General features: G+C 62.5%; 232 protein-coding genes and 1 pseudogene (1 of these 233 only partly in view). 137 read left to right on the top strand and 96 right to left on the bottom strand.

All coding sequences use genetic code 11. The features are described from left to right. The coding region (locus FR699_RS00005; protein ID WP_158853201.1) for a surface glycoprotein at window positions 1-2,679 on the bottom strand (2,679 nt) is incomplete at its 3' end. A gap of 470 nt (window positions 2,680-3,149) precedes the next feature. After that, on the bottom strand, window positions 3,150-4,010 hold the full coding sequence (locus tag FR699_RS00010) for a CheF family chemotaxis protein (RefSeq protein ID WP_158853203.1): 861 nt from the start codon (window positions 4,008-4,010) through the stop codon (window positions 3,150-3,152). Window positions 4,011-4,440: 430 nt separating this feature from the next. Here FR699_RS00010 and FR699_RS00015 point away from each other — a divergent pair, with 430 nt between their 5' ends. Then, the gene (locus tag FR699_RS00015) at window positions 4,441-5,730 is read left to right on the top strand and encodes a tRNA pseudouridine(54/55) synthase Pus10 (protein WP_158853205.1); all 1,290 of its coding nucleotides are present in this window, start codon (window positions 4,441-4,443) and stop codon (window positions 5,728-5,730) included. Continuing rightward, a complete protein-coding gene (gene rnhB / locus FR699_RS00020; protein ID WP_154552390.1) occupies window positions 5,727-6,464 on the top strand; it encodes a ribonuclease HII in 738 nt (245 codons plus the stop codon). Before FR699_RS00015 ends, rnhB begins: the two co-directional genes overlap by 4 nt. Before the next feature lie 12 nt (window positions 6,465-6,476). On the opposite strand, the gene FR699_RS13040 is transcribed toward rnhB, so the two are convergent. The 3 genes from FR699_RS13040 to secF form a co-directional block, all read right to left on the bottom strand. Next, window positions 6,477-6,647 (bottom strand): hypothetical protein, encoded by a 171-nt coding sequence (locus tag FR699_RS13040; RefSeq protein WP_199268262.1) that lies wholly within the window; start codon window positions 6,645-6,647, stop codon window positions 6,477-6,479. A 64-nt stretch (window positions 6,648-6,711) separates the two neighbouring features. After that, complete coding sequence (locus FR699_RS00025) at window positions 6,712-8,235, bottom strand: preprotein translocase subunit SecD (RefSeq protein ID WP_158853207.1); 1,524 nt, start codon at window positions 8,233-8,235, stop codon at window positions 6,712-6,714. Continuing rightward, window positions 8,232-9,092: a protein translocase subunit SecF gene (gene secF / locus FR699_RS00030; RefSeq protein WP_154552388.1), complete on the bottom strand. Its 861-nt coding sequence runs from the start codon at window positions 9,090-9,092 to the stop codon at window positions 8,232-8,234. The genes FR699_RS00025 and secF overlap by 4 nt, the downstream gene beginning before the upstream one ends. A gap of 108 nt (window positions 9,093-9,200) precedes the next feature. On the opposite strand from secF, the gene FR699_RS00035 reads away from it, so the two are divergent. Next, on the top strand, window positions 9,201-10,265 hold the full coding sequence (locus tag FR699_RS00035; RefSeq protein ID WP_158853209.1) for a guanosine monophosphate reductase: 1,065 nt from the start codon (window positions 9,201-9,203) through the stop codon (window positions 10,263-10,265). A gap of 51 nt (window positions 10,266-10,316) precedes the next feature. Here the strand turns inward: FR699_RS00035 and FR699_RS00040 are convergent, their stop codons facing one another. Then, window positions 10,317-10,784 carry a DUF5812 family protein gene (locus tag FR699_RS00040; protein ID WP_154552386.1) on the bottom strand — a complete coding sequence of 156 codons (468 nt, stop codon included), beginning with the start codon at window positions 10,782-10,784 and terminating at the stop codon, window positions 10,317-10,319. 73 nt (window positions 10,785-10,857) lie between these two features. Then, window positions 10,858-11,394, bottom strand: a complete 537-nt coding sequence (locus FR699_RS00045; RefSeq protein ID WP_158853211.1) for a hypothetical protein — start codon at window positions 11,392-11,394, stop codon at window positions 10,858-10,860. 116 nt (window positions 11,395-11,510) lie between these two features. On the opposite strand from FR699_RS00045, the gene FR699_RS00050 reads away from it, so the two are divergent. Next, window positions 11,511-12,284, top strand: a complete 774-nt coding sequence (locus tag FR699_RS00050; RefSeq protein WP_154552384.1) for a CPBP family intramembrane glutamic endopeptidase — start codon at window positions 11,511-11,513, stop codon at window positions 12,282-12,284. A gap of 137 nt (window positions 12,285-12,421) precedes the next feature. Beyond that, a complete protein-coding gene (locus FR699_RS00055) occupies window positions 12,422-12,610 on the top strand; it encodes a hypothetical protein (RefSeq protein WP_154552383.1) in 189 nt (62 codons plus the stop codon). On the opposite strand, the gene FR699_RS00060 is transcribed toward FR699_RS00055, so the two are convergent. Continuing rightward, the gene (locus tag FR699_RS00060; RefSeq protein ID WP_154552382.1) at window positions 12,607-13,071 is read right to left on the bottom strand and encodes an NOB1 family endonuclease; all 465 of its coding nucleotides are present in this window, start codon (window positions 13,069-13,071) and stop codon (window positions 12,607-12,609) included. The two genes, FR699_RS00055 and FR699_RS00060, sit on opposite strands and share 4 nt — an antisense overlap. Next, entirely contained in the window at window positions 13,072-13,311 is a 240-nt protein-coding gene (locus tag FR699_RS00065; protein ID WP_154552381.1) for a PRC-barrel domain-containing protein, read from the bottom strand. It abuts the gene before it with no gap. A 123-nt stretch (window positions 13,312-13,434) separates the two neighbouring features. Between FR699_RS00065 and infB the strand changes: the two genes are divergently transcribed. After that, complete coding sequence (infB, locus tag FR699_RS00070) at window positions 13,435-15,255, top strand: translation initiation factor IF-2 (RefSeq protein WP_154552380.1); 1,821 nt, start codon at window positions 13,435-13,437, stop codon at window positions 15,253-15,255. 35 nt (window positions 15,256-15,290) lie between these two features. Here infB and FR699_RS00075 read toward each other — a convergent pair whose 3' ends face one another. Continuing rightward, a complete protein-coding gene (locus FR699_RS00075) occupies window positions 15,291-15,701 on the bottom strand; it encodes a winged helix-turn-helix domain-containing protein (protein WP_154552379.1) in 411 nt (136 codons plus the stop codon). A gap of 99 nt (window positions 15,702-15,800) precedes the next feature. On the opposite strand from FR699_RS00075, the gene FR699_RS00080 reads away from it, so the two are divergent. Further along, entirely contained in the window at window positions 15,801-16,421 is a 621-nt protein-coding gene (locus FR699_RS00080; RefSeq protein WP_158853213.1) for a hypothetical protein, read from the top strand. 98 nt (window positions 16,422-16,519) lie between these two features. Here the strand turns inward: FR699_RS00080 and FR699_RS00085 are convergent, their stop codons facing one another. Together FR699_RS00085 and FR699_RS00090 are read right to left on the bottom strand one after the other, a co-directional pair. Next, complete coding sequence (locus tag FR699_RS00085) at window positions 16,520-16,876, bottom strand: DUF5811 family protein (RefSeq protein WP_154553224.1); 357 nt, start codon at window positions 16,874-16,876, stop codon at window positions 16,520-16,522. Window positions 16,877-16,972: 96 nt separating this feature from the next. Further along, window positions 16,973-17,446 (bottom strand): pyruvoyl-dependent arginine decarboxylase, encoded by a 474-nt coding sequence (locus tag FR699_RS00090; RefSeq protein ID WP_158853215.1) that lies wholly within the window; start codon window positions 17,444-17,446, stop codon window positions 16,973-16,975. 556 nt (window positions 17,447-18,002) lie between these two features. Between FR699_RS00090 and FR699_RS00095 the strand changes: the two genes are divergently transcribed. Beyond that, the gene (locus tag FR699_RS00095; protein WP_154552373.1) at window positions 18,003-19,148 is read left to right on the top strand and encodes a CBS domain-containing protein; all 1,146 of its coding nucleotides are present in this window, start codon (window positions 18,003-18,005) and stop codon (window positions 19,146-19,148) included. Window positions 19,149-19,382: 234 nt separating this feature from the next. Here FR699_RS00095 and FR699_RS00100 read toward each other — a convergent pair whose 3' ends face one another. Beyond that, entirely contained in the window at window positions 19,383-21,611 is a 2,229-nt protein-coding gene (locus FR699_RS00100) for a CDC48 family AAA ATPase (protein ID WP_158853217.1), read from the bottom strand. A gap of 118 nt (window positions 21,612-21,729) precedes the next feature. Between FR699_RS00100 and larC the strand changes: the two genes are divergently transcribed. After that, on the top strand, window positions 21,730-23,025 hold the full coding sequence (larC, locus tag FR699_RS00105; protein WP_158853219.1) for a nickel pincer cofactor biosynthesis protein LarC: 1,296 nt from the start codon (window positions 21,730-21,732) through the stop codon (window positions 23,023-23,025). 5 nt (window positions 23,026-23,030) lie between these two features. Here larC and FR699_RS00110 read toward each other — a convergent pair whose 3' ends face one another. The 4 genes from FR699_RS00110 to FR699_RS00125 form a co-directional block, all read right to left on the bottom strand. After that, a complete protein-coding gene (locus FR699_RS00110; RefSeq protein WP_158853221.1) occupies window positions 23,031-24,641 on the bottom strand; it encodes a hypothetical protein in 1,611 nt (536 codons plus the stop codon). Beyond that, window positions 24,638-25,390, bottom strand: a complete 753-nt coding sequence (locus tag FR699_RS00115) for an ABC transporter ATP-binding protein (protein WP_158853223.1) — start codon at window positions 25,388-25,390, stop codon at window positions 24,638-24,640. Before FR699_RS00115 ends, FR699_RS00110 begins: the two co-directional genes overlap by 4 nt. Before the next feature lie 402 nt (window positions 25,391-25,792). After that, window positions 25,793-25,981: a hypothetical protein gene (locus FR699_RS00120; RefSeq protein ID WP_158853225.1), complete on the bottom strand. Its 189-nt coding sequence runs from the start codon at window positions 25,979-25,981 to the stop codon at window positions 25,793-25,795. Between the two features lie 336 nt (window positions 25,982-26,317). Then, window positions 26,318-27,055 (bottom strand): hypothetical protein, encoded by a 738-nt coding sequence (locus FR699_RS00125; RefSeq protein WP_158853227.1) that lies wholly within the window; start codon window positions 27,053-27,055, stop codon window positions 26,318-26,320. Window positions 27,056-27,157: 102 nt separating this feature from the next. Here FR699_RS00125 and radB point away from each other — a divergent pair, with 102 nt between their 5' ends. Both radB and FR699_RS00135 read left to right on the top strand, forming a co-directional pair. After that, a complete protein-coding gene (gene radB / locus FR699_RS00130; protein WP_154552364.1) occupies window positions 27,158-27,841 on the top strand; it encodes a DNA repair and recombination protein RadB in 684 nt (227 codons plus the stop codon). Window positions 27,842-27,891: 50 nt separating this feature from the next. After that, window positions 27,892-28,626 carry a class I SAM-dependent methyltransferase gene (locus FR699_RS00135; protein ID WP_158853229.1) on the top strand — a complete coding sequence of 245 codons (735 nt, stop codon included), beginning with the start codon at window positions 27,892-27,894 and terminating at the stop codon, window positions 28,624-28,626. A 148-nt stretch (window positions 28,627-28,774) separates the two neighbouring features. Here FR699_RS00135 and phoU read toward each other — a convergent pair whose 3' ends face one another. Genes phoU through FR699_RS00160 form a run of 5 tightly spaced genes read right to left on the bottom strand, consistent with a single transcriptional unit; the run spans window position 28,775 to window position 34,110 of the window. Further along, window positions 28,775-29,455: a phosphate signaling complex protein PhoU gene (phoU, locus tag FR699_RS00140; protein WP_154552362.1), complete on the bottom strand. Its 681-nt coding sequence runs from the start codon at window positions 29,453-29,455 to the stop codon at window positions 28,775-28,777. A 59-nt stretch (window positions 29,456-29,514) separates the two neighbouring features. Continuing rightward, window positions 29,515-30,378, bottom strand: coding sequence for a phosphate ABC transporter ATP-binding protein PstB (gene pstB, locus FR699_RS00145; protein WP_154552361.1), 864 nt, complete (start codon window positions 30,376-30,378; stop codon window positions 29,515-29,517). A 2-nt stretch (window positions 30,379-30,380) separates the two neighbouring features. Next, window positions 30,381-32,063 carry a phosphate ABC transporter permease PstA gene (pstA, locus tag FR699_RS13255; RefSeq protein ID WP_158853231.1) on the bottom strand — a complete coding sequence of 561 codons (1,683 nt, stop codon included), beginning with the start codon at window positions 32,061-32,063 and terminating at the stop codon, window positions 30,381-30,383. Further along, window positions 32,063-33,067: a phosphate ABC transporter permease subunit PstC gene (gene pstC / locus FR699_RS00155; RefSeq protein ID WP_154552359.1), complete on the bottom strand. Its 1,005-nt coding sequence runs from the start codon at window positions 33,065-33,067 to the stop codon at window positions 32,063-32,065. The genes pstA and pstC overlap by 1 nt, the downstream gene beginning before the upstream one ends. A gap of 50 nt (window positions 33,068-33,117) precedes the next feature. Further along, a complete protein-coding gene (locus FR699_RS00160) occupies window positions 33,118-34,110 on the bottom strand; it encodes a PstS family phosphate ABC transporter substrate-binding protein (RefSeq protein WP_158853233.1) in 993 nt (330 codons plus the stop codon). Between the two features lie 368 nt (window positions 34,111-34,478). Here FR699_RS00160 and FR699_RS00165 point away from each other — a divergent pair, with 368 nt between their 5' ends. The 3 genes from FR699_RS00165 (at window position 34,479) to FR699_RS00175 (ending at window position 37,078) form a co-directional block, all read left to right on the top strand. Further along, on the top strand, window positions 34,479-35,483 hold the full coding sequence (locus tag FR699_RS00165) for a phosphate uptake regulator PhoU (RefSeq protein WP_158853235.1): 1,005 nt from the start codon (window positions 34,479-34,481) through the stop codon (window positions 35,481-35,483). 78 nt (window positions 35,484-35,561) lie between these two features. Further along, window positions 35,562-36,233 carry a helix-turn-helix domain-containing protein gene (locus FR699_RS00170; protein ID WP_158853237.1) on the top strand — a complete coding sequence of 224 codons (672 nt, stop codon included), beginning with the start codon at window positions 35,562-35,564 and terminating at the stop codon, window positions 36,231-36,233. Window positions 36,234-36,319: 86 nt separating this feature from the next. After that, complete coding sequence (locus FR699_RS00175; RefSeq protein WP_158853239.1) at window positions 36,320-37,078, top strand: alpha/beta fold hydrolase; 759 nt, start codon at window positions 36,320-36,322, stop codon at window positions 37,076-37,078. 86 nt (window positions 37,079-37,164) lie between these two features. On the opposite strand, the gene FR699_RS00180 is transcribed toward FR699_RS00175, so the two are convergent. After that, a complete protein-coding gene (locus FR699_RS00180; RefSeq protein ID WP_154552354.1) occupies window positions 37,165-37,536 on the bottom strand; it encodes a 30S ribosomal protein S8e in 372 nt (123 codons plus the stop codon). A gap of 90 nt (window positions 37,537-37,626) precedes the next feature. Between FR699_RS00180 and FR699_RS00185 the strand changes: the two genes are divergently transcribed. Further along, window positions 37,627-38,067 carry a DUF2240 family protein gene (locus tag FR699_RS00185; RefSeq protein WP_158853241.1) on the top strand — a complete coding sequence of 147 codons (441 nt, stop codon included), beginning with the start codon at window positions 37,627-37,629 and terminating at the stop codon, window positions 38,065-38,067. A gap of 1 nt (window position 38,068) precedes the next feature. Next, entirely contained in the window at window positions 38,069-38,410 is a 342-nt protein-coding gene (locus FR699_RS00190; protein ID WP_158853243.1) for a hypothetical protein, read from the top strand. Between the two features lie 17 nt (window positions 38,411-38,427). Here the strand turns inward: FR699_RS00190 and FR699_RS00195 are convergent, their stop codons facing one another. Further along, window positions 38,428-39,087: an HAD family hydrolase gene (locus FR699_RS00195; protein WP_158853245.1), complete on the bottom strand. Its 660-nt coding sequence runs from the start codon at window positions 39,085-39,087 to the stop codon at window positions 38,428-38,430. Between the two features lie 99 nt (window positions 39,088-39,186). On the opposite strand from FR699_RS00195, the gene pyrF reads away from it, so the two are divergent. Beyond that, window positions 39,187-40,038 (top strand): orotidine-5'-phosphate decarboxylase, encoded by an 852-nt coding sequence (gene pyrF / locus FR699_RS00200; protein ID WP_158853247.1) that lies wholly within the window; start codon window positions 39,187-39,189, stop codon window positions 40,036-40,038. A gap of 74 nt (window positions 40,039-40,112) precedes the next feature. Next, window positions 40,113-40,823, top strand: a complete 711-nt coding sequence (locus FR699_RS00205; protein ID WP_158853249.1) for a sensor domain-containing protein — start codon at window positions 40,113-40,115, stop codon at window positions 40,821-40,823. Here FR699_RS00205 and FR699_RS00210 read toward each other — a convergent pair. The 3 genes from FR699_RS00210 to FR699_RS00220 are packed head-to-tail and all read right to left on the bottom strand — an operon-like array spanning window position 40,811 to window position 42,004. Continuing rightward, window positions 40,811-41,005 (bottom strand): hypothetical protein, encoded by a 195-nt coding sequence (locus FR699_RS00210; RefSeq protein WP_158853251.1) that lies wholly within the window; start codon window positions 41,003-41,005, stop codon window positions 40,811-40,813. The two genes, FR699_RS00205 and FR699_RS00210, sit on opposite strands and share 13 nt — an antisense overlap. A gap of 25 nt (window positions 41,006-41,030) precedes the next feature. Further along, window positions 41,031-41,522, bottom strand: a complete 492-nt coding sequence (locus FR699_RS00215) for a hypothetical protein (protein WP_158853253.1) — start codon at window positions 41,520-41,522, stop codon at window positions 41,031-41,033. 50 nt (window positions 41,523-41,572) lie between these two features. Beyond that, window positions 41,573-42,004, bottom strand: coding sequence for a hypothetical protein (locus tag FR699_RS00220; RefSeq protein WP_154552346.1), 432 nt, complete (start codon window positions 42,002-42,004; stop codon window positions 41,573-41,575). 98 nt (window positions 42,005-42,102) lie between these two features. Between FR699_RS00220 and FR699_RS00225 the strand changes: the two genes are divergently transcribed. From FR699_RS00225 to FR699_RS00260, 8 genes are all read left to right on the top strand, one after another. Next, window positions 42,103-42,648, top strand: coding sequence for a CDP-2,3-bis-(O-geranylgeranyl)-sn-glycerol synthase (locus FR699_RS00225; RefSeq protein WP_158853255.1), 546 nt, complete (start codon window positions 42,103-42,105; stop codon window positions 42,646-42,648). Between the two features lie 105 nt (window positions 42,649-42,753). Continuing rightward, window positions 42,754-43,878 carry a hydroxymethylbilane synthase gene (gene hemC / locus FR699_RS00230; RefSeq protein ID WP_158853257.1) on the top strand — a complete coding sequence of 375 codons (1,125 nt, stop codon included), beginning with the start codon at window positions 42,754-42,756 and terminating at the stop codon, window positions 43,876-43,878. Beyond that, window positions 43,875-44,639 carry a uroporphyrinogen-III C-methyltransferase gene (gene cobA / locus FR699_RS00235; protein ID WP_158853259.1) on the top strand — a complete coding sequence of 255 codons (765 nt, stop codon included), beginning with the start codon at window positions 43,875-43,877 and terminating at the stop codon, window positions 44,637-44,639. Before hemC ends, cobA begins: the two co-directional genes overlap by 4 nt. Beyond that, the gene (locus FR699_RS00240; protein WP_370515566.1) at window positions 44,630-45,385 is read left to right on the top strand and encodes a uroporphyrinogen-III synthase; all 756 of its coding nucleotides are present in this window, start codon (window positions 44,630-44,632) and stop codon (window positions 45,383-45,385) included. The genes cobA and FR699_RS00240 overlap by 10 nt, the downstream gene beginning before the upstream one ends. Before the next feature lie 301 nt (window positions 45,386-45,686). Then, on the top strand, window positions 45,687-47,093 hold the full coding sequence (locus FR699_RS00245; RefSeq protein WP_158853263.1) for a DHH family phosphoesterase: 1,407 nt from the start codon (window positions 45,687-45,689) through the stop codon (window positions 47,091-47,093). Window positions 47,094-47,221: 128 nt separating this feature from the next. Beyond that, window positions 47,222-47,491 carry a hypothetical protein gene (locus tag FR699_RS00250; RefSeq protein ID WP_154552336.1) on the top strand — a complete coding sequence of 90 codons (270 nt, stop codon included), beginning with the start codon at window positions 47,222-47,224 and terminating at the stop codon, window positions 47,489-47,491. Window positions 47,492-47,539: 48 nt separating this feature from the next. Beyond that, complete coding sequence (locus FR699_RS00255) at window positions 47,540-47,854, top strand: DUF5783 family protein (protein WP_154552335.1); 315 nt, start codon at window positions 47,540-47,542, stop codon at window positions 47,852-47,854. A 61-nt stretch (window positions 47,855-47,915) separates the two neighbouring features. Continuing rightward, window positions 47,916-48,281, top strand: a complete 366-nt coding sequence (locus FR699_RS00260) for a NifU family protein (protein WP_154552334.1) — start codon at window positions 47,916-47,918, stop codon at window positions 48,279-48,281. Here FR699_RS00260 and FR699_RS00265 read toward each other — a convergent pair. The 3 genes from FR699_RS00265 to FR699_RS00275 form a co-directional block, all read right to left on the bottom strand. Next, window positions 48,278-49,165: a ketopantoate reductase family protein gene (locus FR699_RS00265; protein ID WP_158853265.1), complete on the bottom strand. Its 888-nt coding sequence runs from the start codon at window positions 49,163-49,165 to the stop codon at window positions 48,278-48,280. The genes FR699_RS00260 and FR699_RS00265 overlap by 4 nt on opposite strands. A gap of 51 nt (window positions 49,166-49,216) precedes the next feature. Beyond that, window positions 49,217-49,411 (bottom strand): hypothetical protein, encoded by a 195-nt coding sequence (locus FR699_RS00270; protein WP_158853267.1) that lies wholly within the window; start codon window positions 49,409-49,411, stop codon window positions 49,217-49,219. 70 nt (window positions 49,412-49,481) lie between these two features. Further along, entirely contained in the window at window positions 49,482-49,775 is a 294-nt protein-coding gene (locus FR699_RS00275; protein WP_154552331.1) for a rubredoxin-like domain-containing protein, read from the bottom strand. A 170-nt stretch (window positions 49,776-49,945) separates the two neighbouring features. On the opposite strand from FR699_RS00275, the gene FR699_RS00280 reads away from it, so the two are divergent. Then, on the top strand, window positions 49,946-50,698 hold the full coding sequence (locus FR699_RS00280) for a DedA family protein (protein WP_154552330.1): 753 nt from the start codon (window positions 49,946-49,948) through the stop codon (window positions 50,696-50,698). Between the two features lie 7 nt (window positions 50,699-50,705). On the opposite strand, the gene FR699_RS00285 is transcribed toward FR699_RS00280, so the two are convergent. Both FR699_RS00285 and FR699_RS00290 read right to left on the bottom strand, forming a co-directional pair. Next, the gene (locus FR699_RS00285; protein WP_158853269.1) at window positions 50,706-51,932 is read right to left on the bottom strand and encodes a homoserine O-acetyltransferase; all 1,227 of its coding nucleotides are present in this window, start codon (window positions 51,930-51,932) and stop codon (window positions 50,706-50,708) included. Continuing rightward, the gene (locus FR699_RS00290; RefSeq protein ID WP_158853271.1) at window positions 51,929-53,272 is read right to left on the bottom strand and encodes an O-acetylhomoserine aminocarboxypropyltransferase/cysteine synthase family protein; all 1,344 of its coding nucleotides are present in this window, start codon (window positions 53,270-53,272) and stop codon (window positions 51,929-51,931) included. Before FR699_RS00290 ends, FR699_RS00285 begins: the two co-directional genes overlap by 4 nt. Before the next feature lie 283 nt (window positions 53,273-53,555). Between FR699_RS00290 and FR699_RS00295 the strand changes: the two genes are divergently transcribed. The 3 genes from FR699_RS00295 to ligA all read left to right on the top strand — a co-directional run bounded on the left by FR699_RS00295 (window position 53,556) and on the right by ligA (window position 58,160). After that, a complete protein-coding gene (locus tag FR699_RS00295) occupies window positions 53,556-54,668 on the top strand; it encodes an alanine--glyoxylate aminotransferase family protein (RefSeq protein WP_158853273.1) in 1,113 nt (370 codons plus the stop codon). A 257-nt stretch (window positions 54,669-54,925) separates the two neighbouring features. Continuing rightward, window positions 54,926-55,990: a 2,3-butanediol dehydrogenase gene (locus FR699_RS00300; RefSeq protein WP_158853275.1), complete on the top strand. Its 1,065-nt coding sequence runs from the start codon at window positions 54,926-54,928 to the stop codon at window positions 55,988-55,990. Between the two features lie 88 nt (window positions 55,991-56,078). After that, a complete protein-coding gene (gene ligA / locus FR699_RS00305) occupies window positions 56,079-58,160 on the top strand; it encodes an NAD-dependent DNA ligase LigA (protein ID WP_158853277.1) in 2,082 nt (693 codons plus the stop codon). Here the strand turns inward: ligA and FR699_RS00310 are convergent. From FR699_RS00310 to FR699_RS00340, 7 genes are all read right to left on the bottom strand, one after another. Next, on the bottom strand, window positions 58,157-59,248 hold the full coding sequence (locus FR699_RS00310) for an aminopeptidase (RefSeq protein WP_154552326.1): 1,092 nt from the start codon (window positions 59,246-59,248) through the stop codon (window positions 58,157-58,159). The genes ligA and FR699_RS00310 overlap by 4 nt on opposite strands. Before the next feature lie 48 nt (window positions 59,249-59,296). Then, window positions 59,297-60,133, bottom strand: coding sequence for an ABC transporter permease (locus tag FR699_RS00315; protein WP_158853279.1), 837 nt, complete (start codon window positions 60,131-60,133; stop codon window positions 59,297-59,299). Window position 60,134: 1 nt separating this feature from the next. Further along, window positions 60,135-61,040 carry an ABC transporter ATP-binding protein gene (locus FR699_RS00320; protein ID WP_158853281.1) on the bottom strand — a complete coding sequence of 302 codons (906 nt, stop codon included), beginning with the start codon at window positions 61,038-61,040 and terminating at the stop codon, window positions 60,135-60,137. Between the two features lie 61 nt (window positions 61,041-61,101). After that, entirely contained in the window at window positions 61,102-61,938 is an 837-nt protein-coding gene (locus tag FR699_RS00325) for an ABC transporter permease (RefSeq protein ID WP_158853283.1), read from the bottom strand. Beyond that, window positions 61,935-62,846, bottom strand: a complete 912-nt coding sequence (locus FR699_RS00330; protein ID WP_158853285.1) for an ABC transporter ATP-binding protein — start codon at window positions 62,844-62,846, stop codon at window positions 61,935-61,937. Before FR699_RS00330 ends, FR699_RS00325 begins: the two co-directional genes overlap by 4 nt. Window positions 62,847-62,977: 131 nt before the next feature. Next, window positions 62,978-63,217, bottom strand: a complete 240-nt coding sequence (locus tag FR699_RS00335; RefSeq protein WP_154552321.1) for a hypothetical protein — start codon at window positions 63,215-63,217, stop codon at window positions 62,978-62,980. Between the two features lie 356 nt (window positions 63,218-63,573). Further along, window positions 63,574-63,834 carry a hypothetical protein gene (locus FR699_RS00340; protein ID WP_154552320.1) on the bottom strand — a complete coding sequence of 87 codons (261 nt, stop codon included), beginning with the start codon at window positions 63,832-63,834 and terminating at the stop codon, window positions 63,574-63,576. 109 nt (window positions 63,835-63,943) lie between these two features. On the opposite strand from FR699_RS00340, the gene FR699_RS00345 reads away from it, so the two are divergent. The 4 genes from FR699_RS00345 (at window position 63,944) to FR699_RS00360 (ending at window position 67,714) form a co-directional block, all read left to right on the top strand. Then, window positions 63,944-64,573 (top strand): hypothetical protein, encoded by a 630-nt coding sequence (locus FR699_RS00345; RefSeq protein WP_158853288.1) that lies wholly within the window; start codon window positions 63,944-63,946, stop codon window positions 64,571-64,573. A gap of 99 nt (window positions 64,574-64,672) precedes the next feature. Then, a complete protein-coding gene (locus FR699_RS00350) occupies window positions 64,673-66,457 on the top strand; it encodes an excinuclease ABC subunit C (RefSeq protein WP_158853290.1) in 1,785 nt (594 codons plus the stop codon). A 172-nt stretch (window positions 66,458-66,629) separates the two neighbouring features. Continuing rightward, a complete protein-coding gene (msrB, locus tag FR699_RS00355) occupies window positions 66,630-67,049 on the top strand; it encodes a peptide-methionine (R)-S-oxide reductase MsrB (protein WP_158853292.1) in 420 nt (139 codons plus the stop codon). 44 nt (window positions 67,050-67,093) lie between these two features. Continuing rightward, window positions 67,094-67,714 (top strand): hypothetical protein, encoded by a 621-nt coding sequence (locus tag FR699_RS00360; protein ID WP_154552316.1) that lies wholly within the window; start codon window positions 67,094-67,096, stop codon window positions 67,712-67,714. 22 nt (window positions 67,715-67,736) lie between these two features. Here FR699_RS00360 and FR699_RS00365 read toward each other — a convergent pair whose 3' ends face one another. Together FR699_RS00365 and folP are read right to left on the bottom strand one after the other, a co-directional pair. Beyond that, window positions 67,737-68,438 (bottom strand): 6-hydroxymethylpterin diphosphokinase MptE-like protein, encoded by a 702-nt coding sequence (locus FR699_RS00365; RefSeq protein ID WP_158853294.1) that lies wholly within the window; start codon window positions 68,436-68,438, stop codon window positions 67,737-67,739. Between the two features lie 29 nt (window positions 68,439-68,467). Continuing rightward, window positions 68,468-69,310 (bottom strand): annotated as a pseudogene (folP, locus tag FR699_RS00370) (dihydropteroate synthase); the annotation flags it as partial. A gap of 175 nt (window positions 69,311-69,485) precedes the next feature. On the opposite strand from folP, the gene FR699_RS00375 reads away from it, so the two are divergent. From FR699_RS00375 to FR699_RS00430, 12 genes are all read left to right on the top strand, one after another. Next, window positions 69,486-74,048, top strand: coding sequence for a VWA domain-containing protein (locus tag FR699_RS00375; protein ID WP_158853296.1), 4,563 nt, complete (start codon window positions 69,486-69,488; stop codon window positions 74,046-74,048). Between the two features lie 2 nt (window positions 74,049-74,050). Then, on the top strand, window positions 74,051-74,491 hold the full coding sequence (locus FR699_RS00380; protein WP_158853299.1) for a hypothetical protein: 441 nt from the start codon (window positions 74,051-74,053) through the stop codon (window positions 74,489-74,491). Window position 74,492: 1 nt separating this feature from the next. Then, window positions 74,493-74,933, top strand: a complete 441-nt coding sequence (locus FR699_RS00385; protein ID WP_158853301.1) for a hypothetical protein — start codon at window positions 74,493-74,495, stop codon at window positions 74,931-74,933. Between the two features lie 2 nt (window positions 74,934-74,935). After that, window positions 74,936-75,364: a hypothetical protein gene (locus FR699_RS00390; protein WP_158853303.1), complete on the top strand. Its 429-nt coding sequence runs from the start codon at window positions 74,936-74,938 to the stop codon at window positions 75,362-75,364. Next, window positions 75,354-75,809, top strand: a complete 456-nt coding sequence (locus tag FR699_RS00395; RefSeq protein WP_158853305.1) for a hypothetical protein — start codon at window positions 75,354-75,356, stop codon at window positions 75,807-75,809. The genes FR699_RS00390 and FR699_RS00395 overlap by 11 nt, the downstream gene beginning before the upstream one ends. A gap of 3 nt (window positions 75,810-75,812) precedes the next feature. Then, window positions 75,813-76,280, top strand: coding sequence for a hypothetical protein (locus FR699_RS00400; RefSeq protein ID WP_158853307.1), 468 nt, complete (start codon window positions 75,813-75,815; stop codon window positions 76,278-76,280). A 240-nt stretch (window positions 76,281-76,520) separates the two neighbouring features. Further along, window positions 76,521-76,727 carry a hypothetical protein gene (locus FR699_RS00405; protein ID WP_158853309.1) on the top strand — a complete coding sequence of 69 codons (207 nt, stop codon included), beginning with the start codon at window positions 76,521-76,523 and terminating at the stop codon, window positions 76,725-76,727. Window positions 76,728-76,762: 35 nt separating this feature from the next. Then, window positions 76,763-77,167, top strand: coding sequence for a hypothetical protein (locus FR699_RS00410; protein WP_158853311.1), 405 nt, complete (start codon window positions 76,763-76,765; stop codon window positions 77,165-77,167). Further along, complete coding sequence (locus FR699_RS00415) at window positions 77,168-77,611, top strand: hypothetical protein (protein WP_158853313.1); 444 nt, start codon at window positions 77,168-77,170, stop codon at window positions 77,609-77,611. Window positions 77,612-77,813: 202 nt separating this feature from the next. Continuing rightward, entirely contained in the window at window positions 77,814-78,347 is a 534-nt protein-coding gene (locus FR699_RS00420) for a hypothetical protein (protein WP_158853315.1), read from the top strand. Further along, window positions 78,344-79,057, top strand: a complete 714-nt coding sequence (locus FR699_RS00425; protein WP_158853317.1) for an RNA methyltransferase — start codon at window positions 78,344-78,346, stop codon at window positions 79,055-79,057. Before FR699_RS00420 ends, FR699_RS00425 begins: the two co-directional genes overlap by 4 nt. A gap of 156 nt (window positions 79,058-79,213) precedes the next feature. Next, window positions 79,214-79,537 (top strand): hypothetical protein, encoded by a 324-nt coding sequence (locus FR699_RS00430; protein WP_158853319.1) that lies wholly within the window; start codon window positions 79,214-79,216, stop codon window positions 79,535-79,537. A gap of 36 nt (window positions 79,538-79,573) precedes the next feature. On the opposite strand, the gene FR699_RS00435 is transcribed toward FR699_RS00430, so the two are convergent. Together FR699_RS00435 and gatE are read right to left on the bottom strand one after the other, a co-directional pair. Then, the gene (locus FR699_RS00435; RefSeq protein WP_154552310.1) at window positions 79,574-79,990 is read right to left on the bottom strand and encodes a hypothetical protein; all 417 of its coding nucleotides are present in this window, start codon (window positions 79,988-79,990) and stop codon (window positions 79,574-79,576) included. A 1-nt stretch (window position 79,991) separates the two neighbouring features. Then, the gene (gene gatE / locus FR699_RS00440; protein ID WP_158853321.1) at window positions 79,992-81,890 is read right to left on the bottom strand and encodes a Glu-tRNA(Gln) amidotransferase subunit GatE; all 1,899 of its coding nucleotides are present in this window, start codon (window positions 81,888-81,890) and stop codon (window positions 79,992-79,994) included. A 122-nt stretch (window positions 81,891-82,012) separates the two neighbouring features. Here gatE and FR699_RS00445 point away from each other — a divergent pair, with 122 nt between their 5' ends. Continuing rightward, window positions 82,013-82,846, top strand: coding sequence for a hypothetical protein (locus tag FR699_RS00445; RefSeq protein ID WP_158853323.1), 834 nt, complete (start codon window positions 82,013-82,015; stop codon window positions 82,844-82,846). 29 nt (window positions 82,847-82,875) lie between these two features. Here the strand turns inward: FR699_RS00445 and FR699_RS00450 are convergent, their stop codons facing one another. Then, entirely contained in the window at window positions 82,876-84,288 is a 1,413-nt protein-coding gene (locus FR699_RS00450) for an aspartate ammonia-lyase (protein ID WP_158853325.1), read from the bottom strand. Window positions 84,289-84,432: 144 nt separating this feature from the next. On the opposite strand from FR699_RS00450, the gene FR699_RS00455 reads away from it, so the two are divergent. Both FR699_RS00455 and FR699_RS00460 read left to right on the top strand, forming a co-directional pair. Continuing rightward, window positions 84,433-84,702, top strand: coding sequence for a type II toxin-antitoxin system HicB family antitoxin (locus FR699_RS00455; RefSeq protein ID WP_154552307.1), 270 nt, complete (start codon window positions 84,433-84,435; stop codon window positions 84,700-84,702). Between the two features lie 2 nt (window positions 84,703-84,704). Next, window positions 84,705-84,956, top strand: coding sequence for a type II toxin-antitoxin system HicA family toxin (locus FR699_RS00460; protein ID WP_158853327.1), 252 nt, complete (start codon window positions 84,705-84,707; stop codon window positions 84,954-84,956). Here FR699_RS00460 and FR699_RS00465 read toward each other — a convergent pair whose 3' ends face one another. Genes FR699_RS00465 through cyoE form a run of 4 tightly spaced genes read right to left on the bottom strand, consistent with a single transcriptional unit; the run spans window position 84,957 to window position 88,840 of the window. Then, window positions 84,957-85,748 (bottom strand): ABC transporter permease, encoded by a 792-nt coding sequence (locus FR699_RS00465; protein ID WP_158853329.1) that lies wholly within the window; start codon window positions 85,746-85,748, stop codon window positions 84,957-84,959. It lies immediately after the preceding gene. Beyond that, window positions 85,745-86,710 carry an ABC transporter ATP-binding protein gene (locus FR699_RS00470; protein ID WP_158853331.1) on the bottom strand — a complete coding sequence of 322 codons (966 nt, stop codon included), beginning with the start codon at window positions 86,708-86,710 and terminating at the stop codon, window positions 85,745-85,747. Before FR699_RS00470 ends, FR699_RS00465 begins: the two co-directional genes overlap by 4 nt. Window positions 86,711-86,717: 7 nt before the next feature. Beyond that, window positions 86,718-87,425 carry a hypothetical protein gene (locus FR699_RS00475; protein WP_158853333.1) on the bottom strand — a complete coding sequence of 236 codons (708 nt, stop codon included), beginning with the start codon at window positions 87,423-87,425 and terminating at the stop codon, window positions 86,718-86,720. After that, a complete protein-coding gene (gene cyoE, locus FR699_RS00480; RefSeq protein ID WP_233263351.1) occupies window positions 87,422-88,840 on the bottom strand; it encodes a heme o synthase in 1,419 nt (472 codons plus the stop codon). The genes FR699_RS00475 and cyoE overlap by 4 nt, the downstream gene beginning before the upstream one ends. Before the next feature lie 211 nt (window positions 88,841-89,051). On the opposite strand from cyoE, the gene coxB reads away from it, so the two are divergent. Then, on the top strand, window positions 89,052-89,765 hold the full coding sequence (gene coxB, locus FR699_RS00485; protein ID WP_154552302.1) for a cytochrome c oxidase subunit II: 714 nt from the start codon (window positions 89,052-89,054) through the stop codon (window positions 89,763-89,765). Window positions 89,766-89,805: 40 nt separating this feature from the next. After that, on the top strand, window positions 89,806-90,249 hold the full coding sequence (locus tag FR699_RS00490) for a MaoC/PaaZ C-terminal domain-containing protein (RefSeq protein WP_154552301.1): 444 nt from the start codon (window positions 89,806-89,808) through the stop codon (window positions 90,247-90,249). On the opposite strand, the gene FR699_RS00495 is transcribed toward FR699_RS00490, so the two are convergent. Next, window positions 90,250-91,524 (bottom strand): ATP-binding cassette domain-containing protein, encoded by a 1,275-nt coding sequence (locus tag FR699_RS00495; protein WP_154552300.1) that lies wholly within the window; start codon window positions 91,522-91,524, stop codon window positions 90,250-90,252. After that, window positions 91,521-92,621: a vitamin B12 ABC transporter permease BtuC gene (btuC, locus tag FR699_RS00500; RefSeq protein ID WP_158853335.1), complete on the bottom strand. Its 1,101-nt coding sequence runs from the start codon at window positions 92,619-92,621 to the stop codon at window positions 91,521-91,523. Before btuC ends, FR699_RS00495 begins: the two co-directional genes overlap by 4 nt. 63 nt (window positions 92,622-92,684) lie before the next feature. On the opposite strand from btuC, the gene FR699_RS00505 reads away from it, so the two are divergent. From FR699_RS00505 to FR699_RS00565, 13 genes are all read left to right on the top strand, one after another. Beyond that, window positions 92,685-93,854: a PGF-CTERM-anchored ABC transporter substrate-binding protein gene (locus FR699_RS00505; protein ID WP_158853337.1), complete on the top strand. Its 1,170-nt coding sequence runs from the start codon at window positions 92,685-92,687 to the stop codon at window positions 93,852-93,854. Window positions 93,855-93,867: 13 nt separating this feature from the next. Further along, window positions 93,868-94,836 carry an adenosylcobinamide-phosphate synthase CbiB gene (cbiB, locus tag FR699_RS00510; RefSeq protein WP_158855688.1) on the top strand — a complete coding sequence of 323 codons (969 nt, stop codon included), beginning with the start codon at window positions 93,868-93,870 and terminating at the stop codon, window positions 94,834-94,836. Continuing rightward, window positions 94,830-95,570, top strand: a complete 741-nt coding sequence (cobS, locus tag FR699_RS00515) for an adenosylcobinamide-GDP ribazoletransferase (protein WP_154552297.1) — start codon at window positions 94,830-94,832, stop codon at window positions 95,568-95,570. Before cbiB ends, cobS begins: the two co-directional genes overlap by 7 nt. After that, window positions 95,570-96,124 carry an NTP transferase domain-containing protein gene (locus FR699_RS00520; RefSeq protein ID WP_158855689.1) on the top strand — a complete coding sequence of 185 codons (555 nt, stop codon included), beginning with the start codon at window positions 95,570-95,572 and terminating at the stop codon, window positions 96,122-96,124. Before cobS ends, FR699_RS00520 begins: the two co-directional genes overlap by 1 nt. Continuing rightward, a complete protein-coding gene (locus tag FR699_RS00525; protein WP_154552296.1) occupies window positions 96,121-97,122 on the top strand; it encodes a nicotinate-nucleotide--dimethylbenzimidazole phosphoribosyltransferase in 1,002 nt (333 codons plus the stop codon). The genes FR699_RS00520 and FR699_RS00525 overlap by 4 nt, the downstream gene beginning before the upstream one ends. Before the next feature lies 1 nt (window position 97,123). Continuing rightward, window positions 97,124-98,134 (top strand): aminotransferase class I/II-fold pyridoxal phosphate-dependent enzyme, encoded by a 1,011-nt coding sequence (locus FR699_RS00530; RefSeq protein ID WP_158853339.1) that lies wholly within the window; start codon window positions 97,124-97,126, stop codon window positions 98,132-98,134. Continuing rightward, on the top strand, window positions 98,127-98,852 hold the full coding sequence (locus FR699_RS00535; protein ID WP_158853341.1) for an adenosylcobinamide amidohydrolase: 726 nt from the start codon (window positions 98,127-98,129) through the stop codon (window positions 98,850-98,852). Before FR699_RS00530 ends, FR699_RS00535 begins: the two co-directional genes overlap by 8 nt. Then, window positions 98,849-100,153: a cobyrinic acid a,c-diamide synthase gene (locus FR699_RS00540; protein ID WP_158853343.1), complete on the top strand. Its 1,305-nt coding sequence runs from the start codon at window positions 98,849-98,851 to the stop codon at window positions 100,151-100,153. The genes FR699_RS00535 and FR699_RS00540 overlap by 4 nt, the downstream gene beginning before the upstream one ends. Further along, complete coding sequence (locus FR699_RS00545; RefSeq protein ID WP_154552292.1) at window positions 100,150-100,884, top strand: cob(I)yrinic acid a,c-diamide adenosyltransferase; 735 nt, start codon at window positions 100,150-100,152, stop codon at window positions 100,882-100,884. The genes FR699_RS00540 and FR699_RS00545 overlap by 4 nt, the downstream gene beginning before the upstream one ends. A gap of 19 nt (window positions 100,885-100,903) precedes the next feature. Then, window positions 100,904-102,457: a cobyric acid synthase gene (locus FR699_RS00550; RefSeq protein ID WP_158853345.1), complete on the top strand. Its 1,554-nt coding sequence runs from the start codon at window positions 100,904-100,906 to the stop codon at window positions 102,455-102,457. Between the two features lie 32 nt (window positions 102,458-102,489). Then, the gene (gene srp19, locus FR699_RS00555) at window positions 102,490-102,768 is read left to right on the top strand and encodes a signal recognition particle subunit SRP19 (protein WP_154552290.1); all 279 of its coding nucleotides are present in this window, start codon (window positions 102,490-102,492) and stop codon (window positions 102,766-102,768) included. Further along, the gene (locus FR699_RS00560; RefSeq protein ID WP_158853347.1) at window positions 102,768-102,995 is read left to right on the top strand and encodes an H/ACA ribonucleoprotein complex subunit GAR1; all 228 of its coding nucleotides are present in this window, start codon (window positions 102,768-102,770) and stop codon (window positions 102,993-102,995) included. The genes srp19 and FR699_RS00560 overlap by 1 nt, the downstream gene beginning before the upstream one ends. 66 nt (window positions 102,996-103,061) lie before the next feature. Continuing rightward, a complete protein-coding gene (locus tag FR699_RS00565) occupies window positions 103,062-104,084 on the top strand; it encodes a presenilin family intramembrane aspartyl protease PSH (protein WP_158853349.1) in 1,023 nt (340 codons plus the stop codon). Here the strand turns inward: FR699_RS00565 and FR699_RS00570 are convergent, their stop codons facing one another. Further along, complete coding sequence (locus tag FR699_RS00570) at window positions 104,085-105,080, bottom strand: ornithine cyclodeaminase family protein (protein WP_158853351.1); 996 nt, start codon at window positions 105,078-105,080, stop codon at window positions 104,085-104,087. It lies immediately after the preceding gene. 267 nt (window positions 105,081-105,347) lie between these two features. Between FR699_RS00570 and FR699_RS13050 the strand changes: the two genes are divergently transcribed. After that, the gene (locus FR699_RS13050) at window positions 105,348-105,515 is read left to right on the top strand and encodes a hypothetical protein (RefSeq protein WP_199268263.1); all 168 of its coding nucleotides are present in this window, start codon (window positions 105,348-105,350) and stop codon (window positions 105,513-105,515) included. A gap of 40 nt (window positions 105,516-105,555) precedes the next feature. Here the strand turns inward: FR699_RS13050 and FR699_RS00575 are convergent, their stop codons facing one another. Then, window positions 105,556-105,990 (bottom strand): DUF3054 domain-containing protein, encoded by a 435-nt coding sequence (locus FR699_RS00575; protein ID WP_154552286.1) that lies wholly within the window; start codon window positions 105,988-105,990, stop codon window positions 105,556-105,558. Window positions 105,991-106,075: 85 nt separating this feature from the next. On the opposite strand from FR699_RS00575, the gene FR699_RS00580 reads away from it, so the two are divergent. After that, the gene (locus FR699_RS00580) at window positions 106,076-106,651 is read left to right on the top strand and encodes a GNAT family N-acetyltransferase (RefSeq protein WP_154552285.1); all 576 of its coding nucleotides are present in this window, start codon (window positions 106,076-106,078) and stop codon (window positions 106,649-106,651) included. A gap of 9 nt (window positions 106,652-106,660) precedes the next feature. Further along, on the top strand, window positions 106,661-107,641 hold the full coding sequence (fen, locus tag FR699_RS00585; protein ID WP_158853353.1) for a flap endonuclease-1: 981 nt from the start codon (window positions 106,661-106,663) through the stop codon (window positions 107,639-107,641). A gap of 12 nt (window positions 107,642-107,653) precedes the next feature. On the opposite strand, the gene FR699_RS00590 is transcribed toward fen, so the two are convergent. Next, window positions 107,654-107,854 carry a hypothetical protein gene (locus FR699_RS00590; RefSeq protein ID WP_158853355.1) on the bottom strand — a complete coding sequence of 67 codons (201 nt, stop codon included), beginning with the start codon at window positions 107,852-107,854 and terminating at the stop codon, window positions 107,654-107,656. Between the two features lie 99 nt (window positions 107,855-107,953). On the opposite strand from FR699_RS00590, the gene FR699_RS00595 reads away from it, so the two are divergent. Further along, window positions 107,954-109,273 (top strand): hypothetical protein, encoded by a 1,320-nt coding sequence (locus tag FR699_RS00595; RefSeq protein ID WP_158853357.1) that lies wholly within the window; start codon window positions 107,954-107,956, stop codon window positions 109,271-109,273. Here the strand turns inward: FR699_RS00595 and FR699_RS00600 are convergent. The 5 genes from FR699_RS00600 to FR699_RS00620 all read right to left on the bottom strand — a co-directional run bounded on the left by FR699_RS00600 (window position 109,267) and on the right by FR699_RS00620 (window position 114,442). Further along, a complete protein-coding gene (locus tag FR699_RS00600) occupies window positions 109,267-109,416 on the bottom strand; it encodes a hypothetical protein (protein ID WP_233263352.1) in 150 nt (49 codons plus the stop codon). The genes FR699_RS00595 and FR699_RS00600 overlap by 7 nt on opposite strands. Before the next feature lie 55 nt (window positions 109,417-109,471). Beyond that, on the bottom strand, window positions 109,472-110,047 hold the full coding sequence (locus tag FR699_RS00605; protein ID WP_158853359.1) for a hypothetical protein: 576 nt from the start codon (window positions 110,045-110,047) through the stop codon (window positions 109,472-109,474). 372 nt (window positions 110,048-110,419) lie between these two features. Then, window positions 110,420-111,667, bottom strand: a complete 1,248-nt coding sequence (locus tag FR699_RS00610) for a trypsin-like serine protease (RefSeq protein WP_158853361.1) — start codon at window positions 111,665-111,667, stop codon at window positions 110,420-110,422. Window positions 111,668-111,809: 142 nt separating this feature from the next. After that, window positions 111,810-112,673 (bottom strand): 2-oxoacid:ferredoxin oxidoreductase subunit beta, encoded by an 864-nt coding sequence (locus tag FR699_RS00615; RefSeq protein WP_158853362.1) that lies wholly within the window; start codon window positions 112,671-112,673, stop codon window positions 111,810-111,812. Continuing rightward, window positions 112,670-114,442, bottom strand: coding sequence for a 2-oxoacid:acceptor oxidoreductase subunit alpha (locus FR699_RS00620; protein WP_158853364.1), 1,773 nt, complete (start codon window positions 114,440-114,442; stop codon window positions 112,670-112,672). The genes FR699_RS00615 and FR699_RS00620 overlap by 4 nt, the downstream gene beginning before the upstream one ends. A 124-nt stretch (window positions 114,443-114,566) precedes the next feature. Here FR699_RS00620 and FR699_RS00625 point away from each other — a divergent pair, with 124 nt between their 5' ends. The 6 genes from FR699_RS00625 to FR699_RS00650 all read left to right on the top strand — a co-directional run bounded on the left by FR699_RS00625 (window position 114,567) and on the right by FR699_RS00650 (window position 121,072). Further along, window positions 114,567-115,205: an FAD-dependent oxidoreductase gene (locus tag FR699_RS00625; protein ID WP_158853366.1), complete on the top strand. Its 639-nt coding sequence runs from the start codon at window positions 114,567-114,569 to the stop codon at window positions 115,203-115,205. Between the two features lie 134 nt (window positions 115,206-115,339). Next, window positions 115,340-116,500, top strand: coding sequence for a cell division protein FtsZ (gene ftsZ / locus FR699_RS00630; RefSeq protein WP_154552278.1), 1,161 nt, complete (start codon window positions 115,340-115,342; stop codon window positions 116,498-116,500). Window positions 116,501-116,658: 158 nt separating this feature from the next. After that, window positions 116,659-117,894, top strand: a complete 1,236-nt coding sequence (locus FR699_RS00635) for an ABC transporter substrate-binding protein (RefSeq protein WP_154552277.1) — start codon at window positions 116,659-116,661, stop codon at window positions 117,892-117,894. Next, the gene (locus tag FR699_RS00640; RefSeq protein WP_158853368.1) at window positions 117,891-120,278 is read left to right on the top strand and encodes a methyl-accepting chemotaxis protein; all 2,388 of its coding nucleotides are present in this window, start codon (window positions 117,891-117,893) and stop codon (window positions 120,276-120,278) included. The genes FR699_RS00635 and FR699_RS00640 overlap by 4 nt, the downstream gene beginning before the upstream one ends. A gap of 183 nt (window positions 120,279-120,461) precedes the next feature. After that, the gene (locus FR699_RS00645; protein WP_158853370.1) at window positions 120,462-120,635 is read left to right on the top strand and encodes a protein translocase SEC61 complex subunit gamma; all 174 of its coding nucleotides are present in this window, start codon (window positions 120,462-120,464) and stop codon (window positions 120,633-120,635) included. After that, a complete protein-coding gene (locus tag FR699_RS00650; RefSeq protein ID WP_154552274.1) occupies window positions 120,635-121,072 on the top strand; it encodes a transcription elongation factor Spt5 in 438 nt (145 codons plus the stop codon). The genes FR699_RS00645 and FR699_RS00650 overlap by 1 nt, the downstream gene beginning before the upstream one ends. A gap of 234 nt (window positions 121,073-121,306) precedes the next feature. Here FR699_RS00650 and FR699_RS00655 read toward each other — a convergent pair whose 3' ends face one another. After that, window positions 121,307-123,382, bottom strand: coding sequence for an alpha-amylase family glycosyl hydrolase (locus FR699_RS00655; protein WP_158853372.1), 2,076 nt, complete (start codon window positions 123,380-123,382; stop codon window positions 121,307-121,309). Between the two features lie 229 nt (window positions 123,383-123,611). Between FR699_RS00655 and FR699_RS13260 the strand changes: the two genes are divergently transcribed. After that, window positions 123,612-124,478, top strand: a complete 867-nt coding sequence (locus FR699_RS13260) for a transcriptional regulator (RefSeq protein ID WP_158853374.1) — start codon at window positions 123,612-123,614, stop codon at window positions 124,476-124,478. A gap of 233 nt (window positions 124,479-124,711) precedes the next feature. On the opposite strand, the gene FR699_RS13265 is transcribed toward FR699_RS13260, so the two are convergent. The 3 genes from FR699_RS13265 to FR699_RS00675 all read right to left on the bottom strand — a co-directional run bounded on the left by FR699_RS13265 (window position 124,712) and on the right by FR699_RS00675 (window position 126,840). Then, window positions 124,712-124,909 (bottom strand): cupin domain-containing protein, encoded by a 198-nt coding sequence (locus FR699_RS13265; protein WP_154552271.1) that lies wholly within the window; start codon window positions 124,907-124,909, stop codon window positions 124,712-124,714. 308 nt (window positions 124,910-125,217) lie between these two features. Next, on the bottom strand, window positions 125,218-126,195 hold the full coding sequence (locus FR699_RS00670) for a phosphoadenosine phosphosulfate reductase family protein (protein WP_158853376.1): 978 nt from the start codon (window positions 126,193-126,195) through the stop codon (window positions 125,218-125,220). 63 nt (window positions 126,196-126,258) lie between these two features. Continuing rightward, entirely contained in the window at window positions 126,259-126,840 is a 582-nt protein-coding gene (locus FR699_RS00675) for a hypothetical protein (RefSeq protein WP_158853378.1), read from the bottom strand. Between the two features lie 213 nt (window positions 126,841-127,053). Between FR699_RS00675 and FR699_RS00680 the strand changes: the two genes are divergently transcribed. Further along, window positions 127,054-128,451 carry an NAD(P)/FAD-dependent oxidoreductase gene (locus tag FR699_RS00680; RefSeq protein ID WP_158853380.1) on the top strand — a complete coding sequence of 466 codons (1,398 nt, stop codon included), beginning with the start codon at window positions 127,054-127,056 and terminating at the stop codon, window positions 128,449-128,451. 25 nt (window positions 128,452-128,476) lie between these two features. On the opposite strand, the gene FR699_RS00685 is transcribed toward FR699_RS00680, so the two are convergent. Continuing rightward, complete coding sequence (locus FR699_RS00685) at window positions 128,477-128,815, bottom strand: 2Fe-2S iron-sulfur cluster binding domain-containing protein (RefSeq protein ID WP_154552267.1); 339 nt, start codon at window positions 128,813-128,815, stop codon at window positions 128,477-128,479. Window positions 128,816-128,933: 118 nt separating this feature from the next. On the opposite strand from FR699_RS00685, the gene FR699_RS00690 reads away from it, so the two are divergent. After that, window positions 128,934-130,298, top strand: a complete 1,365-nt coding sequence (locus FR699_RS00690) for a geranylgeranyl reductase family protein (protein WP_154552266.1) — start codon at window positions 128,934-128,936, stop codon at window positions 130,296-130,298. A 144-nt stretch (window positions 130,299-130,442) separates the two neighbouring features. On the opposite strand, the gene FR699_RS00695 is transcribed toward FR699_RS00690, so the two are convergent. Beyond that, window positions 130,443-131,720 (bottom strand): amidohydrolase, encoded by a 1,278-nt coding sequence (locus FR699_RS00695; protein ID WP_158853382.1) that lies wholly within the window; start codon window positions 131,718-131,720, stop codon window positions 130,443-130,445. Window positions 131,721-131,778: 58 nt separating this feature from the next. After that, a complete protein-coding gene (locus FR699_RS00700) occupies window positions 131,779-132,105 on the bottom strand; it encodes an uS10/mL48 family ribosomal protein (RefSeq protein WP_154552264.1) in 327 nt (108 codons plus the stop codon). A gap of 164 nt (window positions 132,106-132,269) precedes the next feature. Here FR699_RS00700 and FR699_RS00705 point away from each other — a divergent pair, with 164 nt between their 5' ends. Together FR699_RS00705 and FR699_RS00710 are read left to right on the top strand one after the other, a co-directional pair. Next, the gene (locus FR699_RS00705) at window positions 132,270-132,692 is read left to right on the top strand and encodes a bis(5'-nucleosyl)-tetraphosphatase (RefSeq protein ID WP_154552263.1); all 423 of its coding nucleotides are present in this window, start codon (window positions 132,270-132,272) and stop codon (window positions 132,690-132,692) included. 65 nt (window positions 132,693-132,757) lie between these two features. After that, complete coding sequence (locus FR699_RS00710; protein ID WP_154552262.1) at window positions 132,758-133,804, top strand: DUF5787 family protein; 1,047 nt, start codon at window positions 132,758-132,760, stop codon at window positions 133,802-133,804. Window positions 133,805-133,806: 2 nt separating this feature from the next. Here FR699_RS00710 and FR699_RS00715 read toward each other — a convergent pair whose 3' ends face one another. Beyond that, window positions 133,807-134,298 (bottom strand): DUF5797 family protein, encoded by a 492-nt coding sequence (locus FR699_RS00715; RefSeq protein ID WP_154552261.1) that lies wholly within the window; start codon window positions 134,296-134,298, stop codon window positions 133,807-133,809. Between the two features lie 53 nt (window positions 134,299-134,351). Continuing rightward, window positions 134,352-134,804: a Mut7-C RNAse domain-containing protein gene (locus tag FR699_RS00720; RefSeq protein ID WP_154552260.1), complete on the bottom strand. Its 453-nt coding sequence runs from the start codon at window positions 134,802-134,804 to the stop codon at window positions 134,352-134,354. Between the two features lie 499 nt (window positions 134,805-135,303). Between FR699_RS00720 and FR699_RS00725 the strand changes: the two genes are divergently transcribed. Continuing rightward, window positions 135,304-136,386: a galactokinase gene (locus tag FR699_RS00725; protein WP_158853384.1), complete on the top strand. Its 1,083-nt coding sequence runs from the start codon at window positions 135,304-135,306 to the stop codon at window positions 136,384-136,386. 48 nt (window positions 136,387-136,434) lie between these two features. Here FR699_RS00725 and FR699_RS00730 read toward each other — a convergent pair whose 3' ends face one another. Then, window positions 136,435-137,382, bottom strand: a complete 948-nt coding sequence (locus FR699_RS00730) for an NAD-dependent epimerase/dehydratase family protein (RefSeq protein WP_158853386.1) — start codon at window positions 137,380-137,382, stop codon at window positions 136,435-136,437. 193 nt (window positions 137,383-137,575) lie between these two features. Here FR699_RS00730 and FR699_RS13385 point away from each other — a divergent pair, with 193 nt between their 5' ends. Both FR699_RS13385 and galT read left to right on the top strand, forming a co-directional pair. Next, window positions 137,576-137,698 (top strand): hypothetical protein, encoded by a 123-nt coding sequence (locus FR699_RS13385; RefSeq protein WP_255470246.1) that lies wholly within the window; start codon window positions 137,576-137,578, stop codon window positions 137,696-137,698. 1 nt (window position 137,699) lies between these two features. Then, on the top strand, window positions 137,700-138,671 hold the full coding sequence (galT, locus tag FR699_RS00735) for a galactose-1-phosphate uridylyltransferase (protein ID WP_158853388.1): 972 nt from the start codon (window positions 137,700-137,702) through the stop codon (window positions 138,669-138,671). Window positions 138,672-139,304: 633 nt separating this feature from the next. Here the strand turns inward: galT and FR699_RS00740 are convergent. Together FR699_RS00740 and rdfA are read right to left on the bottom strand one after the other, a co-directional pair. Next, window positions 139,305-140,057 carry an IclR family transcriptional regulator gene (locus FR699_RS00740; RefSeq protein WP_154552256.1) on the bottom strand — a complete coding sequence of 251 codons (753 nt, stop codon included), beginning with the start codon at window positions 140,055-140,057 and terminating at the stop codon, window positions 139,305-139,307. Between the two features lie 56 nt (window positions 140,058-140,113). Continuing rightward, on the bottom strand, window positions 140,114-140,743 hold the full coding sequence (gene rdfA / locus FR699_RS00745) for a rod-determining factor RdfA (RefSeq protein ID WP_158853390.1): 630 nt from the start codon (window positions 140,741-140,743) through the stop codon (window positions 140,114-140,116). 177 nt (window positions 140,744-140,920) lie between these two features. On the opposite strand from rdfA, the gene FR699_RS00750 reads away from it, so the two are divergent. From FR699_RS00750 to FR699_RS00780, 7 genes are all read left to right on the top strand, one after another. After that, window positions 140,921-142,852: an archaea-specific SMC-related protein gene (locus FR699_RS00750; RefSeq protein ID WP_158853392.1), complete on the top strand. Its 1,932-nt coding sequence runs from the start codon at window positions 140,921-140,923 to the stop codon at window positions 142,850-142,852. A 649-nt stretch (window positions 142,853-143,501) separates the two neighbouring features. Next, window positions 143,502-145,376 (top strand): methyl-accepting chemotaxis protein, encoded by a 1,875-nt coding sequence (locus FR699_RS00755; protein WP_158853394.1) that lies wholly within the window; start codon window positions 143,502-143,504, stop codon window positions 145,374-145,376. A 110-nt stretch (window positions 145,377-145,486) separates the two neighbouring features. Beyond that, the gene (locus FR699_RS00760) at window positions 145,487-146,647 is read left to right on the top strand and encodes an ABC transporter ATP-binding protein (RefSeq protein WP_154552252.1); all 1,161 of its coding nucleotides are present in this window, start codon (window positions 145,487-145,489) and stop codon (window positions 146,645-146,647) included. Window positions 146,648-146,765: 118 nt separating this feature from the next. Beyond that, on the top strand, window positions 146,766-148,115 hold the full coding sequence (locus FR699_RS00765; RefSeq protein ID WP_154552251.1) for an ABC transporter substrate-binding protein: 1,350 nt from the start codon (window positions 146,766-146,768) through the stop codon (window positions 148,113-148,115). A gap of 30 nt (window positions 148,116-148,145) precedes the next feature. Then, window positions 148,146-149,111, top strand: a complete 966-nt coding sequence (locus FR699_RS00770; RefSeq protein ID WP_158853396.1) for a carbohydrate ABC transporter permease — start codon at window positions 148,146-148,148, stop codon at window positions 149,109-149,111. Between the two features lie 2 nt (window positions 149,112-149,113). Further along, window positions 149,114-150,031 (top strand): carbohydrate ABC transporter permease, encoded by a 918-nt coding sequence (locus FR699_RS00775; RefSeq protein WP_158853398.1) that lies wholly within the window; start codon window positions 149,114-149,116, stop codon window positions 150,029-150,031. A 124-nt stretch (window positions 150,032-150,155) separates the two neighbouring features. Then, window positions 150,156-150,578 (top strand): hypothetical protein, encoded by a 423-nt coding sequence (locus tag FR699_RS00780; protein ID WP_158853400.1) that lies wholly within the window; start codon window positions 150,156-150,158, stop codon window positions 150,576-150,578. Window positions 150,579-150,993: 415 nt separating this feature from the next. Here FR699_RS00780 and polX read toward each other — a convergent pair whose 3' ends face one another. Together polX and FR699_RS00790 are read right to left on the bottom strand one after the other, a co-directional pair. Continuing rightward, entirely contained in the window at window positions 150,994-152,730 is a 1,737-nt protein-coding gene (gene polX, locus FR699_RS00785; protein WP_158853402.1) for a DNA polymerase/3'-5' exonuclease PolX, read from the bottom strand. Next, entirely contained in the window at window positions 152,727-153,179 is a 453-nt protein-coding gene (locus FR699_RS00790; RefSeq protein WP_158853404.1) for a DUF5788 family protein, read from the bottom strand. The genes polX and FR699_RS00790 overlap by 4 nt, the downstream gene beginning before the upstream one ends. A gap of 132 nt (window positions 153,180-153,311) precedes the next feature. Here FR699_RS00790 and FR699_RS00795 point away from each other — a divergent pair, with 132 nt between their 5' ends. The 4 genes from FR699_RS00795 to FR699_RS00810 are packed head-to-tail and all read left to right on the top strand — an operon-like array spanning window position 153,312 to window position 157,298. Then, window positions 153,312-154,283 carry a rhomboid family intramembrane serine protease gene (locus FR699_RS00795; RefSeq protein WP_154552245.1) on the top strand — a complete coding sequence of 324 codons (972 nt, stop codon included), beginning with the start codon at window positions 153,312-153,314 and terminating at the stop codon, window positions 154,281-154,283. Window positions 154,284-154,286: 3 nt separating this feature from the next. Next, the gene (locus FR699_RS00800; RefSeq protein ID WP_158853406.1) at window positions 154,287-155,093 is read left to right on the top strand and encodes an endonuclease V; all 807 of its coding nucleotides are present in this window, start codon (window positions 154,287-154,289) and stop codon (window positions 155,091-155,093) included. Window positions 155,094-155,145: 52 nt separating this feature from the next. Continuing rightward, a complete protein-coding gene (locus FR699_RS00805; RefSeq protein ID WP_158853408.1) occupies window positions 155,146-155,982 on the top strand; it encodes an SDR family NAD(P)-dependent oxidoreductase in 837 nt (278 codons plus the stop codon). Then, window positions 155,979-157,298, top strand: a complete 1,320-nt coding sequence (locus tag FR699_RS00810; RefSeq protein WP_158853410.1) for a glycerate kinase — start codon at window positions 155,979-155,981, stop codon at window positions 157,296-157,298. The genes FR699_RS00805 and FR699_RS00810 overlap by 4 nt, the downstream gene beginning before the upstream one ends. Before the next feature lie 22 nt (window positions 157,299-157,320). Here the strand turns inward: FR699_RS00810 and FR699_RS00815 are convergent, their stop codons facing one another. The 4 genes from FR699_RS00815 to FR699_RS00845 all read right to left on the bottom strand — a co-directional run bounded on the left by FR699_RS00815 (window position 157,321) and on the right by FR699_RS00845 (window position 163,070). Continuing rightward, the gene (locus FR699_RS00815) at window positions 157,321-158,355 is read right to left on the bottom strand and encodes a TRC40/GET3/ArsA family transport-energizing ATPase (protein ID WP_154552241.1); all 1,035 of its coding nucleotides are present in this window, start codon (window positions 158,353-158,355) and stop codon (window positions 157,321-157,323) included. 260 nt (window positions 158,356-158,615) lie between these two features. Further along, complete coding sequence (locus tag FR699_RS13060) at window positions 158,616-161,873, bottom strand: PAS domain S-box protein (protein ID WP_199268265.1); 3,258 nt, start codon at window positions 161,871-161,873, stop codon at window positions 158,616-158,618. A 136-nt stretch (window positions 161,874-162,009) separates the two neighbouring features. After that, a complete protein-coding gene (locus FR699_RS00840; RefSeq protein WP_154552240.1) occupies window positions 162,010-162,615 on the bottom strand; it encodes a TetR/AcrR family transcriptional regulator in 606 nt (201 codons plus the stop codon). Further along, window positions 162,615-163,070: a zinc ribbon domain-containing protein gene (locus FR699_RS00845; protein ID WP_158853412.1), complete on the bottom strand. Its 456-nt coding sequence runs from the start codon at window positions 163,068-163,070 to the stop codon at window positions 162,615-162,617. Before FR699_RS00845 ends, FR699_RS00840 begins: the two co-directional genes overlap by 1 nt. Window positions 163,071-163,309: 239 nt before the next feature. Between FR699_RS00845 and FR699_RS00850 the strand changes: the two genes are divergently transcribed. Beyond that, window positions 163,310-163,636 (top strand): HalOD1 output domain-containing protein, encoded by a 327-nt coding sequence (locus FR699_RS00850; protein WP_154552238.1) that lies wholly within the window; start codon window positions 163,310-163,312, stop codon window positions 163,634-163,636. A 156-nt stretch (window positions 163,637-163,792) separates the two neighbouring features. Here FR699_RS00850 and FR699_RS00855 read toward each other — a convergent pair whose 3' ends face one another. After that, complete coding sequence (locus FR699_RS00855) at window positions 163,793-166,219, bottom strand: ATP-dependent DNA helicase (protein ID WP_158853414.1); 2,427 nt, start codon at window positions 166,217-166,219, stop codon at window positions 163,793-163,795. Window positions 166,220-166,343: 124 nt separating this feature from the next. On the opposite strand from FR699_RS00855, the gene FR699_RS00860 reads away from it, so the two are divergent. Continuing rightward, window positions 166,344-167,360, top strand: a complete 1,017-nt coding sequence (locus FR699_RS00860; RefSeq protein WP_229770439.1) for a phosphotransferase family protein — start codon at window positions 166,344-166,346, stop codon at window positions 167,358-167,360. Window positions 167,361-167,378: 18 nt separating this feature from the next. Here the strand turns inward: FR699_RS00860 and FR699_RS00865 are convergent, their stop codons facing one another. Next, window positions 167,379-168,491: a pyridoxal phosphate-dependent aminotransferase gene (locus FR699_RS00865; protein ID WP_158853416.1), complete on the bottom strand. Its 1,113-nt coding sequence runs from the start codon at window positions 168,489-168,491 to the stop codon at window positions 167,379-167,381. Between the two features lie 117 nt (window positions 168,492-168,608). Further along, a complete protein-coding gene (locus tag FR699_RS00870) occupies window positions 168,609-169,013 on the bottom strand; it encodes a hypothetical protein (RefSeq protein WP_158853418.1) in 405 nt (134 codons plus the stop codon). Window positions 169,014-169,198: 185 nt separating this feature from the next. Between FR699_RS00870 and FR699_RS00875 the strand changes: the two genes are divergently transcribed. Both FR699_RS00875 and FR699_RS00880 read left to right on the top strand, forming a co-directional pair. After that, window positions 169,199-169,714 carry a CinA family protein gene (locus FR699_RS00875; RefSeq protein WP_158853420.1) on the top strand — a complete coding sequence of 172 codons (516 nt, stop codon included), beginning with the start codon at window positions 169,199-169,201 and terminating at the stop codon, window positions 169,712-169,714. A 77-nt stretch (window positions 169,715-169,791) separates the two neighbouring features. Next, window positions 169,792-170,280 carry a metal-dependent hydrolase gene (locus FR699_RS00880; RefSeq protein ID WP_154552233.1) on the top strand — a complete coding sequence of 163 codons (489 nt, stop codon included), beginning with the start codon at window positions 169,792-169,794 and terminating at the stop codon, window positions 170,278-170,280. Between the two features lie 24 nt (window positions 170,281-170,304). Here the strand turns inward: FR699_RS00880 and FR699_RS00885 are convergent, their stop codons facing one another. Next, window positions 170,305-171,060: a PHP-associated domain-containing protein gene (locus FR699_RS00885; protein ID WP_158853422.1), complete on the bottom strand. Its 756-nt coding sequence runs from the start codon at window positions 171,058-171,060 to the stop codon at window positions 170,305-170,307. A gap of 91 nt (window positions 171,061-171,151) precedes the next feature. Between FR699_RS00885 and FR699_RS00890 the strand changes: the two genes are divergently transcribed. The 4 genes from FR699_RS00890 to FR699_RS00905 all read left to right on the top strand — a co-directional run bounded on the left by FR699_RS00890 (window position 171,152) and on the right by FR699_RS00905 (window position 174,135). Further along, complete coding sequence (locus FR699_RS00890; RefSeq protein WP_154552231.1) at window positions 171,152-171,460, top strand: hypothetical protein; 309 nt, start codon at window positions 171,152-171,154, stop codon at window positions 171,458-171,460. A 113-nt stretch (window positions 171,461-171,573) separates the two neighbouring features. After that, a complete protein-coding gene (locus FR699_RS00895) occupies window positions 171,574-172,152 on the top strand; it encodes a GNAT family N-acetyltransferase (protein WP_158853424.1) in 579 nt (192 codons plus the stop codon). A 97-nt stretch (window positions 172,153-172,249) separates the two neighbouring features. Beyond that, entirely contained in the window at window positions 172,250-173,689 is a 1,440-nt protein-coding gene (gene thiC / locus FR699_RS00900; protein WP_158853426.1) for a phosphomethylpyrimidine synthase ThiC, read from the top strand. A 62-nt stretch (window positions 173,690-173,751) separates the two neighbouring features. Next, a complete protein-coding gene (locus FR699_RS00905) occupies window positions 173,752-174,135 on the top strand; it encodes a DUF2237 family protein (protein ID WP_154552228.1) in 384 nt (127 codons plus the stop codon). A 23-nt stretch (window positions 174,136-174,158) separates the two neighbouring features. On the opposite strand, the gene FR699_RS00910 is transcribed toward FR699_RS00905, so the two are convergent. Then, on the bottom strand, window positions 174,159-175,532 hold the full coding sequence (locus FR699_RS00910) for a D-aminoacyl-tRNA deacylase (RefSeq protein WP_158853428.1): 1,374 nt from the start codon (window positions 175,530-175,532) through the stop codon (window positions 174,159-174,161). Next, complete coding sequence (locus FR699_RS00915) at window positions 175,529-176,905, bottom strand: sodium:calcium antiporter (RefSeq protein WP_154552226.1); 1,377 nt, start codon at window positions 176,903-176,905, stop codon at window positions 175,529-175,531. Before FR699_RS00915 ends, FR699_RS00910 begins: the two co-directional genes overlap by 4 nt. 146 nt (window positions 176,906-177,051) lie before the next feature. Between FR699_RS00915 and FR699_RS00920 the strand changes: the two genes are divergently transcribed. From FR699_RS00920 to FR699_RS00945, 6 genes are all read left to right on the top strand, one after another. Then, complete coding sequence (locus FR699_RS00920) at window positions 177,052-177,849, top strand: shikimate dehydrogenase (RefSeq protein ID WP_158853430.1); 798 nt, start codon at window positions 177,052-177,054, stop codon at window positions 177,847-177,849. A gap of 51 nt (window positions 177,850-177,900) precedes the next feature. Further along, complete coding sequence (locus tag FR699_RS00925) at window positions 177,901-178,398, top strand: helix-hairpin-helix domain-containing protein (RefSeq protein ID WP_158853432.1); 498 nt, start codon at window positions 177,901-177,903, stop codon at window positions 178,396-178,398. A gap of 47 nt (window positions 178,399-178,445) precedes the next feature. Beyond that, window positions 178,446-179,933 carry an aminodeoxychorismate synthase, component I gene (gene pabB / locus FR699_RS00930; RefSeq protein WP_158853434.1) on the top strand — a complete coding sequence of 496 codons (1,488 nt, stop codon included), beginning with the start codon at window positions 178,446-178,448 and terminating at the stop codon, window positions 179,931-179,933. Continuing rightward, a complete protein-coding gene (locus FR699_RS00935; RefSeq protein ID WP_158853437.1) occupies window positions 179,930-180,535 on the top strand; it encodes an aminodeoxychorismate/anthranilate synthase component II in 606 nt (201 codons plus the stop codon). Before pabB ends, FR699_RS00935 begins: the two co-directional genes overlap by 4 nt. A gap of 171 nt (window positions 180,536-180,706) precedes the next feature. Beyond that, window positions 180,707-181,285, top strand: a complete 579-nt coding sequence (locus tag FR699_RS00940; protein WP_158853439.1) for a hypothetical protein — start codon at window positions 180,707-180,709, stop codon at window positions 181,283-181,285. Between the two features lie 58 nt (window positions 181,286-181,343). After that, complete coding sequence (locus tag FR699_RS00945) at window positions 181,344-182,204, top strand: aminotransferase class IV (RefSeq protein ID WP_158853441.1); 861 nt, start codon at window positions 181,344-181,346, stop codon at window positions 182,202-182,204. Here the strand turns inward: FR699_RS00945 and FR699_RS00950 are convergent. Continuing rightward, window positions 182,198-182,485, bottom strand: coding sequence for a transcriptional regulator (locus FR699_RS00950; protein WP_154552219.1), 288 nt, complete (start codon window positions 182,483-182,485; stop codon window positions 182,198-182,200). The two genes, FR699_RS00945 and FR699_RS00950, sit on opposite strands and share 7 nt — an antisense overlap. A 175-nt stretch (window positions 182,486-182,660) precedes the next feature. On the opposite strand from FR699_RS00950, the gene FR699_RS00955 reads away from it, so the two are divergent. Together FR699_RS00955 and FR699_RS00960 are read left to right on the top strand one after the other, a co-directional pair. After that, window positions 182,661-183,047, top strand: coding sequence for a 30S ribosomal protein S6e (locus FR699_RS00955; RefSeq protein WP_154552218.1), 387 nt, complete (start codon window positions 182,661-182,663; stop codon window positions 183,045-183,047). Window positions 183,048-183,153: 106 nt separating this feature from the next. Further along, complete coding sequence (locus FR699_RS00960; RefSeq protein ID WP_154552217.1) at window positions 183,154-184,029, top strand: CheF family chemotaxis protein; 876 nt, start codon at window positions 183,154-183,156, stop codon at window positions 184,027-184,029. Window positions 184,030-184,048: 19 nt separating this feature from the next. Here FR699_RS00960 and FR699_RS00965 read toward each other — a convergent pair whose 3' ends face one another. Both FR699_RS00965 and FR699_RS00970 read right to left on the bottom strand, forming a co-directional pair. Next, window positions 184,049-184,912 carry a CheF family chemotaxis protein gene (locus FR699_RS00965; RefSeq protein WP_158853443.1) on the bottom strand — a complete coding sequence of 288 codons (864 nt, stop codon included), beginning with the start codon at window positions 184,910-184,912 and terminating at the stop codon, window positions 184,049-184,051. Further along, complete coding sequence (locus tag FR699_RS00970) at window positions 184,909-185,184, bottom strand: hypothetical protein (RefSeq protein WP_158853445.1); 276 nt, start codon at window positions 185,182-185,184, stop codon at window positions 184,909-184,911. The genes FR699_RS00965 and FR699_RS00970 overlap by 4 nt, the downstream gene beginning before the upstream one ends. A 60-nt stretch (window positions 185,185-185,244) precedes the next feature. Here FR699_RS00970 and FR699_RS00975 point away from each other — a divergent pair, with 60 nt between their 5' ends. Continuing rightward, complete coding sequence (locus FR699_RS00975) at window positions 185,245-185,940, top strand: bifunctional UDP-sugar hydrolase/5'-nucleotidase (RefSeq protein WP_158853447.1); 696 nt, start codon at window positions 185,245-185,247, stop codon at window positions 185,938-185,940. Window positions 185,941-185,973: 33 nt separating this feature from the next. Here the strand turns inward: FR699_RS00975 and FR699_RS00980 are convergent, their stop codons facing one another. From FR699_RS00980 to FR699_RS00995, 4 genes are read right to left on the bottom strand one after another with little or no spacing between them, the layout of a single operon-like run. Continuing rightward, the gene (locus tag FR699_RS00980) at window positions 185,974-187,203 is read right to left on the bottom strand and encodes a HEAT repeat domain-containing protein (protein WP_158853450.1); all 1,230 of its coding nucleotides are present in this window, start codon (window positions 187,201-187,203) and stop codon (window positions 185,974-185,976) included. A gap of 1 nt (window position 187,204) precedes the next feature. Further along, complete coding sequence (locus FR699_RS00985) at window positions 187,205-188,020, bottom strand: protein-glutamate O-methyltransferase CheR (protein WP_158853452.1); 816 nt, start codon at window positions 188,018-188,020, stop codon at window positions 187,205-187,207. Between the two features lie 52 nt (window positions 188,021-188,072). Beyond that, window positions 188,073-190,058, bottom strand: coding sequence for a chemotaxis protein CheA (cheA, locus tag FR699_RS00990; RefSeq protein WP_158853454.1), 1,986 nt, complete (start codon window positions 190,056-190,058; stop codon window positions 188,073-188,075). A 5-nt stretch (window positions 190,059-190,063) separates the two neighbouring features. After that, the gene (locus tag FR699_RS00995; protein ID WP_158853456.1) at window positions 190,064-191,137 is read right to left on the bottom strand and encodes a chemotaxis response regulator protein-glutamate methylesterase; all 1,074 of its coding nucleotides are present in this window, start codon (window positions 191,135-191,137) and stop codon (window positions 190,064-190,066) included. A 245-nt stretch (window positions 191,138-191,382) separates the two neighbouring features. Between FR699_RS00995 and FR699_RS01000 the strand changes: the two genes are divergently transcribed. The 18 genes from FR699_RS01000 (at window position 191,383) to FR699_RS01085 (ending at window position 207,285) form a co-directional block, all read left to right on the top strand. Then, entirely contained in the window at window positions 191,383-191,808 is a 426-nt protein-coding gene (locus tag FR699_RS01000) for a chemotaxis protein CheW (RefSeq protein WP_158853458.1), read from the top strand. Window positions 191,809-191,903: 95 nt separating this feature from the next. After that, the gene (locus tag FR699_RS01005; protein ID WP_154552209.1) at window positions 191,904-192,629 is read left to right on the top strand and encodes an ATPase domain-containing protein; all 726 of its coding nucleotides are present in this window, start codon (window positions 191,904-191,906) and stop codon (window positions 192,627-192,629) included. Window positions 192,630-192,792: 163 nt separating this feature from the next. After that, on the top strand, window positions 192,793-193,128 hold the full coding sequence (locus FR699_RS01010) for a helix-turn-helix domain-containing protein (protein WP_154552208.1): 336 nt from the start codon (window positions 192,793-192,795) through the stop codon (window positions 193,126-193,128). A 171-nt stretch (window positions 193,129-193,299) separates the two neighbouring features. Then, complete coding sequence (locus tag FR699_RS01015; protein WP_154553218.1) at window positions 193,300-193,578, top strand: hypothetical protein; 279 nt, start codon at window positions 193,300-193,302, stop codon at window positions 193,576-193,578. Between the two features lie 190 nt (window positions 193,579-193,768). After that, window positions 193,769-194,374 (top strand): archaellin/type IV pilin N-terminal domain-containing protein, encoded by a 606-nt coding sequence (locus FR699_RS01020; protein WP_158853460.1) that lies wholly within the window; start codon window positions 193,769-193,771, stop codon window positions 194,372-194,374. 88 nt (window positions 194,375-194,462) lie between these two features. Then, window positions 194,463-195,116, top strand: coding sequence for a hypothetical protein (locus FR699_RS01025; RefSeq protein WP_158853462.1), 654 nt, complete (start codon window positions 194,463-194,465; stop codon window positions 195,114-195,116). Window positions 195,117-195,122: 6 nt separating this feature from the next. Further along, a complete protein-coding gene (locus FR699_RS01030) occupies window positions 195,123-195,614 on the top strand; it encodes a hypothetical protein (RefSeq protein WP_158853464.1) in 492 nt (163 codons plus the stop codon). Next, window positions 195,611-197,593 carry a hypothetical protein gene (locus FR699_RS01035; protein WP_158853466.1) on the top strand — a complete coding sequence of 661 codons (1,983 nt, stop codon included), beginning with the start codon at window positions 195,611-195,613 and terminating at the stop codon, window positions 197,591-197,593. The genes FR699_RS01030 and FR699_RS01035 overlap by 4 nt, the downstream gene beginning before the upstream one ends. 89 nt (window positions 197,594-197,682) lie before the next feature. After that, window positions 197,683-198,042, top strand: a complete 360-nt coding sequence (cheY, locus tag FR699_RS01040; RefSeq protein WP_154552203.1) for a chemotaxis protein CheY — start codon at window positions 197,683-197,685, stop codon at window positions 198,040-198,042. A 3-nt stretch (window positions 198,043-198,045) separates the two neighbouring features. After that, the gene (locus FR699_RS01045; protein WP_154552202.1) at window positions 198,046-199,272 is read left to right on the top strand and encodes a chemotaxis protein CheC; all 1,227 of its coding nucleotides are present in this window, start codon (window positions 198,046-198,048) and stop codon (window positions 199,270-199,272) included. Beyond that, window positions 199,269-199,784, top strand: a complete 516-nt coding sequence (locus tag FR699_RS01050) for a chemotaxis protein CheD (RefSeq protein ID WP_158853468.1) — start codon at window positions 199,269-199,271, stop codon at window positions 199,782-199,784. Before FR699_RS01045 ends, FR699_RS01050 begins: the two co-directional genes overlap by 4 nt. Window positions 199,785-200,018: 234 nt before the next feature. Further along, window positions 200,019-201,725, top strand: coding sequence for a FlaD/FlaE family flagellar protein (locus FR699_RS01055; protein WP_158853470.1), 1,707 nt, complete (start codon window positions 200,019-200,021; stop codon window positions 201,723-201,725). After that, entirely contained in the window at window positions 201,709-202,149 is a 441-nt protein-coding gene (locus FR699_RS01060) for a flagellin (RefSeq protein WP_154552199.1), read from the top strand. Before FR699_RS01055 ends, FR699_RS01060 begins: the two co-directional genes overlap by 17 nt. Then, a complete protein-coding gene (locus FR699_RS01065; RefSeq protein ID WP_154552198.1) occupies window positions 202,142-202,591 on the top strand; it encodes a flagellar protein G in 450 nt (149 codons plus the stop codon). Before FR699_RS01060 ends, FR699_RS01065 begins: the two co-directional genes overlap by 8 nt. Continuing rightward, the gene (locus FR699_RS01070; protein WP_154552197.1) at window positions 202,588-203,349 is read left to right on the top strand and encodes an ATPase domain-containing protein; all 762 of its coding nucleotides are present in this window, start codon (window positions 202,588-202,590) and stop codon (window positions 203,347-203,349) included. Before FR699_RS01065 ends, FR699_RS01070 begins: the two co-directional genes overlap by 4 nt. A gap of 12 nt (window positions 203,350-203,361) precedes the next feature. After that, window positions 203,362-205,035 (top strand): type II/IV secretion system ATPase subunit, encoded by a 1,674-nt coding sequence (locus FR699_RS01075; RefSeq protein ID WP_158853472.1) that lies wholly within the window; start codon window positions 203,362-203,364, stop codon window positions 205,033-205,035. Further along, window positions 205,035-206,777 carry an archaellar assembly protein FlaJ gene (flaJ, locus tag FR699_RS01080; protein WP_158853474.1) on the top strand — a complete coding sequence of 581 codons (1,743 nt, stop codon included), beginning with the start codon at window positions 205,035-205,037 and terminating at the stop codon, window positions 206,775-206,777. Before FR699_RS01075 ends, flaJ begins: the two co-directional genes overlap by 1 nt. 73 nt (window positions 206,778-206,850) lie before the next feature. Next, window positions 206,851-207,285, top strand: a complete 435-nt coding sequence (locus FR699_RS01085; protein ID WP_158853476.1) for a DUF5807 family protein — start codon at window positions 206,851-206,853, stop codon at window positions 207,283-207,285. A gap of 16 nt (window positions 207,286-207,301) precedes the next feature. On the opposite strand, the gene FR699_RS01090 is transcribed toward FR699_RS01085, so the two are convergent. Both FR699_RS01090 and FR699_RS01095 read right to left on the bottom strand, forming a co-directional pair. Next, on the bottom strand, window positions 207,302-208,369 hold the full coding sequence (locus FR699_RS01090; RefSeq protein WP_158853478.1) for a DHH family phosphoesterase: 1,068 nt from the start codon (window positions 208,367-208,369) through the stop codon (window positions 207,302-207,304). A 2-nt stretch (window positions 208,370-208,371) separates the two neighbouring features. After that, window positions 208,372-208,833, bottom strand: coding sequence for a universal stress protein (locus FR699_RS01095; RefSeq protein WP_158853480.1), 462 nt, complete (start codon window positions 208,831-208,833; stop codon window positions 208,372-208,374). Window positions 208,834-208,940: 107 nt separating this feature from the next. Between FR699_RS01095 and FR699_RS01100 the strand changes: the two genes are divergently transcribed. Next, window positions 208,941-209,393 carry a universal stress protein gene (locus FR699_RS01100; protein WP_154552191.1) on the top strand — a complete coding sequence of 151 codons (453 nt, stop codon included), beginning with the start codon at window positions 208,941-208,943 and terminating at the stop codon, window positions 209,391-209,393. A gap of 33 nt (window positions 209,394-209,426) precedes the next feature. Here the strand turns inward: FR699_RS01100 and FR699_RS01105 are convergent, their stop codons facing one another. Continuing rightward, entirely contained in the window at window positions 209,427-209,957 is a 531-nt protein-coding gene (locus FR699_RS01105; protein WP_154552190.1) for a GNAT family N-acetyltransferase, read from the bottom strand. Then, entirely contained in the window at window positions 209,954-210,322 is a 369-nt protein-coding gene (locus tag FR699_RS01110; RefSeq protein ID WP_154552189.1) for a universal stress protein, read from the bottom strand. Before FR699_RS01110 ends, FR699_RS01105 begins: the two co-directional genes overlap by 4 nt. Before the next feature lie 95 nt (window positions 210,323-210,417). Here FR699_RS01110 and FR699_RS01115 point away from each other — a divergent pair, with 95 nt between their 5' ends. Together FR699_RS01115 and FR699_RS01120 are read left to right on the top strand one after the other, a co-directional pair. Next, window positions 210,418-211,167, top strand: coding sequence for a DUF5806 family protein (locus tag FR699_RS01115; protein ID WP_154552188.1), 750 nt, complete (start codon window positions 210,418-210,420; stop codon window positions 211,165-211,167). 409 nt (window positions 211,168-211,576) lie between these two features. Continuing rightward, on the top strand, window positions 211,577-211,903 hold the full coding sequence (locus FR699_RS01120) for a hypothetical protein (RefSeq protein ID WP_154552187.1): 327 nt from the start codon (window positions 211,577-211,579) through the stop codon (window positions 211,901-211,903). Window positions 211,904-212,123: 220 nt separating this feature from the next. Here the strand turns inward: FR699_RS01120 and FR699_RS01125 are convergent, their stop codons facing one another. Next, window positions 212,124-213,629 (bottom strand): dihydroorotase, encoded by a 1,506-nt coding sequence (locus tag FR699_RS01125; protein ID WP_154552186.1) that lies wholly within the window; start codon window positions 213,627-213,629, stop codon window positions 212,124-212,126. Between the two features lie 163 nt (window positions 213,630-213,792). Here FR699_RS01125 and FR699_RS01130 point away from each other — a divergent pair, with 163 nt between their 5' ends. Further along, on the top strand, window positions 213,793-214,866 hold the full coding sequence (locus FR699_RS01130; protein WP_154552185.1) for an aldose 1-epimerase: 1,074 nt from the start codon (window positions 213,793-213,795) through the stop codon (window positions 214,864-214,866). Between the two features lie 4 nt (window positions 214,867-214,870). On the opposite strand, the gene FR699_RS01135 is transcribed toward FR699_RS01130, so the two are convergent. Next, window positions 214,871-215,320, bottom strand: a complete 450-nt coding sequence (locus FR699_RS01135) for a GNAT family N-acetyltransferase (RefSeq protein ID WP_158853482.1) — start codon at window positions 215,318-215,320, stop codon at window positions 214,871-214,873. Further along, complete coding sequence (locus tag FR699_RS01140; RefSeq protein ID WP_158853484.1) at window positions 215,320-215,892, bottom strand: cysteine hydrolase family protein; 573 nt, start codon at window positions 215,890-215,892, stop codon at window positions 215,320-215,322. The genes FR699_RS01135 and FR699_RS01140 overlap by 1 nt, the downstream gene beginning before the upstream one ends. 162 nt (window positions 215,893-216,054) lie before the next feature. On the opposite strand from FR699_RS01140, the gene FR699_RS01145 reads away from it, so the two are divergent. The 5 genes from FR699_RS01145 to dapA all read left to right on the top strand — a co-directional run. Beyond that, entirely contained in the window at window positions 216,055-217,764 is a 1,710-nt protein-coding gene (locus FR699_RS01145; protein ID WP_154552182.1) for an Hvo_1808 family surface protein, read from the top strand. A gap of 70 nt (window positions 217,765-217,834) precedes the next feature. After that, window positions 217,835-219,478, top strand: a complete 1,644-nt coding sequence (locus tag FR699_RS01150) for an Hvo_1808 family surface protein (RefSeq protein ID WP_158853486.1) — start codon at window positions 217,835-217,837, stop codon at window positions 219,476-219,478. An 81-nt stretch (window positions 219,479-219,559) separates the two neighbouring features. After that, window positions 219,560-221,242 carry an Hvo_1808 family surface protein gene (locus FR699_RS01155; RefSeq protein ID WP_158853488.1) on the top strand — a complete coding sequence of 561 codons (1,683 nt, stop codon included), beginning with the start codon at window positions 219,560-219,562 and terminating at the stop codon, window positions 221,240-221,242. Window positions 221,243-221,275: 33 nt separating this feature from the next. Next, window positions 221,276-222,436, top strand: coding sequence for a nicotinate phosphoribosyltransferase (locus FR699_RS01160; RefSeq protein ID WP_154552179.1), 1,161 nt, complete (start codon window positions 221,276-221,278; stop codon window positions 222,434-222,436). Window positions 222,437-222,649: 213 nt separating this feature from the next. Next, on the top strand, window positions 222,650-223,509 hold the 5' portion of the coding sequence (gene dapA / locus FR699_RS01165; RefSeq protein ID WP_158853490.1) for a 4-hydroxy-tetrahydrodipicolinate synthase. It continues 64 nt past the right edge of the window; the window shows 860 of its 924 coding nt (coding positions 1-860); it begins with the start codon at window positions 222,650-222,652; its stop codon lies off the right edge, out of view.

Consider the following 223,509-nt stretch of genomic DNA (forward strand, 5'->3'; position numbering starts at 1 on the left):
CTTGAGGAACGGATCGGTGTCAGACTGGCTGTTGACGCGGAGGCTGATCTCCGAGCCGACCGCAAGCGTGGTCGTGCCGGAGATGGTCTGGTTGACCTCGTTGCGGACGAGCCGTTCGTCCTGGCCCGTGTAGTCGACCGTCGCGCTAGCGCCGTCGACCGAGAACTCTCCGCTGAGGGTCTCGGTGCCGGCCATCGCGAGACCACCGGTGGTCTCGGGGACGGTGAACGTCGTGTTGAACTCGTCGTCCACGGCGGGGTCGGAGGTCGAGGTCGCGACGTCGTTACCGCCAACGTTCCAGCCGTTCCGGTCGTTGTCGCGGTAGGTGTCCAGGTTGGCCGTGTCGATGACGACGTAGTAGGTGTCGGTCTGGCCTTCCGTCTCGTCGGCCACAACCGAGATCTCGTCGTACGCGAGGCTGTTGAACATCGCGTCGAGGTTGGTCACCTTCGGCGCGGCGTTCTGGCCAGGGTTCGTCTGCGTGAGGTTCAGTTCGAACCAGCCCTGGTTGCCTGCTTTCAGGAACCGCTGGGTGGTGTTGTCGTCGTCTGCACCTGCCTGATCCATTGCGCCTTCGAGGCCGGTCGCCTCGATGGCGTAGATCAGCTGATCGCCCTGCGCGATCGTGCTATCCTGGGTGATGTTGACGCCGAGGCGCGCTTCGATCGCGTCGACGCTGCCAGCACTGACACCGCTCGGTGCGGTCCAGGTGCTGATAGCGGTGGTCTCATGACCGTCGAGCGAGATCGTCGCGACAGCCTGGGACTGGGCGTAGCCGTCCGTGCCCGACCGGACGTCGAGCTCGTAGTTACCCGTGTCGTAGACGTCAACGTCGTCGTCACCGTTAATCTCGTGGGTGGGGTTCCGAACGACGGTAACCGTGTCCGGATCCTCACCGTCGGGCGTACTGGCGGTCGACAGGCTCGTCTGTGCGGTTTCCTGGACCGTGTTCCACAGCAGCGTGACTTCGCCGTCGTTGTTGCCATCGGTGACCTGCACCGTGGCGTTGAACCCGGCGGAGTCGCTGCCGATGTTCACCGTTGCGGTGTCAGTCCCGCCTTCGATGTTGATCGGAATCTCGACGACGTCACCGCGGTCCTCTTCGAACACGGAGACGCCACCGAAGTCAGCCGATCCTTCCGGGACATCGGACACCGTCACGTCGTCCGTCGTGTCCGTGACGCCAGTGTTGACGTCGACGACTTCGACGGAGTACGTGTCGGCTTCGAGACCGTCGAAGCTGAACGTGGCTTCACCGCTGCCGTCCAGCGTGTAGGTTTTGGTCTGGGTGTTGTCGTCGCTGTCGGTGATCGTCACGTCGACGTCGCGGTTACCCACGCGGGACGTGATCTCACCGGACAGGGACTCGTCGGTCTGGATCTCCGTCGCGTCGACCGACGCGCTCAGCTGGAGGTTACGGAGTCCAAGGTCCTGAATGGCACCCGGACCGTCGAACTGGTAGGTTGCACTCAGGTTCCGATCTGCACTGTCCCAGAAGTAAACCTGGGAGTTCGTGCCGGTCGAACCTGAGAAGATGAACTTTCCAGCGGCGGTGTTGATCTCGAAGTCTGCGTCGTTCGAGTCAACGACATAGGCGATCGTTTCGCCGGAGTACGCAATCTTCGAGGTGCCACTGTAGTCTCCACCGTTGTCTGCAAGGGACGTACTCGCGGTGTTGCCAATTCCGACGCCCTGGTTGGCAGCACTCTGGACAACGTTACCGTCGTCGTCCGTGAAGTCTGCCGCACCGCCGTTGTCGGTTACGTTGACACCGGAAACGCTCTTGACGTCCGTACTATCGAGGACGAGGTAGAGCTGACCGTCCGCTCCACCCTTATCGAAGAGTGCGTCGGGCTGGACGGACGTTCCGTCAGTCAGGTTGACCCGGAAGTCACCCACATCTGGGCCAGTACCACCAGTGTCACCGACAGTGGCAATCGATTCGTTGAAGACGAGTTCGACAATCGTCTCGTCTTCGTCTACAGTCACGGTGCCAACATCCGCGCCTGCTTTCAGAACTGCGTCAGTCCCGGTGGTTGCGCCCGTGCTACCGATGATTGACTTGGTGTCAGTGTACTCGTTATCGAACGCGTTCGCGCTCTGAATGCCGGGTGCAGTGTTGTCAACGTGGACGGTCGTGGTGTCAGAAGCGGTAGTCCCGGACCGGTCGCTCTGGTCCAGCACGTTCACACTCATCGTAACGTCCGTATCCTGGACACCACTCGCGTCAAATCCGGAGATGCCGATAGTGAACGACTCGATGTCACTGTCGGCAGGATTACCGGATCCGTCACCTGCGTCGGTGACGTTTGCAGTAACTGTGTTGTTCCCCGGGTGGAACGTGAGCCCACTCACAGTGTCGTCCGCTGGTGCACTGGTCGTGGTAACAGTGAGGGAGTCCTCATCGACGTCACTCACACCAGCATCGATCAGCGGCTGGAGGCTAACCTCGAAGTTCGCTGTGTCTGTAGCATCGCTTAATGCACCTGACGATAGTGTCAGGCGAACCTCATCTGCATTGTTCGCTGAATCAGGTGTCACATCTTCGCCAGTGGTTATCGTTGCACTGGCAACACCCGCCGCAGCTGTACCACTCAACGCGACGGTCCCAGCGAAGACGCTGAAGACCATCAGCGCTGTGAGGAACAGCGCACGGACTTTTTCGTTATAGTCTGTCATGGTTTGTGTTGTGTCAGTCCCCGCCAGCCTCTCCCACCGCGATCCGCACGGCACCGCACGGTGGTATCCGAGACTGACGGTTCACGTTGGTATCCATCTACCAGATGTGGTAAATGCTTTCTGGTTCTGACCCCGTGTGCGAACCCCCGCCAAACCCCAACAGACGAACCCTACCCTCCTATTTCGGCCGTTTCGACCCGCCGAGAATCGGCCCGTGGCACAAAGCATTTAAGGGCATCTTCACTCCCGGGTTCGAATCACGTTGTGGCTCCAAAGAGTAGCTTGCAGTCTGGCCCTTTCGATCCCATTTTCGGCGGCGATGTGTCGTTGGCTTCGATCGACCTTAGTCTGCATGCCGACCCAGAAATTGCCATTGTTGCCTACAATACTACCGCTCGTTGGGAAACACACCTTCGCCCGCGACCGTCTCCGAGCTGGGTGACCAGACGGCTCGACCAGTTGTTTCGACGCTACTGCTCGTTCATGGCCTCGCTGGCCATATTCCGTCCCTGGGCGTTCAACGACACTTCCGTCCGCGTTCGAACCTCGTCGACAGCCCCAACGTCCAGTAGCTTCTGGTAGATCGCTTCGACTTCCTCGACACTGATGCCAACGAAGTCAGCCATCTCGAACGGTGAGACACCCGAGTACAGTGCCATCAGGACTTGACTCTCGGTGTCGGTGAGTTCGTACTCGCCGTCGCGATCTTCGACGAGGTGATCGAACAACGTCCGGAGGACGGAGGTGTGTCGAGCGGTCCCCGAGAGGTGAGTTTCGACGCTCCGGTCCTCGCTATCGGTGTGTTCGACTTCTACGACGTCGCGTTGTTCGCCCATGACCGTCCGGGATTCTGTCTCGACTGTCCCGATATCGTCGAGCCCACACGCGACCGTTTCGCCATCGGGAAACTGTAGGCTGAAGCGCTCGTCGTCGATCACGAATCGGGCTTTCGACCAGTCGCTCTCCTCCTGAACGACGCCACCCACGACTGCCGGGTGCCTGACGAGTACCACTTCGCCACCGACGTTCGCCCGACAGTACGTCTGGATGAACGCCGGATCGTCCGCCGCAGAAGCCACAATCACGTTCGACCCCATCCGCAGCGGGATGGTCTCGCCCACGTCGCTGACGAACTCCTCGGGGTCGTCGGGAATCGTCACGCGCCCGTGCGGGAGCGTCTGATTCGACCCATTGGCGGCCAGTACCAGTCGCTTGTTGGTCACCACTAACCGACAGGACTGCCAGTCGGACGCAGAGACTTCCGTTCCGTCTCGGACCGCGTACCGGTAGTCTCCGGCCGTATCCAGCAGCTTCCGTTCGTCGTCGCTCATGACCGCCTACGTGGCCGAACGTTGGCGGGTGACTGGCATATATGTTCTCACCGACAGCATCTTTCGTGGACGCGATCGTCACCATGCGCGACCGGACCCGCCAAACGCTTGTCCGTGGGTCCGCGTCTGACGGGGCCGCGCCACCTCAAGCGCGGTCGAACTCCGTCGCCGTTGCCAGAGCGCGCTGGACGGAGACACCGCTCGAGGTCACGACTGCGCCGTGGCCGATCTGAAAAAGGCTTGGCGTTCCCCTTCGGGGACGTCGTCGCTGTCACTCACGGATCTGTGTCTACGGTCGCCAGTCCGTTCCGGGTCAAAAGCGATTCGCTCCGTTGTGGAGTGACCGGCCGGTCGCTCTTCTCGACACAGGCGCCACGTTTGGCCACCGGACTCGAAAGGAAATTACGGCCCCCCTCGCTACAGGTGGCGTATGGACGTACTTTCCTACGCTCGCGACGCGCTGGCGACGGGGCCGCTGTGTGATGCCTGTCTGGGGCGGCCGGTCGCCGACCGGAGCTTCGGTCTCACCAACGCCGAGCGAGGCCGGGGCCTGCGGACGGCACTCGCCCTCGCCGCGGACGACCCCTTCGAGCCGCCCGAAGACTGCTGGGTCTGTGAGGGAGTCTGTGCGGGCTTCGACGAGTGGGCCGACCGAATCGTCGACGCCCTCGAACCGTACGAGTTCGACACCTACCAGGTCGGGACCCGCGTTCCGCCACTCCTCGAGGAGAACGCCTCGCTGCTTCGCGATGACGCCGGCCTCGAGGACGACGCTGGCGAACCGCTCAAGCGGGAAGTCAACCGCGAGGTCGGCAAGCGCGTCGGCGCTCGCGTCGACGCCGAGGTGGGCTTCGAGCGTCCCGACGTCCAACTGCTCGTCGATCTCGATGCCGACAGCGTCGATGTGCAAGTCAACTCCGCGTTCGTCTACGGTCGCTACCGAAAGCTCGAACGCGATATTCCCCAGACTGAGTGGCCCTGCAACGACTGCAACGCCACGGGCACAGTCGACGGTGAGCCCTGCGATGGCTGTGACGGAACGGGCTATCGCTACGACGAGAGCGTCGAGGAGCTGACCGCGCCGGTCGTTGCCGACGCGATGGACGGGCGTGAGGCGGTCTTCCACGGCGCCGGCCGCGAAGACGTCGACGCCCTCATGCTCGGGACGGGTCGCCCGTTCGTGATCGAAGTCAAAGAGCCACGAACCCGGGCGGTCGACGTCGAGTCACTCCAGACCGAGATCAACGACTTCGCCGACGGCAACGTCGAGGTTGAAGGTCTGAAAGCGGTCACCCACGAGATGGTCGAACGCGTCAAAGAACTGGACGCGAGCAAGACCTACCGGATGGACGTCGAGTTCGCCGCGTCGGTCGATCCGGTGGCCCTCCAGGATGCCCTCGCCGACCTCGACGGGGCGACGATCGAGCAACGCACGCCCAATCGCGTCGCGCACCGTCGGGGAGACATCGTGCGGACGCGTGACGTCTACGATATCGACGGGAAACTCGACGACGATACCCACGCCACGATCGAGATCCACGGCGAAGGCGGCCTCTACGTCAAGGAACTCGTCTCCGGTGACGAAGGGCGAACCGAGCCGAGTCTCACCGGTCTCCTTGGCGTCGACGCCGAAGTCACGGCGCTTGACGTCCTCACCGTCGAAGGCGAGGACGAACCGTTCATCGAAGACCGGTTCCTGCGAGACGCCGAAACGGAATGACCGGGACCGACACACCCGAAGACGCCGAGGCGGGTCTCCGGGCAGGTGTCGACGAAGCCGGGAAAGGCCCGGTCCTCGGGTCGATGTTCGCGGCCTGCGTCGTCGCCGATCCGGCCGCCCTTCCCGAGGACGTCGACGATTCGAAGGCACTCTCGGCGGAGCGACGCGAGACGCTCGCGGCGACGATCCGTGAGCGGGCCGAGGCGGTCGCCGTCAGCGAGATCACCGTCGAGCGGATCGACGACCCCGCAACGGATATGAACACACTCACCGTCGCTGCTCACGCCGAGGCACTCTCGCCAGTCGCCAGCGACGACCTCGAAACCCACCTCGACGCTGGTGACACGAACGCCGTCCGGTTCGAGCGCCGCGTGGCCGATCGGCTCGATACCGAACCCGATCTCCGGGCCGAACACGGGGCTGACGAGCGCTATCCGATCGTCGGCGCAGCTAGTATCGTCGCCAAAGTCGAACGCGACGCCCACGTCGCGGACCTGGCAGACGAATACGGCGCTGTCGGGAGTGGCTATCCGGGCGACGAAACGACACGGGCGTTTCTGGAATCGTACGTCGACACGAACGGCCACTTACCCGACTGTGCCCGCGAGTGCTGGCAGACCTGTCAGGATGTCCTGGTTCAGGCTGATCAGGCTGCTCTCGACGACTTCCAGCGTGGATCCGACCAGCCGGGTGACGCGGCGGGTGACGATCAGGCTGCCCTCGACGACTTTTGAGGGGGCGCTGACTCATTCGCCGCCGACAAACACCGTCTGTAAGCGGCTGCCACACTCGGGACAGCAAAACGTCTGCCAGTTGTCCGGGTCCAGGCCACCCATCGTCTTGGTTCGAATCACGTCGGACTGGGCGACCTCACGATCACAGGTCTCACAGTAGAAGTGGTCGCTGTCTTCGACCATTGGCCAGTCGTTCACAAGCCGCGGGGAAAAGCATACGGACGCGACTGCCCCCAAGCGTGGTGAGCTATTCGTCTAAGATGAGGCTCCGGAGGATGTCACCGTAAGCCGGCCGCGTGATGAACACACCGATCAGCACGCCGACGATCGTGATGATGGCGAACCCACTCAGATCACCGAGCGAGAGGACCGTCAGCGGACTCATGGCGATGATCGTCGTCGCTGCCGCGGCCCCGATCACCCAGAATGCCTTCCGGAATCTGTTCTGGAAGGCCCGATCGGTCGTGATCTCCTCTCGCTGGAGGATCTCGTCGGCGATGATGATCAGGTCGTCGGCCCCCGTCCCGACGACGGCGATGAAGCCGGCGATGTGTGAGAGGTTCAGCGGATACTGGACGAGCGCGACGAACCCGAGCAGGACGAACACCTCCGAGAGTGCCGTGACGATCATCGGCAAAGCGACCCGCAGGTCACGGTACCGGAAGTAGATCATGCCACTCACAGACAGCACAGCCATGATTCCGATAATCAGCGAGTCGGTACGGAACTCCTCGCCCATCGATGGTTCGAGGCTCTGACTCCTGGCGTTCTCGAAGTCGAGCGGTGCGGGTAGCCGCCCGGCCCGGAGGCTAATCTCGAGGTCCTCCGCCTGGGTCATATTTTGGCCGGTGGTCATCCGGAAGTTCGGATCGTTGGCGAACTCACCGTTGGCAAAGGAGGTGGCGAGATTTTGCTGGACGCCGCCAGAGAACACGACCTCATCGTTCAACGTCGTCACCAGACAGTAGTCGTCTACCTCCGAGATGTTCGACACTGTATCCCGATTGACGCCACACCGGCGGGCCTGTCCGAATCCGTGCTCGACCATCTCCTGTTGGAACCGCTCGGCGACCGAATTCCGGATCGTCACGGGCACGACTGCTTCGCTCTGGTCTTTCCGTGCAAATCCAATGCTCTTGAAGTCGTCTTGTTCGAGTACTTGATCCTGGACGAACGTTCCGTTACTGTCCGGATGCACAGCATAGATGCGCACGACACCACGTTCATCGAGGAGGCTTTCCAGTTCTTCTTGGTCTCGGTCCGGTGCCGTAATCGAGATGAACGTCCCCTCGATGCCGTTGATCGTCGAGACGCTCCCGCCACTGAGTGCGGACTCTCGCACCTTGTCCTGGATGACCCGCACCATATCTTTGCGGGTCTGCTCTGTGACGCCATCCCGGACGGTCTCGGGCTGATAGCCCTCGGCGAGGAGGGCGTCTCGAAGCTGATCCTGGGTGACGTTCCGCGTGAACACTTCGACCGTTTGTGACCTCGCTGAGACACGGACGTCGATCGCATCGGCCGACACCGCAGCCGAAACGTTCTGTGCAAGCGTGGTTTCGTCTTCCACACTCACGTTTACCCCTTCTGCTGTCGTTCCGACTGCTGGCGCCTGCAGGCTCGTCCCGCCGTCGAGTTGGATCCCGTACTGGAGGTTAGTCAGTCCCCCGCCGTCGCTCGCGCCACCGGCAACCGGCCCGAACAGGGCACCGCCACTTCCGATAACGAAGACGGCCAGGAGGACGATCCGCCAGTTGTCGCGGATATTCATTTGTTCACCCCGCGGAACTTGTACCAGCGAAGGAGACTCAGATTGAGCATGTACGTATTCATCAAGTCAGCGGCCAGACCGATGACGAGCACGAACCCGATCTGTGCCATGATCTGAATGTTGAAGTACGTCGCCATGATCGCCATGACGAGCATGGCCACCAGCGACGTCAACGTCATCGTCACACCCGTTTGCATCGCCTGGTAGGTGCTCTCGTAGAATTCACCCCGTCTCCTGAGGATGTGGTTGTTCAACAGGATATCCGAGTCGACGCTATACCCGATCAGCATGAGGAGCCCCGCGATCGTCCCGAGAGAGAGCTTCACGCCCAGGAGACTGAGCACAGCAAGCGGGATCATCAGGTCCGAGAACGCCGAAATGACGATCGCGATGCTCGGCACGAACGTTCGAAAGAGGGCGAACGCCAGGATGCTCATTCCCAAGAACGCAACTCCGATCCCTACCAGCCCGATACGCATGCTATCTGCGCCGAACGAGGCAGGTGTCGACCCGCTGCCTCGAACGGAGATGCCGGCTGTTTGAGCCTGCTCGCGCAGCTCATTGATATTCGATTGATCGAACGTCAGCACATATCTGTCGGCCTGCGATTGGACTGTCTGGACGGAGACCGGTTCGGGCGAAAACGTACTTTGCAGTTCCGCTGTCGACATCGTCGACTGTACTGTCATCTGGGATCCACCGGTAAAGTCGATACCGAGTGCGACCGGCGACCCCGTAAGTACCCACGCGCCGGCCAGCACGGCCAATGCGACGGCCAATACGGCCAGCGGCACGGCCATAAGCTGCCGGTTTGAGTACCGGGTGTAATCGATTTCCGGGACCTCGAACTCGACCATGGCCGTGGGTGTGGTACGGCCCTGAATAAGCCTTCCTAAAGCGTCCCGGCGACGCCACCACTCCCGTAACGACGACGTTATGTGGCATCGTCCCAACGATAGCTCGGAATGAACGATCTCACGACTGGACGTTCCTACGGGGACGTCTTGCTCGTTCCACAGCGTTCCCCTGTCGATAGCCGGGACGACGTGGACCTCTCGACGCCGTTGACTCCGCGTATCGAACTCGAGCGACCACTGCTTTCGGCACCGATGGACTCCGTCACCGAACGCGAGACGGCGATTGCGATCTCCCGAGCGGGCGGGTTCGGGACGATCCATCGCTTCCTGGCGATCGACGAACAGGCAGCCGAGATTCGCGCGGTCGTCGAGGCCGGTGAACGCGTCGGCGCGGCCGTCGGGATCGCCGAGGGGTATCTCGAACGCACCGAACGGGCACTCGAAGCCGGCGCTGATGCCATTGTCCTCGACGTGGCCCACGCCCACCTGGAACGGTGTCTCGACGCCGTCGAGACGCTCGTCGCCGAGTACGATCCCGACAATCTGATCGTCGGCAACGTGGCCACTCCCCAAGCAGTCGAGGACCTCCACGCCATCGGTGCCGACACCGTCAAAGTCGGCGTCGGGCCGGGTAGTCACTGTACGACCAGAAAAGTCGCCGGTGCCGGCGTCCCGCAACTCACGGCCGTCGACCGCTGTGCCGACGCCGCTGCCGCCCTCGATATGCCCGTCATCGCCGATGGTGGCATTCGATCTTCGGGTGACGCCGTCAAGGCACTGATGGCCGGTGCCGATACCGTGATGATGGGGAGTCTGTTCGCCGGGACCGACCAGTCGCCCGGCGAGGTAATCGACGTCGACGGCGAGCAGTACAAACGCTCACGCGGGATGGCGACGACCGCCGCCGCCGAGGACCGCACCGACAAGGAGACCGACGGCCCCGACGCCGACGAGGGTGTCGAAGGCCTGACGCCCTATAGCGGCCCTCTAGAGGACGTTGCCGACCGCTTTGCGGCCGGCATCCGGTCGGGACTCAGCTACTGTGGCGGCCACACGATCTCGCAAGCCCGTGAGAACGCCGAGTTCATCGCCGTCGAAGCCAGCGCCCGCGAGCGTGAAGGTGCCCACTTCGATCACGACTGGGAGAGCGTTGTCGGCACTGGCAGTGACTGAAAACGCCGGCAACACAATCTCACCGTGGGCGCGGCTGGCGCTTGTTGGGTGTTAGTCAGGAAGGTATCGTACGCTGAGGACACCGTCGTCGGCACGGATCTCGACGCGATCGACGCCCAGTCTGGCGGCTTGTCGGCGGGTCGCGTCGTCTTCGCGGACGTCGGTAACCGCTTGTGCCGTTTGCTCGGGCGGGACTGTCAACACGTGCAACTCTCCCGTGCCCGCCCGTTCGCGCCGCGTCACGTCACCGACGGACTGCTCTGTGGCGAGCTCCCGGGCCTGTTTGGTGGGCGTTTCTGGATTGTGTTCGACGGGAATGGTCCGGCGATCGTGAATCGCTACCAGCTCCCAGGTCACGTCCATCGGCGGTTCGGGACGAATCGTCGCCTCGAGAATCTCGTCTCGCTCCAAGTCCGGGTGCTCGGCGAGGGTGTGCACCTGGGCGTCTTCGACGTCGGTTACCACTGCCGAGGCCTCGTCGACGTTCGTGACTACGAATGTCCCCGTCTTCTCGCTCATATCTCCAACAAGGGGTCCAACGCCCTTTTCGTCGTCGGTTCTGGCGGCAGTCGCCGGTCTGGATCGTGGGCCTTCACCGATACAGCCGGTGGACGACAATCATGATCGCCGCCGCGGTGGCCGGAACGACCGGCCAGGCTGGCTCGGGAATGGCGTAGAAGAACTCGACGATCGGGCCGAGGAGCCCTTCGGCGGGCGGGCGCGAAACTGTCTCGCCGTTCAACTGGAACGTCGGCGGCATCGACGCGACCAACCCGAAATAAATCGAGCAGACGAACAGAAAGCCTGTCCCCGCCAGTGCGCGATCGTAGTGGGTGTCGTCGTTGCCGTGTCGATGGCTGCGGGCGACCAGGAGCATCGGGGCAAGCAAGGGACCGACGAGACACAGCCCGACGAGGACGTAGAAGGCACGCGAACTCGTGAGCATGCCCCCGGCTGTCCTGACGGTTCCGCCGACCAGCGAGAGGACGGCGAGGGTAAAGACGAGCGTAATGAGGCCCCCGACGAGACCGCCGACGACGATGTACCATCGACAGAGCCGTGAGTCAGTCGAGCGGAAGGCGTAGGGAATTGCTCCCACCACGCCACTGTAGGCATCGTCGTCCGTCACGAGTGTTCGTACCGAGCGTCATCGAATAAACGCCCCGATTCCGGACACCCGTTCGAGTCCCGGCCGCTACCGCAGGGAACGCAGCCCCTTTGACGCTGCCGGCCCTCAATGCGTTCATGGTCGCGATCGACGAGACCGATCGGCAGCGTCTGTCGCTTGTCCTTCGAGCCGGATTCTGGGCCCTGATCGGGCTGTTTGGCAGCCAGCTGCTGGCACTCCTGTTTGCCTCACCGCTGTTGCTCGTGATCGATCCAGTGACGCCTACACACGAGTACGCCGCGATAACGATCGGGAGTGGTATCGGATTTGTCGTGCTGGCCGGGATCTATCTGTGGCGTCACGACCTCGATCTGTCGTTCCTTGACGTTTCGCTCCCGAGCCCGCGCGATCTCGGGTACAGCCTGCTCGGATTCTTCGTTCTCCTGGGCGGGCTGATGGTCATTAATCTCGTCATTCAATCGCTCGATATCTCGACGGCCGACCACAGCGTCATCCAGACTGTCAGTGAGAACAACAGTCCCGAGATTTTCTTGATGCTCGTCCCACTTTCGTTTCTGGTGATCGCGCCAGCTGAAGAGATCTTTTACCGGAATATCGTCCAGAAGTCACTGTATCCCCGTTTTACCCGGCTGCACGCTGTGCTCATCGCCAGCGCCATTTTCGCGTTGGTCCACGTTCCGGCGTATCTCACCAGCGGGCTCGCGCCGCTGGTGACGACACTGCCGATTCTGTTCGTCTTAGCCCTCGTGTTGGGGGAAAGTTACCGGCGGACCCACAATCTCGTGGTCCCGATTCTCGTTCACGGGGCGTTCAACGCGTTCCAGTTTCTGGGCCAATACCTCGTCTACACGAGCGATATTTCGACGACTGGACTCGTCTCTCTCCCGTGATGCCGAGTGGTAGCTCTCGTCTGGACCGTGGTCGTCACCCAGCCTCTGTCACTGACTCGCCTGGTCGTGTGCCGACTCTCCGTCGTCCGACGGAAGTCTGACGAGGATTTATACTGTGCTAACGACTACCACGACGTATGCCGACTCGGTTCTCAGTTGTGTTGGACGACGCGCGGGCGCGTGAAGTCGAAGCGTTGGCCCGAGAAAACGAGTTGACTGAGGAGGCCGTCCTCCGGCAGTTACTCGGTCTCGGCCTCGAGGCGGTCGCGGTCGGAGAAGAGCCAGACGGCTCGCGACCGGCCGAGAGCGACGAGACGAGCGTCTAGGCGCTCGAGGGGTTCTTCCGTGAGAGGGGACTGCCACAGATCGGACAGCGCTCGTGTTGCTCGTCGAACTCCCGGCCACAGCCCTGACACTGGAAGTGCCACTCGCGTTGTTCCTCGATGCCGTCCCGGGCGATCACCTCGACACCGATCTCCAACTTCTCGGCGACGTTTTGCATCGCGTAGTCGTCGGTGACCAGTTGCCCGTCGAGCTCGAACGCAGCCGCGACGAGTCTGGTGTCCGTCCTGGATAGCTCTTCGAGGTCGCCGGTCTCGTCGGCAGCCCGTTGGATCTGCTCGACAGTCTCCTCGTCGGGGATGTGTAAGTGCATCCCTGATCCTTCGAGGGCGTCGAAGCGATAGGCGCTCTCGTCTTCGAGTTCCTCGCGGACGAGCGGGATCGTCGCGACTCGCTCGTCGGTGTGATACTCGTTGATAAAGGCAGACGCGTCGAGAACGTTCATTTAACGCTGGATAATCATACGGTCTTTGACGGCCTGTACGCGACCGACGGGGACGTGTAACCGGCCCGCGTCGTCCATATCGAAGCTCGTGTCGCCGAGACTCTCGTCGGGCTCGATGACGAGATCGACGAGCCGTCCCGACTCGATGTCCATCGTGATGTTGTACAGCATGCCAAGTTCCGCTCCGTCGGACCCCATGACGGCCTTCCCGGAGAGGTTCTCGGCGAGTATTTCTGCCATACCGCCGTGTACCCGGTCCTGTTACATAAACGCCACGGGGCCGTCTGACGCCCGCAACAGGACGATGCACTTAACTACCGCGCACGGCTCCCAGGTACTAACGATCCGTTTCTGGTGGTACTCATGTCCGACTCAGATCCCGACGCCGAGACGACCCCTGCTGAAGACGTCCAATCGCTTCGAACCCCCATCGTCGCCGTGTTGGGCCACGTCGATCACGGCAAGACGACGCTGCTGGACACGATTCGTGGCTCGGCCGTCACCGAAGGTGAAGCTGGCGCGATCACCCAGCACATCGGTTCGACCGCTGTCCCACTCGACGTAATCGGCAAGATGGCCGGTGATCTCGTCGATCCAGCCGATTTCGACCTCCCCGGCCTTCTTTTCATCGATACGCCGGGCCATCACTCCTTTTCGACGCTCCGGTCTCGTGGTGGCGCACTCGCCGATATCGCAATCGTCGTCGTCGACGTGACCGACGGCTTCCAGCCACAGACCGAAGAGGCCCTGGATATTCTCAAACGGACCCAGACGCCGTTCGTCGTCGCCGCCAACAAGGTCGACACGATCCCGGGCTGGAATCCCAACGACGAGCAGCCGATTCAAGTGACCAAAGAGCACCAGGCCGATCGCGTCCAGTCCGACCTAGACGAGCGCCTGTACGAACTTATCGGCCAGTTGAGCGACGAGGGCTTCTCTGCGGACTTCTACTGGCGGGTCCAGAACTTCCAGAACAACATCGGCGTCGTTCCGCTGTCGGCACTGACTGGCGAAGGCGTCCCGGACCTGCTGACCGTATTGATGGGCCTCTCCCAGCGCTATCTCAAAGAAGAGATGGCCATCGACGTCGCGGGGTCGGGTGCCGGCACCGTGCTCGAAGTGACCGACGAACGCGGGTTCGGGACGACTGTCGATGCCGTCATCTACGACGGCACCGTCAGCGCCGACGATCAGATCGTCGTCGGCGGGCTGGAGGAACCGATCGTTACCGACGTCCGGGCGCTCCTCCAGCCACGCCCACTGGCCGAAATTCGCACCGAAAAAGAGTTCGAGAAGGTCGATTCGGTCGCGGCAGCCGCCGGGGTGAAAATCGCCGCGCCCGATCTGGACGACGCGATGGCTGGCGCCCCGATCCGTGTCGTGCGTGATCGGCCCGTCGAGGAAGTTATCGCCGAGGTCGAGGCCGAACTCGCGGAGATCGAAGTGTCGACCGAGGAGGAAGGCGTCGTCGTCAAGGCCGATACGCTCGGCAGTCTAGAAGCCATCTCCGGGACGCTCGAAGAGGAGGAAATTCCGATCATGCGCGCGGACGTCGGCGATGTCGCGCCCCGTGACGTTCGCGTCGCCGAGACGGCCGGCGAGCCGATCAACCGGGCGATACTGGCCTTTGGGACCGACATCTTAGAGGACGCCCGGACGCTGGCCGAACAAGAGGATGTCCAGATTTTCCAGCACGACGTCATCTACCAGCTGGTAGAGGACTACCAGGATCACGTCGCAGCCATCGAGGAGTCCCAACAGGAGCAGATCTTGGACAATATCACCCGGCCGGCGCGGTTTCACATCCTCGATGACCATACGTTCCGCCAATCTGACCCCGCGGTCGTCGGCGTCGAAGTGCTTTCGGGGACCGTCGTCCGCAACAGCAACGTTGTTCGCTTCGACGGCGCTGAACCGGAGCGCGTCGGCCAGTTGAAGGGCATCCAGGACGAGGGCGAGGACGTCGATCAGTCCCGAGCGGGCGAGCGCGTCGCCGTCTCTATCGACGGCCCGACGGTCGGCCGGGACATCGAGGAGGGTGACGAACTCTGGATCGAACTGCCCGAAAAACACGCCAAGATCTTAGAACAGGAGCTGACCGAGGAGATCACCGCCGACGAGCGTGAAGCGCTGTCGATGTATCTGGACAAGCGACGGAACAAGGATCCGTTCTGGGGCAAGTAGGTGTTTCGACCGGCGTTTCCGGACGACCGGAACGATTAGCGGCTCGAACTGTCGTACATCGCGTCGAACTCCCCTTCGCCGCGGATTAACGACTCAACGCCGTCAGTGAGCGTTACCTCGCCGAAGACGGTCGCCCGGTAGTACGTGTACAGTCCGTCCTGGCCTCGTTCGGTACGCTGTCGTTTCTCGACGAGGCCGACGTCGAGGAGTTCGTTGAGGTGGTAATGGAGCGTACTGTCGTCGACATCGAGCGCCGATTCGAGTTCTTTTGGGCTCATCTCGCCGCCGTGAACGAGCCGATAGAGGATCTCGTAGCGCGTGCGGTGGCCGACGGTGGCGTGCATGTCGAGGTACTCCTCGAGCGTGAGGACGCTGTCCTCAGGCAGCAGGTCCCCCGGATCGTCCGGGACATCACTGCCGGCCGTCCGCGTCTGATCCGTTGCCATTGTAACTCGTACTACGACCGGGAGACGCTTAGTCGTTGTCGAGCCAGCATCTCTCAAAAATACTGTTCTTTAAATATTTGCCCGCGAACAAAGGCAGTCATGACTGCAAAGATCACGCGCGAACTGCTCACCGATCGACTCGGGGACGTAACGTACGATCGCTTTCTCTTCTACCTGATGGGGCCGTACAAGTCGTTCAACCTCAATTACGTCCTCAGCGAGGAAGAACGGCGGGACATTGACATCGACGACCTTCCTGGTCCTTTGCGCCGCCTCTTTCGTAACAAGGACGACATCGACGAAGCCCAGGCACTTCTCCGACGCGTGCAAGGGAAACTCCGGGCGGATCCGGGCGTGAATGCGTTTCTCGCCATCGACGCAGACATCGATACCGAGGACGTGGATGCGGTGACACAGAGTATCGAATATACCCGGCGTAGCAATGCGACGGTGTTCGTGGTTCCGTTCCTTGGCCACAATTTCGGTGTCGGCGAAGAAGCTGGGAGCGTCCTTGAGAACGTCGCCGAAACGCACGGCGAGCGAGTGATCTTCGTTCACGAGGACGACGTGACGAGTGCGATGATCCGGTCGGCGTCGGTCCGGTGGGATCTACGAGTTGCGACCTACGAGAGCGAGGACGAACTCGTGGCCATGCTTCGGCGATTCGTGGGGGAGATCATGCATCGTGAGCGGCGAGGAGATCTTCCTCGGCTGGATTAAGGGGCGGCAAGCGCGAGGCGCTGTCGATGTATCTGGACAAGCGGCGGAACAAGGTCCCCTTCTGGGGCAAGTAACGAAACCGTTGTTCGCAGAAGTTCTTATTGTGCGGGTGCTGCGCTCGCGTCGCCCATCGCCTGTTTGACCTGCAGGGCGGCACTGGCCGCGAGCCCGCGGGCGAGCTCCGAACACTCTTCGTCGTCGATCCGTAGATCCGTCTCGGATTCGGGCCGATAGCCCGCACTGACGGGCGAGCCGACCGGCGGCTGGACGGCGACCATCGCTTCTGGCCCCTCGGAACTGGTCGTCAGCTCTGCGCCGACGGCGTACTCGCCGGGCAAGAGGTCGCGGGTCTTGGCGGCGACGCGCGAGAGGTCACTCCGGATCGCGCGCCGGTCTTCCGGCGACAGCTCGACTACAGTCCCGGACGTGCCCGAGAACGACGTATTTCCATACATGAACTGTTGGTGACCGTAGGCCACTGGAACGTATAAACCCGCCGGCTGCGGCCAATCCTCTCTGTTGGCTGTCACGCACTGCCGGCAGTGAGTCGCTCAGACGAGCGCGTGGCTCTGCCCGTACACGGCGAGGACAATCGCAGTCGCGTATTCTTCCTCGGTCGCGTCTGTCGTTTCGATGACGAGATTCTCCTCGCCAAACGACCACTCTCGGAGGCCGCGACCGGCTTCGAGGCCCGCGCGGACGTCGTTTCGGACGGTCTCCTCGTCGGCCCCCGAGACTTCATAGAAGATGCCTGGGCCCTCGGGTTCACGCGTCCAGCCGATCGCCGCTGCGACCTCCTCGCCGCTGTCGGTCGTTGCCTCGGCCTCGACGACGGGCAGTCCTTGGCCGGGCGGGCCGAGATTCGGCACGTCGACTCCGACCTCGATGGTCGCGTTCGCCGGAATCACTGACGAGAGCGTAATCAGATTGTAATTGTGGACGCCGGCTTCGGCCAAGGCGGCGTCGTAGGCGGCCGTCGGCGTCGGGCCGGTGCCCGTGCCGCTGACGATCCGAATCGTTCCCATTACCCGAAAATCCGCCGAGGGAACGCTAAAGTCCTTCGTTCGGGCTCCAGGCCGTTGTCCCGAATGACTCCTATCGAAAATTATAATTAACGATTCTCATAAACTGGGAATACACTGGCATTCTTAGGCCCCCAGTCGGCCCCTGTTTGGCCCAGAGACTGGGCAACCGAGTCGAGCGGAGACGAGGCTACGAAAATCATCGACCGGTCGGACTTTGCGGTCGATCGCGTCGGATTCACGGGGGATCTGGTACAGACAGATCGGGAAAGGTGTGCCTTTGACCGCTTGGAGTGAATCTCGGATCTCGCTTTCGTATGCGTGACCGTCGTGATCGTCGATGCGGTTGCGTTTGGTGAGTGATACAGCCCCGTTGTCTCCGACGTCATTCCGGCGGCGACCGACGCTCTTCTACGAACAGTCCGTCGTCTGTGGCTCCGTTCCAGCGGTCCCGCTGTTTTCACCGGTCGCCGTCTCGAAGGCAGTTCGCTCGACTGGTGTGAGACTCCGCAGTCGAACCAAGTTTGATAATCCTTGCCATCCAAGTGCAAACGTGACGATGGATATTGCTGATATCGCTACCCGCGATTACATCGAGGTTGACGCGGACGAACGACTGGGTAAGATCCGATCGATCTTCGAACGCAAGAACCCCAAGGGGGTAATCGTTCTCGATGACGAGGGCTACGCCGGCGTCATCACGCAGAAGCAACTGGTCCAATCTCACGTCGAGGACCGTGCGAAGGCGACGGCGCTGATGCAACACGCACCGAAAGTCGAGCGAACGGCCGACGTCAGAGAGACGGCTCGTGTCCTCGTCGAGAGCGGGACCAAGATCGCGCCCGTTTTCGAGGCGAACAAGCTCTGGGGCGTCATCACTGATGACGATATCCTCCGGGCCGTCCTCGACAACCTCGACGCACTCACCGTCGAGGACATCTACACGACTGATGTGGTCACGGCCACCGAGGACACGCAGATCGGCCAGGCGATCAACCATCTGCGGGAACACGGTATCTCTAGGCTCCCGGTTCTTGACGACGATGACGGCAGCTTGACGGGCATGGTGACTCGCCACGACATCGTCGACGTGGTCGTCCGAGATATGGATAAGGCGACGACCGGCGAGCGTGCCGGCGACGTCGACCGCATTCTCGATCTCCCGATCTACGATGTCATGTCCAGTCCCGTCGCGACCACGACCGTCGATGAGAGCGTCGAATCGGCTGTTCGGCGCATGCTCGAAAACGACTACGCTGGCCTCGTGGTCACGCCCGAGCGCGACGACTCCCTGGTCGCCGGGATCGTCACCAAGACCGACGTCCTCCGCGCGCTGACCTTCACCGAGCAAGAGCACATGGACGTCCAGATCACGAACATCAAGCTGCTTGATACGATCTCCCGGCAGGACATCCGCGTCGGTATCGAAGAGGTCGCCGACAAATACCAGGCGATGCAGGTCCAGCACGCCCACGTTCGCTTCCAAGAGCACAAGGAGAAACTCCGGGGTACCCCGCTGATCAGCTGTCAGATTCGCCTCCGGACGAACAAAGGCCAGGTTGCCGGCACCGGCGAAGGCTACGGCGCCAAGACGGGCTTTAACGTCGCCCTCGATAAACTCCAGCGCAACGTCCTCGAACGCAAAGGCGTCGAGAGCGACGAAGAGTACCGCGGCCAGCTGCTCCGGAAGCTCGGCGAGCTGTAAGGCTCTCGCCTCGGACTCGACCGCACAGAGTGGGGTCGAGCCTTTTGATCACTGGGAGAGTGACCTCTCCCGAGCCCCCACTCGCTTTACCCGCGTGGGCCATGCTTTTGTGCACGTGGTGAGCGCCGCGTTTCCACTCGAGCGGAGTGTCACTCGACGAGGGCGGCCTTCGTCGCGCCTTCTGGGGTAGGAGACGAACGAAGCGATCCTATCTGCACTCGAAAACGGTCGGGTCTACTGGAAGCCGATCCGGTCGGTGCCACGGCGACGCTCGGGCTCGGGACCGCCGCCTTTGAACTCTTCTTCCATCTGCTGGAAGTACTCTCGAATGTCGTCGTCGACGGTCGGGCGGACGTCTTCGAGGGCAGCCCGGAAGTGACTCATGCCGATCTCCTCGGCGTCTTCGTTCTCTCGGAGGGCGTGGATCGCGGCCTCGCGGCCGATCGATTCGAGGTCGCTGCCGACGTATCCCTCGGTGATCTCGGCGAGTTCGCGCAGGGAGACGTCCGGTGAGAGCGGCGAGTCGTCAGTGTGGATCTTGAGGATTTCCTCGCGACCCTCGACGTCTGGCTCGCCGATGTACACTAGCCGATCGAACCGGCCCGAGCGAATGAGGGCGGGGTCGATCATGTCCGGACGGTTGGTCGCGCCAATGACCATGACTTCTTCCATGTCTTCGAGACCGTCCATCTCGGTCAGCAACTGGTTGACGACGCGTTCGGAGACGTTCGAACCCGAGCCCTGCCCGCCACGACCAGGGGCAAGAGAGTCGAGTTCGTCGAAGAACACGACCGTCGGGGCGACCTGCTTTGCCTTCCGGAACGTCTGGCGGATGGCTTTCTCGCTCTCGCCGACCCACTTGCTGAGCAGCTGGGGGCCGCGCACGGAGATGAAGTTGGCGTCAGTCTCGTTGGCGACGGCCTTGGCCATCAGGGTCTTGCCCGTCCCGGGTGGGCCGTACAGCAGGACGCCGCTGGGTGGGGAGACGCCCATGCGCGTGAACTTCTCCGGACTTGACATGGGCCACTCGACTGACTCTTGGACCTCGTTTTTGGCCGTCTCCAGGCCGCCAACGTGGTCCCAGGAGACCTTCGGCAACTCGACGAGGACTTCCCGCATCGCCGAGGGTGAGACCTCGTTGAGCGCACCTTTGAAGTCATCGCGCTTGATGATCATCCGGTCGATGAGACTCGGCGGGATGTCCTCCTCGTCTAAGTCGATCTCGGGGAGGTACCGCCGCAGGGCCTTCATCGCCGCTTCTTTCGTCAAGGACTCGATGTCCGCACCGACGAAGCCGTGGGTGTCCTCGGCCATCCGGCCCAGGTTCACGTCGTCGCTCAGGGGCATCCCGCGGGTGTGGATCTGAAGGATCTCCTCGCGGCCGGTCTCGTCGGGGACGCCGATCTCGATTTCGCGGTCGAACCGACCTGGCCGACGCAACGCGGGGTCGACCGAATCGACGCGGTTGGTCGCGGCGATGACGACGACCTGGCCCCGTGATTCCAGGCCGTCCATCATCGTCAGCAGTTGGGCGACGACCCGGCGCTCGACCTCGCCGGTGACGTCTTCGCGTTTGGGTGCGATCGAGTCGAGTTCGTCGATGAAGATGATCGAGGGGGCGTCCTCGGTGGCGTCCTCGAAGATCTCACGCAACTGCTGTTCGCTTTCCCCGTAGTACTTCGAGATGATCTCCGGGCCGGCAATAGAGAAGAAGTTCGCGGAGGTCTCGTTGGCGACGGCTTTCGCCAGCAGCGTCTTGCCCGTCCCGGGCGGGCCATGCAGGAGAACGCCCGAGGGCGGTTCGATCCCCAGTTTCTTGAAGATCTGGGGGTGTTTCATCGGCAACTCGACCATCTCGCGGACGCGCTGGATCTCGTTTTCCAGGCCGCCGATGTCCTCGTAGGTGATGCCCCCGCCGGTCTTCTCGTAGCCCGAGATGGGTTCCTCGCGCAACTCGACGTCGGTGTCCTCGGTGATGAGGACGACGCCCTCGGGTTCGGTCTCGACGGCGATCAGCGGGATCGCCTGCCCTGGCGAGCGCATGAAGGGGTGGTTCGTCGAGGACATCACGGGAACGATATCGCGCTCGACGACGGGCCGCTTCAGGATCTGGCGTTTGACCATGCCAGCTGCATCGGAGCCAAACTGGACGCTTGCCTCCTCGGGCGGGGCCAACACGAGCGAGTCGGCCTTCTCGGCTTCAGCTTTGCGGATCTCGACGCGCTCGCCGATCCCCACGTCGGCGTTTTGGCGCGTGAACCCGTCGATGCGGACGGTGTCGGTGTTCCAGTCCTGCCGGTCGGCCCGCCAGACCTTCGCGGCGGTCTGCTCTGCACCCTCGATCTCGATGATGTCGCCGGGGGAGAGCTTGAGGTGAAGCAGGGTATCGGGGTCGAGGCGCGCGATGCCCCGGCCCGAGTCGTTCGGGTAGGCCTTCGCGACCTCAAGTTGGACTTCGTTCATAGGCGTGGAGTGTGTCACACTCGGGCATCCCGGGAGATATGTTTTTTGCTACCGGGGGGTTGGGTTCGTGAGTCCCGACACCCGCGGACTTTTCTTCGCCGACGGCCGTCTTCGGGGTATGTACACACTCGCGTTCGACGGCTCGATGGGGGCAAGCGGCGACATGCTCCTGGCCGCGTTGCTCGATGCCGGGGCCGATCCCGCCGTCCTCACACCGGTCGAGGAAGCCCTGGATGTCGAATACACCATCGACCGGACGACGACCGGCGGGATCGACGCGACGACGGTCGATGTCCGGTACGTGGCCGACGCCGACAGCCACGCTTCCGGGTCTGGAGACGAGCACTCTCATAGCCAGGACGACCAGCCACACGAGTCCGACGATACCCACGCCCACGATCCCGCTGGCGACAGTGCGGAAGGGCACGGCCCGACGCGGACCTATCCGGAAGTCGTGGCGATCGTTGAGGCGATGGAGCTCCCCGATACTGTCCAGAACCGGGCGCTCGCTATCTTCGAGCGCCTGGGCGAGGCCGAGGCAGCCGTTCACGGGACCGATCTCGACGCGACCCACTTCCACGAAGTCGGGGCCGACGACGCCATCGCCGATGTGGTTGGGGCGGTGCTGTTGCTCGATGACCTCGCTCCCGATCGGACCGTCACCACGCCGCTCTCGACCGGTAGCGGCGAGGTCGAGATGGCCCACGGTACCGCGAGCGTTCCCGCGCCAGCCGTCGTCCAGATCGCCGCCGACGCCGACTATGCGATCCAGGGCGGGCCACTCGAGCGGGAACTCCTGACGCCGACCGGGGCGGCCATTCTCGCCGAGATCGCCGAGGGCGCCGAGTCGTTGCCCACGATGGACGTGACGACATCCGGATACGGCGCGGGCGATCACGATACCGGCGATCGGGCTAATGCACTCCGGGCTGTCGTTGGCGAGACGGCCGGGGACCTCCGTCGCGAGGCGATCACCGTCTTGGAGACGAACGTCGACGACGCGACGCCGGAAGTACTGGGCAGCCTCCAGGAGACGCTCACAGCGGTCGGTGCTCGGGATGTCTCGATCTTGCCGGCGACGATGAAGAAAGCCCGGCCGGGCCACCTCATCAAAGTGATCACAAAGCCCGCGGACGCCGACCGGGTGGCGCGAAAACTCGCCGAAGAGACCGGAACACTCGGCGTGCGCGAGCACGGTGCCGGCCACCGCTGGGTCGCCGATCGCGAGACACGCACGGTCGAAATCGAAATCGCTGGCGACACCTACGCCATCGACGTCAAAGTCGCCAGCGACCGCGAGGGAACGTGGCTCGACGCGAGTGCCGAATACGAGGATGCCTTGTCCGTCGCCCAGGAGACTGGCCGGCCGGTCAGGGAGATTATCGATCGAGCCGAGCGTTCCCTCCGGGAGTGACTGCCTCAGAGCAGTTCGGCCGCTGGGACGTATCCATCGAACTGCCTCCCCGCGTATCGAAATCCGAGCCACCCGAACAGCCAGGTCAAGACGACACTGAGGAGGGCGGCCCCGGAGAGCGCCATCGTCCCTGCGCCGCCTCCCACTCCGATCAGGGCTGGTAACGATGCCACGCCGAGCACGATCACGAACAGGACGACAGCGAACGTACTCGGCTCGACCGTCTCCGATGCGCCGGGGATCGACTGCGTTTCGACCGACGGGAAGACGATGCCGGCGGCCAGGGCGATTCCCGGCGCGCCCAGGGCCATCCCGCTACCGACGATCGCCAGGGCAAGGATCGTCAGCGGGGGCGTCCCCAGCAGTGCGCCGAGGACGACCGTCCCGCCGATGGTTGCCGGAAGCCCGACCAGCCAGCCGGCGACGACGAGCCCGGCGAGAAACGACCGCGCGTCGACGCCGGCCGTCAGCGTAATCGGGAGCAGTCCTTCTTCGCCGCCGATCGGATTCAGCGCGAAGGCCGTCCCCGTCGTGACGACACCGGCGGCCGCGGCCCCGTGGGGGAGCCACGGCGGGATCGTCCCGTCCTGAATGGCGAACTGCACGCCGAGCATCGCCAGCGCGAAGTACGGCAGCAGTCCGTACTGGACGATAAACGGCGACCGCCGGGCGCGCAGGACGGATTTTCGGGCGACGGCTCGCGTAGCCCTCGATAGGCGTGTCTCGGGAAGCCAGCCCAGGAGGTCCGTTCCCGCCACCGTCGTGTCCGCTCGCTCCGCGGGCCGGACACGCTCGCCGAACCAGACTCGCCGCGCCAGCCTCGCTCCCCCACCGGCGACGACCGGCACACCGAACCCGAGGACGCCGAGGGCACCCAGCAGGTGGATCGACTGCGGGGCGACGTTCGGCGTCCCGGCGAGGGCGAGATCGCCGAGCCAGGCGGGCGGCAGCGCGAGCAGTGGGTCGACGATCGCCCGAGAGAGGGCATGGCCCTCCAGGAAGAACATGTAGCCCCCGAACGCCAGGAACGTCCCGACGACGCCCAGCTTGCCGCGGTTGCGCGTGACGAACGTCGATCGCATCGAGACGTATCTGAACGCCATCCCGACGGCGAACCCGACGGCTACCACCAGCGCGAGGACACAGAATGCGACTGCGGCCAGGACCACCGCCGCTACTGGGGCGCCCGTGCCGAGACCGAACGCGAGGATGGTCACCGCGGCGGGCAGGCCGAGAAACAGGAGCCCGCGGACGGCTTCCGCGCCCATCACACCCACCGCGACCGCCGCCGGCGAGGTCGCGGTCAGCACTGCCCCTGGGGCGTCGAGCGAGCCGCTTCGCTTGACGGTTCGTTGGGCGGCGAGAAAGGTCCCGAACACCAGCACTGCCAGCGCGCCGAGACGCGGCTGGGTCATCGTCGCCAGCCCGTCCTCGGCCACGAGCGAACCCAGGAAGAACCCCATAACACCGCCGATGAGACTGTAGAACAGTCCCACGGCCACGCCGGCGACCAGCTTGTTGGACTCGCTGGTCCGCAGTCGCCGCCAGGTCCGTCTCACCTCCGTCCGGGCGACCAGTATCGCCGCGGCCGCCTGCTGTCTGGGCTCGCGGGTCATTGGTCGGCTGGCGCGGCAACGCTCGAGCGCGAGCGAGTCACGTTCAGGAATACGTCCTCCAGATCAGCGCCTTCGCCGGTCATCTCGCCCAACTCGTCCGGTGGGCCCTCGGCGACGAGACGGCCGTCCTGTAGCACGCCGACTTGATCGCCAAGTTCCTCGACGACGGGCAGGATGTGTGTCGAGAGAAACACTGTCACGCCGCGATCGGAGACGTCGGCGATCGTGTCTTTGACCGCCCGCGCTGCGCGTGGATCCAGTCCGGCGGTCGGTTCGTCCAGGAACAGGACATCTGGCTCGTGGAGCAGTGCGCCGATCAGCCCCAGCTTCTGTTTCATCCCTTTCGAGTAGCCCGAGACGGCACGGTCGGCCCCATCAGTGAGTCCAAATCGGTCGAGCAATGACTCGATACGCTCGTCGGCCTCGATGCCGCGCAATCCGGCGACGTACTCCAGGTTTTCGCGCCCGGTCAGTTCCGGGTAGACCGGCGGTTCCTCGGGCAGATACCCGATGTGTGGCGTGACGCGCTCACGGCGGCCGATCGACTCGCCCGCGACGGTCGCCGTGCCGGATGTCGGCTCCTGGAGCGTCGTCAGTATCTGGATCGTCGAGGTCTTGCCAGCCCCGTTGGGGCCCAGAAAGCCATAAACGGCACCCTGTGGGACGGTCAGATCCAGGTCCCGGACGGCGATTGCCTCGCCGTACTCTTTCCGGAGGGAGTCGGTTTCGATAGCGGGGGGCTCGCTCATGGACCGACGTTGTGTCGAGTGCAGTAAGCACATTTCGATCTGTCCATCAGCCGGATAGATCGTGGACAACGACGGCCGGCGTGACAGATATCGGTCGCACATCTTCCGGCCGTTCACAGCCGTCCATGCGATCATGGCGGACAAGACGGGTGGCGTGCCCTGGTGATTCTCTCCATCGACGAAGGGCACCCCCGGTGCGGGTGCGACTGGTGATCGCCTCCCGTTGTCCTCACGTCAGCCTGATCCGCTCTCGGTCGGGGCACGGTTCACTCGATCGGTGTCAAAGAAGACATTCGCCCCGCACGGCGTTGACCGCTCATTCGCGATCTCCTCAGAGACCATTCGCCTGCGTAGGCTACCGAGGCGTCTCGAGAGTTGCGTACACGATACAGGGCACGTCTTTCAAGATCGCTGTGTCATCCACAGCCCGTACAGCATCAGACCGATACCGACGGCGATAGAGACGACAGCAGGCGGTCTGTACGTAATTGTGTCTGTCAGGTGGGCAACGCTGTAGGCGATGAGACCGACTCCGATGCCGAATTGCAGGACAGTCAGGACCGTGCTGGTTGTCGTCGATTCGGCGTCCACGGGAAAAGTTACTGTTCGGACATGTATATATGAACCGGTAGAGTGCCTGTATCTCAGGGGGCCGTTCTGTCGTCGCCGGTTTGTGCACTGGTTGCACCGCAGGAGAGTAGCTGTGGCGGTTCACTGACACCGATGCCGTATCGACGACTCATACGGATTGCTCTAAGTCATTACCATATCAACCGCCCGCATTCGGGCGCTTGTCACGGTAAACAGTTAGAGAAATCCGTATCATAGTGATTACTACGAGTCTTCACCGCCGAGATAATTCGTTCCGATGATTAGATCTTCTGAACCGGCGTCTTTCGACACCGTCAATGAAATTATTTGCGGTAATCACTCTCGACGCTCGCGGTGTTCGGTCAGGGCCTCTTCGATAGTCAGCTTACCGGCCGCAACACGCCGAGCCAGTTGCTCGTCGATCGCTCGATTATCGTCACCGGCCTCCCGGGAGCGATCCGTGATCCGCTGGAGTTCCCCAGCGGTCGGTTCGATGTCGATCGAGTCGACGCGTTCGCCCTCGATGCGAGCGATGTTGACGGCTGCGAGTACGTCACCCATCCCTCGCGCTCCCGTCCCGAGATACGGCGTTGTCCCCGTTTCGTCGACTACTTCGACTGGGACGTCTTCGAGGTCGTCGACCACGCGGGAGCCGACCAGACGCGCGCCGTCGCCGATCCGAACCAGTGGGTCGGTCGCTCCCTCGATCTCCCGTCGAACTACTGCACCCACCTGATCGGCCGGGACCTGAAACGCGCCGATCACGACATCACCCGCGAGGACGGCAATCCCGGGCTTCTCGCCGGGATCGATCCCGACGATCACCCGGCCGGCGTCCCCGCGCATGATCGCAAGCAGGTCCTCGACGGCGCGCCTCGGCTCGGCGGGGGCGGCCTCGACTACCGCGATGTCGGCTGGCGGATCGACGGCCTCCTCGGGGCCGACGACGACTGCCTCCGTTCGGTCGGGCAGTGGCTCGTCGGGCTCGATCGTCGTGAACGTCACGCCGCGGTCGCGCAGCTCGGTGACCACGCCGTGGTACAGTTCGAAGTCTGCGGTGGCGAGGACGATCACTGGATTCGGGTTCGAGATCGGGGGTCATAAAATCGCCGCGGTGTCTATCGAGGGAGGGTCGATCCACGGGGTTTTTGCACGGACCGCCAGTAGATCCGGCCAGTGAGCGACCCGATCTCAACTGGCTGTAGGGCCGTCGACGACCTGCTTGGCGGCGGCCTCGAACGCGGTGCCGTCACCCAGATCTACGGCCCGCCTGCGGCGGGGAAGACGAACCTCGCACTCGGGGCGGCCGTCGAGACGGCCGTAGCCGGAGAGTCAGCACTCTATCTCGACACGGAGGGTGTCTCGATCGATCGCATGCAGCAACTGGCCGACGCCCGCGGCGACGTCGAGGAGCTTGCCTCCCGGATCATCCTCACCGACGCCCACACCTTCGAGGAACAGCAGGAGGCCGTCCGTGACGCCGAGGAGTTCGGCGAGCAAGTCGACCTGATCGTCCTCGATAGCGCGACGGGCTTTTATCGCCTGGAACGGACCGAACAGGAAGACGGCGAAGCGTTGCGGGCGGTTGCCCGCCAGATCACGCACTTGCTCAGCCTGGCCCGCAAACACGATCTCGCGGTCGCGTTTACCAATCAAGTGTTTTCCGACCCCGAGAGCGATCAAATTCGTGCCCTCGGTGGCCACACACTCAACCACTGGTCGTCGGTGGTCCTCCGACTCGATCGGTTTCGGGGCGGCAAGCGCCGGGCAACCCTGGAGAAACACCACGCCAAAGCGACGGGTGACACCGCACGCTTTCAGATTACGGACGCGGGCCTTTCCGGTATCGAGGACGCGTAGCGTCGCCCGGACCCGGCGGATTTTTGTCCAGGCCCGTTGTGGCCGGTACAATGGACGCTGCGGAAGACGCCTACGGACAGGCGATTCGTGACTACTACGAGGGGGGCGAGGAGCGTTTCGAGATCATCGAACGCGACGATGGATTCGTCGCGCCGTCGTCCGGCCCGGCCACCTACTTCTCGGAATACGACGAGTGGGGAGCAGACGAACAGACTGCACTCGGTCATCTCCAGGGGTCGGTCCTGGACGTCGGTTGCGGTGCGGGGCGACACGCCCTGTACGCACAGCGGCAGGGCCACGACGTGACAGGTATCGACATCTCGCCGGGTGCAGTCACGGTGAGTCGGGACCGCGGTGTCGAACGTGTCGAACAGTGTGACGTGGCTGCCGTCGACGAAGCCTTCGATTCCGGCACGTTCGAGACGGTGCTCATGCTCGGCGTCAACTTCGGACTGGTCGGCACTGCCAAGACTGCACCGGACGTGCTCGGGGCCCTGGCGACGGTCACGACCGACGATGGTCGTATCATGGCCCAGAGTCGCGATCCACACGACACCAACGATCCATACCATCGCGAGTATCACGCCTTCAACCGGGAACGCGGTCGGCTGCCCGGTGCGCTCCGGATGCGAACGCGCTACAAGACTTACGCGACGCCGTGGTTCGACTACCTGCTTGTCTCGCCGTCGGAAATGGACGATGTTCTCGACACGACCGTCTGGACGCGAACGGAGACGTGGCAGGGCGAGGGCGGGCTGTACACCGCGATGCTGGAGAAGCATTAACAGAATTGCAAGCATACGGCGGCCTGCGGCCGCCGTTTTGCCGCGAGCGCGCTCGGAGAGCGCGACTCGCGGAACTTTTGGCTTCTAAAGTTTTCAAGGAGTGGTTCGAGCGCGCCGACGGCGCGACTCGAACCCGACGCAGAAAAGTTTAGTATATGAGCGCGTCGTCGTTGTCGACCATGTACAGCGTCCGGGCGGCGATGTTGACCGCGTGGTCGCCGACGCGTTCGAGGTCACGGATCGTCAACAGAAGGCGAGAGACGTCACGCATGAGGGATTCGACTTCCTGTTCTGCGGTTTCGGCGTCGATCTCCCGCTCGATGAGATTTCGCATGACGGTATCGGAGGCGTCTTGACACAGCATGTCGACGTCGTCGTCGCGGTCGCCGATCGCATAACAGAGATCCGTGTCCTCCTCGGCGTAGGCGTCCATCGCCTGCTCGTTCATCGTAACGACTTCCTCGCCGATCGCCTGGACGTCGACGTCGGGGTACATGTCTTGTTCGGCTTCGAGGGCGTACTCGCCGAGGTTGACCGCGAGATCGGCGACGCGCTCGAGATCGGTGATGATCTTGAAGGAGGCAGCGATAAAGCGCAGATCGCCGGCGACGGGTTGCTGGAGCGCGATCAGGTTGACACACTCCCGTTCGAGATCGAGATAGAGCTGGTTGATCTCCTCGTCGCCGTCGATGACTTCTCGAGCGAGCTCTTCGTCTTTCGTTTCGAGTGCATCCAACCCGAGTGTGAGCCGATCGTGGACGACCTCGCTCATGTAGAGGACGTCCTCGCGCAAATCCTCGAGTTGCTCTTGGTATTCTTCGCGTGGCATGGTTGGTGGTGGGTGGGTGTCCGGTAAGTGTGTTGTCCTTTGGCCAATGTCGGCGAACGTTACCCGAACTTGCCGGTGATGTAGTCCTCGACGCGCTGGTTTTCGGGGTTCTCGAAGATTTTGTCGGTGTCGTCGTACTCGACGAGTTCTCCACCGGTGAGGAACACGGCCGTCTGATCGGATATCCGGGCGGCCTGTTGCATGTTGTGGGTGACGATGACGACGGTGTAGGATTCGGCGAGTTCCTCGATGAGGTCCTCGATCTTCGAGGTCGCGATCGGGTCAAGCGCCGAGGCAGGTTCGTCCATCAGGATGACCTCGGGGTCGACGGCGATCGCCCGGGCGATGCAGAGGCGCTGCTGTTGGCCGCCCGAGAGGTCAAGTGCCGACTCGTCAAGTTGATCCTTTACTTCGTCCCAGAGTGCGGCGCGTTTCAGCGCCGTCTCGACCCGTTCATCGAGATTCTCAGTGTCGTCTTGAATCCGAAGCCCGTAGGCGACGTTATCGTAAATCGATTTGGGGAAGGGATTTGGATGCTGGAAGACCATTCCGATCTTCCGGCGCAGGGCGACGGGATCGACGTCGTCGTCGTAGACGTTCTTGCCCTCAAAGCGCAACTCGCCGTCGATCCGGGCGGCGTCGATGAGGTCGTTCATCCGATTGATACAGCGCAGGAATGTCGACTTCCCACAGCCCGAGGGACCGATCATCGCGGTCACTCGGTTCGACGGAATCTCCATCGAAACCTCCTGGATCGCCTGTGTTTCCCCGTAGTGGACGTCCAGGTTGCGGGTCTCGATGACGGTATGACTCTCTTCTGTCGTGGGGTCGTCCCCTTCACCGAGGCCGCCACGGCCGGGTGCTGTCGAGATGAGTTGCTCGTCGTTCGATGCTGGGTCGGGTGAAGTGTTCTCCTGTGACATCCTCAGGCCTCCGTTTCGTATTTGTTTCGTAGCAGAATCGCCACCGAGTTCATCGTCAGCAGCACGATCAACAACGTGACGACGCCCGCCGCGGTCACGCCATGTTGGAACGCATCGCCGGGAAGCGACGACCAGGTGTAGATCTGCATCGGCATCGCACTCACGCTCGAGAAGAAGCCGCTGGGTGGACTCGACGTACTCGTCGCGACGCCGACCATGATCAGTGGCGCAGTCTCCCCGATCGCACGCCCCAGTGCGAGGATCGTCCCCGTCAACATGCCGGGCAACGCCTCCGGAATCACCACGTTTCGGACCGTCTGCCATTTCGTGGCCCCCATCCCGTAGGACGCCTGTCGAAGCGATCCCGGGACTGCCCGAACGGCTTCCTGCGCGGAGATGATGACGATGGGGAGGATGAGCAACGAGAGGGTGAACGTGGCTGTGAGGACTGTCCCGACGCCGATCCCGGTGTAGATGAACGGAAGCGGGACTTCGACTCCCACAAAGGGGATCGTCAGCGACTCCAGGCGCATGTTGACGAAGATCCCCAGTCCCAGCAACCCGTAGACGACGGAGGGAACGCCCGCGAGGTTGGAGATGTTGATCTGGATGATTCGCGTGATTCCGGCCAGCGGTCCGCTGGAAGGGGCGTACTCCTCTAAGTAGATGGCCGCGCCGACCCCCAGCACGAAGGTGAGGATGGCGACTAAGACGATCATGAACACTGAGCCGACGATCGCTGGATAGAGCCCTGCGTTGGCGGCTGTGCCCGTCACTGGGTCACTGGTGAGAAACTGCCAGTCCAGCCACGGTTCCGGTCGGCGGAAGCCAAACGCGCCGACGATCGTCCGTCCGAGTACGAACCCGCCAAACAGGATCGCCGGAAGGGCAAAGGCAGGCCGGCGGGCCTGATCCCGGATCGTGTTGGTGACCGCGACGGCGACTGGGACGGCGAAGACGACCAGTAGTGTCAGCCAGACGGTCCGGGAGATGATGGCCACTCGATCGATCACCGGGATGCCGGCGATCGCGACGGCCGGCAGCGCCACAGCGGCCCCGAGTGTCATCCGCTTGCCGTACTCGAACAGCGACCGGAGGACGAACGCGAGGATCGCTGCCCCAGGGAGCACGACCGAGACGAACATGATCCCGGGCCCACCGAGCAGGCCGGCGATGTTCGTCAACACGGAGAGGGCGAGCGTCCCGACCACTGGGCCGCCCAGCAAGACGAGAAGAATACCGAGCCCGGTCCAGTTCGCTTCAGTATCGTATCGCCCGTAGGCGTACAGCGCCCCGGCGGGCGCAAAAACCGTCAGGAAGTACGCGAACCAGACGTTTGGCCCTGCGATGACGAGGAGGACGAGTACCGTTCCGATAGCCCCGAGCAGACCGCCGACCGTCCAGCTAACGAGTTCGAGCGCTGCCTCGGCGACGGCCGGACGTGTCCGCGCGTACCAGCCAAAGGCAGCCGTCGGGACGAGCACCGTCGCCCCGAAGGTGAGGTACCAGCCTGTGCCGGCACTCCAGAGGCCGAAGGCGTCCCAGAACACGAACGTCAGGAGCGACGCGAGTGCGATCAGCCCCAGTACTGATGCCCCGGCTGAGAGATACTGGAACGCGATCCCTCTCAGGCGGTTTACCTCGCCAAACGCCGACCCGCCGGACGCGTTCGATTCGGCCGCCATCACTCGTATTCCTCCCTGTACCGCGCCGCGATGCGATCACTCAACACGTTCATGGCCAAAGTGATAACGAACAGCGTCAGCCCGATCGCGTACATCGCGTCGTAACTGATCGACCCGCCTGCGAGGTCCCCACCGGCGATGTCGATCATCTTCGAGGTCATCGTTGCCATGCTGTCGGCATATAGACCGATGATGTCTGTCGGAGCGACGTACGGGATGCCGAACAGCGATTCCGTCGCAGGCAGTTTCAGCGGACTCGTCCCCGCTGCCAGGGTGACGGCCATCGTCTCACCGACAGCCCGGGAGATCGCCAGGATGAACGCCGACGCGATGCCCGAGATCGCCGCCGGAACGACGATCGTCGTCGAAACACTGAATTTCGTGGCCCCGAGCCCGTAGCCTGCCTGCCGGAGCGAGTCCGGCACGGATGACATCGCGTCCTCGCTGATCGACGAGACCATCGGAATGATGAGGATTCCCACGACGATCGACGCTGAGAGTCCGTTGAACAGTCCCAGCGTGGGAATCTCGACACCAAGTATCCCGCTAAGCCAGCCGATAACGACGTTGAGTGCTGGCGTGATATACACCAAAGCGAAGTACCCGTAGACGACCGTGGGGACCCCGGCCAACACTTCGAGCAGCGGCTTGAGGATCGCTCGGACGCGTGGACTGGCGTACTCGCTAAGGTAGATTGCCGTCAACACGCCCAGTGGAATCGCAATGACTGCTGCTCCGATCGTGATCAGGAGCGTGCCGACCACCAGCGGGAGGACGCCGAACACTTCGCGTTGGACGTTGAAGGTCGTCCCCGACAGGAATTCGACGGTAGAGTACTGGCCGAAAAAGCCGGCCGCGTCGATGGTCAATACGAGGATGATCCCGACCGTCGTCAGGATTGATATCACGGCCGAGGCGAAAAAAAGCGCGTGATAAATGGATTCACGGGTTGTCCGTGTTCCGTGACCGCCGGTCAGATCCGGGGATTCCCTTTCAGCACTCATCTATGGTCCGTGCGTTCTCATCTGTGGGTGAAAAGCGACTCGGAACGATCTTACTGGGCCGACTCGATCGCTGAGTCGAGTTCCTCGAGTTCCCGTTGCTTCTCTTCTTCAGTGTTCGGGACGTATCCGACCGTATCCGCGACCAGTTCTTGGTTCGTACTCTCCTCGGCGAAGAACCGGCAGAACTCCGCGACCTCGTCCCGTTCGAGGGCGCTCTCGGCGACGTAGGTGAACAGGGGTCGCGACAGTGGCTGGTACTCGCCGGTCCGGGCGTTCTCTAAGGACGGCTCGACGCACCCATCGCCGTTGTCGATCGAGACGGCGTTGACTGTGTCTTGGTTGTCGGCATAGTAGGCGAATCCGAAGTACCCGATAGCGTACTTGTCGCGCTGGACGCCGGCGAGGATTTCGTTGTCCCGCTCGGTCGCAGAGTAGTCCGAGGTGTGGTTTGTCTCCTCGCCGACGATCGTCTCCTTGAAGTAATCGAACGTGCCGGAGGTCCTGGCCGCGCCAAAGCGGTTGATCGGCTCGTCGGGCCAGGAGGAATCGACGTCGCTCCAGGTCTGGGCACCGTCTTCCCGCCAGATCTCGGCGAGCTGCTCGACCGTCATGCACTCGACCCAGTCGTTGTCGTTGTTGACGATGACCGTCACGGCGTCGCTCGCTACCTTGATTTCGTGAGGCGTGACGTCATTCTGAGAGCACTGATCCTGTTCGCTGTCGGTAATCGGTCGGGATGCGTTGTTGATGACCGAGTTTCCGAGACAGAAGTGGTTACTGAACCCACCACCGCTCCCGGTCCGGTTGATGGGGATGGTCACGTCCGGATTCTCTGCTTCGAACTGGTTGATGACCTCGACGGCCAGGGGATACACCGTACTCGAACCGGTCATCTTGAACTCGCCCGACAGCGAGCTCCCGCCCGTGGTCGTCGTTCCGCTTTGTTCGGTACAGCCAGCCAGCGCCAGTGAACTCACACTCGCGGTTCCGGCTCCGATCAGAAACTGTCGCCGCGACACGTCTCGACCTGGATCCCGTGTCATTACCTCCAATACCGTCCTCATTAGAGTAAATACCCTACTATTATTTCTCTTATCTCTATATAGACCTATATATTTATTCGGATCGCCGATCGTTGGACGTCCTCGACCGATCTTCGGCCACGCGGCGACGATCCGATAGGCGTGTCACTCTCGTGGGTACTCCGTTGGCTGAGGTCGCCTGCTACAGATCTCTCTACCCATGAATCGCCGTTATACGGTGTTTTGTGGGGGATAAGCGGACTCTCGCTGGAGGACTTTCCTGTAGTGCTCGTGGCTTCATACCAGCATATAGCAGTATATATCTATTTATAGGAGAAAATATATAGGTATGAAATGATTTATATTCCTCCTTCGGCTTACGTCGTGATATGGAGACCCGCAAGGTCCAGGTGACGGGCGGCTCGACGTATACCGTCTCGCTTCCCAAAGGATGGGCGACAGAGAACGAGGTCAGTGCGGGCAGCATCGTCGAATTCCACTCTGAGGAGGATTTCCTGTTGCTCTCGCCGAGGGACGAGGAAGAGCGAACCCGAGGGGTCCTCGACGTGAGCGGGCTGACGGCCGAGACCGAACTGACACGGGCGGTCATGACGATGTACGTCAGTGGGTTCGACATCATCGAACTGGAAGCGGCGCGGATCACTGCCGCCCAGCGCCGGATCGTCCGGGACGCGACCCAGGGCCTGGTCGGGCTGGAAGTCATCGAGGAGACCGGCGAGCGGGTCGTCTTGCAGGACTTGCTCGATTCGTCGGAGTTGTCGGTCCACAACGCGATTACGCGGATGCGGTTGGTCTCGCTGACGATGACCGAGGACGCTGTGACGGCCCTCGTCGAGAACGACGCCGATCTCGCCCAGGACGTCAGGGAGCGCGACGACGACGTCGACCGCTTGTGGTACATGGTCTCGCGGGTGTTTCGGACGGTGCTACGTGATCCGACCACCGCCACCGAGATTGGGTTCCCGCGGGAGACGGTTTTCGACTATCAGTCTGCTGCCAGGCAACTCGAACGGATCGCCGACCACGCCGACAAGATTGCCGGGATCGCCAGCGAGATCGGCGACGTTCCATCAGAGGAGGCACAAGCGCTCGACGAACTCCGTGAAATCGCCGTTTCCGTCCCCGAGACCGCGATGGACGCGCTGCTGGCCGATGACTCCGACGAGGCGGTCGAACTCGCGAACGAAGCCCGGAGCCGGATCCCAGAGGTCGATCGAGAGGCCCGTGACGTGGACAATCTCATCCGCGAGTTCGACGACCCACAGCGTGCCCATCGCCTCGGGCTCATCGTCGACTCGTTGTCCCGGACGGCCGACTACGGGAGCAACATCGCCGAGAGCGCACTGCAAAAGGCCGCACCGCGGCCGTCGTAGCAAGCGGACACCGCTGGTTTTTCGACAGCTATCGGTGTGTTTCAACAGCCATTTGGACGTCCCGGCCCTGACATGTCCATGGCCCTGCGTGCCACCTACGAGATTACCTGCGAGCACCTGCCGTTCGTCTCCATGGTGGCCTCGGTCCCGGACGCGACTCTCCTGGTCCGCTTGGTTCCCAGCCAGGACGAATACACACCGTTCATCGTTACTGTCCAAGAGGGGCCGGCTCCGGCTGTTGAGAAAGCCTTCGACGAGGCGATGTTCGTGGCCGGATACACACGTCTCGACGAGTCCGATGCGCCACCGCAGTACAAGGTGTTGCCAGCCCTGAGTATGAGTGATCACTTTCCCGAGGACTTCGACGTGGGTGGGCTGAAAGCCCTGGCCGATACTGACTCCCTCGTCGATGAGATCCGGGTGACACAGACCGGCTGGATCCAGTCCGGCTGCTTCGCAGATCGGGCGACTCTCGCGGAGTTTCAGTCGTTTTGGGAGCGCCACGGTAGCTTCCGCCTCCGTCGGATCAAGCCGGCCTCACGTCCACATGCGGAAGCTGACGGGCTGACCGAGCCCCAGCGCGAGGCACTTCTCGCGGCCGCGGAACAGGGCTACTTCGCCGTGCCCAGGGACGCATCGCTGGCCGACATCGCAGCCGGTCTCGATATCAGCGCGTCCTCGCTCTCCGAGCGACTCCGACGGGGCCAACTCGCACTGATCGAGACGTACTTCGATGGCCCGGATGCGTGATCTACGGCTCGGATTCTTGTTCCTACTTGAATGACCGCATGACTGAGAGTTAGTCTTAGTCTCGCCCGTCCCCGAGCGATCGATCCATGCAAACGGTGACGTCCGCAGACGGTACACGTATCGCCTACGAACGACGCGGTGAGGGAGCGCCGCTTATCCTCCTGCACGGTTCCAGCGCCGACCGCCACAGTTTCCGGCCGTTGATTCCCCATCTGGCCGACGAACAGACGCTCATCGTCCCAGATCGCCGTGGGCGGGGTGACAGCGAGGACGGGTCCCACTACAGTCTCGACCGCGAGATCGAGGATCTGCGCGCTCTCGCTGCCGCAGTCGACGGGACTCCCTCCGTATTTGGCCATTCTTTCGGGGGGCTCGTCGCGCTGGCGGCCGCGCCGGACCTCTCCATCGAGCGTCTCGTCCTCTATGAACCGGCCGTGCTGGTCGGCGAGCATCGGGATAGCGACCTTGCCAACCGCATGCAGGACCGTCTCGATGCGGGTGAACGCCGCGAGTCACTCCGGTTGTTCGTCGAAGAAGCCGGCGGGGTTCCTGACGTGACTGCACTTCCGTGGTGGCCCGATGAGGCACCGCTCGATCGCGTCGAAACCGTCGTTCGAGAGACTCGCGCCGTCGAGAACTACCGGATCTCGGAACTGCCCGTCGTCGATGCCCCAACACTACTCTTGACGGGTAAACGCGGGCCGGACCACCTTCGGGACGCCGTCGGAGCGCTTTCGGACCGACTCTCGGATGTCTGCGTTATCCCGTTCGACGACGTCGGACACATGGGGATCGAGGCGGCACCCGAACGGGTCGGCGACGCTCTCAACACTTTCCTCGGGTAAGTATCGCCATTACTGTCGAACCGTCGTCTTGTCCCTCGAAATCGCACACTGCTTGAGACAGTCTGCCTCGACAAAACGAGTCGCAGTTATTCGAGCAGTTCGGCGTTGACCTGGCCGTCCTGGCCGGGTCGGGAGGTTACGCGGGCCTCGCCCTCGCTGGTCTCGATGACTGCGCCTTTCGTGATGATGTTCCGCCGGACGTAGTTGGGGTTGGCGGGGTTCTCGACGACGTTCTCGATCTCGGCGCTGATGGTCCCGTCGTCGGTCGCCACGCTGGCGACGTCCGTCGCGATGGTCCGGACTTTCTCGGTGCCACCACGCGCGTCGACGAACTTGAGTTTCTGCTCGCCGACTTCCGTCTCGGTCGGCTCGTCACCGAGTTCGTGTTTGCGTTTGTTTCGGGCGTGTCGGCGTCGACCACCGGTGCGCTTGCGCGTCGAGCGTCCCTGGAATTTCATACCGAAAGCAAGTGCGAGGGCGTACTTCAACCCCTCGAATCTGGGCCGCGATCGTCAAGTTTAGAAGCGCGAGCGGCCCACCTCGGCGTAATGAGCCTCCGAACAGCCGTCGCTGCCCCGTTCGTCCAGGCCGGGACAGATCGTCTTCCCCGCAGCGATTTCGTCGTCGACCTCTCTTTAGACCGGGACTGGGTGTCGCCCGAGCAGGCAAAGCGACTCATCGATGTCGCCGCCAGCGAAGGGCTGCTCACGGTCGAAGAACAGACCCTCGAACTCACCTTCGATCACGCTTCGGTGACGGTCCCACCTGATTTCGTCCCCGACGAGTCCATCCTCCGGGAGCGTTCGACGTTCGAACGCGTTCTCGATGCACTCCTCGCCGAAGGCATCGACAAACAGGAAGCCGTCGCGGCCATCAACGGCCTCCAGTCAGACCTCGCGATCACGCTGGAAGCCGCGGCTGTCCTCTACGCTCGCCGCCAGGGTATCGACGTCAGTGAGGTCACAAACCAAGCGATCGAGGGGCGCTGAGATGGTTCGGGATCGGCTTCCCGACGGCGACCGCATTGCTGAGGTCCTCCGTGCGGAGATCGACGGCCGCGAGACGGCCGGCCTCGAACGCTTCTCGATCGAGACGACAGGGGACGATACGACGATCGTCTGCGATGAGAGCCCACTGGCCGAGATAGTTCCCCGCGAAACGGGCGTCGAGATGCGATTTCCCGAGGGCACAACAGCCGTTCGATCGGCTGCCGAACATACCAGTCTCGAAGTCGAGGAGACGGAAGGCCCAGTCGTGGTCGTCGTCGACTCGGCCGCGGAAACGAAGGCTGCCGTCGATCTGCTCGTCGCAGTCGTCGATCGCTTGCCGTGAGTACTGCTGCCCGTTCGTTACAGTGATTCGACGACCGCCGGCAATTCCGTGCCGAGATTCTCCCGTTCGATGTGAGCGTCGGCGCGCGGATGGGGGTCCGGGCCGCCCGGATAGAGGACCTGGATCGCCCGCATGCCGGCGTCGAGTGCCCCTTCGACGTCAGCTTCCGGCTTGTCGCCGACGTAGACTGCTTGCTCGGCGTCGACAGACAGGGCCCCAAGCACCGCTTCGAAGGCGACCGGATCGGGCTTGCGCGTCTCCATACGCCCGGTGACGACGGTCGCGTCAAGGAGGTCTCCCCAGCCTAGTTTCTCGATTTTCGAGCACTGGGCGCGCTCGGGACCGTCAGTCAGGACGCCGACGCGGTAGCCGGCTCCCGTGGTGAGTTGGGTGAGCAACGCTTCGGCCCCCTCGATCGGTTCTAAGTGCTCGTTGACCACGCCCCGGTAGGTCTCGGCGACGGCGTGGGGGTCGATCGATTCGTCGTCGATGAGCGTTTCGAAGATCCGCGCGCGAGTGTCGCCCGTCACGGATTCCCGGTGGGCGCGTTCGTACGTGCCGTACTCGATCGGTTCTAACCCGGCCGCAGTCGCCGTGTCCGCGAGCAATCGTTGGCGGTCGCGGGTCGTCACGGCGAGCGTCTCGTCTAAGTCGAACACCACCGCCGCGAGTGTCATCAGATAGGCCTAACCTGACGTGAGTAATTGAGTCTTCCCGTTCGATCCGCTCGCGTGGGCGATGGAAATACTTGAGTCGCCCCGGCCGGTTGCCCCCGCATGGACTTCTTCGAGCGACTGGCCGCCCGGATCGATGCGGTCGACAGCGTTCTTTCGGTTGGTCTCGATCCCGATCCAGACCGCCTGCCCGCCCATCTCGCCGATCGCGACCTTCCCCGTTGGGCGTTCAACCGCCGGATCATCGACGCGACCCACGAACACGCCGCGGCCTACAAGCCCAACGCCGCCTTCTACGAGGACCGTGACGGCTGGCGCGCCCTCGAAGAGACCATCGCCTACGCCCACGGCAAGGATGTACCCGTCCTCTTAGACGCAAAGCGGGCCGACATCGGGAATACGGCACGCAAGTACGCGAGCGCCCTCGACAGTGGGGGTCTCGACGCCGATGCAATCACTGTCAACCCCTATCTCGGCCGGGACTCTCTGGAGCCGTTTCTCTCCCGCCAGGAGGCAGGCGTGTTCGTCCTCTGTCGGACCTCGAATCAGGGTGGGGCGGACCTACAGGACCTGGAACTCGACGGCGGCGACACGCTTTATGAGCGCGTGGCCGCGTTGGCAGACCTGTGGAATCGGAACGGTAACGTCGGCCTCGTCGTCGGTGCGACCGCGCCGGAAGAGCTCGAAACGCTTCGCCAACAGGTGCCTGACCTCCCATTCCTCGTGCCCGGCGTCGGCGCCCAGGGTGGCGACGCTGAAGCGGCCGTCGAATACGGGCTCGCCGAGAGTGGGACCGACACACGCGTCGGGCTCGTGAACTCATCACGCGGGATCATCTTTGCGGGCGAGGAGGCCGGTGGACCGAGCAAGCCGGATCCCGACGCGTACTATCGGGCCGCGGGGGAGGCTGCAAAGCGACTCAAGCGCCGGCTGAACCGCCACCGCGATGCCTAAAAACGTTACGCAGACTTGAGCGGCGAACAACCCGGCACTCCTTTTGGTATGCCTGGCGATCGGTGATTCACTCGATGACAGCCAGTCAAAGTCCCTCATTGCTCGGCCGGATCGTCAGCATCGGCGCGGCCGAACAAACGTACCGTAATCTCGCGTATCTTTTCTTGCGGTTTCCGCTGGGGATCGCCTACTTCACGCTCTTTTTCACCGGCATCGTCCTGGGTATTGTCTTGCTCCCGTTGCTCGTTGGCGTCCCGATCTTGATCGGCGTCCTCGTCGCCGCCGATTACGCGGGCGTAATCGAGGCGCGTATCGCGGACGGCCTCCTCGGTGTCGATGTCGACTGGACGCCGACCGACCCGAGTGCGTTGTCGGTGACTGAGTACGCCAAAACGATCGTGGCAACTCCGCGGAACTACGGTCTGGTCGTATACTTTCTGGCGCAATTCGTCGTCGGCGTCATCCTGTTTATCGCGCTCACGACCGGGCTGATCATCCCCCTCGCGCTGCTGGTCGCGCCGCTGGTCTTCTGGATTCCGGGTGTCCGCTATCAGTTCCTGGGCGGCGACGGCTCGATGATCACCCTTGGACCGATGGAAGTCGAGAACTCTCTCAGCACTGGTGGGTTCGACATGGTTCTCATCGACACTGCACCCGAGGCACTGGTGGCGTCGGTCGTCGGCGCGGTCGTCTTGCTGGTCGCCCTGCACGTCTTCAACGGCGTCGCTTCCGTTCTGGGATGGCTGGCTGTCGGGCTCTTCGACGCAGGCGATCAGAACCGGTAGGTGTCACCATCGTCAGGCTGGTCGGTGTCGCCAGGTCGACCGCTACCGATCTCTCCGGCACACTCGACGCAGAAACCGACCGTCGGCTCGTAGTGGGCCTCACAGACGAGCGACCCACAGCGACCGCAAGTGTATTCGGCGCTCTCGCTTTCACAGACCGTACACAGCCCCGAAACGCTCATGTCCGCACCTACGGGCTGGAACAGTTCAAAGCTGGGGTGGCTGCTGGGACTGCTGTTCAGGGGCCGAGTCGCTCCCTCGCAGGCGATCGAGCACGCTGGCGACGATCAGACCGACCCCGCCAAGCAGCGTCACGTACAGGCCGATCCCCGGATTCAGCATCTCCTTTGCGGCTTCGGCCATCGCACCACTCTCTTCGATACCGAACGCGGGGTCGACAATATAGAGGATACTGAATGCGGTGATCAATATGCCTAACCCGCCGATAGCGAACGTATTGATCCGGTCCCAGTTTCGGGCAACGACGAGGACGGCAGCGACAATCGCCATGCCCAAGGTGAATACGCCGTCGCCGTCGATGCCGTTGACCGAGACGCTCGTGCCGAATGCCGACGCCGTGATCCAGGGAAGAAACGCCCCGATCGTTACGGCTGCCACGCTGCCGAGAGCGATCTGTTCACTCCGGCTGAATCGGCCTGTCTGTGACTGTCTCGATCGTTGTGGTTGCTGGCCTGCCATCAGCCCCACTTCCGCCCACCGGTCCTTATAGCTGCGGGGGCGGTCGACTGTCAGCCGTCTCCCACTGCCGCCCAGAGACTGCCTCCGACGATCGTGATACCACCGAATACGGTGAGATAGAGCCCGTAGACCGGTGACAGTGACTTCCCGGCTGCGTTGGGGTCGCCACTCGCCAGGATGGGTGTTGCCGGATCCGTCACGAACTTCCAGACGAGCGCGAGCACGAGCAGGCCGATCACGGCGACTGCAGCCTGTTCGATGCGGCCCCACTCGCGGGTTCCCAGCAGGCCGGCGATAGCAGTCGAAAGCATGAGTGTCAAAAAGCCGTCGCCGTCGATGCCGGTCACCGTCCCGATCGACTCGATGCGTGCCCAGGGGAGCCAGGCAGCGACGGCGACGACTGCTGCCCCCGCGAGGACGACTCGCAAACCCGACAGTCTCTCGCTGAGCGTGTCCAGACCGGCCCAATTCTGACTGCCCATGCAATTCCCGGCGGTGTCGTGAGCCTTAATCCATTCGGAGACACCCTCGCTACCGAACGATCAGCACTTAAGGGCCGGCGTTCGTATCTCGGGACAGTATGTCATGGCTGTCGGTCGTCGTTGTCGCTGTCTGGGCGATGTTGCCGGCGTACGTCCCGAACAATGCCGCGGTGCTTGCGGGTGGCGGCCGGCCGATCGACGGCGGCCGGACCCTTGGTGGGGCGCGCGCCCTCGGCGACGGCAAAACCTGGCGTGGGACGGCGGCGGGGACCGCCGCGGGTGTCGGCTTGGCGCTCATCCTCGACCGAATCGGACCGACAGTCGCCGCTGTGATCGGTGTCGACGTGCCGGGATTTCCGCTCCTCGCTGCACTCGCACTCGCGTTCGGAGCGATGGTGGGTGATATCGCGGCGTCGTTCATCAAGCGCCGTCTCGACCGGGAACGCGGCGCGCCAGTGCCTGGTCTCGACCAACTTGATTTCGTCGTCGGCGCGCTGGCGCTCGCTGCCCTCTTCGTTCCTACCTGGTTCGCCGACACCTTCACGCCCGGCGTTCTCCTGGTTGTCGTCTTGCTGACTCCGCTTTTGCATCTCTCGACGAACGCGATCGCGTACGGTCTCGGCCTAAAAGACGAACCGTATTGATCCGCCTGCGGAGTATCACTCTACGGTTTCGACGGGTCGCACTGTCCCGTTTCGGCGACAGTCGAGCGGTGGGGTTATCCCGCTTGGCCGAAGATGGTCTCGATAATGAGCGATCGTTCTACGACACTCCAGGTGGCGACACGTGGGTCGGATCTGGCGACTCGCCAGGCGAGTTCGGTCCGTGAGGCCCTGGCCAGTCGTCGACAAGATGTCGAACTGCTGGAAGTCGAGACGGCCGGCGACCGCATTCGCGACGAACTCATCCATCGGTTGGGGAAGACGGGCGCGTTCGTCCACAGCCTCGACGAGCGGGTGCTCGATGGCGAGGCCGATCTCGCCGTCCACTCCCTGAAGGATGTCCCGACCGAGGACCGCTCCGATCTCGTCGTCGCGGCGGTCCCCGAGCGCGCACCTGCCAACGACGTTCTGGTGAGTCCCGACGGAACAGCCCTCGAAGACCTCGACTCCGGCGCGACTGTCGGTACGTCGAGCTTGCGCCGCAAAGCCCAGTTGCTTGCGACTCGTCCCGACCTCGACGTCCAACCACTCCGAGGGAACGTCGACACGCGCGTCGAGAAGCTCCTAGCCCCGTCGCTGCAGGCCGAACACGCCGATCGACTGGCCGCCGAAGAAGAGACGGCTGAGTCAGCGGACGGCGACGCGACAACCGACGACGATGGAAGCGACGACCCAGACGATAGTTCTGCCGAGGCGTGGTTCAACGGCCTCGCCGAAATAGAGCGCCAGGCACTCGAACGCGACATCGAGACGACCTACGACGCGATCGTCCTCGCGGAGGCGGGGCTCGATCGCCTCGGGTTGACCCACCACCTCCAGTTCCAGCGATTGCCCCCCCGTGAGTTCGTGCCGGCGCCAGGTCAGGGGGCTCTCGCTGTCGTTGCAACCGACGAAGACGTCACCGAAGAGGTCCGTAGCTCGATCGACCACCCTCCTTCACGCGTCGAGGTAACCGTCGAGCGGACGATTCTGGAAACGCTTGGCGGGGGCTGTGTCGCGCCGATCGGCGTCTATGCGGTCTTGCAGGGCCGAGTCGTCTCGACGACCGTCCGCGTGCTCTCCGGGGACGGCACCGAGGAAGTGAGCGATCGCCGAGAACTGCCCGCTAGACGACACGCCGAGGCAGCCCGCGAGATGGCGTTGGATCTGGCCGATCGCGGTGCCGAGGAGTTGATCGATCGCGCACGGGAGGCGACACAGGAACAGACATGAGCGCGGCGACAACCGGAACGGTCTATCTTGTCGGGAGTGGCCCCGGTGATCCGGAACTATTGACGGTCAAGGCTCGCCGGTTGCTCGAGGACGCCGATCTCGTCATGCACGACAGACTGCCCGGCAAGGAGATCATCGAACTCGTCCCCGCCGACTCCCGAATCGATGTCGGGAAACGCGCCCACGGTGACCGGACGCCCCAGGCAGAGATCAATCGCCGGCTGGTCGAACACGCCCAGGACGGGAAGACGGTCGTCCGACTCAAGGGCGGCGATCCGACGGTCTTTGCCCGTGGCGGCGAGGAGATGACGTATCTCGCCGCTCACGACGTCCCCTTCGAGGTCGTCCCAGGCGTCACCTCGGCGACTGGCGGGCCTGCAGTCGCGGGTATTCCACTCACGCATCGCGAGTTCGCCTCGAGTGTCACGATCGTCACTGGCCACGAGGATCCCTCGAAATCGGAGTCGGCGGTCGACTGGGGGTGTCTGGCCGACACGAACGGAACGATCGTCGTCCTGATGGGCGTGACCAGACTCGAGGAGTACACGACCGCGTTGATCGAGGCGGGCATGGACCCGGAGACACCCGTTGCACTGGTCGAACGAGCCAGCTGGACCGACCAGCAGGTCGCGACCGGGACCCTGGAGACGATCGTCGAGGCCCGCGAGTCCGCCGGGATCGAGCCGCCAGCGGTGACGGTCATCGGCGAAGTGGCTGGCGTTCGCGACGACGTGCTCGCGTGGCTGGAGGGATACGAGTGACGCCCGATCACGGGACCACTCCTCCGCGAGTGGCCGTCTTCCGCCCCGACGATGAGCGTATGCGCGATGCGATCGAGTTCCTCGAATCCCTCGGCGTCGAACCGATCGCCGATTCCATGCTCGCTGTCGAGCCGACTGGGGCACTCCCTCGGGAGGACGCCGATGTCGTCATTTTCACGAGCAAGACCGGGGCCGAACTCGTCGCTGGCGCGTGGACGCCCGGGGACGCGACAGTGGCCGCGATCGGCGACCCGACGGCGACGGCCCTCGAAGCGGCTGGCATCGGTGTCGACGTCGTGCCCGAGGAGTTCTCCTCGGCCGGGCTCGTCGACGCACTGGCCGACCGTATCGACGGTCGTCGGGTCGAGGTTGCGCGGAGTGACCACGGCAGCGACGTCTTGCCGGACGGACTGTGGGAGTGTGGTGCGTTCGTCCACGAGACGGTCTTGTACCGACTCGTTCGTCCGCCAGACGCAGGCAACGCCGTCGAGATGGCAGCACGCGGTGAGCTGGCGGGCGCGCTGTTTACTTCCTCGCTGACTGTCGAACACTTCTTTGCGATCGCTGGGGAACGCGATCGCCACTCTGCCGTCCTCGAGGGGCTGTCTGGCGCGGTCGTCGGCGCGATCGGGCAACCGACTCGCGAGACGGCGGGCGATCACGGGCTCGATGACGTGGTTGTTCCCGACACCGCCGATTTCGAAGCCTTGGCCCGGACGGTCGCCGATCGTATCGATCGTCCCTGACGCCGACGGCGACCACTGTTCGTTTGCCGGTCCGATAGTGCTCGTCCATCAGCGCTGTCTCACTGACTTCTCGTGGCGAGTGGCTTCGCCGCCGTCTACACATTTTCAGCGTTCGCTCACTTGCCCCGGTATCGATCGCCCTGCTGAGCGCTCCTGGACCCGTCCTACTGCCTATCTTGGCACACTTGGACACTAGCTCGCCATCGTGAGATTCTTCGAGCGACGGCGATTTGATATAGTGGTATATAGTTTATCTGTTCGACCCTGGCGTTTTTATCGTGGCCCGAACCAAGTACTGCCGATGGGTCCTGTCCCCGAACTGGCCGATCGCGCTCGCTCGTGTGCCGACCGACTCCGCCAGGCGGAGTCTGTCCTGTTGGCATCTCATATCGACGCCGACGGGCTGACCAGTGCCGCGATCGCCGCCAGCGCCCTCGAACGGGCTGAGATTCCGACGGCCGTCGTCTTCAAGAACCAGCTGGACGACGAGGAGATCGCTTCGATCGCCGCCCGTGAAGCAGAGACAGTGCTGTTTACGGACTTCGGAAGCGGGCAGCTCGACGCGATCAGTGATCACGAGAGCCGTGGAGACTTCGAGCCGATCGTTGTCGATCACCACCAACCGGCCGATGCCGAGACGCGCTACCATCTCAACCCGCTTTTGGAAGGGATCGACGGCGCGTCCGAACTTTCCGGGGCTGGGGCGTGTTACCTGCTCGCGCGTGCGCTGGAAGACGACACGGACAACCGGGACCTCGCCGGGCTCGCGGTCGTGGGGGCAGTCGGTGACATGCAGGCCAGTGGTGGCGAACTGGTGGGCACAAACCGGGCGATCGTCGACGAAGGCATGGCCGCGGGCGTCCTCGAAGAGCGAACCGACCTAGCACTGTACGGGACACAAACCCGGCCACTCCCGAAACTGCTCGAATACGCAGATCGACCACGCATCCCTGGGGTGACAGGCGACCAGGCGGGTGCAATCGAGTTTTTAGAGTCGGTCGGGATCCAACTGAAGGCCGACGGTGAGTGGCGACGGTGGGTCGACCTCTCGATGGACGAACGCCAGTCGGTCGTTAGCGCCCTGCTAAAGCGTGGTGTCAACCGAGGTGTCTCGGCGGACTCGATTGATGGCCTCGTAGGGACGACATACACGCTTGCCGAGGAACAACCGGGTACGGAGCTTCGGGACGCAAGTGAATTCTCGACACTGCTGAACGCGACCGCACGCTACGAACGCGCCGACGTCGGACTCGCTGTCTGTCTTGGTGATCGTGGGGATGCTCTCGCCCGGGCCCGCCGTCTGCTCGCTAACCATCGTCGCAACCTCTCTGAAGGGCTCGAATGGGTTCGCCAACAGGGTGTGACTCTCGAATCCAACCTCCAGTGGTTCGACGCCGGTGACGCAATCCGGGAGACGATCGTGGGGATCGTCGCCGGAATGGCGTTTGGGACCCCCGGCGTCAAGCGCGATCGGCCCATTGTAGCTTTCGCCGAGAAATCCGATACCGAACGGAAGGTGTCCGCTCGGGGGACGCCTGCACTCGTTACTCAAGGATTGGATTTGTCCGACGCGATCGGGGCGGCGAGTCGAGCCGTCGGCGGTGACGGTGGCGGACACGACGTCGCTGCCGGGGCGACGATTCCAGCGGACGAACGCATGGCCTTTCTCGACCGGCTGGACGCAGCGATCGGCGAGCAGATTGCGTAATTGGCGGGACGTCTGCCCGTAGGGGGCGGTGTGTAGCCGCCGAGTAAACTATATACCGCTATACAAAAACGGGGCCGCGGTGCCTTCGACACGTGGTTATTTGAGTTGAGGCGCGTTACCAGGGTGATATGGCAGACACTACTGGTGCGGTGAGAGACAAAGAACGGCTGTTGCTAGCGGCGGGCTTTGCTTTCGGTGTCATGTTGACGTTGCTCGTCTTGGAGTTAGTCCTGGTAGCGAACGGTACCGTTGCGGTCGGGGACCTTCTGACGTCGGCGGACGCCCTGATCGTGATTGCTGGGATCGTCTTTACAGGTATCGTTGGGGTGGCCCTGTTCGTGCTCTCGTTTCCGGAAAACCGGTCTCGAATTCCGATCGCTGCCGACGATCAGGAGTAACCTGCCGACGACAGTGCCCTTTTAGACGCCCACCGGGAACTGCCCCCAATGACAGCGTTCGATCCCGACCGCTTCGAAGAGAAGTACGAACACTACTTCATGGAACTGCAACAGGCGTACCGGCAGGCTTTCGAAGCCATGAGTGAACGACACGATTCCGAGTTGATCCACGCGATCGATCAACAGATCCTCGCCGAGAGCGAGCCGTTTTATGTCGGCGACGGGGAGTTTCGCATCGAGCTCCCGGCAGATGCTGCCGATCGCCTCCCCGACCAGGATCGAGACCGAATCGAATCTGCCCTCGAGGAGTATACTTCGACACTGAACACCCAATTGCAGGCGGTGTTCGAATTCGACTCGTGACGCCCTCGTATTGTCGGATACCAAAGGCCTAAACCCGGCCGTCACCTACCTGTCTCTACCAATGAGTACAGATACCCAGGAAGGGGACTCCGACCTCGAACAGCGCGTCACCAACTTCCTGCGGCGCAACTTCCCGCAGATCCAGATGCACGGCGGCTCGGCGGCGATCCAGGAACTCGACAAGGAAGCGGGTGAAGTGACAATCGCTCTGGGCGGTGCCTGCAGCGGATGTGGCATCTCGCCGATGACTATCCAGGCGATCAAGTCCCGCATGACCAAGGAAATCCCGGAAATCGACACGGTGCACGCCGACGCCGGTATGGGCGGCGGTGGCATGGGCGGGATGGATGGGTCGACCAGTCCTGGTGATTCTCGCGGTGGCAGTATCGAGAGCGACGACGACGAAGGCCCCAGCGCCCCCTTCTAACGCCGACGTGTTCGCTCGCGTTCCCACGTTCGCACTAGCGCGGCCAGCGTCTCGTTGACCGGTGTCTCGAGGTCGCTGTCGGCCACGATACCGTTGATCGCGTCGACTTCCGTTCGGTGTTCGCTCTGTATATCGCGGTACATCGACGACTCGTTGTCCGCCGTGGCCTCGATGACTGCTTCCAGTGCGGTCACTGCGTCTTCTTCGGCCAGGGCGACACCGTTTCGATCTGCGACACGCGCAGTCTCACGAGCGGCCCGGTGGGCCACCATTCTGGCCGGCTCCTCGGCAAGTGCGCCGTTTTCCACCTGCGCCAGGGCAGTCGTCGCGTTGATGCCCGCGTTGACGGCGAGTTTCGTCCAGAGCCGGCGTGGCATATCCGTCGCGACGGTCGTTTCGATAGCCGCAGATCTGAACGCCGCACCGACCCTGTCGGCAACTGTGTTTGGTCTCCCGTCCGGATCGCCAAGCACGATCTCGCCGATGCCCGTACACGTGACGTGTCCGGGTTCGGCAGCGATTGCGCCGTAGGTTGCCGTGCCCGCAAGAATCTGGGCATCGAGTGCATCCGCGAGTGTCGCTTCGTTGTCGATCCCGTTCTGGACAGAGAGTACTACCTCACACTCACAGTCCCGGAGTGCGTCGGCGGCCGTCGCCGTGTCGTAGGCTTTGACAGTGACGATCACCAGTTCCGCTTCAGCCGGGGTCGTTGTCGTGGCCTGTGGCCGAGCGGTTCGCTCGATTTCGCCATCGATCGTCAGCCCAGATTGCTCGATCGCTTCGACGTGTGGCTCACGACCGACGAGTGTCACGTCGTGGTCGCGAGCCAGCAGCCCCCCGATCAGGCTGCCCAGGCTGCCGGCACCGAAGACGAGGATCTCCATTGGTCGACGTTCCGGCCCCCAAAAGCAAGACAGTACTGGATCTGTGCCGACTCACTTCCGGCGATGCTCTTCGAGCTCGTTGGCGTTCTCCTGGACCTCAGCCAGTTCCCGATCGACGTCGTTCCGGCCGCTTCCATGGGCGAACAGCACCGACCGGTCGAGGAGGGAAGGCCGAAACCGTCGTTCTTTGTCGGCATCGCTGGGGGCAAAACGCGACCGGACCCACTCGGTCAAACCCTCGAGCATACAATATCTTTGTCACCGAGATCACATAACATCTGGGCCGTCCCTGACGATGGCCCTGTCTGTCGGCTATTCAGTCCTCTTGCCAGTAGTAGATGTCCTCCTTCGGTGCGCCACAGGCCGGGCACTCGGTCGGGATCTCCTCGATGTCGCCCATCTCGCCACACGCCCAGCAGCGCCACATCAACTCGGCCTCGCCGGCGGGGCCACTTGCGAGGTGTTCACTCGAAAGCGCGGCGATTCCGTCCTCGGTGGAGACGTAGAAGCCGTGCTCGTCGACCCCCCTGATAGTGCCGAGTTCGTTGCCGTCGGCGTCGTAGATCGATTCCCCGAACCCCGCCTGTCGGTTCGTTGCTTCCCCTGACATGGCACTGTGTTACTAGGTACCAACAAACAAAAACCTGTGGTCGCCACCGCAGCCACGTATGGCCGAGCGCGTCGTCGACCGGAAAGGCATATTACGCCACGTTCGTATCTTGCTTCGAGACGACGGTTACGCATGAGACGAAACCGACGGCATTCCACGGAGGAGATGCGATGATCGGGGTAGCTGGACTCCCTGTCGTCCTGGCATCACTGTTGGGTGTGCCGGGCTCAGTTGTCCTCGCCAGTGGCTTGGTAGGATTGCTGGGCGTTGTCGCTGGCTTGCTCTATCGTCGAACCGGACGACCGACGCGGGCGTCGATTCGACAGTCCATCTCGACGAGAGTTGCGGCGGTGATCGTCCTCGCCACTGTCGGGGCCGCCCTCGTCGTGTTGTTCGTCCTCGAATTCGACTTCTTTGCGCTCCCGACCCAGACGACCGGGCTTGCCAGGGGTTTGCTCCGGGACTACGGGCTGATCGCGCTGTTCGTCCTGTTCGTCATCGAGGGTGGACAGGTCCTGTATTTCGCACCCAGCGAGAGTCTGGTTCCGGCGGCCGTCCTCTTGCTTGCCGACTCACCGCTCGGGTACCTGACGATCGTTCTGGTCTCGGTGGTCGGGGCGACGATCGGGCAGTGTCTGTTGTTCAGCCTCGCGAAGTACGGCGGCCGGGAGTACTTGTTGAACGCCCGCTGGTTCCACGTTGGTGAGGATCGCTTGGCCCGCTTCGAGGACTGGTTTGGCCGGTGGGGTCCTCTGGCAGTGCCGATTTCGAACACGCTTCTGTTTGTCCGCGGACTGGCAACGGTTCCGGCGGGCCTGGCCGGGATGGGACTCCGGCGGTTCGCGCTCCTCTCTGCGCTCGGGACGCTTACCTTCGAGGTGATTCTCGCCCTCGCGACTCTCGGTGTCGTCTCCGCTATTTAGCAGTGACTTACGGCGAAAAGAGGCTCGTATGGACCGGTGCAAAGTCGCTTTCGGGAACCGACTCGTCTGTCTCGGCCGTGTCAGTGACGGCCGACCCGTCGACCCCGTCGGTCAGGAAATCCCCGAGCGGCGGCCCGACGTTTTCGGGTTCGACGAGGAAGGCGTCGTGACCGTGATCCGAGTCGATCACGTGGTGGGCAACGGCAGTATCGGTCTCCCGAAGCGCGTCGGCCAGCGATTCCGATTGGGCGACCGTAAAGTGCCAGTCCGAGGTAAAAGACACGACCAGTGCCTGGCCGTCGAAGGCCGCCAGCGCGTCGGCATCGGATTCAAAGCCCGCGGCGAGGTCGAAATTTTCCGTGGCACGGGTCATCGCCAGGAACGCGTTCGGATCGAAGCGCCCGACGAACTTCTCGGCTTGGTAATCCAGGTACGACTCGACGTCCCGGTAGGGGAAAAACGAGGCGGCGGGCTCTTCGGGGAACGTCCGGTGGGCCTCACGACCGGCCGACCGGCGGCCGAACTTCCGGTCCATCGAGGCCTTCGAGAGGTACATGACGTGGCCGATCTGCCGAGCGAGGGCCATCCCATCAGTCGGGTTGGGGTGCTCGTCGTCGTAGTACTCACCGTTGTCCCAGGCCGGGTCGCTCGTGATCGCCCGGCGTTTGATCCCGTGTAAGGCAAGGCTCTGGGCGTCCAGGCGGGCCGACGTGGCGATCGAGACGATCCGGTCGACGTGATCTGGGTGGCGCTTGGCCCATTCGAGGACGTTCATGCCCCCGACGCTGCCGCCGACGACGGCGTGCAGGTGTGGGATGCCCAGCTCGTCCAGAAGCTGGCGCTGGGCGTCGGTCCAATCGGTAACTGTCACGGGCGGGAACTCCGTCCCGTAGGGCTCGCCGGTTTCGGGATTCGTACTCGCCGGCCCGGTCGTCCCGTAACACGATCCGGGGACGTTCGCACAGACGACGTAGTACTCGGTGGTGTCGATGGCCTTGCCTGGACCCACGATGTCGTCCCACCAGGCACGGGCCTGTCCGCTGGTGGTGTCGTCCGCATCGGGATGGGCGGCGACGTGGGCTGAGCCGGTCAGGGCGTGACAGACCAGTATTGCGTTGTCGCCCTCGAACTCGCCGTAGGCCTCGTAGGCGATTTCGAGTTCGGGAATGGACTCGCCACACTCGAACTCGAACGTACCCACTGTGACCGTCTCGCGTTCGGCGGTGACCGTCATGTGGCTGTCTCTATCCCCGCTTGCAGGTCCCCAATGATGTCTCTGGCGTCTTCGATCCCGACCGACAGGCGAACCATGTCCGGCGCGACGCCGCTTGCGCGTTGTTCCTCGGGGGTCAGTTTCGCGTGGGTCGTCGAGGCCGGATGGATGACCAGGGTCTTGGCGTCGCCGACGTTTGCGAGGAACTGTGCGAGATCAGTGTCCTCACAGAGTCGCTGGCCCGCCTCGTAGCCACCCGAGAGGCCGAAGGTGACCATGCCGCCGTAGCCGCCGGCTGACGTACCGTCACCCGAGGATCGGCTCGCACTGCTCGCCTCACCCCCATCGAGATACTCGCTCGCGTTGTCGTGGGTTTCGTGACTCCCCAGACCGGGGTAGGACACCCACGCCACCTCGGGGTGGTCGGCCAGGAACTCGGCGACGGTCATGGCGTTCTCGCAGTGGCGTTCCATCCGGACGGCCAGGGTTTCGGTCCCTTGCAGGGTCGTCCAGGCGTCGAATGGGTTCTGGCCGTCGCCGACGTTCCGGACCGCCCGCTGGCGGGTCGCCACCGCGAAAGCACGGTCGCCGAATCGATCGACGTAGCTGTCGCCGTCGAGTTCCGCCGCACTGTCGCCCAGCGCGGGATACTGCTCGGGATACTCCGCCCAGGGGAAGCTCCCGCCGTCGACGACGACGCCGCCGACGGTGGTGCCCGAGCCGTGGAGCCACTTCGTCGTCGATTCCCAGACCACGTCGACGCCATGCTCGATCGGATTGCAGAGATACGGTGTTGCGAAGGTATTGTCCACGACGAGCGGCGCGCCGTGCTCGTGGGCGATCTCGGCGACGCGCTCGATGTCCGGCGTGATCAGCGAGGGGTTACCGATCGTTTCGAGGTGGACGTAGGCCGTCTCGTCGTCGATGGCCTCAGCGTAGGCCTCATAATCCAGCGTGTCGACGAACCTCGCTTCAATGGCCCGCTGTCGGGCGGTCGTCGTCAGATAGGAGTGGGTGCCGCCGTAGATCGAGGAGGCAGAGACGATATTCTCGCCCGCGCTCGCCAGCACAGTCGTCGTCGCGTCCAGGGCGGCCATCCCCGAAGCGGTCGCGACGGCGTCGGCCCCGCCTTCGAGCGAGGCCAGTCGCCGTTCGAGCGTCCGGACGGTCGGATTGTCGAAGCGACTGTAGATGTTGCCCTCGGCCTCTAAGGCGTAGAGATCGGCCGCGCGGTCGGCGTCCTCGAAGGCATAGGAGGTCGTCTGGTAGATCGGCGGCGCGACCGCGCCGGTCTCGGGATCGGGCGTCTGGCCGGCGTGCAGACACCGCGTCCCGAAGTGCGGTGGCTCGTGTTCGCTCATGTTTCGTATGCATATACCTCTGGACTGGTATAACTACGAGTTACGGCAAATTTGGGCAGGGTCGGTTGCGATCACTGCATTCGTAGACCCCGGGAGAAGTCGGGGGTGAGCAAACCGTCGGTCGTGATACCGACAGCGGCGTCCGGTTATCGTCCTGAACTCTGTGTCTCCTGTTGGCCTCGTTCCCGTGAGTGGGCCTTTAAATCCGCCTATCGGCACTCGATGTCGGATCAAAACTACCATGCCGGCCGACCGTGAGCGTTAGCCTACCAAGGTGAGTTCCGTGACCGAGAAACGCGAGTATACCGACGACTACCCCGAAAAGACGTTGTACATCCCCGGCCCGACCGAAGTTCGCGAGGACGTTCTCAGTGAGATGGCCCAGCCGATGTTCGGCCACCGGATGGACCGGATGACCGACCTCTACACCACGATCGTCGAGGATACGAAAGAGTTCCTCGACACCGACAACGAGGTCATCATCCTGACGGGCTCCGGGACCGAGTTCTGGGAGGCATCGACGCTGAATCTCGTCGAGGAGAAGATCCTCGTGCCGACCTGCGGGAGCTTCAGCGAGCGCCACGCCAACGTCGCCGAGCGCCTGGGCAAGGACGTCGATCGCCTCGAATACGACTGGGGCGAGGCGATCAAGCCCGAGGATATCCGCGAGGCCATCGAGGCGAGTGACAACGAGTACGACGTCGTCGCCAGCGTCATGAACGAGTCCTCGACGGGTGTCCGCAATCCGATCGAGGAGATCGGTGACGTGGTTGCCGACTACGAGGATACGTACTTCGTCGTCGACGCCGTGAGTGCGCTTGGCGGCGATTTCGTCGACATCGACGAGCACAACATCGACGTGATCTTCACCTCGACCCAGAAGGCCTTCGCGATGCCGCCTGGCCTGGCGGTCTGTGTCGTCAGCGACGATGCCTACGAGCGGGAACTAAAGCGCGACCAGGCCTCGTGGTACGGCGGCTTCCAGCGCTGTCTGGACTACTACGACCGGAAGGGCCAGACCCATTCGACGCCCTCGATTCCGATTATGCTTGCCTACCGCAAGCAGATGAAGTACATGCTCGAAGAGGGACATCACGCGCGCGACCAGCGCCATCGCGAGATGACCGAGTACGTTCACGACTGGGCCAACGAGCACTTCGATCTGTTCGCCGAGGAGGGGTATCGCTCCCAGACGGTCACCTGTATCGAGAACACGCAGGGCATCGACGTCGCCGGGACGATCGAGGAAGTCTCAGAGCAGTACGACATGGTGTTCTCGAATGGGTACGGCTCCCAATTGGGCGAGAAGACCTTCCGTATCGGTCACATGGGCGAACACGACCTCGAGAGTATCAAAGCGCTCACTGACGCGATCGAAGACGTGGCCGATTTCTGAACGACCCAATCCCGGTGTCCGGATTGGGTTGTCACCGCCGACTGGCTTGGACGCTCGGTCTGGCCTTCGTATCTCGGCACACGGATCCTTTGAGTGGCTATTCAACAGGTTTCTTCCACCAGAATCACCCGACAGATCGATGTTTCACATGCTCGGGCTCCAGCCCCGTTCTGGTGTCGTATTAAAATGCGACTGGGTTTTCGTCCCGTGGGAACTGATCGACGGGTTATCCCCGTCTGCGTGGTAGCCCGGCGTGTATGGACGCAGCCAGATATTACGGTCAGGAAGACATCCGTGTCGAAGACATCGAACCTGATTCGGTCGGTCCCGAGCAGGTTCGGATCGACATCGAAGCGTGTGGCATCTGTGGGTCGGACCTCCACGAATATACTGCCGGACCGATCTTCGTTCCGGGGGACGCCCCGCACCCGGTCTCGGGTGCCACGGCGCCGCTCACGATGGGCCACGAGTTCAGTGGGATCGTCTCGGAGGTCGGTGCTGACGTCACCGACTTCTCGGAGGGCGATGCCGTCACCGCGAATCCGATCATCTACTGTGGGTCCTGCCCGCGTTGTGAGGCCGGTCAGTACCACCAGTGTGAAGCGCTCGGGTTCACCGGTCTGGCGGCCAACGGCGGGTTCGCCGAGAACGTCGTCGTCGACGCCGAACGAACCGTCTCACTGGGTGAGGTCCCGGTCGAACACGGTGCACTCGTCGAACCCCTCTCGGTCGCATTGCACGCAGCCAGAGTCGCCGACGTCTCGGCCGGCGACTCGGTTGCTGTCTTCGGGAGCGGTCCGATCGGGCTCTGTCAGATTCAGGCGTTGCGGGCGGCCGGTGCCGGTCCGATCATCGTCTCGGAACCGCGCGACGAGCGACGTGCACGTGCTGATGCGTCCGGCGCGGACGTACTGATCGATCCGACCGAGCAAGACCCACTCGAAGCGATCCGTGCAGAGACCGGCGAGGGTGTCGATATCGCGTTCGACGTAGCCGGTGTCGAAGCGACGTACAACCAGGCGATCAACAGCACGCGACCCGGTGGGCGTGTCGCAGAAGTGAGCATCTTCGAAGAGGCTCTCGAAACCCAGCCCAACGACCTCGTGATCCCCGAGCGCTCGATCGTCGGCTCGATCGCCTACCAGGGCGGCCCACGCTCCGGCGAAGAGTTCGGCATGGTCATCGACATGCTCGAGGACGGGCAACTCGACCCCGACCCTCTCATCACCGATCGAATCGATCTCGCAGACATCAGTGAAGACGGATTCGAACCACTCCTCGATCCCGACAGCGACCAAGTAAAGATCCTGGTCAAACCCTAACTGCTCGCCCGGACTCGTTTTAGGCTCTTTGGGGTTTTCGGACTCCCCATCGAATCTTCAAAGAGGGAGCGGCCGCGACAGCAGAGTAATGACAGCCAACGCCCCGGAAGCCAATCCGTACCTTGCGGATCCACCGACGGACTTTTCGCCCGTCGCGGCACTCGACGCTGACGGTGCCCGAAAACAGGCCCAGCAGTTGCGCGAGGCGATCCGCTATCACGACCACCGCTACTACGTACAGAACGATCCCGTGATCGGTGATCGAATCTACGACGCCCTCTTTGCTCGCCTGCAGGACCTCGAAGAGCACTTCGACCTCGATCGCGAGGACAGTCCCACCCGGCGCGTCGGTGGGCAGCCACTGGACGAACTCGACTCCCTCGAACACGTCGCGCCCATGCAGTCGATCGACCAGGGCGGCGAAGTCGCGGACGTCCGGGAATTCGACGACCGCGTTGCCCGCCGACTCGACGACGCTGGCTTCGACCCCCACGTGCGGGCCTACTTCTGTGAGCCCAAATTCGACGGCCTCTCGGTGGAGATCGTCTACGAGGACGGCGTCTACCAGCGGGCGGCCACCCGCGGGGACGGCGAGGTCGGCGAGGACGTCACCGAGAACGTCCGGACGATCCCGAGCGTGCCGGGACGACTGCGGGGTGACTACCCCGACTTTCTGGCGGTACGTGGTGAAGTCCTCATGCCGACCGAGGCCTTCCAGGCGCACAACCGCGAGCGAATCGAACGTGGTGACGATCCGTTCGCCAACCCGCGCAACGCCGCCGCGGGCACGCTCCGGCAACTCGATCCGTCGATCACGGCCGAACGACCCCTCTCGATTTTCTTCTTCGGCGTGCTGGACGCGAGCGTGGACTTCGGGACCAACAGTGAGGTCTACGAACGCCTCCCAGAGTGGGGGCTCCGCGTCACCGATCTCGCCGAACGCGCCGACTCGATCGAGGGGGCGATCGATTATCGCGACCGATTGCTCGCCGAGCGCGATGCCCTCCCATTCGAGATCGATGGCGTCGTGCTCAAATTGAACGACCGCGAAGCCTGCGGCGCACTCGGCTCGACCGCCCGTGCGCCCCGCTGGGCCTTTGCCTACAAGTTCCCGGCCCGGACCGAGCGGACGACGATCCGAGATGTCGTCGTTCAGGTCGGTCGGACTGGCCGGTTGACGCCCGTCGCGCTGATGGATCCTGTCGAGGTCGGCGGCGTGATGGTCTCGCGGGCCTCGCTGCACAACCCCGCCGAGATCGAACGCCTGGGCGTCGCCGTCGGCGACGAAGTACGCGTCCAGCGGGCCGGCGACGTGATCCCGGAAGTCGCGGAGGTCGTCGAATCGAACAGCGACGGGACATTCGACTTCCCGGCTACCTGTCCTGTCTGTGACAGCCCGGTCGAACGCGACGGCCCGCTGGCGTTCTGTACCGGCGGGCTGGCCTGCCCAGCGCAATTGGAACGGGCAATCGTTCACTACGCCAGTCGCGACGGCCTGGACATCGAGGGGCTTGGCGAGGAGCGCGTCCAGCAACTCATCGACGCGGGCCTGGTCGAAGAACTGGCCGATCTCTACGAACTCGGACAGCTCGATCTCACCTCGCTGGAAGGCTGGGGGATGCAGTCGGTCGCCAACCTGCAAGAGGAACTGGAGGCGAGTCGCGAGCCGCCGCTGGATGACTTCCTCGCGGCGCTGAACATCCCGTCGGTCGGTAGTGCGACGGCGACTGCCCTCGCTCGGGAGTTCGGCACCTTCGCGGCCGTGATGAACGCCGACCGCGAGCAGTTGCAGGCCGTCGAGGACATCGGACCGCGGGTCGCCGAAGACGTCCGTGACTTTTTCGAGAGCGAGCGCAACCACGACGCCATCGAGCGCCTGCTCGAGCACGTCGAGCCACAGCCCTACGAGGTCGAGGGTGGCGACGCACTCGACGGGTTGACGTTCGTGTTCACGGGATCGCTGTCGGGCTTCACTCGCAGTGAAGCCCAAGCACTCGTCGAGGCCCACGGCGGGTCAGCGACGAGTAGTGTTTCGGGGAACACCGATTATCTCGTGGCCGGTGAGAATCCCGGTCAGCGCAAGCGTACGGATGCCCAAGAAAACGACGTCCCGATTCTCGACGAGTCGGCGTTCGAGTCGCTACTGGCCGATCGTGGCGTGACCGCTTAATTGTCGAATCCGTCTTCGAAGACAAACGTCCCGTCTTCTTGGATCCGCTCACCGTCGACCTCGATGTAGGACGCTTCGCTCATATCGACGATCATGTCCATGTGCATCGCGCTGTCGTTGCGTTCGTTGTCGTCGCTAACGGTCTCTTCGTAGGCTCGACCTAGGGCCAGATGGACCGTATCGCCCATCTTTTCGTCGAATAGCATGTTGTAGGTGAACTGATCGATGTCGCGGTTCATCCCGATACCGAGCTCGCCCACGCGACGTGCGCCGTCGTCGGTGTTCAGGACGGCCGTCAGGACGTCCTCGTTTTTCTCGGCAGCATGCTCGATGACTTCTCCGTTTTCGAATCGGAGGTACACGTCTTGGACCTCACGACCCTGGGCCATCAGCGGTTTGTCGAACAGTACCTCGCCGTCGACGCTGGCCGGCAGTGGCGCCGTAAACACCTCTCCACCCGGGAGATTTTTCTCTCCGTAATCGTTCCTTGTCGGATTCCCCTCGATGGACATGGTAATGTCGGTCGTGTCTCCGGAGACGATGTGGACCTCCGAGGCCGGGTCGAGAATCTCGACCAGCTGGTGTTGAAAGTCTCGCACGGCGTCCCAGTCCTTGTTGATCGCCCCCCAGACGAACGCCTCGTAGGCGGCGGTACTCATCTCTGCGTCCTGGGCGTTGGCCGGGGCCGGGTACTGTGTGCTGACCCAGCGTTTGTCCATCACGAGCTCTTGGATCTCCTTGTTGGCCGACGCGACCGCACTGGCTTTCTCCGGGTCGACGTCGCTCGTTTCGAATGTGTTGGCGTCGGCCCGAATTCCGATTACCACGTCTGCTTGTTGTGTGGCCGCATAGGCCACCTCAGATTGGCTGATGTTCTCGGTGTCGATCGCCTTGCGATAGGCACGGTCCACGCGGGGGCTGACCGCCCGGGCCGAGATGTTCGCCCCGCGCCGGCCACACAACTCCGCGATCGCAACCAGCAGGTCTTCGGCAACCGGGTGTCCCCGGATGATAACTTCGTCGTCCTCGTGGATGTCGACCGAGTGATCGACGATCGTTTCGGCGTGTTCGCGCACTCGTGGATCCATGGCTGGTCCCTTCGAGCGTTCGAGCAAAATACTACCGATGCGATCGGATTAGAGGTCGGTCGTCTGGAAGCGGTAGTAGCCGATCGCCAGTGGCAAGACGATCCACGCGAGGACGACGATCCCGGCAAAGACCGGCTCTTGATACCACGGCAGGCTCTCGCCGATGCGCCCTGGCGCTAGCGGGAACCCGGCGACGAGATCAGGCAGTACCGGGTGTGCGAGATTGCGCAGGCCCGCAAACGGCGACAGTTGTCCGAATATCGAGACCCACTCCGGCTGTGGCCCCGTGGGTAGCGAGAGGCCGTTGAGCACGAATCGAATCCCCGTCGGGATGGCCACCCACAGATTCATGACGAACAACAGGAAGATACCGAACGACCCGCCGGCAGAGACCGTCGTCGACTTCGTGAACGTCGAGATTCCGAGTGCGATCGCGGTAAAGATCAGCGACAGTCCCCAGATCACCAGGAACGAGCCTGCCAGGACAACTGGGTCGATCGGGACGCCCCGGAACGCTGCCACGAGTGGGGCAAAGACGAACGCCGGCAGCAGGACGACCGTCATCACAGCCATCCGCCCGGCGTAACTCCCGGCGACGATCGACCGCCGTGAGAACGGGAGAGTCAACAGCACGGAGAGCTCTCCGGTCGTGCGCTTGCCGACCACGTCCGCCTGGCTGATCGTCAGCGCCACGATCGGGGCCAAAAATCCGAACACGCTGAGCAGTCCGAACGCCGTCGTTCCCTCCGATGCTATATCGGGCGTTTCGCCGATGAAGTAGCCGATGGCGAGCCCGATCACTCCGAGCAGCCCCAGCAGGTAATACAGCTGGCGCTCTCGCCGTGCATCGGTGAAGTCCTTCCGGGCGAGCTGGAGCCACCCCATCTCAGGCACCCCCTGTGTAGGCGGCGAACAGATCCTCTAAGCTCGCTTCGCTGGTCTCGATGTTCTCGACGGTCGCACCGGCGTCCTGGCAGGCCCGGACGATGGCCCCCTTCGCGGGATTTTCACAGCCGACCGTGACACTGCCGTCTTCGTGACGGACGGATGCGACGCCTTCGATCCGTTCGATCTCGGCGTCCAAATTGTCGGGCACCGAATCGAGTTCCAGGGTCATCTCTCCCGTGGTGCCGGCCGCGTCCCGAAGGCCATCGATTGAGTCGACAGCCACGAGATTCCCTTGATCGAGAATCCCGACCCGATCACAGACGGCCTCGACCTGTTCGAGGATGTGACTGGAGAAAAACACCGTCGCTCCCCTGTCGGCTTCTTCGTGAACGATCTGGCGCAACTGTCGTGCGCCGTTTGGGTCCAGTCCGGTCGTCGGCTCGTCGAGGATCAACAGGTCGGGATCGTCGACCAGCGCCATCCCGAGCATCAGCCGCTGGGTCATCCCCTTCGAGTAGCCTTTGGTTGGCCGATCGGCGGCGTGGGCGATTCCCACCCGCTCCATGATCGCATCCGGATCATCGTCGGCACTCTTCGCTTCGATGGCGAATTCGAGCTGTTGGCGGCCGGTCATTTCGCCGAGTGGTCCGAACCGCTCGGGCAACACGCCGATCCGTTCCCGGACGGCGACGGTTTCTGTCTGTGCATCCATCCCAAGAACCGTTACGTGACCGGTCGTCGGGCGGGCGTGATCGAGCAGGATATCGATCGTCGTGGACTTGCCGGCCCCGTTCGGGCCCAGAAAGCCAAACACCTCGCCTGACTCGACGGTCAAGTCGACTCCTTGGAGGGCAGTGACGCCACCGTAGGTCTTGGTGACGCCATCGAGGTCGATAGCGACCATGCCCCCGGTTCCGGGGCGGCTGGCATAATCCTTGTCTTACGTACTGTCACCCCCGCTACCCTCAGAGATCTGCGTTCGAGAACCGCCAGTAGCCGATCGCAAGCGGCACCACCAGCCAGAAGACGAGCATGACGATGCCAACCCACGGCGTCGCGTAGAACGCCTCGAAATCGGGGCCAGCCACACCCGAGATATCGCCCGGGATGAATGCCGTCAATCCGGTCGTGAACGCCGCGCTCGGCGGAACCTGATTGACGAGGAAGACCCAATTCGGGAACTCGCTGAGGGGCGGTAGCGCGAACCCGTTCGTCAGCCACACGACACCGTAGCTGACGGCTCCCCACATGAATTCGAAGACGACGAAAAAGCCGATCGTCAGCATCGACGCGCGGGAGGTCGAGCCCGTCAACGCGGAGAGGCCGACGACGACGCTGATGTACGTCATCACAAACAACAACGACGTGACCAGTAGTGCCGCGAACGCCGGGGCGGCGAACTCGCCCATCAGCACGCTCCCGAGTGCCCCGCCGGCGGCGAGTCCGACGAGCGTGGGGACGGCCAGCGTGGCCCCCCGGCCGAGTACCTTCCCTGCCAAGACATCCCTTCGCGTGTGAGGCAGCGACAGGAGAATCTTGATCGAGCCACTCTCGCGCTCGCCCGCGATGGCCTTGTACGCGATGACGATGGCTGTGACCGAGACGAACAGCCCGATCTGGCTGGCCAGGAAGTACGCAAGGCCTTCGGCGGTCTGTTCTTCGACCCCCATCTCCGTGGTAAACTCTCCGAACGCGTAGGCGATCAACACCGAGAGGAGGACGAACAGTGCCGACAAGCCCCAGAGTGCGCGCGAGCGCAGTGCATCTCGGAAGTCCTTCTTGGCGACGGCGAGTGTACTCATCGCGACCCCTCCGTGTAGCTCATGAATATTTCCTCGAGCGATGTCTCCTCGGTCCGGAAGTCGGTCACCTCGTGGCCGGCGTCCTCCAGGGCCGACAGGACGGCCGTCTTCGACCCGTCCCCGACCGAGACAGTCACCCCCCCATCGCGCCGCGTCACGTCCGTGACGCCTTCGACGCCTTCGACGACTGCGATGGCGTCGTCGGTGACTGCCGTGAGTTCGACCCGCAGCGTCGCGCCATCGCCGGCCGCCTCTCGAAGTCCTTCGATGGAGTCGACGGCGACGAGTTGGCCTCCCCGGAGGATCCCGACCCGGTCACAGACGGCCTCGACCTGTTCGAGGATGTGACTGGAGAAAAAGACCGTCGCGCCACGATCGGCTTCTTCGCGGACGATTTCGCGGATCTCGCGTGCGCCTGCGGGATCCAGTCCCGTCGAGGGCTCATCGAGGATCAACAGGTCGGGGTCGCCGACCAGCGCCATCGCCAGCGTGAGTCGCTGTTTCATCCCTTTCGAGTAGCCTCCGGCTTTCCGGGTTCCGGCCTCGGGGATGCCGACCCGTTCTAGCAATGTGTCGGGGTCTGCCGTGGCGTTTTTCGAGTCGATCACGAACTGGATGTGTTGGCGGCCAGTCAGGCGGTCGTACACCTGATAGCCTTCCGGAAGGACGCCCGTTCGTCGGCGAATCGCCTGAGAGTCGGCCTGTGCATCCATGCCGAGTACCGTCGCCGACCCCTCACTCGGGCGGACGAAATCGAGCAGGATATTGATCGTCGTGGATTTGCCCGCGCCGTTTGGGCCCAGAAAGCCGAAGATTTCGCCTTCTTCGACGCGGAGGTCGATGCCGTCGAGTGCGAGGATATCCTCACCGTATCGCTTGCGTAATCCGCTCGTTTCGATGGCTGCCATAGCGATCGTCGGTACTCCCCCACATATGTTATAACTACGCGCTCGATTTCACCGGCTGCAGTCCAGTGTGGATCGATGCAGCTGCCGTCTCTTGTCGATTGGCACACGACTCCCCGCTCATCTAGACCCAATCACGCCTGGCTGACCCGCCAGGTCGTCGCGTTCGAGTACGCCCAGCGTTCGACGTCCAAGTCGCTTGCATTCTCGCGAAGGTCGGCGAACAGTTGCCCGATCTCACGCGTCGAGAGGTCGAGGTCTTCGGCGACGAATTTGCTCTTACAGTAGCACTCACCGTCGGCGGTCCGCTCGCGAAGATACTCCTGGAAGCGTCGGCGTTTGGTTTCGGCCGTTGTCTCGGCGGTCGTGCTCATTGCCCACTCACCCCGGCGACGAGTCGATCCCACGACTGCGACCACACGCGTCCGTCAGGCTCGTGCCGGTGGCCGACCACCAGACACGCGATATTGAGCGCGATCATCGCACTGGCCTGGCCCACAGAAACTTCCCCAAGCGCCAACAACGGCACGTACCCGAGCGGGAGCCCAATCGCACACCAAAAAGCGATGCCACACAGTACCTGTCGGGGCGAGCTTCCCATCGCCCCGCCAGGCGATCGGTGGGACCAATTCGAGGACATATCCACAGCCTCGATCGGCATTCCCCAAAACCTCACGAACGGTCAAACGCGTCTTTGAGCTATCTGTGGCCCCCCTCCGGGACCGACACACTACACGTCGTCGTCGGGGTCGTGTGAGCTAGCCATGCGCTTGGCTTCTCTGGCGTAGCGCTCGCGCTCGTCTTCGGTGACGGCTGTTAGTCGATCGCGTTCGACGTCGATCGCGGCGGTGACTGACTCCTTCATCAGGAGTGCCGTCGAGCGCTGCTGGGTGACGTGGCGGCTTCCGTCGGGCGTGGCATAGACGAGCGTCACGAGGTCCTCGTCGTAGAAGTCCCGCTCGACCAGCCAGCACCGTACCTCCTCGGTCATACAGAGCCGTTGGCGTCGCACCCGGTTGTATCCTCCGACGCGTGGTTGCTTCGACGCTGGGATCGATCGGCCCGAGGCTTCTTGAGATCCGGCCGCGTACGTCAACCCGATGGACGCCTGGAGTGATCGAGTCGAGGACCTGCTTTACGATGGCGAGGACGTCGAGCAACGGGTCGATCTCGGCGACGCGGCCGTAGTTGTGACCAGTCACCGCGTGCTGGCGTTTACGCCACAACTGGACGGCAAGAACTTCCGGGAGGTCAAGCGGCCGAACGTCTCCGGGGCGGCGCTCTCGACGACGGCCGAATCGAACTTCCTCGCGATGGGCGTCCGTGCTGGACTGTACGGTGTCCTGTTGCTCTCGATCGGTCTGGTCGTCGACTTCAGTGCGATCATGGGCGGCGTCTCCCTCAGCGGGGGCGGCACCCAAGAACTCGGTATCGGAAACGTCCTGGGCATGGTCGAAGGCATGATCTCGCTGATCGGCCAGCTCGATTACTACATGCGCCTGTTTGGCGCGCTGTTGCTCGTCTTCGCGATCGTGCCCCTCGGTGTGTACGCCTGGACGCGGGAACGCCACCTCGTCATCGAAGTTGCCGGCGACGACGACATTCACGTGGCCGTCCCCGAGGACGCCGGGGACGCTGTCGAACGCGTCCGGGCGGCAGTCTTGCCCGAGGGCGTACCAGCCGAGCGCTCGTCCGGGCTCCTCGGTGGCTCTTTGAACCCCCTCGAGTGAGCGGGCCGTTCTCGGTCTGCCGCTGTGGGGGTGGGAAACAGGGCGGTCACACGACCGCAGACGCTACGTTCAACACGCTCAAGCGACAACTACCGGTACATGGACGCCGACGCAGTGGGTGATCTGGCCGCCGATTTCCCCTCCAAGCCCGGCGTCTACCAGTTCGAGGCAGCCGACGGGACCGTTCTCTACGTCGGGAAAGCCGTCGACCTTCGGGATCGCGTCCGGTCGTACGCCGACCAGCGAGGTGGCGACGGCTCCTCAGCGTCCGACCCCAGCGCCACGCCGAGCGGCCCCCGGAGTCAGCGTATCCGGCAGATGGTCGCACGCGCCGTGGATATCGATATCGTCGTCACCGACACCGAGACCCAGGCGCTGCTCTTGGAGGCGAACCTGATCAAGCGCCATCAGCCCCGGTACAACGTCCGGCTGCGCGACGATAAGTCCTATCCGCTGGTGCAGTTGACCGACCACCGAGCGCCGCGCATCGAGATCACGCGCGATCCGGCTGCAGGCGCGGACGTCTTTGGCCCGTTCACCGACAAGGGACAGCTCGAAACTGTCCTCAAGGCGATCCGGGAGACCTACGGGCTGCGGGGCTGTTCGGATCACAAGTACGCCGGGCGGGATCGGCCCTGTCTCGATTACGATATCGGCCTCTGTTCGGCTCCCTGTACGGGCGAAATCGAGATGGCAGCCTACCGTGCAGACGTCGATGCCGTCCGCCGTTTTTTCCGGGGGGAGACGGGTGTGCTGTCCGAGCCGATCCGCGAAGAGATGGATCGGGCAGCCGAGACCGCGGCCTTCGAACGGGCGGCGAATCTCCGGGATCGCCTGTCGGTCGTCGAGTCGTTCCACGAGGGCGGCGGTGGGGTCGTCGAAGGTGAGACGGGAGTGAAGACGGATGTCCTCGCCGTCTCCCTCGAAGGCGAGTCGGCGATAGTTGCCCGCTTGCACAGCGTCGACGGGTCCTTGCTCGATCGCGAGCGCCACGAGGTCGAGACGCCAGCCGACAGCCGCGGCGGGGACGTCCTGGCGGCGTTCGTTCCCCAGTATTACGCCGAACGTGCCTTGCCCGATCGCCTGCTCCTTTCGGACCGACTCACAGACCAAGAGGTCACTGCGTGGCTAGCCGAGGCCGGCGTCGAGGTGACCGTTCCTGGGGCGGGCCGGGAGGCAACGCTCGTCGACCTCGCACTGAAAAACGCCAGACGGAACATTGGCAAACGGGACGGGACGACAGCCCTCGCCGAGGCCCTTGGGGTGGACGCGGCCGAGCGAATCGAGGGCTTCGACGTGAGCCACACCGGTGGGTCGGGCGTGGTCGGCAGCGACGTCTGCTTTCTCGACGGCGCACCCGAGAAACCCGACTATCGCCGTCGGAACCTCGGCGAGGGCAACGACGATTACGCGGCGATGGCGGAGCTGCTCACCTGGCGAGCCAAGCGAGCCGTCGATGGCCGCGACGACCGGCCGGACCCCGACCTCCTGTTGATCGATGGCGGCGCGGGACAACTGGCTGTGGCCCGCGAGGCGATCGAGGCTGCAGGATGGGACGTCCCCGCCGTCGCCCTGGCGAAAGCCGAGGAGCGTCTGATCACGCCCGAGCGAACCTACGAATGGGACACCGATGCGCCGCAGTTGCGCCTCCTCCAGCGCGTCCGTGACGAGGCCCACCGGTTTGCGGTACAGTACCACGAGACGCTTCGTGACGACGCGTCGACGGCACTCGACGACGTTCCAGGCGTCGGCCCCGAACTTCGGACGCGTCTTTTGGGACGGTTTGGCAGCGTCGCCGGCATCCGTGACGCCTCGGAGCACGAACTGCGCGATGTCACTGGAGTGGGGCCGGAAACGGCGGCGACGCTCCGCCGGCAGCTGTAGGTTCCTCGGGGCGTCACGGGTGTCACTATCGCACCGGGACGCTACAGCGGTCGACCCAGAGCCGGCGTCTCAGCGGTTGGTCACGCCTGTATTGGCCCTTCTCAGCCGGTTCCAATGCGGTGGGTTTCCGCCAGGTCCGTGGACATTTACCGACGGAGGCCCAGGTACGAGTATGGACGAATCGACGACTGCATCGAGTGACGTTCCGGCGTCCGACGAGGAGTGGCAAGAGATGTTGACCGAAGAGGAGTATCACATCCTTCGGGAACGCGGCACCGAACCGAAGTTTACCGGCGAGTACCTCGATGTCGACGACGACGGCGTCTTCCGGTGTGCCGGCTGTGGCACGGCCCTGTTCGACACCGACTCGCAGTTCGACTCCGGTCACGGCTGGCCGAGTTTTACCGACGTTGTCGAGGAGGGGAACGTCGAGACAGAACTGGACACCCGTCACGGGATGGAACGGACGGAAGTGCTCTGTGGCGAGTGCGGTGGCCACCTGGGCCACGTCTTCGAGGACGGCCCGGATCCGACGGGCAAACGCTACTGTATCAACTCGGCGGCCCTGGACTTCGAACCCGGCGAGGAGTGACGGTCGGCCGGAGGTTTTTTCCCGGTCTTCGCTGAGTTGTTGGTGTGTCGCGAAACGATTCCACCGGTCGGGGTGCCGATCTGCTCGCCGACGATTGGCTGGCTGATCTACGGGACGTGCCATTGCTCCCAGGTGTTGTCGCTGGGGCCGTCGCGTGGCTGGTCGGCTACGGGTTGATGGCCCTGCTGTTCTATCTGGGCCCAGCGTCGTTGGGGGCTGGTTCGACCGGTGAACGGCTTCGGGGGATCGGTGTGATATTCTACAACGCCCAATTCGTCGACGGGATCGAAACGATAACGTCGGCGAACCTTCAGGAAACGGTGCGGTTTAACGTCATTCTCGAACAGGGAAGCACGGCGGTCCCCACGTTCGTGTACTTTGCTATCCCCTTCGTCGCGCTCGTCGCTGTTGGGGCAGTGCTCGGCTACCGGGCGATCACAGCTGACGTCGAGTACGTCACAATCGCGCTCCTCGGTGTCGCAGTGGCGATCGGCTATCTCCCACTTGCTGTCGCCGGGTCCTTCGTCGTGGAGCTGTCTGTCGGGTGGAGTCTGGGGACGCTCCTCCTCGAACCCGATCTGGTCGAATCGGCCGCGTTCGGGTTTGCGTATCCGTTCGTCGTCGGGACTCTCGGCGTTGCTGTGGGCTATGTGGTCCAGCGGTAGCGTTCTGCCCTCGCCGAGAGTACTACGGTGGTAGGGCTTTGGTATCGATAGCGTCTCGCCGTCCGTCGAGCACGTTGAAGTGATCGTCGCGACGGCCTTCGAGCCAGTACAGCAACCGCTCGGCCCAGGTGAGTTTTCGCTCTTTCTCGGCATCGACCGTCTCGTCGTCGAAGTCCCACCCGGGAAAGACAAGCCGGTCGGCTCCGAGCGCGTCGGCGAGAAAGGCTGCCCGATCGCCGTCGGTAAACCCGCCGAAATTCCGGACCGGACCCACCGGCTCGGCCTGGGTTGTCGGTAGCACCCACTCACAATCGAACGTGGGAACGGCCTCTCTGATGGCGGCGGTGTTGTCGCCGTGGGCGTGGACGACAACTGGGGTACCCGAGTTCGTCAGCTCTCGTACTGTCTCGGGATGCTTGTCTAAGTCCGTCACGACGATATCCGGGCTCGTTTGGGCCTCCATCAGTCGATCGGCGGCCGTCGAGGCAGCGACGATAGCATCTGCCCTTCGAACCGCTTTGCGTTCCGCCGAAAGCGACGGGCCTGCCCCAGCAATGGCGACCGTCTGGCCCGCGAAGGCAGCAGCTTCGGGTTCGTACGGTTCGGCGTCTGTCGCCTGGTACAGCGAGGAAAGCAGGTCCCGTACGCGCTCGTCGGCCGCCCGATCGTACCCAAAGTCCGCGAGGATCGCCTCGTAGACCGGCTCCCACGTCGAAAAGTCCATTATCGCGCCTCGGCGCTGTCGCCCAGTTCGTGGCCGACGAGCGCTGCATCGCGCGTCTCTGCCACATCGTGGGTACGGATGATGTGAGCGCCACGTTCGACGGCCATCGCCGTCGCCGCGAGGCTGACCGGCAACGCCTCCTCGGTCGATCGGCCCGCGATCTCCCGGAGGAAGTTCTTCCGATTGATCGAGACCAGCATCGGTCGGCCCAGGTCTCGAAACTCACGGAGGCGTCGGAACGTCTCGCGGTCGTCTTCGATCGTCTGGCGGTCACTCCAGCCGCCGAAAGCTGGATCGACGATCGTCTTCTCCGTGAAGCCGTGCTGTGTGAGTGCCTCGTGGACCTGATCGACGTAATCGGCGTCGGCACCCCATCCCTCATCGCAGCGCTGTGCCCAGTCTGTTTCCCTGACGGCACCTGGGCGTTCGAGGTCGGGCGGGCTGGCCATCTTCACGACGGCGGCGTCGTGGGTCTCACAGACGACCGGCATCTCGGGATCGGCGAAGCCACAGATGTCGTTGACCATGTCGAACCCGCGGGTGAGTGCCTCGTCGGCGACCTCGCTGTACCGGGTTTCGATGGAGAAGACGGCCTCGCCGCTGACGGCCTCGATCGTTTCGATCGCCGTATCGAGGCGATCACGCTCCTCCTCGGCCGAGAGCACGTCCAGGCGTTTGTTGGCCGATTCGAGGCCGACGTCGATGATGTCGGCCCCCTCGCTGATCATGTCCTCGACGTAGGCGGCAGCCTCGCTCGCGTCGTCGAAGACACTGGGTTTGTACGGCGATTCCTGACTCACGTTGAGGACGCCCATGATCCGGGGTGGATAGTCGTCACCGATTCCCAGGCCTGCGGCGTCTACATTGTGCATGGGGGCGGTGACGGGCGGGGCCGTGAAAAACGATCGGTCCCCGGCGAAGGCGTTCGGGCGGCGGTGTGGGTGATCGCCTGGGCGAGGACTCCTGTCCCGGAGTAGCGCTTTGGAAACAGTCACTGATTCTTTCGTATAGTAAGATATATTTAATTGGTACGTATTGCCGGAAATTATGTCCGATGGTGGGGACGTGACGGGACTGTTCGCGATCGTAGCGGCAATCATGATGGTCATGGCGAGTGTGCCTGCCGGGGCGATTTCGTCCGGGTCGAGTGTTGCAACTGCTGGCAACACCGCGCCAGTCGACGGTGAGGGACCGGCTGAGGGCCCACCGGTCCTGCTGAAGGGGCAGGCGATCCAGTCGATCGAGAACCTCTCGGCGGACAGCGGTCGCCAGGAGTCCGCCAAAGCGCGGGCGATCGACCGTTTGAACGAATCGTTCGCCTATTACATCGGCCCCGTCCGAGTCGGCGACCAGCAGGCGTTCATCGTCGACGCCAACGCGGTGCGTGCACTGGCAGCGTTCGCCGACGGCGAGAGCGAGCGCGTCCAGCGTATCACCCGGACGGTCGCCCGCGCAGACAACGCCACCGCTCAGCAAGTGATTGAAGACGCCGAGAACGCCCTCGAAGCGACGCGGGATCGACTCGGTCCAGGCATTGAGAACAGCGCCGAAGCACACATCGACAACGCGCGCCGACAACTCGACCGAGCCCAGCGTCTGCGTGAGCGAGCGGCGGATCGGACGGGCGAAAAACGCATTCGCAAAACTGCACAAGCCGTCCGCACGTACGGGATCGCAGTCAACCAGGCGCTGGTCGCCTTGGAGCAACTCGACCGCGAGACCAGCCCGCAAGTGACGCTGACCCGGCGGGCAGATCCGATCCGCAACGGATCGACGACGGCCCAATACACGCTCGTCGGGAACGTAACGGACCCGACCGGCCTCGACGGCGTGAACCTGACGGCGACGATCAACGACGACCGGACGGTGCCCATCCGCCTTCGGGGTGGCTACTCGAACGCTTCCTTCGCGACGACGATCAACCTGACCGAGCGGGTCAATACGATCGACGTGACGGCTGTCGAGCGTCGCGACACGGAGTCACAACGTGGCAACGGCAAACAGCACGAGAAGAAAAAGAAAGACAAGAAGAAAGACAAGAAGAAGGGCAAACAGAAGGACAAGAAGAAAGACAAACAGAAGCACAAAGACAAGGACAAGAAGGGCAATGCCGGTGATCAAACTGGACAGGACCAGCAATCACAGACGACGGTCGTGCTCCGGTTGGACGGCGACGGCTTGCCCGACACCTACGAAGAGAACATCACGGGGACGGACCCGCTCGATCCGGATAGTGATTCGACGCTGACCGATGTCAACGAGGCAGACAACGGGACGATCGACGGGCGCGAAGACTTCGACGGCGACGGACTGACGACGCTGCGCGAGCGAGAGTTGGGCACGGATCCCCTGGAGTCGGACACAGACGGCGACGGCCTGCCGGACGGGTTCGAACTGTACGGGACCGGGACGGACCCGCTCGAGGCTGACACTGACGGCGACGGGACGCCCGATGGCGACGAAGACCCCGATGACGACGGGTTGACGAACGTCGAAGAGTACGAGGCGGGCACGCCGCCCAAATACGCCGACATCGACGGCGACGGACTGACCGATCCCCAGGAACTCGAGAACGGTACGGATCCGTGGCAGGCCGACACCGACGACGACGGCCTGGACGACGGCGTCGAACCGACCGACCCCTTCAACGCCGATCCGCTGGATTCCGACACTGACGACGACGGTGTGCTGGACGGCAACGAGACCTACACGACGACGGCCCGCAACGAGAGCGTCGGCGTCGAAGTCGAACTGACCGGCCAGGGCAACGTTGCGGGTGGCGTGACGATCGCCGAGCAAACCGAGCGCTTCGCTGGGGGCGCTCGCGTCGCGAACATGAGCGTCTCCGAGATCGTCGAGATCGAGTCGACCCAGGACTTCGAGTCGGCGAACGTTACGATCGAATACGACGACTTGTTGCCGGCGGCGAGTAACGAGTCAGATCTGGTGGTCGTCACCTACGACCGCGAGAAGCAGTTGTACGTACCGCTGAACTCGACGATCGACGCGGCGAACAACACCGTCACGGCGGAGACAGAACACTTCTCGACGTTCGCGGTGTTCTCGATTTCGAACTGGGCGGCCGATATCACGGCCGAGCGACCGTCGAACGGGACCGACTCCGGCGAGGATGGCGGCATCCAGCCAGTGGACGTGCAGTTCATCATCGACTCCTCGGGATCGATGGACTGGAACGATCCCCAGGAGTTCCGCAAACAGGCGGCCAAAGAATTCGTCGGCGCGCTCGTCGATGGTGATCGTGCAGGCGTCGTGGACTTCGACGGCGACGCACACGTCGCCCAGCAGCTGACGACTGATTTCGGCGCGGTCAACGTCACGATCGAGAATCTGGACGCGCGTGGTGGGACGAACATCGGCGCGGGTGTAGGAAAAGCTAACCAGCACTTCGCGACAGCCAGCAACGACTCCCGGGCGAAGGTGGCGATCCTGTTGACGGACGGCCAAGGAGAAGGTGGACGTGCTCAAGCCCGGACAGCGGCTGACCGAAACATCACGATCCACACGATCGGATTCGGTGGTGCCGACGGGAACAAGCTCAGCGATATTGCGTCGATCACCGGCGGCTCATATCACTACGTCGAGGACGCTTCGGAATTACCGAACGTCTTCTCGCGGGTCGCCGAGGAAGTCGAACCACAGGATTCAGACGGCGATGGACTGCCCGACGCCCTCGAAACGAACGGGATTCCGATCGGGCACACCGGCGCTGACGTGACGCGACTGCCGACCAACGCCTCGACGAAGTACACGGACGACGATAATCTGACCGACGGCGAAGAGGCCGGGGAGTACCGGGAGTATCCGATCTCGTTCAGTGTCGACGATACCCGACACCAGTACGTCGCCCAGTATTACGAGTTGACGAGCAATCCGACCTTAGTGGATACCGACGGCGATGGACTTGATGACGACGAGGAACTGGACTTAGCGAACAATTCGGCAGCTAACGGCTGGAATATCCCGGTGATCAACAAGAGTGGACAGCCCTACCGGTGGGCTGGCAGTGTCGAACAGTCTCCTGACGGCAATATCACCGTTTCGTCCGACCCCCTCGTGAAAGACACGGACGGTGACGGACTATCAGATTCCACCGAAAAGGAACACACGCACACGGATCCACGCGATCCGGTGACGTACGAACTCACTTACGACCACGCGGAGTTACTCACTCAATTGGACGACAGTGGAATCTATGGACGGCCCGTCTTCCCGACACAGAGCCCGCCCGAGAAACTCACTGATGCGACTGACGACTTCGACTTCGTCCTGGCGGAAGACCGATCGTTCCCGTCCACTGCTCAACCGTGGAAAGAATCGCCGTTGACGTTCGTCGCGCTCGATGGCGAATGGCGGACAGACACTTGGCTGTCGAATACGAACGAACTGTCGCACGGAACCAGACCGTGGGACCCAGATACCGACGATGACGGCCTGACAGATGGACAGGAAATCAAGCACGTGACTCACATCGACGGTGGCCAGATGGGAAGAATCAACGCGAATACCCTCGGAACGGATCCGTTGAACCCCGACTCGGACGGCGACGGCTACTGGGACGGCTGGATTGGCGTTCACGGTGTCGGGTATTCGGACAATGTAATTCTCTACCGAGAAAATCTGCAGTCGGGTAACGGTATTAGCGGTGCTGACGAACGTGTCGACGAACAGGTCGGGATTCACGAGGTTAGCGATGACGATCCGGGGGCACGTCTCACCGCGAACGGCCCGAAGTACCACTCGAACGTCCACATCGGGGAGTTGCACTGGCGAGACTACGATCCGAGCCAAATGGCAGATCCTACTGACCCCGCGAGCACGCCGGATCCATCGCTCAATGTCGAAGTGGATCGATACGTCGATGCTGATTCGACGGCACTCGACGTTCTCGACGATGCAGAACAGAACTATGCACTGTACGGGATGGATGTCGACTTCCACATCAACGAGACCGACATTGACGACGATGATCTCACTGAAACGACGCTTCGTTGTTACGGAATGTACGGTGTCACAAGATGTGTAGAGAAAGAGAATGACTATACACCGCCGATTGCCCTCACTGACGCACAGTGGATCGAACGTGAGTACCACGATAACCAATCGCGAGCCTACATGTTCGTCACGACGGAAGGTGGCGAAAATCCGCTACCGAAGATTAAGGATTTCAGTGGTCGCCAGGGAATCGCCTCGACGGATGGTTCTGACTGGGCGTGGGGACAGATCGAAGGATTCGGATTCGGGACACTCGTCCTCACTGACGATCACACGGGATCGAGCACGCCGACTGATACCCATCTCCAGAAGACGATCGTCCACGAGACTGGCCACTTGCTCGGTGCCGGACGCGCTGACGATGGAGACCGACCATTCAATATTCCTAATGAAGTGTATAGTGGGAAAAGAGGTGATGATACGTGGGAGAACATTACATTACCGAACAGTATCAAACCAAAGAAAACGTGGAGTGCGATGAGTGGTGGGTGGAATGATGAATTTGAATCACCCCCCATGGACGGGGCATATATCGCCTTCAGTATTGAGGAGGTAGTGACGGTTGAATTTAATAACATTGATTCCATGGAGGAGTGATTATGAAACAAAGTTACGTAGTCATTTTCGCCATATTATGCCTATTTGCGTTGGCGGGATGCATGGAACCAGTGGGGACTGATCTTCAGTGGAGAGTTGATGCAGATGTCCACGAAGTTGACGAAACGAACAGCGGTATAGAGGTAAGTGGTACAGTGGATTTAGAGGGAATGTGGTCCGACCAACTCAAGATTGAAAACGTCTCCGTCTGTGCACTCGATCAGTCCGGGGACGCAATGGATCGCGTTTCCATCGGTACGGTCACCGACGATCGTCCTCCGACGAATTACACGCTTACTGTACCCCAACAACCTGAAATAATCGCACTCGGCTACGGCGAAATTGAAACCGAGGGAGAGGGAGAGTTTATCGGTGGGAAACTCAATGAGGAGGGATTGTACGCACCGTTCTACCAGGATAGGCCACGGTGTAATAGCTCATAGAATGTCTAACTCAATCCGAAGGGACTTCGCCGGACGAGGAGGCTTCAGGTCGTTTGGGAACGAAAACCTGGCGAGTTACGTGAGCGGGCGTGGGTTGGAGACGATCGTCCTCACTGACGATCACACGGGATCGAGCACGCCGACTGATACCCATCTCCAGAAGACGATCGTCCACGAGACTGGCCACTTGCTCGGTGCCGGACGAAATGACGACGGAGACCGACCATTCAACATTCCCAATGAAGTGTATAGTGGGAAAAGAGGTGACGAGACTTGGGAAAATGTAGAACTCGAAGGAGATGCTAGGACGCAATGGAGCGTAATGAGTGGTGGTTGGAACGATTATATTGGAAACCATCCGATGAATGAGCGATATATTGCTTTCAGTGTCGAAGAACTATCAACAATTGAGTTCGAGAATATCGACTCTATAGGTGGTTGATTATGAACCGACAAGGCTTGATGATTACTCTCCTGTTAGTTATTGGCGTTCTTGGAGGCTGTAGTGGAGATCTTGAATGGACAATTAGTGCCGATGTGGATGACCAAAGGGGGACGGCAGAGGGAATACAAATTAATGGGTCAGTGAGTCTGGGAGGCTTATACACCGATCAGCTCAAGATTGAAAACGTCACAGTCTGTGCTCTGGATCAGTCTGGAGAGTTGATGGACCGCGCCACCCTTGGAACATTCACCGACGACCGCCCCCCGACGAATTTCACGCTCACTGTGCCTAAGCAGCCAGAGCAGATCGTCCTCGGCTATGGCGAAATCGAAACCGACGGAGAAGGTTCATTCCAAGGTTTAAAAATGATTGAGGGAGGGGCAAATCAGTCGTTCTACCAGGACGGGTCCCGGTGTAATGGACCATAGAATGTTTAACTCAAACAGAAGGGAATTCACGGGAAAAAGAGAGTTCACGTCTTCGTCAGGAAACGAGTATCTGGCCGGTCAGTTAAGCAGTCGCGGATTCGGGACACTCGTCCTCACTGACGATCACACGGGATCGAGCACGCCGACTGATACCCATCTCCAGAAGACGATCGTCCACGAGACTGGACACTTGCTCGGTGCCGGACGCGCTGACGATGGAGACCGACCATTCAACATTCCCAATGAAGTGTATAGTGGGAATCCAGGTGACGAGACTCCAGAAGATGTCGGGTATTCAGGCCCCAATAGCTTACAGTGGAGTGTTATGAGTTCGGGATGGAACAGTCCCGTAAACGCCTCTCCAATGAATGGGGTCTACGTCGCATTCAGTATTGAAGAACTTAGCACAATTGAATTTCAAAACGTCGATAGTATTGGTGGGTAATCGATGAATCTGAAAGGCCGATACATTGTTGTGGGGGTGGCAGCGGCAATAGTGCTGGCTATTTTCATTTGGACGTTCTTGATCTCATCGTCTTGCTCAACTGGTATCGGGGGCGTCACTTGGGAATTAGAGGTCTGGCCGGGAAATCAAACAGATCTTGATACGGGAGAAACTCGAATGGAAATCGAAGTCGTTCTATCAGGACAGACAAGCGGCACCACCATTCGTGATGTCGTGGTAGTATTTGAAAATCAGTCTGGATCGTCATTTCGAACGATACCAGTTGGAACGATATTTGGATACACGGAACGCAATCTGACTGTTGAGTTAAATCAAGAACCAGCAAGAATCCGGCTAGATGTGGGCCAGATTGAAAACGAAAACAACGACCCGGAATATTGGATTATAGGCCATGAAAAGAGGAATGGCCAATACGAACAATACGTCCAACGACACCACCAACCCTGCTGATTCTTCTCACGTAGAACTATGAACCGACAAGGCTTGATGATCACTATACTGTTGGTTATTGGCGTTCTTGGAGGGTGTAGTGGAGACCTTGTATGGTCACTCAGTGTCTACGTGGATAACCAGACGGAGACTGCAGATGGAATACAAATTAATGGATCAGTGAGTCTGGGGGGCTTATACACCGACCACGTCAGGATTGAAAACGTCACTGTCTGTGCTCTGGATCAGTCTGGAGAATTAATGGACCGCGTCACTATTGGTACATTCACCGACGATCGCCCACCGGCGAATTTCAAGCTCACTGTATTTCAGCAGCCAGAGCAGATCGTCCTCGGCTACGGTGATATCGAAACCGAAGGAGACGAAGAATTCGTCGGTCGGACACTCAACGATGAAGGGTCCTATTCGCCGTTTAACCAGGATAAATCCCGTTGTAACGATTCATAGAATGCCACACTCATACAGAAGGGGTTTTGCTAGACATGAAAGAAGAACATCGTTCGGAAAAAAATAGCAGGCCGCATGTGAACGGGCATGGGTTTGAGACGCCCGTCTTCACTACGGACCACACGGGTTCGAGCACGCCGACTGATACCCATCTCCAGAAGACGATCGTCCACGAGACTGGACACTTGCTCGGTGCCGGACGCGCTGACGATGGAGACCGACCATTCAACATTCCCAATGAAGTGTATAGTGGAAACGATGGAGATCAGACGAAAGAGTTTGTTGAACTACAAGGCAATACTCGACGATTTTGGAGTGTTATGAGTAGTGGCTGGGACGATCAAGTAACGTATAACCCGATGAACGGCGAATATATTGCGTTCAGCATCGAAGAGTTATTGACAGTTGAATTTCACAATATCGACTCAACAAATGATTGAATGATGAATAAAAGCCATCTGCAGCTCGCTGTCGTCCTCTTGCTCATCGCAAGCGCAGGCTGTGTTGGATTGAACAGTGAGCGGTCGTGGCGTCTTGATTTTGATCTAATCGATGAACACCAGCGAGGAGATCAAGTAGAAGTCAACGCGCAAGTTGCAATAGGGGGGCAGTGGGGGAATGAAACTGCGGTCGAAGACGTTCAAGTGTGCGCGATCAATGCCAACGGCTCCGTGATGAACCAGACATATATAGGCACCATCTCGAATGAGCGCCCTGAGGCGAATATTACGGTACTACTCGATAAGCCACCTGCTGCAATCGTGATCAACTATTCTTCTATCCGAGGTGGAGGCGATTTTGAGATCGCCAAAATGGTTCGAATGGAAGATTGGGGGTATGCTTCGCGTATCCAAGACGAGCCCTACTGTTCGAAGCCTGCGTGAGAGTCGTCAACACGAAGATCGAACAGTATATATCGTGCAATGGAGAGCTGCGAAATCAGTCATATGCTAATGATGGCGAAATGAGATGAGCAGACCAACGAGACAGGCAAATGCATGAGACTCCCTCACTACAAGAGACTGAACGCTCGCCCGTCGTGTCCGACAGCGCGCTCTTTTAGTCCGGCAGGCGATTACCGGACCTATGGCCAAGGTTTCGATCGGGTTACGCGGCTGGCGCTTCGACGAAGACGCAGTGTTCGACGCTGAGGGGATGCTCAAGCGAATGACGGCGATGCCACCGGACGCACGCGAACGGATCCTCCGGCTGACGGCGCTGGTTGGCGAACCCTGCGACGCCTGCTACATCGAACACGGCGAGGCTGCGATCGAGCAGTGCAACGCCGGTGCGATCGTCTACGGCGAGCCGATGGGCGAAGTCTTGCTCTGTGACGCCCACGAGAGCGACTTTCTGTACTGGTTTCGCGAGGAGGGCGGCCAAGAGCTGGCTGGCACCCGGGAGATGGCCAACGGCTTCCAGGCGTGGTTCGACGACGGGAATCGGGCACCCGCGGGCTACAGCGGCCTCGATCACGTCGAGGAGGCACCCGAGCAACTGCCGGCGTTCGATCCTCACGAGATCCAGGGGCTCGAAGACGACCTCCAGGAGATGGACGAGGCCGAGCGCGAGGCCTTAGACGTCGACCTGGGTGACCTCGATTTGGACGTCGATCTATGAGTCTCGCCGTCGCTGTCGTCGACGCTCAGACGCCCGGCAACGTCGGGACGATCGCCCGCGCGATGAAGAATTTCGGCCTCTCGGATCTCAAACTGGTCGATCCACCCGAACTCGATCCCGACGGCGAGGCCTATGGCTTCGCCGGCCAGGCCCGCGAAGATATCCTTCCGAACGCCGACGTGGTGACATTCGAGGCCCTCACCGAACAGTATCACACCGTCGCGACGACCGCAGTCACCAACGAGGACGCGGCCAAACACGTCCGATACCCGTTCGTGACGCCGGCCGAACTCGCTGCGGACCTCGCGGGCGTCGACAGTGACGTCTGCGTGATGTTCGGTCGCGAGCGCGTCGGCTTCACCAACGACGAACTCGCCGCCGTCGATCAGATCTGCTCGATTCCGGCCAGCGAGACGTATCCTGTCTTGAACCTGGGCCAGGCCGCGACGATCGTGTTGTACGAACTGCGTGAGCTAACCGTCGATGCAACCCAGCATCCAGACGCGATCGATCGCGCGGCCCAGCCGGCGATCGACGGCCTCGACGGGCAGTTCAGCGACTTCCTCGAGGCGGTTGGCCACCCCCAGGAGAAACGCCCGAAGGCACAGCGACTGTGGCGTCGCCTGCTCGGTCGTGCACACCCGACTGGCCGCGAGGTACGCACGCTCAGGGGACTCTTCCGGCGTGCCCAGCAGCAAATCGAGGAGTGATGGCCCGTCGGCGGCAGTCGGTCCCGTTGAGGGATCTCCCCGACACTTAATAGGGCAACCGGAGAAACGCCGTCGAATGACGTCCCGTAACGATATCCACGAGTCGGTGGCCGAGTCGGCCTATCACGAGTGGATTCGCTTCGACGGACTGGGGGTTTGGACCTACCAACCACAGGTGGAGATCAGGCTCGAACGGGAGGGGCAACTCGGCATGTCCAGCAGCCCTGGACGAACGGCTTCCAGGCCACGAGCACCCGACACGAGTACGTCCTCTATTACGGCGATTCGCCGGTCGAGTATCACACCATCGTCGGCGTCGACGACAGCCGCGCGTTCGTCCCCGATCCACAACAGCCACAGTCGCCAGGCGGCACCTATTCGATTACACCCTACCAGGCGACCCTGGGCGAAATCGTCACCGGGGACGTCGAGACGTTCAACGCCTATCTCAACCGAGCGGGTATCGTCGTCCAGCAGTGACCGACGGCGACGGAGCTGTGTCTGCACTGCCCCTACTTACCGCCGGACGGTCTCGAAGGTCCGCAGGTCGGCGACCAGATCAGCCAGAAGATGTGCGTACAGCACGACCGCTGAGAGCGTCCCGAGGAAGGGATCGACCACGAGCCAGACCGCGGGACTGATCGCCCCCGCGATGACGACGTGACTGACGAGTCGATGGTACGGACCGAGATCACTGTCCTCGAATATCGCGCCCGGGTCTGTCGCGGCGATCCACGGTCGCCGAGCGACTCGCTTCAGCGGGGCCAGACTGTCGCCTACGGCCCACGAGAGCAGGAAGTGGTCGAGGTCGATCAACACGCCAAGCGCCACGCCGTAGCCCACGGCCAGCGCTGGATTGACAGTCGCTTCGCCGACGGCGACGGCCCCGACGGCGACGACCAGCGAGATGATGGCGTGGGCGAGGGGGTACATCTCACTCGGCGCGTTTTCCGATCTCTTCGCGGAGGACGTCACTAACCACGTCGCCGTCGGCTTTCCCACGCAACTCACCCATACACTCTCCCATCAGCCCGGAGAAAGCGCCCATTCCCTCCGCGCTGACTTGCTCGGCGTTGCGTTCGACGACGCGGACGACCGCCTCCCGAACCTCGGCTTCGGCTGCACTGCCGAGGTCCTCCTGTTCGGCTGCTGCTTTGGCGCTCAGCTCAGGGTTCTCAGCAAGTGCGGCCAGCAGCTCCGGGACACCTTCCTTGGCGAGTTCGTCCTCGGCCAGCAGCGCGAAGACCTCACGGAAGTGGTCGTCGGTGAGGTGCTCGACGGGCACACCGTCTCGGCGGATCTCCGTGATCGTCGACTCGACCGTCTGGGCGGCCAGCGTGGCGTCGACGCCGCCCTCGACGGCTTCCTCGAACAGCGCCCAGCGCTCCCCGTAAGCGACCTGTTCGGCCAGGCCGGCATCGAGGTCGAACTCATCCTGGTAGCGCTCGGTCTTCTCGGTGAGCAACTCGGGGGGCTCGACGGCGGCCGGATCGGGTTCGACCGGCGGGACGTCCGTTTCAGGGTACATCCGCGCCGCACCGGGCAGTGGGCGCAGGTAGCGGGTCGTCGCCTCCTCCGTGGCGTCGCGGGTCTCCTCGGGAACGCCGTCCATCGCGGTCTCGGCTCGCTTTGCGACCGCGTCGATGGCCTGCTCGGCTATCTCGGGCTCGTCGGCGACGATGGCGACTGCATCCGTCGCGTCCTCGCCGACGACGGCCGTCGGATCGAGGCCGACCGCCTCCGCGAGTGCCTCGACCTCGCTGTCGGTGACGCCGTAGGCGGGCAGTTCGTCCGTGTGGAAGATGCCCCCGGCCCCGTGTCGCTTGGCGTGATCGGAGAATTCGGTGCCGAGGCGTCGATCCGGCTGGATCTCTCGGCCGACGAGCCCGCCAAAGCCGGGCAGCGCGACCGCCCACACGTCGCCCCCCTCGTCGAGCGCGCCCTGGATGACGCCGCTGTCGGTATCAGTGAACACGCCCGTGACGTCTTGGATATTGCCGACCGTGGCGTCCCTGTTTTCGAGTTCCGCGGCGATCTCGAGCAGTTCGGCCTGTCGACCGACTTCGTTGCGGACGATCGCCTCGATGTCGCCGAGGCTCTGGACGCCTTTGATCTCGACGCGGGCACCCTCGGCGATCGAGACGTTGACGTCCTGGCGGATCGTGCCCAGTCCGCGTCGGACTTTGCCGGTCGAGCGCAACAGCATGCCGATGCGCTCGGCGGCCTCTTGGGCTTGCTGGGGCGAGCGAATGTCCGGCTCGGTCCCGATTTCGACCAAGGGGATGCCGAGCCGATCCAGACTGTAGCGGACGCCCGATTCGGTCTCTTCGACCCGCTGGGCGCTCTCCTCTTCGAGCATCAGATCCTCGATTCCCACTGGCCCTTCGCTGGTCTCGATCGCCCCGTCGGTCGCGACCATCATCGTCCGCTGGAAACCCGAGGTGTTCGAGCCGTCGATGACGAGCTTCCGCATGACGTGAAGCTGATCGACGACACTCATATCGAGCAACTGGGCGATCTCCATCGACACCGCGAGTGCCTCCTCGTCGACCCGATGCGGTGGCTCGTCGTCGGCCTCGACCAGACAGGTCGAATCGTACATGAGATACTCGAACTCGCGTTCGACCTGACTCTCTTCGAGTGCAGCCTCGTCGAGTTCGCCAAGCTCGCTCGTCGTCGGGTGCAGGTATCGCGTGATCGTTTTCAACGATTCCTCCGGCTCCTGGAGGGCTGTCGGGCAGTTGCAGAACAGTTTCGTCGCCGTGTCGAGTTGCTGGTGGATCTCGAGGCCGGCAACCAGGCCCAGATCGTCGTAGTCGTACTCGGCGGTCATTACCGGGCAGTGACACGGCTGCGGGGAAAAACGCTCCGTTGTTACCGTCCGGGGCCCCCATGGATGTCCGCTTCGTTGCCGGTCTCCACGTGTTTTTGTAGCTGGCACACCCAGGTCGTGGTATGCGATGGCGTGTTTTGTTCGTCGTCGTGGTGGCGACGACAGCGGGGTGTAGCGCCATCGATGGTGGTGCCGCCGACCCATCGACGGTCACGCCGGTTCCGGTTCCCGACGAGGCCCCCGAGAGCGGCCCCGGAGCGACGGTTGTGCCCGGTGTGTGGGCTGACGGTCGCGTCGATATCGGGCTACTCGCCGACGCCCAGGCGGCTGTCCTGGCCAATCGATCGTTCCGGTGGCGGGCAGAGCGAAACTGGACCGGCACGGTTGGCAACGTCACATCGAGTGCAGAGACGTACGACGAGATCGCACTCGAAAACGAGACGCGCTTTTCTCGTGACGCGACGATGTTTCTGACCCATCCGAAAGACGCCTTCTACGCCAGATACAGCCAGTACGCCAATGGTTCCGTCCAGTTCGCCCGGGCGCAGTCGTACTCCTGGTGGCGAGCACGGTACGATCGGTCACCTGTCGTCCCCAATCGCGACCGGATCGTCAGGTCGACGACTGCAGCCGTCCAGCGGTATTTGACCGTCGAGACGGTTCGCGTCGATCGCGTGTCTGTCGAAGGGAAAACGATGTATCGGCTCGTCGGCCGAAACGCGACGGGACTGGGTGGCTCGATGATGGAAAATTACAGCGTCCGCGCACACGTGAGGCCGGACGGTCTCGTCCGGAACCTCACAGCGAGCTATACGACCGTCCAGGCTGGCTCGACCGAGCACGTTCGCTATCGCTTTACATTCTCCCAGATCGGCACTGTCACCGTCCGACAGCCCCCGTGGGTGGAGACGGCCCGGTCCAGACATGAAAACGGGACGACACGCCCCATCCAGTGAGGCCCGTTCGTGTCACTTGTCCGGTCGCGTCAGTCTTCCCCGAGAATGACTCGCTCGGTCATCCGAGCGGGATCGAGTACTTCCTCGGCTTGTTCGGCGGTGAGATAGCCCTTCTCGATGGCCACCTCACGGATCGTTTTACCGGACGTCATCGCCGCTTTGGCGACCTCGCTGGCCTTGTCGTAGCCGATCGCGGGATTGAGTGCCGTCGCAAGCGCCATACTTTGCTCGACGCGCTGTTCACAATGGTCGCGGTCGGCTTCCAGTTTCGCGACGAATTTCTCGGCGAAGGTTCCACTGACGGTCGTGAGCAATTGTACAGACTCCAGGAAGTTCTTCGCGATCACGGGCTTGTAGAGGTTCAAATCGATCTGGCCGTTGGCTGCGCCCGTCGAGACCGTCGCGTCGTTGCCGACGATCTGGGCGTAGACCTGGTTGACCGACTCGGCGACCACGGGATTTACCTTCCCCGGCATGATCGAGGAACCGGGCTGATTCTCGGGCTGGTCGATCTCCCCAATCCCGTTGCGCGGTCCCGAGGCCAGCAGCCGGAGGTCGTTGGCGATCTTGTGCAGCGAGCCGGCGACCGTCCGGACTGCGCCGTGGGCCTCGGCCATCGCGTCGTGGGCGGCCTGGGCTTCGAAGTGGTTGTCGGCCTCGCGGAAGGGGAGCAGCGTCTCCTCGCCGATGTACTCCGCGGCCAGTTCGGGAAACTCGGGATGGGTGTTCAGCCCGGTCCCGACAGCGGTCCCGCCCAGCGCGAGTTCTTCTACGCGCTCGCTTGCGTTCTCGACCCGGGCGATCCCTTTTTCGATCTGCGTCCGATAGCCCGAGAACTCCTGGCCCAGGCGGATCGGCGTCGCATCCTGGAGGTGCGTCCGCCCGGTCTTGACCACGTCGTCGAATTCCGTCTCCTTGACTTCGAGTTCCTCACGGAGAGTCTCTAAGGCCGGCAGGAGGTCACGTTCGACGGCTTCCAGGGCGGCGACGTGCATCGCCGTCGGGATCACGTCGTTGCTCGATTGGCCGTAGTTGACGTGATCGTTGGGATGGATTTCCTTCGAACCGACCTCGCCGCCGGCGATCTCGGTCGCGCGATTGGCGATCACCTCGTTTGCGTTCATGTTCGTCGACGTCCCGCTGCCGGTCTGGAAGACGTCGACGGGGAACTGGTCGTCGTGGTCGCCGGCGATGACTTCCTGGGCGGCTTCGATGATCGGCTCGGCCGTTTCATCGTCCAGCAGTCCCAGCTCCCGATTGGCCTGTGCGGACGCTTTCTTGACGATCCCCAGCGCCCGGACGAACCGCCGCCCGAAGCGCTGGTCGCTGATCGGGAAGTTCTCGATGGCCCGCTGGGTCTGTGCTCCCCAGTAGGCCTCTGCCGGTACCTCAACCGCCCCCAGACTGTCCCGTTCGGTCCGATAATCCTCGGCGTCGGTCATTGCGTCCGGAGCCACACGCGCCAGTGGCTTAACTTTCGGCGTCAGTGCACAGAGTACTCTTCGAAACACTCGCTACTGTGCGACCAGTTTCGGACCTTCGCTGAGCCAACAATTATTGTGCCAGACGCTGTATATGCATCCGACATGGCTAGCTCCACCGTGGACGGTGACATTCACGATGAAGAGATCCGTCTGTGGCGTGAAGACGACTGGTGGGTCGCTACGGACGTTGCATCGGGTGTCACCACACAGGGCCCATCTCGTGAGGCTGCATTAGAAAACCTCGACGAAGCAGTCGCACTCCATGAGGGCGAAATCGGTCGTGAACCATCTGACGCAGAACTTCGTGAGGCGGGAATTGACCCTGCGGACAATTCGACTGGGGACGGCGACCCCCCGGACGTGCTCGACTAGCGATGGGACGGGGGACTTTTTCCGGGATGGACGTCGTGAAAGTGCTCGTCAACGTCGGCGGCTTCGAATGGCGGCGGACAGTTGGCGATCACGCTCAACTGTATTACGAACACCCGACCAACGAGGACGATCGTCGGCAGGTAACCGTCCCGCTGCACGATGAACTCAAGACGGGCACACTCCGTTCGATAGCTGACGACGCTGGCGCAAACGACTTCGACTCGTTCTGTGTGTGGATCGCTTCGAACACGTGATCAGTCCGTCCGGGGTAACGCGATCGTCCCGATAGCGAACGCGACCACAGCGAGCACCGCGAGGACGACCAGATTGAACAGCGGATCGGGTCCCGAGGGCCAGGCTGCGACGACGGTCCCCTCGGCCGACGGGCCGGTATCAGTTACGACCGCTCGGACGCCCCGCGAGAAGTACGTCAGCGGCGAGAGGTCCAGCAACGGACGGAACCACTCCGGCAGCAGATACGGCGGAACGAACGTCTCAGAGAGGAACAAGAGCGGAATCGCGATGGCGTTGCTCGCCGAAATCACGCCGTCCTGTGAATCGGCGAGCGACCCGATCAGCGCACCGACCGCACAGAACAGCGCGACCCCGAGTGCCAGAAAGACCGCGAGCAGCGGCGAGAGGACGATTTCGGCTCCCGTCACGGCGACCATCACGGCGAGGACGAGTGCCCCTGCAATCCCGATGATCGCGACGTTGACCAGCGTCTGGGCGGCCAGCCACTCCCCGCGGGAGAGCGGTGTCGTCGCCAGCTTCTCGAAACGATTGCCCTCCCGGTGGCGGGCGACTTCGCTGCCGACCCGCGACAGCGGCGTAAAGAGGACGACGACCGCGAGATAGCCCGGCACGTAGTAGGCCGGCGCTTCCGTGAACAGCCCGCCGCCGGTGGGTTGGGTCTGGACCAAGGCCCCGAAGATGACGACGATCAGGAGTGGAAACAGGAACGTAAAGAACACGGCCGTCCGGCGGCGTAGGAACGACTTCGCCGCCGCACGCGTTTCGCTCGTGATCCGGCCTCGGCGGCTCACGACGATCCCTCCGTCGTGATTGTGTCGAGGTCGCTCCTTTCCGGCGTTGCTGTCTCGCCTCGCCCCAGGTCCCTCTCGATGGATTCGCCCGCGAGTTCCAGATACACGTCTGCGAGAGTCGGTTCACTCCAGGTCAGCGACTCGGCCTCCAGACCGGTAGCCGTCAGCGTATCGACGACCGTTCCGATTTCGGTCGGTCCGACGTCGTAGACGACGAGTTCGGTCCCGGCCACTGCCGTCCGGTACTCGAGATCGAACGCGACGGCCTCCGGCGCTGGCGTCGTCTCGATGGTCAGTCGCGTCTCGCCGCCATGGGCGTCGATCAGTGCGGCCGGCGTCTCGACTGCGACCAACTCACCGTCGGCTAATAATCCGACCCGATCGGCCAGGCGCTCGGCCTCGGCCATGTAGTGCGTGGTAAACAGGATGGTCGTCCCTGTTTCGGCCAGTTCTTCCAGCAGCGTCCACAGTTGCCGGCGACCAGCCGGGTCGATCCCCGTCGTCGGTTCGTCCAGGATGAGGAGGTCGGGATCGTTGACAAGGGCCGTTCCCACGCAGGCCCGGCGTTGCTGGCCACCGGAGAGATCCTCGTAGGCAACCCCCGCGCTGTCGGTGAGGCCGACGTCAGTCAGAATCTGCCCTGGTGGGTGTGCTTGGTCGTACAGCCCGGCGTAGTAGGCAATCAACTCTCTTGCACGCAGGCGCTCGTGGGGCGTGAACTCCTGGGGGAGCAACCCGAGCCGCGATCGATCGAACGATCGGGGATCCTCGCCAAACAGCTCGATCGTTCCCTCGTAGTCCGTCGTCCCCGTGATCGATCGGACGAGCGTGGTTTTGCCGGCCCCGTTCGGACCGACCAGTGCGAAGACCTCACCGGCCGGCAGCGACAGGGACACGTCGGATAGCGCCACAGTGTCGCCGTAAGCGCGGCGCACGTTTTCGGCGACGATTGCATCGGTCACGTCTCGATCACTTCCGGCCTCCGGGAAAGCCGATTCGATTCAGCGACGATACCGACGGCCGCCAGGCCAGCAACGCCACGGCAAGTACGAAGATTGCTGTCGAGAGATCGTAGCCACCGGCGTAGACGAACCCAGCGATCGCCGAGGTGCCGCCGATGGCACCGGTCAGCGGGAGAACGACGGCGGCCCACACGCACGAGACACACGAGAACAGTCCAAGTACGGCCGGCAGCATGCCGGCTGCTTCGACGACAGTCGTGTATACGAGGTACGACAACGTAATATATCCGATCGTCTTGAACGGAAGCAACGTCACCAGCACGCCGAACGCGTCGATAGAAAGTGCCGGTCCCCAGCCGGGTGGAAGCGACAGTGCGGTGATCGAGACACTCACGCCGCCCGAGCCTGCAAGTGAGACGAGTCCGCTCAGGAACGCCAGCACGAGGAAGTAGCCGGCGGCCAGGGTCCCTGCCAGCAGTTGTCGGCGGCGAGGAGCGGTCGGCGGCCGGACGCGGACGAGTGCCCACAGCGAGACGTTGATCCAGACGAACGGGTAGCCGTACAACCGCAGTGCTGCGAGGTTCAGCAATTGGGAGTCGCTGACGAGGAGATATCCCAGCAGGAGGAGCGCCTCCGTGTTGATTAGCAACGCACCCCACAGCAACGTTCCTTTCGAGGGCACCACTCGCGAGTGTCCGAACGAGACCGCGCTCATACGGCCAGGGTGTCGATCACGATCGCGACCAGGGCAGCCCCGAGGAAGGCATTCGAGGCGTGAAAGGCCCGGAAGGCCGCGGCTTTCGTTCGCTCACGGTGCAATCGCAGGACGGCCCACAGGAAGACGGCTCCGACAGTCGCGACCGTCGCGCCGTAGATCACGCCCAGATTCGCCAGCGCCGCGAGCCCGCTCGCGGCCAGCAGCGTCGCCCCGAGGTACAGCAGGATGTGCTTGCGGGTCTCGGTCTCGCCGCGGACGACGGGCATCATCGGGAAGCCACCGCGTTCGTAGTCCTCGCGGTAGGCAAGCGCCAGGTTGTAGAAGTGTGCCGGCGTCCACAGAAAGACGATCCCCGCCAGCGCGAGGCCGGGGACGCCGAACGTCCCAGTGACGGCGACCCAGCCGATCAGTGCCGGAAGCGCGCCGGCGAACCCGCCGATGACCGTATTCTGGACCGTGTTAGGTTTGAGCAAGAGCGTGTAGACGACGCTGTAAAAGAGGATCGCCGAGAGGCCCAGTGCAGCTGCAAGCAGGTTGATCGAGGCGAAGACGGCAAGCGACAGCGCCGCCAGCGCGACGCCGAAGGCCACCGCGTTCCGGATGGGGATCCGGTCGGTCGGGACCGGTCGATCCGACGTACGTTCCATTCGCTTGTCCCGGTCGCGTTCGAGGACGTGGTTGAACGTCCCGCTCGCGCCGATCGCAAGCACACCGCCAGTCAACGTCGCCAGGACCGTCCCGACCGTCAATGCCGGCCCCGCTGCCAGCGCCATGCCGGCGGAAGCAACGAGACAGAGCAACCACATCAGTCGCGGTTTGGTCAGACTGATGTACGCGCGAAGGGTCGTGATCGCTTCGTGGATGGGACTCCGGTCGTTCTGGACTCCGACATCCGGGGTCCCACTGTCGGGCCCCTCGTCGGGCGCTGGAGTCGGCGTGGGTTGGGCTGTTCCGCTGTCGGCTGGATCGCCGTAGGCGACTTCGAGGTGCCAGGCCAGCGCGAACACGAGCGAGCCGAAAATGGTCATCGCCACCCCGAGGTGGACGGCCGGCGAGAGCCCGGCCGCGCCAGTGACTGTCACCACGGCCCCAAGCGCGATCTGGATCGGGAAGAGCACGACGGCGACGACGAGGGCGGTCCGGACCCGCCGATCCGAGACACGGCCCAAGCCCACCACTGCACTCAGCAGGACCGCGACGCCGACGACTGCTGCCAACAGCCGATGGCCCCAGGCGACCAGTAGCGCCGGCGACTCGGCGGAGGGGGCCTGGCAGGCCGGCCAGGTCGAACAGGTCGCGGCGGCGTCGGCGACTGAGGCTGTTGCCCCCGCGAGGACGAGCAGATAGACGCCGACGATCGTCCCGGCCAGCAGCGTCGACAGCGGGACGTCATCGATCCGGTTCCGTAACACTGGTTCTCGTTTCAGTTCCGTCCCGGGCGATACTTAGGCTTCCCCCCGCTGCAACACTTGTCGGGTTTGCCAGTCGACCGGTCGCCCGCTGTCCGCCGGCCAAACGGCCCCAAGCGCTGGTTACACTCCATTCGCTGCTCGAATGCTGGGAGGAATCACCGAAATTCGCCGCATAAACGCTCTTTATGACTGGCTGTCCCGAAGCAGGCATATGAGCGAGACGCGAACCGGGCTGGTCGCCGCGTTCACGCTGGCGGGGCTTTCGACACTCGTCCCCACCGTGGCGGCCCAATCGGGGTCCTCGACGACGGACGGGCTAATCTGGGGGCTCAATATCGAACTGCTGGCGATCGCCATCCCGATCACGCTGCTCGTCGAAGGGATCCTCATCTACACGGTCTGGCGATACCGTGCTGGGAACGTCGAGAAAGCCATGCCGACGCGGGAAAACCGCCGTCTAGAGATCACCTGGACGGTCGCGACGGCGGTCGTGTTGCTGTTTGTCGGTGTCGCCTCCTACGGTGTCCTCGCTCAGGATCACGTCACGACGACCGGGCAGTCGGCCGAGGCCGACGGGGACACACTCGAAGTCCAGGTCGTCGCCGAGAAGTACGCCTGGACGTTCGAGTATCCCGAGCACAACGTCACAACTGGGGGCACGCTCGTTCTCCCGGTCGACCGCGAAGTGCGCCTCAACGTCACCTCCAAAGACTGGTTGCACTCCTTTCACGTGCCGGGGATGGGACTGAAACAGGACGCCTTCCCCGAGCAAGCCAACTACCTGGTCACCGAGCCGACCAAGACCGGCAAACACCAGCTTTACTGCGCTGAATTCTGCGGGGCCGGTCACTCGGGCATGCTCGGGACTGTCGACGTCACGAGCCAAGCCGCCTTTCAGGATTGGCTCGACGAGCAGTCGAACTGAGCCCAGTCGCTTTTGTGCTGCCGTCTCGTCACTGCATTCGATGACTCGGTACTTCGAGGACTTTGCTGTCGGTGACCGCTGGACTGCGGGACCACGGACTGTCAGCGCCGAGGAGATCGTCACCTTTGCCGAACAGTTCGATCCGCTGCCGATGCACGTCGAAGGCCACTCCGAGGGCGGTATGTTCGACGGCCTGATCGCCAGCGGGTGGCACACCGGCTCGCTGACGATGCGTCTCGTCGTCGACGGCGTGCTGGCAGATTCGGCGGTTCGGGCTGGCCTGGGGGTCGACGACCTCCGCTGGCCGACACCGGTCGAGCCCGGCGAGGAACTCACCGCGGAGATCGAGGTTGTGGGCGTCGAAGAGTTCGACGACGAATGCGGCCGGGTCGACCTGCGCGTGACGACCACAAACCAGCATGGCGACGTCGTGCTCTCGATGCTTCTGAAGGGGCTGTTCGGGCGCCGAGCAGCGCCAGCCTAATCAGTCGTCAGCCGGGACCGCCTTGGCGGTTGTCGCCTCGGTGATCGCCGGGACGAGGCCGTGTACTGTGGCCGTGGTGGCTTCCGACTTGAGGTCCCGATAGCGCCGTCGAGCCCCCTCGCCGGCCCGGTTTCGCTCGGCTACTGGCCGCCGCTCGAGGAAGATCGATCGGTCGCTGGCTTCGGCGAGATCGAGAACGTGTTCGTCCGCGCCGATCACGGGGTCGGCCAGGACAGTCGCCCGTGCTTGGCGGCAATACTCCCGTGTGTCTGTCAGGGCGCGCTCGTCGGGACCCGAAAGCGGTGGCGTCTCGATTGCGTCGATGCCGAGTTCACGAGCGACCGAGAGTGCGGCGTCACCGCTGGGAAGCGGGCCGACAGTCACCTCGAAGCCGGCCTGCCAGAGCTTCGTCAGGACGCGGGCAGCCGTCGCTCCGCATCCAAGGACGTGAACCTGTGTCCCTCGATCGCGCGCCGGCTCGGCGATGGCGGTCACGTTCGGTGTGCCGGTAACGACGTCTGGCGTGACAGCGGTCTGGGTATCGAAGGCAGGCTGGAGATTGTCGTCGGTCAACACCGTTTCCGGGTCGCCGACGGCCTGGAGCTGCCCGTCGGAAAGCAGTGCCAGCCGATCGCAGTAGCGAGCCGCCAAATCGAGATCGTGAATCGCGGCGACGGCGGTCGTTCCGCCTGCCACGAGATCCTCGACCAGTTCTAGGACCCGCACCTGATGGTTGATATCGAGACTGGCGGTCGGTTCGTCGAGCACGAGCGCGGGGGTCTCCTGGGCCAGTGCGCGAGCGACGTAGGCGCGTTGGCGCTCGCCGCCGCTGACCTCGGTGATCGGGCGCTCACGCAGGTCGCACATCTCGGTCCGTGCCAGGGCGTCCTCGACGGCATCGTGATCGTCGTCGTCGGCGACGATGTCAGTCCGCGAACGGTACGGTGTCCGCCCCATTCGAACGACATCTTCGACGGTGAACTCGAAGGCGACCGAGGTGTCTTGTGGGACAGTCGCGACCCGGCGGGCGACGGCCTGGGAATCGAGACGATCGATCCGGTCTCCGTCGAGGTTGACGCGTCCCTCGTCCGGTTCGAAAACGCCGTTGAGTGTCCGCAACAGCGTCGTCTTGCCGGCTCCGTTCGGTCCGACGAGTCCGAGGAACTGCCCTTTTTCGACCGCCAGTGAGACACTTTCGAGGACATCTACTGCACCCAGCGACAGGGAGATGTCTTCGAGGACGATCGTCGGCTCCGTCTGTGGTGGCTCGCTCATAGCTCGTGTACCTCCCGTCGTCGCAGCAGATACAGGAAGAAGGGGGCACCCAGGGCGGCGGTGACGATCCCGACCGGTAACTCCGCCGGGCCGGACCGAGCGACGGTATCGGTCGCGACGAGGAAGGTCGCGCCCGCGAGTGCGCTCGTCGGCAACAGCAGTCGATGATCCGGGCCGACTAGCAGCCGCATCACGTGTGGGACGATCAACCCGACGAAGCCGATCACGCCCGCGACGGCGACCGCCGCGGCGGTGACGATGCTCGACAGTGCCAGCAGGATACGCTTGGTCCGTTCGACCGGGATGCCGACCGTTCGTGCGTCTTCTTCACCGAGCATCAAGACGTTCAGATCCCGTGCGTAGGTGAGCAACCCGAGGAACGTGATCACTGCCAACGGGAGCGTCACCTCGACTTTCGCCCAGGTGCTGTTGTTGAGGTGGCCCATCAACCAGAAGACGGCCCGATCGAGGCTCTCGCCGGCTTGCAGCAGCGTATAGGAGATCACCGCGCCGAGAAACGTCTGGATGGCGACACCCGCCAACAACAGCGTCGCGACGGGCGTCCGGCCGTTCTCGGTTGCGATCGCGTAGACGACAAAGGCGGCGACGAGCGCGCCGACGAACGCGGCGGTCTGGAGCCCAAGCGGCACGGCGACCGGGAACGCGATGGTCGCTACGGCCCCCAGTGCGGCCCCGGAGGAGACGCCGATAATCGACGGGTCGGCCATGGGATTCCGGAAAAAGCCCTGCATCACCGCGCCCGCTGAAGCGAGGGCAAAGCCGACGACTGCCCCCAGCGCGATGCGAGGCAGTCGCACCTGCCGGACGATCGTCTCGGCCGTCACAGGGACCTCGAAGGCGAAGGGATAGGCGTAGCTCACGTCGACTGTCGGCGAGGAAATCGTGACGCCGAGGATCGCACTCTCGCCCAGTCCAACGGCTACTCCTGCCGGGATACCGACGGCGTTGAGCGTTGCCTTCGCGACAGTGGGCAGCGCTAGTGCGACCGGACCGATCGCAGCGCTCACCACGATAACGGTGAACAACGTCGCGACGAGCCCGACTGTCCAACTCAGGAGGCGTGTGCCGAACCGCATCTGTGAGCAAGTTGAGTTGCATTAGGTAAATATTTATTGAACAAGCCCACAGCCGGGTGTACAATGAAGCGCACTATCGGTAGTGTCTTGCTCGCGGTTGTGTTGCTCGCCAGTCTGGGCGGAGTGGCCTTTGGCCCGGTCGCCGGTCAGGCCGGTGGAAACGAGACGACTGCCAACTGTACGTATCCCATCGAGGTCACCGACGCTAACGGCGCGACAGTGACTATCAAGGAGGAGCCCGAGCGCGTCGTCACGCTCGCCCCGAGTGCCTCGCAGGTGATGTGGGAGATCGGTGCCCAGGAGAAAGTCGTCGGGATGCCGGTCAATCCCTACACCAGCTACCTGGACGGATCGGCTCAGAAGCAAAACGTCGTCGGCCAAGAGGGACAGCCACAGACGGAGACGATCATTGGTCTCAAACCCGACCTCGTGCTCGCCCCGAACATCGTCAGCGAAGATGCGGTTGCCCAACTCCGCAATGCGGGCCTTACCGTCTACCGGTTCGACCAGGCTGCCTCGATCAGTGATGTCGTCGAGAAGACTCGCTTGACGGGCCGGCTCGTCGGGGAATACGACACCGCCCGTGAGATTAGCGCCCGAACGGAAGCGACACTCCGAGCCTATCGGAACGCCACCAGTGGGGCTGAGCGGCCGACAGTCCTCTATGCGATGGGTGGTGGGTACACGGCCGGCCCGCAGACGTTCATCGGAGACGTGATCGACGCCGCGGGCGGGGAGAACGTTGCCGCCGCAGCGAATATCAGCGAGTACGGGATCATCAGCAACGAGATCGTCGTCCAGCAAGACCCCGACTGGATCGTCGTCCCGGAAGGCCGGTCAGTGCCGTCCGGGCCGGATATCAACGGCACGACTGCGATTCAGGAAGAGCAGGTCCTGTTCGTGGACAATAACTTCATCAGCCAGCCCGGGCCGCGCGTGACCCAGCCCCTCGAGACGATGGCGGAGGCGTTCCACCCCGATGGGACCGCCGCGATCAGCGTCGATCCGGCGTCGGTCTCCACACCGACCTGTGAAGCCGATGCCGTGACGCCGACTGCGACGGAGACGGCGACGGCCACCGAGACGTCCGACGTGGACGGCACGGTCACGCTCAAGTCCAACCAGACGATGGGGACGACGACCGACACGACGACGACCAGCGGCCCCGGATTCGGCGTGATCGCGTCGATCGTCGCCCTCTTGGGCGCTGGCACGGCCGCCCGTCGTCGCTGAGTCGATGGTCGTGATGGTGGCCCTCGGCACGCTGCCCGTCCGCGTCGAGCCGCCGGTCACCGTCCTCCTCGCCGTGCTGCTCGATGCAGTGATCGGGGAACCGCCTGAGACAATACATCCTGTCGCGATATTCGGGCGAGCGATCGCCGGGCTTGATCGGCGGTGGCCGAGCCCACGGCTTGTCGGTCTTGCCATCGCGACGCTGGCTCCCGTGAGTGTGGCGGCCCTCGCCTGGCTGGCAGTCTCGGCGCTCCCTCGCGTCGTCGGCACCGTTCTCGCCGGCTTGCTCCTGTTCAGTTCGATCAGCTTGCGTCGCTTGCTGGGGAGCGCACGCGCGGTGATCGACGCCACCGAGACTCATCCGGGGCGAGCCCGCGAACGCATTCCTGCCCTCGTGGGTCGAAACCCGGAACCCCTCTCTTCGCCTCAGCTTCGAAGCGGTGCCGTCGAGAGCCTCGCGGAGAACCTCGCCGACGGCTACGTTGGGCCGTTGTTGGCCTTTGTCGTCGGTACACAGCTGTCGCTGTCAGTCGGTATCGCGGCGGCCGTCTGGGTGAAGGCCGTCAACACGCTGGACTCGATGCTGGGGTATCGCGAGAAGCCGATCGGCTGGGCGAGCGCCCGACTGGACGACCTCGTGATGTGGCTTCCGGCGCGCCTGACAGCGGTGATACTCGCGGTAGCGGGCGGGAGACCCGGCGCGTTGTGGCGCGCCCGCCAGTTTCGGACCCAGCCGTCGTCGCCCAACTCCGGCTGGCCGATGGCCACGCTCGCGGTGGTCCTCGATGTCCGCCTCGAAAAACCGGGCGTGTACGTACTGCATCCGGACGCACAACTTCCAGATGGCGACACGGCGACGGCGGCGATTCGCGTCGTCGCGATTGCAGGGGCGATCGCGGGACTCGTGTCCATGCTGCTCGTGGCTGTGCCGAGCGTTCCGGAGTCCCTCTTTGCCATGGCAGTGGGGGTGGCACGATGCTAGATGCCTTCCGGGGCGCACTGGGCTTTCTGACGCGCTTGCCGATCGGGCGCGACGAGGCGGCCTGGCACGCGTTTCGCGCCCGTCCGGCGACGTTCCCGCTGGTCGGTTATCTGACCGGCGGCCTCGCGGCGCTCCCACTGCTCGTCCCGGTCTTCCCCGCTACCGCTGCGTTCGGTTTTCTCGTCTGGCTATACGTCCTCACCGGGATCAATCACCTCGACGGCATCGCGGATCTCGGCGACGCGGCGGTCGTCCACGGCGACCGTCAGCGCCGCCGCGAAGTGCTTTCGGACACGACTGTCGGTGTCGGCGCGCTCGCGGCGGTCGGACTGGTGTTCGTGGGACTGACGACGGCCGGCTACGAGCTGGCGGGACTGCCAGCCCGTGTCGCGCTGGTCGTCGTTGCTACCGAAGTCGGGGCGAAGTGTGCCGTCGCACTGGGGGCCTGTTTCGGGTCGGCTACCCACGACGGCCTGGGCGCGCAGTTTACCGACGGGCTCGATTCCCGGAACGCTCCTGGGCCGGTCGTCGTTGCCCTTCCTGTGGCCGCCCTGACGTGGCCCGAGCCGGCGGCCGCCGTCGCGCTCCTCACGGCGGTGGCGACTGTCGGGCCGATGGTGTTGTGGGCTCGACGGACGCTTGGCGGCGTCGACGGGGACGTACTGGGTGCGACCGCCGAGATTGCTCGCCTCGTCGGGCTGCACGCGGGGGTGATCGCGTGGACGCTCTCCTGATGTGTGGCGGTCGGGGTACCCGCCTGGATGTCGGCGGCGAGAAACCGCTCGTCGAGATCGGCGGGCGAGCGTTGGTCGATCGCGTCGCCGACGCACTCACGGCAAGCTCGATCGATCGAGCCTACGCCGTCACGTCACCGAACGCGCCCCGGACGCGCGAGTATGTCTCCCTCCCTCGGATCGATGCCCCTGGCGACGGCTACGTCCCGGACCTACAGTACGCCCTCGACCGGATTGGGCGTCCGGTGTTGACTGTCGCCGCCGATCTGCCGTTGCTCGCGGCCGAAACGATCGACGCTGTGGTAACTTCCCATGAAGGTAATTCGATGACAGCCTGTGTTCCAGTGGCCCTGAAACGACGCCTCGGCGTAACGATCGACACGACGGTCCCGGCAGACGGCCGGGACCTCGCCCCCTCGGGCGTGAACGTGATCGCGGCGGGCGACCAGGATCGACGAATCGTCTTCGAGACGCCGCGGTTGGCGGTCAACGTCAACCACGTGCGAGACCTGCAGGTGGCAGAGGCGCTCCGTCGATCGGAGGTACTTCCGTGACGTTCGTCCTCGTCGCCGGGACGACCGAGACCGCACGGATCGACGGGATTAGCGCGGCCGGGGCCGATCCCGAAGCGATGGCGGTGACGCCGACGGCGGACGCCGAGATCCTGATCGAGGGGAATGTCGTCGATGCGCCGGCCGTCCCGGTCAGTCCGTCCGGCTGTCCTACACCGGCGCTGGTGACGCGGGCCGTCCGTGAACTCGCTGGGTTCGACGCCAGGGTGATCGACGCCGGACTCGCCACCGCGCCCGGAATCGACACGACGACTGTTGCCGAACGCCCGGGCGGCGACGTGCGCACGGCGGAACCGGTTCCGGACGCAGACGCGATCTGGGAGCGTGCCAGGGCCGTCGGCGAAAAGATCGCCGAACAGACTGCTGACCGAGTATACGTCGGCGAGACGATCCCCGGCGGGACGACGACCGCGTTCGGGGTCGCCCAGGCGCTTGGCGTCGATCTGTCAGTCTCCTCGTCGTTGCCCGAGAACCCGCTCGAACGAAAACGAGCCGTCGTTCGGGACGGTTTCGACGCAAGCGGAATTGAGGCGGGCGAACTGGCCGGCGAGCCCCAGCGGGCCGTCCGTCGGCAGGGGGGTCCAGTCCTGGCCGCCGTTGTGGGTGTGGTCGAGGGCGCACTGTCGGCCGGGGCGTCGGTGACACTGGCGGGCGGGACGCAGCTGCTTGCCGCCGCGGCGCTGCTCCGCCACGCAGGGGTCGACGCCGGTCTCGAACTCGCGACGACGGCCTATGTCGCCGCGGACGCCACGGCGACCGTCCGCGAAACCGCCGCTGCGCTCGATCTCTCGCTCACGGTGACCGACCCGGAACTGGGGGACTGTGGCCACGCCGGCATCGAGCGACTTGCCGCCGGCGAGGGTAAAGAGGGCGTCGGGATGGGCGGCGCGCTCGCGTTGGCCCGCCGTCGCGGGGTCGAACTGCAAGCGATTCGGGATCGCACCGAGCAACTCTACGATCGATTCCTGGGGGATATTTGAGATGGAGCGAGCGCACGCACACGATGTCGAGCGCGTCCAGCACGGCAGTAGCGACGATCCCGACGTGCTGGATCTGAGTGCGAACATCAATCCACGAACGCCGGACGGCCTCCTAGGGGTCTACCGAGATGCCTTCGAAGATGCGCGACGCTACCCGGCCGAACCGCCGACTGCCTATCGCGAGACGGCCGCCGAGTACGTCGATTGCAACGGCACACAGGTCGTCCCGACGCCGGGTGGCCTGGCCGCGATCAGGCTGGCAATCGATCTTGCCGTCGGCCCGGACGATTCCGTGCTCGTGCCCGCTCCGAGTTTCAGTTCTTACGCCCGCGAGGTCAGATTGCAGGACGCCGAGCCGACGTTCCTCCCTCAGGACGAGATCCTAACGGCTGACCCAGCTGACCACGCGCTGGCGATCGTCTGCAATCCGAACAACCCCACGGGGACGCTGTACGCGCGGGACGACCTACTCGCGTTCGCCAAGCGTTGCCGTGAGGCCGAGACGCACCTGCTGGTCGACGAAGCGTTCCTCGGATTCACGGAGCAGACCTCCCTCGCCGGGACACCGGGCGTCACGGTCGCCCGGTCGTTGACGAAGTTGTTCGGCCTGCCTGGGATCCGGGCCGGCTTCGCCGTGGCGACCGGCGAGGTGCGCGAGGCCATGGTCGCCGCCAGACGGCCCTGGAACGTGAGTGTCCCCGCGCTGGCGACCGGCCGCTACTGCATGCGCCAGTCGGGATTCGTCGCGGAAACGCGGCGTCGGATTCGCGAGCAGCGTGACCGCCTGCGTGACGGTTTGAACGATCGGTTCGATGTCCGCCCGTCGAGTGCGCCGTTTCTGCTGGTCGAGGTGGGCGAGCCGGGTGTCGATGCAGTGCTGTCGACCGCCCGCGAGTACGACGTTGCGATCCGGGATGCACGGACGTTCCGCGGGTTGGCGAATCACGTCCGGATCGCTGTTCGGGATCGAACGGCGACCGACCGGACGCTTGAGGTGTTTGCGGATGTCTGAGTACTTCGAAACCGCCCGATCGGAGGGCGTCCTGCGACTTGCTCGACCCGAGACGCGGTGGCTCTCGACGGGTTGGGACGGCGGGTTCTGCCGGGCCGAAGCGGCATACAACTGTACGGTACCGAAGGGATGGGACCCTGGCGACATTCGGGCGGACGTTCAGGATCGCCTCGACCGGGCTGACTTCGACGCGGCGGCTGGCCCGATCCTGCTGACCGGCGTCGATCAGCGTCACGCCAGCGGGGCACGGCTCGGTCCGGTCACCGTCTTCGCGACCGTCGGGCTCTCGAACCCCACGACGCTGCCACTTGAGCCCGACGAGCGCCGAGCCGGGGTTGTGGAGTGCGAGGAGACGGACGAGTCGCCCGAGACCGGCACAGTCAATCTCGTCGTCGGCACGACGCGGTCGCTGACGGACGCGGGGATGGCCAATCTGGTCGCGATCGTGGCCGAAGCGCGGACGGCCACGCTCCTGGAACTGGTCGGGTTCACCGGGACGACCAGCGACGCGATCGTCGTCGCGTCTGACCCTGCTGGCGAGCCCACAGAATACACGGGAAGCGCCACGCCCGTCGGGCGGGCCACGCGAGCCTGTGTCCGGGCGGCGATCACGGCGAGTTTCCGGTCGCGATACGAGGAAACTGACCCGCCTGCAAGCGTCCAAGCGGCCGAACACGGGCAAGCCACAACTGCCCGGGCGGAGGTGTTCGAGCCGTGACGGGGCTGGTCGTTGGCGGGACGGCATCGAGCGTCGGCAAGACCGTCGCGACGCTGGCGATCATCCGGGCGTTCCAGCGCGAGGGGCTGACCGTTCAACCCGCCAAAGCCGGCCCGGACTTCATCGATCCGAGCCACCACGAAACCGTGGTCGATCGCCCGTCCCGGACGCTGGACACCTGGCTCGAAGGCAGGGAGGGACTGCGACGGAATTACCACCGCGGCGAGGGCGACGTTTGCGTGATCGAGGGTGTGATGGGCGTCTACGATGGGCACCGATCTAGCACCGCCGACGTGGCCGACGCGCTAGACCTGCCGGTCGTCCTCGTCGTGGACGCCAGTGCCGGGGCCGAGAGCGTTGCGGCGACGGCGCTTGGCTTCCGGACGTATGCTGCCCGAACTGACCTGGATGTTCGCGTCGCGGGGGTGATCGCCCAGCAGGCCCACGGCGGGAGCCACGAGCAGGCAATTTGGGAGGCGCTGCCGGCGGAACTCCAATATTGCGGTCGGATTCCACCGGACTCGGATCTGGAAATCCCCGATCGGCACCTGGGACTGCACCTCGGGGACGAAGCGCCGATCGACGAGAACGCGCTCGACGACGCAGCGACACACCTTCGGACGGACCGCCTGCGAGCGATTGCAGAGGAGCCGGCTCCGGATCCCGGTCTGCAGGACGGTCCCGCGCTGGGTGACCAACCACGCGTGGCCATCGCCCGGGATCGGGCGTTTCGGTTCGTCTATCCCGCTGTTCGGGAGCGTCTGGCGACCGCTGGCGATCTCGTGACGTTCTCGCCGGTAGCCGGCGACGGTCTCCCACCGGCCGACGCCATCTACTTGCCTGGCGGGTATCCCGAACGATTCGCCGCGGAACTGGCCGCGAGCCCGACGCTTTCCGCCCTCGCTGACCGGGCGGCCGAGGGAGTACCGATCTACGGCGAGTGTGGCGGATTCATGGCGCTGGCGGACTCGTTGCGGACGACTGACGGCAGACGCCACGATATGTCGGGGATTCTCCCGGCAACGGTCGAAATGTGCGAGCGCTACCAGGCGCTTGGGCACGTCGAGCTCTCGGCCGATCGACGGACGCTGACCGCCGATACGGGCGATTCCCTGCGGGGTCACGAGTTCCACTACTCGCGGGCCAGCCTCGACAGCGATGCGACCCTCGCGTTCACCGTCGACGGGGAGGGTATCGCCGACGGACGGGACGGACTCACCGAGTACGAGACGCTGGGAACCTACGCCCACGTCCACGCGGCGAGTGGCGCGTTCGATACGTTACTGGAGCGATTACGATGACACGAGACACTACCGAAGACGAGGCATCGACGACCGACGAACCGACAGCGCCGAGCGACCAAGACGCGGTGCCCGACACCGAGCCGATCGAACCCGCCACACCCGAGGCATTCGGCCTGGTCCAGGCGTGGTGGGGCGACGGGAAAGGCAAGACAACGGCCGCCCTCGGGATGGGTCTGCGTGCGGCCGGCCACGGCTATCGCGTTCACGTCCTCCAGTTCATGAAGGGCGGCACGCCATCTGTCGAGGGCGTCCGCGGGGAGTTCAACGCGATCGCCCAGGTCCCCGGCTACACCATCGAGAACACCGGCCACGTGGGCTGGCACGGCTTCATGGACGACACCGACGACGACGAACACGCTGCCAGAGCACGGGCTGCACTCGCTCGCGCTCGGGAGATCGTCGCGGCCACGGCCGAGCGCGATCCGACGACTTCGCTCGATGCCGACGGAGCACAGACGACGGCCTTCGCGCTCGACGGCGAGCCGACTGCTGGCGTCCACATGCTGATTTTGGACGAAGTGCTCTACGCCGCCAACCGGGGGTTGATCGACCCCGACGACGTGCTCGATCTGATCGACGACACGCCCGAAGACCTCGAACTCGTCTTGACCGGTGGCCACGAATACCCGGCGTACCTCGAAGGAGCGGCAGACCTCCTCAGCCACGTCGAAAAGCAGGCCCACCCGCTGGAGGCAGGCCAGCCGGCACGGAAGGGGACCGAGTACTGATGACTGAGGTGGGCTGGCCATGGCGGTGACGCTGCTCGTCGCCGGGACGGCCAGTCACGTCGGCAAGAGCACGATCGTCGCCGGGCTCTGCCGGCGGTTGGCCGATCGGGGCGTCTCCGTCGCGCCGTTCAAGGCCCAGAACATGTCCAACAACGCTCGCGTGGGGTTCAAACCAGACGCCATCGGGGAGAGAGGTGACAGCGACCCAGGGGAGGGCGATCCCGACGCCTACGGCGAGGTCGGCATCTCCCAGTACGTCCAGGCGCAGGCGGCCCGCGTCGTGCCGACGACCGATCACAATCCCGTATTGCTCAAACCGAGCGGGGACGGCGAGAGTCAACTGATCATCGACGGCGAGGCAGTCGGACACTTCCCGGCGGGGACGTACTACGACGAGCACTTCGAATGCGCCCGCCGGGCCGCCCGCGAGGCCCACGATCGACTCGCCGCCCGCCACGACGTGATCGTCGCCGAAGGGGCCGGATCGATCGCCGAGATCAACCTCCAGGATCGCGACCTGGCGAACGTCGAGACCGCCCGCTTGGCCGACGCCGAGATCCTGCTCGTGGGCGACATCGAACGCGGCGGCGTCTTTGCAAGTCTCTACGGCACGCTGGAGCTGTTGCCCGCCGATCTCCGGGATCGCGTAGCCGGCCTGGCCATCAACAAGTTTCGCGGCGATCGCTCCCTGCTCGCCTCCGGGATCGAGGCGATCGAAGAGCGGACGGGCGTGCCCGTCGTCGCTGTCCTCCCCCACGACGATCCCGGGTTGCCCGAGGAAGACAGCCTCTCGCTGCCCGAGGCGGGCGAACGCGGCACCTGGGGTGACGGTGACGGGCTCGAACCGGAGCGACGGGTGACGATCGGCGTCCCACGATTACCACACCTTTCGAACGTGGCCGACCTGGCCCCGCTCGCTCGCGAGCCAGGCGTCCGTGTCACATTTCTGCCCCTCGGAGACAGAATCGGTGACGCCGACGCGCTCGTCCTCCCGGGAACCAAGAATACCGTCGACGACCTGCTCGCGTTGCAGGACGCCCGTCTGGGAGAAGCCGTCGAGGATTTCGAGGGGCCGATCGTCGGGATCTGTGGCGGATACCAGCTACTCGGCGAGGCCCTCCACAACGTCGGCGTCGAGAGCACGACTGCGACGGGGACGGTTCCCGGCCTCGGTCGACTGCCTGTCGAGACCGAATTTTCGACCGAGAAGCGCGTGACTGCCGCAACCTACGAGGCGACGGGTGTCGACCCGATCGCGGGAGTCAGCGGGTCGGTTTCGGGCTACGAGATCCACATGGGAGAGACGACGGTGCGTGCGGACGTTCCGCGGCCGATCGAACCCGAGAGTGCCGCGAGCGGCCGGGCCCTCGGCACCTACCTCCACGGCTGTTTCGAGAATCGGTCGCTCCGGACGGCGTTTCTCGATACCGTCTTCGCGGACGCCGGCGTCGAGCGCCCGGATCGCTCACCTGCCGAGGCCGATCCGTTCGACGCGGCGGCTCAGTTGGTCGAGCCGATCGACGCGTTCGGACTGGTCCCGGAGTTCGAAGGATCGGGTGTGCGTGACCAGTAAGGCGTTTACCCCTGGGCCGACGACCAACCGATATGGTCGAGAACGTCATCTGGCCGGCGGCCCTGGACGTGCGACTTACGCGCAGCGAGGGCCGGCGCGTCGCCGAGGATCTGGCGGTCGCAGAGCCGACAGTCGACGAGATTGCACAGGCAGTCCAGCAGGTGGGGTACGACGCGGTGATCGAACGCGAGAAGACCTATCCACGAGAGTACGAGACTCGCGGACGAGTGCTCGTCAAGGATGCTGACGACGCGACCAAAAGCGACCTCCTGGGGGCCGTGGCGGCTTACGTCGCCGCGATCCGTGAGTGATGCGCCGGGCTGGCGAGGTTCGGGGGCTGGCCCAGGGCGTGGCTGTCTTGCAGTGTGAAGACGAGACATATCCCGACATTGGCACGGAAGTCATCGACGAGTCTTTGGAGACAGTCGGCCGCGTCGTGGATGTTTTCGGCCCCGTCGAACAGCCGTATCTCGCCGTCACGATCGGCGATAGCGTCCATCCGCCTACGCTCGTCGGTGAGACGCTGTACGCTCGCTGAGAGCGGCGAGCGAAACTGCCGGTCGGAACGGAATCGCTTTTCCCGCCCCCGCGATTTCCCCGTGACATGGATCGGAATCCAGGGCTGTGGCTGGCGGTCTCGATCATCGTCGGGATCTTTCTGGCTGTCCAACTCGGTGCGCTGGCGCTGGTCGAACCGCTGAAAGGGGCTGGCCTCCAGCCCGTCGAAGACCCGCAGGATCCGACGAACAGTCTGTTGTACATCCTGGCGATTCTCGTCATGACTGGCGTGATGCTCGCTGCGTTTCGGTACAACGGCGAGTGGGCGATTCGTGGGCTGATCGTCCTCACTGGGGTGTACATCTCCTGGCTCGTCTTCTCCATTCTGGTCCCGCCAGTCGTGACACTCCCGGTGGCCGGTGGCGTGCACGTTCTGGCGGGGGCGGGCGCAATCGCGATCGGCGGCGGATTGCTCGTCTATCCCGAGTGGTGGGTTATCGACATCGCCGGCGCGGTGATGGGTGCCGGCGCGGCCGGTCTGTTCGGCATCACGTTCGGTGTCTTGCCAGCGCTGGTCTTGCTGACCGTGCTCGCGGTCTACGACGCCATCAGCGTCTACGGCACCGAGCACATGCTGACGCTCGCAGAGGGTGTGATGGACCTCAACGTCCCCGTCGTGCTGGTCGCGCCGACGACGCTTGGCTACTCGTTCATCGATGACGACGGGCCGATGGACGGTACCGAGTCGGCAGAAACCGAGACCGCCCACCAGAACAGTGAAGACGGCGACACTGACGCCGAGGATGCCTCTTTCGACGACCGCGACGCGTTGTTCATCGGGCTGGGCGATGCCGTAGTCCCGACGGTACTGGTCGCCTCGGTGGCCTTCTTTGCGCCCGCGTCGGTCCCGACGGTCGGCATCGGTGGATTCACGACCGTACTGCCGGCCGCTACGGCGATGGTCGGCACCTTCCTCGGGCTGGCTGTCCTGCTGTGGATGGTACTGAAAGGCCGTGCCCACGCAGGATTGCCGCTGTTGAACGGGGGCGTGATTGGAGGATACCTTCTCGGTGCGCTCGCAAGCGGCCTTACCCTCCTCGAGGCACTCGGCCTCGCACCGTATCTCTGATCACATTGCGTCGCTGGCCGGCGCGAACGAGATCGACTCGCCGACCCCTGCTTTTCTGGCTCGTTCGTAGAGTAGTCCGGCGGCGGCGACTGTCTCGATCGCCGTCCCGCCGCTGTCGAAAACGGTGATCTCTCGATCGCTGGTGCGGCCCGGCGCGTTCCCGGCCACGATATCCCCCAGCTCGGCCTGGACGTGGCCTTCGTCGATCGCCCCTTCGGATTTGGCTTGCAGGTATGCCCCGGCGTCCTGTTCGAGGCGGGCACGCAGGTCCGGGACGTACGTCGCTTTGGCGACCGTGTGTGCGTCGATTTCGCGTTTCTCGGGATGGTACTGGCCCATCGCCGTGACGTGGGTTCCGGGCTCTAGCCACTCGCCGTCGAAGACCGGCTCGCTCGCCTGCGTTGCCGTAATGACGATGTCAGCGTCGACCACTGCCTGCTTTGGTTCCGTGACGGCTCTTACCGCTGGATCGAGTTCGTTGCCCATCTCCTTGGCGAAGGCCTCGCGGTGGGCCGGCGTCGGAGAGTAGACGTGTACCTGCTCTAGATCACGGACTGCGGCGGCGGCCCGTAACTGGCCGCTGGCCTGTGATCCACTGCCGAACAGACCAACTTGGGTCGCATTCTCTCGGGCGAGGGCGTCGATCCCGACGGCTCCGACTGCCCCTGTCTTGTGCGGATTCAGGCTGGCACCGTCGAAGACAGCCAGGGGTTCGCCGGAGTCGGCGTCGAATACCGGGAGCACGAAGTGGGCGTCACGCTCACCGAACCCCGCCGCATAGGTGTACCCACCCATCACGCCCGAATCGGGCAGAACTGCCAGATACCCAGTTAGCATCCCCGGCGGGTCCTCTGCCCGCAGCGTCGTCCGTGGCTCGGCGGGCGCCCCCTCCCCGCGCTGTCGGTAGCCGTCTCGAACCGCCGCGACGTATTCCGACGGTGTCGCCAGAGTCGATACGTCTTCACTTTCGAGAAACAGCGCTTCACTCTCGGCCATACGCTTTCGAGGCGTGGCACACAGTTAGGCGTCTCGCCCACTTTTCCCCGTTCTGTCTTGGTATTACGTACTGAATTTACCAGCGTGCCGAACGTATCTCTCTATCCGGCGAATATGAATCTCGTGTATTTGTCTGCTTTCTTTTCACGCTCTTTTGGTCGGCGATCAAATTATACTCCTTGATAATGTGGGAGTGGCCTTTATTTGTCTGTCGTGCCCAGACATAATTAGGAGGCATCGTGTGGCAAAACGCCACCATGAAAACCAATGAGTGCAAAGCCTACGGACGATACGGCCGACATGCAGCGCCACCAATCCGGCGACCGCTACGCACCGCTCCGTCTCGATTCCGACGAGTTCGTCATTTACGACCGGGAGGATCACAAGGCTTGGGTACAGTCGTCCGTGGCAGTCACACTCGAAGACTATCGCTGACGAGTAGTGCCGTTTTCGAAATTTCGGGCGAGCGTCCGAGTTAGTGCCACGTTCCGTCGCTGAGCCAGTAGGCAACGATCCCACGCCAGGGTCCAAGCAGCACCAGGCCCGTTGCGATCGAGACCGCCAGAAAAATCGCCGAGAACGAATCCGGCGTCAACGGCGACCAGCGGAGTACCTGTGCGATAAGTGCGGCCGTAATCCAGGCAGGGATGGTCCAGGACACTGCCCGGAGGACCGACCGCCGGGCGTCTTCGGTGTAGAGACTCCCCAGGAACGCGGCCAGCACCCACCCGACGAGAAACGGGACGAGCGTTTCCAGCATGCCAGCAACGTTCGATAGCGAGCCCTGGTGGGCGCCGACTGTTCCGATCACGACGAACGCAGCGATCGCAACCAGGTCACCTGCTGCGAGGATAGCTGTCGCGGCGGAGACATCGATGCGGTTCCGGAGTGTGGCGGCGACAGACACCATGTCCCAAGCGACTGTGGCCCACAACTTGGGCGTTCCCGTTTCGATCCGGGGACAGCCACTTTACCGGCCGGTTCGTCACGCCGGTGTGGACTCCGAAATCCTGGCCTGGCCCCCGGCCAATGTGACACTCGATCTCGACCACGAACGGTTCGCCTACGCGGGGAAGTTCGTCATTTCGAGTACGGGCAAAGCCGTCGTTCGTGACGATGGCGTGATCGTCGCCGCCGTGGCGTTCGACGCCGATCGGACCGACGAAGACTGTCTCCGGGTCCGGTACGTGACGGTCCGGGACGATCTCCGCGGCGAAGGTCTCGGTTCGAGGCTGCTCCGATACGTCGTCGCTCGTGCCAGCGAACGCGGCTACGACGAAGTACGTGCCGGCGTCAACAATCCGATCGCCTACGAAGCCTTCTACAAGGCAGGTCTCGCGTTTACCGGCGAGCGAACGGGCCTTGCCGAACTCGTCTGTTCGACAGCCGCCGATCGTGACGGCCAACGGTATCGCGACGGACTCACCATCTATCGTGACCGCGAGTTGAGCGAGCGCCAGCGAGCGTTCGTACAGTCCCAGGAGGGGGCCGACCCGCCAGCGATCGTTCCCGCCCCCGCGGGTGCGGACGGCGAGCCAGCGACGGGGGATTCAAACCAGCGTGGTACCTAATCGGCGGCGATGGGAAACGCCGATCTCCGGGACATCGCGGCCATCGAATCGATCGCTTTCGAGGAGTTGGCTGGCTCGATCGTCGCCGTCGACGCCCACAACTGGCTGTATCGCTACCTCACGACGACGGTCAAGTGGACGAACGACGACGTGTACACGACGACCGAGGGCAAAGAAGTCGCCAACCTCGTCGGCGTCGTCCAGGGATTGCCGAAGTTCTTCGAGCACGAAGTCACGCCCGTGATGGTGTTCGACGGTGCCGTCACGGATCTGAAAGACGACGAGGTACAGCGCCGGCGCGAGCAGCGCCAACAGTACGAAGAAGATCTCGAAGCGGCCCGCCAGGAAGGTGATGCGGTCAGGGTCGCACGCTTAGAGTCCAGAACCCAGCGCCTCACCGATGTCATCCTGGAGACGACACGGGATCTTCTTGAGTTGCTCGACGTGCCTGTCGTCGATGCGCCGGCGGAGGGCGAGGGACAGGCTGCTCACATGGCCCGCAACGGCGACGTCGATTACGTCGGCACCGAGGACTACGACGCCCTCCTCTTTGGCGCACCCCGGACCCTTCGGCAACTCACGAGTTCGGGCGCTCCCGAACTGATGGACTTTCAGGCCACCTTGGAGGAACACGACCTCTCTTGGGAGCAACTGGTCGACGTTGCTCTCCTCTGTGGGACGGACTTCAACGAGGGCGTCCACGGGTACGGCCCCAAGACTGCTGTCGAGGCCGTCCGCGAGCACGGCGACCTCTGGGGCGTCAGCGAGAGCGAGGATGTCTACGTCGAGAACGCCGATCGGATCCGCGACCTCTTTCTCGATCCTGCCGTCACCGACGCCTATGCTTTCGAGACGGACCTCGAACCGGACCTCGACGCCGCCCGGGCGTTCGTCACCGACGAGTGGGAGGTCGAGGCAAGCGAGGTCGAACGCGGGTTCGAGCGCATCGAGTCCTCGCTCGTCCAGACGGGACTGGACGACTGGGCGTGAGCGCCGTCGCTGTCATTCCCGCTGTTCGAGTGCGTCGGCGATGCGCTCGTGTGCGCGGACGAACCGCCAGAGGAGGTAGAACACGAGGAGGACGGAGACGAGATTCAGCCAGAGCAGTGGCATCCCCGCGACGAAGAGGCTGTAGGCGAACGTCAAGACGATGCCGCCGACGACGAGGATGGCGACGAGGTGACGACCCTCATCGTTGACCATAGTCGCGGTTTCAGGGCCGACCTGATGAATCTGCCGTGTGTCTGCTGAGACAACAAGTCGACCAGCAGGGTTTTCCCAACGTACTATCCTCTGTTCCGTATGTATCCCCGCCGTGGCCGGCTCGTGGCTGTGGGTACCCTCCTGGTTGTCCTGTTGGCGACGATCACGCTCGTCGCTGCCCCACGGCCACCACCCCAGCCGCTCTGTGACGTCTGCACCGACGACGTGATCGCGGGCAGCGACGTCGAGTCCTCAACAGTCACGATCCAACTCGACGAGGACGGGGACGGACACTGGACCGTCACACTCGATCCGCGCGCGAACGCGAACGTCAGCCGGTCGGCCGTGTGGTCGGCGGCCGAGAATGCACTTCACGGTCACCGTGGCGAGGCCCAACCGCGGAATCTGTCGGTAAACACGAGCGCCAACGCTGTCGTCGTGACCTACGACGTTCCGCGGATGGGACATCGGAGTCTCGGCGGCGTCCTGGTCGCCGATTATTTCCACTCACAGGGTGAGGGCAGTCGCTGGTACGCTGTCAATGCTGACCGGCTTGTCATCACCGGTCCCGTGGGAGACACACTCGCCCGGGCACCTGCGAAGCATCGACTCAACGAGACAGCGATCGCGTTGGATGGAACGTACGGCGATTCTTTCGAGCGAACCATCTCGCCGGGTTGGTATCTCGCGTTCGCCGAGGACAGGGGCGTCTTCACCAGTATCGCCGCTCAGCTCGCAGTCAGCGTCGACGTCGCACAGCTGAAAGGCACAGCTGTCCCGAAGACAGTCGCCGTTCCGACGGTCCTGCTCGCGGGCTGTCTCGCACTCCGTAATCGATTGCGTGATGTCGTCGCCGACGCCTCGAAGACGAGGATCTTGGCCTCCATCGGCGTGATCGCCGGGCTGGGCGTCGCTTCTGGGCTCGCACTCGGACTGGATGGGGCCACCTTCACGCTCCTGTTGAGCGCGTCCGTCCTCGCTCCGATCCTCGCACTCTCGGCCGTCCTGATTGGGGTCCAGTATGCCTTGCTCACAAGGCAGTTCGGTGTCGACGTTGATACCCGGTGGCTCGTCCGGTCGGGGGTCGCCGTCGCGGTGGTGGCGCTGATCGCGGCCCCGCTGGTCGCCGGGCAACTCGGACCGATTGCGAGCGGGTACGGGAGTGCGGTTGCGGTCGTCACGGCGACGCTGTTCGTCCCGCTCGCACTCACCGAACAGCGGTCGGAACAGTGGCTACTCACCGGCGTGATTTTACTCTCACCGCTGTTGGTCGCCGTGGGGTGGGCTCCGTACGGGAGTTACGGGGATATGTATGCACCGGCGATCTTCGCTTTCTGGGCACTCATCACCGCGGCGCTCGGTATGGTCGCGTACATGATCGGACGATCGAAGAACTCTCCTCGGCCGCCGGCTCAGTAGAATTCCCGGACCAGTCGATCGGCTCGTTCAGGCGCGCCATCGGGAATGTTCGCCATATCCGCGTCGGTTCCCTCGTGATCGCTGAACGGGACTGATTCCTCGTTCTGGTAGAGGGCACCGATGTGCTCGGTACTCGGGTCCATGATCTTGTCGCGAGCCGCCTGGTAGTCTCCGCTGGAACACTCGTTACCGGCCGATTCAACTCGTCGTGAGTTCCATTCGCTCGACGGTCACATCGTATGTTGCTGTATATTGGTTTCCATCAAGCGAGACTGTCGCGGTGATTTCACTCGGTGTCTTGCTAACGAGTGTATCAAATCCGAAATCAGGGGTGTTGATGATATCTCCATCAGCGTCTTTGTTGACTACGTACGCGACTGTGATGGATCGGTGATCCCCATCATGACTGACGAGTACCTCCACTCTTTCTAACGCATCTGGGAATTGATCGCTGAGTTTCTCGCGAACGCCTTCGGCTGCTAGAGATGCGGCTTCGCTGTCCCCCCATGTTTCGAAAGATACGACGCTGTATTCGGCTTGCTCCCGAGTGGGACGGTCATCTTCATCTGTTTGCTTGACGGCGGAGCGGTAACGGACTGAGTCATTTTCTGGAATATACGTGCTGTCACTGTCCGTAACTGCCTTGGAAACATTCATAGCTGTCATTTCACCATTCGTAGCGGTATTGGTACTATCTGACGCGAAAGTTGAAACACAACCAGTAAACAAAATAACGACGGCAATCATTGTCAATAGTATTGGTTTTGTTTTCATACTGAAACGATTGGAGCAGATCGATAAATGTCTTATGCTTGAATAACACTTAGATCCACCGGAATAAGCATTTGTTAGTCGCGTTAGAGAGTGACAAGACCTCCATATACTATAACCAGAGTTCAAGCAGTATTCCCAATTTCTCATGTTGTCGTATTGGCGGTGGTGCAGAATGGCTTTGAGGGTCTAACCCGTTGAATCTTGGTCACCGCTGTCCCGATAAATGGACCAGAGATTCGGGCCGATATCTGTGCAGGATCGACTTGGAGACCACCGTTACTGAAAAATAGAAATCCGGCAGTACATGATGTGAGAAGATTTCTGCACTTCAACTCATACTATCAATATATGAAGTTGAGGCCCAAATATGAGTTAAAAGAAAGACACGTCCAGTTTATTCTCAATCGTTTCAGCTGCGTTACCATATCCTTTTCCACTCAACTCCCAAGAAGCTAAGCCGACTAATTTGTATCCTGAACCGTCCTCATGATACATTGGCCCCCCAGAATCGCCATCTTTTTGAGTCGCATCAATCTGAACCTGATTATCTTCGGCGTCTGTGCCGATAACTGATCCACTCGTATTTCCTGTAGTTCTTCCCTTCTTTTCAATGTTGGCTGTTGGTCCCTCACGTTCAATCCATTCCCAAGTATGACAGCCGTTTATCCCCATAGATGTTGTCTCTCCAGACTTCCTTGCTAATTTGTCTGTAGTGGACGCATTAGAGTTTATACTGAAAAATCCAAAATCATATCTCTCATTGCCTGATTGGTCATTTTTATATCGTTCAGGAGATCCAATAGTTGAACCAGTTGGCTGGCGAATATTACCGTCAGACTCTTCCATAGCATGGCCGGCCGTTGTCATCACTGTCTGGTGCTCTCCATTGTTATCCCAAGCACGGGCACCCGTTGTGGCTTGTTTACTATCCCAAGGCCAAATTCCATCGTAATGTGTTATTTGACAACCTCCCGGAATCGGCCGATAGGTGTCGTTAAATTTTGCGGTCTGTTTGAGTGTCTTTGATTCAACTTCAACTGGAATTGAATTAAATTTGTGGGTTGTACTATGTACCTGGGAACGCCCAGATACTTTTCCCGGTACAATTTGTTCAACATCTTCTATCGAAACTGAAGGTTCCTTCACTCTATGTGAGTTCTCCTCCCTCTTATTCTCGGATGACTGCGTCATTAAATCGTCTTTTTTTCGTTGAGACGGTTCTCTCACCAATTTCTCGGTAGTAAGTTGAATGGAGATGCCCCGTTCAGCTGATGTTCTATCTGTCTGCAAAACCTTTGTTCGAACATCTATTTGTGCATCAGAACCAAATTCTTTCGTTACTTTCTCTTGAAGACCTTTTATTGCATTATTAACGGCATTTATTCGAGCAAGTCTATTCTGATCAATGGTTTTGTATATTTTATCCGTTACTAATTCTCCTTCCTCAGTTATTTCACGTTCAAATGAGGACACATATTTAATATTTTCAGATGTATCTTCTTGTTTTGCGGATACAACTTGTCCGGAGAGTGCCGTTGAAAAGCTAGTAACCACAGTGGCAGTCGATAGTTGTTTTATGAAACTCCGCCTGCTATAACAGTCGCCGCTTTTATCTAACATTTCATAATCAAGTTAGAATGTGTGGTATATATCCATCGAAATTATAATTTATGGTATGGAACAAAGATACTTGCGAACATTCTGAATCTGATGATAAAATACTCTCCAGGGGAGATAAGTTGTCCGGAGAACAAGGACCCGTTCAGTAGAACTCTCGAACGAGTCGATCGGCCCGCTCCGGCGCGCCGTCGGGGATGTTCGCCATGTTCGCGTCGATACCCTCGCGGTCACTGAATGGGACGCTGTCCTCGGCCTGATAGAGCACGCCGATATGCTCGGTTCCCGGATCCATGATCTTGTCACGAGCGGCCTGGTAGTTGCCGGGATCGTGTCCGGTCTCGTCTAGATTGACGATGGCGTCCCGGAAGTAGTCGTAGGTGTCGACGTCGTTGAACGTCACGCAGGGCGAGAAGACGTTCACGAAGCCAAACCCGTCGTGTTCGATGGCCTGCTGGACGAGATCAGCGTGCCGTTGGGAATCCGAGGAGAACGACTGGGCAATGAACGTCCCACCGGCGGCCAGCGCGAGGGCGAGGGGATTGACCGGCGGTTCGACGGTACCGTCCGGCGAGGTTGCGGTCTCGAAGCCCTGCCGCGAGGTCGGGGAGGCCTGGCCTTTCGTCAGGCCGTAGATGCGGTTGTCCATCACGACGTAGGTGATGTCGATGTTCCGCCGGACGGCGTGGATAAAGTGGCCGACGCCGATCGAGTAGCCGTCGCCGTCCCCGCCGGCCACCATCACTTCCAGATCGGGATTGGCGAGTTTCACACCCGTCCCGACCGGCAGGGCGCGGCCGTGGACGCCGTGGAGCGCGTAGCTGTGCATGTACGTCCCGATCTTGCCCGAACAGCCGATCCCGGCGACGACGAAGGTGTTGTCGGGGTCGTTACCCGTCTCGGCGAGGGCTTTCATCATGCCGTTCATCGTCCCGAAGTCACCGCAGCCGGGACACCAGGTGGGCTGCTCGTCGGATTTGAAGTCAGTGAAGTGTGTCTCAGAACTCATCGTCGGACCTCCTGTGGTGGAGCCTCGTTGTCGATCGCCGCTTCGATCTCGTCGGCGAGTTCGTCGGCCATGAACCGGACGCCGGTGTACTTCGTGACCCGTTCGACCCGCGATAGCGTATCGTGCTCGATCAAGTCCGCGAATTGGCCGGTCGCGTTACACTCGACGACGATGATGGTCTCGGCGGATTCGACTGCCTCGGTCAGATCGGGCCGCGGGTAGATGTACGGCACCGAGAGGAACCGGACGTCGATCCCCCTGTCGTCGAGCATTTCGAGGGCCTCGCGCATCGCGCCCTCGTTCGAGCCCCACGAGAGCACCAGCGTGTCGGCGTCGGGATCGCCGAACTCCCGGTAGTCGAAGTCCTCGCGTTCGCGGGCGGTATCGACCTTCCGCTGGCGTTTCTGGACCTGTTCGACGCGAACGTCCTCTTCCTCGGTCCGGCGGCCGAGTTCGTCGTGTTCGAGCCCAGTCGTCATGTGGGCCGCCTCGGGCGTCCCGGGGAGGGCTCGCGGGCTGATCCCGTCCTCGGTCGCGGCGTGAGCGCGGAAGCGTCCTTTCTCGTCGAGCCACTCCTCGACTTCCTCGGGATCGACGACCTTGCCGCGGTCGATCTCGACGCTCTCCATGTCGAAGCGCTCGGGTCGGTAGGTCTGTTCGGTGACTGCCATCGAGAGGTCTGCCGTGAGATACACCGGGAGCTGGTACTTCTCGGCGAGGTTGAACGCCTCGACTGTCTTATCGAAACACTCGCCGATCGTCGTCGGCGCGAGGACGAAGCGTGGAATCTCGCCGTGGCCACCGTACAGCATCGCATTGAGGTCACCCTGTTCTTGCTTCGTCGGCATCCCCGTCGAGGGACCCGAGCGCATGACGTTGGCGATCACGAGGGGCGTCTCGCTGGTGGCCACGAGGCCGAAGGTCTCGCTCATCAGGTCGATCCCCGGCCCCGAGGTGCCAGTCATCGCTCGTGCGCCAGCCCTGGCTGCACCGAGGGCCATGTTGATCGCCGAGAGTTCGTCTTCGGCCTGGACGACTGCGCCGCCGAAGGCTTCGATCCGACCCGTCAGGTACTCCATGATGTCCGTCGCGGCCGTGATCGGATAGCCCGCATAGAAGCGACAGCCGGCGGCGATAGCGGCCATACCGATCGCCTCGTCGCCGTTGAGCAGGACGTAGTCTTCGTCGGTCGTTTCGAGGCTGAACTGGTTTGGGCAGTCGGTTTCCTCGCGGACGTACTCTTGACCCAGGCGCGCGGCTTCCCGATTGTTGGCGACGATGGCTTCACCCTTCTCGCCGAAGCGTTTGACCAGAGCCTCATCGAGGTACTCGACGGGGAACCCAGCGACTTCACAGGCCGCCCCCAGCGCGACGACGTTGCGCATGATCGCCCCGCCTGCCTCCTCGGCCAGAGCCGTCAGGGGGACCTCCAGTCCGATCATCTCCGTGGGGACCTCGACGTCGGCCATCGTCGTCTGCTCGCCGTCGTAGATGACGACGCTTCCCGCTCGGAGCTCGTCGAGGTTCTCCTCGATGGTCCGCTCGGTCAGTGCGATCAGGATGTCGAGTCGATCGACGACACTCTCGACCCGTTCGACCCCTGTTCGGACCTTGTAGGCCGTATATCCTCCACGGATGCGCGAGGCGAAGTCCTTGGAGGTGAAGACGTGCCGGCCCGCACGGGAGAGTGCCCGAGCGAAAATCTTGCCCGTCGAGTCGATCCCGTCGCCGGCTTCCCCGCCGATGGCCCAATTGAGATCGTTTTCCATGTAGGTTTGACCTATCCCGCCACCGAGAAAAAGCCTTCTGCAACCTGCAGTGTGCGGGGCGTTTTGCCGCTCTCGGGTGCCGCTACCCCAAATGGCATTGGTGGCTCCACCCGTACCCCCGCGCATGGATCGAACCACGACGACCGTCAGTGCCGTCCGCACAGTCGGTCCCGACGCAGTCACAATCGATGTCGCGACCCCGGCCGATTTCGACGCGGCTCCCGGTCAGTTCGTCAAGTTCTCGCTCCCGTCGGTTGCCGATGAGCCACGGTTCTACACCATCTCCTCGCCGACCGTCACGGAGACCGTCGAGATCACTGTCGAGATCGACGACGACGGGACGCTCGGCCCCCACATCGCCGCACTCGAACCTGGTGACGAGGTCGCTCTTTCCGGCCCGTTCGGGAGTGCCTACTACGAGGGCGAGGACCGCGTCGTCCTCCTCGCGGGGGGACCCGGCGTTGGGCCTGCCATCGGGATCGCCGAACGAACCCTCGACGACGGCGGGCAAGCGGCCCTGATCTATCGCGACGACGAACCGATTCACGAGGATCGATTGGCCGCTCTGGCCGATCGCGGTGTCGATGTCTCTGTTCTGTCCGAAGACGACGCCGTGGGCACAGTCGCCGCCGAAGTAATTACCGGGGGTGGCGACGAGCAGGTGTTCGTCTACGGCTTCGCGGACTTCCTGGATGTCGCGACCGACGCCATCGAGGCCGCAGGCGGTGACGCTGGCCAAGCGAAAGTCGAGAACTTCGGATAGCTGGAGTTCCCCCTTCGGGGACGTCGACTAGCTTTTTCCTCTGAACCGGTGAAATTCGGCACGCGTGGCGTCTGACGCCCGTCGGACACGATGGGAAAGATAATTAGTATTGAACTGCTACGGGACACTTAAATATGGACTCCATTATCGACGACGCTATGGAAGACGCCGAGGAGGACCGCGAGGAGCCCCCCGCAGACGACCCGCCCGGAACAAGCGAGACCACCACGGAGGACGTCTCCACGTCGGGACAGATGACCGACGAGGAACTGGCCGATGTCGTCGAAGATCTCGAAACCAAGATCACCGTCGTCGGCGCGGGCGGGGCCGGCGGCAACACGGTCACGCGGATGATGGAAGAAGGCATCCATGGCGCGAAACTCGTCGCGGCCAACACCGACGCCCAGCATCTGGCCGACGAGGTCAAGGCCGACACGAAGATCCTCATCGGCAAGAAGCGTACCGGTGGCCGCGGTGCGGGCTCGGTCCCCAAGATCGGCGAAGAGGCCGCCCAGGAGAACATGGAGGACATCCAGCAGTCGATCGACGGCTCGGACATGGTGTTCGTCACGGCCGGGCTGGGCGGCGGGACCGGCACGGGCGCAGCGCCCGTCATCGCTCAGGCCGCCCAGGAGGCCGGCGCACTCACCATCTCGATCGTCACGATTCCCTTCACCGCCGAAGGCGAGCGACGGCGGGCCAACGCCGACGCCGGCCTGGAACGGTTGCGCTCGGTCTCGGATACGGTCATCGTCGTGCCCAACGATCGGCTGCTCGATTACGCCCCCTCGATGCCCCTACAGGACGCGTTCAAGATCTGTGACCGCGTGCTGATGCGCTCGGTGAAGGGCATGACGGAACTGATCACCAAGCCCGGGCTGGTCAACGTCGACTTCGCCGACGTTCGCACGATCATGGAGAACGGTGGCGTCGCGATGATCGGCCTCGGGGAGTCCGACGGCGACAACAAGGCCCAAGACTCGATCCGTTCTGCCTTGCGTTCGCCGCTGCTCGACGTCGAGTTCGACGGCGCCAACTCCGCGCTGGTCAACGTCGTCGGTGGGCCAGATATGTCGATCGAAGAGGCAGAGGGCGTCGTCGAGGAGATCTACGATCGGATCGACCCCGACGCGCGGATCATCTGGGGTGCCTCCGTCAACCACGACTACGAGGGCGAGATGGAGACCATGATCGTCGTCACGGGCGTCGAGAGTCCACAGATTTACGGCAAAAGCGAGGCCGAACGCGAGAAGGCTGCCCAGCGGATGGGCGACGACATCGATTACGTGGAGTAACTTTCTCGGGGAAGACGGCGGCCCCGATTCGGTTGTGAGTTCGATTTGGCTCGTCACTTCGCTTTCGCTGGCTGTCCTGTCATGTGGGTGTGTGGAATGTTATCACTTGTGATATTTGCGACAAAGGGTATTTACTGAAAAACTCCTGTCCTCTCGGTATGGGAACGACTAGACGAGGCTACCTCGGACGACTATCCGGCCTGGGTGCGCTCGCGGCCACCGGTGGGTGCCTGGGCCTCCCGTCTGGATCGGGAGGCACAGTCGAGTTCGGTGCGCTAGCGCCGCTCAGTGGCACTCTCGAGGCGCTGGGTAGCGATGCAAAGCGGACGGTCGAACGGGCGGCCCAGGATATCAACGACGCCGGCGGCATCAACGGCAACGAAGTCGCGTTGACTGTCCTCGATACGGAAGCCGACGTCGATGTTGCGACCGACCAGTACCAGTCACTGCTGGATCGAGGGGTCGTCGGTATCGTCGGCGGGCTCGTCAGTGACGTCTCGATCGCACTGGCGCCCAAAGCAGCCAGAGACGACGTCATGCTGGTCAGCTACGCGAGTACCGCCCCACAACTGTCGACTGCCGGTCAGGCTGACGGGCGAAAGTACTTCGGCCGCACTGTGCCAAACGACGGTACGCAGGCTGCCGTGATGGCGAAGGTCGTCGACAGCCCGCTGTACATCGATGCGAGCTCGGTCGCCTTGCTCAGTATCGACAATTCGTTCGGTTCGGGACTCGCTGGGTCCTTGCAAGACGCGATCGATGCGTCGATCGTCGCGGACGTGCGCTACGATCCGGGAGCAGACTCGTTCAGCGACACGATCGAGGCTGTGTTCGAAAACGACCCCGACGCCGTTGCCTTCACCAGTGTCTCCGGACAGGAGCGTGGCATTCTCGACGCCTACGCCCAAACTGACTACGACGTTCCCTGGGTGTTCTCGGCCGGCATGTTCGGCAGTGACATACCTGCCTCCTACGATGGCTTCTACAGCGCGTCGCTTTCCTCGAACCGGACAGACGGGTACTTCGATCTGGTTCGGCGACTTTCAGACGTCGACGAGCTCGCATCTTACGCCGCAAACGCCTACGACGCGTTGTTCTTGATGGCTGGGGCCGCCGAGAAAGCCGACGACGCCAGCGGCCCGGCCATCGCCGAGACGATCCGGTCGGTCTCCGGTGGCACGGGCCATACCGTCTCAGTTGGCGACTTCGACCGCCTCAGATCGCTTACTGATGCCGGGCGCGAGATCAACTATCAGGGCGCGTCCGGTAGCGTCGACCTGACGGCGAATCTGGAGCCGTTGAGTTCGTACCTGATTCAGCGCGTTACCGACGGGACGGTCGAGTCTTTGGAACTGCTTCAATCCCAGTTCTTCCGGTCGGGAGGTAACCAATGAGTTCCCTTCGCAAGCGATTCGTGGTGGCGATCGAGAGCGCGCTTCCGGGTGTCGTCAGGCGTCGCTACGCGGCGAAGTTCGGTGTGCTGTTGCTCGGTGTGGTCGCCGTCCTCGTCGTCGGCGGGGTGGCGATCCACTTCCAGACCGGCGGACTCGTCGAAGCTCAGACCGAAGAACAGATCCGTGGCGTCGCGGATTCCCAGGCCAGCTCGATCGCAGACTGGGCCGCGACCAAACAGTCGACGACGTCGTTCCTCGCGGACTCGCTTGCCGACCAGTCGGACTCACTGTCGTCGTCAGCCCACCAGCGATGGCTCGAAGGGAAGCTTATCGGATTGCCGGCCGACATCCAGGCGTTGCACTACGTGACGACTGCCGATAGCGAGGTGATCGCCAGTACCGACGACGACCTGACTGGGGCGTCTCTCGCCAGCGTCGAGGGGGCATGGACCGACAGCAGTGGTGCGGTCGTCGCCTCCGGGCCGACAGACACGTCCCGGCCATACGAGCACGATGGGCAGGACGCCATCGCGTTCGTCCAGCCGGTCAGTGAGACTGAATCCGTCGTCCTTACAGTGTCTCTGGAGGCGCGCTCTCACGAATTCACCTCGCCGTTTGCGACCGGGGACGTGAAAGTCCTCAGTGCAGATCGTACGATCCTCCTCGACAACCGCAAGGCATCGATACTCGACCAGTACGAAGCGACCGGGAACACTGGTTCTGAGAGTATCACCGCCGCTCTGGGCGGTGCATCTGGCTACGAACGCGTCTCCGCAGGAACGGGGATGGACGAAGGCACGTACGTCATGGCATACACGCCGATCACCGGGACCGACTGGGCTCTCCTCTATCACGTCCCCGCTGAGCGTGCGTTCGCACTGCAGTCGGCCGTCTCCCAGAACATCGCGTTACTCGTCGCGTTGGCTGTCGGCGCGTTGCTCCTCGTCGGGGTGACGATCGGTCGCGGGACTGCACAGTCGCTTGCGACCGTCGCCCAAACGGCCGGTGACATCGCAAACGGCAAGATCGACAGTACGCTTCCGGAGACGACACGCGTCGACGAGATGGGCCAGCTGTACGATTCGTTCGCGTCGATGCAGGCGTACCTGGGAACGGCTGCCGAGCAGGCTGATGCGCTTGCAGACAAGCGGTTCGACGATCCGGTCCTCGAAGAGGACGTTCCCGGTGAGTTCGGAGCGGCCCTCGAAGAGATGGGGACGGACATCCAGGCGCTGATCACTGACGTCGAGCAGGCCCGAGACGACGCCGAGTCGATGGCTTCGGCGCTCGAAGCGAAGGCGTCGCAGTTCAGTGCCGTGATGAACCGGGCAGCCGCGGGCGATCTCACCCAGCGGATGGAGACCGACAGCGAGTACGAGGCGATGGTCGAGATCGCCGAGAACTTCAACGACATGATCGCCGAGCTGGAAACGACGATCGATCGTATCGAAGCGTTCGCCGGCACTGTCGACTCCTCGACGGACACGATCTCTGCGAGCGCCCGGGAGATCAAATCCGCCAGCGAACAGGTGAGTCAATCGGTCCAGCAGATCGCCGAAGGGGCCGACCGACAAAACGAGAACATCCAGCAAGTCTCACAGGAGATGACCGATCTCTCGGCGACGGTCGAGGAGATTACTTCCTCGACGGACGAAGTGGCCGCCAAGTCGAAGGGGGCCGTCGAGGCTGGTGAGTCCGGCCGCACGTCCGCCCAGCAGGCAGCCGCGGAAATCGAGACGATCGAACGGAAATCCGCCGAGGCCATCGAGCAAGTCGAGGCGCTGGCGGCGGAGATGGACCGGATCGGCGAAGTCACGACGCTGATCGACGATATCGCCGACCAGACGAATATGCTCGCGTTGAACGCCGCGATCGAGGCCAATCGCGCCGGTGATGCGGGCCAAGGCTTCGAGGTTGTGGCCAACGAGATCAAGACACTCGCCGAAGAGACCCAAGAAGCCACCGACGACATCGAGTCACTGATCGATACCGTCCAGTCTCGGACAACCGATACGGTGGCAGACATCCGGGAGATGGACGAGAGCGTCCAGACAGGGAAAGCGACAGTCGACAACGCCGCGGAGACGCTGACCGATATCGTCCGCCAGATCGAACAAGCAAACGACGGTATCCAAGCGATCAGCGATGCGACCGACGAACAGGCGGCTTCGACCGAAGAAGTGGTCGCGATGGCCGACGAAGTCGGGTCGATCAGCGAGGAGACGGCCGCCGAAGCCGAGAACGTCGCCGGGGCCTCACAAGAGCAGACTGCCTCCATCACGGAAGTCTCGGAGCGCATCGAGACCCTTTCCGGCCAAGCGGCCGATCTCAGGGACCTTATCGACCAGTTCGAAACCGGCGAGACGGACGACACCGACCGCTAGTATCGCTCGGAGTCATCTCGATACACGCGGTCGCTTTTCGGTGCGTCGGCCCAATTGCTGCCTCGCTCCGTGTTCTTCTGGGCGTGTCTCGTTCCATGCGAGTGGTACTCTTTCAGTCAGCTTGCTGCTGACTCTTCGTCGCGCACCACAATATAGAAAAGCCATCAGTGGATAGCACCTGCTATGGACGTACCGTACGATCTCACCTCATACGTGCGGGTGCTCAAGCTCGCGAGTACCCCCTCCTGGCAGGAGTTTAGCCAGGTCGCGAAGATCGCTGGCGCGGGCATCCTGCTGGTCGGGCTGCTCGGATTCGTCATCTTCGTTGTCATGATGTTACTCCCGGGTGGTGTCTGATGGGGATTTACGCCGTCAAGACCACCGCCAGCCAGGAACGCACCGTCGCAGACATGATCATCAACCGCGAGGAAGAGGCGGTCCACGCAGCCCTCGCTCCGGACTCGCTGACTTCCTACGTCATGGTCGAGGCCGAGGACGCCTCGGTGTTCGAACGCATCCTCGACGAGATCCCCCACGCCAACGGCGTCGTGCAGGGCGAGTCCTCCATCGCGGAGGTCGAACACTTCCTCTCGCCGAAGCCGGACGTCGAAGGGATCGCCGAAAGCGACATCGTCGAACTCGTCGCCGGCCCGTTCAAAGGCGAGAAGGCCCAAGTCCAGCGAATCGACGAAGGCAAAGACCAGGTGACTGTCGAACTCTACGAAGCGACGGTTCCGATTCCCGTGACCGTCCGCGGAGATCAGATTCGGGTGCTCGACTCCGAAGAGCGATAAGACGTTCTTTCCTGCTCGTCGTGTCGACGCCACGTCAGCGCCCAACGGCGAGCAGGCCGCGGTATAGAGAGTCGAGACTGCAACGGACAGCTACGTTCGTTCGGTCACGTGATCGGTTCCGTACAGCGTTGTGCACAGCGAACGCCATCTCACCCGAAGACGACCGATCGTGGCGCGCATTCTCCTTGCGAGCGGTTCCTCCTGGGACCGCCGATGGCGGGTGCTCGCGAGTGCTCAGTCCGTGGCCTCGACGACGAGGACGTCTGCGACGGAAACGGCCACGCCGTCGTCTCTCGGGGTCGCTTCGATTGGCGCTCCGGTGACCAGTTCCGTCGAGCCAATCCCTTCGGGGAGTCTCACTGTCGCCGTCCCTGGGCCAAAGTGGAGTGCGACGAACACGCGCTGGTCGTCGGTCGCGCGTGCGAACGCGACCGCCTGCTCCGTGTCGGTGTGGTACTCGATTCGTTCGAGGGTCCCCGATTCCAGCGCCGGGGTTTCCGAGCGAGTCTTGCTGAGTCGACGGTGGACGTTCGTCAGCCCGGTGTCGCCGGACTGCCACTCGATCGGCCCCCGGGAGTCGGTCATGCCCCGTTCCTGTCCGGCGTAGATCATCGGGACGCCCGGCATGGTGAACGTCGCGGCGACGGCCCCGCGCAGGCCGTCCCGGCCGTATTCGGCGAGATAGCGCTCCTCGTCGTGATTCTCGACGTATCGCATCTGAAGGGCCTGGTCGGGGAACCCGGCGCGTTCGGCGTCAGCGACGGCATCGAGGAGTGCCCCCGCTGGCGCGTCGCCGCTCCCGATCTGCCGGAGGGCACTGTAGACTTCCGTTCCGTAGTGGAGGTCGAACTCCAGGTCGTGATAGTCCGGGTCGTGGACTGGGACCGTCTCGTCCAGTAAGAGGAATTCCGGGTCGATCTCGTGGACGCGCTCGCGGACTTCTTTCCAAAAGCCGTGTGGGACGCCCCAGGCGACGTCACAGCGGAACCCGTCGACAAGCGGTGCCCACTCCTCGACGACGTCGAGCAGGAACGATCGGACCGCCGGTTCGCCGTAGTTGAAGTTCGGGATATTGCTCCAATTGAAATACCGTTGGGCGCGCATGTCATCCGGGCCTGGCCCACGCGAGCGGTCGGCGTCCGGCTCGGCGCGATCGTTCCAGACGAACCAGTCACGGAACTCGGGGACACCCGCTGCGCTCTGTGCGAACGCCGGATGTTCGTGGTCAGCGTGATTGATCACGAGGTCGAACACGACCTTGATATCTCGCTCGTGGCAGGCGGCCACGAACGACTCGAACTCCTCGCGGGTGCCAAGGTCCGTTGCCACTTCGAAGAAGTCCGTGATGTGATAGCCGTGTTCGGTTGGCGAGGCCAGGATCGGCGTGAGCCAGACGGTATCCACACCGAGTGATTCGATGTACGGGAGTCGCCGTTCGAGGGCCGAAAACGTCGTCTGGACGCGTTCTCCAGCGAACGCCCGGACGTAGATCTCGTAGATCGTCGCTGTCTCGACCCAGGCGGGCGGCTCGTTGGGGTGAGCGATGGTGTCTCCGCCGTCACCGACGACTACCGTGTCTCTGACGCTGTGGCGCTGATCGAGTGCCACGGCGTGGACGCCGACCGGCTCGTCGATCGCACTCGCCGGGAGCTTGGCTGTCTGCCCGTCGACCTCGAGGACACTCTCTTCGAGGTCCGCGCGGTCGTCGAGGCAGAACACGACATCGAGGGCCGACGCCTCGGTCGAACTGTCTGCCGGTGGGCGAGCATCGGCCTCGATACGGAATACGTCGCCGTCCCGGACGGCATCGAGCGAGATCCGCGGCCGTCCCGGTCCTTCGACGGTGAATTCCCGGTGGTGGTGTTCCTCGCCATCGTTGACGATGAACGTACTGTTGTGGACTCCCGGCTCGAGTTGCGCCTCGAAGACGTAGCGATCCCCCTCACGGACCGCTTCGTCGCGTCCCCAAAGGTGGTCGTTGAACAGGCCGATGACGCCGACCCGATCGATTTCCTCAGCAGGTGTCTCGAAGTCCTCGACCGGGATCTCGAAGCGGGCGGGCTCTCGTTCGTCCGGGAACGTCCGGACTGTCAGCTGGTGTGTGCCATCGGGTGCCGCGAGTTCGACGCGATAGACGCCCGGCACGTCGGGTCGCAGGTACTCGACTGCTCCGTCGCCGACGGTTGTGTCACTCTCGGCCGGTGCGTCGAGGAGAGTCCACTCGTAGGACTCGTTCGGATCCGGGTCTCGTGGGGCCAGTTCGACGGCGTCGCCGACGGTCGTGAACCGCGGTGGGCCTGGATGGTTCATGTCTCTGCTGTCACCGCTGGATGCCAATAAACATATTCTGAATTATGTTTCTGTCCGGTGGTTGACCGCTTTCCGTGAGCCGCCCCGTTCACCGATCACTCGGCCCAGTACCCGAGCCAGATGGCCCGCACAGTTCTCACGAGGGCGGGCTGTGAGTCGTCGTTGTGAAGATTCTTTCTGTGCGGGATCGGGAAGGTACATTCAGGGAGCTTCGGCTGCTACCTCGGGCATGGTCGAGGACGCGGTCTCAATGACTGTCGATCGGGCCGCCGACGCCTTTGGCACGCTTGCCGACGAGAACCGCATCGCCATCTTACTCGCGCTGTGGAACGAGCAGCCACTCTCCTTTGCCCGACTGCAGTCGGCAGCCGACTTCGAGGACAGCGGTCGATTCAATTATCACCTCACGCAACTGCTGGGCCGATTCGTCCGGAAGGACGACGAGGAGTATCGCCTGCGGCCAGCCGGTGGGCGCGCGATAGATATCCTCTTTGACGAACGCTTTGGCGAACCACCGTCTCCGATCGAACGTGACCTCGAGACGCCGTGCCCGGACTGTGGCGCGTCGCTTCGGGCGACCTACGAAGACGGCCACATCGAGATCAGTTGCCCCGCGTGTTCGGTCGTCGTCCACTACGGCTACTTCCCACCGCGCGGACGGGCCGCCCGTGATCCAGAAGCGTTGTTTTTGGCGTATTCTCGCCAGCTCTGGCGGGATTTCACATTGGCTTCCGCCGGGGTCTGCCCCCATTGCAGTGGTCGCATGGAGACCCATGTCACGCCCGATCCCGACTGGTATCTCGACGTCGCGACGATCAGCGTCTGCCAGCATTGTGGCGTCGACATCGGGACGCCCGTTGGCCTGCGGTTGCTTGCCGATCCGGCTGTCGTTGCGTTCCTGGCCGATCACGGGGTCGATATCGACCAGGTACCGTTCTGGACGCTCCCGTTTTGCGTGGGCGACGACAGCGTTTCGATCGACGCGACCGAACCGCTCCGGGTATCCGTTCACATCGAGCAAGGCACCGACCGTCTCGCCGTGACGGTCGACGAATCGGGTACCGTCACCGAGACGGCCCTCGTCGAATCCCGATAGTCGATCCGGTGCGGTGGGTGCCGATCCGGGACGCCAGCCAGGAGTAACACGACTGTTCGTGCCGTCTCGTTGCCTTCCTCCTCGTTTCAGAGCCCGACCGCGTTCGCGGTCGAAGAACTCGCTGATCGTCCGGGTTCCGGGATCGCCCTAGGCGGGCCATCGACGGTGACGCCACCCTTCTCGACGTCCGGATGGCCCATCACGTCCGGGTCGGCTGTCGCCGAGACGACGAGCTATCCCAGGGAACTCTCGCTGTCGTTGATCATCTGGTGGGCACTCGCTTCACCCCACGGCAGCGCGACGTAATCGCCGGCCTCGATGTCGTAGCGGGTGCCATCGAGCCGGAGGGTGTCCTGGCCGTCGAGGACACAGATCGCCTCTTCGTTGCCAGTGTGGTAGTGATACGGCCAGATGCGTTTCTCGGTGGGCAACTCGTAGAGACTACAGCCGAGGCGCTCGCTCCCGGCGGCCTCCCCGAGTTACGTGCGCTGATTTGAGTCTCGCCACGCTCGGCTTCAGGCCACTCACTGACGTCGCCGTTGACGAGCGGTCCCATTCCGGACGGTCAGCGGGCGACACGAAAAGTGTGTGGCCGTCAGACCGTCACTGCTTACGCTGTCAGTCGGCCCTGCGTGAGCGCGCTTTGCCGGACGCGGCGCGTCCGGGTGTTGTCGATCCAGATTTCTGCGAGGGGGGTTGGGCTCGAAAGCCAGCAACCCGACGATCTAAACCGGTGGCCTTACATGTAGCCCAGATCGCGCAGCCGTTCCATCAGGTCTTCTTTGTCCTGGGCGCGGCCGGCACGCTCGGTCGTGTTGGCCATGTCTTGGAGCCACGCGGGTTCCTCGGCGGACTTGTCAGTACTGACCTGACTCCCCAGCGAGCGGAAGCCGGCGAAGTACTTCGGACTGACCGGGACGTCTTCTTTCTGTACACCGTCGGGCAGGTCGTCCTGGCCCTGCGGGACGTAGCCGTCGTCGGGGTACTCCTCGACTGTGTCCGGGACCGCAAAGTGCCAGAACGCCTCCCAGACGTCCGGTTCGGCGAACTGGAGGATCGGCTGGATACGGTCGTGGGGTGGGTAGATATCGGGATCGTGGCGTGGGCTGAAGAAGGTCTCGTCGGCGCGGGCCTCTTGTTCGTCCCAGCGGACGCCGCTGAGGATGCCGTCGACGTCGTGTTCATCGATGGCATCGTTGAGCGCAACCGTCTTCAGCAGGTGGTTGCCGACGTAGGTGTCGAGCAGGAACGGGAACGTCTCGTCCTCGTATTCGAGGATGTTCCGGATGTGGTGCTGGTTGTGCTCGCTGAGGGCGTCGACGGGGATGTCGTCGCCGGGTTCGAGCCCGTTTTCGTCGACGTACTCGCCGACGTCGGTGTTTCGAGCCCAGATGACTTCGAGATCCCACTCGTCAGCCCAGTGGTTGACGAACTCGATGAGCTCGTCGAAGTGCTGGTAGTGGTCGATAAAGACGACCGGGGGGACTTCCAGATCGAAGCGGTCGGCGACCTCCTTGACGAAGTAAAGCGTCAGCGTCGAGTCTTTGCCGCCGGTCCACATCACGACCGGATTGTCGTACTGTTCGAGGCCGGTCTTCGTGACCTCGATTGCCTTCTCGATTTTGTGCTCGATGCTCGGATAATCGCCAGGCTCCTCGCCGTCGCCATCGCCGTACTCGACGTCGAGGTACGCGGGGAAGTCGGCTTCGCTCGCCATGAGTGTAATTAGATATAATTAGCCGGCAGTTGAGTCTTTCGAAGGCCGCTGCGGAAGCGCTTCTCAGGCGATAAAGTCGTTGTCCCGCCAGTCGACGCCGTCTTCGCCCCGGTCGTCGGCTGGGTCTTCGGTGACGCCGATCGAGGCCGGGCGGCGTTCGCCATCGACGATCTGGACGGCTTCCAAGGTGTCGTCGATCGCGATGATCGCGGTCAAGGTCCCTTTCTCCGCGATTTCGGCGATGTCACAGAGGACCTTGAACATCGGGAACTGGACGCTCGTGTTCTGGAGAACGGTCTCCCGATCGCCCTTGAAGCAGGCGTACTCGACGAGTTCCGACTCGATCTCTTCTTCTTCCTCTTCGGTGAGCGCGCCCCACTGGCCACCCCCACTCCCGCCGTGGGGTGGCTCGGGCTCCTCTTCGTAGACGCGATTTTCGGTCACACTCGCTTTCAACTGAGCGGTCGGGGTGTACTTGCTGATTTCGCCGTCGGTGGCGACAGCACTCAGGATGAGTGTGTTGTTTCGTCGGGTGATGTCTACGTCTTCGATTTCGGCCGGTAAATCCGGATCCTCGAAGTGGTCGTAGACGTCTTCAAGGGGCAGTTCGAGTGTCGAATGGAGTCGGTATACGCGGCTCGTCATAGTTGTGGGCGGTGACGGGGCCATCTCGCGGGCCGAACGAGTGACACCAGTGATCACCTATGTGTACGGACCCAGGGCATATATGGCCTGCCCTTTCGGTCACTGTCGACGGCAATCTGTATTGCCCCCATCGGCCGACGCTCGTCCGCCCGAGGAGTGTGGCTCACCCCCACGGTCCAAACGGTTTTTCTTCGCGCCAGCCTGTGTTCGTGTATGACCACACACGTGGCCGTTGTCGGCGCCTACGGCAGCGCTGGCTCGGCTGTGGCCGAGGAGTTGGCTGCAGAGCCCGACGTCGAACTGACGTTGATCGACGACGGCGACCCAGGTGGCGGGCTTTGCATTCTGCGCGGCTGTATGCCCTCAAAAGAGGTCCTTTCGGCGGCTGAACACCGCTTCAGTGCACAACACGACCCCCGACTCGTCGGGGACGCCCCCGACGTCGACCTGGAGGCTGTCGTCGAGCGGAAAAACGAGCACACGTCGAGTTGGTCACAGCACCGCCGGGAGAGTATCGCTACACTGGCCGAGCGCGACAACGTCGAGTTCATTCGGGACACCGCCCACTTCGTCGACGATCGCGTTCTCGAGGTCGACGGCCGACGACTCGAACCGGATTACGTCGTGATCGCCACTGGCTCGAACGTGGCAATTCCGCCGATCCCGGGTATCGAAGACGTGCCCGTCAAGACGAGTGCGGACGTCCTCGACAGCACCGAGTTCCCCGATTCGGGGATCGCTCTCGGGCTGGGTTACATCGGTCTGGAACTCATCCCGTACCTAACTGAGGCTGCCGATATGGATCTCACTGTCGTCGAAGCGCTCCCCGACGTCCTCCGTGAGGCGGACGAGCCCTTCGGTGCGGAACTGCTTGCCTACTATCGCGAGCACTTCGACGTCGACGTACTCGTCGACGCTGATGCCACCGCGGTCGAATCGACCACAGACGGGGTTCGCATGGAGGTCGCCACCGACGGCGAGACCCGAACGATCGAGGCGGACGATCTGTACGCCTTCACCGGCCGGGAGCCGGCCATCGAGCGTCTCGGCATCGAGCACACCGCACTCGAACCCGACGACGGCTGGGTCCGGGACACGATGCAGGCCGCCGGTGACGATCGCGTCTTCGTCGTCGGAGATGTCAACGGCCGCGAGCCGATCCTGCACGTCGCCAAAGAAGAAGGCTTCACGGCGGCCGAGAATATCCGGCGACATCGTGCAGGCGAGGCCCTTTCGGCCTACGAGAACGTCCACCACCACGTTATCTTCTCGGGACTTGGAGTGTTGCCGTTTGCCCGGGTCGGACACTCAGTCGAGTCGGCCCAAGCCGCCGGTCTGGACTACGTTACTGCCACCCGGGATGCATCCAGCGACGGTGTGTTCAAGACCAAGAACGTCGCCGACGGCCTCGCCCGCCTCGTGGTCGGCACGGACGGCACCGTCCTGGGCTATCAGGGCCTGCACTACCACGCAGACGTGATGGCAAAGACGATGCAACTGGCCGTCGAGATGGATCTAGACGTCAGGGACATTCCCGATCGGGCTTACCATCCGACGACGCCCGAACTCATCGACGGACTCGTTCGCGACACGGCCGCAAAACTAGACTGATCTCTCGCAGTGGGTCGAGGCCCTCTCAATCGTCGGCCGCTGCGTCTTGGCCCGGATCACTCGCGGCCGCCGCCTTGGCCTCGATACTCGGCGGATACTTCCCGCGGTCGAGTTTCAGATCCGACTCCGGCCGCGCCATGCAGGTCAACGCGTAGGATTCTTTTTCTTCCTCGGTCAGACCGCGTGCCGCCGGCTGGGTGACTTCGCCTTCGACGATCTCGGCGGTACAGGCAAGACACATTCCGACCCGGCACGAATACTCCTGGGCGATGCCGTCTTCGAGACACTGGCTCAAGATCGTGTCCGTGTCTGCAACCTGAATAGTCTCGCCCGTCCCCACGAATTCGACGGTATACTCTGTCATGCCCACTCGTTGGGATGACCTCGACAAAACTCTTTATTCACTGTTGTGACCTGTTCGAGCGGACACAACCGGCGGGCAAGCGCAAAGAATTAACCCCGCTCGGTGCTGAGCGAGGGGCATGACCACTACCGAGTACGACGTCGTCGTCGCTGGGGCCGGGACGGCCGGCTGTTATGCCGCGGCGACGGTCGCCAACGCGGGACTAGATGTGGCGATACTCGAACGCAAGCCCGAAGACGAAGCGGGGCACATCGCCTGTGGCGACGCCCTGAAGGGCGCGAGTCAGTTCCCCGAGGCGATTCCGCGCGAACAGATCGAACCGGCGTTTACGAACACTGACATCGATCACGGTCGCTTCGAGATCCCCGACGAAGACACGGTTCTCGAAATTCCGATTCCGGGTGACCTCGCCGTCATCGACCGCTTTGAGTACGGGCGCAGACTCATCGATGGCGCCCAGGATGCAGGCGTAGACATCCACTTCGATACCGTCGTCACGGATGTCCTCCAGAACGGAGCCGTCGAGGGGCTGGAGGCCGTCCAGGACGGCGACGCGAAGACCTACGAGGCCGACGTCGTCATCGACGCCGCCGGGGCGCTGTCGACTCTCCAGGACGAGGCCGATCTGGACGATGGGACCTTCGATACGAACGTCACGTATTCGCAGTTTTGCTCAGCTTACCGTGAGATCGTCGAGGTCGAGGAGCCAGTCGAGTGGGACGATGCGCTGGTGTTCAAGCCGACCGAGCGCTCGGCCGGCTACGTCTGGTATTTCCCGCGGACCGAAACCGAGATCAACGCCGGCCTGGGCTTTCAGATGAACGAGGACCCCATGGAACTCGTCGACGCGCTCAAACGCGACCTTCAGGAGCGCGAGGAATTCGAGGGCGCAACCGTCGAGGACAAACTCGGGGCGGCACTCCCGACTCGCCGGCCCTACGACTCGGCGGTCGCGCCCGGCTTCATGGCCGTGGGCGACGCCGCTGGCCACGTCAACCCCACCACTGGCGGGGGTATCGCGGGTGCTGCCTACGCTGGCCAATACGCCGCCGAACAGGCCGTCGAGGCGATCGCGGACGGCGACGTCAGCGAAGCTGCGCTGTGGGAGTACAACGAGCGCGTGATGGATCACTTCGGGGCACGGTACGCTGCTCTGGACGTCTACAACATCTTCACGACCGCCTACGACATCGACGATCTCACGGGCATGCTTGCCGGGCTCCCGGTCAGTGCGCTCTCCGAGGCCCTGTACTCCGGCTCTGCGGATCTCACACTGTCGCTCAAGCTCAAGACGGCCCTGAAGAGCTTCGGTCACTGGGGCACGATCATCGACCTCTATCGAACGAAAGCACACGCCGACGACCTGCTCGACCACTACGAAACGTATCCGGACTCGCCCGACGCGTTCGCTGCGTGGACAGAGCAGCGCGACGCTATTCTCGACCGGGTGTACGCGACGACAGGCGCGGATCCGAAGTACTGAGCGCCGGACCCTTGCAGCCGGCGACGCAACGGACTTTTCTCACGATACCGGCACCGACGTGCCAGTCGAGCATCCTGTCGTCTCCAGTACGTAGACTGACTCCAAGCGAGGGCCAGGGACCGAAGAGGACCCTTGGGATCCGTCTTACGGTCGCTGCTCGGCGATCTGCTCGATCGCCTGCCCCAGGACGTCGATACCGATGCCGATCGACGCCTCGTCGATGTCGAACGTCGCCGTGTGATGCCCGCTGGGGTGGTCGGTCCCGATCCCGACGAACGTCGCTTTCCCACCCTGGTCTTGGACGCGTCGCATGAGGTAAGTCGCGTCTTCGCTCCCACCGAGATCGTCGGATTGAAGCCTGTGTTCGACTCCCGGCACCTCGCCGGCGGCCCCAAACACGAGGTCGCGGATCGCCGCGTCAGGGTCGGCACTCGGTGCGTCGCCAGTCCATTCGAGGTCCACGTCACAGTCGTGCATCGCCGCGGCCGATTCGAGAACGTCCGCCGCGTGTTCACGCATGTAGGCTTTCCCGTCGGTCGTCTCACCGCGGACTTCGCCACGGATGTAGGCGTTCTCGGGGATGACGTTCGAGGCCGATCCCCCGCCGACGTCGCCGGCATTGACTCGCGTCGCGCTATCGCCGTGTCGTGGGATCGCATAGAGGTTCTGGACGGCGGTGGCCATCGCTTGTACCGCGTTCCGACCCCGGTCTGGGTGGCCGCCGGCGTGGGCTGGTTCGCCCGTGAATGTGGCGTCGAAGTTTGCGACGGCGAGGATCCCCTCGACACCGGCGACGATCTCGCCCGTCGGGTGCCCCAGGCCAATGTGGATGGCAAGGAGGTAGTCAACGTCGTCTAGATGACCGCTCTGGGCAACTGCACGCCCACCGCCGATGACTTCTTCGGCGGGCTGGAAAATCACTTTCAGCGTTCCCTCGAAGTCGCTGTCGGCGATCGCTTCGAGGACGCCGACACCGATCGTTGCGTGGGCATCGTGGCCACAGGCGTGCATCGCGTCGTCGTGGTCCGGTCGGAAACCAGCCTCGACGGGATGGTGGCCCGGGTCGGTCGATTCAGTCCGGGGGAGGGCGTCGATATCGACCCGGAGGGCGACTGTCGGCCCCGCCCCGCGTTCGAGGACGGCGATTGCGCCGGTCGTTCCGCCTTGGCACTTCTGGAGTGTCGCGTCGTCGGCGCCGGCCTCGCGTGCACGCTCGCGCCACCGTGCCAGTTCGTCGGCTTCGGGCACGCCGGTACGAGCATCGACGTCGAGTGCTTGGGGGCCGACAAAGAGGTCATCGACGCCGATACGTTCGATCTCTTCACAGAGACGCGCGGTCGTGTAACATTCTCGCCAGGCCGGCTCGGGGTGGCGATGCAGGTCTCGACGGAGCGCACGGAGGTGTTCGCTGGTGTCAGTCATAGCTACGGAAACGAGTAGGGTCCCTAAACACCTCGCGGTTCACCCACCTGGCGGCCCCTCACCGACCGGTGCCACGGCGTTGCTCGATGCTGGCCTCGACGTGGACACGATCGGGAAACTCCCACCCGGAAACGTCCCGAGCGAACGTTTCGTAGCCGACAATCTCGATCGTCCGGGTAAAGACGGTGTGTCGCCAGGGATCGAAGCGCTCGCCTTCCGCGCTGAGGCGTTTTGACTGTGGCACCGAAATATCCTCGGGGGATTGTGGGTGTGGCCCCTTCAGCTCGACACCCTTGCGGGCGGCCGTCTCCTTGATTTCGGTCACCACGTCCTCGAGGACGTGCCGATCCCCGCTTTCGACCGTCAGCTTCGTCACGAACGGCATACCGTCACTGGATCGACGGCCGAGACTCAAAAAGCCACGCTTTCGTCGTTCGCCTGCCGAGCCCAGCCCGACGCTGTATCCCCGATCGGACGCGATCGTCGATTCGAGGCAGACCGTTCCGCGCTCCGATATCCTCTTAAGGTCCGCTGAATTATCGTTCGATAATGATCGAGGCCACGAGCGCGGGAGCCATCCTCTTTCGCGATACGCGTGGCCAGCGTGAGTACCTGCTGCTCAAGAGCCGACCGGGGGACTGGGAGTTCCCCAAAGGGGGCGTCGAGGGCGAGGAGGAACTCCAGCAGACGGCCATCCGCGAAGTGAAAGAGGAAGCCGGAATCGAAGATTTCCGGCTCATCGACGGCTTCCGTAAAGACTACGACTACGTCTTCGAGGCGAACGGTGAGACGATCCACAAAACCGTCCACCTGTTCGTCGCCCAATCGTTCGAAGCAAGTGCAGAGCTATCGACCGAGCATCACGACCACCAGTGGCGTGATTACGAACAGGCCAAAAACACCATCACCCAGGATGGACCGCGGGAAATCTTCGAGGTGGCACACGACTTTCTGGACGAGAAAGGGTTCTGAGCCGATCGGCTGCCGGGAGGTAGCGGATCGAAACGCCTTCCAGACCGAGTGTCGTCTCTTCGAGCGTGACTCTGGGCTACGGGGCTGAGTTCGACTTCGAACTCCGGGTCTGTCAGTGGGCCGAGCGTGCCTGGCCGCCCGAGGCCGACCGAAAGCGACCGATACTCGTCGCCCGCCAACTCGGCACGAAGCGCCGTCGATGGGACACGATCGTGATCGAGTGCGACCCGGACGGCCTCCGCCAGCGCGCCCACTTTGGCGAGCGTGCCCTCGATTCGGATTTGCTTGACGTCGTTCCACACGCCCCTGCCGAGTGGACGTATTATCGCGAGGCACTCCCGGACCCAGGCTATCCCTGGCGGTACGTCCGGGAGGCGATCCACCGGGCAGCCGACCGCGACATTCTGGACACACGAAAGCGCGAGGGGCGCATCGAGATCCGTCGCCAGGCGGTCTACCCGGATTGGGTCGATCGCATCGTCGCTATCGAGAACAAACCGGATCTGGACGCCAGCGCGGCCCGCGATCTCGCTCCGCAACTCCAGCGAGACGTGGCTATGGGGCTGGCCGACGAAGTGTGGGTCGGGACAGCGGCGACTGGCCAACGAGTCGAGCCAGCACTCCTCGAAGATTTCCCGGTCGAGGCCGGAGTTTTGGTTGTCGATCCAGTGGCTGGTGATGCCGATGTCGCCTGGCACCCCCGTTCGCTGGACCCCCAGAGCCCGGGAACGCGCATTCTCGACCGACCAGATGGTGGCGAGCGGGACGCCTCGGCCGCTCGCTTCGAGTACGTCGACCCGGACTGGAACGGTCAAAAGCGCGTCGAGATTGCCGAGCGGGCCTACGAGCGCGGGTGGCGGGCTTACGTCGAGACGATGCGCCCGGACTGTCGGTACTTCGATCTCGACTGGATCCAGTCCGGTCCGATCCCAGTCTGTCAGGCAAAAGAGCGCCCCCAGACCAGCGCGGAGTGTCGCGGTGCCTGCTCGGCGTTCGAACCGGAACCGCCTGCTTGGCGCACGGCAGACTGGCCGCTTTCGGGCGGTCCCGGGACGGCGATCCAACGGGTGCTCGACCGTCGCCGCCGTCGACACCGGCCCGGGCTGGAGTAACGTTACGCTTCGAGAACGTCGACCACGAGTTCGTCCCGTTCGACGGCGAGTCGGAACGTCGGAACCGTGGTGCGCACGCGCTCGAGGATCCCTTTGTCCGTTAGATTCCGGAGAGCCTTCCGGACGTCCTCGACTGCTGGATCGCGACCGGCTGCCCGGAGGGATTGGAGGACGCTGACGACACTTTGGGTGTCCTCGTCGGGGCCGGCAATGACGTCGACGATCGCGGCTTGCAGTTCGGGGACGTGCAGCACCTGGTCGTCGTTCCCGCCTTCGATCAATCCTTCTTCGGCGACGAGATCGGCTGCCTCCGGCGTCGCACAGATGAGACTATCCTCGTCGCGGTAGTAGTAGTCACCGAGTTCGTCTTCGAGCACGCGGTGGACTTCGCTGCCGCTGTCGAGATCCCACCGATCCTGTAGTTCGGCATTTTTCGTCGGCTGGAGGGCCACAACGTCGGCCAGCCGCTGGATAGCGTCCTCGGAGAGGGTCATCGGCGAAGATTCGGGCAGGCGCTATTACTGCCTTCCGCATTTGTCTGGGCGCGCTACAGCTCCCGCAGGGTCGCTGCCACGTCGTCCCAGTGACTGCCTTTCCAGAACTGCTGGCCACAGGATCTACACTGCCAGACGCCTTCTATCGCCGGGTCCGGGACGTCAGCCGGTGTCTCTGTGTCAGAGTCGAGTGCCACAAGCGGGCCGTTACAGCGCCCGCAGTGGGTGGGCGATTCGGCGAGGGTCAGATCGAATCCGGCCTCGTCGAGCTCTCGGAGCTGGGCCGTAACCTCTCGCGATTCCAGGAGGTGACTCCGCTCGGTCTTTGCGGCCAGGGCACGGTCGCGTGTGAGGAGGAGACGATCCTCCTCGCGGGCGATCTTGCGGAGCCGCTCGTCGGCCTCTATGCCACGGTCCAGCGCGTACGCCGCGTCGTACCCACACATCCGCAAGTACGTCCCGAGCTTGCCGAGCATCGCATCCAGCAGGAGCTTATGCGAGGGCATCTGGGTATCCGTCAGTCCGTTTCGACCAAAAGCCTACGCACGGCCGCTGGCCCCGGACGGACTGGGGTGGAAGCACGACGGACGAGCGAGTCCGTATAGTATAAAATCCTACGAATATTTAGAAATATACGAATATTTATGTGATATCGTCGTATTCGAAAAGTACAAAGAAATCAACCATTTCTACGGACATAACGTCTCGCAAGACCCAAAGTACAAAAATCTCTCCCACTTTTGATTTCAGATCTGCGTATCTTGGGTAATTTGTGTTCTACGTTAGTGCTGTCTATTTCGTACTGTTTCGCGCGTTGTGAGTGCGCTGTATGCAAGCAAGCGCGTGTATAGTGTTGGAGTTACTGTCGTAATCATACTATTTACAGGTATTATTCTTTCTTTATGTTTCTATCGCAGCGAGTGGCTGTTTTCCTGGTCCGTGGTCCCACTCCACGACGCCGCCAGGCTTTTGCAACTGGCCCGAATCTCCGAGAGTGATAGCGTCATGACTAGCGAGCCAACCTACCGGGTTCGGTCACCCGGACGAGTGAATTTGATCGGCGAGCATACCGATTACACGGGCGGCTACGTGATGCCGTTCGCGACAGACTTACATACACAGCTCGAAGCGACACCGAGTTCGGCAGTCGAGGTCGCTTCTGATGCCGTCGAAACGACATACACGTTCGAGACAGATGCTCTCGAACTCGAAGACGACTGGATCGATTACGTCAAAGGCTGCTATGCGATTCTCCAGGCGGAGGGCTACGAACCGGGTGGGTTCACCGGCGAACTCAGCGCCACGTTGCCGCTTGGCTCGGGATTGAGTTCTTCTGCGAGTCTCGAACTGGCAGTCATGGGTTTTCTGAACGAGGCCTACGACCTTGGTCTCTCTCGGGAGCGGATGGCGGTGCTGAGCCAGCGTGTCGAAAACGAGCACGTCGGCATGTCGTGTGGCATCATGGATCAGTTCGCTGTGGCGCTGGGCCAGGACGATCACGCCCTCATGATCGACACCGAGACCCTCGAATACGAGCCAGTGCCTATGCCGGAGGGGATCCGAGTCGTCGTCTTCCATACCGGTGTCTCCCGGGAGTTGGTCGACTCGGCGTACAATCAGCGTCGCGAAACCGTCGAGCGCGCACTGGCGAAGCTGGGTGTCGAGTCCTCGAAGGCCGTCAGCGAGGACGACCTCGACGAACTGTCGGCCCTGGAACGCGACCGTCTGGGCTTTGTCGTCCGGGAGAACAACCGTGTCACACAGGCCAAGGCGGCACTGTCAGACGGCGATCTCGAACAGTTCGGCGAGCTACTGGTCGACGCTCATCGCGATATCGCCGAGCACTACGAAGCCAGCTGTGCGGAACTCGATTACGTCGTCGAACAGGCCCTCGAGGAAGGGGCTTACGGCGCGCGGCTGACTGGTGCCGGTTGGGGCGGGGCGGCCATCGCGCTCGTCGACGACGAGCAAGCGGACGCGTTCGCAGACTCCTTGGCGGCCGCCTATCGTGATCAGTTTCCCGACCTCGATCCGGCGACCTATCCCGTCACGCCCTCGGCCGGTGTCCAACTCGAGCAGGTCGAGTAGGGGAGAGACGCCGTGGGTCGTCGAGACCAGCGGTGGGATCGACGCCGTTCAACTCAAATGCGGCTCGTTCTCGGCCCCGTCGAGGATCTCTTGGACGCCGTTTCGGATAGCTTGATCACTGGCAGTCGAGGGTTCCCAGCCGAGTGCGGCGAGTTTCTCGATCGAGAGGCGCATCTTCGGAACGTCGCCATCCCAGCCGCGGTCGCCGCCGGTGTACTCGTAGTCGGGGTCGACGCCCATCTCGTCGGCCACGATGTCCGCGATGCGGTTGACCGACGTGGTCGTCCGCGTGCCCAGGTTGTAGGTGTTGACCGGCTGATCGGCGTGTTCGACGACGTAGCACATCGCGTCGATGCACTCTGTGAGGGTCATGTAAGACTTCTCTTGGCGGCCGTTGCCCCGGATCGTGAGCGTCTCGGGGTCCTCCGAGAGCTTGTAGATGAAATCGGGGACGACGCCAGCGCCGTATCGTGGGCCGACGATGTTGGCAAACCGGAAGTTCCAGACCGTGAAGTCGTGGCTGTGGGCGTACACCGACAGCAGTGATTCTTCGGACAACTTCGCCGCGCCGTACTCACTGATGGGTTCGAGTGGGGCGTAATCCTCTGGGGTCGGGCGGGGGGCTTCCCCGTAGACCGTCGACGAGGAGGTAAAGGCAATATGCTCGACACCGACTGCCGCCATGCGTTCGAGCAGGTTGTAGGTCATTTCGCCGTTCGTCTCGAACTGTTCGCGCGGTTGCGCGGCGTTGACGTATTTGTCGGCCGCGAGGTGGAAGACGATGTCTGTCTGTTCGTCGATCGCATCGGCGACGACCCCTTCATTGGTGAGATCGCCCTCGATGAACGTTGCGTCATCCGGGACTGATGCTTCGATCCCGTTCGAGAGGTCGTCGACGACGACGACGTCGTTGTCCGTGACGAGTCGCCTGGCCAGCGCCGACCCGATGAGCCCGGCACCACCAGTGACGAGGATCCGCTTATCGGTCAATTCCATAGCAGACAATGACACGGTAGCTCTCAAAACAGTTCCGGTGCGGTCTGCCAGTGTCGTGATCTAGCCCATCGACTTGCGTTGGCTGCCGAGGCACCGACCGCATCGCCGGTCTGGTGGCAGGACCGGTGGTGGTCTTCGTCGAACAGTCCGGTACTATTATGATGGTTCACACAGAGATTGGAGTCGTATTCCAATGGACAGTCACAAGACCACGAACCACAACGACCGGTACGTCGTGTTCTACGAGTTCGACGACGAGGGCACCACTCGGTCAGAGTCGGCCACGGCCGGGACCGAATCCGAGGAGGACGATTGACGTGACCGAACGCCGTTGGGATCCGACCTTACAGGAGTGGGTCATCACTGCAACTCACCGTCAGGAACGGACGTTCAAACCGCCGGAAAATTACTGTCCGTTCTGTCCGACCGCCGAGGACGCTGCGTATCCGACGGCCATCCCCGAGCCCGAGTACGACATGGCTGTCGTCGAAAATGGCTTCCCGTCCCTCCAGCCCGACCCGCCCGAGCCCGCCGTCGAGGGGACCGATCTCGCGCCGGTCGAGCCCGCAAACGGCCAGTGTGAGGTCGTCCTGTTTACCGCCGAGCACGACGGCCAGCTGTCCACCGAACCCACCGAGCGGTTCGTCAATCTGGTCCAGCTCTGGCGTGATCGCTACGAGACTCTCGGGGCTGTCGAGGACCACGAGTACGTCTACATCTTCGAGAACAAGGGCGAGGAAGTCGGCGTGACGCTCCATCATCCACACGGCCAGATCTACGCCTACCCGTTCGTCCCGCCGAAAGTCCGTCGGGAACTGGACAACTCGGCCGACCATCACGACGAGACCGGCCGGTGTCTGTTCTGTGACGTCATCGCCTCCGAACGCGAGGACGGGCGACGCATCGTCGCTCAGAACGACTCCTTTACCGCTGTCGTGCCGTTTCACGCCCGCTGGACCTACGAAGTCCACATCTACGCCAACGAGCACGTCCCGTCGATGGCTGACTTCACAGATCAGCACGAACAGGATCTCGGGGCTGTGCTGAAGGAACTGCAGGTCAGCTACGATGCGCTGTTCGGCTTCGAGATGCCGTACATCATGGCGACCCACCAGCAGCCGACGACGGGCGAAGGCGCGGCGTACGCCCACTTCCACATGGAGTTTTACCCTCCCTACCGGACCGAAGACAAACTCAAGTATCCCGCCGGCAGCGAACGCGGTGGTGGGGCGTACATCAACAACAAACTCGCCGAGGAAGCCGCGGCTGAACTCCGGGACGCGAACTGATCGAGCGAGCACCTGTCTGTCGATATCGCCCCGCATTCGTCCGGATAGATTGTATCTCGTTTCGGTCCTCGTCGGATCATCCGCCAGCCGTTCGCTGACCTCGAACGGATATCCAGGGACAGAGCGCTCTCGTCTTCGTCTTTCTCTTTTCGTTTGCTGACTGCAAACAGTGGTTCGCGGCGAACAGCCCACCCATCGACTCGGTGCCGTCTACGCCCCTGACGTATGCTTTGTGGAACCGATCTATCTCGTCTGATCTCACTGGGCCAAAAATGCATATGCAGCCTGGCGCGATCTCCGGGGCTGATTCAACTATTTACGTCCATATGGATGTAAAACATCTCGTGGCACGTCACCAGCGCCGGTTGTGACCGATCACCGCTTCGATCGGGCCGTCTGCCAAGACCACCGACCCACTGATTTCGGGGGGTCGAAATCCCGTCCCTGGAACTCGTCTCACCCTTTCGCGTCTTCGTCTCCGCGGTCGGATTGCTCGATCAGTGCCGCCACCTCCACGTGAGTTCGCCGAGCAGCGCGTCGATGTCGTGTCCGCCCTTGGTCAGACGGATCACTGCCAGCGATCAGTGGCTGCTCGCTGTGGTGTGCATCCAGGCCGGTCGAGTGTGTCGGCACTCAGTCGGTCATGGTGTTTTCGAGCGACTTCGAGGCGCTGACGATGAGGCTCGCGTCCGCTTCGAGAGTCCCGCCGAGGAGTTCTTCGGTGCCACTCGTGACGACGACCGACCCTCGGGGATAGCCCCCGGAGTCGACGATCGGTGCCGCGACACACTCGACGGCCGGATCGTATTCGCCATCGTCACGGGCGAGTCGCTGCTGGCGCACGTCCCCAAGCGCTGCACGGAGGGCCTGGGGATCGGTCAGCGTCGCCTCGGTGTAGGCTTCCAGATCGCCTTCAAGTACCGAGTCACACTCCGAGTCGGGTAAGTACGCGAGAATCGCCTTCCCGCCGGCAGTCGCGTGCAACGGGAGCGAGTCACCGTCCCCAAAAGGCTGTACTGAGGCCGTGGCGGGGGCCTTCGAATAGACGACTGCTGCAGTGCCGCTCTCGTAGATCACGAGCGTGACGACGTGCCCGATCGAGGCTGCGAGGTCGTCGATGATCGAGCGAACCTGTTCCGGCATCAGTCGATCCCGGACGTCGGTCCCGAGCGTCCAGAAGCCGAGACCGAGCCGATACGTGCCGTCGTCCTCGACCAGATAGCCGAGATCGGCGAGGGTGTGGACGTGCTTGTGAATGCCGCCTTTCGAGCGATCGAGGTGCCGTGCCAGTTCACTGATTCCAGCGCCATCGAGTTCGGCGATCGCCTCGACGATCGCGAAACTCGTCCGGGCAGTTTTGACGCCTGTGTCGTCCGCTCGTGTCATGCGTTGCCCAACGGCTCACGGGTACATATGCTGTTCGCCCGAAGTGAACGATCAACTCACTCTCGGGGACGTGATTCGTCGTCCCTACAGGCACAGCCTCCAGCGTCTAGTAGGTCCCGAACGGCGTAGGAGCGACCACAGTCTTCGCAGGTAATCCGCGCCCTAACGCTCGTTGTCGGCTCGCCAACCGCGATCAGTCCCGCGTTCTGGAGTCGCTCAATTGTCTCTGCAATCACGTTCTCCGAGCGTGTTCTGGTCCACTCGATCGTATCGATGGCGTCCGATTCAGTGATCGACGTCTCCCGGCTCGTATCGACGGACAGACACTCGTTGAGGTGGCTCTTGATCGTCGCGTGGGATACCCAGTCGTCGGTGACTGCTTCGACGTCGACGCCGGCCTGTTCCAGTCTCGTCTTGACCCTGACGCGTTCTGTGTCCGTAGCTTCCGTGCTGCCATCGAGGACGTCAAACAGCGTATCGACACCGCGGTCGCTGGAGACGAGCGTCGACGTGTCCCCGCCAGCCCGCTCGAGTGCCGTCCGGAGGATTCGCTTGTTGAGGACTGTCGCTAAGGCACGCAAACTCGTTCCTGCGTCGTGGCGACTCTGTAGGTCGGTATCCAGATCCGAGAGATCGTAGCGTTCGGCGACGCGACCGACCTTACACGAGCACGGAGACTCAGCCATCGATAGTCACCTCAGCGGTCAGCGAGAGCACATACATTGGCCGTACGTACCGGGTCCGCGGACATGATACTATCGGAGCCTCCGGTCGATCGACGTCAATCACTGACCAGTGTCGCCTGTGGAATCTACCCACACTACCGATGGGAATTTATAGGATGTCTCCTAACTTTCCGATCAATGGTCCACTCAGCTACCGATACGGATATGGCGGCCGATGCTATCACTGTCTCCATCGAGAACGTCGGTGGGATCGAGCAGACAGACGTGACGATCGATCCCGGCGTGACTGTTCTTCGCGGTCGCAATGCGACCAACCGGACGTCGTTCCTTTCGGCGGTCGACAGTGCTCTTGGCGGGACGGCTGGCTCGATCAAGACAGATGCCGACACTGGGTCGGTGGCCCTTCAGATCGGTGACCAACGGTACGAGCGGACCTTCCGGCGAGACGGTGAAGACGTCCACGTAGACGGGGAGCCGTACGTTGCCGACGGTTCACTGGTCGAGACGTTCGTCACGTTGCTCGAAAACAATCCGGCGCGACGAGCAGTCGAACGGGGTGGGGACCTCCGCGAGATCATCATGCGTCCGATCGACACGGACGAGATCGAACGCCGCATCGAGTCCTTACAGCGGGAAAAACGGCAACTCGACGACCGGATCGATCGGGTCGGTGAGCGGAAAGACGAACTGCCGGCCCTGGAGGATCGGCGACAATCCCTCCAGGCGGACGTCGAGTCGATCGACGACGAGATCGCCACGCTTCGGACGGAGATCGACGCCTACGAGGCCGATCACGAAACGGCGGCCGAGGCCGATTCACTCGTCGAAGAACTCGACGAGGCCCGACAAGAGCACAACCGCGTCGAAAACGAGATCGAGGTCGTCGAAGCCGAGATCGAGTCACTGGAAGGGGAACTGGCGGAACTCACCGGCACAGACGAGGGCGTCGAGTACACTGACGAGGATCTCGAGCAGGTCAAAGAGGATCTCGCCGTCGCGCGTGAACGGCGTCGACAGCTCGAAGAGACGATCAACGCACTGTTTACGATCGTCGAATTCAACCAGGACCTACTCGACGGGTCACTGGAACTGCCTGGCATCGAACCCACCGACAGTGATCCGACCAGCGAACTGGCACCGGACGACGAACGTGATTTGGTCTGTTGGACGTGTGGGAGTCCTGTCACTCGCAACGACGTCGATGTTCGGCTCGATTCGCTTCGAGCGGTCATCGAAGAAAAGCGCGCCGAGCGGACAGACGTGACGTCACGCGTCGAGACGCTCGAAGACGAACGGGAGACGATCGAAACGACGCTCGACGAACAAGACCGGATCGAACGTGAGCGATCGTCGCTGCGCAAGCGACTCAACCAGCGGCGAGAGCGTCGGTCCACACTCGAATCGCGACAGTCAGAACTCGCCGACACCATCGCAGATCTCGAACGCGAAGTTGCAGACACACAGCAACTCCGGGACGACGATCTACTGGAGATGTACGAACGGCTCAGCGACTTACAGTACGAACGGGGCCAACTCAATCAGCAACTCGAAGACGTTACCGACGACATCGAGTCGATCCAGGCGTTACCGGCTGTGGCAGATCTGAACGAACAACGGTCGGAGTTGCGCGACCAGATCGCCGAGCAGCGTGCCCGTATCGATCGCCTCGAACAGCGGGCCGTCGAGACGTTCAACCAGCACATGGACGAGCTACTCGACGTCCTGGGGTACGATAACATTACTCGTGTCTGGATCGAGAAGCGCTCGTCCCAGGCTAGCCCAGCTGCCGATAGCAGTTTCAACCTACACGTTATTCGGGAGTCGGCCGACGGCGTTGGATACGAGGAGACGATCGACAATCTGAGCGAAAGCGAGCGCGAACTGATCGGGCTCGTCTTCGCCCTCGCTGGGTATCTCACCCACGAAGTCTACGAGGACGTCCCGTTCATCCTTCTCGACTCCTTGGAAGCGATCGACGCCGAGCGAACGTCGAAACTCGTCGATCATTTCTCGGAGTACGTCGATGTCTTGCTCGTCGCCTTGCTTCCCGAGGATGCCCAGGCGGTGGCCGACCGTCACGACCGGATCCCGGCGGAGGCCCTCCAGTAGCCCACTACGGACCGGATTCTCGACGACTTCCCCAGCCTGAGAGCCCCTGATTCGTGTGTCGGGAATTTGGTATTACAAACGTACGCTTGTTACGTTGGTCGCTCGACCCGACCCGTTCACTGACTGGAAACGATACGCTCCGTATGACGGTTCGTCGTCTTCGGATACTCCTCGTTCGTTCACGATGTGGAAACGAATTCGGACCAGCTCGCTTTGGACGTCTGGCCCAGTCTTCGTGCCGACCGTCGTCGACGCGATGGGTACTCCAGTGCGTACCTCGCCCGATGGGCGACATCTCTGACCGGTCTGCAGAGTACGTCTTGGCGCTGGTGGTGAGGCCCACTCCGATCGGCTGTGCCACGGACTCCCCTACTGCATCGCAATCATTAGCGTTTGCAAACAATGAACGATTTGCACCCCTTCAGCTCGGTATTCCGACGGGTGGCGAGCGAGTTCGGGGTAGGCGGTCTGTGTGTTTGGATTCATCCGTCTCGTCCGATTCTAGTGGGCTCTTACTGTTCGCCCATCGCAAACGTTTGAACGACCATTATGATTTTTGTCTCACAATATGGGTCCCGGGACTGTGCAAAACTGCTTTGAGAAACATATACGGGGCCATACCACATGGGTACAATCACGAGGATAAACGATGACAGATGATCGGGAGGTCGATTCGACGGCTGGGTCCGATGGGGGGTCCGTATTCAGTCGAGTCGTGCCGAATTTCATCCGCCGGCGCTTCACGCTCAAGTTCGCACTCATCTTGGTGGTCATGGGCCTGGCGATCGGCGTTATCGGAGCGACGGCAACCGGGGCCGTCGCCGAGCAGGTCGAACAGAACGTCAAAGAGGAGTACCAGAATCTGGCGTCTCAACAGGCAAACGCGATCGAAACGTGGGTCGAGCGCAACTCTATCTCGGTGAAACTCGCATCGAAAGACACCGCGTTGAGTCGAACAGACCCGGGGTCTCGATTCGATATCCAACAGGAACTGGCAACGACAGCCGGGAACGTCTACGGCGTTCACGGCATCTATCTGCTGAATTATTCCGAGCATGCTCCCCGGGTCGTCGCCAGCCCGCAGATCTCTTTCGAGATGAATCTCTCAGAGACGACCCGCGCGTGGATTCAGTCTACCCCCTTCGATTCGCTGGACGTGATGGACGTCCACGTCACTGACGTCCATCGGGTTGGCGAGACGCCTGTCGTCGCGTTCGTCAGCCCAGCCGCTGACCATCCAGATCGGTACCTCGTCATGGAGTACTCCGTCGCTGACCTGGCGTCGTCGATCGACACGACCAGTGACGATCGTTTCACGCAGGTCGTCAACGACGACGGTATCGTACAGGTGGCTGGCGAGAGCGCGGAGGTCCTTGGCCAGTACGGCGACCAGCGGGCACTGCACCCGGTCACGCTCGCAGCGACGTTGCGTGGCACCGATCGGTCGGCTGGTGTGATCCCCGATATGGCGGCCAAAACGGCTGTTATCGACGAACAATACACTGTGGGATATGCTCCGATCAGTGTCACGAACGTCCCGCTGAACTGGACTGTCCTCGTCCACGAACCCCGGTCGAGCGTCTACGGGTTCGTCTGGGCCATCTCGCGATGGGGGCGGCTTGCTACCCTCGGCGGCGTCATCCTCGTCGGTGTCTTGGGGGCCGCGATCGGGTACAACACGACACGTGACCTCAATCGCTTACGCCAGTGGGCAGGCAAGCTTCGCGATGGCGATCTCGAAGCGACAGCGGGGACGTCCCGGATCGACGCTATCGGTGAACTGTACGACGGGTTCGAGAACATGCGCTCGTCGCTCAACCAGCAGATAACGGAGGCCGAACGGGCTCGCAAAGAGGCCGAAGTCTCCCGAGCAGAGGCGATGCGGATGAACGAGTACCTCCAGCAGAAGGCTGAGGAATACTCAGACACGATGCGACAGTGTGCAGACGGGGATCTGACCCAACGTCTCGACCCGGATGGGGAGAACGAAGCGATGGATCAGATCGCGACGTCGTTCAACGAAATGGTCGCGGAACTAGAGCGAACCACCGAGGAACTGAAACAGTTCGCCGTCCGGGTCGAGGAGACCGGCGAGGTCCTCCAGGCCAGTTCCGACAGCGTTCGCGTCGCGAGCGGTCACGTTGCCGATTCTGTCCAGCGGATCGCCGACGATGCCGACGATCAAAAAGAGCGCCTTCAGGACGTCTCAGCGGAGATCGACGACCTGGCCGACAGCTTCGAGCAGCTTGCTGCCGAGGAAACTGACCAAGACGTGGACGAACAGGTCGATCGTCTCAACGAGATCGCCGCCCGGGTCGGTGAGGTCGCGACCCTGAGTGAGGAGACGCTCGCGGAATCGGGCATCGTCGCCGGTGCGGCCGAAGAACAAGCCTCGGAACTCACTGCGGTGTCCGAACGTGCCCAAGACCTCACCCAATACGCGCGCCCGCTCCACGACGCCCTCGAAGAGTTCGACACCGACAGCGAGGGCGACCTCTACGTCGGCGACCTCTCGGCGGACTGAGTGGGTTGGCCCCGGACGACTCCCTCCTCGTGTCGGGGTTTCGGCTCCGTCTGCGATCGTGACCGTTAGACACAATAAATTATTTATACCAGAATACCGCACAATCGAACATGGCGAACGTAATACTCGACGGAGTGACCAAAAAATTCCAGGATCAGAGCGGCGAGATTATCGCGGTCGACGATCTCGATCTCAACATTCAGGACGGTGAGTTCCTCGTTTTGGTCGGTCCGTCAGGGTGTGGTAAGTCGACGACTCTTCGGATGGTCGCCGGGCTCGAAATGCCCACCGAGGGCACGATCAGTCTAGACGATAAGCCGATTACGAACCTCTCGCCCCAGGAACGTGACGTGGCGATGGTCTTCCAGTCGTACGCTCTCTACCCCCACATGACGGTCCGCGGGAACATGTCCTTCGGGCTCGAGGAAGCCACTGACCTCTCGAAAGATGAGATCCGTACACGAGTCGAGGACGCCGCCGAGATGCTGGGGATCGACGCGCTGCTCGACCGGAAACCCGGTGAACTTTCGGGGGGCCAACAGCAGCGGGTCGCGCTTGGCCGAGCGATCGTCCGCGAACCGGAGGCGTTCCTGCTGGACGAACCGCTGGCGAATCTGGACGCGAAACTCCGCTCGGAGATGCGGACGGAACTCCAACATCTCCAAGAGGATCTCGATACGACGACCATCTACGTCACTCACGACCAGACGGAGGCGATGACGATGTCCGATCGAATCGCCGTCCTCAACGACGGTGAACTCCAGCAGGTCGGGACGCCACTGGAGTGCTATCACCGGCCCAACAACCAGTTCGTCGCCGGCTTCATTGGCGATCCGTCGATGAACTTCCTCGAGGTCACGCTCGAAGATGGGCGTCTCGTCGGCGAGTACTTCGAGTACCCGCTCAGCGACGACGTGCTGGCAAACATCGAGGGTCACGACGAGCTCGTCTTTGGCATTCGGCCCGAGGACGTCGAGATTCTCGATGCAGCGGAACGGAGACACGAGTTCCCGGCTACCGTCGACGTCGTCGAACCGATGGGCGACGAGAACACGGTCCACCTCGCTTTCGAGAGTCAGGACCGGACTGAATCCGCGCTGACGTCGACGATCAGCGGGATGCGAAACGTCGACGAACTCGAATCGATCGGGATCGGGCTGCCCGAGAGTGCGATCCACCTCTTCGATGCCGAAACGGGCGAATCGTTGCACAATCGGAGTCTCGGGGAGATCGAAGGCGACCGGCCACTCAAAGGCGCAAAACCGGCTTGAATCGGTCGCGGCGAGCAGCTGGTCGTTTGTTTTGCCGTCTGTGAGTCTCAGGGCTCGCTATTCAACATAAAAATTCTACCACAATTATTAAATAGGAGTACGTTGAACACAGAAATGTATGACAGAAGATACCAGTACCGGTGGCGACACCGTTTCCCGTCGGAGTGTTCTCGGAGCGTCAGCAGGGCTTGCCATGGCTGGGTTGGCCGGTTGTGGCGGTGGCGATACGACGACCGAGGCCCCCGCGGACACAGATACGACGACCGAGAGCAGTGAGCCGACACCCAACGATACCGAGCTCGAAGTCCTCCACGCCTGGACTGGCGGGGACGGTGCGGCGGCCGTCGAGAAGTTGACCTCGATGTTCAAAGAGGAGTACCCGGATCTGGCGACCAACTTCCGGCCGATCGGCGGGACGGGGAACGTCAACCTCGACTCTGTGGTCGCGCGACGGCTCGCCAACCGGGACCCGCCGGCAGCCTGGCAGGCCTGGCCCGGCCAGAACATCACCCAGTACGGTGGGTTGCTGGCAAACATCACCGACGTCTGGGAGGAGAACAACTACACGGAGACGATGAATTCCAGGGCGGCAACGGAGTCCCAGCTCAACGGCGAGTACCGGTCGATGCCGCTGGTCTCTCACCGGATGAACAATCTGTTCTACAACGTGCACGTCTTCGATGATGCCGGTGTCGATCCGAGTGCGATCGACAATCCGAACGATCTCCTCGACGCGTTCGAAACGATCGGTCAAGAAACCGACGCCGACCCGATGGCTCACGCCATGTCGGGTGCGTGGACGACCCTCCAGCTGGTCTTCCAGAACTTCCTTGGCATGGATGGCGGCTACGACGCCTACATGAACTACATCGAGGGGGACGTCGACGAGGACCACCTCCGGAACGCTCTCGAAGTCACCAAGGAGATGCTGGAAAACCATATCAACAGTGACGCTGCGACGATCGCCTTCACCGAGGGCAACCAGCAGATGATGGATGGCAACGCCGGTTGCATCCAGCAGGGGAACTGGGCGTACGGCATGTACCGTGCCGAGGACAGTGGCGTCTCCTACCAGGAAGACTGGGACTGGATCGCGTATCCGGGCACGAGCGACATGTACATGCTCCACATCGACGCGTTCACCTTCGCCCGTGACACCAACACGCCGGTCAAGCAGAAGATGTGGGCGAAGTTCCTGGGGACGAAAGACGCCCAGGTCGAGTTCGGGAACCGCAAGGGTGCGATCCCGCTCCGGACCGATATCGATTCGAGTCGGCTGACGCCGTTCCTCGAGATGAACGCCGACCACCTGGCGAACAAAGAGAAGTTCCCGCCCACGATCGCACACGGCCTGGCCGTCTCGCCAGAGCAGCTGAGTGAGGCAAAGGACGTGATTGGAAGTAACTTCATGGGGCCGTACAACGTCGACCAGACAGTGTCGGGCCTTACCGACGTTGTCTCACAGTAACGCCCAGATCTTCACCTCATCGTTTCAATCATGGCAGGTTCACAAGACACGGTAGCTGGACCCGGTGCTAGCGGTGGCCACGCTACTGAGACCGATAGGCGCGAACGCTTACGGCGGTTCTGGAAGAGTGACTTCGTTCGATCCTCGCCGTTCTGGCTGATCCCATTACTGCTGATGGGGCTGGCTGTCTACGGCGGGATCATCTGGAACTTCTTGATCTCGTTGACGGATTACGAGGGGTTCCTCCAACCGCCGGACTACAGCCAACTGGACTTTGAGATGTACGCCCAGGCGTTGGCGGATCCGGCCGTGTTCTCGACCGGCAGGAACACGTTCGTCCTGCTGGTCGCGTTCACTACGATCTCGCTCATCCTGGGCTTGTTCCTGGCGATTCTCCTCGATCGAGACATCCGCCAGAAAGGCGCGATTCAGACGATCTACCTGTTGCCGATGGCGCTGTCGTTCGTCGTGACAGCCCAGTTCTGGCTGTGGATGTACAACTTCGATAACGGACTCGTCAACACCGTGATCGGGTTGTTCGGCCTCGGGCCGTACAACTGGATCGGGAATCCGGAACTGGTGTTGGGAGCGGTCATTTTCGCGTTGATATGGCAGTTCAGCGGCTACTGTATGGTCGTGTTCCTGGCTGGCTTGCAGTCGATCCCCAGCGACCAGTTCGAAGCCGCGAAGGTCGACGGTGCGAGTCTCATCAAGACCTACTGGCGCGTGATCATCCCGCAGTTGAAATCCGCATCCGTGAGTGCGGCCGTCGTGTTGATGATCTTCGCGCTGAAGATCTTCACCTTCCTCTATGCGATGTTCGGGACGTACCGCCCCCCCAAGGGGACTGACGTGCTCGCGACGCTGATGGTGCGCGAGGCGTTCAACCTCCAGCACTGGGCGTATGCCGCCGCGATCGCGACCATCCTGCTGGCGATGGGACTGCTCGTGGTCGCGCCGTACCTCTACTACCAGTACAAAGCGAGGGCGCTCTAACAATGAGTCAATCAACCACCTCGAAACGCGACGGTGTCGCACGCCTCCTGCCGGAGATCAGTTACCGCCGGCTCGGGCTGTACTTCGTGATCATCGCCTTCGTGGCGTTTTTCCTGTCGCCGATCTATACGGGACTGGTCACGTCACTGAAAGCGAGCGGAGCCGCGACGACGCCGTTCCTTCCACCAACCCCCGGTAACTTCACGCTCGAAAGCTGGGGCCAGGCGTTCGACCAGTTAGCTCGCGGGTTCGTCAACAGCTTCGCGATGGCGATTCCCTCGACGATACTCGACGTGATTCTCGGGAGTACGGCTGCCTACGGGCTCACCCTGGTCGACTGGCGTCGCCAGATGCCGGTCGTGTTGCTGTTCGTCTTCGGTATCTTCCTGCCCTACCAGGCGATCTTGGTCCCGTTGAGTGACTTCTGGACCAACATCTTCCCGATCTCGAACGGGATCATCATCGAGGGCATCACGATCATTCCGGCGAACGAACGCTGGGGGACGCTGGCCGAATTGACGATTACCCACGTCGCCTACGGGATCCCGATCTGTTTCCTCCTGTTCCGGTCGTACTACAAGACGATCTCGACTGAACTCGTCGAGGCCGCGAAAGTCGATGGGGCGAGCATCACGAAGATCTACACTCGCATCGTCCTGCCGCTGTCGAAACCGATGATCGGCGTCGTGTTGATCTACCAGTTCACCCAGATCTGGAACGAGTTCCTGTTCTCGCTGACGCTGATCGGGAGCTCTTCGGACCAGGCGGCGACGATCACGCTCATCCTCTCGGGGATCGGTGCTGACCTGAGCGGGGTCAACTTCCCGCTCCGGATGGCTGCCGCGTTCCTCGCGGCGCTGCCGACGATCGTCATCTACGTGCTGTTCGCCGAACAGTTCGCCGAAGGGATCGCGACGTAAGGTCTCCCGGCGAACTCCGCGGTCCGGTTGTCCACCACGCATCTTCTATTTTTCCCCCCGACAGCCACAGACTCGGGGCTGACGAGCGGCAACGTTTTGAGGTAGCTGATCCAACGATCGACCGATGAGCGAAGCTTTCAGTCGAGGGAAAGCAGTGATTTGGGCGATCAGCTTGGGCATTCTCACGGCCTTTACCGCCGGGTCCCTGGTCACCGTTCAGACTGCCCGCCAGGGCATGGTGATCACGGGCTTGTGGCTCGTCTTTTCCTCGGCCGTCCTCTATGTCCTCGTCGTTGAAAACTGGGACCAGTGGGCGCGCGAACAGCCCCTCGTTCGCATCGTCGTCTACTTCGCCCCGCTGTTTTTCGGGACGGTTGTCCTCGACGCCACTCTCTCTCTGATCGTGGGCTGGCAGGGCCTGCTCACGACGGTACTGGATACGCTCGTTGCAGGTCTCGTCTTTGCCGGTGCGATCTGGCTGTCGTTCTACCGGGGAGCCGATCTCGTCCGGGAGTACGTCGTCGACAAACTCGATGCCGAGTGGTGACTGGCATCGACATGGACAAAAGATTCTCAATATGGTATAAATAGAGTACGGTGTAATTTTTGACTGTTTTGCTCGGTCACCCGAGTGTGTAGCGACTCAGCAGTCATCCGTCCAACGTTGGTATAGATATGCGTTTCGAGCGCCTTTTTGACTGGCGGATCCGTCTATACAGAGCGGTCCCTGATCGAGAGGTGATCGAAGCCCCCGATCACTCGTCCTCGGGACGACAGATAGCGGCAAGTCGCCGAAATTAGCACTCTCTGGCGGTATCCTACGATATCGGTGTGTTTCGATCGTTGCCAGTCCGAGGAGTCATCGATCTCGGCCGTTCGAAATAGATACGAAATAGTATATGAATGGTAAAATGGTAGGTGGCGGCTACTGTCTCCCTTCTCAACCGTCGGCACCCCTCCGTTCAGGACAGGAACGGCCGGATGTCTTCGATTGGCCAGGTGTTGAGTACGTCTTTCGCCTCGGCCCAGCCACGCCGTGCCGTGTGGATGCCAAATCGCACGTACTCGTCGTTTGCGGGCCGGTGGGCGTCGGTGTTGACGGCGATGGTCGCCCCAGCTTCTACGGCCTGTTTGACGGCGTTCCCGCCCAGATCGAGCCGCTGGGGGTTGGCGTTGACCTCCAGGGCTGTATCGTGGGCGGCGGCGACACTTGCGAGTCGCTCGACGTCTACATCCAGTCCCGGCCGGCGGTTGAGATAGCGGCCGGTGGGATGGCCGATGATATCGACGTGTGGGTGCTTGGCAGCGGCGATCAACCGTTCGGTCCCGTCACCGTCCAGCCCAGCGTGGGGTGAGGCGACCACGAGATCCAAGTCGGCGAGCAACTCGTCGGCGACCGAAACGGTCCCGTCGGTGTCGATGTTCGCCTCGACGCCGGCAAAGACCGTGATGTCCGCGCGGTCGTCGTCGATCGCCCGTATCTCGGTGCGTTGCTCGCGGAGTTGCTCGTCCGCGACGCCGACGCCGCCGACCATCCCCGGCCCGGTCGCGTGATCGGTGATGGCGACGTACTCGTCGCCACGCTCGGCGGCCGCCTCGACCATCTCCTCGATCGAATTGTTGCCGTCCGACCAGTTCGTGTGGACGTGGAAGTCGCCACGGACGGCCTCAGTCTCGACGAGGTTCGGAAGCGCGTCCTGGGCTGCCGCTTCGACCTCTCCGCGGTTCGCCCGGAGTTCCGGCGGAATCCAAGGTAGATCGAGGGCCTCGTACATCGCCTGTTCGGTCTCGCCGGCGATCCGGTTGCCCGCCCGCTGGTCGTCGTCCTCGACGTCGGCGACGTCGAAGACGCCGTACTCGTTTACCTTCAGATCGCGTTCGATGGCCCGGTTGCGGACCGCGACGTTGTGATCTTTGCTCCCGGTGAAGTACTGCAGGGCAGCGCCGAATTCGGGGGGCGCGACGACCCGGAGGTCGATCCGGACGCCGCCGGCCCGGAGACTTGCCTTCTGGGAGCCGGCTTCGATCGTCCTGTCGGCCCCGTCCCAGTCGGTGAAGGCCTCGAGGACCGTTTCGGCGTCGTCGCTGCCGACGAGCACGTCGACGTCGCCGATCGTGGCTTTCCAGCGCCGCAGTGATCCGGCGAGTTCACACGCTTGGACGGCATCGACAGTTTCCAGATACTCTTTGACGGCTTCGCCCTGTGGCCGGGCCTCACCGAGCAACTGGCGTTCGTGGGCCTGGCGGGCGAAGTCGATCCCGTCGTGGATGTTCTGTTCAGTTTTCGCGCCGAATCCCGATACTGCCTGGATGTCGCCGGCCTCGGCTGCTGCTTCGAGATCGTCGAGCGTCTCGATGCCCACCGCCTCGTAGAGGGTCCCGACCGTCTTCGGACCGACTCCCTCGACGCTCGTCAGGGCGTCCATATCGACGGGCAACTCCTTGCGAAGGTCTTCGAGTTCCTCGATGGTCCCAGTCTCGACGTACTCGACGACCTTGGCGGCGATCGCATCGCCGACGCCCTCGACTTCTTTGACGGCGTCCGTCCCGTCTTCGGCGAGCGTCGCGACGTCGCCCGGGTAGGCAGCGATGTTTTCGGCGGCCCGACGGTAGGCCCGGGGTTTGTACGCGACGTCTTTGGCCTCGAGGCGGTCGGCGAACTCTTCGAGGCGGTCGGCGATCGCTGCGTTGGCACTCATGGCTCGACACCACCCTGTGCCCGTCGATCGTCGGTGTCGTCTTGGCCGAGTGCCTGCTTGAGGAATCGCACCCAACGCTTCTGGTCGGCCGTTTCGGCGGCCGCCCGTTCCTGTTCGAGATCGGCCGAGCCGAGATCGTTCAGGGCGTTCAGCGCCCGGTCGATGCCGACGATCGATTCGGCGAGTCCCTCGCCGGTCTCCCGGGATAGATCCGCAGATTCGAGGCGTTCCTTGCGGGCTCCTCGCTCGCGTCTGAGCGTCGTCTTGACATCCTCGACACGCTCCCGATGGGCAGGCGGGATCGATTCCTGCTGTCGCGTCTCGAAGACGAACGCGTGCAGGCTGAGGGGTTCCCCGTCGATATCGATGGTCTCGGGAATCTCGGTCCCGACCGTGGCCCCCTCGCGCTCGATCCGTTCGAGGAGTTGCTTGCGCTCGTAGTCGTGCACAGGGACTTCTCCGAGTGCAAGTGACAAAAACCTCTCCGTCGGGACGAGACCATCTGGGACGGCCGTCTAGCTTGCCCGAGTTGGTCGCGGCAAGCACAATCTCTTTGCCCGAGGGTCCGTTACGCACCAGCAATGACGACCTGTGACGTCTGTAGCACACAGACGAACATGCCGTATCACTGCAAACACTGCGGTGGGACTTTCTGCGCCGAACATCGCCTGCCCGAGAATCACGACTGTCCGGGCCTAGAGGATTGGGGTGACCCAGAAGGTGTCTTCGATAGCGGGTTCGACGAGAGTGTGACGACTGGCAGCGGGTCCACTACCAGTTCGTCGAGGAGTACGTTGGACCGCTTGAAGCCCGACACTGGACCAGGTGGTGTCCTCGGATACTTCCGTGGGAACATGACCTACGTGTTCCTGATCCTGATGGCAGTAACGTTCTTTGCCCAGGAGCTGTTCAAGGCGTTCTTCGTCGAATTCAAACAGGTTCCAGGGGGAATAATCACGACCACACCGGAGGCCTGGGACCTCTATCACACGATCTTTACCCTCCAGCCTGGCAATCCCGAGTACGTCTGGACGTGGTTCACGTCGATCTTCGCCCACGGTGGGGTCAGCCACATCGTCGTCAACGGGATCGTGATCTTCTTTTTCGGCCGTCTGGTCGAGCAGTACATCGGCTCCAGAGACTTCACACTGCTATTTTTGGGAAGTGGTGTCCTGGCCGGTCTCGGCCAGATCGCGATCATGTCGATACAGGGGAATCTGGCACCCGTCCTCGGCGCGTCGGGTGCCGCCCTGGCGATCATGGGCGTGCTGACGGTGTTGAACCCTGACCTGCGCGTGTACTTGTACTTCATCTTCCCGATCCCGATCTGGATGTTGACGATCGGCCTGGTCGCGATCAACGTCCTCGGTATCTTCGGCACGGGCGGACAAGGCGTCGCCAACGTGGCCCACCTGGTCGGACTGGCAATTGGACTTATCTATGGCCGACGCGTCCAGAGCCAGATCCGAGTCCCCAACCAGTTGCAGTTCGGCGGTGGCCCGGGCGGTCCCGGCGGCCCTGGCGGTCCCGGTCGCCGTCGCGGCCCGTTCTGAGTGATGGAGTCCGTTCGCCCCGAGTTCGTCCCCGATCCGTCGCTGTCTCACGAGGCGATGAAAGCCCTTCAGCGTGACATCGCCGACGCCGCAGTTTTCGACGATGATTTCGACTTCGATCCGGCGGCGGTCGCCGTCGATTCGCCCGTCGAACTGCTCGACGACACCCAGCAGCGACTCACGGACGACGGTCCGATCGTCGCCGGCGTCGATCAGGCGTTTCTCGACGACGGCGACCGCGCCCTGAGTGCCGTCGTCGCCCTGCAGGACGGGGCAATCGTCGACCGGACGCACGCAGTCGTCGACACCGAAATCCCGTACATTCCTGGCCTGCTGAGTTTCCGCGAGGGCGGAGCCATTCTGGCCGCGCTCTCGAATCTCACTGTCGAACCCGATCTTCTGGTCGTCGACGGGAGCGGTCGCATTCACTTCCGGGAGGCGGGGCTGGCGACCCACGTCGGTGTGACCGTCGACGTCCCGGCGATCGGTGTCGCGAAGAACCTGCTCTGTGGGACGCCGGTCGAGTCGATCCCCGACCGCATGCCGGCGGGCGAGCGCGTCCCGATCGCGGCCGACGCGGACGTGACCGCCGAGTCAGGGACGGTCATCGGCCACGCCGTCCAGACCCGTCAGTACGAGTCCGGGTCGACGTCGATCAATCCGCTGTCCGTCAGTCCCGGCCATCGCGTGTGCGCGGCGACGGCTGCTGACCTCGTGACCCAGTGTACTGGCGGGTACAAACTCCCGGAGCCGACACGACTCGCCGACCGGGCGGCCGACCGGCACAAACGTGAGTGCCTCGATGGGTAGCGATTCGGCAATCGACCGCCAGGGCTTACTTGCGGGCACCCGAGGCGACGGTATGGACGACCGTATCGCACTCATCACGGGCTGTTCCTCGGGCATCGGCCGGGCCAGCGCCGAACGGTTCCTCGAAGAAGACTGGACGGTCTATGCGACTGCCCGGGACACTGGCGACCTCGCCGACCTCGCCGAGGCCGGCGCGGAGACGGCAAATCTGGACGTGACGAACGCGCGCGCGGTCGAGCGCGTCGTCGATCGCATCGTCGACGAACAGGGCCGGATCGACTGCCTGGTCAACAACGCCGGGTACGGCCAGTTTGGCCCCGTCGAGGACGTGCCGACCGACGTCTTCCACGATCAGTTCGACGTGAACGTCTACGGTCCACACCGCCTGACGCGGGCAGTGTTGCCCCACATGCGCGACCGAGAGGCGGGGACGATCATCAACGTCTCGAGTCTGTACGGTCGGATCACCACGCCCGGGATGGGCGTCTACTCGGCCTCGAAGTTCGCTCTCGAAGCGATGAGCGACGCCCTCCGTGCCGAGGTCGACCCACACGGAATCGACGTCGTGCTGGTCGAGCCGGGTGTCGTCGAGACGGACTTTGCCGACACGGCAGAGGCCACCCGCGAGCGACTCGAAGAATCCGGCGCCTACGAGGCGGTCTACGAGGGCCAGGACGATCGCCGAGCCATCGAGTACGACGGCCTGTTCGGAATCCCTCCGGAAGACGTCGCGACTGCCATCTTCGACGCCGCGGCGATGACTGATCCGGACCCACGCTACGCGATCGGGCGCGGCGCGAAGCTGATCCTGGCGTTGCGATATCTCCCCGACCGGTGGCGAGACGCTGCCTTCCGCCTGGTACGGAAGGCGACGAGCCTCGGGCGATGATCGCCGATCGCGATCGGCTGGCGAAGACGCCGGCCCACGAGGTTGCACTCGCTTCCATCGAGGCGGGGATCGAAGCGGCGACGCCCCAGCACGTCTTGCGAGAGTCACTCATCGTCGAGGACGACATTCTCACTGTCGCCGACAGCGAGTACGACCTCGCGGCCTACGACTCGGTGGTCGTCCTCGGCGGTGGCAAAGCAGCCGATATGGTCGCACGCGAACTCGAACGAACACTTGAGGGGTACCTCGACCGGGGGCTTGTTGTCTCGACGACGCCAGTCGCGACAGAGACCGTCGAGACGGCAGCCGGCAGCCATCCCATCCCGGACGAAGCCAGCCTGGAAGGCGCTCGACGCGTCTTCCAACGGGCGAAGGGGTTGGGCGAGGGGACGCTGGTGCTGGCCCCGATCACGGGTGGTGGCAGCGCGCTGTTGGCGTTGCCGGCCGGCGATATTACGCTCGTGGATCTGCAGGATGCGACCGAGCAGTTGGTCGAAAGCGGGGCCTCGATTCGTGAGATCAACGCTGTCCGCAAGCACTGCTCGGCGATCAAGGGTGGCGGCCTGGCCAGGGTGGCCGCGCCAGCGACAGTGGTCGGACTCCTCTTTTCAGATGTCGTCGGTGACGATCCCGGCGTGATCGCCAGCGGACCGACCGCCGTCGACGAGACGACCTACGCGGACGCCCTCGATATCTTGGACCGCTACGACGTGGGCGTTCCCGCGCCGGTCCGTGCACATCTCGAAGCTGGTGCCGCCGGTGAGCGTGCGGAGACGCCGGCCGAGTCCGCGGCACTGGCTCACGTCGACAATCACGTCCTCGCCGATGCCTGGACCGCGCTGGAAGCGGCCCGCGATGCCGCCCGCGAGGCCGGCTACGAGCCCCTGGTCGTTTCCTCCCGGGTCCGGGGCGAGGCGACCGAGGCCGCCCTGTCACAACTGGCGATCGCAGCGGAGTCGGCGGCGACCGGCACACCGGTCGAACCGCCTGCCGTCCTCCTTTCGGGGGGCGAGACGACAGTTTCGGTCACGGGCAACGGCGATGGCGGACCGAACCTGGAGTTCGCGCTCCGGGTGGCCATCGAGCGACCGGAGCGGGTCGTCTGTGCCAGCGTCGACACCGACGGCGAGGACGGCGGGACCGAGATCGCGGGGGCGATCGTCGACGGGCAGACGCTCGAAAACCCCCAGCGTGGCCGGGCGGCACTGGTCGAAAACGATGCGTTGAGGCCTCTCGAAGCGAGCGACGCGGTGATCGAAACCGGGCCGACGGGAACCAACGTCAATGACTTGCGCGTGTTCGTGATCAACGAGTAGTATCGTCACGCACCGATCGCTTTCACTCTTCCAGACACGCGGCGACGACCCGGAGCAACTGCTCGCCCCGAACTTCGTCGGCAAACAGCGGTACCCGACGCACGTCGTGACCCCGGAAGACGTCCTGTGACCGTTCGAGCGCCTCTTGTTGGACGTTCCAGCGGCGCTGGCAGAACTCACACGTTTCGAGGTTCGGCGAGACGTACCAGTCGGCGTCGACGTCTGCCACGTCAGCCAGGTCTTCCATCACGCGATTGACGACGACAGTCTCGACTGGAATGTCGAAAGCGGCGAGGCGATCGAGCAATCGTTCGGACTCCATGACGCTCAACTCTTCAGGGACCATGACGACCCGGAAGTCCGTCTTCGTGGGGTCCTGGAGGATCGAACGGAGACGCTCGATGCGCTCTCGAAGTACGCGCAGGTCGTCTAAGCCCTCCTCGATGTCTTGTTCGTCGGCATCGCCGAACATCCCGGTGATGGATCCCATCATCCCGCTCAGGCGCTCCCGAAAGGAGAGGAACTTCCCGACCATCGAATCCATGACTTCCGGGAGTTCGAGCAAACGGAGTGTGTGACCGGTCGGCGCGGTGTCGACTACGACCCGATCGAAGCGCTCGTCGTCGAGATAGCGGATCAAGAGCCGAATCGCCGCCGCCTCGTCGGTCCCGGGCATGGCGTTCGTGAACGGATCGGTAACGTCTTCGCCCAGCAGTTTGTCGAGCCCACCCATTCCGTCCTGGATTCCGAGCGGATCGTCGCCCAGCGCGGCCTCGGGATCGATCTCGGCCGCATAGAGTGGGATGTCCTCACGGATCCGTCCGGGCTCGGCGGGGATGTCTGTCTCCAGGGTGTCTGACAACGAGTGGGCGGGATCGGTCGAGATGACCAGCGTCGCGGTATCGTCACGGGCGCTGGCGAGGGCGGTCGCCGCCGCCATCGTCGTCTTGCCGACGCCACCTTTCCCGCCATAGAGGACGTATTCTGGCCCTTCGATCCCGCTTGGCACGACAGATTCGTCGATTTCTTCGACGGCTTCGACGTCGATATCGTTCATGTGCGGTGTTTTCCGCCTGGCCTTGAGAACTTCTCGGTCGTTGCACGCGCGCGATCCCCTCAGCGATCGGTCCGGGTCTTGGGCGTTCTCCGAGGTGCTTTCGACGCCCGGATTCGAGTACCGACTCGGCTAGTGGGGGCTCGATCACGCCCAAATCCGTGAGAACCTCGATTCGATTCCGACGGCGATTTGCTCGGTGCACGTGGGGTAATCGATAGCGAGAACGCGATGGGTGGGTGGTACTGTAGAGACAGCGGCGTTCATTCAGTAGCGGATTCGACGCCAGTGATTTCGAACCGTGCCCCACCATCCGAACCGTCGGTGAGACGGATGTTCCACCCGTGGCCTTCCACGATCTGCTCGACGATAGCCAACCCGAACCCGGTCCCTTCTTCGGTCCCTGAGTAGCCATCCTCCCAGATATCTTCACGTTCGCCTTCGGGGATACCAGGGCCGTCGTCCTCGACGTAAAACCCCTCGGGCAGTGGGCCGATCCTGATAGTCACGTCTTCGTCTCCGTGTTCGACCGCATTGCGGAACAGGTTCTCTAGCAATTGTTGCAGTCGGTTCGGGTCGGCCTGGATCGTCTTGTCTATCTCGCTGGTGAGGGTCGCCTCTGTCGCCTCGACGGCTTGCCAACTGCTGTCGAGTACATCAGCGAGCGTGACAGCTGTGGGCGCATTGATCTGAGAGTCCGTCTGGGCGAGCGTCAGAAGGTTATCGATGAGTGTTTCTACCCGTTCGTGTGCTTGGGCTACGGCGTCAAGATGAGTGCTGTCACACTCTTCTCGGGCCAGGTCCAACCGCCCCTGCGCGACTTGTAGTGGGTTGCGCAGGTCGTGGCTGACGACACTGGCGAACTGATCTAACCGTTCGTTGTGGCGTTCGAGTTGCTGTTCGTGTTCGAGCCGATCGAGGGCACTCTCGGCGTGACTCACGAGAAGTTCCGCCAGTTCGAGGTCGGATTCGTCGAACGCACCCGGCTGCTCGGCGACGGCCTGGAACACGCCGTGGTCACCGATCGGGACACTGATCCCCGACCGGAACGGCCCCTGGGGTTCGGCCTCCGGGTGGGCCTGGATATCGTCGATCAACAGCGACTCACCCGTCCGATAGCTCTTCCCGGCGAGTCCCTTCTCGATCGACATTTCAGCCGTCGCGCGCTCTGGAGTGTCCGCCGAGAGAGCGACGGTCCGGAGAACGCCGTCCGCCGCGATGTCGATCACGCTGAGATCGAACTCGAGAATTTCCCGGCTGGCCTCGATCGTCCGTTCGTAGACGGACTCCGCCGACGTCCCCGCCTGTAGGGACGTCGCGATGTCGTGTACGGCCGCGAGCTTCCGCTTGTATCGTTCGCGGTCCGTGACGTCGATGGCCGTCAGGTACACCCGGGAGTAATCGTCGGTGTGTGCGTCCGGGACCCGAATGTCGAGGATCTCGTCGAGATGGTCGCCGTCGAACGTCTCGGCGACGGTCTGGATCCTGAAGTGAGTCTCGCCGTCCGCGAGCCGACGCCAGAGTTCGGCGTTCGCCTCGTATGCTTCCGGGGTGAAGAGGTCATCCACGTTTGCCAACAGGGCCTCTTTCGACGGCGCACCGTAGCGGTCCAGAGCCTGCTCGGAGACGTCCAGAATCTCGACCTGTTCGAGGACCGTCTGGGCCTCTTGTGGGTTCGCTTCGAGATACGCCTGCACGTCGTCGACGTCGGTTCGGAGCGTCTCGATATGCTCTCTCACTGCCGAGAAATCCTCGACCCAGACGACCGCCGGATTCGACTCGAACAAGGATCGATACCGGCGTTCACTCACTTCGAGGGCTCGCTCGCGTTGCTTGCGCTCGTCGATGTCCTGATGAATCCCGGCCGCACGGACCGGACTTCCCTGTTCGTCCCGATCGACGACCCTCCCGACGCCACGCACCCACATCCAGGAGCCGTCGGCAGTGCGCATCCGGTGTTCGTCGTCGAAATACGCCGTCTCGCCGGAGATGTGTGTCTGGATTTTTGCCTGGACTGCCGACAGATCGTCGGGATGGATGCGCTCCTCCCAGGCGTCGAAATGGGGCTCGATATCCGCTGGCGAGTGCCCGAATATCCTCGCCCACTGGTCGTTGAACTGTACCGTATCGGTCTGCATGTCCCAGTCCCAGATGCCGATCTCGGCCGCTTCGACAGCCAGGTCGAACCGTTCTTTGAGGGCTTGAATTTCCTGTTCTTTCTGTGTTCGCTCGGTGATGTCGATCCCGGAGGAGAGAACGCCAGTCACGTCTCCTTGCTCGTCCTGTATTACGGTGTTGTGCCACTCGACGACGACCTGTTCGCCGCTCTTTGTCTCGATGGCATTCACGTTCTTCTGGACGGGGTTCCCGCCCTCGCTCCAGAACGCAGAAAATAGCTCATCGAGTTCGCCTTCGATCTGCTCGGGCACGAACAGATCCATCCAGTCCGAACCGACGAGTTCCGAACGCTCGTAGCCAAGGAGATCGCACCCTCGCTCGTTGATATGATCGACGGTCATGTCAGTGTTCAGGACGACCATGATATTCCCGGCCGTCTCGAAGTACCGCTCGGCTCGTTGCCGGGCCGTCTGCAAGCCATCTTTGACTGCCATTGCATGGATTGCGTGCCCGATATCGCTGCCGAGTTCTGCGAGCAACGCGCGTTCATCCGCGTCGAAGGCGTCGACACGATCTGAATACACCAACAGCACGCCGTACAGCGAATCTTCGTGTTCAATCGGGGCACCGGCGGCCGACTGATACCCACGCTCGATTGCGTCTTGGCGCCACGGCTCGAAGTCGGGGTCTTCGTGGATATTTTGAAACGCAGCGACACGTCGCTCCCGAATCGCCGTACCGCCAGGCCCGCGACCAGTCGCCGTCTCGTCTGCGGTGACCGTGATATCTTTCAGATATCCATCCTCGACGCCGGCCCATGCGCGTGGTTCGATGCGATCGCTCTCTCTGTCTACCTCGCCGATCCAGGCGAACAGATACGGATCGGACTGACTGATAATCTCGCAGATGCGGGTTTCGATCTCGGACCGCGAGTTCGCCCGCACCAGTGCTTGATTGACGTCTGCGACGAGCGTCCGGACCCGTTCGAGTTCCGCAGCTCGCCGTTGTGAACGAGACTTTTCGACCGCGTTCTGAATGCGATTTGCCAGGAGTTCGTACTGGTCGGTTCCACTCCCTTTTTGCAGGTAGTCGGTCGCGCCGGCAGAGAGAGCGTCGCTGGCGACTTCTTCGTTTCCTCTCCCCGTGTACAAGATGAATGGGAGGTCAGCATCCTCCCCACGAACCGATTTGAGGAACTCGATGCCGTTCTGATCGGGCATCTGAAAGTCACTCACGATACAGTCAAAGTCGTTCCCAGCAAGTCGATCCAATCCTTCATCGGCGCTCGTGGCGGTCTCGACGGAGAACCGGTCGTCCTCACGTTCGAGCATCTCCGCTGCTAACTCCACGAAATCCGGTTCGTCATCGACGTGGAGGACTTGGATATCCGCCGGTTCAGTCATGTGGTACAAGTACACATACGTGTGTAATAAGCTCAGTGGCTCGATTTTCAACCACACTACCGGATGCTGCTTTCCTCACAGCCACCACGCGCTGGCAGCGATCTCAGTCTCCGATACGGTGACATCCCAGTCCGCATCAGTGTCGTCTCAGTTCGGTATCGATGTACGAGGCCAGCGAGACGCGTGCCGCTGCCGTGGCACCGCGGCGGTCTGTCGTCGCACGACCGTACTTTGCACCGTTTATGGTCGCTAATATATGCTCTGCGACCCGCGACGAGTCCACGTCACAGAACGTCCCATCCTCGATGCCACTCTCGACGATCTCTCGAATGGTCGTCGCTAGTCGCTCATCGATTTGCGTGAATTGCTCGCGGAACTCCTCGTTTGTCACGGCCTGTGACCGGAGTCCGGTCAGCACTGTTTGAAGTTGCTGTCGCTCCTCGTCGAGTTGCAGTGGGAGGAGCTTCTCGATGATGTGTTCGAGATCTTCTGCCGGTGCATCACCTGTTTCGGTTTCGATTGTCGTTTCGAATCTATCGATAGCGAACTGGAGGAACGCGACCAGAAGGTCGTCTTTCGTGTCGTAGTGATAGTACAGCGCAGCCTTCGATTTGTCGAGTTCCGCGGCGATCCGAGAGATCGACAGCTCGGCGTAGCCGTGTTCACCCAGCGCTCGATACGTCGCTTCCATGATCTCCTCTTCGGCGGAACTCCAGTGTGTGCCGGGTTGCTCGGGTGCCATCAATCGTTCGAGTAGTTTTCGTCGAGTTGCGTTCGTTCGGTGACGTCCTCGACGTCGAATTCGGTCGTACACCAGTGACAGAATTCGAGATCGGGGTCGACCGGCTTGCCACAGGTAGGACAGGCCGGCGATGCATCCGCCTTCGCTGGCCCAACAGAACCGTCTGTGTCGGCACTCTCGGTCTGTCTTCTCATCTTCGCGATGAGATACGCGTCGAAGACGCTAGCGGCACTGGTCAAGACGATTGGCAGAATGGCGATGGGATCGGGGAGTGTGCCCGAACGAATCGTCGACACCGCAGAGTCAGGGACGGCCAGAGTGGACGTAGCGACCGTCACCCCCAGCCATCCAAGTGCTCTCAACCACCGTCGGAGATAGATGTGGCCGAGTCCGGCCATCACTGTTCCCAACAACGCAGCGAGTACTGGATTGTTTCGGAGCGATTCTCGTGCCATGGTACTGACTAATCGATCGTTAGGTGTTAAACCCTTCGTCCAGATCCCAACGAACACGGCAAGAGGCGACGTCACTCCTCTCCCGCCAGAATCGACCGAAAGAGGGGGCTAAACCTACGTTCAGTCGTTACTGGTTCGTAACTGAGAGAGCGCTTGCAGGCAGGGTCCGGAGGGGAAAGATTGATACTTACTGAACGTTCAGTATGTGCTGCGGCGTGAACCAAACGCCAAAGTACACTATGACCGACCAATCCCGACCCACTGACGAATCAACCGCACCGTGGCATGGTCGCTACCTCACTCGTTGGGGGGCTGAGACACCTCTCTACGAGGCCGTCACCGACGCCGTTTCGGCCGTCACCGGCGATGCCCGTTCGGCAGTCGCCTCTCGATACGACCGGGCACACGCGGTGGCACTCAGTCAGTTGTTCGGCGAAGACGACGACCCATCAACGCCTTCGACGGGTGTTGTCAAGTTCCTGGTTTCGGAGTGTGTCGTTTCAGTTCACAGCGATGGGCGACTGGCAGTCAGTCCTGCTGATCGTGACCACGACGCAGTCGGCTAATACCCGCTATACTAACCCAGCGGTACTCTGTGTGGCTTCGCGTGCCGCCTGCGTGGCGACACTGCTGGAGGTCACGAAACCAGTCTACGTGCTTGAGCGTCTGCGATGGGGGGTCGCTTGGCGAACCCGTTGGGACAGTTTCCGCTGACCGACGAGTCACCGCTCGGTCCAGAACCGGTCGATCTGGTCGGCGAGAAACTCCGGGCTCATCTGGACGAATTCCTCGCGTTCGGCCGGCGACAGATAGCCATAGACCGAGTGGCGTGCGTCGGGCGTATATCGCGCGCCGACCAGCGCTCGCACCCCGACCTCGTCGGTCCCGCGGATCACCCGGCCGATCGCCTGCCGGGCGCGCCTGATGGCAGGGATAGTCAACGCGTACTCGAAGGCCTGCTCGTCGCCGAAAACGTCGCCATAGGCGCGCTGGACGGCCCGGACCCGCGGTGAGCCGATGTTGACTAACGGGACCCCGACGACTGCGGCCGCCTGCAGCTTCGCCCCGTCGTAGTCGACGCCTTCGGTGAGCGTGCCCCGCGTACTCGTCACCAAGACTTTCCCCTCCCCGGCGAAGAACTCAGCCTTCAGCGATTCGGTCGCTTCCTCACTCGAGGATTCATCGACGAGAATCGCCTTTTCGACGACCTCATCGAGGTACGCGCCGGCCCAGGTTGCTTCCCGATAGTTGGGCATCGCGATCAGGACGTTGCCAGGATTGCGTGCGATCGATCGGAGGACATGGGCGTACTCGTCTCGCGTCGCGTTCCACTCCCCGCCAAGCGGGTCCATCGCCGCGGGGTCGCCGCGGTTGCGCGCCGTAAAGGGCGTCGCGTCGACGATCCAGCTTGCGCGGTTCTCGGGCGGGAAGGTCAGCCCGTACGAACGGGTCAGGACGGGGCGGCCCTCGTCGTGTTCTTCCCGGCCGTCGTCACCGTCAGCCAGGGCGTCCAGTCCCGCGACGCGGGTGAACACGTCGAGTGGTTCCAGGGTCGCACTCATCAGGACGCCACCGCCCACGTCGTCGAACGTCCGGGCCAGCGGTTGGGCCGGCAGGCAGTCAAACAGCGTCAGTCCGGCGGTGTAGGTGTCACGCCAGCCATCGATTAGCTGGTCGTCCTGGGCCGCGTGTTCGAGTTCGATCTCTCGGAAGGTCGTGGCGTGATCGCGTTCCCACCAGCGCCGCATGATCACGCCCGCGGCGGCGACGACGGGTGCTCGCGAGATATCGAGCGCTTCCAGGGTCTCTGCGACGGCCAGCCCGACCGTATCCAGCTGTCGCCAGAGGTCCCCGTCGTAGCCCGCCTGCTCGGCCCACCGCGTCAGTTCGTCGGGCTCGGGTTCCTCTGGGTCCCGTAACGGAACTTCCAGGTTGCCCTCCGGGAACACACTCTCGTCAGTCCGCCAGTCTCGGCCCACTTCCGCGTCGAGGAATTCGGCGATGCGGTCGTCCAGCCAGCCAAGCAGATCGTCGAAGAAATCTCGCGCCCGATCGATCACTTCCAACGGGATGTCGTGATCCCCCAGCCGGGCCCGAACTTCGCGTTTGTGGTCGGCACTTTGTCGCGCCTGCGAGAGCAACTGGTAGCAGTCGTTGCGCGCCTGGACGATGGTCTGGCGGCCGAGGCGATCCGACAGCAAGTCCCTGACCCGTCCCTCCAGGCGGTGGGCTTCGTCGACGACGACGAAGGTTCGCTCGTCGAGGATCCCCTCGATCAGCGGGCGTGAGCCGGGATCGAAGAGGTGGTTGTAGTTGCCGATCACGACGTCGGCCGCTTCCACCAGGACACCCATCGCCCGGTGGGGACAGGTCCCGCGCTCGACCGCATTCGGGAGGTACTCCTCGGCCGTGAGGACGTTCTCATCGCCGGCCTCGAAACCGATCGGCGAGCCCTTGTTCCGGGCGAACCAGTCGGCCTCGAAGGGACAGTACAGCGGCGGATCGTCGCCACCGATCTCATCGGGGGCGGTCGGCTGGGTCCGGCGATACGGCGATTCCCCCCCGGCCGTCGAGAGCGCGCCCGCGACAGCCTGCTGGCCGATCCCGCCCGTCCGGGCCGCTTTCGTGAGATCGCTGGCAACCTGTGGATCCCACCAGATATCGTCGAGACGAGGGCTGACAGCTGCCTGGCCGACTGGTCTGTCGTCGCTTTGGCCGTCGCTTTCGACCAACCCGGCCGTGTTCTCCCGCAGGTCCTCACAGCGATCTTGGACGCTGGCGTCCGGCGGGAACACGTCCTCGCGGCCGTACGGACAGAGGTCGCGCTTGCCGACGAGTGCGAGGCCGTCGAGTGGGTCGGCCAGTCCCGCGTTCAGCCGACGGAGATCCTCGACGAACTGGCGACGCTGCTGTTTAACCGGTGTGACGACCAGCAGCCGCTCGTAATCACCCTCCCGGATCAGGGTCGCCCCCGCGGTCAGGGCGGCCATCGTCTTGCCAGTTCCGCACGGGCCTTCCATCGCCAGAAAGCCCCGCGACTGGCCGGCCTGTAGTGCCGACTCGATTGCCGCAGCCTGATCGTCGTAGGGGGCCTGAAAGCCGAAGTACTGCGCCCAGTCCGGCTGGCCGGAATCCCCAGACCGTGACATCGACGGTACTGTGGCCCAGCCGGATTTGAACCCACGGGTTTGGCTCTCCTTGATGCCAATAATCTTTCCTCAGGGATGCATTTCGACAGGGATATTACGTGATGCGCCGAGTGTACGGACAACCGTGTCTAGGTCTGCTGGTGCGATCGAGGCCGTCCTCGAAGAGTCCGGCCCGGATTACGAGACGTTCTCCTCTCAGCAACTCACCGGCGGGACGCGAGCGGCCGTCTACCGAGTGACGTTGCAGTACGAGGGCACCGAGTACGAAGTCGTCGTCAAGTTCGCCCCGGAGACGGGCTCTACGTTCGCCGTCGAGCCGTTCTTACACGAGTTCATCGCCGAGCGGACCGACGTGCCGCTGCCGGGGATTCTCGTTTTCGAGGAGGATCCGGACCAAGACGTCCCGCCGTACTTCGTGACCGAGCGGATGCATGGCACCAACCTCGACGAGCGCTTCGAAGGCCTCGCGCTCGATCAGCGCAGCGAGCTTCTCGAAGCAGTCGGCCGGATTCTGGGGGATCTCCACTCGACGATCGCCTTCGAAGGGTACGGCCGCCTCGCCCTTCGTGACGGGCGGCTGTCCGTCCGTGACTTCTCTAGTGACTGGCGGGCGTACTTCGCCGATCTGACGCGTGGGCACATCGATGGGCTGGCCGCCACTACCTTCGAGGACTTACAGGACACTGCCAGAGAGCGACTGCGAGCGCGTCTCTCGACGGTGCCTCGCCAGGGCATTCCTCGCGTGGTCCACGACGACTTTCGGCCGGGGAATCTCCTGTTCGAACCGGACGGCACGTCGCCGATCTCGGCCGTCCTCGACTGGGAGCAAACACTCGCGGGCGAACCGATGTACAACCTCGCGCAGGTGGAGTTCCTGTTTATCGATTCGGTCTTTCGCGACCCCGAGGAGTGTGAGCAATTACGCGCGCACCTCCACGACGGGTATCGGTCCGAGCGCGACTTCGATCCCGACCAGCGGTACGCGAAGAGCAAACCCCTCTATCAGTTTTCGACGCTCCTGTGGCGGATGGGCGGGTTCGACGATCTCTACGACGGTGAGGGGTCGCTTGCTCGCTCGCGCGCAGAGGCGTACTACCGCCGGCAGTTCGACGACCTGGCGGCCACACTCGGCGGCGAGTGACGGTTCCGGCGCGTTCGCTCAATCCTCGCTGGCGACGAAGGCCTCCAGGCGTCGACTCGCTTCCTCGATCCGTGGCGTCAACAGCGAAAAGCGGAGCCAGTCAGCCTTCGTCTCCCCGAAAGCCGACCCCGGCATCGCCGAGATACCCGCCGTATCGATGAGGTCGAAGGCAGCGTCGATCGAGCCATCGAGGCCGTCGATGCGGGCCATGACGTAGAAAGCACCCTCGGGATCGAGGTAGTCGGCACCGATCGTCTCCAGCGTGTCGGTGAAGCGCTCGATTCGGTCCCGGACGCGCTGGCGGTTGTTGGCGTACCACTCCGGGGTCGTGTTCTGGAGGGCGTGGGCCACGGCGTACTGTGCCGGCCGACTCACCGCGACGTTGGTCAGCATGTGCCGCGTTTGTGCCCGCTCCCGTAGCTGTTCGTCGGTAATCACGGTATAGCCGACTCGCAAGCCCGTCACCGAGAGCGTCTTCGAGAAGGAGTTCGTGACGATGCGGGCCGGCGAGCCCACGTCGAGTACGCTAGTGAACCGGCCCGAGTAGTCGAAGTGGTCGTACACCTCGTCGCTGATCAGGACGGCGCCGTTGTCCTCGGCGATCGCGACGAGTTCGGCCATCGTCTTCGCGCCGTAGACTGCCCCAGTCGGGTTGTTCGGCGTCGTGACGACGATCGCCGCGGTGTCTCCATTGGCTGTCCCTCGGACTACATCCGGGTCGAGATGGCCGTCTTCATCCGTCGGCACGAACCGCGGTTCGGCACCCAGCACGCTCGCCCGGCCAGCGTAGTACGGATAGACGGGGTCGGTCACCAGCACCTCGTCGCCGTCGCGTTCGTCCAGGGCCGTGGCCGTCGCGAGGTGGTTGGCCTCGCCAGCGCCGTTGGTGACGAGCACGGCTTCCGTCGGGACGTCGCGACGCTTGGCGATCTCCTCGCGGAGCGGTTCGATACCGGGGCTGGGCGGGTAGCCGTAGGCCTCGGCATCGAGATCGGCGTACGCCCGGAGGCCGTCGCGCAGTGCTGGCGGCGGTCCCCAGTCGGGGCTGCCCGAGACCATGTCGGCGACATCACGGTCAGCCTCGGCCGCGTACTGCATGACGCGGTAGAACTGCGGCGTCTCGTAGTCCATGTTCGCGTTCGTACGTACTGGTCCGTTTGTCTTGCTGTTTGGGATAGCAATTGTAAAGCCGGGTAGCTTCTGGTAGATCAGAAGCGAGACTGCGCTATCGGTTCGTCAAACCAACTTTCACCCGACCTGCTTTGCGAAGACGACGTTGTTATCGCTATCGTCAACGATGACATGGAGAGCATTGTCCGGCTTCGACCACTTGTAGGTCTCCGACGGGCCGTTGGAGACGTCGATAGTCACCTCGTAGTCGCGATTAGCTCGGACCTCGTTGTTGATCTGGTGTGACTCTCCAGGTGACAACGTTACTGTCGTCTCAACCACCGTTTCGTCGGCTGACGGCCGGGTGACCGTTACTATAGATTTCTTGTCATTCTCACCTTCGCAGTGCACGATGATGTCCCAGGCGGCTGTCCCGTTTCCTGAGAAAGACACACATCCTGAGACAAATGTCGTTCCTGCTGCTGCGATCAAGCCGAGGAACGTGCGCCGTCGGAAGTTATCGAATATTGATTTTTCTCCCATAGATCTAATAAAACCTCAAATATACTTTATGTTTCGGAATCACTCTCGGTTGCGTTGCTCTATTGACGGTTCTCATTCTATCGTCTGTTTGTATTGAGTCCACTTCCCGAGTTTGTCCGTCCGGTCGCGGTCGTCGCGCTGTCCGGGACCGGACGCTTTTGGTCCGGGCAGCCCCACCAGCGCGTATGACGGAATCCGAGGTGCCGATCGAGGAGCGCGTCGGCGACGCGCTCCGTGACACTGACGCCACAGTCGCCGTCGCCGAGTCCTGTACCGGCGGATTGATCGGCTCGTTGCTGACGGACGTTCCCGGTTCCTCCGACTATTTTGATCGCTCGCTGGTGACCTATTCCTACGACGCCAAGCGAGAAGCACTGGCGGTCAGTCGCGAGGCGCTCGATGCGGAAGGGGCGGTCAGCGAACCGGTCGCCCGGCAGATGGCCCAGGGCGTCCGAGATCGGGCGGGCACGACGTGGGGCGTCTCGACGACGGGCATCGCTGGACCGACCGGCGGGACGGACGAGAAGCCGGTGGGAACGGTCTTCGTCGGTATCGCCTACGCCGCGCCGTGGGGCAGTGGTAACTCGTCGACGCGCGTGCGTCGGTACGAGTTCGACGGCTCGCGGACCGAGATCAAGCGCCAGATCGCCGAGCGCGCCCTCGCGGATCTCGACGCGGCCCTCGAACGCGGCGTGCCCTAATCGTCGTCTCGGTCGCTACCTGGTACGACGATACGAGTGAGAAACGCTTTCGGTGCCGCCCGGCGTCTACCCGATCGATGAACAAGCGCGGCCACGTCCTCAACGCCCTGCTGTTGAGCCTCGGGATAGGGTACTTGTTGGAGCCGTCCGGCGACGTCGAGACGTTCGTGACGATCGCGGCGGTCTCGGTCCCGATGGTGCTTGGAGCGTTGTTTCCGGACGTCGACACTGCTTTTGGCACCCACCGCAAGACGCTTCACAACCTCTTCGTACTCGGGATCGTGGGGGCCTACCCGCATTATTTCGGCAATCTCCAGTACGTCTGGATCGGTGTCCTCTCTCACTACGCACTGGACATCCTCGGGACCCGTCGCGGCCTCGCATTGTTCTATCCCTTGCTCAGTCGGGAGTTCGACCTGCCGATCGGTGTCCGCGTCGACAGCAAGTACTCGACACCCATGATGCTTGCCGTGACCGGCTTCGAACTCGTCGTGGCCGCCGCGATCATCTACCAGGTTCCACAACGGGCCTTCGGGATGGGCCTGCAGGCGATCGGATTCGCCTGAGTGGCCTCTCACGATCCACCGGCGTCAGTAGACGCTCGCCTCTTCGAAGCGTCCGTCGTAGGCCGGATCCTCGGGGTGGGTCGCTTCGCGGCCTGAAAGTAGGATCCGATCGAGCTTCTTCCAGGAGTTCTCCCACCCGAGGTGGGCAAACTCCAGTGCACACCGGCCCTGGTGGACGAGTCCGGATCGGTGGCGAACCGCTCGCGTGGCCCCGTCTTTGAGGGCCTCGACGAGATCATCTTCGTCGTCGATCTGGCGGTCGAATTCGACCCACGCCTCACCAACTGTCTGCCGACGGTGGGCGTACGACGAGGTGAAGGTGGGAAGCTCTTGATCCGTGGCAATCCGTCGCGCCCGGCGGTTGTGGTGGGGCCAATGTTTCGGGTTGTACGTCTCGATCGCATCGATCGAGTCCCGGTAGCGGTCGATCAACGTGGGACCGAGACTCACAGACAAGAACGTCGGATGTGGCACCAGGACGGCGGCGTCCTGGCGGTCGAAGGCGTCCATCGCGGCTTCGAGCGTGATGAAATCGGGTACTGGGTCGGCCAGCCCGATCGCGAGGACGTGCCGGCGAGTGCGCCACGAGCCAGTAAACACCTCTCGTCCGGGGACGACCAGCAACTCCTCGTCGGAAAATTTCTTGGCGGTCGCTCGTGTCCGTGGCAGGCGCTGGAAGTGCGGGGCGTACACCAGGACGTCAAGTCCCCTGGCTTTGGCCCGTCGCACGACTGCTTCGTCGAGCACTTTCACGTGGAGATCGACCGCCGTCGTTGTCACGCCCGGTGGTATCCCGGCGGCGACAAAAGCCGTTCTGATTCGCGGACGGCGATGGGTGGGTTTTTACCCCCGGTGGGGCGTATGGCCGGGTATGCCACGCTGGGAATGTGCGCTCGAAGGCTGTGGTGAGTCCTTCGACCGGGTCGAGGACTTGATCGTCCATCAGTCGACCAGCCACGAGCGCATCGAGTGTGCGGTCTGCGGGACGGTCTTGCCCGACGGATACTTCGCCATCCGGCACGCCTTCGAGGAACACTCTCGGGCCGAGTACGTCCGGGCCTACAACGCCAGTGCCGCCGAAGTCCGCCGGCGTGAGAAGGTCAAAGAGTCAATCGAAGACTCTGCGGACATCCGCGAGGTTGTCGATCGACTGGAAGGGGGCGACGGCAGTGGCTTTTGAGCCAGCTGCTCGCCCGGCCGTCTGTCTGTCCGCTCGGTAGCGACGCCGACGAAATTGGCTCGCCCGCTGTCCCGCCAGCAAATACTTTTCCCGCGGGGGTGCTACCACGTAGTATGTACGTCCGGGACGCACGCAACCGCGACGAGGTCTGGCTATTGGATCATATCGAGGCGTTAGGCCTCGACGAGACGGCCTTCCGTTCGCGGGATTACGTCATCGCGGTCGACGAACGGAGCGACGAACGTGCCGGATTCGGGCGCATTCGCATCCACAAGGCGGCCGAAGACATCTGTGAATTGACGAGTATTGGCGTCCTCGAGGCCTGGCGCGGCCAGGGCGTCGGCGCACACGTCGTCGAGCGACTCGTCCAGGAAGCGAGCGACCAGGCCTTCGACACCGTCTACACGCTTTCGGGCGAACCCGAGTATCTCGCGCAGTTCGGCTTCGAGGCCATCGACGAGACGGATCTTCCAGGGGTGTTGCAGGATCGCTTGGAGTCGAAACGCGACTCCCTCGATCCCGATGCGGTCCCGATGCGTATCGAAGTGGCGGCGTTCTCGATGCCACAGCGGTTCCGGGATGCCTTCAAGGCTGCCGCGGCTGCAGACAGCGACGACGAACCCGAAGAAACGGCCGAGGACTTCGGTATCGACGCTGACGAGGCGACCTACAAGTACGACACCAGCGACTGACGTCTTGGTTTCCCTTCGATCTTGCTCCACGACTAGCCCCCGCTCGTCTCGTCGATTATCACTAGGTTATATAACAAAGTAGTACGACGGGCCAGTGATGACAGCGACACAACTTTCGCGTGCACGCGACGGCGAGATCACTCCGGCGATGGAACGGGTTGCCAAACGGGAGAACCGCGAGCCCGCATTCGTTCGCGAGAAAGTCGCCGCCGGCGAGGCGGTGATCCCGAACAACCACGAACACGAGTCTCTCGATCCGATGATCATCGGACAGGACTTTGCGACGAAGATCAACGCCAACATCGGCAACAGCGAACCCGAGAGCGACCGCGAAACCGAGCGGGAGAAACTGCACACCGCCATCCAGTACGGTGCGGACACGGTGATGGACCTCTCGACGGGGGGTGATATTCCGGCGCTCCGTGCTGGCCAGATCGAACACTCACCAGTCCCGCTCGGGACCGTCCCGATCTACGAAGCGCTGAAGCAAGTGGGATCTCCTTCAGATCTGACGGCTTCTCTCCTGTTGGACGTTATCGAATCTCAGGCCGCTCAGGGAACCGACTACCAGACGATCCACGCGGGCATCCTCCAGGAACACCTGTCGCTGACTGACGGCCGGATCACGGGGATCGTCTCGCGAGGTGGGTCGATCCTCGCCGAGTGGATGGAAGCCCACGGCGAGCAGAACCCGTTTTATACGCACTTCGAGGAGATCTGTGCGATCCTCGCCGAGTACGACGTCACGATCAGCCTCGGTGACGGCCTCCGGCCCGGATCGATCGCGGATGCCAACGACGAGGCACAACTGGCGGAGTTAGAGACGTTGGGCGAACTCACCGAACGCGCTCACGCCCACGGCGTCCAAGTCATGGTCGAGGGGCCGGGCCACGTCCCGCTCGACGAGATCGGCGAGCACGTCCGCCACCAACAGGCCGTCTGTGACGGCGCGCCCTTCTACCTCCTGGGTCCGCTGGTGACCGACGTTGCGCCGGGCTATGACCACATCACAAGCGCCATCGGGGCGACTGAGGCTGCCCGTCACGGCGCGGCGATGCTGTGTTACGTCACGCCCAAAGAACACCTCGGACTCCCGGATGCCCAAGACGTCCGCGACGGCCTCGCCGCGTATCGCATCGCCGCCCACGCGGGCGACGTCGCTGCCGGGAAACCCGGTGCTCGCGACTGGGACGATGCCATCTCACAGGCACGATACGACTTCGACTGGCGCGAACAGTTCTCCCTCGCACTCGACCCCGACCGCGCCCGCGAGTACCACGACCAGACACTCCCGGAAGACAACTACAAGGAGGCACGGTACTGCTCGATGTGTGGCGCTGAGTTCTGTTCGATGCGAATCGACCAGGATACGAGAGACGGCGAGGAGATGGATGGACTGGACGCCGATGTCGACCTCACAAACTCGCCGGCTGCCGAGGTGAACCTGCCGCCGACGGGGACTCACGACACCAGTGGCCTGCCGACGGTGCCCGAGGTGCTGTGTAATCACGCCGACAGCGTGCCGGGCGACGACTGAGAGATTACGGCAAAACCCGTCCCGAAACCAACTGTTACCCCCGCTTCGTGGTAACGGCCGGTATGTCACAGAGCGACCCCGACGCCCAGCAAAACGTCCTCGGCGAGCCGCTTGCACCCTGTAGCGATCCGCTCTCGACGGGCTATCAGCGCGATGGCCACTGCAGGGCTGTTCCCGGCGACCGCGGCCAGCACCATCTCTGTGCGAAGATGACCCAGGCGTTTCTGGAGTTTTCCCGCGCGCAGGGCAACGATCTGATCACGCCCCGGCCGGAACGTGACTTCCCTGGATTGAATCCGAAAGACCGCTGGTGTCTCTGTGTCGGCCGCTGGCTGGAAGCCCACGAGGCCGGGGTTGCCCCGCCGGTCGTCCTCGAAGCGACCAACGAGACCGTGCTCGAAGCGATCGATCTGGAGACGCTGAAAGCCAACGCTGTCGACCCTTGATTGGCTGGTAGACATTTACCCGCTCAGACCGGGAACGTCACTTCTCGCTCCCGAGTCACTGCCGCTGGCTCGACGCTTTCGCCGTCTACTTCGACAGCCTGCCCGTTGGCTAGCTGTCCGAATTTCGGCCCCTCCGGGACGCCAGCTTCCGCCGCGAGTGCGGGATCGAACGCTTCTTTCCTCGCGACGACGCGATCGTCTTCGACGACTACCGCGTCGTAGTCGACCTGGAGTACGTCCACGAGTCTGCGTATCAACGCTTCCCGGTCCGCACTGTCGGCGACGGCGGCTCGATCACCGACTCGCGTGGCACTTTGCTCGGTCGTGAACGCCAGCCCAACGCCCTCGACGGCCTCGCGGGTCGCCTCACGGTCGATTCCCTGGGCTTCGTCCAACAGCTCGCTGGGTAGTTCGACGATCTCGAAGTCGCCATCGTAATCGCGGGCCGGGGCGCCAAAGCGAAGCCCGTCCTCGACGGACGCCAGTCGCTGTTCGACACGATGGACGAACGGAAGCGGGACGCCTTCGACGGCCCGCAGCCACGTCTCGCCGACCACGGTGTGTCCCGCGTCCTCGATTGCCGCTTCGATCTGCGGGTACTCGCCGTCGATCAAGGCGTATTCGGCCCCGCTCTCGGCGAAGGCTGCCTCGAGTACATCCTCGTGCTCGGCAGGATCGCCCAGCTCTGCAAGCCCCCAGTCGGCGGCGATATGGCCGACCGCCCAGTCTGTCTCGCGGACGATGCGCTCGAACCGTGGGACGTAGTGGTTCCCACCCAACCCAACGAGATGCCGGCGGGCGCTTTCCTCGCCGTCCTCGCGGGCCACGTTGGGAGCCGTCCCGCGGAGGTCGAGGATCGCTCGCGCCGCGGCCGCCGCGGCGTCGGGATCGTCCCACTGGTCGGGGCCGCTCCCGACTTCGACGAACAGCGAGGGGACCCCCACGTCCGTCGGACCGTGGTGGGTACATTCCATCCCGACTTCGTAGGCTTCGGGGGCGTGGGTAGCCAGCGCCTCGACGACCTGGCTCTGTGCGTTCGGTGCGGCGCGGGCGAGAGCACGGTCCTCGCCGCCGTACTCGGCCGGTCCGAAGTTGCCCGTGTGGTGGGCCGTCAACAGCGCCCCGGTCTCGCCGGAGTGGCGGGAGGCGAAGACGACGAGATCCGGATCGTCGAAGACCGTTGCTACGCCGTCGAGTTCCAGGTGCCACTCCTCGAAGGTCCGCATCTCGAAGCCGCCGGTCCGGAAGACGTCCCCTCCCCCGTCGGCTGCGGGGTGGTCGGTGTCTTCGGTGATCGTCCAGTCTGCCAGATCGAGCAGGTGGTCGTGGATGTGTTCGGACGCGCGGTCGGCCGCCGAGACGACGATCCCGACTGTGTGGTCCGTGGCGTCGGTCATGGCTCGTCGAGGCGCTCGAAGTCACTCCGTCGGCCAAACGCCGTCTGGACCACTTCGGCCGTCATCGCGAGCATCTCCGTGACCGCCTGCCGGCGGTGGACGAACAGCCCTAGCCCGGCGATGAGGTAGACTGCAGTGTAGCCGAGCAGGATCTGGTGGCTGACTGCTTCGGGATGGGCCAGCGAGAGGACGTTCAACACCATGAACTCGGCGAACACTTGGCTGGCGAACAACACGAGCAACGAAACTGCCTCCCGGAGGCTGATGTTGAAGTTGACCAGGATCGCCAGCGCGAAGAACGACTGGGCAGCGGTAATCCAGATCTCCAGGCTCTGTTTGTAGTCGAATTCGAGGACCCCGAGATGCCCGGCTGCGATGGAGTAGACGATCGCGAGTGTCCCGATCAGTAGCGTCCACTGGTTGAGCTTCGAGGAGATCAGGGCGTTGAACCCGGCCGAGGATCGGGCCTTGTTGACCAGATAGACGACGACGATCAACTCGGGGGACTCACTGGCAAGCGGGGCGATCCATTGGATCATGAAGAACTTCGGTACGCCGTACTGGAGACCGAGCTTCTCGAGTCCGTGGGCGAAGGGCTCGACGGCGATCAGGATCATGATGCCCGAGTAGATGAACAGCCCGAGCACGGTTGCGATCCGCTTGGGCTTGCGGTAGGATTGCAGGTAGCCAGGGACGCCGATCTGTTCGTCCTCCGTTTCGATGCCCGACCGGATGATGACGAGGATGTAGCTCACGTACAGGCCAACGAGGACAACGGTGTCGATCAGGTCGATGCCGCCGCCCAGCGGGACCAAAAAGGCCCACAGTGTCGCCAGCCAGAGGAACGTAATCTCGGTCGTCAAGGCCTTATCGAGCGTGACGATGTCCGCGAGGAACCCCGATCGCTTCTCGACGTTGTCGTCTCGAACCTGATAGGCCCGATAGACGGTGAACATGGCGATCCCGGACCAGCCCAACCCGATCAAGATTCGGTTGGCCCCGGTCATGTTTGCGATGGCGAGGTTGCCGGCCTCGGCGCCCGCGGCCGTTCCGGCGCCCGCCCCTGCCTGCCAGGCGTACAGCGCGTCGACGGCGTATTCCGGGGCGACGGCAAGCACTGCAAGGACGGCCAGCGCGAACGCCCGCGGGACGTCTTTCTCGGCAGTCTCGGCTCCCCAGGCGAGCAGGAAGGACGCACCGACGACGGCAAGCCCCGTCACCAGCACCGTCAACCCGGTCGACAGTGAGAGCCCAGTCCCGATCGGTATCCATGCGGTCGCGGCTGCGAGGCGAGACCCCTCGACGACCACCCACGGCAGCGACAGTGCGACGGCCGCGGCGACAGCAGTCAGCGGATGGCGTAAACGAGACACGTCCAGACGTCTCACCCCTCAGAAATAATGTCTTGCGGAGTCGAGATCGGCGTGGCAGTTTCTCACACGTCGCGTGTGGGCCGTGGCCCTATCCGTTCTCTGGCCCAATCGCCGCGGTTTTGGTCGTCCCCGTCGTTGCTCGGTCCATGGATGTCTACGGACTCATCGGCAATCCGGTCGAGCACTCACTGTCGCCGCCGATGCACGAGGCTGGCTACGACGAACTCGGCCTCGATGCCCGATACGTCACGTTCGAACCGCCCGTAGACGAGGCCCCTGAGGCCGTCGCGGCGGCCCAGACGCTCGGCGTCTCGGGACTGAACGTGACGATCCCGTTCAAGCAGGCCGTCCTCGAGGCCGTCCAGCCGGACGACCTGGCTGCCCGCATCGGGGCCGTCAACACGATCGACTTGACTGGCCAAGCCCCGACCGGGCACAACACCGACGCGATCGGGGCGGTGCGTGCGCTACAGAACCACGATGTCACGCTGGCGGGGTCGGCTGTCGTCGTCGGCGCGGGCGGTGCCGGCCGGGCGGTTGCCTTCGGCCTCGCAGACGAAGGCCTGACCGTTTCGATCGCCAACCGGACCGTCGAGACAGCCCACGACCTGGCGGCGGATGTCCCCGGGGCAAGTGGCCACAGCCTCGACGAGTTGGGTGCGCTCCTCGCCGACGCCGACGTGCTGGTCAACGCCACCAGCGTCGGGATGGACGAGGACCGGTCGCCGGTTCCGGCCGACGCCCTCCACGACGGACTTGCCGTCTTGGATGCCGTCTACAGCCCGCTTGAAACACGATTGCTGCGCGATGCTGCCGCGGCAGGCGCGAAAACCGTCGACGGCGCGTGGATGCTCCTCTATCAGGGTGTCGAAGCGTTCGAGCGCTGGACCGGTCGGGACGCGCCAGTCGAGGCGATGAACGAAACACTCCGCCGTGCGTTGTAGCCGGACGGTCAACGTGGACGGCTTTAAGTCGTGGCGGTCGTATCACCGTACATGGGACTCATCGAACGGATCAAGGCTGCCCTGGGATTGGACACCTCTCGGCGTCAGGGTGGTCGGTCGACTTCGAGTGACGAATCGACGGCACAGGACGTCGGCGTCACGGTCGAACGTCAACCGGACACGACGACCGAGGACGCGGTGAAAGGGACCGACAACGAGGCCGACGAGACGACATCCGACGCCAGTGAGGAGACAGCGACGGCAGCCGACGACGAACTGACTACAACATCGGCTGCGGAATCAGAATCGACCGCAGACGAGCCCGATTCGGCCGCCGAAGCCAGCCAGACGGCGCCTGAACCCGATGGAACCGCGACCGAAGACGTCCAGTCGATCAAGGGTATCGGCCCGGCCTACGCCGAACGACTGGCCGATGCAGACGTCGAGACGGTCGGCGACCTGGCCGCGGCAGACGCCGGCACCCTTTCAGAGCAGACAGGCATCGCTCAATCACGCGTCACAACGTGGATCGACCGGGCCGGCCAATAGTACATCGACCGCAACACGGTAGTCGTTGCCCTCCTTGACTCTTCGTGATGACCGAGCCGCGGCTGGTAACTGACCGGGCGACGTTCCGAGACCTCGCGTCCGATGCTGCCCCAACGGCACGCGTCCCGATCGAGGTGCGGACGACGGTCGATGACCCGTTTACAGCCTACCGTCGGGCCCGTGACGGGCCGGGCGGCTGCGTTCTCGAAACCAGCGGCGGCGCCGAGGGCTGGAGTTACTTCGGCGTCGATCCCGTCGAGTGGCTGACTGTCGGGCCGGACGGCCAGGCGATCGAGACACTGGTCGAGCGACTGGCCGACGAGTCCCTCGTCCGGGGAGATTGTGACGTCCCGTATCCCTGCGGGGCAATCGGGTGGCTCTCCTACGATCTCGCCCGTGAAATCGAGGACCTTCCCACGGACGCCGAACGCGACCGCAACCTGCCGCGTGTGCAGGTCGGCATCTACGACGCGCTGGTCGCCTGGCGCGAACCGGCCGACTCGCCGGTGACTCTCCACGTGACGGTCTGTCCACGCGTCGGTGACGATCCAGACGCTGCCTTCGAGGGCGGCCGAGAGACGGCACTCACGTTGGCCCGACGCGCACACGACGGCGATCCGACGGTCGAGCAACCGGCCGTCGAGGGTCCGGTCCACTTCGAGAGTGACTGCGGTCGCGAGGCGTTTAGCGATCGCGTCGATCGCGTCAAACAGTACGTCCGTGACGGTGATACCTTCCAGGCGAACGTCTCCCATCGACTCCGGGCACCCGCCGCGGTCCACCCGGTGACGACGTTTGCGGCGCTCCGAGCGGTCAATCCAGCACCTTACTCGGGGCTGCTCGAGTTCCCGGACGCGGATCTCGTCAGCGCGAGTCCGGAACTCCTCTTGGATCGGGACGGTGACCGGTTGGTAACTGAACCGATCGCCGGTACCCGGCCCCGCGGCGAGACGCCGGACCGCGACCAGGACCTGGAAACCGACCTGCGTACAGACGAGAAAGAACGTGCCGAGCACGCGATGCTGGTCGATCTCGAACGCAACGACCTGGGCAAAGTCAGCGAGTTCGGAAGCGTCGACGTCACGGAGTATCGTCGCATCGACCGGTACTCGGAAGTCATGCATCTCGTCTCGCTGGTCGAGGGACGCCTCCGGGCCGGTCGGGATCTGGCCGACGCGATCCGGGCCGTCTTCCCTGGCGGGACGATCACCGGCGCACCCAAACCCCGGACGATGGCGATCATCGACGAGGTTGAGGCGACGTGGCGCGGTCCATACACAGGCAGTATGGGGATCTTCGGGTTCGACGACCGAGCGACGCTGAACATCATCATCCGAACGCTGGTCCGACACCAGGGGGAGTATCACTTGCGCGTCGGGGCCGGTATCGTCGCCGACTCCGTCCCCGATCGGGAGTACGACGAGACGCTCGATAAGGCCCGCGGGCTGGTCAAGGCAGTCGGAGACGCCCTGGACCGCGAGGTCGGCGTCACTGGCGACAGGGAGACGACCACAGGACGGGGGGCCGACACGTGACGGTCCTCGTCGTCGACAACTACGATTCGTTCGCGTACAACCTCGTCCAGTACGTCGGCGAGGTGGTGACGACCGACGCGTGGCTGCCAGACGTCGATGGCGAGGTTCTCGTCAGGCGCAACGACGCCGTTGACCTCGCGGACATCCGCGAGATCGACCCCGACGCGATCGTCGTTTCGCCCGGCCCAGGCACGCCCCAGGCGGCGGGCGTCTCGATGCCGATCTTCGAGTCGCTGGCGAGGCCGACGCTGGGGGTGTGTCTGGGCCACCAGGCGCTGTGTGCTGTCCACGGTGCCCCGGTTGGCCACGCGCCGTCAGTCGTCCACGGCAAGTCCTCGACCGTCTCTCACGATGGCGAGGGCGTCTTCACTGACTTGCCCCAGGGTTTCGACGTGGGGCGGTATCACTCGCTTGCGGTCGACCACGATGACTTGCCAGGCTGTCTCGTCGAGACCGCCCACACCGACGACGAACGATCAGTTGTCATGGGTGTCCGGCATCGATCGAAGCCACATGTCGGTGTCCAGTTCCATCCGGAGAGTATCTTGACCGACCACGGCAAAGCGATGATCGCCGCGTTCCTGAAGCGATACGTCCACTGACGGGACGCTGGATCGGCGTCGGTCGCTCAAATCGACGTTTGATCGTGAACCAGGTTTTTGACCGATCCGTTTGACCGCCACACATGACGAAGGTAGCGCTGATTGAATCACCGCTTGGGGATTTGTCTCAGCCAATCTCACCTCTCCGTGGGTCGCGACCGGGGGACCGGTATGCGTAGGCGTCGTTTCCTCACGACTGCGGGTGTCGCCGGTGTCACGGCGACTGCGGGTTGTGGCGCATTGGGTACCGAGCAAACGCTCTCGAATCCGACCCGTCACTCGGATGGCCAGGGTCGAGCTAGCATTCACTTCAGTGACGAGGGATCCGAGATCGGCCATTTCGGCGTCGACGGCGCGGTTGCGGACGGTGTGATCCCGCTCCGGACCGAGATCTGGCACCGCGAGGGGACGACCGTCGAGTCGGTCGAACTTCGGGTGTGGCTGCCCGAGGCAGAAACGCCTCCACAGGTCGCTGTCGTCTCCCCGGTCGAGGGCGACAGTTCGCCCCCACCCGAGATCCGGCTGTATACGCCCGACCGCGCGAGCGGCACGGCGATCGAGGTGACGGATCTGGATGACCTGGCCGACGAGACGATCAGCACACTCGAACTGCTCGTGCGGCCGCGCTCGGCGTCGGCCACGACCGTCGTCTTCGACGTCACGATGGGCCTTTCTGCCGGCGGCATCCTCAGCACCGAGTACACCCTCGACGGCGAGTTGCGCCTCGAATATCCGGCCTTGGGCCAGTAGCGGGAGCCCCCTGCTCGAACGCCAACACACAAGCCCCGACCGCCCCAACGACGGCGTGATGCAGTATCACGTCGACGGCGAGATCGTCCCTGCCGAGGAAGCAACTGTCTCCGTCCGGGATCGCGGCTTTCAGTACGGCGATGGGGCTTTCGAGACACTCCGGGCCTACGGCGGCGAGATCTTCGCCTGGGACGCTCACGCCGACCGCCTCGAAGCGACTGCCCAGACGCTCGGATTTGCCGAGGCGATCCCGTCCCGGGACGACCTCCGTGCGCGAATCGACGAGACGGTATCCGCCAACGATCTCGACGATGCCTACGTGAAGCTCTCGATCACGCGTGGCAGCCAGCCCGGCAAACTGACGCCCGATCCAGCCGTCGACCCGACGATCGTGGTGCTCGTCGACTCGCTGCCGCGGGGCGGCGTCGACGGGCAACCCGTCTGGGACGGTCCGGCCACCGTCGCAACCGTCGATACCGAGCGCGTCCCGTCGGCAGCGATCCCCGCCGGCGCCAAGACGCATAACTATCTCAACGGCATTCTCGCGCGTCTGGACCTCGCCGCCGACTGCGAGGAGGCACTCATGCTCGACACCCAGGGATATCTCGCGGAGGGCGCGACGAGCAACCTCTGTTTCGTCGCTGACGGCGTGCTCCACACCCCGACGAGCGAGCAATCGATCCTGCCCGGTGTGACCCGCTCGACCGTCCTCGATCTCGCCCGTGCGGAAGGATTACCGGTCGAGGAAGGGCGGTACGAGCCAGCACGGTTGCGTGCCGCCGAGGAGGCCTTCCTGACGAACACGACCTGGGAGATCCGGCCGGTCGATCGTGTCGATGGCCAGTCGATCGGCGGCGGCCCCGTCACCCAGTTGCTGGCTCGCCTCTACGACCGTCGGGTCGAACGCAGCTGTTACTGATCTTCGATCCGGAAGACCGGGGGGTCGATGCTCTCGCTGTGGCAATCCGGGCAGCGACTCGGGACGTTCACGCGGTCGTCGAAGTTCGTGAACCCGCAGTCGGAACATTCGGGTGGAGCGACCAGTAGCTGTTCGTCGCTGCCGGACAGCGACGCTGCGACGTGTTCGACGTGCTCGATCGCGGTCGCCGTCGAGAGGTCGAACGCCGCGGCGATCGCTGTCGCCGAGAGGGCTTTCTCGCGGAGTCGGTCGGCGATCCGCTCGCGGGTTGTCTGTTCCATGCTGTCCTGACAGTCACGTGCGGGCAAAGCCGTTTGGATCTAGGGGTGGGCTTTCAGATCTGTCCTGTCTCCTCTCTTTTCGACCGACTGCGCTGGTATGTCGGCGACGTGCGTCCGGAATCGTCCGGCGCGACATTCCGACGGGCTTTTTTAGCGTGCCCGGCTTGGATCGGGTATGGCCGACTTCACCGTCGCGGTGGCCGACCCGGACACCGGCGACACCTACCAGGTCGACGTAGACGGACAGAACGCAAATCGATTCATGGGCCGCGAAATCGGCGACGACGTGGCAGGCAGCGCCGTCGGTCTCGACGGCTTCACGCTCTCGTTGACCGGTGGCTCGGACGATGCGGGCCGCCCGCTTCGGGAAGATGTCCGTGGTCCCGACCTCAAATCGGTGCTTCTCGAGGGCGGAACTGGCTTCAACCCCGATCGGGAGGGCGAGCGCAAGCGCGTGACTGTTCGTGGCCGAGAAGTCAGCGACGCGGTCCGCCAACTCAACGTGCGGATCGTCGAGCACGGTGAGGGCGACGTCGCCGAGCTGCTGAGCGACGACGAGTAACGGCACCCGTCCACGAGTATCTTCTCGTGCCGTTTTTTCGATTGATATTCACACGAAACCCTCAATACTTGGCCCTTCGTATACCGGTACATACTCGCGGATACACATGTCGGAATCAGTCATCGCGGATTTCGTCGGCAAGTTCAACTCGGAGCATACCGCCCGGTCCGAACCGACGACTGGACGGGTGCTGTTGAGTCAGAAGCGACTCGTTCTCGCGGCCGACGAGACGAAGACGACGATTCCGCTGGGCGACGTCATCGATGTTGCGGTCGGTCACGTTCCCCCCGATCTGGGTGATTTTTTCGACTCGACAGTGACGGTCGCCTTCAAGAAGGACGATCGCCGCCTCGTCGCCGTCATCGAAACTGACGACGAAAAGATCGATAAATTCTCGACAGTCCTGTACAAGGCGTTGCTGAACGGGACTGAGGCGACAGTCAAACACCCCGCCGAGATCGGCGGCCGGGTCACCGACCAGACGTATGCGCCTGCGAAACTCGCGTTACGGCCCAAAGCAGTGACGTTCAATCGCGCAGACGACGCGATCACCGTGTCACTGTCTCAGGTGACGGAGTTTACGCGTGAAACACGCGACGTCGCCGGCGCCCAGCGAGCGACGCTGACTGTCAAGCACAATCCAAATGGGCAAGCTGTGACCACGATCGCTGCTCTTCCCTCCGCTCGAAAGCTCTCACTCTTGGGCCGCTACATCCGGCTGGAGTACAGCGATCTCATGGCAGATCTCAAGGACATCGAGCTCTCGGACGCGGAGATCGAACTACTGGTTGCGGTTTACTCCGCCGGCGATATCGAAAACGTCCCGCTGGCGAACGTTCTCGACCGGGAGGCAAGCCAAGTGACGATGCTCCTCAACGACCTACAGAGCAAGGACCTCCTCGCTTCGACGGACGCCGGTCCGACGCTTACGTCTAAAGGTCGGGTTATCGTCAACAAGCACTTAGACGACGTCAACGATTGAGGGGCCGGCCGACGGGGAGCTAGCGATCGCCGATCACGTCGCCGGCGATCGACCGCCCTCGTGGTTTGAGGCCGACCTCACGGCGGGTCCGTACCCTTTCGACGACATCGCGCTCGGCGAGGCCGTCGAAGATGGCCTCAACTTCATCGACGTCCATTCCGACGAAATCGGGGATTTCGAACGGTGAAACGCCCGAATATAGCGCCATCAGGACCTCACGCTCGTCGTCACTGAGATCGATATCGGATTCGACGTGTTGGTCTCCCGACCGTAACAGCGATGCCAGGACCGCACTGTCACCGGACGATCCAGACAGGTACGTCTTGATACTCGTGCCGTCGATCGCGTGCTCGGCTTCCAGGACGGTCCGTTCGTCGCCCATGACGGTCCGTTCGGTTTCGGCGACCGTCCCGACGTCGTCGAGTGCAATCTCGACGAACTGCCCACTCGAGATCGCCAATTCGACGGCGTCTTCGCCGACTTTGACACGTGCTTTCTCCCAATCAGTATCCTGGACGACGCCGCCTTTGACGGCCGGATGCTTCGCCAGGACAACCTGCTGGTCGAGCCGAGCGCGAAAGAGTTCCGTCGCGAATTGATCCTCGTCGGCCGGTGAGAGCAACAATACGTCTCGGCCGTGTTGGATCGAAATGTAGCCCGACACCTGTGCGATCGCCTCGTTGACGTTCTGGCGAGTCCGGATGCTCCGAATGTCTGCGACGCTTATGGTCCGCTTGCCTTCGTTGCTCGCCAGCACGAGTCGTTTGTTCGAGAGGACCAATCGCCCGGGAATCCACTCGACATCGTTGAGCTTCCGGCCGTCCTTGACCACCTGGACGAACCTGCCCTTGGCATCGGCGAGCGTGTGTTCGCCTTCGCTCATTTGTTTCGACTGTCGTCCCACGACGGTTGGTCAGCCACCGTAATAACATCTCGGCTCCCGCTGCTTTCTTCTAGATTGAATGATCCACGACGCCACGATGTGACACTGAATACTCCTCGGGATTTATATACGCAGATACTTATAAAGTAGCCGAATATCGGGACGAGACGCCGAAGGTCGTCAACGGCAGTCTCGTCTCGATCATCGGAGACGAGTTCAAATATCTCGCCGAACTTCACCTCGATGTCGAGGACGGCGAGGTCGTCTCCCACGAGTTCACCCGTCACTCGCTGGCCGAAGCGGTCGATCGCGGCCTCGAACCAAACACAGAAGTGGCAGACCTCGTGCGGTCCTATCAGGACCAACTCGAGGAAGAAGTCGGAGAGGAAATCGGCCGTACCGAGACGACCCTCGACGCGCGTGAAAAAGTCGTTCGCCGTGAGGAGTCAAACCTCGGGAACTACGTCGCCGAGAAGATGCGCAACCACCTCGATGCAGATGTCGACGTCGCGCTCATGAACGGCGGCGGAATCCGAACGAGCGAACAGTACGGACCCGGAACGCTCACCCAGCGTGACATCATCAACATCTTCCCGTTTGGCAACCGCCTGACTGTCTTGGAAGTCACTGGCGAAACGCTCCGCTCGGCCCTCGAGAACGGAGTCAGCGAGGTCGAGCGTCTCTCCGGCCGGTTCCCACAGGTCGCCGGCATGGAGTACACCTGGGACATGAGCAACGAGGTCGGCGAGCGTATCACTGAGGTGACTGTCGATGGGGACCCACTCGATCCCGACACGACCTATGCTCTGGCCACGAACAACTTCATCTCTGGTGGTGGCGACGGCTACGAGATGCTAGCCGACGCTCCACAGACCCTCAAGCCGGTCAACGGCCCGTTGCTTTCCAGTCTGCTCATCCGCCGTATCGAAGCCGAAACCCCGATCGCACCCGAGCGTGACGGCCGTATCACGGTCAAGAACGCGAACTGGGAGACTGTCGCTGCCGAGAAGATCCCACTCTTCGCCTGATCGCCCTCGGTGTAGTCGGTCACTCGCGACGATTCACGACCGACCGCCGAGCTTCGATATCGCAGAGAACGCTCGCTTTCGGATCTCTTCGGTGTCGGTCTCGTCGAGCAACGTATCGAGTGTTTGTCTGGCTTCCTCACCGCCGACTTTCCCGAGCGTGAAAATCGCTTGTGCGCGAGCGTCGGTCGGACGGTCCGTGTCGGTTACGACGTCGAGCAGCCGATCGGCCACGCGTTCGTCTGCATCTAGCTCGGCCAGACTGGTCGCGGCGAATTGGGCGGTCATCTGATCGTCGTCTTCGAGTGCGGTGATCAGTGCGCCGACTGCCCGCTCGTCCGGGTCCGTCACGACACGCCCGAGTAACCACGCGGTGTTGCGTCGCTGGGCCGCCTGGGTTCCTTCTTCGATGATTTCGACCAAAGGCACGACGACGCTCTCGTCGTCGGTCTCGCTCAACTTGTCGACGATCTCCTCGCGGATCTGGTGACTCTTCTGTGTCGGGACGTTCGCCAGCAATTGGATGAGCGCGTAGACTGCCGTTCGGCGGACGATCGCCGATTCGTCGCTCAGCGCCGTGACCAGCGGGTCGACTGGGGCAGCGTTGTCGAAGTTGCCAAACGAGCTGACGGCCACCCGGCGGACCTGATCGGACGGGTCGTCGTACATCTCGAGCAACGCCTGCAACGCCTGGCGATTACCGATCCGTCCCAGGGCATCGGCTGCCTCGCGACGAACGCTTGCGACCCTGTCGTCGAGTAGTGTTTCGAGCGGACTACAGGCTCGTGGATCACCGATCGACCCGCAGGCCCGGGCTGCGCGTGCCCGAACGCGTGGGTCGTCGTCCTCGAAGCACCCGACTAGCGGTTCGACCGCGTCACTCTCCCCGAACTGCCCGAGTCCGTTTGCCGCGGCCATCCGCAACTCCGGAATGCCGGCATCCAGTGCTTGGACGAATGCCTTCGCACGCACCCACTCTGCTTCCTCGCCCTCGAAATCGACGTTAGCCATCGTCTCGATCAGTTGTTCGATGGCTCCCTGGCCGAGTTCTTCGAGTGAGTCGACGGCCGCCGCGGTCACCGCGTCTGCGTCGTCTTCTTTGGCGGCTCTGACCAGCGCACTGATGATGTCTCGCCGATCTTCGTGCTCGCCGAATTCACCCAGCATTTCGGCGGCTCGTTGGCGGACTTCCTCGGTGTCACTCTCACGGAGCAGTCTGATGAGTTCCTGAACGTTGCCTTCCCGGTGTAGATCGAACAGAGACATGTCAGCGGCGTTCGTAGATCCGGTGTTGTTTGTCGACCGCGTCGAAATCCGAGCGCGCCCCGGCCGGGATCGTCTCCGTCATGCCGATCATCAGGTAGCCACCGCCCCGGAGTGACCCGCGGATCGTCTCGAAGATCGGGTCCTTGTAGGAGCCGTCGATGTAGATGAGGAAATTCCGACACAACAGGAGGTCGAGGTCCTGTTTCGGGTCACCTCTGATGAGGTCGTGTTGCTCGAAGGAGACCATGTTCTTCACACGGTCGGTCACCGAGAAGGTGTCTGCATCACGATCGACGTATTGCTGGTTGTTCGTCAGCGGCGCTAATTCCTCGGCGATATCCGACGTCTGTGAGGCCTCATAAACCCCCTCCCGAGCTACTTCGAGGATGTCCGGGTTGATGTCTGTCGCCAGAATATCCAGCCGACGGGCGTCGATTTCCGGATCGTCGAGAGCGAGCATCGCCAGGGAGTAGGGCTCGCGACCGTCCGCACAGGGCGCACTCCAGGCTTGCACTTGGCGGTTTTCAGCCGTCAGTGTCCGGAGAACCGACCGCACCCCCTCCCAGGCGTCCGGGTTCCGGAAGAAGCCGGTGACATTGATCGATAGTGAGTCTAACAGTGCTGCTTGCTCGTCCGAATCGCGCTGGAGGAGTCGTTCGTAGGCCTGGTAGTCGTCACTCCCGGTCCGCCGGATGCGAGCAGTGATCCGGCGATCCAGGTAGGAGTCGTTGTAAAAGTCCGACTCGAAGGCCAGTTCCGACCCGATGTAGGCGAGCAGCGATTCGAATCCCCGCTGTGATCCCGACCGGCGACTCATCGATGCATCACGTTATGTTTTCTCATGGCTCGTTGGTAATGAGGTCACCGGTCTACAGCGTCACGACGTCGAGGATGTGGACGATGTTCCCGTCGCCCAGGACCGCCGTGCCCGAAAGTCCGGGCGTCCCCGAGAGGATTCCCTCGAGGGGCTTGACGACGACTTCTTCCTGGCTGTTGACCTCGTCACAGCGTAAGGCCACTTTGCGTTCCGATTCCCGGACGCGAACCAGCATGCCGTCGCCGTTTTTCGTCTCCCCGGGGACATCGAAGGCATCTTCGAGATGGATGATCGGGTAGATCTCGTCGTTGTGTTTGATGACCTCGCTGCCGTTGATCGTCCGGGCTTCCGTGGCGGCGGTGATCTCGTCGACGTTCTTGATCGGGATGCCGTACTGCTCGTCACCGACTTGGACGAACAGTACCTTCACGATGGCCATCGTCACCGGCAGGCGTAGCGAGACGGACGTTCCGTCTCCGGGTGTCGATTCGACGTTGACCGACCCATCGAGTTGCGTTACTGTCTCGTGGACGACGTCCATACCGACCCCGCGGCCCGACGTGTCGGTGACCTCCTCAGCCGTCGAGAACCCGGGGTGAAAGACCAGATCGTAGATCGCTGAATCGTCCATCCGTTCGATCTCTTCGGCGGATCGAACCCCCTTTTCGAGGGCTTTCTCGCGGATCTCCTCGACGTCCAGCCCGGCCCCGTCGTCCTCGACGGTGATGACGACGTGGTCGCGCTCACGGCGAGCGCGCAGTTCGATGTGCCCTTCGCGAGGCTTGCCCGCGCGTTCGCGCTCGTCGGGCGACTCGATCCCGTGATCGACCGCGTTCCGAAGGATGTGCATCAGCGGATCGGAGATCTCGGTCAGGATCGTCCGGTCGAGTTCGATGTCTTCGCCCTCGATGGTGAACTCGACTTCCTTGCCCAGATCCCGTGAGAGGTCACGGACCAGCCGCGGGAACTTCCCGACGACCTTTCGCAACGGGATCAACCGCATGTCCATGACCGTGTTCTGGAGGTTGGCAGTGATCTTATCGAGTTCGTTGAGTGTCTCGGTCGCCGAATCCACGTTCTCCTGTTCGGTCGCCCGCCGGAGCTTGATCCGGCTGGTCACCAGCTGCTCGACCTGGCCGTGCAAATCATCGAGTTGACCGACGTCGACCCGGACGGATTTGATCTCGTCGACAGACGAGTCCCCGTTGCTGGCGGAGGCGGCTGCCCCAGCATCGTCGTCTTCGGACCCAGTGTCGGCGGCGGCGACCGCCGCTGTGACGTCGTCGACCGTCGCCCGCTCGATCGAACCTGCCTCGTCGATTGCGGCTCGGACGGTTGTTTCGTCCCCAGCAGCGGCGAACACCGAGAATCGATCCTCGAAGTCCCCGTTCTCGACGTCATCTCGATCGGGATCGGTCGCCAGCAGGTCAAGCGACTCGGCCAGTGATTCGACGGCCAACATGGCGTCGACACCCTGCATGTTCCCGTCACCGACGTCGACGTCGATGTGATAGACCTCGCCCTCGTCTGGTTCTGGGACGTCGGTCCGGTCGAGAATTGCCGTCACGTCGCTGTCCGTAGAGTCGGTGTCGTCGTCTGCCGTGTCCTCGGTAGCAGACTCCTGGCTGTTTTCGTCGCCGCTGGATCCAGCTGCTTGGGCTCCTTCCTCGATGACGGTCCGGATGTCATCGACGATGGCGGTCGTGTCGGCTGTCGGCTCACCGCTTTGCTCGATTTCGTTGACGATGGCCTCGATCTGGTCGACACCGGCGAACACGAGGTCCATTACTTCGGGGGTGACCTCCATCTCGCCCTGGCGCATCTGGTCGAGTAAGTCTTCGACCGCGTGGGCCAGGTCGCTGGCGTCGTCAAAGCCCATCGCGCCGAAGTTACCCTTCAGCGTGTGGGCCGTCCGGAAGATCGATTCCATCGCCTCCTGGTTTTCGGGGTCCGATTCGAGTTCGAGCAACGAGTTGTTCAACTGCGTGATCGCCTCCTCGCTCTCGCGGATGAAGGCGTCGAGGTATTGATCGTCCATTGTGATTAGTGCACCTCCGGTTTGACTGCCTCGATGATCCGGGTCGAGATCGAGTCGAGCGAACAGACGTCGTCTATCTTTCCGGTTTCGACGGCTCGCTTTGGCATGCCATAGACCGCCGAAGACGCCTCGTTCTGTGCGAGCGTCGTGCCACCGGCATCTTTGATCGCACGAATGCCGTTGGCACCGTCTTCGCCCATCCCAGTGAGGATGACGCCGACGAGCGGATCGTCAATCGCGGCTGCCGCACTCTCCATTGTCACGTCGACCGACGGCCGGACACTGTTGACCGGCGCGTCTTCGGTCAACGCGACGCGGAGTCGTCCATGCGTGTAGTTCGAGACCTCCATGTGATAGCCGCCCGCTGCGACGAGGGCATCACCGCCACCGATCCGATCGCCGTCGCTGGCCTCACGGACCGTGTACTCGCTGCGGCCATCGAGTCGGTTGGCGAATCGGCTGGTAAACTCGTCGGGCATGTGTTGGACGACGAGGATCCGTAAGTTGGCCGCGACGGGCAACTCCGAGAGGACCCGTTCGACGACGGTCGGCCCTCCCGTCGAGGAACCGATCACCAGCGTCGGATTGTCGACGTACTGCTCGGCACCAGCCGCCGGCGTCGCCGATTCCGTCGTGGCTCCTTGACTGTTCCGAGCGGCCCTCGCAACTGGGTCGACGTCCGCGACCGTCCGCACCATATCGACGAGCTGGTCTTTCAGGCGGGACATCTCCATGGACACCTCGCCGCCGGGTTTCGTGAAGAAGTCCACGGCCCCTTTTTCGAGGGCTTCGAAGGTCACGCTGGCGTTCTCGTCGGTATGGGCGCTGAGCATCAGGACCGGCGTCGGACACTCGGCCATGATCTGCTCGACTGCTTCGATGCCGTTCATCTCCGGCATCTCGACGTCCATCGTCACGACGTCCGGTTCCTGCTCGCACACGATTTCGGTTGCCTCGCGACCGTTCTTCGCAGTCGCGATGACCTCGACTCCGCCCTCCTCGAGGATATCCGAGATGACACTCCGCATGAAATGGCTGTCATCCGCGACGACGGCGCGAGGCGATGACCGTGCTGACATGTTCAGTATGATACCCTATGGGGCAGTTCGGTTAAAGGTGATCACCGCGGCTCGATCTCGTCCGGTCATTGGCGGGTCACTCCTTGGACAGTCTTGCCCAACGCAGCAAATAAAGACTCCGCCGTCGGAATCATCGCTGATAACCTGATGAACACACTTAAGGTGATTTTCGCGGAACTAATGGTCAGAAACGATTCAGCGGCGTCCCCCACCGCGGATCGGTCGCCACTGGGAGGCTATCACAGATGTCAAATTCGACCGGCCAAGTCCTAGAGTTCAAGCTCGGCGAGGAGCGGTATTGTGTCAGTATCGACTACGTGACCGAGATCGTCGACGTCGGCGAACTCACGGCCGTCCCGAATTCGCCGCGCCACGTCGAGGGTGTCATGGATCTCCGGGGTCGCACGACTTCGATCGTCGATCCGAAGGTCGTCTTCGACATCGAAGAGTCCGGAGAGCAGCGCCGGATCATCGTGTTCGATCCGGAAATCACGGCCGATCAGGAAGCTGCCGGGTGGCTCGTCGACGAAGTCTATCAGGTCCGGGCGGTCGACGAGGAGAACGTCGACCCCTCGCCCGCCGGCGCTGGCGCGGCCTCGATCAAGGGCGTCGTCAAACGCGACGACGGATTCGTGATCTGGGTCGATCCAGTCGCGGTACACTCGGCGTAACGCCTGTCGCCGTACGGTCAGTCCCCGCACGATGCAGAAGCCTTTTTGACTGTTCGCCTACCAATCCACTATGACCCAACCTGGGACTATCTACGATGGTTGAACTCACCACAACCGGTATCGACGGGCTCGACTCGATCCTCAACGGCGGGATCGTCACCAACTCGACGACGCTCGTTATCGGGACGCCCGGCGCTGGCAAGAGTATCCTGGGCTTGCAGTTCATCTACAACGGTGTCGAGCAGTTCGACGAGCGTGGGATCTTCTTGTCCTTCGAGGAAAATCGTGAGGACTTGGCCGCTGCGGCCGAGTCGATCGGCTTCGATCGGTGGGCCGAACACGTCGAGGCAGGCGATATCAAGGTCTACGATAAGCGTCGTCTCCTGCGGGAGAACGATTTCTCGGACACACTCGAAGTCCTCCTCGACGACATCGAGCAAGACGAGTACGATCGGCTCGTGTTAGACTCACTTGCGATGTTCGAGCTCTTTTTCGACGACGAGAGCGAACACCGGACGTATCTCCTGAAGTTCACCGACATCCTCAAACAAAACGGGTTGACGAGCCTGTTGACGAACGAGCAGTCGACGGTATTCCCGGATACTGATATCGGACTGGAGAACTTCCTCACCGACGGCAATATCTACCTCATCCAGACGCCGACAGAATCTGGCGTCAACCGCTACGTCTGGGTCGCGAAGATGCGCAAACAAGATATCGAGACAGATATCTATCCCATGGAAATAACCCAGGGTGGCATTGCGGTCCACGACAACGCCAGTGCGTTCTCGATGATGAACGACTCCGAGTCGCCGCTCTGAGCCGCTCTCCCGTAGTGAGAATCTCTTCTCATTTGTGAAAACGACCGTTTCACCACCGCAATCGCCGTCAAACGTCATTTCTCGCTTCCGTCTCGGGATATCGATTTTACCGCGCTTTCATGGTCGATACCTTTACTTTACTGTGCTTCATTATCTGATAACAATGGTATCGGTCGATTTGCTCCGGACCCTCGGAAACAAGTACAGCGCCGAGATTCTGGACGCGACCGAGGAACCGAAATCTGCCCAAGAGTTGAGCGATCAGCTGGATATCCCGATCGCGACGTGCTATCGGCGGATCGACGAACTCACCGACCACAATCTGCTCGAGCTCCACGACAACGTTCTCTCGGACGACCGTCGACGCATCAAGGTGTACCGGCGGAACGTCGACGCAATCGAGGTCTCCTTCGAGGAATCGATGCTGATCGACGTCGAAGAACGATCGGAAGTCACGAACAAACTCGACGAAGCCTGGCGTACGTTATCCGAGTCCTAGCGCGCCTGCGCGTGTGTCGCCCCTCTTCTATTCGTCGTCGCCCCTACCGCCATATTGTCGTCATTTGTTACTGCATACGTGCCTACTCTGGCCGGGACCGGCCGATTATCAAAGCAGATATTTTCGAGGAATGATTTAATAGGTGACCTCGGTAATCATCAGTCGGTGCCAGTGATAGAACTCCTCTATGCGGTGTTGACGCTCGTCTTCGTCGTCGCAGGCCTGACGATGGTCGGGATGGCAATGCGGGCGTACGTTCAGACGTCGCGTCGTGCTATGCTTCACCTGTCGTTGGGGTTTGCCCTGGCAGTCGCGGGCGCCGCGTCGACGATGATCAGTGCGTTCCTGACTGGATTCAGCGGAACGCGGGGGCTGTTGCTCGTCAATAGTGGACTGACCACGTTCGGCTACTTGTTCGTGATGTACAGTCTCGTCACGTACGAGGCGTGATCGAATCGGCTTGACGATATTCGGCCTGTCGCCTCTATTGGACGGTTTCTCTGCTGTTTTCGATTCTACTACCACCCATTTCTGTCCGTAATTGCTGTTTTCATGTGCGATAATCGAGGGGCTATTCTTAAGTGAATGCGTGAGAACCGTTCGGATAGAGTCTGGGAACTAGAGCCCAGGCGGACATACAATGTTCGAACGCAACGACAACAATCGGAACGAACGAGCCCAGGTCGGGATCGGCACACTGATCGTGTTCATCGCGATGGTGCTGGTCGCGGCGATCGCGGCGGGCGTGTTGATCAACACGGCTGGGTTCTTGCAGAGTAGTGCCGAAGAGAGTGGTGAACAAGCAGCTGAGCAAGTTACGAATCGGCTGGTCGAAGTGAATACAGTCGGGAACGTGAGTGACGCAGGAACGATCAACGAAGTCAATATGACCGTTCGACTCGCCCCAGGGTCGAACGACGTAAATCTCAACGATACGACGATCCAGTGGGTTACCACGAGTGAGAGTAGCCAATTCGTGTCTGATCGTCTAGATAATACTCAGTACGCCACGTTCAACTGGTCAACGCTACGGGACGATGCCAACTCTATCCAGTCAGATGATACGCTCAACGACCCTGTTGACCGGGCCATCCTAGATATTAGTCTTGGCAACGGTAATCAGCCCGGCGAGTTAGATGCTGGCGGCAGCGTGGAGGTCCAGATTGACACCCGCTCCGGTGGTCAGACGTCCGTGACGCTAGTCGTGCCGGATTCGTTGTCAGGGAAGTCTTCGGTGTCGCTGTAAGGGACTGTCGTCTTTCTCATCATTTCTACTTTGATTACACGATGGCGCCACCGACGGAATTAAATCAATTAGCGACGACATACCACACATGGTCGACGGGGACGACGACGAAGACGATGGGCGCGTACTCGCCCCTGAGGAGCTAGATATCTCCGACGACGAGCACGTCGCTGAGATCGAAGATGGTCGATATGTTGTCTCCCCCAACGATCCGATCGGCACCGTTGACGGGATCGAGACGAGCGAAACTTCTGGCCCTTCACTGAGTGAGCAGTCCGTGAGTGATGCTGATGTAGAACCCGAACAGCAGTCGTCATCTTCGTCGCCCGAAGCTACTGACCCTTCGTCGTCGACCGACGAGCCTTGGGAGGAGACCGACAATAACACGGATGAACTGACTGAAGCGAACGTCGAAGCGTGGCTTCGAAATTCCTTTGAGACGGCTAACTCTCGGTATGGCTTTCATGTGACGGCGACTTTTGACGGTCGCGTCAGTCAGCGACGGATGATGTCTAATGACGTGGTGACGATCTTCGAGAGCTTGATCCTCTGGTATGCTCAGCATATTGACAGTGAGACGCCCGTCGAGGAGATTTTGGGGATTTTGCTCACGGAGTCGAACGTTCCGATCAGCTATCCGACTGAACGCCTCTTGGCGCTGGTCAAGGCTAACGACCTTGGTCCGGATGATTCGATCGGCGAGTTGTTAGAGCGTGTAGACGACCGTGGGTTCGAACTCTGATCGCGTATGTTCTCTGACCTCCTTGGATTCGCCCAGCGACTCCTCCTCGCGACAGTGGTTGTGACCCTTGTGTTTGCTGGCCCTGTTGTGCCGAACTTTTCGTTTACTGGTGAGAGAAATCCTACGCTTGTCGGCGATGGGAATGCGACCGTGTCGGGGCTTACTGTCGAAGCTGATGATTTTCGGTTCGCTGATGGCCGTTTCGGGACGGCCGTGACCTACTTACGAGCGCCTGAGGCATCGCTGTACGTTGATCAAGTCACAGGACAGCCCCGAATCGTCTATCGCCTCCGAGTTCCCAAACTGGATGTCGACAGGGCTGGAACTCAGATGTTATCCAGGTCTGGTGGCGTGCGCATCCGGATGGACGACCGAGCCTTTCCTCCAGAGGTACTTACCCAGCCCCGATACGATGGCCTCGTCACCGTGCGTGTACAGTCACACACCGTCGACCGGACGGTGTTTAACGAGTCCATCGAACTGGAGGTTGATCGATGAAGCGGGGATTCGACGAGCTGCTCAACGGCAATCGCAACTTCTCGGTTACTGGGGATCGCTTGCTCGCAATGCTTTTCGGGGACCGAGTCGGCTTGGTTTTGTTTCTCGGGATACTGACGGTAGTACCACTTTGCTGGCGGATCGGATTCTTTATTACTGACAATTATGCAGTAGCAAACACGGTTGTTAACGTCGCAGCAGGGCACTTAGAGATAACCCGCATCGAGTACTCGCTCACGTTGGGCTCCCAACCTGGGCTGTATCAACGCGGCGCCAGCGTCTTCGGGCGGAATTACGGCCAAGCAGTACTAGCGGCCCCCGTTTATTGGATGCTGGAGATAGCCGCGATGCTGACAGAGCTTCGACTGTTACTCGCCGGTTTCTGGAGTTTCGCCGTTGCGGCGTTCGCAACCCAACTTGCTCGTGTGCTCGAGCGGCGCTCGCTGGCAGTCTGGGGGACGGTACTGGCTGTGGGGCTGTTCGTCTGGAACGTTGAGCTGGCTCACTCGCTCGATCCTCAGTGGACCGGGCTACTGGCCTTGCAAATAGTTTCGATGGGTGTTGCTGCCGCCGTGGCTGTCGTCTACTACCGGCTGGTCACGATGCTGTATGGTCGAAAAGCGGCTGTGGCAGTCGGCTTGTTGGTTGCTCTCGCAACGCCCGTGCTGTTCTGGGCGTCGATTCCGAAGCGCCACGTGCTTTCGGCGTTACTTATCGGTTTCACTGTTGTGGGGTTTGCTGCTAGTCGTCAGGAATCCGAACACGCAACACGGGCCAGAGCACTGGCATACGTGGGGGTTGGCCTGCTCGCTTGGGTTCAGGAGGCAGAGGCCCTTCCCATGCTGATCGTTCTCTTGCCGTTGGACCTCACGACGGCGCCGAACAACGGCCGGAGGCAGCTGGCAACGGTTGCTGCTGCGTTCGCCGCGTCGCTCGTGCCATTTTTACTAACGAACCTTCTCATCACGGGATCTCCCCTTCGCACGTCTCAGATGCTCCCGAGTGTCGGAGAGCACCTGCAAATAGCTGCCGACGGCACGGTCTCACTAACTGAACAGGCTGCTGATGTGGGCGGTGGCGCTCCCGGAGGGGACGGCGGTGAGACTGCCGGAGTCCCCACGCCCAATGGAATGACTGGAGGTACGTCTCCCGAAACCGACGTACTCGGGCAGCTCTTCTCGGTCGTTTGGGTGCTCTATTCGGGACTTAGTGCCCCGCTGATGCGGGCCTGGGATATCCTCATTGCCGGCATAACTATCGTGTGGGTAGAGCCTAGCCGCCTTGTCGACGTGTTTATACGCAGTGGCCGGATTTCCGGCATTCAACATGCACTCAACGAGCAGGAGGCAATCGAATTGACTCTCCTCGAAAGTGTTCCAGTGGCATCGGCCCTAGCCGCTGTTCCTGTCCTTGTGCTCTCTCAGCTCCGGATGAGGGACGGTCAGATACGGGACCGGATAATTCGGTTCTCTGGGACACCACGTTTCCAGACTGGTCTCCTGGCCGTAGGGATTGTCGTTGTCTTCTCGCTGTCGTATCTCAGGCGACTGCCGATCCATGCTCAAATCACTGTCCGATACCTCCTTCCGATTATGCCGCTGCTAGTCTATCTCGTTGTTTGTCTCCCACCAGTCAGACGTGGTTTGCAGGCCGATGTGGGGGGGTTCCTCGGTACGTACATCGGGACCATTGTGGTTGGCCTCCCTATTGTTGTCCTCATCTTGTACACGTTAGATCCAGCAATCGGAGAGGCCATGCAGCTCCACGCGCTTCTTCATCTCGCAGTCGGTGCGCTGACCGTCCTCGCTGTTGCATTCGGCGCTGTTGGCAGTCTCCCCGTGAGCGCAGCACGAGCTATTGCCACGACAGCTGCGACAACAACTGTGTTGTACCTTTTGGCAGGGATTGAGTACTTCACGTACGGTGAGCTTGCTTTGCCGGTCGTTCGTTGGTTTTCGCAGCTACTCGCTCTTTTCTGACAATTGGTTACAACGTGCTATACTATCAATCGCGATAATCGTACGGAAGCATTTATTTGCTGAATTCGCCAACCTGCGAGGTACAAGACATGCCAGAAGTATTGATCGCGGACGACTCGGAGTTCATGCGGAACCTGCTACGTGAGATCTTGGAGGAAGATCATCGGATCGTCGACGAGGTCGAGAACGGCGTCGAAGCCGTCGAGGCCTACAAAGAGAACAACCCAGATCTCGTCATGATGGACATCGTCATGCCGATCAGGGACGGGATCGAAGCAACAGACGAGATCAAGTCCACAGACCCCAGTGCCAACGTCATCATGTGTACGAGTGTCGGGCAGGAAGAGAAGATGAAAGAGGCCGTCAAGGCGGGTGCTGACGGGTATATCACCAAGCCCTTCCAGAAACCGAGCGTGATGGAAGCCATCGAAGACGTCGTTCCATCCTGACCGATGAAGGTCGATATTCAGTCGCTCGGGACGTTCAATCAGCTCGCTCACGAGGGTGCCCAGCAAGCGACTGCATCGATGGCCCAGATGACAGGCATCGATGCAGCGGTCGACGTGACCAAGATCACGCTGGTCGACCGAGACGATATCGGTGAGCAACTGGACGAGCGGGATTTCGTCGGCGTCCAGTTCGACTTCGAGGGCGAACTGTCCGGCCAGACCGCTCTCGTGATGGATCAGTCCTGCAGTGAGACGCTCACCGACGCCCTGCTTCCGGGAGACTCCGCAGCCGAGATGGCCGAAAGCGGCGTCAAAGAGATCGGCAACATCATGATGAGTGGGTTCATCGACGGCTGGGCCGATTACCTCGAGACGACGATCGATCACTCGCCACCGACGTACATCGAGGGAGTCGGCCGGGACGTCATTCCCGATTCGAAGCCGTCTGAGACTCCAGCCGACGGTGCCGACCAGTTGTTCGTCTTCAAGAGTCAAATCGAGTGGCTCGAAGAGTCAGTCGATTTTTACATCTACATGTTGCCCGACTACGACTCGCTGACCGATCTGATGATGACCCACGCCGACACCGCGGGCGACGCCATTCCGATCGACAAGCTGCAGGTGTTCAATCGGATGACCGAGCGTGGGACCGAGAAGGCAGCCGACAACGTCTCGATGATGACCGGCATCGAGACGGAGGCGGAAGTGAGCCAGATCAGCTTCGCCCGCATCGAGGACGTTCCAAAGCAGATCGGGAACGCTCAGTACGTCGGCACTGTCGTGGAGTTTACTGGCCTCCCGAGTGGCTTCCTTCTGGTGTTGTTCGACGAGCAGTCGGCCAAAAACGTCGCCGAGGCGCTGATGCCAACTGACGTCGATAGCGACGAATTGACGGACCAGCACACCGCTGCAATCGAGGAATTGGGTAACATCATGACCAGTGGGTTCGTCGACGGCTGGGCCAACGTCCTCGAGACGTCTGTCGATCATACGCCTCCGCGATTGGTCCACGATATGGGCCAGGCAATCCTCGACCCGCTGGCTGCACAGGTCGGCCAACACCAGGAACACGCGTTCAGTATCGACTCTCGGATGCGGACTGACGAGATCGAGTTCGAAGCCGAGATTCACGCACTCCCCAACGAACGCGAGTTACGCCAGGCCCTGGACGAACTCATGGTTGAGCGCGCAGACAAAACTGAGGCAGATCCCGACGAACTGTTCCAATGAAGGTCTACGACGGCTCGGAACAGGCAGATGCAAGTACGACCGAACGGATCAAGGTCGGTATCGCCGAGTACGAGGTCTCGACGAACGGGGCCGTGTTGACGACCAGCGGACTCGGGTCGTGTATCGGCGTTGCGATCCGGGATGAGGCCGTCGGGGCATCAGGACTGGTCCACGTCATGTTGCCCGCAGCCGACGAGGTCGATGGTGGCAATCCTGCCAAGTTCGCCGATACCGGGGTCGAAACGCTCGTCGACGAGATGGAAACTGCCGGCGCTGACCGATCCGATATGATCGCCAAGATCGCTGGTGGCAGCGACATGTTGGACTTCTCGAAAAAGGGGTCCGGGATCGGTGCTCGGAACGCGACCGTCGTCAAGGAGACGCTCCAATCGATGGACATCCCCGTCGTCAACGAGGATGTCGGCGGCGACCACGGGCGATCGCTCCGGTTCGAGGGCAGCAGTGGCGATCTCGTCGTCAAGAGCGCGAACATGGATTCCCGTCGTCTGTGAGATCGCCGTCTGTCCGATACCCCTCTGCATCTTTTCACGTTCTCGGCCACGACCAGTCAACGCAATGGTCGTTCCGAAAATCGATATTTCGAGGGTCCTGAGGCCGCCACGTACCGTCCAGTTGGGGGCGTCAGACGCTAATTTCTTGCCCGTCTCGCGGAATAGAACAATCAGTTATCAGATATGATACTCTAAACGGTACATTGAAGGGTGTGAGCGGCTACTTTTGTTGTGATGAGTGGTCTCTCGTCCCTGTGGCTCGGATCGGCCGTAACGACGGCGGCCGGTCGGCCCGTGTTGGATGCCGGCGGGTGGTTCCTGGGGCCGGCCGGAGCAGTGTCGCCGGAGCCGTTGCTCGTCGCACTGCTCTCAGTGGGCTTTGTCGGTATGAGTATCAGGTCAGTTTTCGACTCGATTCTTTCCGACGACGAGGAGGCACAACCGGACGATGCAGGCGGTGGCGAGGGACTGATGCCGGAGGAAGGCGGTGGCGACGATTTCGGTGAGCTGGGTGGACTTGACGATGGTGGTGACGAGTTTGGGGAATTCGAAGACGACGAGTTCGGCGACATGGACGGGGGGTCAGACACGGACGAGCTGGAACATCGACTGGACGAACTCGAAACGGAAGTCGGAAGTCTGTCTTCGACGGTCAACACCGTCCGCAACGAGAACGAACAGATTTCCGAGACGGTCGATGACGTCGAGGAGAACGTCCGGAAGCTGCTCGACATTTACGAGATGGTGACCCGCGGTGTCAATCCCTTCGCGGACGATATCGATGCCGGTGGACTCGGTGGCCCGGGCGACGAATCGTTTGGCTTGTTCGACGATGGCGACGACGACCAGGCCGACGACGATCTCGAAGAAGATATCGCCAACGCCGATGCAGAGGGGTTCTTCGACGAGGATCTCGTCGAGGACGACGACGAACTCGAGGCCGACACCGACGTCGGTGACGTTCTCGGGGGCGAGGAGCTTGAGGAGGGTGGTGAGGACGTTGCCTTCGACGACGAGTTCGAGGAGGATTTCGACGACGGCGACGATTTCGAGATGGACGATGACTTCGAGATGGATGCGGACGGCGACGAAAGCGATGGCGGCGAAGAAGGCGGCAAGTCCTTTGCGGAACTGAAAGACGAGTACGAGTCGGGCGACGCCGAGTGGGCCGAGGGCGACGAGGCCGAGCAGGCAGACGAGACGAGCTCGGACAACGAGGCGACCGAAGCTGACGACGAACTCGCAGACGAATCGGCTGACGCCTTCGACGAGATCGAGGACGAATCAGCTGATGCCTTCGACGAACTCGAAGACGAGTCAGCCGACGACGCGCTTGCGGACGACGACCTCTTCGATACGGTCATCGACGAGGACGAACAACAGGACGCAGTCGACACAGAGGCCGACCCCGACGCAGCCGCAGAGACTGACGACGCTGAGAAGCCCGCTGCCGACGGTGTTGCGGACAGTGCCGAAAGTGTGGACTCGGCGACTGTAGACGAGGCGGCTGTCGAGGAACCGACGGCGGATGCGGACTCTCAGTCGAACACTCAGGCGAGCGATCAGGCCGACACGGCCGAGGAATCGGCCAGCGGCGAGGACGGGAAGCCGTACCTCACGGAACTCCCCGATGGCTTTCTCGCCGACTTGATCGTCGTCGAGTGGCTCGAATTCCTCGTCGAGGAAGTCGGGATCCGAGCCACTGCCGAGGCGATCCACTACTACGAGCGCATCGACTGGATCGACGAGGATGTCGCCGACCAGCTTCAGGCGTATCTGCAGGGGTTCGACGCGGACAGCGAACCGGCGACGTTGACTATCGATCACCACACCAAGAGCCTCCGGTACGTGAGTCAGTTGAACGGCGGCGGTGCCGAGTCAGTCGCTCTCGAACAGATGCCAACTATGGCTGGAGGTGGAGCAGATGGGCTTCAGCGTTAGTGCCTCGGTGGCGATCATCTTCGCTGCGACGCTCATCGCCTTCGGGATGTTCCACACTGCCGCGTTCAACACCGTCGAGCGGGTAACAGACGCTCGTAACGCAGCCGAGGATGACTTGCTCACCCAGCAAAACACGGCCATCGCGGTCCACAACGCGACGTATTACGACGCCAACAACAGTCTCATCGTCACGGTCAACAACACGGGTGCGTCCGAACTGACCGTCGACGGGACGGACCTCATCGTCGACAACGACTACCAGACGAGTTTCGCCGAGCGGTCTGTCGACGGTGACACTGGGACGGGCCTGTGGCTGCCGGGCGAGCAGTTGCGATACAACGTTTCGGCCACTAGCCAGCCCGACCGGATCAAGATCGTCTCCGGTCCAGGGGTTGCCAGTACGGAGGTGGTCGTGCGTGGCTAGTGTCTCTGCGTCTCACCTGATCATCTTCATCGCGAGCATTCTCGTCGCAGCCAGCGTCGCTGGCGTGCTCACGAACACGGTCGGTGAACTCAGTCAAGCCGTCGACGAACTCGGCTTAGACGTCAGTGACGACGTTCGCACCGACATCGAATTCATCAGCGATAGCGGTGCGACCGTCTACGACCGCTCCGGGAACGGCAACATCACCCTGTACGTCAAGAACACTGGTTCTCAGAGCCTGCCCCCGGATCCCGTGGTGATGGACGTGTTGCTCGATGGCCGCTTCCAGACTGACTTCTCGGTGACGGTCGTCGACGGGGAGACCTGGGCCATCGGAAACGTCGTCCGGATGGATATTTCGGCCCCGGACCTTTCGAGTGGCGATCACCGTGTCCAGATTACGATCAACGGTGACGAGGAGGTGTTCGAATTTCGCACATGAGTATCGCAACAACTGACCTCTACTCGCTTGGCCTAGACGAGCGGGATCGACTCAACAAGGAACTGGGCGGCGGCATCCCTCCTGGTAGTATCGTCCTCGTAGAGGGCGACTACGGGGCCGGGAAGTCAGCGATGAGCCAGCGGTTCAGTTACGGGCTCTGTGAGACTGGCCAGTCCGTCACGATGCTCTCGACTGAATTGACGGTCGGGAGCTTTCTCGATCAGATGCACAGCCTCGACTACGGCATGGTCGAGCATATCCTCGACGAGAATCTGCTGTTCCTGCACGCAGACATTGGCGATTCGAACACGTTCCAGGGCGGCGACGAGGAGACCGATCGGATGGACCTGCTCAAACGCCTGATGGACGCCGAGGTGATGTGGGAGACGGACGTCATTATCATCGATACGTTCGACGCCATCCTCCGGAACGACCCCAAGTTCGAGGCCCTCGTCCGCCAAAACGAGGAACGCCAGGCTGCCCTGGAGATCATCTCCTTTTTCCGGGACGTCATCGCCGAGGGGAAAGTCATCATGCTCACGGTCGATCCCTCGACGCTGGATGAAGATGCGATCGGCCCGTTCCGGGCAATCGCCGACGTGTTCATCGAACTGGAGATGGTCGAGGTTGGCAACGATGTTCGCCGACAGATCTCGGTGAAACGCTTTGCCGGCATGGGCGAGCAGGTCGGGGACACGATCGGGTACTCAGTCCGTTCGGGGACAGGCATCGTCATCGAATCACGCAGCGTGGCCTAAAACAAACACACTATGACAGATCACGGCAGACCGAAACCGTCAGATGAACTCCGCCAACACGCCGCCAGACGGCCGCATCTCCGTGATCACCTCCAGAAGTTCAAGCAGATCACCGGCGAGTTCCCCATGTTCGTCGACGAGGCCGACGGGGAGTACGAGTCCCAGCGCCCGAACATCATCTACCCCGTCGGTGGCCCGATTTACACGCACATCTACGGTGACATCGGACAGGACATCAAGTACTACGCCATCGAGCCCGAACTGGAGGACGACGAGTGGACCGTCTTCGAGAAGGTGCGCAATCGCTTGCTCGAAAAGAGCGTGATGAAGCCGGCCCCAAGCGAAGAGGCCGAGTACGACGACCGCATCGAAGAACTCCTCCAGGAGACGACGGCCGTCAAGTCGAGTGGTGACGAGAACGGCGTCCTCAGTCGCTTCAACGACATCACCAACATCGGGAAAGTCGAGGTGACCGAGGAAACCTACGAGAACATCCGCTACCGACTCAACCGAGATATCGTCGGCCTCGGCCCGCTGGAGCCGGTGATGCGCGACCCGGCCAACGAGGACATCCACGTCATCGGTCCCCACGAGTGTTACGTCGATCACTCGGTCTACAGCCTCATCAAGACGACCGTCGACTTCGGTGAGCCCGACCAATACGAGCAGTGGCTGCGTAACATGGGCGAGCGGATCGGCGATCCCGTCTCCGACAGCGACCCGATCATCGACTCGACGCTGCCCGATGGCTCGCGTATCAACATCATCTACTCGGACGACATCTCCGTCAAAGGCCCGTCACTCACGATCCGACAGAACGAGGGCGAACCCCTCTCTATCTTCCAGATCACCAAGTGGGGGACCCTCAGCCCCGAGCTCTCGGCGTATCTGTGGCTCGCCTTGGAGAACGAGCAGACGGTCTTCGTCGTCGGGGAGACTGCCTCAGGGAAGACGACGACGCTGAACTCCATCATGTCGTTCATCCCCCGGGACAACAAGATCTACACTGCCGAAGACACCGCGGAGGTGCTCCCGCCACACGATACGTGGCAGCAACTGCTCACTCGCGAGGGTGACGACGAGGGCACGGACGTGGACATGTTCGATCTCGTCGCCGCCGCGCTCCGGTCTCGTCCTGACTACATCATCGTCGGCGAGGTCCGTGGCGAGGAGGGGCGAATGGCGTTCCAGGCCGCCCAGACTGGCCACCCAGTCATGCTGACCTTCCACGCTGCCGACATCGTTTCGATGATCCAGCGCTTTACCGGTGAACCGATCAACGTCCCCGAGACGTTCATGGACGTCGCCGACATCGCACTGTTCCAGAACCGTGTCAAGCAGGGTGACGAGGTGCTTCGTCGGGTGACCTCCGTTCAGGAAATCGAGGGGTACTCGAAGGAGATGGACGGTGTCGTCACTCGCCAGAGCTTCTACTGGGATCCGGTCGAAGACGAGATCGTCTTCCAGGGGATGAACAACTCTTTCGTCCTCGAAGAGCAGATCGCGACGCTGCTGGGATACGAGGACACGCGCGACATCTACGACGACCTGAAGTTCCGTGCTCGCCTCATCGAACGGGCGATCCAGGAGAACATCTTGGGCTATCACGAGGTCAACGAGATGATCGAGAACTTCCAACGGGACGGTGTCGAAGGGCTCTCCTTCGATATCCACCGCCAAGACTGATGGCCTCCGAAGAAGCCACCCTCGACCTGACGATCTCCGGTACGATAGCTTCGCTGATGGATTCCTACCGTCGGATGGGAATCCCGATCCAGCGATATCTGCTGGCTATCTTGCTGCCAGCGTTCGTGTTTTTCGTCATTACCATCGCGGTCGCGGTCGTAATCCCGCTCCCGCTGGCGATTGCCTTGCCGTTCCCGCTGCTTGGGTTACTGTTGTTCGGGGCGGCAGTCTTCTATCCGAAAGTCCAACTCTCCCAGCGCCGACAGGCGCTGAACAACCGATTTCACCTGCTGGTCACGCACATGACGGTGCTGGCGACGACCAAAATCGACCGGATGGAGGTCTTTCGGGCGCTGGCCGAAGAAGACGAGTACGGCGAACTCGCCACGGAGATGGGCCGGGTCGTCGAGTTGGTCGATACGTGGAATTTGAGTCTGGACGATGCCCTCAGGCGGCGGGCCAAAGAGGTCCCGAGCGAGCCGGTCTCCGATTTCTTCGACCGGCTCGGGTACACGCTCGGGGCGGGCCAGGGACTGGACGACTACCTGCTCTCCGAGCAGGACATGATCATCGACAACTACAAAACCGTCTACGAGGGCGCGCTCGGCAACCTGGAGGTCATGAAAGACCTCTACCTGTCGATGATTCTCTCGATGACGTTCGCGCTGGTGTTTGCGGTCGTCCTCCCGATCCTGACGGGGACGAACCCGATGATGACCGTCAGCGCCGTCATCGTCCTCTTTATCTTCGTTCAATCTGGCTTCTTCGTCGCGATTCGATCGCTTGCGCCGTACGATCCCGTCTGGTACCACCCGGAGGAGATCACGTCGCCGATGGAGCGCCGTCTCAACCTGAGTTTCGCTGCTGGCGTCTTCCTGACGGTCGTGCTCGCGCTTATCACGTTCGGCGGGGCAGCGGGCATCAGCCCGATTACGCTGAACATGTTGGTCCCGATTTGGGACCCTGTTCCGCTCCCGTTCTATGCCGCTGTCCCAATTTCTCCGTTGCTCATTCCCGGCCTCGTGATCCGTCGTGAGGAAAAGAAGATCAAGGCTCGCGACGAGGAGTATCCCAGCTTCATCCGCGCGCTCGGCTCGACGGAAGGCGCAAAACAGTCCACAACCGGGACGGTCCTCGAATCGCTACGCAGCAAAGACTTTGGCCCGCTCACCGAGAACGTCGACAACCTCTATAAGCGGCTCAATATGCGTATCGAGCCCGCCAAAGCGTGGGGGCACTTCACCGCGGAGTGTCGCTCCTATCTCATCCAAACCTTCAGCGAGATGTACCTCGTTGGCCGTGAGATGGGTGGCTCTCCGAAGCAACTGGGCGAACTCATCAGCGAGAACATGAACGAAGTCCAGCAACTCCGCCAGCAACGCGACCAGGAGACGACGACTCTCATCGGCGTCCTCTACGGGATCTCTGCGGCCTCGACGTTCGCTTTCTTCATCGGGCTGCAGGTCGTCAATATCCTCTCCGAAATGAGCTTGAATCTCGACACTGGGAGCCGCTTCGAGGTCAATGCCCTCGTTCACACCTCCGTTTACGACATCCCCGTCATCGAGTTCCTGCTCATCATCGTCATCGTGTTCAACGCCATGCTGTCGGCGCTGATGATCCGGACCACCGACGGGGGGCACAAGCTCAACAGCTACATGCACTTCGTCGTGTTAACCTGGGTTGGCGCGGTCATCGCGATCTTCACGAAGCTCGTCGTCTCTAGCGTCATCAACATCTGACCGCTTCAGATTTCAGTACCGATCACCGATCGCCTCCGAGTCGTTTTTCCCTCCCTGTGCCGTCGCCTGCGGTATGACCGATCGCGAGGCCTTTCTGGCCGGCGACCGACCCGATGACGTCGCCGTCTTCCTCCACGAGGCGGCCGTCTCGAATCCCGAAGCGCTCGAATCGTATGCTGAGTCCGTCGAGGGCGGTGTTGTTCTCGTGTTGCCCGGCGAGGACGGCCGCAGTGCCTTCCAGTCGGCGACGGACATCGACCCGATGGCGCTGGCCCAGGAGGCCATGGACACCGAGGGCCACATCGACGACGACCTGACTGGTGGCACCTGTCCTGTGGCCGAGGACGATCCCGACGGGGACCACACCGTCCGCTTCGTCTTTGCCTTCGCCGAAGCTCAAAACGAGGACGTTGGCGGCCTCTATGCCGACGGTGACGTGATCCACGCCTACGCGGCGTGTGCGTGTGGACAACGGTACAGCGAGAAGTGGGTTGCAGGCGACGAGTAACGCCCGGCAGTTACGTCTATTCCTCTCTTTCTAGCCGCCGGAACGCATCGACGATCGCTTGCTTGGCGACCGCGCCCCTGGTCGTCCAGTGGTGGGCGTAATCGAGCATGTCGTCGTAGACGTCCGGTTTGCAGCCGGCGGCTTTCGGGTGGCCGCCCCCGTTGACCTGAGCGGCGACCTCGTGGGCGCGCTCGAAGGTCTCGGTCCCTCGAATACTCGCAGAACCAGCCGGCTTGACGATCACAGCGGCGTCGGCACCCTGTTCGCGCAGGGCTTGGGCAACCTCGTTTTGCGAACAGCGGCCGTAGGTCACTCCCACGGTCCAGGGACCGATCTCGCGCAGTTGGGCGCGTTCGACGGCCTTCTCGATGAGGGCGTCTTTTTCGATGCGTCGCTCGGCGAGCAGTTCTTCGGCCTCGGGCGGAAGGTCGGCCCCATGCTCGCGGATGATGTCGACGTATTCGTCGGGCTCGACCCAGTGGGCGAGATCCGCGAGATCGTCACTTCGTGGATCCTCCCGGATCCAGAGGTCGTGGTCGCGTGTCACTGCGGCTAGCTCGACGAAGCGCTCTTCGAAGTCACCGTCGAGTTCTCCTAGGGCAACGTCAGCCGTACAGACTGCCTCGGAGTCGCCGACCGTCAACTCGACGCCGGCAGTCTCGACGGCCTCCGCCAAATCGGGTTCCCACTGGTGGTGGTCGAACCATCGGACAGCGCCAGCCTGATCGACCAGTGCCCCCAGGGCGTCGAGGTCTTCGGGAGCGTCCGGACAGAGATCACAGACGAACACATGCGTCCCCGGATCGACGTATTCGGCGGCCCACTCGATTGCCCGGCCGAGGTCGTGGGGGCTGGCCGGGAGCAGTGACGCCTCGCCGAACTGAGTTTCCAACAGGGCGACACAGGCAAGGCCGTCGGCGTCGGTGTCGGCGATGACGACCGTCTCGGCGTCGGTGAGTCGATCGGCGGCTTCGCGTTCGCGTTCGGTCTCTTCGAGCGTCTCCGGGTAGAAAAACCCCTCTCCAGGGAGCACTGATTTCCGTTCGATCGACAGTCGCTCGTCGTCGATGAGCCAGTCGTCCATGGTCAGGCCACCCCTTGTGGGCGTCGCTGGGCGTGTTCGTCGGCTTCCAACTGTCGGACGGTCAACACCGGGATGGGGGACTGGCGGACGACGGCCTCGGCGACGCTGCCAAGCAAGAACGCGTGTTCGCCGTGCCGGCCGCGTGTCCCTGTCACGATCACGTCGGCCTCGACCGACTCGGCGTACGCACAGATCTCCGTTGCCGGTTTCCCCTCTCGGATCGACGTGATCACGTCACTGTCTGCCTGCTCGGCGATCTTCGCGAGTGCGTCCTGACCTTGATCTCGAAGTGCGTCACGAAGGTCTTGACGGACTGCCTCGGGCGTGGCCGCGATGTCGCTCGCATTGAGGACGTACAGCCCGTGGACAGTGCCGTCGAACCGCTTGACGAGGTCGAGTCCGACCCGTACCGCTCGTTCAGTGCTCGCCGAACCGTCGGTCGCGAGCACGACCGTATCGTACATGCAGATGAGGTATCTCCCTGCCGGGATAAAGCTGGCGTGGCACCGTTGCCGACTGGCCGTGACAGCGCTCGGTGGGTTTTTTGATGGTTCCTGACACAGTAGTCACAATGAGTGTCGACATCGAGACGGTCTTCGTCCCCGTCGATGGGACGGATACGTCCGAGCGGGCCGCAGCACACGCCTTGGCGGTAGCTGATCAGTACGGGGCTGACGTCCACGTGCTTCACGTTATCGACGATCAGATCGCGCGTGGGATCGACTCCGGGACGATCGCTGCTGACAGTGTTGCCGACGAACACCGGGCATTTATGGGTGCCGTCCGGGAGATCGCGCGTGCGGATGGCTACGACGTCACGCTCTCACAGTCCGCGGCTGCCGGCTATTCTTCGACCTCGCTGAGTCGCCATCCGGTCAGTGTCGTGTTAGACGCAGCCGAGGAACTCGGAGCCGATTTCATCGTCGTGCCACGGGAGTCGGCGATGGACGAGCCGGGAGCGATGCTCGGTCGCGTCGCTGGCTACGTTCTCTCGTATGCCAGCCAGCCAGTTCTTTCGGTCTGACGGGCGGTAGAAAGCGGTGTTCAAAACAGCGCCCTACGAGTCGGCGATGCGAATCGCCATCTCTAGCTCGAAACTCTCGGTGTTGCGGATCTCGAAGCCAACCTTCTTATAGAGGCCGATCGCGGGATCGTTCCAGCGCTCGACCGTCAGCCAGACGCACTCGATTCCGTCCTGTTTGCCGTGGCCCAGCAGCGTTTGGAGCAATTCCGTGCCGATCCCGGCCGACTGGTGGGAGCCAAGCACGAAGATCGCCAGTTCGTAGGCGTCCTCGTCGTCCGGGACGAGCATCGAATGCCCGACGGCATCTCCATCGTGCCAGGCGATAACGTTCAGACACTCGTCTTCGAAGACGCGCTCGAGCCATCGCCGGATCGATCCCTCACCGACTGGCGGGATCCCCTGTGCGCGATCTTCGGGATCGAAGGCCTCGTACATCGAGACGAGTGCCTCGCGGTCGTCGGCGACTCGGACGACGATGTCCCGACCGTCTTCGTCGGTGAACGCGTGGGGTGGCGTCGGGAACGGCCCTGACACGTCTGTGGGGTAAGAACGGTCGCCGCTCATCGGATGAGTGTCACCGGGGTTTCTGCGTTGAGTACGACGAATTCGGCGACGCTGCCCAGCTGAATCTTCCCGAGCGGGCTCCGGGTCCCACCGCCGATGACTAACCGATCGTATCCCTCTTGATCGGCCAGTGTAACCAGTTCGCCACCAGGGTGACCTGAGACACGCGTTACCTCTGCGGTCACGTCGTGGGTTTCGAGCACTTCGTCGACGTCCGCTTCGATGTCTGTCAGCGGTGCTTCGACTGCTTCGGACCGAAAGATGGCTACGGTCAGCTCGTCGCCGGTTTCCCGGACGCGGTCTGCGGTTTCCTCGAGCGCCCGCCGGGAGTGATCGCTCCCGCCGACTCCCAGCAGAATCTTCATATGCCTCCCATTACTGTTGGAGATAAAAATTCTCCGTTCCGTGACCCGGTGCGGGCGCCGACATGTTTTTTCGAGCCCGGCCCACACCCCCTGGCATGGACGACAAGCAAGCCGACGAGCCCGCCAGAGAACCAGTCCCGTCCGGTGATGGGTCGGCGGATCGCGCCCAGCCCGAACCGGCTGACACCGAGCCATCGGGCGAGCCAGTCTCCGCTACGGGGGGTCACGAGGACACCGAAACGGCGTCCGTAAACGCCGATAGGACGGCCGGGGATGCAGACCGGGCAAGCGAGACAGCGACCGAGCAGGACCCGCCGGCGGATGTCCGTTCCTACGAGCGCTTTCAGAAGATCGACGGCGGGACCTACGAACGCGCAAACGACTTCCTCCGTGAACGAACCTACATCACTGCCCGGGAGTGGGCGATCGCTCGCCTGTGTGCTGATTTCCGGACCGAAACTGGCGTCGAGATGACCAAGATCGGCGAGAACCTGCCCGAACTGGTGCCGTTCATGACTGATACCTACACGCCACAGGCCGTCAACCAGGCCCGGGCCTCCTTCGAGGAGAAGGTCCGTATGGCCGGCGCGACCTTCCTCTATGGGGCGATGAGTGACTTTTTCACCGCCGACGAACTCGACGAGGTGATGTACGAGGCCACGGAGGTCGCGAAGTTCCTGCTGGAGGTCGAGGGCGTCGAGTTGAGCGTCGACGAGGAACTCGAAGCCGAAGATCAAATCTCTGATGTGATGCGGGAAGTCCGGGAACACAGTGCGGCGCTTCGCCACGACGAGGTCGAATGTCCCGACTGTGGACACTCCTTTCAGGTCGACGGCGAGGAGTGATCTGCAGTCCAGACCGCTCAGGGATAGACGCTAACTGGTGGTTCTCGAACGCAAAGCGTGCTCCGCCGACGCCAGTTGCTGTGTGCGGTTTCGATCGAGCTACGAGGGCGTCTTGGAACCGTTCACGAGGCATGTTTCCTGTCGGCCGACCGATTTCAAAACGGTGCGTGGGTATCGAGCATCGATGAGCTCCTCAACAGTCTGGAGTTTGCCGATACCTTTCTGCGATGCAGGGCGTGTCTGTGCCACGACCAGTGGGTGACTACGGGACGTAACTCGATCCACAGCTACCAGCATCCACAGCAAGCGGTCCTGCCCGATCACAGATTACACACAGAGTGCTCACTCCGCACAGACGGACCTGTCACTCTGCGTGAGGTCTTATGTACTTCGGACACCTACGAGCGGTATGGAGACGACTGTGACCGAACATAACGGACGGTTGCTCGCTCGAATTGACGGCGAGGACCGGGTGTTCGAGGTGAACTTCGACTCGATCGAGCCGACTGACGTGACGCTACGGTTTATCAGAGACGGCGTACGCGTCGGGAGCATCTACAACGACGACGGGACGAACCGAACGATGGCGCGACTGACAACGGGACGCGACGGGGCCGATTTTATCGGCGTCGAAGTCCCTCCAGAGTTCGTTACCGAAGTCCTCGACGCCGCGCTTGAGGCCGGCCGAGTCACCGACGAAACTGCCGCTGAAGGCTACAGGGTACGGGTGTTGTGAGTCCCGTCGAACGCCTTCTCGTTGTCTGTCCAAGCGATCGTTTCACTGTTCGTGAGTTCGGCGCTCGTTGCATGCACCCTCCATATCTCGCACGACGATTGCACCAAACAACACTGACCTCACCGCAATCAGCACTCCTTGTGTGCCCAGTACTGCCGCACTCGCCGATTGTACACCCTCACAGCTGACCGGCCTGCAGCACTCGGACGCTGGGAGTCTCTCAGTTGTCTGACTTCTCAGCAGTTACTGCTCTGTCGGCGTCCTCGCCCGCGTTGTCGCCCGGCTCGGTCGTCGATTCGCCGCCACCGTCGGCTTCGACTGGCTCGTCTGCAGGCTCGCCGTCTTCACCGGCGACCGACTCGTCTTCTTCGACAGGATCGGGGGCTTGGTCACTGGCCGATGGCTCAGCCTCCTCCGTGGGGGTTGCCTGGCTGTCCGCCGTGGGTCGGGCCAGCCTGACGTTCCGGCCCTGGTTGTCGTGGAATTGCTCGCCGTCTTCCGTCCGCTCGTAGACGATCGAACCCCGAACCATCGTCCACTCGGGGAAGACGGCTTGCCAGCCCTCGAAGGGCGTCCAGTCACAGTTGGTGTGGAGCGCCTCGCCCTGAATCTCCCGTGTGTCTTCAGGATCGACGAGGACGAGATCGGCGTCGAATCCGGGCGCGATCCGGCCCTTGTTTGCCAGCTCGAAGAGGGCGGCCGGGTTTGCGGCTGTGAGGTCCCGGATTCGTTCGTACGTGAGGTGGTCACGGCGGGCCTCTTCGAGCAAGAGTGGGAGTGCTGTTTCCACGCCTGGGACCCCGCTGGGGGCGTCCCAGATACCCGTGTCTTTCTCCTCGCGCGTGTGTGGGGCGTGGTCGGTGGCGATGATGTCGACTTGCCCGTTGCGGACGCGATCGTAGACGCGTTCACGGCGCTTCTGGCGGCGCAACGGGGGATTCATCCGCCCGAAGGTATCCAGATCGGTGAGATTCGATCGGGAGAGAAAGAGATGGTGCGGGGTTACTTCGCAACTGACGCCAGCTTGCCCGGCGGCGTCGATCGCTTCCGGCGTCGAGGCGTGGGCAATGTGGCAATCGACGTCGAACTCCTCGGCCAGTTCACAGACGCGCTCGACGGCTGCGATCTCCGCGCGGGCCGCCCGGTAGGCCGACCACGCGTCGGCGTCGGTCCGTTCCTGGGCCCCCCGGTTGAACCGGCTGGCATCCTCGGCGTGGACGGTGACGGGCACGTTCTGACGCTGGGCTTTGGCCAGTGCTTGACGGAACAGGCGTTCGTCGATCCCCATATCGCCGGTCGAATCCGCGAGGAACACTTCGCCGAGCGCGAACACCGGCCGCTCGAGGAGCGATTCGGGGTCCCACGACGGCAACACCCCGCCGTTGAGGCCGAAATCGACCAGCGAGGACTCGGCAATCGACGCTTTCTCGTCGAAGGCGTCGCCGTCGATCGTCGGCGGTGTCGTGTTCGGTTGGTCGACGACCGTGGTGACACCACCGGCGGCGGCACTTCGGGACCCGCTGGTCCAGGTCTCTTTGTGGCTGTCGCCCGGCTCCCGGAAGTGGACGTGGGTGTCGATCATTCCCGGGAGGAGGCGTTTCCCCGATGCATCGATCGTCCGGCCTTCGTGATCGGAGAGATCTTCGGCGACGGCCGCGATCCGCTCGCCCTCGATGTGGACGTCCCGCTGTCGTCCGTCGGGCAGCGTCGCGTTCCGGATGCGCATGCCCCGACTGAGCACCCCGCGACCCTAAGTGTCCCGGAGTCCGGTGGCGCGCCTCCCTCTCGATGGGTTCGATCTTCGAGGACAGACGCGACAAGCTACTGGATTGTTCCCCGGCCGCCGATCATCATAAACTCTTAGACAATACCCGTCGTCGGCTTTCGCCATGGACGAGTGGAACAAGCGACCGCGAATCTCGACGGCCTACCAGTATCAGGGGATCGACGCCTCGATCCTCGAAAATCGCCACCTCCGGGTGATGGTCCTGCAGGGCAAGGGCGGTGATATCGTCGAATTCCGGGACAAGCGGACCGACATCGACGTCCTCTGGCACGCCGATCACGAGTGGTCGGCCCCGCCAAACGCCCTGCCTTCGATCGAAGGTACCTGGGATGAATACTACCCTGGCGGCTGGCAACTCAACATTCCTGGAGCGGGCGGTCCCTTCGAATTCCCCGGCGGGCGCTACGACCACCACGGCGAAACGGCACTCCTGGAGTGGGACGCCGAGATCGTCCGGGACGACGAGGACGCGGTGACACTCGAACTCACGACCTCGCTTCGGCGCTATCCGTTTACCGTGCGGCGGGAACTCACCTTGCGGGCCGGCGAGGCCGCCCTCGAGATCGAGGAGTCGATCACCAACGAGGGCGACGTCACGGTCGAGTACGCCCACCAACAGCACCTCACGCTGGGGCGACCGTTGATCGGCCCCCAAGCCCGCCTGGACGTCTCCGCCGAGCGCGGCTACGTCGAAGCGTACGATCCCGGAACCGAGAACCACCGGCTAGAGAGTGAGGCGTCTTTCGAGTGGCCAGTGGCGCCCGGCGCCGACGGTGAGTCGGTCGATCTCTCGCAATTCCCGCCGACCGACGCCGAGATCAACGACATGGCGTACCTGCACGAGCTGGACGAAGGCTGGTACGCGGTGACGAATCCGGCGTTGGACCTTGGCTTTGGCTTGCGGTGGCCGGCCGAGCACTTCGAGTCACTGTGGTACTGGCAGCCTTACGGTGGTCTCGCGGCCGCACCGTTCTGGGGGCGCAACTATACGGCTGGGCTGGAACCGACGACGGCCCACCCCGCCCACTCGTATCCGGACGCCCAGCGGGAAAACGGCTCGATGCGGTCGCTGGGTCCGGGCGAGACTGTCGAGGTGTCGCTGGTGGCACAGACGTTCGACGGCAGCCAGCGAGTGAGTCGGATCGGTCCGGATGGGACCGTCCAACGGGACGACTGAGCGGTTACAGCGCCTTTTCGAAGTCGAGTAATTCGTAGCCGTTCGTTTCTCGCGTCGCGACTCGCTCGTAGCCACGATCCGGATAGAATTCGGTCGCGGCAATCTGTCTCCCCGCTGTCGTGAGGGTAATCCGGTCACACCCTCGGTCGGTGGCGATGTCTTCGAGGCGGTCGACGATTGCAGTCCCCAGCCCCTCGTTTTGCTGGGCCGGATCGACGGCGATCCGCATGAGTTCGGCGGCCGCTCCGTCGACGAGGAGGCCGCCACAGGCCACGATCTTTCCGTCCCGTTCCGCGATCAGGAACGCCCCGTCGGATCGCAGATACGTCTCCTCGACCCAGTTGAGATCCGCGTTACCCGGAACATCGGCCGGATCGGTGCCTGCATCCGCGAGTCCGCGGTGATACACGCGCCTGACACCTGGCCCGTCACCTGTTTGGAAGCGACGGATCATCAGGCGAAGGTGACCGAATCCCGGTCAGTCACTTCACCGAACAGCCAGTCAGCGTGATCCAGTGCGTACTCCCGGTGGTCGTCTTCGATGAATCCGATAGCGTCCTCGACCAAGACGGGGCGATAGTCCCGGAGGCCGGCACTACCTGCGGTGTGGAGGACACAGACGTTCGCCAGCGTGCCACAGAGCAGGAGATCGTCGATCCCGTGGGCTTCGAGCCAGCCGTCGAGTTGGGTCTCGTGGAAGGCGTCGTAGGTGTGTTTCTCGACGGTCAGGTCTGCCTCGCGGTCGGCCAGTGGATCGACGAGCGCGGCGTCCCAAGAGCCTTCGCGGACGTGTTCACCCCAGCGGTCGAACTCGTCGTAGTAGTGAGCGTCCTCGAACTGCTCGGGTGGATGTACGTCGCGCGTGTAGACGACGGACGCGCCGACAGCACGCGCCCGATCGACGAGTTCGACGCACGGTTCGATCGCATCCTCGCTCGGTGGTGCATAGAGGTTCCCGTCGGGGTGACAGAAGCCGTTCTGCATGTCGACCACGACGACGGCGGTCCGGTTCGGGCTGAACGTCATTGTCGTCTCCTCGTTCGGGAGTGTGGCCATTAGTGGTTCTGGCTCACAACCTTCCACGAGTCGTTGCACGCTGGGGCCACGAAACATGCGCGCCCGACGAAAGCAAGCAAACGCGACAGTAAGGAAAATACTTATTACTATTGGTAAAGCAAGCTTTACATCATGCGAGCCGAGCGCACAGAACTCCTGGCTGTCCTCGCTGTTGCAATGCTGGCTCTCCAACCAGTGACGGTCGGGGCGACACAGGCAGGTGTCTCGACGGCACAGTTCGACGATCAATCCGTGGCAGTGGGGGCTGACGGGGAAGCGGCCGTTGTGGCGAGCCCGCCCGATCCGGAGTCGGATCGGCTTGGGTGGGAGAACGGCGTGTGGTACAACGAATCCATCAACGTCGACGCTTCCGACGGGATCGACAGGGAAGAGGCGTCCCGGTTGTTAAACCGGACGATGGCCCGCGTCGAGGTGATCCGCGGCGTGGAGTTCGACGAACCAGTCGACCTCAACTTCATCAATCGAAGCTCCTACGCGGCGTACGCCGAATCGTTCGCGGTCGATCCGCTGTCGGCGAACGTTCAACTGGAGGCCCTCGGGTTCCGGGGCGAAGATCGGAACGCGACGGCTGCAATCAGAGAACGCCAGAGTGGGTTTGCGGCCGCGTTCGTGGTCCCACAGTCCGTGCCGCAACTCGACTTACAGGCCGGTGACGTCACGATCGTCGTCGACGAAGGACAGGCATCGTTCTCGGAGCTGACACTCGGTCACGAACTCGTCCACGCGCTGCAAGTCCAGGAACTGAACGTCACCTTCCGGGGAACCAATCAGACGACGGACGCGTTCAACGCCCGCCGAGGACTGATCGAGGGTGACGCCAGCCACGTGGGCTATCTGTACGAACGGCGCTGTGGGGCCGACTGGGAGTGTGTCACGCCGGCAACCGGCGGCGGCCAGAGGTTCTCGGATGCGGCTGTGGGTCTCTCCATCCTCAATTACGTCCAGTACAGCAACGGGGCCGAGTTTGTCGCTACACTGCGTGAACGCGGGGGCTGGGACGCTGTCAACGACGCCTACGATAGTTTCCCTACCAGCACTGAGCAAGTCATTCATCCCCAGACGTACCGCTCGGACCAGCCCCAGACGGTGGCCGTGCCCGATCGGAGCAGTGCCGGCTGGCAGCCGCTCACCGTCGATGGCCAGTCGGCAGCGGACACGATCGGCCAAGCGGGGCTGTACACGATGCTGTGGTTCCCGAGCTACGAGTCCGGTATGTCGGTCGTCATGCCCCGATCAGCGCCATTCAATCAGTCGCTTCGTGCTCAATCGCCGTTCTTCTACGATTACGATGCCGACGCGACCAACGGCTGGGACGGTGACAAACTGGTACCGTACGTGACCGACGAGTCAAGCGAGACCAACGAGACGGGCTACGTCTGGTCGACGGTCTGGGACAGCCAGGCTGACGCGACAGCCTTCGAAGACGCTTACGTCGAGATCCTCAAATACCGTGGCGCGGAGCCAGTTGCTGGCCACGAGAACACCTACCGGATCCCCGACGAGAAGACCTACGGTGACGCGTTTTACATCAATCAGACGGCCGATCGCCTGGTGATCGTCAACGCGCCCAGCGTGCCGGCGTTGTCCGACGTACGTTCGGGGGCTGCCCCGGAGGGTGCAGCGCCGACGCCGACGGAGACAGAAACGCCGACCGAAACAGCGACCACGACCCGGACGACGACAGCGACGCCGCCCTCGACGACCACCGCTGGTGATAGCACTGAGCAGCCCACCGACGCCACGACGACCAGCGGCCCCGGGCTCGGATTCGTGGCCGCGCTGCTTGCCCTTCTCGGATTTGTCGCCGCTGGTCGACGCTGATCGGGTCATATTTTCGGCTTCCGACTGCGACTACCGGGAGATTTGTAAGGCTCTCACTCCCAGAGACGGTATGGTTTCCCGAACTGGAGTGGTCGTGGTCATCGTCGCAGTCGCACTGGTCGGCGTGCCGGTGGCTGGGGCGATCGGCCCCGGTCCCGCTGGCCCAGGCCCTGTCTACGATACGGGTATCGACTCCCAGCAGGCTGCTGGCACGGATGCGAGCCCCATTGTGGACCAGCAGCCACCCGATCCCGACGAGGACGTGCTGGGCTGGGAGAACGGCTACTGGTACAACGAGACCCTCGACGTGACGCCCGAGGACGGGCTGAACGATTCGGAACTCGAGGCCGTTGTCGCCCGTGGAATGGCTCGGGTCGAAGAGATTCGTCGCCTCGAGTTCGAGACGACACCGCCGGTCGAGGTCATCGGTCGTGACGACTATCAACAGCGCGTCGAGAACCGGACGACGAATACGACCGAGGCCCAGGAACTTCACCAGAACGTCAAGTACGAGGCCCTGTTCATGATCAACGAGTCGACGGATGCCGTCGCGGTCCAGGCCAGCAACCGCGCGGGTGGCGTCGGCGGATTCTACGATCCCTCGACGGGCGAAATCAAGATCGTCTCCGAGAACACGGAGACGCCACAGATGAACGAGATCACACTCTCCCAGGAGCTGTTTCACGCCCTGCAGGACCAGCGATTCAACGTCTCTGCCTACAACCAGTCGACGCGGGAACTACACAACGCCAAAGACGGTATTATCGAAGGTGACGGCAACTACGTCGATCACCTCTATCAGGAACGCTGTGATGGAGCCTGGAACGGGACGTGTCTCGAACCGTCGGGACAGGACACGCCCTCTGACTTCCAGCCTCACCTTGGCCTCTATCAGATTCTCCTGCAGCCCTACAGCGACGGCCCGGCCTTCGTCGAGGGGATCCGCGAGGACGGGGGATGGGACGCGGTGAACGCGATCTACGAGAACCCACCGGCCTCGACCGAGCAGACGATTCACCCGGAGAAATACGGCGAGGACGAGCCGACTGACGTATCTATCCCAGACCGGAGTGACGAGCGGTGGCGGCCCGTAGATACCAACGGGAGTGTCGATTACGCCTCGTTTGGCGAGGCGGGATTGTACGTGACGCTGTGGTATCCTGCATTCCAGACCCAGGGGATGACTGCGATCGTTCCGTTACAGAACCACATCAACTACGCTCCCGACGGCGGGGTCGACCAGTTCGATCCGTACGATTACAACCACACCGTCACGGCGGGCTGGGACGGTGACAAACTGGTCCCGTACGTCACCGACCAATCCAGTGAGACCAACGAGACGGGCTACGTCTACAAGATGGCCTGGGACTCGCCCGAGGACGCCACCGAATTCCAGACCGCCTACGAGGAACTCCTCCAGTTCAACGGTGCCGAGCCCGTCGACGGCCGGATAGGGACCTACCGCATTCCAGACGGGCAGGAATTCGGTGACGCGTTCTACCTCAACCAGACTGACGACCAACTGGTGGTCGTCAACGCGCCAAGCGTCGAGGACCTCTCTGCGGTCAGGGACGGCGCCGCTCCCGACGGTGAGCCGACGCCGACTGAGGCTTCCGGGTCCACGACCACGACAACGTCCGGTGACGGATTCACGGTCCTCACAGTGTTGCTTGCCGTCGTTGGGCTAGTTGGGATCGCCACTCGCCACCGATAAGAGCAGACACATCACCCCCTGGCCCGTCGTTTATTTTCACGACTCCGAGAGATTTGTAAGGCCTTCGCGCCCATCGTTCGTATGGTCTCTCGTCATCTCGTCGCCGCCCTGATAGCCGCTCTGGTGGTGGGGACGGCCGTCGCACCGACAGCCGCCTCGGTCGCGGCCACACCGGGAATCGACAGCGAGGCAATCGACTCGCCCGCTGGGGGGAATGACTCTGCCCTTGGAGACGCTTCCCAGTCGGACCCCTCGTCGGATCGTCTCGGGTGGGAGAACGGCTACTGGTACAACGAGACCCTCGACGTGACGCCCGAGGACGGGCTGAACGACTCGGAACTCGAGGCCGTCGTCGCCCGGTCGATGGCCCGCGTCGAGCAGATTCGGCGCCTGGAGTTCGAGACGACGGTGAGTGTCGACGTCGTTTCCCGAGACACATACCGCGACCAGTGGGGAACGAACGCGAGCACGCCGAACACGTCGACGGCCAATCGCCTCCACCAGAACGTCAAGTGGGAGGCGATGCTTTCGATCGGCGAAGACGCGGATGCGGTGGCTGGTTACCAGTCGACACAGTCGGCGACCGTGGGTGGGTTTTACTCGCCCGCCAACGAGCAGATCGTCGTCGTCTCGGCAAACGAGTCTGTCCCGAAAATGGACGAGATCACCCTCTCACAGGAACTGTTTCACGCCCTGCAGGACCAGCGGTTCGACCTCTCGTTCGACCGGCCGACACAGGAGGGACACAACGCCGCCGATGGGATCGTCGAAGGTGATGCCAACCTCGTCGATCGACTGTACCAGCAGCGCTGTGTGGCCGAGTGGGACTGTCTCCAGTCCGGGACCGGCACGGACGGTGCCGACGGCGAGACGGATCGCGAGGGCGACAGTGAGCCAGCTATCAATTACGGCGTCTATCTGACTCAGTACCAGCCCTACAGCGACGGTCCCGCCTTCGTCACCGAGATCCGCGCCACGGGCGGGTGGGATGCGGTCAACGACGTCTACGAGCAGCTCCCGGTCTCGACCGAGCAGACGATTCACCCCGAGACGTACCCCGATGAACGGCCGCACAATCTCACGTTCACCGACACCAGCGCGGCCGCCTGGCACGTCCCTGATCTCGGGAATGGCAGCCCCGAGTACGCTCGATTCGGCCAGGCTGGCCTCAGTGCCATGTTCATGCGGCCGGTCTTCGCCAGTGGTGGCACGGCGACACCCGTCGTCGGGCCGCTTGCGATCTACAATTTCACGGCTCGCGGTGACGTCAGCAGTGTCGATCCACTCAACTACGGTCTCGACGTCACGAACGGCTGGGACAACGACCGGCTATACCCCTACGTGAGCAACGATTCCGCAACGACCAACGAGACGGGCTACGTCTGGAAGACGGCCTGGGATAGCCAGGTAGACGCCGCCGAGTTTGCCCAGGGGTATACGGACCTGCTTGCCTACTACGGTGCCCAGCCAGTCGATGGCCACCGAGACACCTACTGGATCCCCGAGGACAAGGCGTTCGGCGACGCGTTTTATCTCGATCAGACTGGCGACCAGCTCGTGATCGTCAACGCGCCCAACGTCACTGCGCTGTCGGCAGTCAGGGCCGGCGCTGCTCGGAGTGCCGAGGCGACGACCCCTCCCAGCAACGGGACCGCCGCCCAGCCACCCACGACCACCAGCGGTCCTGGATTCGTCGCTACCGGGGCTGTGTTCAGTCTGTGTGTGATAGCTGGGCTTGCTGTGTGGCGCGATCGGGACGGGTAAGTTTTTGCTGTGGGGCCCAAAGCGATCGACACCATGACCGAAGAGTCGCCGTTCGACATCGTGCCCTCGTCGGCGATCGCGTCGGGTCGAGGGACGGACGCTTACTTCGACCGGACCATGGAAGCTCTCGAACACGCTGGCAAGGATCCCACCGTCGTCGCGGAGGTCTCGGCCGACCAGTTCCCGACCGGCGAGTGGTCGGTGCTGGCTGGACTGAAAGATGCAGCCCACTTGCTCGAAGGCCATCCTGTCGACGTTGATGCCTTGCCCGAGGGCCAGCTGTTCGATCACGGGCCAGTCATGCGCATCGAGGGGCGGTATCGGGCATTTGCCCAGTTAGAGACCGCCCTGCTGGGCTTTCTCTCACATCCGACCGGTGTCGCAACCAACGCCTTACGTGCCCGGCTGGCTGCGCCCGACGCGACCGTCTTGAGCTTCGGCTCTCGACACGTCCATCCCTCGTTGGGGGCGATGATCGAGCGCAGCGCCCTGCTCGGTGGCCTCGATGGCATCTCGAACGTTGCCGCCGGTGACGTGATCGGACGCGAGGCCGGTGGGACGATGCCACACGCGCTGGTGATCTGTTTCGGGCCGGGCAACCAGGAAGCCGCCTGGCAAGCCTTCGACGAAGCAGTCGGCCCAGACGTGCCACGAGTGGCACTGTGTGACACCTACAGTGATGAAGTCGACGAAGCGCTGCGGGCCGTCGAAGCTATCGACGACCTCGATAGCATCCGGCTGGACACGACCAGTTCCCGACGGGGTGACTTCCGGCGAATCGTCCAGGAAGTGCGCTGGGAACTTGAGGCCCGCGGTCACGACGACGTCGACATCTTCCTCAGTGGTGGCCTAGACCCCGAGACGTTGTGGGACCTCCGTGACGTCGCCGATGGCTTCGGTGTCGGCGGCTACGTCAGCAATGCCGACCCGAAGGACTTCGCGCTGGATATCGTCGACATCGAGGGCGAGCCCGTCGCCAAACGCGGGAAACTCTCGGGGAAAAAGGCCGTCTACCGGACGCCCGATGGCGGCCACGAGGTCGGGCTCGCAGGCCGGGCCGGTCCGGCCGACGGCCAATCCCTGCTCGAACCACTCCTCCGGGACGGTGAGATCCTCAGAGACTTCGACCTCGAGGCGGCCAGCCGCCGCGCCCAGGCAGACGCCGAGACGGTCGATTTCGGCCTCGATGTCTGACTGGGAGACCGTCAGCGGGACCGTCGATCCGTCTCCGCCGCCGAATTCGCCGGCTCCGTCCCGGGAGTAGCTACTCAACACAACCCAAATCACAGCCACACGTCGTTCCTCGGTCGCGATTCGAAGCCCAACCCCCTTTCCCGCGTTCGTCGAACGCTGTCGCTCGCGTGTCGATCCCGTAGATTCACGTATGTCCACTGCGATCACCCGTCCATGACAGCGCCACCGCCGTTCGAGGGTGTCTATCCGGCGATGACGACACCGTTCACCGAGGACGAAAGTATCGACTTCGAGCAACTCCGGGCCAACGCAAAGCGTCTCGAAGCGGCGGGCGTGGATGGACTCGTCCCCGTCGGTTCTACCGGTGAGAGTGCGACCCTCTCCCACGACGAACACGTCCAGGTTATCGAGGCCGTTATCGACGCCGTTGCGGACATCCCCGTGATCGCCGGAACGGGCTCGAACAACACCCAGGAAGCGCTTTCGCTGTCACGGCGAGCAGCCGACGCTGGCGCTGACGCCCTCTTGCTCATCTCGCCGTATTACAACAAGCCCGAACAACAGGGGCTGTTGGACCACTACCGGACGATCGCTGCTGCAATCGATCTCCCACAGATCGTCTACAACGTCCCCTCTCGAACGGGCCGAAACATCGAGCCCGATACCGCGGTCGCACTCGCCGAACACGAGAACATTCAGGCGTTCAAGGCAGCCTCGGGAGACCTCGGGCAGATCTCTGAGATCATCGAACGGACCCGCGAGATGGATGTTGCGATTCTGTCGGGCGACGATCCGCTGACGGTCCCGATGCTGTCGATCGGTGCGACCGGTGCGATCAGCGTCGTCGCGAACGTCGAACCGGTCCGGACGTGTGCGATGGTCGGTGCGGCGCTGGCTGGGGATTTCGAACGCGCTCGGCAACTCCACCACGAACTCGGTCCGCTTGCCCGTGCGCTGTTCGTCGAAACCAACCCGATTCCGGTCAAAGAAGCGATGGCGATGCGGGGTCTGGGTTCGCCGGTGCTTCGATCGCCGCTGACGCGATTGTCCGAGCACCACCGCAAGCACCTCAA

This window comes from Halorhabdus sp. CUG00001 (assembly GCF_009797925.1).
Classification (GTDB): Archaea; Halobacteriota; Halobacteria; order Halobacteriales; family Haloarculaceae; genus Halorhabdus.

What these genes read in the sequence shown, in the direction of transcription:
- FR699_RS00010 (WP_158853203.1), bottom strand. Translation starts at nt 4,010, where the DNA reads ATGAGCGACGACGAACGGAAGCTGCTGGATACGGCCGGAGACTACCGG.
- FR699_RS00015 (WP_158853205.1), top strand. Translation starts at nt 4,441, where the DNA reads ATGGACGTACTTTCCTACGCTCGCGACGCGCTGGCGACGGGGCCGCTG.
- rnhB (WP_154552390.1), top strand. Translation starts at nt 5,727, where the DNA reads ATGACCGGGACCGACACACCCGAAGACGCCGAGGCGGGTCTCCGGGCA.
- FR699_RS13040 (WP_199268262.1), bottom strand. Translation starts at nt 6,647, where the DNA reads ATGGTCGAAGACAGCGACCACTTCTACTGTGAGACCTGTGATCGTGAG.
- FR699_RS00025 (WP_158853207.1), bottom strand. Translation starts at nt 8,235, where the DNA reads ATGAATATCCGCGACAACTGGCGGATCGTCCTCCTGGCCGTCTTCGTT.
- secF (WP_154552388.1), bottom strand. Translation starts at nt 9,092, where the DNA reads ATGGTCGAGTTCGAGGTCCCGGAAATCGATTACACCCGGTACTCAAAC.
- FR699_RS00035 (WP_158853209.1), top strand. Translation starts at nt 9,201, where the DNA reads ATGAACGATCTCACGACTGGACGTTCCTACGGGGACGTCTTGCTCGTT.
- FR699_RS00040 (WP_154552386.1), bottom strand. Translation starts at nt 10,784, where the DNA reads ATGAGCGAGAAGACGGGGACATTCGTAGTCACGAACGTCGACGAGGCC.
- FR699_RS00050 (WP_154552384.1), top strand. Translation starts at nt 11,511, where the DNA reads ATGGTCGCGATCGACGAGACCGATCGGCAGCGTCTGTCGCTTGTCCTT.
- FR699_RS00055 (WP_154552383.1), top strand. Translation starts at nt 12,422, where the DNA reads ATGCCGACTCGGTTCTCAGTTGTGTTGGACGACGCGCGGGCGCGTGAA.
- FR699_RS00060 (WP_154552382.1), bottom strand. Translation starts at nt 13,071, where the DNA reads ATGAACGTTCTCGACGCGTCTGCCTTTATCAACGAGTATCACACCGAC.
- FR699_RS00065 (WP_154552381.1), bottom strand. Translation starts at nt 13,311, where the DNA reads ATGGCAGAAATACTCGCCGAGAACCTCTCCGGGAAGGCCGTCATGGGG.
- infB (WP_154552380.1), top strand. Translation starts at nt 13,435, where the DNA reads ATGTCCGACTCAGATCCCGACGCCGAGACGACCCCTGCTGAAGACGTC.
- FR699_RS00075 (WP_154552379.1), bottom strand. Translation starts at nt 15,701, where the DNA reads ATGGCAACGGATCAGACGCGGACGGCCGGCAGTGATGTCCCGGACGAT.
- FR699_RS00080 (WP_158853213.1), top strand. Translation starts at nt 15,801, where the DNA reads ATGACTGCAAAGATCACGCGCGAACTGCTCACCGATCGACTCGGGGAC.
- FR699_RS00085 (WP_154553224.1), bottom strand. Translation starts at nt 16,876, where the DNA reads ATGTATGGAAATACGTCGTTCTCGGGCACGTCCGGGACTGTAGTCGAG.
- FR699_RS00090 (WP_158853215.1), bottom strand. Translation starts at nt 17,446, where the DNA reads ATGGGAACGATTCGGATCGTCAGCGGCACGGGCACCGGCCCGACGCCG.
- FR699_RS00095 (WP_154552373.1), top strand. Translation starts at nt 18,003, where the DNA reads ATGGATATTGCTGATATCGCTACCCGCGATTACATCGAGGTTGACGCG.
- FR699_RS00100 (WP_158853217.1), bottom strand. Translation starts at nt 21,611, where the DNA reads ATGAACGAAGTCCAACTTGAGGTCGCGAAGGCCTACCCGAACGACTCG.
- larC (WP_158853219.1), top strand. Translation starts at nt 21,730, where the DNA reads ATGTACACACTCGCGTTCGACGGCTCGATGGGGGCAAGCGGCGACATG.
- FR699_RS00110 (WP_158853221.1), bottom strand. Translation starts at nt 24,641, where the DNA reads ATGACCCGCGAGCCCAGACAGCAGGCGGCCGCGGCGATACTGGTCGCC.
- FR699_RS00115 (WP_158853223.1), bottom strand. Translation starts at nt 25,390, where the DNA reads ATGAGCGAGCCCCCCGCTATCGAAACCGACTCCCTCCGGAAAGAGTAC.
- FR699_RS00135 (WP_158853229.1), top strand. Translation starts at nt 27,892, where the DNA reads ATGGACGCTGCGGAAGACGCCTACGGACAGGCGATTCGTGACTACTAC.
- phoU (WP_154552362.1), bottom strand. Translation starts at nt 29,455, where the DNA reads ATGCCACGCGAAGAATACCAAGAGCAACTCGAGGATTTGCGCGAGGAC.
- pstB (WP_154552361.1), bottom strand. Translation starts at nt 30,378, where the DNA reads ATGTCACAGGAGAACACTTCACCCGACCCAGCATCGAACGACGAGCAA.
- pstA (WP_158853231.1), bottom strand. Translation starts at nt 32,063, where the DNA reads ATGGCGGCCGAATCGAACGCGTCCGGCGGGTCGGCGTTTGGCGAGGTA.
- pstC (WP_154552359.1), bottom strand. Translation starts at nt 33,067, where the DNA reads ATGAGTGCTGAAAGGGAATCCCCGGATCTGACCGGCGGTCACGGAACA.
- FR699_RS00160 (WP_158853233.1), bottom strand. Translation starts at nt 34,110, where the DNA reads ATGACACGGGATCCAGGTCGAGACGTGTCGCGGCGACAGTTTCTGATC.
- FR699_RS00165 (WP_158853235.1), top strand. Translation starts at nt 34,479, where the DNA reads ATGGAGACCCGCAAGGTCCAGGTGACGGGCGGCTCGACGTATACCGTC.
- FR699_RS00170 (WP_158853237.1), top strand. Translation starts at nt 35,562, where the DNA reads ATGGCCCTGCGTGCCACCTACGAGATTACCTGCGAGCACCTGCCGTTC.
- FR699_RS00175 (WP_158853239.1), top strand. Translation starts at nt 36,320, where the DNA reads ATGCAAACGGTGACGTCCGCAGACGGTACACGTATCGCCTACGAACGA.
- FR699_RS00180 (WP_154552354.1), bottom strand. Translation starts at nt 37,536, where the DNA reads ATGAAATTCCAGGGACGCTCGACGCGCAAGCGCACCGGTGGTCGACGC.
- FR699_RS00185 (WP_158853241.1), top strand. Translation starts at nt 37,627, where the DNA reads ATGAGCCTCCGAACAGCCGTCGCTGCCCCGTTCGTCCAGGCCGGGACA.
- FR699_RS00190 (WP_158853243.1), top strand. Translation starts at nt 38,069, where the DNA reads ATGGTTCGGGATCGGCTTCCCGACGGCGACCGCATTGCTGAGGTCCTC.
- FR699_RS00195 (WP_158853245.1), bottom strand. Translation starts at nt 39,087, where the DNA reads ATGACACTCGCGGCGGTGGTGTTCGACTTAGACGAGACGCTCGCCGTG.
- pyrF (WP_158853247.1), top strand. Translation starts at nt 39,187, where the DNA reads ATGGACTTCTTCGAGCGACTGGCCGCCCGGATCGATGCGGTCGACAGC.
- FR699_RS00205 (WP_158853249.1), top strand. Translation starts at nt 40,113, where the DNA reads ATGACAGCCAGTCAAAGTCCCTCATTGCTCGGCCGGATCGTCAGCATC.
- FR699_RS00210 (WP_158853251.1), bottom strand. Translation starts at nt 41,005, where the DNA reads ATGAGCGTTTCGGGGCTGTGTACGGTCTGTGAAAGCGAGAGCGCCGAA.
- FR699_RS00215 (WP_158853253.1), bottom strand. Translation starts at nt 41,522, where the DNA reads ATGGCAGGCCAGCAACCACAACGATCGAGACAGTCACAGACAGGCCGA.
- FR699_RS00220 (WP_154552346.1), bottom strand. Translation starts at nt 42,004, where the DNA reads ATGGGCAGTCAGAATTGGGCCGGTCTGGACACGCTCAGCGAGAGACTG.
- FR699_RS00225 (WP_158853255.1), top strand. Translation starts at nt 42,103, where the DNA reads ATGTCATGGCTGTCGGTCGTCGTTGTCGCTGTCTGGGCGATGTTGCCG.
- hemC (WP_158853257.1), top strand. Translation starts at nt 42,754, where the DNA reads ATGAGCGATCGTTCTACGACACTCCAGGTGGCGACACGTGGGTCGGAT.
- cobA (WP_158853259.1), top strand. Translation starts at nt 43,875, where the DNA reads ATGAGCGCGGCGACAACCGGAACGGTCTATCTTGTCGGGAGTGGCCCC.
- FR699_RS00245 (WP_158853263.1), top strand. Translation starts at nt 45,687, where the DNA reads ATGGGTCCTGTCCCCGAACTGGCCGATCGCGCTCGCTCGTGTGCCGAC.
- FR699_RS00250 (WP_154552336.1), top strand. Translation starts at nt 47,222, where the DNA reads ATGGCAGACACTACTGGTGCGGTGAGAGACAAAGAACGGCTGTTGCTA.
- FR699_RS00255 (WP_154552335.1), top strand. Translation starts at nt 47,540, where the DNA reads ATGACAGCGTTCGATCCCGACCGCTTCGAAGAGAAGTACGAACACTAC.
- FR699_RS00260 (WP_154552334.1), top strand. Translation starts at nt 47,916, where the DNA reads ATGAGTACAGATACCCAGGAAGGGGACTCCGACCTCGAACAGCGCGTC.
- FR699_RS00265 (WP_158853265.1), bottom strand. Translation starts at nt 49,165, where the DNA reads ATGGAGATCCTCGTCTTCGGTGCCGGCAGCCTGGGCAGCCTGATCGGG.
- FR699_RS00270 (WP_158853267.1), bottom strand. Translation starts at nt 49,411, where the DNA reads ATGCTCGAGGGTTTGACCGAGTGGGTCCGGTCGCGTTTTGCCCCCAGC.
- FR699_RS00275 (WP_154552331.1), bottom strand. Translation starts at nt 49,775, where the DNA reads ATGTCAGGGGAAGCAACGAACCGACAGGCGGGGTTCGGGGAATCGATC.
- FR699_RS00280 (WP_154552330.1), top strand. Translation starts at nt 49,946, where the DNA reads ATGATCGGGGTAGCTGGACTCCCTGTCGTCCTGGCATCACTGTTGGGT.
- FR699_RS00285 (WP_158853269.1), bottom strand. Translation starts at nt 51,932, where the DNA reads ATGACGGTCACCGCCGAACGCGAGACGGTCACAGTGGGTACGTTCGAG.
- FR699_RS00290 (WP_158853271.1), bottom strand. Translation starts at nt 53,272, where the DNA reads ATGAGCGAACACGAGCCACCGCACTTCGGGACGCGGTGTCTGCACGCC.
- FR699_RS00300 (WP_158853275.1), top strand. Translation starts at nt 54,926, where the DNA reads ATGGACGCAGCCAGATATTACGGTCAGGAAGACATCCGTGTCGAAGAC.
- ligA (WP_158853277.1), top strand. Translation starts at nt 56,079, where the DNA reads ATGACAGCCAACGCCCCGGAAGCCAATCCGTACCTTGCGGATCCACCG.
- FR699_RS00310 (WP_154552326.1), bottom strand. Translation starts at nt 59,248, where the DNA reads ATGGATCCACGAGTGCGCGAACACGCCGAAACGATCGTCGATCACTCG.
- FR699_RS00315 (WP_158853279.1), bottom strand. Translation starts at nt 60,133, where the DNA reads ATGGGGTGGCTCCAGCTCGCCCGGAAGGACTTCACCGATGCACGGCGA.
- FR699_RS00320 (WP_158853281.1), bottom strand. Translation starts at nt 61,040, where the DNA reads ATGGTCGCTATCGACCTCGATGGCGTCACCAAGACCTACGGTGGCGTC.
- FR699_RS00325 (WP_158853283.1), bottom strand. Translation starts at nt 61,938, where the DNA reads ATGAGTACACTCGCCGTCGCCAAGAAGGACTTCCGAGATGCACTGCGC.
- FR699_RS00330 (WP_158853285.1), bottom strand. Translation starts at nt 62,846, where the DNA reads ATGGCAGCCATCGAAACGAGCGGATTACGCAAGCGATACGGTGAGGAT.
- FR699_RS00335 (WP_154552321.1), bottom strand. Translation starts at nt 63,217, where the DNA reads ATGAGCACGACCGCCGAGACAACGGCCGAAACCAAACGCCGACGCTTC.
- FR699_RS00340 (WP_154552320.1), bottom strand. Translation starts at nt 63,834, where the DNA reads ATGACCGAGGAGGTACGGTGCTGGCTGGTCGAGCGGGACTTCTACGAC.
- FR699_RS00345 (WP_158853288.1), top strand. Translation starts at nt 63,944, where the DNA reads ATGGACGCCTGGAGTGATCGAGTCGAGGACCTGCTTTACGATGGCGAG.
- FR699_RS00350 (WP_158853290.1), top strand. Translation starts at nt 64,673, where the DNA reads ATGGACGCCGACGCAGTGGGTGATCTGGCCGCCGATTTCCCCTCCAAG.
- msrB (WP_158853292.1), top strand. Translation starts at nt 66,630, where the DNA reads ATGGACGAATCGACGACTGCATCGAGTGACGTTCCGGCGTCCGACGAG.
- FR699_RS00365 (WP_158853294.1), bottom strand. Translation starts at nt 68,438, where the DNA reads ATGGACTTTTCGACGTGGGAGCCGGTCTACGAGGCGATCCTCGCGGAC.
- FR699_RS00375 (WP_158853296.1), top strand. Translation starts at nt 69,486, where the DNA reads ATGTCCGATGGTGGGGACGTGACGGGACTGTTCGCGATCGTAGCGGCA.
- FR699_RS00380 (WP_158853299.1), top strand. Translation starts at nt 74,051, where the DNA reads ATGAAACAAAGTTACGTAGTCATTTTCGCCATATTATGCCTATTTGCG.
- FR699_RS00385 (WP_158853301.1), top strand. Translation starts at nt 74,493, where the DNA reads ATGTCTAACTCAATCCGAAGGGACTTCGCCGGACGAGGAGGCTTCAGG.
- FR699_RS00390 (WP_158853303.1), top strand. Translation starts at nt 74,936, where the DNA reads ATGAACCGACAAGGCTTGATGATTACTCTCCTGTTAGTTATTGGCGTT.
- FR699_RS00395 (WP_158853305.1), top strand. Translation starts at nt 75,354, where the DNA reads ATGGACCATAGAATGTTTAACTCAAACAGAAGGGAATTCACGGGAAAA.
- FR699_RS00400 (WP_158853307.1), top strand. Translation starts at nt 75,813, where the DNA reads ATGAATCTGAAAGGCCGATACATTGTTGTGGGGGTGGCAGCGGCAATA.
- FR699_RS00405 (WP_158853309.1), top strand. Translation starts at nt 76,521, where the DNA reads ATGGACCGCGTCACTATTGGTACATTCACCGACGATCGCCCACCGGCG.
- FR699_RS00410 (WP_158853311.1), top strand. Translation starts at nt 76,763, where the DNA reads ATGAAAGAAGAACATCGTTCGGAAAAAAATAGCAGGCCGCATGTGAAC.
- FR699_RS00415 (WP_158853313.1), top strand. Translation starts at nt 77,168, where the DNA reads ATGATGAATAAAAGCCATCTGCAGCTCGCTGTCGTCCTCTTGCTCATC.
- FR699_RS00420 (WP_158853315.1), top strand. Translation starts at nt 77,814, where the DNA reads ATGGCCAAGGTTTCGATCGGGTTACGCGGCTGGCGCTTCGACGAAGAC.
- FR699_RS00425 (WP_158853317.1), top strand. Translation starts at nt 78,344, where the DNA reads ATGAGTCTCGCCGTCGCTGTCGTCGACGCTCAGACGCCCGGCAACGTC.
- FR699_RS00435 (WP_154552310.1), bottom strand. Translation starts at nt 79,990, where the DNA reads ATGTACCCCCTCGCCCACGCCATCATCTCGCTGGTCGTCGCCGTCGGG.
- gatE (WP_158853321.1), bottom strand. Translation starts at nt 81,890, where the DNA reads ATGACCGCCGAGTACGACTACGACGATCTGGGCCTGGTTGCCGGCCTC.
- FR699_RS00445 (WP_158853323.1), top strand. Translation starts at nt 82,013, where the DNA reads ATGCGATGGCGTGTTTTGTTCGTCGTCGTGGTGGCGACGACAGCGGGG.
- FR699_RS00450 (WP_158853325.1), bottom strand. Translation starts at nt 84,288, where the DNA reads ATGACCGACGCCGAGGATTATCGGACCGAACGGGACAGTCTGGGGGCG.
- FR699_RS00455 (WP_154552307.1), top strand. Translation starts at nt 84,433, where the DNA reads ATGGCTAGCTCCACCGTGGACGGTGACATTCACGATGAAGAGATCCGT.
- FR699_RS00460 (WP_158853327.1), top strand. Translation starts at nt 84,705, where the DNA reads ATGGGACGGGGGACTTTTTCCGGGATGGACGTCGTGAAAGTGCTCGTC.
- FR699_RS00475 (WP_158853333.1), bottom strand. Translation starts at nt 87,425, where the DNA reads ATGAGCGCGGTCTCGTTCGGACACTCGCGAGTGGTGCCCTCGAAAGGA.
- coxB (WP_154552302.1), top strand. Translation starts at nt 89,052, where the DNA reads ATGAGCGAGACGCGAACCGGGCTGGTCGCCGCGTTCACGCTGGCGGGG.
- FR699_RS00490 (WP_154552301.1), top strand. Translation starts at nt 89,806, where the DNA reads ATGACTCGGTACTTCGAGGACTTTGCTGTCGGTGACCGCTGGACTGCG.
- FR699_RS00495 (WP_154552300.1), bottom strand. Translation starts at nt 91,524, where the DNA reads ATGAGCGAGCCACCACAGACGGAGCCGACGATCGTCCTCGAAGACATC.
- btuC (WP_158853335.1), bottom strand. Translation starts at nt 92,621, where the DNA reads ATGCGGTTCGGCACACGCCTCCTGAGTTGGACAGTCGGGCTCGTCGCG.
- FR699_RS00505 (WP_158853337.1), top strand. Translation starts at nt 92,685, where the DNA reads ATGAAGCGCACTATCGGTAGTGTCTTGCTCGCGGTTGTGTTGCTCGCC.
- cbiB (WP_158855688.1), top strand. Translation starts at nt 93,868, where the DNA reads ATGGTGGCCCTCGGCACGCTGCCCGTCCGCGTCGAGCCGCCGGTCACC.
- cobS (WP_154552297.1), top strand. Translation starts at nt 94,830, where the DNA reads ATGCTAGATGCCTTCCGGGGCGCACTGGGCTTTCTGACGCGCTTGCCG.
- FR699_RS00520 (WP_158855689.1), top strand. Translation starts at nt 95,570, where the DNA reads ATGTGTGGCGGTCGGGGTACCCGCCTGGATGTCGGCGGCGAGAAACCG.
- FR699_RS00530 (WP_158853339.1), top strand. Translation starts at nt 97,124, where the DNA reads ATGGAGCGAGCGCACGCACACGATGTCGAGCGCGTCCAGCACGGCAGT.
- FR699_RS00535 (WP_158853341.1), top strand. Translation starts at nt 98,127, where the DNA reads ATGTCTGAGTACTTCGAAACCGCCCGATCGGAGGGCGTCCTGCGACTT.
- FR699_RS00545 (WP_154552292.1), top strand. Translation starts at nt 100,150, where the DNA reads ATGACACGAGACACTACCGAAGACGAGGCATCGACGACCGACGAACCG.
- FR699_RS00550 (WP_158853345.1), top strand. Translation starts at nt 100,904, where the DNA reads ATGGCGGTGACGCTGCTCGTCGCCGGGACGGCCAGTCACGTCGGCAAG.
- srp19 (WP_154552290.1), top strand. Translation starts at nt 102,490, where the DNA reads ATGGTCGAGAACGTCATCTGGCCGGCGGCCCTGGACGTGCGACTTACG.
- FR699_RS00560 (WP_158853347.1), top strand. Translation starts at nt 102,768, where the DNA reads ATGCGCCGGGCTGGCGAGGTTCGGGGGCTGGCCCAGGGCGTGGCTGTC.
- FR699_RS00565 (WP_158853349.1), top strand. Translation starts at nt 103,062, where the DNA reads ATGGATCGGAATCCAGGGCTGTGGCTGGCGGTCTCGATCATCGTCGGG.
- FR699_RS00570 (WP_158853351.1), bottom strand. Translation starts at nt 105,080, where the DNA reads ATGGCCGAGAGTGAAGCGCTGTTTCTCGAAAGTGAAGACGTATCGACT.
- FR699_RS13050 (WP_199268263.1), top strand. Translation starts at nt 105,348, where the DNA reads ATGAGTGCAAAGCCTACGGACGATACGGCCGACATGCAGCGCCACCAA.
- FR699_RS00575 (WP_154552286.1), bottom strand. Translation starts at nt 105,990, where the DNA reads ATGGTGTCTGTCGCCGCCACACTCCGGAACCGCATCGATGTCTCCGCC.
- fen (WP_158853353.1), top strand. Translation starts at nt 106,661, where the DNA reads ATGGGAAACGCCGATCTCCGGGACATCGCGGCCATCGAATCGATCGCT.
- FR699_RS00590 (WP_158853355.1), bottom strand. Translation starts at nt 107,854, where the DNA reads ATGGTCAACGATGAGGGTCGTCACCTCGTCGCCATCCTCGTCGTCGGC.
- FR699_RS00595 (WP_158853357.1), top strand. Translation starts at nt 107,954, where the DNA reads ATGTATCCCCGCCGTGGCCGGCTCGTGGCTGTGGGTACCCTCCTGGTT.
- FR699_RS00600 (WP_233263352.1), bottom strand. Translation starts at nt 109,416, where the DNA reads ATGGACCCGAGTACCGAGCACATCGGTGCCCTCTACCAGAACGAGGAA.
- FR699_RS00605 (WP_158853359.1), bottom strand. Translation starts at nt 110,047, where the DNA reads ATGAAAACAAAACCAATACTATTGACAATGATTGCCGTCGTTATTTTG.
- FR699_RS00610 (WP_158853361.1), bottom strand. Translation starts at nt 111,667, where the DNA reads ATGTTAGATAAAAGCGGCGACTGTTATAGCAGGCGGAGTTTCATAAAA.
- FR699_RS00615 (WP_158853362.1), bottom strand. Translation starts at nt 112,673, where the DNA reads ATGAGTTCTGAGACACACTTCACTGACTTCAAATCCGACGAGCAGCCC.
- FR699_RS00620 (WP_158853364.1), bottom strand. Translation starts at nt 114,442, where the DNA reads ATGGAAAACGATCTCAATTGGGCCATCGGCGGGGAAGCCGGCGACGGG.
- FR699_RS00625 (WP_158853366.1), top strand. Translation starts at nt 114,567, where the DNA reads ATGGATCGAACCACGACGACCGTCAGTGCCGTCCGCACAGTCGGTCCC.
- ftsZ (WP_154552278.1), top strand. Translation starts at nt 115,340, where the DNA reads ATGGACTCCATTATCGACGACGCTATGGAAGACGCCGAGGAGGACCGC.
- FR699_RS00635 (WP_154552277.1), top strand. Translation starts at nt 116,659, where the DNA reads ATGGGAACGACTAGACGAGGCTACCTCGGACGACTATCCGGCCTGGGT.
- FR699_RS00640 (WP_158853368.1), top strand. Translation starts at nt 117,891, where the DNA reads ATGAGTTCCCTTCGCAAGCGATTCGTGGTGGCGATCGAGAGCGCGCTT.
- FR699_RS00645 (WP_158853370.1), top strand. Translation starts at nt 120,462, where the DNA reads ATGGACGTACCGTACGATCTCACCTCATACGTGCGGGTGCTCAAGCTC.
- FR699_RS00650 (WP_154552274.1), top strand. Translation starts at nt 120,635, where the DNA reads ATGGGGATTTACGCCGTCAAGACCACCGCCAGCCAGGAACGCACCGTC.
- FR699_RS00655 (WP_158853372.1), bottom strand. Translation starts at nt 123,382, where the DNA reads ATGAACCATCCAGGCCCACCGCGGTTCACGACCGTCGGCGACGCCGTC.
- FR699_RS13260 (WP_158853374.1), top strand. Translation starts at nt 123,612, where the DNA reads ATGGTCGAGGACGCGGTCTCAATGACTGTCGATCGGGCCGCCGACGCC.
- FR699_RS00670 (WP_158853376.1), bottom strand. Translation starts at nt 126,195, where the DNA reads ATGGCGAGCGAAGCCGACTTCCCCGCGTACCTCGACGTCGAGTACGGC.
- FR699_RS00675 (WP_158853378.1), bottom strand. Translation starts at nt 126,840, where the DNA reads ATGACGAGCCGCGTATACCGACTCCATTCGACACTCGAACTGCCCCTT.
- FR699_RS00680 (WP_158853380.1), top strand. Translation starts at nt 127,054, where the DNA reads ATGACCACACACGTGGCCGTTGTCGGCGCCTACGGCAGCGCTGGCTCG.
- FR699_RS00685 (WP_154552267.1), bottom strand. Translation starts at nt 128,815, where the DNA reads ATGACAGAGTATACCGTCGAATTCGTGGGGACGGGCGAGACTATTCAG.
- FR699_RS00690 (WP_154552266.1), top strand. Translation starts at nt 128,934, where the DNA reads ATGACCACTACCGAGTACGACGTCGTCGTCGCTGGGGCCGGGACGGCC.
- FR699_RS00695 (WP_158853382.1), bottom strand. Translation starts at nt 131,720, where the DNA reads ATGACTGACACCAGCGAACACCTCCGTGCGCTCCGTCGAGACCTGCAT.
- FR699_RS00700 (WP_154552264.1), bottom strand. Translation starts at nt 132,105, where the DNA reads ATGCCGTTCGTGACGAAGCTGACGGTCGAAAGCGGGGATCGGCACGTC.
- FR699_RS00705 (WP_154552263.1), top strand. Translation starts at nt 132,270, where the DNA reads ATGATCGAGGCCACGAGCGCGGGAGCCATCCTCTTTCGCGATACGCGT.
- FR699_RS00715 (WP_154552261.1), bottom strand. Translation starts at nt 134,298, where the DNA reads ATGACCCTCTCCGAGGACGCTATCCAGCGGCTGGCCGACGTTGTGGCC.
- FR699_RS00720 (WP_154552260.1), bottom strand. Translation starts at nt 134,804, where the DNA reads ATGCCCTCGCATAAGCTCCTGCTGGATGCGATGCTCGGCAAGCTCGGG.
- FR699_RS00725 (WP_158853384.1), top strand. Translation starts at nt 135,304, where the DNA reads ATGACTAGCGAGCCAACCTACCGGGTTCGGTCACCCGGACGAGTGAAT.
- FR699_RS00730 (WP_158853386.1), bottom strand. Translation starts at nt 137,382, where the DNA reads ATGGAATTGACCGATAAGCGGATCCTCGTCACTGGTGGTGCCGGGCTC.
- FR699_RS13385 (WP_255470246.1), top strand. Translation starts at nt 137,576, where the DNA reads ATGGACAGTCACAAGACCACGAACCACAACGACCGGTACGTCGTGTTC.
- FR699_RS00740 (WP_154552256.1), bottom strand. Translation starts at nt 140,057, where the DNA reads ATGACACGAGCGGACGACACAGGCGTCAAAACTGCCCGGACGAGTTTC.
- rdfA (WP_158853390.1), bottom strand. Translation starts at nt 140,743, where the DNA reads ATGGCTGAGTCTCCGTGCTCGTGTAAGGTCGGTCGCGTCGCCGAACGC.
- FR699_RS00750 (WP_158853392.1), top strand. Translation starts at nt 140,921, where the DNA reads ATGGTCCACTCAGCTACCGATACGGATATGGCGGCCGATGCTATCACT.
- FR699_RS00755 (WP_158853394.1), top strand. Translation starts at nt 143,502, where the DNA reads ATGACAGATGATCGGGAGGTCGATTCGACGGCTGGGTCCGATGGGGGG.
- FR699_RS00760 (WP_154552252.1), top strand. Translation starts at nt 145,487, where the DNA reads ATGGCGAACGTAATACTCGACGGAGTGACCAAAAAATTCCAGGATCAG.
- FR699_RS00765 (WP_154552251.1), top strand. Translation starts at nt 146,766, where the DNA reads ATGACAGAAGATACCAGTACCGGTGGCGACACCGTTTCCCGTCGGAGT.
- FR699_RS00770 (WP_158853396.1), top strand. Translation starts at nt 148,146, where the DNA reads ATGGCAGGTTCACAAGACACGGTAGCTGGACCCGGTGCTAGCGGTGGC.
- FR699_RS00775 (WP_158853398.1), top strand. Translation starts at nt 149,114, where the DNA reads ATGAGTCAATCAACCACCTCGAAACGCGACGGTGTCGCACGCCTCCTG.
- FR699_RS00780 (WP_158853400.1), top strand. Translation starts at nt 150,156, where the DNA reads ATGAGCGAAGCTTTCAGTCGAGGGAAAGCAGTGATTTGGGCGATCAGC.
- polX (WP_158853402.1), bottom strand. Translation starts at nt 152,730, where the DNA reads ATGAGTGCCAACGCAGCGATCGCCGACCGCCTCGAAGAGTTCGCCGAC.
- FR699_RS00795 (WP_154552245.1), top strand. Translation starts at nt 153,312, where the DNA reads ATGACGACCTGTGACGTCTGTAGCACACAGACGAACATGCCGTATCAC.
- FR699_RS00800 (WP_158853406.1), top strand. Translation starts at nt 154,287, where the DNA reads ATGGAGTCCGTTCGCCCCGAGTTCGTCCCCGATCCGTCGCTGTCTCAC.
- FR699_RS00805 (WP_158853408.1), top strand. Translation starts at nt 155,146, where the DNA reads ATGGACGACCGTATCGCACTCATCACGGGCTGTTCCTCGGGCATCGGC.
- FR699_RS00810 (WP_158853410.1), top strand. Translation starts at nt 155,979, where the DNA reads ATGATCGCCGATCGCGATCGGCTGGCGAAGACGCCGGCCCACGAGGTT.
- FR699_RS00815 (WP_154552241.1), bottom strand. Translation starts at nt 158,355, where the DNA reads ATGAACGATATCGACGTCGAAGCCGTCGAAGAAATCGACGAATCTGTC.
- FR699_RS13060 (WP_199268265.1), bottom strand. Translation starts at nt 161,873, where the DNA reads ATGACTGAACCGGCGGATATCCAAGTCCTCCACGTCGATGACGAACCG.
- FR699_RS00840 (WP_154552240.1), bottom strand. Translation starts at nt 162,615, where the DNA reads ATGGCACCCGAGCAACCCGGCACACACTGGAGTTCCGCCGAAGAGGAG.
- FR699_RS00845 (WP_158853412.1), bottom strand. Translation starts at nt 163,070, where the DNA reads ATGGCACGAGAATCGCTCCGAAACAATCCAGTACTCGCTGCGTTGTTG.
- FR699_RS00850 (WP_154552238.1), top strand. Translation starts at nt 163,310, where the DNA reads ATGACCGACCAATCCCGACCCACTGACGAATCAACCGCACCGTGGCAT.
- FR699_RS00855 (WP_158853414.1), bottom strand. Translation starts at nt 166,219, where the DNA reads ATGTCACGGTCTGGGGATTCCGGCCAGCCGGACTGGGCGCAGTACTTC.
- FR699_RS00865 (WP_158853416.1), bottom strand. Translation starts at nt 168,491, where the DNA reads ATGGACTACGAGACGCCGCAGTTCTACCGCGTCATGCAGTACGCGGCC.
- FR699_RS00870 (WP_158853418.1), bottom strand. Translation starts at nt 169,013, where the DNA reads ATGGGAGAAAAATCAATATTCGATAACTTCCGACGGCGCACGTTCCTC.
- FR699_RS00875 (WP_158853420.1), top strand. Translation starts at nt 169,199, where the DNA reads ATGACGGAATCCGAGGTGCCGATCGAGGAGCGCGTCGGCGACGCGCTC.
- FR699_RS00880 (WP_154552233.1), top strand. Translation starts at nt 169,792, where the DNA reads ATGAACAAGCGCGGCCACGTCCTCAACGCCCTGCTGTTGAGCCTCGGG.
- FR699_RS00890 (WP_154552231.1), top strand. Translation starts at nt 171,152, where the DNA reads ATGCCACGCTGGGAATGTGCGCTCGAAGGCTGTGGTGAGTCCTTCGAC.
- FR699_RS00895 (WP_158853424.1), top strand. Translation starts at nt 171,574, where the DNA reads ATGTACGTCCGGGACGCACGCAACCGCGACGAGGTCTGGCTATTGGAT.
- thiC (WP_158853426.1), top strand. Translation starts at nt 172,250, where the DNA reads ATGACAGCGACACAACTTTCGCGTGCACGCGACGGCGAGATCACTCCG.
- FR699_RS00905 (WP_154552228.1), top strand. Translation starts at nt 173,752, where the DNA reads ATGTCACAGAGCGACCCCGACGCCCAGCAAAACGTCCTCGGCGAGCCG.
- FR699_RS00910 (WP_158853428.1), bottom strand. Translation starts at nt 175,532, where the DNA reads ATGACCGACGCCACGGACCACACAGTCGGGATCGTCGTCTCGGCGGCC.
- FR699_RS00920 (WP_158853430.1), top strand. Translation starts at nt 177,052, where the DNA reads ATGGATGTCTACGGACTCATCGGCAATCCGGTCGAGCACTCACTGTCG.
- FR699_RS00925 (WP_158853432.1), top strand. Translation starts at nt 177,901, where the DNA reads ATGGGACTCATCGAACGGATCAAGGCTGCCCTGGGATTGGACACCTCT.
- pabB (WP_158853434.1), top strand. Translation starts at nt 178,446, where the DNA reads ATGACCGAGCCGCGGCTGGTAACTGACCGGGCGACGTTCCGAGACCTC.
- FR699_RS00940 (WP_158853439.1), top strand. Translation starts at nt 180,707, where the DNA reads ATGCGTAGGCGTCGTTTCCTCACGACTGCGGGTGTCGCCGGTGTCACG.
- FR699_RS00945 (WP_158853441.1), top strand. Translation starts at nt 181,344, where the DNA reads ATGCAGTATCACGTCGACGGCGAGATCGTCCCTGCCGAGGAAGCAACT.
- FR699_RS00950 (WP_154552219.1), bottom strand. Translation starts at nt 182,485, where the DNA reads ATGGAACAGACAACCCGCGAGCGGATCGCCGACCGACTCCGCGAGAAA.
- FR699_RS00955 (WP_154552218.1), top strand. Translation starts at nt 182,661, where the DNA reads ATGGCCGACTTCACCGTCGCGGTGGCCGACCCGGACACCGGCGACACC.
- FR699_RS00960 (WP_154552217.1), top strand. Translation starts at nt 183,154, where the DNA reads ATGTCGGAATCAGTCATCGCGGATTTCGTCGGCAAGTTCAACTCGGAG.
- FR699_RS00965 (WP_158853443.1), bottom strand. Translation starts at nt 184,912, where the DNA reads ATGAGCGAAGGCGAACACACGCTCGCCGATGCCAAGGGCAGGTTCGTC.
- FR699_RS00980 (WP_158853450.1), bottom strand. Translation starts at nt 187,203, where the DNA reads ATGTCTCTGTTCGATCTACACCGGGAAGGCAACGTTCAGGAACTCATC.
- FR699_RS00985 (WP_158853452.1), bottom strand. Translation starts at nt 188,020, where the DNA reads ATGAGTCGCCGGTCGGGATCACAGCGGGGATTCGAATCGCTGCTCGCC.
- cheA (WP_158853454.1), bottom strand. Translation starts at nt 190,058, where the DNA reads ATGGACGATCAATACCTCGACGCCTTCATCCGCGAGAGCGAGGAGGCG.
- FR699_RS00995 (WP_158853456.1), bottom strand. Translation starts at nt 191,137, where the DNA reads ATGTCAGCACGGTCATCGCCTCGCGCCGTCGTCGCGGATGACAGCCAT.
- FR699_RS01000 (WP_158853458.1), top strand. Translation starts at nt 191,383, where the DNA reads ATGTCAAATTCGACCGGCCAAGTCCTAGAGTTCAAGCTCGGCGAGGAG.
- FR699_RS01005 (WP_154552209.1), top strand. Translation starts at nt 191,904, where the DNA reads ATGGTTGAACTCACCACAACCGGTATCGACGGGCTCGACTCGATCCTC.
- FR699_RS01010 (WP_154552208.1), top strand. Translation starts at nt 192,793, where the DNA reads ATGGTATCGGTCGATTTGCTCCGGACCCTCGGAAACAAGTACAGCGCC.
- FR699_RS01020 (WP_158853460.1), top strand. Translation starts at nt 193,769, where the DNA reads ATGTTCGAACGCAACGACAACAATCGGAACGAACGAGCCCAGGTCGGG.
- FR699_RS01025 (WP_158853462.1), top strand. Translation starts at nt 194,463, where the DNA reads ATGGTCGACGGGGACGACGACGAAGACGATGGGCGCGTACTCGCCCCT.
- FR699_RS01030 (WP_158853464.1), top strand. Translation starts at nt 195,123, where the DNA reads ATGTTCTCTGACCTCCTTGGATTCGCCCAGCGACTCCTCCTCGCGACA.
- FR699_RS01035 (WP_158853466.1), top strand. Translation starts at nt 195,611, where the DNA reads ATGAAGCGGGGATTCGACGAGCTGCTCAACGGCAATCGCAACTTCTCG.
- cheY (WP_154552203.1), top strand. Translation starts at nt 197,683, where the DNA reads ATGCCAGAAGTATTGATCGCGGACGACTCGGAGTTCATGCGGAACCTG.
- FR699_RS01045 (WP_154552202.1), top strand. Translation starts at nt 198,046, where the DNA reads ATGAAGGTCGATATTCAGTCGCTCGGGACGTTCAATCAGCTCGCTCAC.
- FR699_RS01050 (WP_158853468.1), top strand. Translation starts at nt 199,269, where the DNA reads ATGAAGGTCTACGACGGCTCGGAACAGGCAGATGCAAGTACGACCGAA.
- FR699_RS01055 (WP_158853470.1), top strand. Translation starts at nt 200,019, where the DNA reads ATGAGTGGTCTCTCGTCCCTGTGGCTCGGATCGGCCGTAACGACGGCG.
- FR699_RS01060 (WP_154552199.1), top strand. Translation starts at nt 201,709, where the DNA reads ATGGGCTTCAGCGTTAGTGCCTCGGTGGCGATCATCTTCGCTGCGACG.
- FR699_RS01070 (WP_154552197.1), top strand. Translation starts at nt 202,588, where the DNA reads ATGAGTATCGCAACAACTGACCTCTACTCGCTTGGCCTAGACGAGCGG.
- FR699_RS01075 (WP_158853472.1), top strand. Translation starts at nt 203,362, where the DNA reads ATGACAGATCACGGCAGACCGAAACCGTCAGATGAACTCCGCCAACAC.
- flaJ (WP_158853474.1), top strand. Translation starts at nt 205,035, where the DNA reads ATGGCCTCCGAAGAAGCCACCCTCGACCTGACGATCTCCGGTACGATA.
- FR699_RS01085 (WP_158853476.1), top strand. Translation starts at nt 206,851, where the DNA reads ATGACCGATCGCGAGGCCTTTCTGGCCGGCGACCGACCCGATGACGTC.
- FR699_RS01090 (WP_158853478.1), bottom strand. Translation starts at nt 208,369, where the DNA reads ATGGACGACTGGCTCATCGACGACGAGCGACTGTCGATCGAACGGAAA.
- FR699_RS01095 (WP_158853480.1), bottom strand. Translation starts at nt 208,833, where the DNA reads ATGTACGATACGGTCGTGCTCGCGACCGACGGTTCGGCGAGCACTGAA.
- FR699_RS01100 (WP_154552191.1), top strand. Translation starts at nt 208,941, where the DNA reads ATGAGTGTCGACATCGAGACGGTCTTCGTCCCCGTCGATGGGACGGAT.
- FR699_RS01105 (WP_154552190.1), bottom strand. Translation starts at nt 209,957, where the DNA reads ATGAGCGGCGACCGTTCTTACCCCACAGACGTGTCAGGGCCGTTCCCG.
- FR699_RS01110 (WP_154552189.1), bottom strand. Translation starts at nt 210,322, where the DNA reads ATGAAGATTCTGCTGGGAGTCGGCGGGAGCGATCACTCCCGGCGGGCG.
- FR699_RS01115 (WP_154552188.1), top strand. Translation starts at nt 210,418, where the DNA reads ATGGACGACAAGCAAGCCGACGAGCCCGCCAGAGAACCAGTCCCGTCC.
- FR699_RS01120 (WP_154552187.1), top strand. Translation starts at nt 211,577, where the DNA reads ATGGAGACGACTGTGACCGAACATAACGGACGGTTGCTCGCTCGAATT.
- FR699_RS01125 (WP_154552186.1), bottom strand. Translation starts at nt 213,629, where the DNA reads ATGCGCATCCGGAACGCGACGCTGCCCGACGGACGACAGCGGGACGTC.
- FR699_RS01130 (WP_154552185.1), top strand. Translation starts at nt 213,793, where the DNA reads ATGGACGAGTGGAACAAGCGACCGCGAATCTCGACGGCCTACCAGTAT.
- FR699_RS01135 (WP_158853482.1), bottom strand. Translation starts at nt 215,320, where the DNA reads ATGATCCGTCGCTTCCAAACAGGTGACGGGCCAGGTGTCAGGCGCGTG.
- FR699_RS01140 (WP_158853484.1), bottom strand. Translation starts at nt 215,892, where the DNA reads ATGACGTTCAGCCCGAACCGGACCGCCGTCGTCGTGGTCGACATGCAG.
- FR699_RS01145 (WP_154552182.1), top strand. Translation starts at nt 216,055, where the DNA reads ATGCGAGCCGAGCGCACAGAACTCCTGGCTGTCCTCGCTGTTGCAATG.
- FR699_RS01150 (WP_158853486.1), top strand. Translation starts at nt 217,835, where the DNA reads ATGGTTTCCCGAACTGGAGTGGTCGTGGTCATCGTCGCAGTCGCACTG.
- FR699_RS01155 (WP_158853488.1), top strand. Translation starts at nt 219,560, where the DNA reads ATGGTCTCTCGTCATCTCGTCGCCGCCCTGATAGCCGCTCTGGTGGTG.
- FR699_RS01160 (WP_154552179.1), top strand. Translation starts at nt 221,276, where the DNA reads ATGACCGAAGAGTCGCCGTTCGACATCGTGCCCTCGTCGGCGATCGCG.